212 protein-coding genes, 2 tRNA genes and 6 pseudogenes (1 of these 220 only partly in view) are annotated in these 225,646 nt (G+C 70.9%); 104 read left to right on the forward strand and 116 right to left on the reverse strand.

Annotated elements, in window-relative coordinates; all coding sequences use genetic code 11:
- Positions 1–203 carry the start of an ATP-dependent Clp protease ATP-binding subunit gene (locus tag ACX25U_RS15565; RefSeq protein WP_454392545.1) on the reverse strand. 2,323 nt of this gene lie to the left of the window's left edge, so 203 of the gene's 2,526 nt are visible here — the first part of the coding sequence; it begins with the start codon at positions 201–203; its stop codon lies beyond the left edge, outside the window.
- 441 nt (positions 204–644) lie between these two features.
- Here ACX25U_RS15565 and ACX25U_RS15570 point away from each other — a divergent pair, with 441 nt between their 5' ends.
- Positions 645–1,274 carry an SCO3374 family protein gene (locus ACX25U_RS15570; protein ID WP_454392547.1) on the forward strand — a complete coding sequence of 210 codons (630 nt, stop codon included), beginning with the start codon at positions 645–647 and terminating at the stop codon, positions 1,272–1,274.
- An 8-nt stretch (positions 1,275–1,282) separates the two neighbouring features.
- On the opposite strand, the gene ACX25U_RS15575 is transcribed toward ACX25U_RS15570, so the two are convergent.
- The 10 genes from ACX25U_RS15575 to ACX25U_RS15620 form a co-directional block, all read right to left on the reverse strand.
- Complete coding sequence (locus ACX25U_RS15575) at positions 1,283–1,618, reverse strand: histone-like nucleoid-structuring protein Lsr2 (RefSeq protein ID WP_454392549.1); 336 nt, start codon at positions 1,616–1,618, stop codon at positions 1,283–1,285.
- Positions 1,619–1,835: 217 nt separating this feature from the next.
- Positions 1,836–2,369, reverse strand: coding sequence for an amino-acid N-acetyltransferase (locus tag ACX25U_RS15580; RefSeq protein WP_454392551.1), 534 nt, complete (start codon positions 2,367–2,369; stop codon positions 1,836–1,838).
- A 9-nt stretch (positions 2,370–2,378) separates the two neighbouring features.
- Complete coding sequence (locus ACX25U_RS15585) at positions 2,379–2,879, reverse strand: BlaI/MecI/CopY family transcriptional regulator (protein WP_454392553.1); 501 nt, start codon at positions 2,877–2,879, stop codon at positions 2,379–2,381.
- A gap of 125 nt (positions 2,880–3,004) precedes the next feature.
- Positions 3,005–3,193: a hypothetical protein gene (locus tag ACX25U_RS15590; protein ID WP_454392555.1), complete on the reverse strand. Its 189-nt coding sequence runs from the start codon at positions 3,191–3,193 to the stop codon at positions 3,005–3,007.
- A gap of 42 nt (positions 3,194–3,235) precedes the next feature.
- A complete protein-coding gene (locus ACX25U_RS15595) occupies positions 3,236–4,207 on the reverse strand; it encodes a hypothetical protein (protein ID WP_454392557.1) in 972 nt (323 codons plus the stop codon).
- A 77-nt stretch (positions 4,208–4,284) separates the two neighbouring features.
- Positions 4,285–5,082: a type III pantothenate kinase gene (locus ACX25U_RS15600; RefSeq protein ID WP_454392558.1), complete on the reverse strand. Its 798-nt coding sequence runs from the start codon at positions 5,080–5,082 to the stop codon at positions 4,285–4,287.
- Between the two features lie 5 nt (positions 5,083–5,087).
- Complete coding sequence (gene nadC / locus ACX25U_RS15605) at positions 5,088–6,065, reverse strand: carboxylating nicotinate-nucleotide diphosphorylase (protein WP_454392560.1); 978 nt, start codon at positions 6,063–6,065, stop codon at positions 5,088–5,090.
- 5 nt (positions 6,066–6,070) lie between these two features.
- Positions 6,071–7,855: an L-aspartate oxidase gene (locus tag ACX25U_RS15610; protein WP_454392561.1), complete on the reverse strand. Its 1,785-nt coding sequence runs from the start codon at positions 7,853–7,855 to the stop codon at positions 6,071–6,073.
- On the reverse strand, positions 7,852–8,862 hold the full coding sequence (gene panC, locus ACX25U_RS15615; protein WP_454394297.1) for a pantoate--beta-alanine ligase: 1,011 nt from the start codon (positions 8,860–8,862) through the stop codon (positions 7,852–7,854). Before panC ends, ACX25U_RS15610 begins: the two co-directional genes overlap by 4 nt.
- A gap of 8 nt (positions 8,863–8,870) precedes the next feature.
- Positions 8,871–9,803 (reverse strand): Rossmann-like and DUF2520 domain-containing protein, encoded by a 933-nt coding sequence (locus tag ACX25U_RS15620; protein ID WP_454392563.1) that lies wholly within the window; start codon positions 9,801–9,803, stop codon positions 8,871–8,873.
- Between the two features lie 170 nt (positions 9,804–9,973).
- Here ACX25U_RS15620 and ACX25U_RS15625 point away from each other — a divergent pair, with 170 nt between their 5' ends.
- Entirely contained in the window at positions 9,974–11,176 is a 1,203-nt protein-coding gene (locus ACX25U_RS15625; RefSeq protein ID WP_454392565.1) for a threonine aldolase family protein, read from the forward strand.
- Between the two features lie 27 nt (positions 11,177–11,203).
- Here the strand turns inward: ACX25U_RS15625 and ACX25U_RS15630 are convergent.
- From ACX25U_RS15630 to ACX25U_RS15645, 4 genes and pseudogenes are all read right to left on the reverse strand, one after another.
- Positions 11,204–11,883 (reverse strand): annotated as a pseudogene (locus ACX25U_RS15630) (ATP-binding protein).
- 32 nt (positions 11,884–11,915) lie between these two features.
- Positions 11,916–12,587, reverse strand: a complete 672-nt coding sequence (locus ACX25U_RS15635; protein ID WP_454392567.1) for a response regulator — start codon at positions 12,585–12,587, stop codon at positions 11,916–11,918.
- Positions 12,588–12,648: 61 nt separating this feature from the next.
- Positions 12,649–13,962, reverse strand: coding sequence for an IS701 family transposase (locus ACX25U_RS15640; protein ID WP_454386051.1), 1,314 nt, complete (start codon positions 13,960–13,962; stop codon positions 12,649–12,651).
- A 285-nt stretch (positions 13,963–14,247) separates the two neighbouring features.
- Complete coding sequence (locus ACX25U_RS15645; RefSeq protein ID WP_454392569.1) at positions 14,248–15,453, reverse strand: sensor histidine kinase; 1,206 nt, start codon at positions 15,451–15,453, stop codon at positions 14,248–14,250.
- Positions 15,454–15,571: 118 nt separating this feature from the next.
- On the opposite strand from ACX25U_RS15645, the gene ACX25U_RS15650 reads away from it, so the two are divergent.
- Positions 15,572–16,639, forward strand: a complete 1,068-nt coding sequence (locus tag ACX25U_RS15650) for an SAM-dependent methyltransferase (RefSeq protein ID WP_454392571.1) — start codon at positions 15,572–15,574, stop codon at positions 16,637–16,639.
- On the opposite strand, the gene ACX25U_RS15655 is transcribed toward ACX25U_RS15650, so the two are convergent.
- Positions 16,604–17,755, reverse strand: coding sequence for an NADH-quinone oxidoreductase subunit D (locus tag ACX25U_RS15655; RefSeq protein WP_454392572.1), 1,152 nt, complete (start codon positions 17,753–17,755; stop codon positions 16,604–16,606). The genes ACX25U_RS15650 and ACX25U_RS15655 overlap by 36 nt on opposite strands.
- Positions 17,756–17,786: 31 nt before the next feature.
- Between ACX25U_RS15655 and ACX25U_RS15660 the strand changes: the two genes are divergently transcribed.
- Both ACX25U_RS15660 and ACX25U_RS15665 read left to right on the forward strand, forming a co-directional pair.
- Positions 17,787–18,290 (forward strand): PH domain-containing protein, encoded by a 504-nt coding sequence (locus ACX25U_RS15660; RefSeq protein ID WP_454392574.1) that lies wholly within the window; start codon positions 17,787–17,789, stop codon positions 18,288–18,290.
- Entirely contained in the window at positions 18,287–19,621 is a 1,335-nt protein-coding gene (locus tag ACX25U_RS15665) for a PH domain-containing protein (RefSeq protein WP_454392576.1), read from the forward strand. Before ACX25U_RS15660 ends, ACX25U_RS15665 begins: the two co-directional genes overlap by 4 nt.
- A 190-nt stretch (positions 19,622–19,811) precedes the next feature.
- On the opposite strand, the gene ACX25U_RS15670 is transcribed toward ACX25U_RS15665, so the two are convergent.
- Both ACX25U_RS15670 and ACX25U_RS15675 read right to left on the reverse strand, forming a co-directional pair.
- Positions 19,812–21,152: a hypothetical protein gene (locus tag ACX25U_RS15670; RefSeq protein ID WP_454392578.1), complete on the reverse strand. Its 1,341-nt coding sequence runs from the start codon at positions 21,150–21,152 to the stop codon at positions 19,812–19,814.
- A gap of 125 nt (positions 21,153–21,277) precedes the next feature.
- Positions 21,278–22,399, reverse strand: a complete 1,122-nt coding sequence (locus ACX25U_RS15675) for an alpha/beta hydrolase (RefSeq protein ID WP_454392580.1) — start codon at positions 22,397–22,399, stop codon at positions 21,278–21,280.
- 228 nt (positions 22,400–22,627) lie between these two features.
- On the opposite strand from ACX25U_RS15675, the gene ACX25U_RS15680 reads away from it, so the two are divergent.
- From ACX25U_RS15680 to ACX25U_RS15705, 6 genes are all read left to right on the forward strand, one after another.
- Complete coding sequence (locus ACX25U_RS15680; protein WP_454392582.1) at positions 22,628–24,439, forward strand: phosphatidylglycerol lysyltransferase domain-containing protein; 1,812 nt, start codon at positions 22,628–22,630, stop codon at positions 24,437–24,439.
- Between the two features lie 499 nt (positions 24,440–24,938).
- Positions 24,939–25,847, forward strand: a complete 909-nt coding sequence (gene folP / locus ACX25U_RS15685; RefSeq protein WP_454392584.1) for a dihydropteroate synthase — start codon at positions 24,939–24,941, stop codon at positions 25,845–25,847.
- The gene (locus ACX25U_RS15690) at positions 25,844–26,362 is read left to right on the forward strand and encodes a nuclear transport factor 2 family protein (RefSeq protein ID WP_454392586.1); all 519 of its coding nucleotides are present in this window, start codon (positions 25,844–25,846) and stop codon (positions 26,360–26,362) included. Before folP ends, ACX25U_RS15690 begins: the two co-directional genes overlap by 4 nt.
- 251 nt (positions 26,363–26,613) lie before the next feature.
- The gene (folB, locus tag ACX25U_RS15695) at positions 26,614–26,973 is read left to right on the forward strand and encodes a dihydroneopterin aldolase (RefSeq protein WP_454392588.1); all 360 of its coding nucleotides are present in this window, start codon (positions 26,614–26,616) and stop codon (positions 26,971–26,973) included.
- Positions 26,970–27,581, forward strand: a complete 612-nt coding sequence (gene folK, locus ACX25U_RS15700) for a 2-amino-4-hydroxy-6-hydroxymethyldihydropteridine diphosphokinase (protein WP_454392590.1) — start codon at positions 26,970–26,972, stop codon at positions 27,579–27,581. The genes folB and folK overlap by 4 nt, the downstream gene beginning before the upstream one ends.
- Positions 27,582–27,657: 76 nt before the next feature.
- Positions 27,658–28,146 carry a DUF3180 domain-containing protein gene (locus ACX25U_RS15705; protein ID WP_454392592.1) on the forward strand — a complete coding sequence of 163 codons (489 nt, stop codon included), beginning with the start codon at positions 27,658–27,660 and terminating at the stop codon, positions 28,144–28,146.
- 241 nt (positions 28,147–28,387) lie between these two features.
- On the opposite strand, the gene folE is transcribed toward ACX25U_RS15705, so the two are convergent.
- The 6 genes from folE to dacB form a co-directional block, all read right to left on the reverse strand.
- Complete coding sequence (gene folE / locus ACX25U_RS15710) at positions 28,388–28,993, reverse strand: GTP cyclohydrolase I FolE (RefSeq protein WP_454392594.1); 606 nt, start codon at positions 28,991–28,993, stop codon at positions 28,388–28,390.
- Between the two features lie 119 nt (positions 28,994–29,112).
- The gene (ftsH, locus tag ACX25U_RS15715; RefSeq protein WP_454392596.1) at positions 29,113–31,152 is read right to left on the reverse strand and encodes an ATP-dependent zinc metalloprotease FtsH; all 2,040 of its coding nucleotides are present in this window, start codon (positions 31,150–31,152) and stop codon (positions 29,113–29,115) included.
- Positions 31,153–31,338: 186 nt separating this feature from the next.
- A complete protein-coding gene (gene hpt, locus ACX25U_RS15720) occupies positions 31,339–31,899 on the reverse strand; it encodes a hypoxanthine phosphoribosyltransferase (RefSeq protein WP_111001528.1) in 561 nt (186 codons plus the stop codon).
- A 112-nt stretch (positions 31,900–32,011) separates the two neighbouring features.
- Positions 32,012–33,175: a tRNA lysidine(34) synthetase TilS gene (gene tilS, locus ACX25U_RS15725; protein ID WP_454392599.1), complete on the reverse strand. Its 1,164-nt coding sequence runs from the start codon at positions 33,173–33,175 to the stop codon at positions 32,012–32,014.
- 193 nt (positions 33,176–33,368) lie between these two features.
- Complete coding sequence (locus ACX25U_RS15730; protein ID WP_454394298.1) at positions 33,369–34,469, reverse strand: zinc-dependent metalloprotease; 1,101 nt, start codon at positions 34,467–34,469, stop codon at positions 33,369–33,371.
- Positions 34,470–34,693: 224 nt separating this feature from the next.
- The gene (gene dacB, locus ACX25U_RS15735; RefSeq protein WP_454392600.1) at positions 34,694–36,298 is read right to left on the reverse strand and encodes a D-alanyl-D-alanine carboxypeptidase/D-alanyl-D-alanine endopeptidase; all 1,605 of its coding nucleotides are present in this window, start codon (positions 36,296–36,298) and stop codon (positions 34,694–34,696) included.
- Positions 36,299–36,377: 79 nt separating this feature from the next.
- On the opposite strand from dacB, the gene ACX25U_RS15740 reads away from it, so the two are divergent.
- Together ACX25U_RS15740 and ACX25U_RS15745 are read left to right on the forward strand one after the other, a co-directional pair.
- Entirely contained in the window at positions 36,378–36,869 is a 492-nt protein-coding gene (locus ACX25U_RS15740; RefSeq protein ID WP_454394300.1) for an inorganic diphosphatase, read from the forward strand.
- Between the two features lie 126 nt (positions 36,870–36,995).
- Positions 36,996–38,732: a threonine/serine ThrE exporter family protein gene (locus ACX25U_RS15745; protein ID WP_454392602.1), complete on the forward strand. Its 1,737-nt coding sequence runs from the start codon at positions 36,996–36,998 to the stop codon at positions 38,730–38,732.
- A gap of 23 nt (positions 38,733–38,755) precedes the next feature.
- On the opposite strand, the gene ACX25U_RS15750 is transcribed toward ACX25U_RS15745, so the two are convergent.
- Positions 38,756–39,691, reverse strand: coding sequence for a VTT domain-containing protein (locus ACX25U_RS15750; RefSeq protein WP_454392604.1), 936 nt, complete (start codon positions 39,689–39,691; stop codon positions 38,756–38,758).
- A gap of 160 nt (positions 39,692–39,851) precedes the next feature.
- On the opposite strand from ACX25U_RS15750, the gene ACX25U_RS15755 reads away from it, so the two are divergent.
- Positions 39,852–40,217 (forward strand): YbjQ family protein, encoded by a 366-nt coding sequence (locus ACX25U_RS15755; RefSeq protein WP_454392605.1) that lies wholly within the window; start codon positions 39,852–39,854, stop codon positions 40,215–40,217.
- Positions 40,218–40,244: 27 nt separating this feature from the next.
- On the opposite strand, the gene ACX25U_RS15760 is transcribed toward ACX25U_RS15755, so the two are convergent.
- On the reverse strand, positions 40,245–41,015 hold the full coding sequence (locus ACX25U_RS15760; RefSeq protein WP_454392607.1) for a MerR family transcriptional regulator: 771 nt from the start codon (positions 41,013–41,015) through the stop codon (positions 40,245–40,247).
- Between the two features lie 134 nt (positions 41,016–41,149).
- Between ACX25U_RS15760 and ACX25U_RS15765 the strand changes: the two genes are divergently transcribed.
- Together ACX25U_RS15765 and ACX25U_RS15770 are read left to right on the forward strand one after the other, a co-directional pair.
- The gene (locus ACX25U_RS15765; protein ID WP_454392609.1) at positions 41,150–42,433 is read left to right on the forward strand and encodes an ion channel protein; all 1,284 of its coding nucleotides are present in this window, start codon (positions 41,150–41,152) and stop codon (positions 42,431–42,433) included.
- 52 nt (positions 42,434–42,485) lie between these two features.
- Positions 42,486–43,898, forward strand: coding sequence for a glutamate decarboxylase (locus ACX25U_RS15770; RefSeq protein ID WP_454392611.1), 1,413 nt, complete (start codon positions 42,486–42,488; stop codon positions 43,896–43,898).
- 72 nt (positions 43,899–43,970) lie between these two features.
- Here the strand turns inward: ACX25U_RS15770 and ACX25U_RS15775 are convergent, their stop codons facing one another.
- The 4 genes from ACX25U_RS15775 to ACX25U_RS15790 form a co-directional block, all read right to left on the reverse strand.
- Positions 43,971–44,612 carry a PadR family transcriptional regulator gene (locus ACX25U_RS15775; RefSeq protein ID WP_454392613.1) on the reverse strand — a complete coding sequence of 214 codons (642 nt, stop codon included), beginning with the start codon at positions 44,610–44,612 and terminating at the stop codon, positions 43,971–43,973.
- Between the two features lie 24 nt (positions 44,613–44,636).
- Positions 44,637–45,176: a DinB family protein gene (locus ACX25U_RS15780; protein ID WP_454392615.1), complete on the reverse strand. Its 540-nt coding sequence runs from the start codon at positions 45,174–45,176 to the stop codon at positions 44,637–44,639.
- Between the two features lie 120 nt (positions 45,177–45,296).
- Positions 45,297–46,757 carry an aldehyde dehydrogenase family protein gene (locus ACX25U_RS15785; protein WP_454392617.1) on the reverse strand — a complete coding sequence of 487 codons (1,461 nt, stop codon included), beginning with the start codon at positions 46,755–46,757 and terminating at the stop codon, positions 45,297–45,299.
- A 200-nt stretch (positions 46,758–46,957) separates the two neighbouring features.
- Positions 46,958–47,782 (reverse strand): helix-turn-helix domain-containing protein, encoded by an 825-nt coding sequence (locus ACX25U_RS15790; protein ID WP_454394302.1) that lies wholly within the window; start codon positions 47,780–47,782, stop codon positions 46,958–46,960.
- Between the two features lie 364 nt (positions 47,783–48,146).
- Here ACX25U_RS15790 and ACX25U_RS15795 point away from each other — a divergent pair, with 364 nt between their 5' ends.
- On the forward strand, positions 48,147–48,677 hold the full coding sequence (locus ACX25U_RS15795; protein WP_454392619.1) for an ATP-binding protein: 531 nt from the start codon (positions 48,147–48,149) through the stop codon (positions 48,675–48,677).
- A 92-nt stretch (positions 48,678–48,769) separates the two neighbouring features.
- On the opposite strand, the gene ACX25U_RS15800 is transcribed toward ACX25U_RS15795, so the two are convergent.
- The 4 genes from ACX25U_RS15800 to ACX25U_RS15815 form a co-directional block, all read right to left on the reverse strand.
- Complete coding sequence (locus tag ACX25U_RS15800) at positions 48,770–49,039, reverse strand: DUF397 domain-containing protein (RefSeq protein ID WP_112469345.1); 270 nt, start codon at positions 49,037–49,039, stop codon at positions 48,770–48,772.
- A gap of 146 nt (positions 49,040–49,185) precedes the next feature.
- Positions 49,186–49,650 (reverse strand): SRPBCC family protein, encoded by a 465-nt coding sequence (locus ACX25U_RS15805; protein WP_454392622.1) that lies wholly within the window; start codon positions 49,648–49,650, stop codon positions 49,186–49,188.
- A gap of 25 nt (positions 49,651–49,675) precedes the next feature.
- The gene (locus ACX25U_RS15810; protein WP_454392624.1) at positions 49,676–50,050 is read right to left on the reverse strand and encodes an ArsR/SmtB family transcription factor; all 375 of its coding nucleotides are present in this window, start codon (positions 50,048–50,050) and stop codon (positions 49,676–49,678) included.
- 28 nt (positions 50,051–50,078) lie between these two features.
- Positions 50,079–50,453 (reverse strand): VOC family protein, encoded by a 375-nt coding sequence (locus ACX25U_RS15815; RefSeq protein WP_454392626.1) that lies wholly within the window; start codon positions 50,451–50,453, stop codon positions 50,079–50,081.
- A 149-nt stretch (positions 50,454–50,602) separates the two neighbouring features.
- Here ACX25U_RS15815 and ACX25U_RS15820 point away from each other — a divergent pair, with 149 nt between their 5' ends.
- Positions 50,603–51,082: a hypothetical protein gene (locus ACX25U_RS15820; protein WP_454392628.1), complete on the forward strand. Its 480-nt coding sequence runs from the start codon at positions 50,603–50,605 to the stop codon at positions 51,080–51,082.
- A 105-nt stretch (positions 51,083–51,187) separates the two neighbouring features.
- On the forward strand, positions 51,188–51,724 hold the full coding sequence (locus ACX25U_RS15825) for a DUF4232 domain-containing protein (protein ID WP_454392630.1): 537 nt from the start codon (positions 51,188–51,190) through the stop codon (positions 51,722–51,724).
- A 248-nt stretch (positions 51,725–51,972) separates the two neighbouring features.
- Here the strand turns inward: ACX25U_RS15825 and ACX25U_RS15830 are convergent, their stop codons facing one another.
- The gene (locus ACX25U_RS15830; protein WP_454392632.1) at positions 51,973–53,073 is read right to left on the reverse strand and encodes a DUF2786 domain-containing protein; all 1,101 of its coding nucleotides are present in this window, start codon (positions 53,071–53,073) and stop codon (positions 51,973–51,975) included.
- Between the two features lie 122 nt (positions 53,074–53,195).
- Here ACX25U_RS15830 and ACX25U_RS15835 point away from each other — a divergent pair, with 122 nt between their 5' ends.
- The 4 genes from ACX25U_RS15835 to pdxR (ACX25U_RS15850) all read left to right on the forward strand — a co-directional run bounded on the left by ACX25U_RS15835 (position 53,196) and on the right by pdxR (ACX25U_RS15850) (position 58,532).
- On the forward strand, positions 53,196–53,954 hold the full coding sequence (locus tag ACX25U_RS15835; protein ID WP_454392634.1) for a Clp protease N-terminal domain-containing protein: 759 nt from the start codon (positions 53,196–53,198) through the stop codon (positions 53,952–53,954).
- 77 nt (positions 53,955–54,031) lie between these two features.
- Positions 54,032–55,723: a bifunctional 3'-5' exonuclease/DNA polymerase gene (locus tag ACX25U_RS15840; protein WP_454392636.1), complete on the forward strand. Its 1,692-nt coding sequence runs from the start codon at positions 54,032–54,034 to the stop codon at positions 55,721–55,723.
- A gap of 106 nt (positions 55,724–55,829) precedes the next feature.
- Entirely contained in the window at positions 55,830–56,789 is a 960-nt protein-coding gene (locus tag ACX25U_RS15845; protein WP_454392638.1) for a D-2-hydroxyacid dehydrogenase family protein, read from the forward strand.
- Positions 56,790–56,978: 189 nt separating this feature from the next.
- Entirely contained in the window at positions 56,979–58,532 is a 1,554-nt protein-coding gene (gene pdxR, locus ACX25U_RS15850; RefSeq protein ID WP_454392640.1) for a MocR-like pyridoxine biosynthesis transcription factor PdxR, read from the forward strand.
- Here the strand turns inward: pdxR (ACX25U_RS15850) and ACX25U_RS15855 are convergent.
- The 14 genes from ACX25U_RS15855 to ACX25U_RS15920 all read right to left on the reverse strand — a co-directional run bounded on the left by ACX25U_RS15855 (position 58,444) and on the right by ACX25U_RS15920 (position 73,454).
- Positions 58,444–59,946 (reverse strand): UbiD family decarboxylase, encoded by a 1,503-nt coding sequence (locus ACX25U_RS15855; protein WP_454392642.1) that lies wholly within the window; start codon positions 59,944–59,946, stop codon positions 58,444–58,446. The genes pdxR (ACX25U_RS15850) and ACX25U_RS15855 overlap by 89 nt on opposite strands.
- The gene (locus tag ACX25U_RS15860) at positions 59,943–60,284 is read right to left on the reverse strand and encodes a chorismate mutase (protein WP_454392644.1); all 342 of its coding nucleotides are present in this window, start codon (positions 60,282–60,284) and stop codon (positions 59,943–59,945) included. The genes ACX25U_RS15855 and ACX25U_RS15860 overlap by 4 nt, the downstream gene beginning before the upstream one ends.
- Entirely contained in the window at positions 60,281–60,622 is a 342-nt protein-coding gene (locus ACX25U_RS15865) for a cupin domain-containing protein (RefSeq protein WP_454392646.1), read from the reverse strand. The genes ACX25U_RS15860 and ACX25U_RS15865 overlap by 4 nt, the downstream gene beginning before the upstream one ends.
- A gap of 106 nt (positions 60,623–60,728) precedes the next feature.
- Positions 60,729–61,412: a flavodoxin family protein gene (locus tag ACX25U_RS15870; RefSeq protein WP_458633810.1), complete on the reverse strand. Its 684-nt coding sequence runs from the start codon at positions 61,410–61,412 to the stop codon at positions 60,729–60,731.
- Positions 61,413–61,463: 51 nt separating this feature from the next.
- Positions 61,464–62,768 carry a TrpB-like pyridoxal phosphate-dependent enzyme gene (locus ACX25U_RS15875; protein WP_454392650.1) on the reverse strand — a complete coding sequence of 435 codons (1,305 nt, stop codon included), beginning with the start codon at positions 62,766–62,768 and terminating at the stop codon, positions 61,464–61,466.
- Between the two features lie 84 nt (positions 62,769–62,852).
- A complete protein-coding gene (locus ACX25U_RS15880) occupies positions 62,853–64,091 on the reverse strand; it encodes an MFS transporter (RefSeq protein ID WP_454392652.1) in 1,239 nt (412 codons plus the stop codon).
- Positions 64,088–65,332, reverse strand: coding sequence for an ATP-grasp domain-containing protein (locus tag ACX25U_RS15885; RefSeq protein WP_454392654.1), 1,245 nt, complete (start codon positions 65,330–65,332; stop codon positions 64,088–64,090). Before ACX25U_RS15885 ends, ACX25U_RS15880 begins: the two co-directional genes overlap by 4 nt.
- A gap of 42 nt (positions 65,333–65,374) precedes the next feature.
- Complete coding sequence (locus tag ACX25U_RS15890; protein WP_454392656.1) at positions 65,375–66,154, reverse strand: B3/B4 domain-containing protein; 780 nt, start codon at positions 66,152–66,154, stop codon at positions 65,375–65,377.
- 213 nt (positions 66,155–66,367) lie between these two features.
- The gene (locus ACX25U_RS15895) at positions 66,368–67,603 is read right to left on the reverse strand and encodes an MFS transporter (protein ID WP_454392658.1); all 1,236 of its coding nucleotides are present in this window, start codon (positions 67,601–67,603) and stop codon (positions 66,368–66,370) included.
- On the reverse strand, positions 67,600–68,892 hold the full coding sequence (locus ACX25U_RS15900; protein WP_454392660.1) for an amidohydrolase family protein: 1,293 nt from the start codon (positions 68,890–68,892) through the stop codon (positions 67,600–67,602). The genes ACX25U_RS15895 and ACX25U_RS15900 overlap by 4 nt, the downstream gene beginning before the upstream one ends.
- 90 nt (positions 68,893–68,982) lie before the next feature.
- Positions 68,983–69,615, reverse strand: coding sequence for a hypothetical protein (locus ACX25U_RS15905; RefSeq protein WP_454392662.1), 633 nt, complete (start codon positions 69,613–69,615; stop codon positions 68,983–68,985).
- Positions 69,605–71,038 (reverse strand): phenylacetate--CoA ligase family protein, encoded by a 1,434-nt coding sequence (locus ACX25U_RS15910; protein ID WP_454392664.1) that lies wholly within the window; start codon positions 71,036–71,038, stop codon positions 69,605–69,607. The genes ACX25U_RS15905 and ACX25U_RS15910 overlap by 11 nt, the downstream gene beginning before the upstream one ends.
- A gap of 242 nt (positions 71,039–71,280) precedes the next feature.
- Complete coding sequence (locus ACX25U_RS15915; RefSeq protein ID WP_454392666.1) at positions 71,281–71,895, reverse strand: anthranilate synthase component II; 615 nt, start codon at positions 71,893–71,895, stop codon at positions 71,281–71,283.
- Positions 71,892–73,454, reverse strand: coding sequence for an anthranilate synthase component I family protein (locus tag ACX25U_RS15920; RefSeq protein WP_454392668.1), 1,563 nt, complete (start codon positions 73,452–73,454; stop codon positions 71,892–71,894). The genes ACX25U_RS15915 and ACX25U_RS15920 overlap by 4 nt, the downstream gene beginning before the upstream one ends.
- Before the next feature lie 236 nt (positions 73,455–73,690).
- On the opposite strand from ACX25U_RS15920, the gene pdxR (ACX25U_RS15925) reads away from it, so the two are divergent.
- Entirely contained in the window at positions 73,691–75,103 is a 1,413-nt protein-coding gene (pdxR, locus tag ACX25U_RS15925) for a MocR-like pyridoxine biosynthesis transcription factor PdxR (RefSeq protein ID WP_454392670.1), read from the forward strand.
- 803 nt (positions 75,104–75,906) lie between these two features.
- Positions 75,907–76,866: a PP2C family protein-serine/threonine phosphatase gene (locus ACX25U_RS15930; RefSeq protein WP_454394304.1), complete on the forward strand. Its 960-nt coding sequence runs from the start codon at positions 75,907–75,909 to the stop codon at positions 76,864–76,866.
- Here the strand turns inward: ACX25U_RS15930 and ACX25U_RS15935 are convergent.
- Positions 76,853–76,921: pseudogene (locus ACX25U_RS15935) on the reverse strand (hypothetical protein); the annotation flags it as partial. The gene ACX25U_RS15930 and the pseudogene ACX25U_RS15935 sit on opposite strands and share 14 nt — an antisense overlap.
- 263 nt (positions 76,922–77,184) lie before the next feature.
- Between ACX25U_RS15935 and ACX25U_RS15940 the strand changes: the two are divergent.
- Entirely contained in the window at positions 77,185–77,364 is a 180-nt protein-coding gene (locus tag ACX25U_RS15940; RefSeq protein ID WP_454392672.1) for a hypothetical protein, read from the forward strand.
- 372 nt (positions 77,365–77,736) lie between these two features.
- Here the strand turns inward: ACX25U_RS15940 and ACX25U_RS15945 are convergent, their stop codons facing one another.
- The 3 genes from ACX25U_RS15945 to ACX25U_RS15955 all read right to left on the reverse strand — a co-directional run bounded on the left by ACX25U_RS15945 (position 77,737) and on the right by ACX25U_RS15955 (position 80,162).
- Positions 77,737–77,919 carry a hypothetical protein gene (locus ACX25U_RS15945; protein WP_454392674.1) on the reverse strand — a complete coding sequence of 61 codons (183 nt, stop codon included), beginning with the start codon at positions 77,917–77,919 and terminating at the stop codon, positions 77,737–77,739.
- Positions 77,920–78,026: 107 nt separating this feature from the next.
- Positions 78,027–78,206, reverse strand: a complete 180-nt coding sequence (locus tag ACX25U_RS15950; RefSeq protein ID WP_454392676.1) for a hypothetical protein — start codon at positions 78,204–78,206, stop codon at positions 78,027–78,029.
- A gap of 648 nt (positions 78,207–78,854) precedes the next feature.
- Positions 78,855–80,162, reverse strand: a complete 1,308-nt coding sequence (locus ACX25U_RS15955) for a SpoIIE family protein phosphatase (RefSeq protein WP_454392678.1) — start codon at positions 80,160–80,162, stop codon at positions 78,855–78,857.
- 708 nt (positions 80,163–80,870) lie between these two features.
- On the opposite strand from ACX25U_RS15955, the gene ACX25U_RS15960 reads away from it, so the two are divergent.
- On the forward strand, positions 80,871–81,290 hold the full coding sequence (locus tag ACX25U_RS15960; protein WP_454392680.1) for a hypothetical protein: 420 nt from the start codon (positions 80,871–80,873) through the stop codon (positions 81,288–81,290).
- Between the two features lie 1,028 nt (positions 81,291–82,318).
- A complete protein-coding gene (locus ACX25U_RS15965; protein WP_454392682.1) occupies positions 82,319–82,516 on the forward strand; it encodes a hypothetical protein in 198 nt (65 codons plus the stop codon).
- A 267-nt stretch (positions 82,517–82,783) separates the two neighbouring features.
- Here the strand turns inward: ACX25U_RS15965 and ACX25U_RS15970 are convergent, their stop codons facing one another.
- The 3 genes from ACX25U_RS15970 to ACX25U_RS15980 form a co-directional block, all read right to left on the reverse strand.
- The gene (locus ACX25U_RS15970) at positions 82,784–83,356 is read right to left on the reverse strand and encodes a hypothetical protein (RefSeq protein WP_454392684.1); all 573 of its coding nucleotides are present in this window, start codon (positions 83,354–83,356) and stop codon (positions 82,784–82,786) included.
- Positions 83,357–83,466: 110 nt separating this feature from the next.
- Positions 83,467–84,321, reverse strand: a complete 855-nt coding sequence (locus tag ACX25U_RS15975; RefSeq protein WP_454382189.1) for an SCO2400 family protein — start codon at positions 84,319–84,321, stop codon at positions 83,467–83,469.
- A 290-nt stretch (positions 84,322–84,611) separates the two neighbouring features.
- Entirely contained in the window at positions 84,612–84,878 is a 267-nt protein-coding gene (locus ACX25U_RS15980) for a YeeE/YedE thiosulfate transporter family protein (RefSeq protein ID WP_454392686.1), read from the reverse strand.
- Positions 84,879–85,459: 581 nt separating this feature from the next.
- Here ACX25U_RS15980 and ACX25U_RS15985 point away from each other — a divergent pair.
- Positions 85,460–86,845: a serine/threonine-protein kinase gene (locus ACX25U_RS15985; protein ID WP_454392688.1), complete on the forward strand. Its 1,386-nt coding sequence runs from the start codon at positions 85,460–85,462 to the stop codon at positions 86,843–86,845.
- 325 nt (positions 86,846–87,170) lie between these two features.
- Here the strand turns inward: ACX25U_RS15985 and ACX25U_RS15990 are convergent, their stop codons facing one another.
- The 12 genes from ACX25U_RS15990 to bldG form a co-directional block, all read right to left on the reverse strand.
- Positions 87,171–87,653: a hypothetical protein gene (locus tag ACX25U_RS15990; RefSeq protein ID WP_454392690.1), complete on the reverse strand. Its 483-nt coding sequence runs from the start codon at positions 87,651–87,653 to the stop codon at positions 87,171–87,173.
- Between the two features lie 47 nt (positions 87,654–87,700).
- A tRNA-Thr gene (locus ACX25U_RS15995) sits at positions 87,701–87,777 on the reverse strand.
- 90 nt (positions 87,778–87,867) lie between these two features.
- A complete protein-coding gene (locus tag ACX25U_RS16000; RefSeq protein WP_454392692.1) occupies positions 87,868–89,466 on the reverse strand; it encodes an alpha/beta hydrolase in 1,599 nt (532 codons plus the stop codon).
- 95 nt (positions 89,467–89,561) lie between these two features.
- A complete protein-coding gene (locus tag ACX25U_RS16005) occupies positions 89,562–90,767 on the reverse strand; it encodes a DNA polymerase III subunit delta' (protein WP_454392694.1) in 1,206 nt (401 codons plus the stop codon).
- A gap of 103 nt (positions 90,768–90,870) precedes the next feature.
- Positions 90,871–94,155: a dTMP kinase gene (gene tmk, locus ACX25U_RS16010; RefSeq protein ID WP_454392696.1), complete on the reverse strand. Its 3,285-nt coding sequence runs from the start codon at positions 94,153–94,155 to the stop codon at positions 90,871–90,873.
- A 145-nt stretch (positions 94,156–94,300) separates the two neighbouring features.
- Positions 94,301–97,150, reverse strand: a complete 2,850-nt coding sequence (topA, locus tag ACX25U_RS16015; RefSeq protein WP_454392698.1) for a type I DNA topoisomerase — start codon at positions 97,148–97,150, stop codon at positions 94,301–94,303.
- Positions 97,151–97,397: 247 nt separating this feature from the next.
- Entirely contained in the window at positions 97,398–97,595 is a 198-nt protein-coding gene (locus tag ACX25U_RS16020; protein ID WP_454392700.1) for a hypothetical protein, read from the reverse strand.
- Between the two features lie 207 nt (positions 97,596–97,802).
- A complete protein-coding gene (locus ACX25U_RS16025; protein ID WP_454392702.1) occupies positions 97,803–99,383 on the reverse strand; it encodes a DUF7059 domain-containing protein in 1,581 nt (526 codons plus the stop codon).
- A 45-nt stretch (positions 99,384–99,428) separates the two neighbouring features.
- Positions 99,429–100,028: a small secreted protein gene (locus ACX25U_RS16030; RefSeq protein ID WP_454392704.1), complete on the reverse strand. Its 600-nt coding sequence runs from the start codon at positions 100,026–100,028 to the stop codon at positions 99,429–99,431.
- Between the two features lie 194 nt (positions 100,029–100,222).
- Positions 100,223–102,628: a sodium-translocating pyrophosphatase gene (locus ACX25U_RS16035; protein ID WP_454392706.1), complete on the reverse strand. Its 2,406-nt coding sequence runs from the start codon at positions 102,626–102,628 to the stop codon at positions 100,223–100,225.
- 317 nt (positions 102,629–102,945) lie between these two features.
- Entirely contained in the window at positions 102,946–103,380 is a 435-nt protein-coding gene (locus ACX25U_RS16040) for an ATP-binding protein (RefSeq protein WP_454392708.1), read from the reverse strand.
- A gap of 105 nt (positions 103,381–103,485) precedes the next feature.
- Positions 103,486–103,827, reverse strand: coding sequence for an anti-sigma factor antagonist BldG (gene bldG / locus ACX25U_RS16045; protein ID WP_073947065.1), 342 nt, complete (start codon positions 103,825–103,827; stop codon positions 103,486–103,488).
- Positions 103,828–103,908: 81 nt separating this feature from the next.
- On the opposite strand from bldG, the gene ACX25U_RS16050 reads away from it, so the two are divergent.
- Positions 103,909–106,377 (forward strand): DEAD/DEAH box helicase, encoded by a 2,469-nt coding sequence (locus ACX25U_RS16050; protein WP_454392710.1) that lies wholly within the window; start codon positions 103,909–103,911, stop codon positions 106,375–106,377.
- On the opposite strand, the gene ACX25U_RS16055 is transcribed toward ACX25U_RS16050, so the two are convergent.
- The 8 genes and pseudogenes from ACX25U_RS16055 to ACX25U_RS16090 all read right to left on the reverse strand — a co-directional run bounded on the left by ACX25U_RS16055 (position 106,374) and on the right by ACX25U_RS16090 (position 110,651).
- Positions 106,374–106,823, reverse strand: a complete 450-nt coding sequence (locus ACX25U_RS16055) for an Rv3654c family TadE-like protein (RefSeq protein ID WP_454392712.1) — start codon at positions 106,821–106,823, stop codon at positions 106,374–106,376. The two genes, ACX25U_RS16050 and ACX25U_RS16055, sit on opposite strands and share 4 nt — an antisense overlap.
- Positions 106,820–107,218, reverse strand: coding sequence for a TadE family type IV pilus minor pilin (locus ACX25U_RS16060; protein ID WP_454392714.1), 399 nt, complete (start codon positions 107,216–107,218; stop codon positions 106,820–106,822). Before ACX25U_RS16060 ends, ACX25U_RS16055 begins: the two co-directional genes overlap by 4 nt.
- Positions 107,205–107,405, reverse strand: a complete 201-nt coding sequence (locus ACX25U_RS16065; RefSeq protein WP_112470545.1) for a DUF4244 domain-containing protein — start codon at positions 107,403–107,405, stop codon at positions 107,205–107,207. Before ACX25U_RS16065 ends, ACX25U_RS16060 begins: the two co-directional genes overlap by 14 nt.
- A 69-nt stretch (positions 107,406–107,474) precedes the next feature.
- Positions 107,475–108,266 (reverse strand): type II secretion system F family protein, encoded by a 792-nt coding sequence (locus ACX25U_RS16070; RefSeq protein ID WP_454392717.1) that lies wholly within the window; start codon positions 108,264–108,266, stop codon positions 107,475–107,477.
- Positions 108,263–109,138: a type II secretion system F family protein gene (locus ACX25U_RS16075; protein WP_454392718.1), complete on the reverse strand. Its 876-nt coding sequence runs from the start codon at positions 109,136–109,138 to the stop codon at positions 108,263–108,265. Before ACX25U_RS16075 ends, ACX25U_RS16070 begins: the two co-directional genes overlap by 4 nt.
- Positions 109,131–109,448: pseudogene (locus tag ACX25U_RS16080) on the reverse strand (TadA family conjugal transfer-associated ATPase); the annotation flags it as partial. The pseudogene ACX25U_RS16080 and the gene ACX25U_RS16075, both read right to left, overlap by 8 nt.
- Positions 109,449–109,649: 201 nt before the next feature.
- Positions 109,650–110,261 (reverse strand): ImmA/IrrE family metallo-endopeptidase, encoded by a 612-nt coding sequence (locus tag ACX25U_RS16085; protein ID WP_454392720.1) that lies wholly within the window; start codon positions 110,259–110,261, stop codon positions 109,650–109,652.
- 3 nt (positions 110,262–110,264) lie between these two features.
- Positions 110,265–110,651 (reverse strand): helix-turn-helix domain-containing protein, encoded by a 387-nt coding sequence (locus tag ACX25U_RS16090; protein WP_454392722.1) that lies wholly within the window; start codon positions 110,649–110,651, stop codon positions 110,265–110,267.
- A gap of 179 nt (positions 110,652–110,830) precedes the next feature.
- Between ACX25U_RS16090 and ACX25U_RS16095 the strand changes: the two genes are divergently transcribed.
- From ACX25U_RS16095 to ACX25U_RS16140, 10 genes and pseudogenes are all read left to right on the forward strand, one after another.
- Positions 110,831–111,112 carry a multiubiquitin domain-containing protein gene (locus ACX25U_RS16095; RefSeq protein WP_454392723.1) on the forward strand — a complete coding sequence of 94 codons (282 nt, stop codon included), beginning with the start codon at positions 110,831–110,833 and terminating at the stop codon, positions 111,110–111,112.
- Positions 111,109–111,495 carry a hypothetical protein gene (locus ACX25U_RS16100; RefSeq protein WP_454392725.1) on the forward strand — a complete coding sequence of 129 codons (387 nt, stop codon included), beginning with the start codon at positions 111,109–111,111 and terminating at the stop codon, positions 111,493–111,495. Before ACX25U_RS16095 ends, ACX25U_RS16100 begins: the two co-directional genes overlap by 4 nt.
- Positions 111,477–112,880 (forward strand): ThiF family adenylyltransferase, encoded by a 1,404-nt coding sequence (locus ACX25U_RS16105; RefSeq protein ID WP_454392727.1) that lies wholly within the window; start codon positions 111,477–111,479, stop codon positions 112,878–112,880. Before ACX25U_RS16100 ends, ACX25U_RS16105 begins: the two co-directional genes overlap by 19 nt.
- Before the next feature lie 780 nt (positions 112,881–113,660).
- Positions 113,661–113,819, forward strand: a pseudogene (locus tag ACX25U_RS16110) (zinc finger domain-containing protein); the annotation flags it as partial.
- A gap of 30 nt (positions 113,820–113,849) precedes the next feature.
- Positions 113,850–114,278, forward strand: a complete 429-nt coding sequence (locus tag ACX25U_RS16115; protein ID WP_454394882.1) for a hypothetical protein — start codon at positions 113,850–113,852, stop codon at positions 114,276–114,278.
- Between the two features lie 570 nt (positions 114,279–114,848).
- Positions 114,849–115,133, forward strand: a complete 285-nt coding sequence (locus tag ACX25U_RS16120) for a CU044_2847 family protein (RefSeq protein ID WP_454392729.1) — start codon at positions 114,849–114,851, stop codon at positions 115,131–115,133.
- Between the two features lie 73 nt (positions 115,134–115,206).
- Complete coding sequence (locus ACX25U_RS16125; protein ID WP_454392731.1) at positions 115,207–118,629, forward strand: nSTAND1 domain-containing NTPase; 3,423 nt, start codon at positions 115,207–115,209, stop codon at positions 118,627–118,629.
- Between the two features lie 240 nt (positions 118,630–118,869).
- Entirely contained in the window at positions 118,870–120,120 is a 1,251-nt protein-coding gene (locus tag ACX25U_RS16130; protein ID WP_454392732.1) for an IS630 family transposase, read from the forward strand.
- A gap of 32 nt (positions 120,121–120,152) precedes the next feature.
- Entirely contained in the window at positions 120,153–120,350 is a 198-nt protein-coding gene (locus tag ACX25U_RS16135; protein WP_454392734.1) for a hypothetical protein, read from the forward strand.
- 97 nt (positions 120,351–120,447) lie between these two features.
- Positions 120,448–121,317, forward strand: coding sequence for a hypothetical protein (locus ACX25U_RS16140; protein WP_454392736.1), 870 nt, complete (start codon positions 120,448–120,450; stop codon positions 121,315–121,317).
- 335 nt (positions 121,318–121,652) lie between these two features.
- Here ACX25U_RS16140 and ACX25U_RS16145 read toward each other — a convergent pair whose 3' ends face one another.
- Positions 121,653–122,108, reverse strand: coding sequence for a hypothetical protein (locus ACX25U_RS16145; RefSeq protein ID WP_454392738.1), 456 nt, complete (start codon positions 122,106–122,108; stop codon positions 121,653–121,655).
- Between the two features lie 208 nt (positions 122,109–122,316).
- The gene (locus ACX25U_RS16150) at positions 122,317–122,556 is read right to left on the reverse strand and encodes a helix-turn-helix domain-containing protein (protein WP_454392740.1); all 240 of its coding nucleotides are present in this window, start codon (positions 122,554–122,556) and stop codon (positions 122,317–122,319) included.
- Between the two features lie 270 nt (positions 122,557–122,826).
- On the opposite strand from ACX25U_RS16150, the gene ACX25U_RS16155 reads away from it, so the two are divergent.
- From ACX25U_RS16155 to ACX25U_RS16165, 3 genes are all read left to right on the forward strand, one after another.
- Positions 122,827–123,066 (forward strand): type II toxin-antitoxin system prevent-host-death family antitoxin, encoded by a 240-nt coding sequence (locus ACX25U_RS16155; RefSeq protein WP_454394306.1) that lies wholly within the window; start codon positions 122,827–122,829, stop codon positions 123,064–123,066.
- A 358-nt stretch (positions 123,067–123,424) separates the two neighbouring features.
- On the forward strand, positions 123,425–124,540 hold the full coding sequence (locus ACX25U_RS16160) for a hypothetical protein (protein WP_454392742.1): 1,116 nt from the start codon (positions 123,425–123,427) through the stop codon (positions 124,538–124,540).
- Positions 124,537–125,715: an ankyrin repeat domain-containing protein gene (locus tag ACX25U_RS16165; protein ID WP_454392744.1), complete on the forward strand. Its 1,179-nt coding sequence runs from the start codon at positions 124,537–124,539 to the stop codon at positions 125,713–125,715. The genes ACX25U_RS16160 and ACX25U_RS16165 overlap by 4 nt, the downstream gene beginning before the upstream one ends.
- A 65-nt stretch (positions 125,716–125,780) precedes the next feature.
- Here ACX25U_RS16165 and ACX25U_RS16170 read toward each other — a convergent pair whose 3' ends face one another.
- Positions 125,781–125,933 carry a hypothetical protein gene (locus ACX25U_RS16170; RefSeq protein ID WP_454392746.1) on the reverse strand — a complete coding sequence of 51 codons (153 nt, stop codon included), beginning with the start codon at positions 125,931–125,933 and terminating at the stop codon, positions 125,781–125,783.
- Positions 125,934–126,075: 142 nt separating this feature from the next.
- Here ACX25U_RS16170 and ACX25U_RS16175 point away from each other — a divergent pair, with 142 nt between their 5' ends.
- The 3 genes from ACX25U_RS16175 (at position 126,076) to ACX25U_RS16185 (ending at position 129,424) form a co-directional block, all read left to right on the forward strand.
- Complete coding sequence (locus tag ACX25U_RS16175; RefSeq protein ID WP_454392748.1) at positions 126,076–127,206, forward strand: restriction system modified-DNA reader domain-containing protein; 1,131 nt, start codon at positions 126,076–126,078, stop codon at positions 127,204–127,206.
- A 258-nt stretch (positions 127,207–127,464) separates the two neighbouring features.
- The gene (locus ACX25U_RS16180; protein WP_454392750.1) at positions 127,465–128,259 is read left to right on the forward strand and encodes a hypothetical protein; all 795 of its coding nucleotides are present in this window, start codon (positions 127,465–127,467) and stop codon (positions 128,257–128,259) included.
- The gene (locus tag ACX25U_RS16185; RefSeq protein ID WP_454392752.1) at positions 128,249–129,424 is read left to right on the forward strand and encodes a helix-turn-helix domain-containing protein; all 1,176 of its coding nucleotides are present in this window, start codon (positions 128,249–128,251) and stop codon (positions 129,422–129,424) included. The genes ACX25U_RS16180 and ACX25U_RS16185 overlap by 11 nt, the downstream gene beginning before the upstream one ends.
- Positions 129,425–129,795: 371 nt before the next feature.
- Here the strand turns inward: ACX25U_RS16185 and ACX25U_RS16190 are convergent, their stop codons facing one another.
- From ACX25U_RS16190 to ACX25U_RS16200, 3 genes are all read right to left on the reverse strand, one after another.
- Positions 129,796–129,936, reverse strand: coding sequence for a hypothetical protein (locus ACX25U_RS16190; RefSeq protein ID WP_454392754.1), 141 nt, complete (start codon positions 129,934–129,936; stop codon positions 129,796–129,798).
- 69 nt (positions 129,937–130,005) lie between these two features.
- Positions 130,006–132,675: a tetratricopeptide repeat protein gene (locus tag ACX25U_RS16195; RefSeq protein ID WP_454392756.1), complete on the reverse strand. Its 2,670-nt coding sequence runs from the start codon at positions 132,673–132,675 to the stop codon at positions 130,006–130,008.
- A gap of 13 nt (positions 132,676–132,688) precedes the next feature.
- Positions 132,689–133,090, reverse strand: a complete 402-nt coding sequence (locus tag ACX25U_RS16200; RefSeq protein ID WP_458633811.1) for a hypothetical protein — start codon at positions 133,088–133,090, stop codon at positions 132,689–132,691.
- 604 nt (positions 133,091–133,694) lie between these two features.
- On the opposite strand from ACX25U_RS16200, the gene ACX25U_RS16205 reads away from it, so the two are divergent.
- Genes ACX25U_RS16205 through ACX25U_RS16220 form a run of 4 tightly spaced genes read left to right on the forward strand, consistent with a single transcriptional unit; the run spans position 133,695 to position 136,580 of the window.
- Positions 133,695–134,957, forward strand: a complete 1,263-nt coding sequence (locus ACX25U_RS16205) for an ISL3 family transposase (RefSeq protein ID WP_454392760.1) — start codon at positions 133,695–133,697, stop codon at positions 134,955–134,957.
- On the forward strand, positions 134,920–135,231 hold the full coding sequence (locus ACX25U_RS16210; protein WP_454388940.1) for a transposase: 312 nt from the start codon (positions 134,920–134,922) through the stop codon (positions 135,229–135,231). The genes ACX25U_RS16205 and ACX25U_RS16210 overlap by 38 nt, the downstream gene beginning before the upstream one ends.
- 56 nt (positions 135,232–135,287) lie before the next feature.
- Entirely contained in the window at positions 135,288–136,148 is an 861-nt protein-coding gene (locus ACX25U_RS16215) for an IS3 family transposase (protein WP_454394307.1), read from the forward strand.
- Between the two features lie 39 nt (positions 136,149–136,187).
- Positions 136,188–136,580: an ISL3 family transposase gene (locus tag ACX25U_RS16220; protein WP_454394309.1), complete on the forward strand. Its 393-nt coding sequence runs from the start codon at positions 136,188–136,190 to the stop codon at positions 136,578–136,580.
- 171 nt (positions 136,581–136,751) lie between these two features.
- On the opposite strand, the gene ACX25U_RS16225 is transcribed toward ACX25U_RS16220, so the two are convergent.
- Positions 136,752–139,661, reverse strand: coding sequence for a hypothetical protein (locus tag ACX25U_RS16225; protein WP_454392762.1), 2,910 nt, complete (start codon positions 139,659–139,661; stop codon positions 136,752–136,754).
- Between the two features lie 192 nt (positions 139,662–139,853).
- Between ACX25U_RS16225 and ACX25U_RS16230 the strand changes: the two genes are divergently transcribed.
- Together ACX25U_RS16230 and ACX25U_RS16235 are read left to right on the forward strand one after the other, a co-directional pair.
- Positions 139,854–139,976 (forward strand): hypothetical protein, encoded by a 123-nt coding sequence (locus ACX25U_RS16230; RefSeq protein WP_454392764.1) that lies wholly within the window; start codon positions 139,854–139,856, stop codon positions 139,974–139,976.
- Positions 139,977–140,257: 281 nt separating this feature from the next.
- A complete protein-coding gene (locus tag ACX25U_RS16235; RefSeq protein WP_454392766.1) occupies positions 140,258–143,299 on the forward strand; it encodes an N-6 DNA methylase in 3,042 nt (1,013 codons plus the stop codon).
- 292 nt (positions 143,300–143,591) lie between these two features.
- Here the strand turns inward: ACX25U_RS16235 and ACX25U_RS16240 are convergent, their stop codons facing one another.
- Together ACX25U_RS16240 and ACX25U_RS16245 are read right to left on the reverse strand one after the other, a co-directional pair.
- Positions 143,592–145,895, reverse strand: coding sequence for a tyrosine-type recombinase/integrase (locus ACX25U_RS16240; RefSeq protein WP_454392768.1), 2,304 nt, complete (start codon positions 145,893–145,895; stop codon positions 143,592–143,594).
- A gap of 209 nt (positions 145,896–146,104) precedes the next feature.
- Entirely contained in the window at positions 146,105–147,409 is a 1,305-nt protein-coding gene (locus ACX25U_RS16245; RefSeq protein WP_454392770.1) for a tyrosine-type recombinase/integrase, read from the reverse strand.
- 157 nt (positions 147,410–147,566) lie between these two features.
- Here ACX25U_RS16245 and ACX25U_RS16250 point away from each other — a divergent pair, with 157 nt between their 5' ends.
- From ACX25U_RS16250 to ACX25U_RS16305, 12 genes are all read left to right on the forward strand, one after another.
- Positions 147,567–149,105, forward strand: a complete 1,539-nt coding sequence (locus tag ACX25U_RS16250) for a recombinase family protein (RefSeq protein ID WP_454392772.1) — start codon at positions 147,567–147,569, stop codon at positions 149,103–149,105.
- Between the two features lie 629 nt (positions 149,106–149,734).
- Positions 149,735–150,577 (forward strand): hypothetical protein, encoded by an 843-nt coding sequence (locus ACX25U_RS16255; protein WP_454392774.1) that lies wholly within the window; start codon positions 149,735–149,737, stop codon positions 150,575–150,577.
- Positions 150,578–150,722: 145 nt separating this feature from the next.
- Complete coding sequence (locus tag ACX25U_RS16260) at positions 150,723–151,028, forward strand: hypothetical protein (RefSeq protein ID WP_454392776.1); 306 nt, start codon at positions 150,723–150,725, stop codon at positions 151,026–151,028.
- 237 nt (positions 151,029–151,265) lie between these two features.
- Complete coding sequence (locus ACX25U_RS16265; protein WP_454392778.1) at positions 151,266–151,442, forward strand: hypothetical protein; 177 nt, start codon at positions 151,266–151,268, stop codon at positions 151,440–151,442.
- Positions 151,443–151,474: 32 nt separating this feature from the next.
- Positions 151,475–152,230: a hypothetical protein gene (locus ACX25U_RS16270; protein WP_454392780.1), complete on the forward strand. Its 756-nt coding sequence runs from the start codon at positions 151,475–151,477 to the stop codon at positions 152,228–152,230.
- Positions 152,227–152,361 (forward strand): hypothetical protein, encoded by a 135-nt coding sequence (locus ACX25U_RS16275; RefSeq protein ID WP_454392781.1) that lies wholly within the window; start codon positions 152,227–152,229, stop codon positions 152,359–152,361. The genes ACX25U_RS16270 and ACX25U_RS16275 overlap by 4 nt, the downstream gene beginning before the upstream one ends.
- 143 nt (positions 152,362–152,504) lie before the next feature.
- A complete protein-coding gene (locus tag ACX25U_RS16280) occupies positions 152,505–152,762 on the forward strand; it encodes a hypothetical protein (RefSeq protein WP_454392783.1) in 258 nt (85 codons plus the stop codon).
- 171 nt (positions 152,763–152,933) lie between these two features.
- Positions 152,934–153,119, forward strand: coding sequence for a hypothetical protein (locus tag ACX25U_RS16285; protein WP_454392785.1), 186 nt, complete (start codon positions 152,934–152,936; stop codon positions 153,117–153,119).
- A 173-nt stretch (positions 153,120–153,292) separates the two neighbouring features.
- Entirely contained in the window at positions 153,293–153,508 is a 216-nt protein-coding gene (locus ACX25U_RS16290; RefSeq protein ID WP_454392787.1) for a hypothetical protein, read from the forward strand.
- Complete coding sequence (locus ACX25U_RS16295; protein ID WP_454392789.1) at positions 153,508–153,663, forward strand: hypothetical protein; 156 nt, start codon at positions 153,508–153,510, stop codon at positions 153,661–153,663. Before ACX25U_RS16290 ends, ACX25U_RS16295 begins: the two co-directional genes overlap by 1 nt.
- A 149-nt stretch (positions 153,664–153,812) precedes the next feature.
- Positions 153,813–154,583: an HNH endonuclease gene (locus ACX25U_RS16300; RefSeq protein ID WP_454392791.1), complete on the forward strand. Its 771-nt coding sequence runs from the start codon at positions 153,813–153,815 to the stop codon at positions 154,581–154,583.
- Positions 154,573–155,175: a hypothetical protein gene (locus tag ACX25U_RS16305; protein ID WP_454392793.1), complete on the forward strand. Its 603-nt coding sequence runs from the start codon at positions 154,573–154,575 to the stop codon at positions 155,173–155,175. The genes ACX25U_RS16300 and ACX25U_RS16305 overlap by 11 nt, the downstream gene beginning before the upstream one ends.
- Positions 155,176–155,236: 61 nt before the next feature.
- Here ACX25U_RS16305 and ACX25U_RS16310 read toward each other — a convergent pair whose 3' ends face one another.
- Entirely contained in the window at positions 155,237–155,464 is a 228-nt protein-coding gene (locus ACX25U_RS16310; RefSeq protein ID WP_454392795.1) for a GntR family transcriptional regulator, read from the reverse strand.
- 224 nt (positions 155,465–155,688) lie between these two features.
- On the opposite strand from ACX25U_RS16310, the gene ACX25U_RS16315 reads away from it, so the two are divergent.
- From ACX25U_RS16315 to ACX25U_RS16330, 4 genes are all read left to right on the forward strand, one after another.
- Complete coding sequence (locus tag ACX25U_RS16315; RefSeq protein WP_454392796.1) at positions 155,689–155,937, forward strand: hypothetical protein; 249 nt, start codon at positions 155,689–155,691, stop codon at positions 155,935–155,937.
- 319 nt (positions 155,938–156,256) lie between these two features.
- Entirely contained in the window at positions 156,257–156,652 is a 396-nt protein-coding gene (locus ACX25U_RS16320) for a hypothetical protein (protein ID WP_454392798.1), read from the forward strand.
- Entirely contained in the window at positions 156,649–157,023 is a 375-nt protein-coding gene (locus ACX25U_RS16325; protein ID WP_454392800.1) for a DUF4258 domain-containing protein, read from the forward strand. Before ACX25U_RS16320 ends, ACX25U_RS16325 begins: the two co-directional genes overlap by 4 nt.
- 101 nt (positions 157,024–157,124) lie before the next feature.
- Complete coding sequence (locus ACX25U_RS16330) at positions 157,125–157,433, forward strand: hypothetical protein (RefSeq protein ID WP_454392802.1); 309 nt, start codon at positions 157,125–157,127, stop codon at positions 157,431–157,433.
- Here the strand turns inward: ACX25U_RS16330 and ACX25U_RS16335 are convergent.
- Both ACX25U_RS16335 and ssd read right to left on the reverse strand, forming a co-directional pair.
- Positions 157,390–158,412, reverse strand: a complete 1,023-nt coding sequence (locus ACX25U_RS16335) for a TadA family conjugal transfer-associated ATPase (protein WP_454392804.1) — start codon at positions 158,410–158,412, stop codon at positions 157,390–157,392. The genes ACX25U_RS16330 and ACX25U_RS16335 overlap by 44 nt on opposite strands.
- A gap of 86 nt (positions 158,413–158,498) precedes the next feature.
- Positions 158,499–159,602 (reverse strand): septum site-determining protein Ssd, encoded by a 1,104-nt coding sequence (ssd, locus tag ACX25U_RS16340; protein WP_454392806.1) that lies wholly within the window; start codon positions 159,600–159,602, stop codon positions 158,499–158,501.
- Between the two features lie 581 nt (positions 159,603–160,183).
- Here ssd and ACX25U_RS16345 point away from each other — a divergent pair.
- Entirely contained in the window at positions 160,184–161,017 is an 834-nt protein-coding gene (locus ACX25U_RS16345) for an HAD family hydrolase (protein WP_454392808.1), read from the forward strand.
- A 383-nt stretch (positions 161,018–161,400) separates the two neighbouring features.
- Here the strand turns inward: ACX25U_RS16345 and ACX25U_RS16350 are convergent, their stop codons facing one another.
- The gene (locus ACX25U_RS16350) at positions 161,401–162,264 is read right to left on the reverse strand and encodes an oxidoreductase (RefSeq protein WP_454392810.1); all 864 of its coding nucleotides are present in this window, start codon (positions 162,262–162,264) and stop codon (positions 161,401–161,403) included.
- Positions 162,265–162,364: 100 nt separating this feature from the next.
- On the opposite strand from ACX25U_RS16350, the gene ACX25U_RS16355 reads away from it, so the two are divergent.
- Positions 162,365–163,345, forward strand: coding sequence for an ATP-binding protein (locus ACX25U_RS16355; RefSeq protein WP_454392812.1), 981 nt, complete (start codon positions 162,365–162,367; stop codon positions 163,343–163,345).
- A gap of 6 nt (positions 163,346–163,351) precedes the next feature.
- Here the strand turns inward: ACX25U_RS16355 and ACX25U_RS16360 are convergent, their stop codons facing one another.
- Positions 163,352–164,614 carry a hypothetical protein gene (locus ACX25U_RS16360; protein ID WP_454392814.1) on the reverse strand — a complete coding sequence of 421 codons (1,263 nt, stop codon included), beginning with the start codon at positions 164,612–164,614 and terminating at the stop codon, positions 163,352–163,354.
- A gap of 296 nt (positions 164,615–164,910) precedes the next feature.
- On the opposite strand from ACX25U_RS16360, the pseudogene ACX25U_RS16365 reads away from it, so the two are divergent.
- The 6 genes and pseudogenes from ACX25U_RS16365 to ACX25U_RS16390 all read left to right on the forward strand — a co-directional run bounded on the left by ACX25U_RS16365 (position 164,911) and on the right by ACX25U_RS16390 (position 172,912).
- Positions 164,911–167,241, forward strand: a pseudogene (locus ACX25U_RS16365) (SulP family inorganic anion transporter).
- A gap of 146 nt (positions 167,242–167,387) precedes the next feature.
- A complete protein-coding gene (gene acs, locus ACX25U_RS16370) occupies positions 167,388–169,352 on the forward strand; it encodes an acetate--CoA ligase (RefSeq protein WP_454392816.1) in 1,965 nt (654 codons plus the stop codon).
- 255 nt (positions 169,353–169,607) lie between these two features.
- Positions 169,608–171,047 (forward strand): Na+/H+ antiporter NhaA, encoded by a 1,440-nt coding sequence (gene nhaA / locus ACX25U_RS16375; RefSeq protein WP_454392818.1) that lies wholly within the window; start codon positions 169,608–169,610, stop codon positions 171,045–171,047.
- A 116-nt stretch (positions 171,048–171,163) separates the two neighbouring features.
- Positions 171,164–171,658, forward strand: a complete 495-nt coding sequence (locus tag ACX25U_RS16380) for a phage holin family protein (protein ID WP_454392820.1) — start codon at positions 171,164–171,166, stop codon at positions 171,656–171,658.
- Positions 171,655–172,605, forward strand: coding sequence for an alpha/beta fold hydrolase (locus ACX25U_RS16385; RefSeq protein WP_454392822.1), 951 nt, complete (start codon positions 171,655–171,657; stop codon positions 172,603–172,605). Before ACX25U_RS16380 ends, ACX25U_RS16385 begins: the two co-directional genes overlap by 4 nt.
- A gap of 127 nt (positions 172,606–172,732) precedes the next feature.
- Positions 172,733–172,912: a hypothetical protein gene (locus tag ACX25U_RS16390; protein WP_454392824.1), complete on the forward strand. Its 180-nt coding sequence runs from the start codon at positions 172,733–172,735 to the stop codon at positions 172,910–172,912.
- Positions 172,913–172,932: 20 nt separating this feature from the next.
- Here the strand turns inward: ACX25U_RS16390 and ACX25U_RS16395 are convergent, their stop codons facing one another.
- From ACX25U_RS16395 to nth, 3 genes are all read right to left on the reverse strand, one after another.
- Complete coding sequence (locus ACX25U_RS16395; protein ID WP_454392826.1) at positions 172,933–174,132, reverse strand: MarP family serine protease; 1,200 nt, start codon at positions 174,130–174,132, stop codon at positions 172,933–172,935.
- A gap of 73 nt (positions 174,133–174,205) precedes the next feature.
- Positions 174,206–174,913: an NUDIX hydrolase gene (locus tag ACX25U_RS16400; RefSeq protein WP_454392828.1), complete on the reverse strand. Its 708-nt coding sequence runs from the start codon at positions 174,911–174,913 to the stop codon at positions 174,206–174,208.
- 135 nt (positions 174,914–175,048) lie between these two features.
- Positions 175,049–176,053, reverse strand: a complete 1,005-nt coding sequence (gene nth, locus ACX25U_RS16405; protein ID WP_454392830.1) for an endonuclease III — start codon at positions 176,051–176,053, stop codon at positions 175,049–175,051.
- Positions 176,054–176,328: 275 nt separating this feature from the next.
- On the opposite strand from nth, the gene ACX25U_RS16410 reads away from it, so the two are divergent.
- Entirely contained in the window at positions 176,329–177,003 is a 675-nt protein-coding gene (locus ACX25U_RS16410) for a Crp/Fnr family transcriptional regulator (protein WP_073947085.1), read from the forward strand.
- A gap of 88 nt (positions 177,004–177,091) precedes the next feature.
- Here ACX25U_RS16410 and ACX25U_RS16415 read toward each other — a convergent pair whose 3' ends face one another.
- The 4 genes from ACX25U_RS16415 to ACX25U_RS16430 form a co-directional block, all read right to left on the reverse strand.
- Positions 177,092–177,922 carry an MBL fold metallo-hydrolase gene (locus ACX25U_RS16415; protein WP_454392833.1) on the reverse strand — a complete coding sequence of 277 codons (831 nt, stop codon included), beginning with the start codon at positions 177,920–177,922 and terminating at the stop codon, positions 177,092–177,094.
- Positions 177,923–177,965: 43 nt separating this feature from the next.
- Positions 177,966–178,835: an NUDIX hydrolase gene (locus tag ACX25U_RS16420; protein ID WP_454392835.1), complete on the reverse strand. Its 870-nt coding sequence runs from the start codon at positions 178,833–178,835 to the stop codon at positions 177,966–177,968.
- A 71-nt stretch (positions 178,836–178,906) separates the two neighbouring features.
- Positions 178,907–179,374 (reverse strand): RidA family protein, encoded by a 468-nt coding sequence (locus tag ACX25U_RS16425; RefSeq protein ID WP_454392837.1) that lies wholly within the window; start codon positions 179,372–179,374, stop codon positions 178,907–178,909.
- Positions 179,371–179,529 (reverse strand): DUF4177 domain-containing protein, encoded by a 159-nt coding sequence (locus ACX25U_RS16430; protein ID WP_073947089.1) that lies wholly within the window; start codon positions 179,527–179,529, stop codon positions 179,371–179,373. Before ACX25U_RS16430 ends, ACX25U_RS16425 begins: the two co-directional genes overlap by 4 nt.
- Positions 179,530–179,635: 106 nt before the next feature.
- On the opposite strand from ACX25U_RS16430, the gene ACX25U_RS16435 reads away from it, so the two are divergent.
- A complete protein-coding gene (locus tag ACX25U_RS16435; RefSeq protein WP_454392839.1) occupies positions 179,636–180,613 on the forward strand; it encodes an ArsA-related P-loop ATPase in 978 nt (325 codons plus the stop codon).
- Positions 180,610–182,010, forward strand: a complete 1,401-nt coding sequence (locus ACX25U_RS16440) for an ArsA family ATPase (RefSeq protein ID WP_454392841.1) — start codon at positions 180,610–180,612, stop codon at positions 182,008–182,010. The genes ACX25U_RS16435 and ACX25U_RS16440 overlap by 4 nt, the downstream gene beginning before the upstream one ends.
- 23 nt (positions 182,011–182,033) lie before the next feature.
- On the opposite strand, the gene ACX25U_RS16445 is transcribed toward ACX25U_RS16440, so the two are convergent.
- Positions 182,034–182,372: a WhiB family transcriptional regulator gene (locus tag ACX25U_RS16445; protein WP_454392842.1), complete on the reverse strand. Its 339-nt coding sequence runs from the start codon at positions 182,370–182,372 to the stop codon at positions 182,034–182,036.
- 450 nt (positions 182,373–182,822) lie between these two features.
- On the opposite strand from ACX25U_RS16445, the gene ACX25U_RS16450 reads away from it, so the two are divergent.
- On the forward strand, positions 182,823–185,126 hold the full coding sequence (locus ACX25U_RS16450; RefSeq protein ID WP_454392844.1) for a transglycosylase domain-containing protein: 2,304 nt from the start codon (positions 182,823–182,825) through the stop codon (positions 185,124–185,126).
- Positions 185,127–185,224: 98 nt separating this feature from the next.
- On the opposite strand, the gene ACX25U_RS16455 is transcribed toward ACX25U_RS16450, so the two are convergent.
- Positions 185,225–185,689, reverse strand: a complete 465-nt coding sequence (locus ACX25U_RS16455; protein ID WP_454392846.1) for a GatB/YqeY domain-containing protein — start codon at positions 185,687–185,689, stop codon at positions 185,225–185,227.
- 177 nt (positions 185,690–185,866) lie between these two features.
- On the opposite strand from ACX25U_RS16455, the gene ACX25U_RS16460 reads away from it, so the two are divergent.
- Both ACX25U_RS16460 and ACX25U_RS16465 read left to right on the forward strand, forming a co-directional pair.
- On the forward strand, positions 185,867–186,793 hold the full coding sequence (locus tag ACX25U_RS16460; RefSeq protein WP_454392848.1) for a metallophosphoesterase: 927 nt from the start codon (positions 185,867–185,869) through the stop codon (positions 186,791–186,793).
- A gap of 121 nt (positions 186,794–186,914) precedes the next feature.
- Positions 186,915–186,988: transfer RNA gene (locus tag ACX25U_RS16465), tRNA-Pro, on the forward strand.
- A gap of 198 nt (positions 186,989–187,186) precedes the next feature.
- Here the strand turns inward: ACX25U_RS16465 and ACX25U_RS16470 are convergent.
- The 4 genes from ACX25U_RS16470 to ACX25U_RS16485 are packed head-to-tail and all read right to left on the reverse strand — an operon-like array spanning position 187,187 to position 190,966.
- The gene (locus ACX25U_RS16470; RefSeq protein ID WP_454392850.1) at positions 187,187–187,855 is read right to left on the reverse strand and encodes a response regulator; all 669 of its coding nucleotides are present in this window, start codon (positions 187,853–187,855) and stop codon (positions 187,187–187,189) included.
- Positions 187,852–189,120 (reverse strand): histidine kinase, encoded by a 1,269-nt coding sequence (locus ACX25U_RS16475; protein ID WP_454394311.1) that lies wholly within the window; start codon positions 189,118–189,120, stop codon positions 187,852–187,854. The genes ACX25U_RS16470 and ACX25U_RS16475 overlap by 4 nt, the downstream gene beginning before the upstream one ends.
- A 59-nt stretch (positions 189,121–189,179) precedes the next feature.
- Positions 189,180–190,031, reverse strand: coding sequence for an ABC transporter permease (locus ACX25U_RS16480; RefSeq protein WP_454392852.1), 852 nt, complete (start codon positions 190,029–190,031; stop codon positions 189,180–189,182).
- Positions 190,028–190,966: an ATP-binding cassette domain-containing protein gene (locus ACX25U_RS16485; RefSeq protein ID WP_454392854.1), complete on the reverse strand. Its 939-nt coding sequence runs from the start codon at positions 190,964–190,966 to the stop codon at positions 190,028–190,030. The genes ACX25U_RS16480 and ACX25U_RS16485 overlap by 4 nt, the downstream gene beginning before the upstream one ends.
- A gap of 812 nt (positions 190,967–191,778) precedes the next feature.
- Between ACX25U_RS16485 and ACX25U_RS16490 the strand changes: the two genes are divergently transcribed.
- The 7 genes from ACX25U_RS16490 to ACX25U_RS16520 all read left to right on the forward strand — a co-directional run bounded on the left by ACX25U_RS16490 (position 191,779) and on the right by ACX25U_RS16520 (position 199,617).
- Complete coding sequence (locus ACX25U_RS16490) at positions 191,779–193,404, forward strand: ABC transporter substrate-binding protein (RefSeq protein WP_454392855.1); 1,626 nt, start codon at positions 191,779–191,781, stop codon at positions 193,402–193,404.
- A 20-nt stretch (positions 193,405–193,424) separates the two neighbouring features.
- Positions 193,425–194,393: an ABC transporter permease gene (locus tag ACX25U_RS16495; RefSeq protein ID WP_454392857.1), complete on the forward strand. Its 969-nt coding sequence runs from the start codon at positions 193,425–193,427 to the stop codon at positions 194,391–194,393.
- Positions 194,383–195,282 (forward strand): ABC transporter permease, encoded by a 900-nt coding sequence (locus ACX25U_RS16500; protein WP_454392859.1) that lies wholly within the window; start codon positions 194,383–194,385, stop codon positions 195,280–195,282. Before ACX25U_RS16495 ends, ACX25U_RS16500 begins: the two co-directional genes overlap by 11 nt.
- Before the next feature lie 5 nt (positions 195,283–195,287).
- A complete protein-coding gene (locus ACX25U_RS16505) occupies positions 195,288–196,310 on the forward strand; it encodes an ABC transporter ATP-binding protein (RefSeq protein ID WP_454394312.1) in 1,023 nt (340 codons plus the stop codon).
- The gene (locus ACX25U_RS16510; RefSeq protein ID WP_454392861.1) at positions 196,303–196,980 is read left to right on the forward strand and encodes an ABC transporter ATP-binding protein; all 678 of its coding nucleotides are present in this window, start codon (positions 196,303–196,305) and stop codon (positions 196,978–196,980) included. The genes ACX25U_RS16505 and ACX25U_RS16510 overlap by 8 nt, the downstream gene beginning before the upstream one ends.
- A gap of 149 nt (positions 196,981–197,129) precedes the next feature.
- Entirely contained in the window at positions 197,130–197,885 is a 756-nt protein-coding gene (locus ACX25U_RS16515) for a DUF1775 domain-containing protein (RefSeq protein WP_454392863.1), read from the forward strand.
- 853 nt (positions 197,886–198,738) lie between these two features.
- Complete coding sequence (locus tag ACX25U_RS16520) at positions 198,739–199,617, forward strand: SCO2400 family protein (protein ID WP_454392864.1); 879 nt, start codon at positions 198,739–198,741, stop codon at positions 199,615–199,617.
- Between the two features lie 74 nt (positions 199,618–199,691).
- Here the strand turns inward: ACX25U_RS16520 and ACX25U_RS16525 are convergent, their stop codons facing one another.
- On the reverse strand, positions 199,692–200,093 hold the full coding sequence (locus ACX25U_RS16525) for a hypothetical protein (protein WP_454392866.1): 402 nt from the start codon (positions 200,091–200,093) through the stop codon (positions 199,692–199,694).
- Between the two features lie 276 nt (positions 200,094–200,369).
- Between ACX25U_RS16525 and ACX25U_RS16530 the strand changes: the two genes are divergently transcribed.
- The gene (locus ACX25U_RS16530; RefSeq protein WP_454392868.1) at positions 200,370–201,500 is read left to right on the forward strand and encodes a hypothetical protein; all 1,131 of its coding nucleotides are present in this window, start codon (positions 200,370–200,372) and stop codon (positions 201,498–201,500) included.
- Positions 201,501–201,517: 17 nt separating this feature from the next.
- Here the strand turns inward: ACX25U_RS16530 and ACX25U_RS16535 are convergent.
- From ACX25U_RS16535 to ACX25U_RS16555, 5 genes and pseudogenes are all read right to left on the reverse strand, one after another.
- A pseudogene (locus ACX25U_RS16535) lies at positions 201,518–201,799 on the reverse strand (ATP-binding protein); the annotation flags it as partial.
- A 72-nt stretch (positions 201,800–201,871) separates the two neighbouring features.
- Positions 201,872–204,019: a choline BCCT transporter BetT gene (betT, locus tag ACX25U_RS16540; RefSeq protein WP_454392870.1), complete on the reverse strand. Its 2,148-nt coding sequence runs from the start codon at positions 204,017–204,019 to the stop codon at positions 201,872–201,874.
- Positions 204,020–204,377: 358 nt separating this feature from the next.
- Positions 204,378–205,946, reverse strand: a complete 1,569-nt coding sequence (locus tag ACX25U_RS16545) for a GMC family oxidoreductase (RefSeq protein ID WP_454392871.1) — start codon at positions 205,944–205,946, stop codon at positions 204,378–204,380.
- Between the two features lie 58 nt (positions 205,947–206,004).
- The gene (locus tag ACX25U_RS16550) at positions 206,005–207,471 is read right to left on the reverse strand and encodes an aldehyde dehydrogenase family protein (RefSeq protein ID WP_454392873.1); all 1,467 of its coding nucleotides are present in this window, start codon (positions 207,469–207,471) and stop codon (positions 206,005–206,007) included.
- A gap of 291 nt (positions 207,472–207,762) precedes the next feature.
- Entirely contained in the window at positions 207,763–208,290 is a 528-nt protein-coding gene (locus ACX25U_RS16555; protein ID WP_454392875.1) for an ATP-binding protein, read from the reverse strand.
- 150 nt (positions 208,291–208,440) lie between these two features.
- Here ACX25U_RS16555 and ACX25U_RS16560 point away from each other — a divergent pair, with 150 nt between their 5' ends.
- From ACX25U_RS16560 to mshD, 6 genes are all read left to right on the forward strand, one after another.
- Positions 208,441–209,355 carry a helix-turn-helix domain-containing protein gene (locus tag ACX25U_RS16560; RefSeq protein WP_454392877.1) on the forward strand — a complete coding sequence of 305 codons (915 nt, stop codon included), beginning with the start codon at positions 208,441–208,443 and terminating at the stop codon, positions 209,353–209,355.
- Positions 209,312–209,449, forward strand: coding sequence for a DUF397 domain-containing protein (locus ACX25U_RS16565; protein WP_454392878.1), 138 nt, complete (start codon positions 209,312–209,314; stop codon positions 209,447–209,449). The genes ACX25U_RS16560 and ACX25U_RS16565 overlap by 44 nt, the downstream gene beginning before the upstream one ends.
- 271 nt (positions 209,450–209,720) lie before the next feature.
- Positions 209,721–210,578, forward strand: a complete 858-nt coding sequence (locus ACX25U_RS16570; RefSeq protein WP_454392880.1) for a hypothetical protein — start codon at positions 209,721–209,723, stop codon at positions 210,576–210,578.
- A 130-nt stretch (positions 210,579–210,708) separates the two neighbouring features.
- On the forward strand, positions 210,709–211,365 hold the full coding sequence (locus ACX25U_RS16575; RefSeq protein ID WP_454392882.1) for a DUF433 domain-containing protein: 657 nt from the start codon (positions 210,709–210,711) through the stop codon (positions 211,363–211,365).
- On the forward strand, positions 211,355–211,741 hold the full coding sequence (locus tag ACX25U_RS16580; protein WP_454392884.1) for a PIN-like domain-containing protein: 387 nt from the start codon (positions 211,355–211,357) through the stop codon (positions 211,739–211,741). The genes ACX25U_RS16575 and ACX25U_RS16580 overlap by 11 nt, the downstream gene beginning before the upstream one ends.
- An 86-nt stretch (positions 211,742–211,827) precedes the next feature.
- A complete protein-coding gene (gene mshD / locus ACX25U_RS16585) occupies positions 211,828–212,754 on the forward strand; it encodes a mycothiol synthase (RefSeq protein ID WP_454392886.1) in 927 nt (308 codons plus the stop codon).
- Here mshD and ACX25U_RS16590 read toward each other — a convergent pair.
- From ACX25U_RS16590 to ACX25U_RS16610, 5 genes are all read right to left on the reverse strand, one after another.
- Complete coding sequence (locus ACX25U_RS16590) at positions 212,732–213,370, reverse strand: ABC transporter (protein WP_454392888.1); 639 nt, start codon at positions 213,368–213,370, stop codon at positions 212,732–212,734. The genes mshD and ACX25U_RS16590 overlap by 23 nt on opposite strands.
- A 65-nt stretch (positions 213,371–213,435) precedes the next feature.
- Entirely contained in the window at positions 213,436–215,007 is a 1,572-nt protein-coding gene (locus ACX25U_RS16595; protein ID WP_454392890.1) for an ABC transporter permease, read from the reverse strand.
- A complete protein-coding gene (locus tag ACX25U_RS16600) occupies positions 215,004–215,867 on the reverse strand; it encodes an ABC transporter ATP-binding protein (protein WP_454392892.1) in 864 nt (287 codons plus the stop codon). The genes ACX25U_RS16595 and ACX25U_RS16600 overlap by 4 nt, the downstream gene beginning before the upstream one ends.
- Positions 215,864–216,760, reverse strand: coding sequence for a zf-HC2 domain-containing protein (locus ACX25U_RS16605; protein WP_454394314.1), 897 nt, complete (start codon positions 216,758–216,760; stop codon positions 215,864–215,866). Before ACX25U_RS16605 ends, ACX25U_RS16600 begins: the two co-directional genes overlap by 4 nt.
- Before the next feature lie 26 nt (positions 216,761–216,786).
- Entirely contained in the window at positions 216,787–217,338 is a 552-nt protein-coding gene (locus tag ACX25U_RS16610) for an RNA polymerase sigma factor (protein WP_454392894.1), read from the reverse strand.
- A 214-nt stretch (positions 217,339–217,552) separates the two neighbouring features.
- Between ACX25U_RS16610 and ACX25U_RS16615 the strand changes: the two genes are divergently transcribed.
- The 3 genes from ACX25U_RS16615 to ACX25U_RS16625 are packed head-to-tail and all read left to right on the forward strand — an operon-like array spanning position 217,553 to position 221,395.
- On the forward strand, positions 217,553–219,952 hold the full coding sequence (locus ACX25U_RS16615; protein WP_454392896.1) for an RNA degradosome polyphosphate kinase: 2,400 nt from the start codon (positions 217,553–217,555) through the stop codon (positions 219,950–219,952).
- Positions 219,933–220,946, forward strand: a complete 1,014-nt coding sequence (locus ACX25U_RS16620) for a CHAD domain-containing protein (RefSeq protein WP_454392898.1) — start codon at positions 219,933–219,935, stop codon at positions 220,944–220,946. The genes ACX25U_RS16615 and ACX25U_RS16620 overlap by 20 nt, the downstream gene beginning before the upstream one ends.
- 17 nt (positions 220,947–220,963) lie before the next feature.
- Positions 220,964–221,395, forward strand: coding sequence for an NUDIX hydrolase (locus tag ACX25U_RS16625; RefSeq protein ID WP_454392900.1), 432 nt, complete (start codon positions 220,964–220,966; stop codon positions 221,393–221,395).
- 219 nt (positions 221,396–221,614) lie between these two features.
- Here ACX25U_RS16625 and ACX25U_RS16630 read toward each other — a convergent pair whose 3' ends face one another.
- Positions 221,615–221,809, reverse strand: a complete 195-nt coding sequence (locus tag ACX25U_RS16630; protein ID WP_454394316.1) for a hypothetical protein — start codon at positions 221,807–221,809, stop codon at positions 221,615–221,617.
- A 174-nt stretch (positions 221,810–221,983) separates the two neighbouring features.
- On the opposite strand from ACX25U_RS16630, the gene ACX25U_RS16635 reads away from it, so the two are divergent.
- Both ACX25U_RS16635 and ACX25U_RS16640 read left to right on the forward strand, forming a co-directional pair.
- Complete coding sequence (locus tag ACX25U_RS16635; RefSeq protein WP_454392902.1) at positions 221,984–222,841, forward strand: hypothetical protein; 858 nt, start codon at positions 221,984–221,986, stop codon at positions 222,839–222,841.
- Between the two features lie 130 nt (positions 222,842–222,971).
- Positions 222,972–223,142 carry a hypothetical protein gene (locus tag ACX25U_RS16640; RefSeq protein WP_454394884.1) on the forward strand — a complete coding sequence of 57 codons (171 nt, stop codon included), beginning with the start codon at positions 222,972–222,974 and terminating at the stop codon, positions 223,140–223,142.
- Positions 223,143–223,145: 3 nt separating this feature from the next.
- Here the strand turns inward: ACX25U_RS16640 and ACX25U_RS16645 are convergent, their stop codons facing one another.
- Positions 223,146–223,487, reverse strand: coding sequence for a metal-sensitive transcriptional regulator (locus tag ACX25U_RS16645; RefSeq protein WP_454392904.1), 342 nt, complete (start codon positions 223,485–223,487; stop codon positions 223,146–223,148).
- Positions 223,488–223,703: 216 nt separating this feature from the next.
- Between ACX25U_RS16645 and ACX25U_RS16650 the strand changes: the two genes are divergently transcribed.
- From ACX25U_RS16650 to ACX25U_RS16660, 3 genes are read left to right on the forward strand one after another with little or no spacing between them, the layout of a single operon-like run.
- Positions 223,704–224,324 (forward strand): DUF47 domain-containing protein, encoded by a 621-nt coding sequence (locus ACX25U_RS16650; protein ID WP_454392906.1) that lies wholly within the window; start codon positions 223,704–223,706, stop codon positions 224,322–224,324.
- A 7-nt stretch (positions 224,325–224,331) separates the two neighbouring features.
- Entirely contained in the window at positions 224,332–225,330 is a 999-nt protein-coding gene (locus ACX25U_RS16655) for an anion permease (RefSeq protein WP_454392908.1), read from the forward strand.
- A 31-nt stretch (positions 225,331–225,361) separates the two neighbouring features.
- The gene (locus ACX25U_RS16660; protein ID WP_454392910.1) at positions 225,362–225,562 is read left to right on the forward strand and encodes a DUF5988 family protein; all 201 of its coding nucleotides are present in this window, start codon (positions 225,362–225,364) and stop codon (positions 225,560–225,562) included.
- Positions 225,563–225,646: the final 84 nt, after the last annotated feature.

The raw sequence follows: 225,646 nt of genomic DNA on the forward strand, positions 1-225,646 counted from the left end.
CCGATGATCTCCTCCACCTGCTGGCGGACCGCCTCGAGCGAAATCCCGAGGCTCTCAAGGGCCTTGGCGGCGACACCCTCACCCTCGTGGATCAGGCCCAGGAGGATGTGCTCAGTGCCGATGTAGTTGTGGTTGAGCATCCGGGCCTCTTCCTGAGCCAGGACGACAACCCGCCGCGCGCGGTCGGTGAACCTCTCGAACATCGTTAATCGCTCCTCAGAGCGGTCAGGCAGTGGGGGGAACTTCCCCTCCCTGTCCTTCCGCAGCTTAGTCCCGCAAGCGGGGACCGCTCATTCCAACTGCCGACACCGTCCCTGGCCTCCTGACCTCGACTGCCGACATCTGCTCCAACCCGATGGTGCGAGACGATGTTCCCGCAGGCCAAGCAGTTACCCCAGTCGCCAGTACGCCGACGGCGAACGTGAGACTCCGCTGCCCGGGTGCCGCCTGCGCATCGACCCCTCCCACTAGGCATGTCTTACCCGCACGGACTGACACTCCATGCCGCGCGCGCCGCTTCCCTCAGCTATGGGCGAACAACCTTGCGCCCCTTCCCGTCCCCGCGCGCTGCCCGATTCACCACTCCGAGCGCACATTGCGTTACTCACCGCGACTCTTGTGCGTTTCCGGCGGTTGCACCCGGCATGGTCGGCAGCCTCTCCACGATTCCTCTTCCGCTTCCCTCTCCCCGTCGGCCGATCGGCCCCGGTGACGGGGCGCGGCACTGGTACGAGAACGATCTGGGATGGGCGACGGTGCCCGGAGAGCCGGTACGACTTGTCGTGGGCCTCCGCTTCGACGTCCTGGACGTGCCCGTCGAGGCCGGACGCGCCGCGCTGCGCCATCTGGGGCCGGGCTCTCCGGTGGCCGTGAGCGGGGACCGGATGCGGCTGCTGGTGGCGGCGGGCAGCGCGGAGGAGCTGCCCGGACTGCTGCGGTGGCTGGAGTGGGGCCCGTCGGTGCTGGAGCTGGACCTGGTGGCCCTGGGCGCGGGTGCGCGGATGGAGGCGCCGCCGCCCCCGGGCGCCGGGCCGCTCGGAGCCCGGCGGCTTCCGCTGGGCCGCTCCAGTTCGCAGGGGGCCGCCGTGTGGCTGCGGCCCCCCGGGTCTGGGTGCGAGGTCGAGGCCTCGCTGCCGACGCTGTCGGCCGTGGGGGGCGGCCGGGGCGCCCCCGATCTCGTACGACTGGTGGACACGCTGGCGACGCACTGCCACCGGATCCGGCTGCGGCGCGTGTGCGCCCAGCCGTCCGCGTGCCCCCGGGGCCTGGCGTAGGCCCAGGGTCAGCCGTTCGCCTTCTCGTAGGCCTCGCGGATGGTCGCGGGGACCCGGCCGCGGTCGTTGACCTCGTAGCCGTTCGCCTTCGCCCAGGCGCGGATCTGCGCGGTGTCCTGGCTGCCGGCAGAAGCGGCACGCGCCTTTCCGCGCCCACCCGAAGCACGGCCTCCGCCACGCCGACCGCTCTTGACGTACGGCTCGAGAAGACCACGGAGCTTGTCCGCATTGGCGGTGGTGAGATCGATCTCGTACGTCTTGCCGTCCAGCGCGAACGTCACGGTCTCGTCCGCCTCGCTGCCGTCGAGGTCATCGACAAGAAGGACCTGAACCTTCTGTGCCACCGGATTTCCTTTCATCGATAACGTGAGGGCCGGGGGTGGTCGGTGTCCGCCGTTTCGCCGTCCCCTGTTATATGCAGTACAGCAGTACGTCCGAAAGCAAACCGCTTTTGCGGGAAAAACACAAACCCCTGGGAGAGGCCGGCCGCTCATCCTGTCCGGAAACATGCGCGTTTCGGACATAGGGAACGCAGGCCCGGTCGTCCGGGCGGAATGTGGATCACAGATGCAGAAGCATCCGGCTGTTGCCCAGGGTGTTCGGTTTCACTCGTTCGAGACCGAGGAACTCCGCGACACCCTCGTCATAGGAACGCAGCAGCTCCGCGTAGACATCGGTGTCCACCGGGGTCTCGCCGATCTCCACGAAGCCGTGCTTGGTGAAGAAGTCCACTTCGAAGGTCAGGCAGAATACGCGGCGAACGCCGAGCCGGCGTGCGGTCTGAAGCAACTTCTCCAGCAACCGGTGTCCGACACCGGCGCCCTTCAGGCCCGGCTTCACCGCGAGAGTGCGCACTTCCGCCAGGTCTTCCCACATCACGTGCAGTGCGCCGCAGCCGACGACCTCCGCGTTGTCGTCGCGTTCGGCGACCCAGAACTCCTGGATGTGCTCGTAAAGGGTCACCGTCGCTTTGTCGAGCAGGATGCCGTCGCGAACGTACGCGTCGAGCAGTCGGCGCACGGCCGGGACATCGCTGGTCCGGGCGCGCCGGACGGTGATGGCTTTCGCGGTCTCTTCTGGACGCTCTGCGGACATGAGCGGACGCTATCGCCCGCGGCCGCCCGGCGCCGAGTCGGGGTTCTCGTCACCGGTATCCGCGGCTTCGGCGGTATCCGGGACTTCCCCCATGACTTCGGAGACGTCTTCGGCGCGCTGTTCTTCGGGGCCGGGGGCGGGGACTTCGGTGCCGCCTTCCACCATGCGTACGGCATCTCGCAGGGCCTGCCGCTGTTCGTCGCTCATCATGTCGAAGAAGGCGACGAGAGCGGCGGCCGCGTTGTCGCTGCGGGACCAGGCTTCGTTCATCAGTGCGGCGGCGTAGGCGGCCCGGGTGGAGACGGCCTCATATCGATAGGCCCGGCCCTCCGCCTCGCGGCGCACCCAGCCCTTCTGATGGAGATTGTCCAAAACGGTCATCACGGTGGTGTACGCGATGGAGCGTTCCCGCTGAAGGTCTTCCAGGACTTCTCGGACGGTCACCGGGCGGTTCCACTTCCACACCCGCGTCATGACCGCGTCTTCGAGTTCTCCCAAGGGCCGAGGCACAACTCGACACCCTAGTGGGAGATCCCGGCAATGGCGTGCGGAACGTGCACTTTCGCCGCCAAACGCGGGCAAAAAGGAGCGTACGGCCCGTGAAGGCGGGGGCCGTACGCCGCGTCAGGCATCCTTCAGGCGTCGGTGGAGGCCGTGGTCCCGGAGGTCTGGGGGCCGCTCTGCGCCCGCGCGATGGCGGCGTCCACGGCCGCGTCCTCCTTGGCCTTCGCGGCCCCGCCCTGGGTCTTCACGATCACCCTGACCACAGCGATGAAGAACGCGGCCATCACGACCGACGGAACGAGTGCGGAGACGTAGTCCATGGGTCCAGGGTAGCCAGGGCGACGGCGGAGTGCCCCGAAGGGCTACACCGCCGCGAGGCGCTGTCGCGGCTTCCCGGCCGGCGCCCCCGGCTTCCGCCGCGGAAACACCTCCCCCGGCGTGGGCACAGGCCGCCGCCCGGGCTCCGGCGTCCCCGGCCGAGCGGGAGCGGGCCGCTCCCCGGGCTCCGCCGTCGGCTCCTTGCCCGGCTCCTCCCCGCCACCCGCCCCCACAAGCCCCTGAGCGGCGGCAGGACCGGGGCCACAGGCGCCGGCAACGGGCACCGGCTGCCCGACCGGCCCCGTGGGCGCGGCGGACGCGACAGGAACGGTCCGCGCGGCGGACCTGCCCGCCACCGTGGAAGCAGCCGCCCCGGCGGGCACCGGGTGGGCGGCCCCCACCGCCGGACCGGCCGCCACCGGGCGAGCGGCCTGCCCGGCCGCCGGGCCGGTGGCCGCGTCGGGCTGCGGGTGAGCGGCCTGCGCAGCGGAACAGGCCGGTACCCCAGGCCTGGCCGGCATCGCGGAAGCAGCCGACGGGGCGGAAGGCGTCGGCGGCGTGGCGGGCGCCGGGCGAGTGGCGCCCGCTGCCGGGCCGGCCGTCGCCGTGCGAGCGGCTTGTCCGGTCGGGGCGGTGCGGGCTGTGGGGACCGTTGCGCGGGCTTTGGGGAGGAGGGAAGCGGCGGTCGGGTTGCCGCGCAGGGCCTGGAGAGCGGCTACGTCGTCGGGGGTGGGACGGTGGCCGGCGTGCAGGCACTCCTCGAGGAGGGTCAGGTAGGCGGCCGCTGTGCCGGGGAGGGCGGCGCGGTAGCGGGCGAGGTCGGCCAGCAGGAACGCGCGCAGCCGAGCACCCTCGCGCATCGCCTCGTCGAGCGACTCGGCGAGGCGGAGACAGTCCTGCACGTCCTCGGCGCCGACGGGACGGGGATGAACGGCGAGGGCGAGAGCGCGGCGGAGCACACGCAGCTCCTCCACGCCGAACGCCATGCCGCCACGGGTTCCGTATGGCGTGGGCATGGCCTGACCATACGCGCCAGTCGGACAAATTCGACATACGGCGCGCGCTCGGAACCGTTCCTGGACCAGACGCCCTCTCAGAGGCGCGACGCGTTCCGTTCGTACACCAGCCGCAGCCCGATCAGCGTCAGCCACGGCTCGTGCTCGTCGATCACCGAGGACTCGCCCAGCACCATCGGCGCCAGCCCGCCCGTCGCGATCACCGTCACGTCGTCCGGATCGTCGGCCAGCTCCCGGGCCATCCGGCGCGCCACCCCGTCGACCTGCCCGGCGAACCCGTAGATGATCCCGGCCTGCATCGCCTCGACCGTGTTCTTGCCGATCACACTGCGCGGCCGGGCCACCTCGATCTTCCGCAGCTGCGCCGCCCTGACGCCCAGCGCCTCCACGGAGATCTCGATGCCGGGCGCGATGACCCCGCCGACGTACTCCCCGCGCGCGCTGATCGCGTCGAACGTCGTCGCCGTACCGAAGTCGACGACGATCGCCGGTCCGCCGTACAGCTCGTTCGCCGCCACCGCGTTGATGATCCGGTCGGCGCCGACCTCCTTGGGGTTGTCGAACAGGATCGGCACGCCCGTCTTCACACCCGGTTCGACGAGCACCGCGGGCACGTCGCCGTAGTGGCGCCGCGTCACCTCCCGCAGTTCGTGCAGCACCGACGGCACGGTCGCGCAGATCGCGATGCCGTCGATGCCGTCGCCCAGCTCGTCGCCCAGCAGCGGGTGCATGCCCATGAGGCCGTTCAGCAGCACCGCCATCTCGTCGGCCGTGCGGCGCGCGTCCGTGGAGATGCGCCAGTGCTCGACGATGTCCTCCCCGTCGAACAGGCCCAGGACCGTGTGCGTGTTGCCGACGTCGATCGTCAGGAGCATGGCCGCTACTCCGCCTCGCGCAGGTCCAGGCCGATGTCCAGGATCGGCGAGGAGTGGGTCAGCGCCCCCACGGCCAGGAAGTCGACGCCGGTCTCGGCATAGGCACGAGCGTTGTCCAGGGTGAGCCGGCCCGACGCCTCCAGCAGCGCCCGGCCGTCGACGATCGCCACGGCCTCCTCGCACTCGCCGGGCGTGAAGTTGTCCAGCAGGATCAGGTCGGCGCCGGCGTCCACGACCTCGCGCAGCTGGTGCAGGGTGTCCACCTCGACCTCGATCGGCACCTCGGGGAACGCCTCCCGTACGGCCTTGAAGGCCTGCCCGACGCCGCCGGCGGCCACCACGTGGTTGTCCTTCACCAGGGCCGCGTCCGACAGCGACATCCGGTGGTTCACGCCGCCGCCGCAGCGGACGGCGAACTTCTCCAGCGAGCGCAGGCCGGGCGTGGTCTTGCGGGTGTCGCGCACCTTGGCCCCGGTGCCCTCCAGGGCGTCCGCCCACGCGCGCGTGGCGGTCGCGATGCCGGACAGGCGGCACAGCAGGTTCAGCGCGCTGCGCTCGGCGGTCAGCAGGTCACGCGTGCGCGTGGTGACCGACAGCAGCTTCTGCCCGGCCTCGACGCGGTCGCCGTCGTCGACGTGCCGCTCGACCTCGAACTCGTCCGTGCAGACGACCGACAACACGGCCTCGGCCACGCGCAGACCGGCCACCACGCCTGCCTCGCGCGCGGTGAAGTCACCGGTGGCCACGGCCTCCTCGGGGATGGTCGCGACCGTCGTCACGTCCACACCGTGGTCGAGGTCCTCCTGGATGGCGACGTTCGCGATGTCCTCGACCTCGACCGGGTCGAGTCCGGCGTCGGCCAGGAGCTGGGCGAGCGCGGGGTCGAGCCCGCACTCCAGGTACTCCTCGTCGGCCTCCGCGCCGCAGGCACAGCCGTCGCCGCAGCCGCCGTTCGAGGCGAGGGGAAGGTCTTCGGTGCTCACTTGTGTCACTGCTCCTGGGGACGCGGGGCCGCGGGGGCCTCGGGGCGGGTCGGGGGGAAGTCTGCGGTGTCCGTGGTGTGCACGGCCGTCGTACGGTCCGGGTTCAGCCGTACGACGATGTGGCGGCGCCAGTGGGAGTCGTCACGCTCGGCGTGGTCCTCGCGCCAGTGGCAGCCACGGGTCTCCTCGCGCAGCCGGGCGGCGGCGACCAGGACGCGGGCCACGCACAGGAGGTTGGTGGCCTCCCAGGTGTCCACGCCGGGTTCGGCGGTCTTGCCGTTCTCCTCCAGGGCGTCGCGGGCCTCGGCGTGCAGCCGCTCGAGCCGGTCGGCGGCCGTGGCCAGGGACCCCGCGGAGCGCAGGACGCCCGCGCCCTCGGTCATGATCCGCTGGATCGCGAACCGGGCCTCGGGGGCGAGCAGGGAGTGCGCCGGCGTCTCGGTATACGGGACGGGCTGCGGCACGCGCGCGTGGAGGCCGTTGTCCGCCCTCTCCCGCGCGATGTCCGCGGCGATGCGCTCGGCGTACACCAGCCCCTCCAGCAGGGAGTTGGAGGCGAGCCGGTTGGCGCCGTGCACGCCGGTGCAGGCCACCTCGCCGCACGCGTACAGACCGGGCACGGTCGTCCGGCCGTGGGAGTCCGTGCGCACGCCCCCGGAGGCGTAGTGGGCCGCCGGGGCGATCGGGACGGGCTCGGTGACCGGGTCGATGCCGTGGGCGCGGCAGGCGGCCAGGATCGTCGGGAAACGGTGCTCCCACATGTCCGCGCCGAAGTGCCGGGCGTCGAGGAACATGTGCTCGGCGTCCTGCTCCCGCATCCGCCGCATGATGCCCTTGGCGACGACGTCCCGGGGCGCGAGTTCGGCCAGTTCGTGCTGCCCCACCATGAAGCGCACGCCGTCGCCGTCGACCAGGTGGGCGCCCTCGCCGCGCACCGCCTCGGAGACCAGCGGCTGCTGGCCCTCGGCGTCGGCGCCGAGGAACAGCACGGTCGGGTGGAACTGCAAGAACTCCAGGTCGGAGACCTCCGCTCCCGCGCGCAGGGCGAGCGCCACGCCGTCGCCCGTGGACACGGACGGGTTGGTGGTCGCGGAGAAAACCTGGCCCATGCCGCCGGTGGCCAGGACCACGGCGGGCGCGTGCACGGCGCCCACGCCGTCGTGCTGGCCCTCGCCCATGACGTGCAGGGTCACGCCCGCGGTGCGGCCGTCGGCGTCCGTGAGCAGGTCCAGGACGAGCGCGTTCTCGATGGTGCGCACTCCCGCCCGTCGCCCACCACCCTTGGTCGAGAGCGCTTCGCGCTCGCCCCTCCCGACCGCGCGTACCGCCTCGACGAGTGCCCGGGAGATCTCCGCGCCCGTCGCGTCGCCGCCCGCGTGGGCGATGCGGCGGCGGTGGTGGCCGCCTTCGCGGGTGAGCTGGATGCCGCCCTCGTCGTCGGTGTCGAAGTGCGCGCCGGTCGAGATCAGCCGCCGTACGGCGTCGGGGCCCTCGGTGACGAGGAGCCGTACGGCCTCCTCGTCGCACAGGCCCGCGCCGGCCACCAGGGTGTCGTCCAGGTGCTGCTCGGGGGTGTCGCCCTCGCCGAGGGCCGCCGCGATGCCGCCCTGGGCCCAGCGGGTGGAGCCGTCGTCCAGGCGGGCCTTGGTGACGACGACCGTCGTCAGGCCGGCGGCCTCGCAGCGCAGCGCGGCGGTCAGGCCGGCCACCCCGGAACCGACGACCACGACGTCCGCGGCGATGGACCACCCGGGCGCGGGCGCGTGCAGTCGTATGCCTGTGCTGGTCACGAGGCGGCTCCGAGGGTTCCGAAGGTGAGGGGAAGGTTGTCGATCAGCCGGGTCGTCCCGACCCGGGCGGCGACGGCGAGGACGGCCTCGCCGGTGAAGTCGTCCTCGATCTCGGTGAAGTCGGAGGGGTCGACGAGGGCCAGGTAGTCGAGTTCGAGCGGCGGGTCGAGGCGCGCGGCCTCGTCCAGGACCAGCCGGGCGGCCGCGCGGACGGCGGCGGCCGCGCCGGGGGACGCCTTGGCGACGGCGGCGGCGTCGGCGGCCGCGCGGGACTCCCCGAGCGCGCTGAGGGCCTCGGCACGCGCACGTGTGGAGGGCACTTCGCGGGCCCGCGCGCGCAGCGCCTCCTGGGCGGCGTGCCGGTCGCGGCCCGCGAACAGGGCCTGGGAGAGGGCCAGGGCGGTGCGCCGCTCCCGCGGGGAGAGGTAGCGGTTGCGGCTGGACAGGGCCAGGCCGTCGTCCTCGCGCGCGGTCGGCACTGCGACGATCTCCACACCGAAGTTCAGGTCCCGCACCATGCGGCGGATCAGGGCGAGCTGCTGGGCGTCCTTCTGGCCGTACAGGGCCATGTCGGGACGGGTCAGGTGCAGCAGCTTGGCGACCACGGTGAGCATGCCGTCGAAGTGCCCGGGGCGCGAGGCGCCCTCCAGACGCTCGCCCATGGGGCCGGCGGTGATCCGGACCTGGGGTTCGCCGCCCGGGTAGACCTCCTCCACGGACGGCGCGAACACGACGTCGGCGCCCGCCTGCTCGGCGACCTTCAGGTCGGCGTCCAGGGTGCGCGGGTAGCGGTCGAGGTCCTCGCCCGCGCCGAACTGCAGCGGGTTGACGAAGACGGTGACGATCACGAAGCCCTGGTCGCCGACGTGGGCGCGGGCCGCGCGGATCAGGGTGGCGTGGCCCTCGTGCAGGGCGCCCATGGTCATGACGACGGCGGTACGTCCCGGGCCCGCGAAGTGATCGCGCACGTACTCCAGATCGTCCGCCGTGGGGGCGAGTTCGAACATGCGACGGCTCATCGGTCTTCCCCGTTCTCGGGCAGGTCGGCACCGCCGGCGAGGACCCCCAGCAGATCCTCGGCGAGCTCGGGCTTGAGCAGGCCGTGGGCGAGCGCGCGGTCGGCGGTGGCGCGGGCCATCGCCAGATAGCCGGCGACGGTCTGCGGGGCGTGCCGGCGCAGTTCGGCGACGTGGGCGGCGACCGTGCCGGCGTCCCCGCGCGCGACGGGGCCGGTCAGGGCCGCGTCGCCCGAGCGCAGGGCGTTGTCCAGGGCGGCGCCGAGCAGTGGACCGAGCATCCGGTCGGGGGCCTCGACACCGGCCTCGCGCAGCAGCTCCATGGACTGGGCGACCAGCGTCACCAGGTGGTTGGCGCCCAGGGCGAGCGCCGCGTGGTACAGCGGACGCAGCTCCTCGGCGATCCACTCCGGCTCGCCGCCCATCTCGATGACCAGGGCCTCGGCGGCCAGCCGCAGTTCCTCGGGGGCGGTGACGCCGAAGGAGCACCCGGCCAGCCGCTGCACGTCGACGGGCGTACCGGTGAAGGTCATCGCCGGGTGCAGGGCCAGCGGCAGCGCGCCCGCGCGCAGGGCGGGGTCGAGCACTTTCGCGCCGTACCGCCCGGAGGTGTGCACGAGCAGTTGTCCGGGCCGCACCGCGCCGGTCTCGGCCAGGCCCGCGACCAGCCCGGGCAGGGTGTCGTCGGGGACGGTCAGCAGCACCAGGTCGGCCAGTCGCAGCACCTCGGCGGGCGGCACCAGGGGCACCTCGGGGAGCATGAGTTCGGCGCGCCGCCTGGAGGCGTCGGAGACTCCGGAGGCAGCCACCGGACGGTGCCCGGCGAGCTGGAGGGACGCGGCGAGCGCGGGTCCCACCCGGCCGGCGCCGACGACGCCGACGGTGAGCCGTGCGGGACGGTCCCTGGGGTCTGGCTGTTGGCTTGTACTCACGCGACGGCGGCCTTCCGTTCCAGTCCGCTTCGGGTACCGGACGATTTCTCGTCATGTTAACGCGATCGGTTCCGGGGGCGTTCGTTCGTCCACAGGCTGTGGGTTTCCCCACGAACCCGGCACGGAAATCCGGGTGCCCGCCGCGGCCGGTACACGCGATGATCCGGGACATGAGTGATGCGGCGGAGCAGGACGACCGGCGGGAAGAGCGGCTCTCGGACGAGGAGCGGCGCAAGCGGCTGCGCGAGCGGCGCACAGGAGCGTACCGAGGCGCGAAGCGGGTGCTCGCGCGCCCCGGGTTCCTGGGGACGCTCCGGGAGCGGCTGGCGCTGCTGGAGCGGGCGGAGGAGGTCCACGACCTCGACGAGGCGTCGGACCTGTACGGCAACGGGGTCGTCGAGGCCCTGGAGGAGAAGGTCGCCCAGCTGCTGGGCACGGAGGCCGCCGCCTTCTTCCCGACCGGCACGATGGCCCAGCAGGTCGCCCTGCGCTGCTGGGCGGGCCGCACCGGCAACCCGACGGTCGCGCTGCACGCCCTGGCCCATCCCGAGGTGCACGAGAGGCATGCGCTCAGCCAGGTCTCCGGTCTGCGCCCAGTGCGGGTGACGAGCGCGCCCCGGCTGCCGACCGCCGAGGAAGTGCGCCGCCTCGACGAGCAGTTCGGGACGCTGATGCTCGAACTTCCCCTCAGGGACGCCGGTTTCGTTCTGCCCTCCTGGGAGGAACTCACCGGGCTCGTCGAGGCGGCACGCGCGCGCGACGCGGTGGTGCACTTCGACGGCGCGCGCCTGTGGGAGTCCACCGTGCACTTCGGCCGTCCGTTGGAGGAGATCGCGGACCTGGCCGACAGCGTGTACGTGTCGTTCTACAAGTCCCTCGACGGCTACGGCGGCGCCGCGCTCGCCGGCCCGAAGGAACTGGTGGAGGAGGCCGGGGCCTGGCGGCACCGGTACGGCGGCAACGTGTTCCAGCAGTTCCCCACGGCCCTGTCGGCCCTGGCCGGCCTGGAGCGGGAGCTGCCTCGCCTGCCCGAGTATGTGCGGCACGCGCGCGTGGTGGCCGCCGCACTGCACGAGGGCTTCGCCGCGGCGGGGCTGCCGTGGGTGCGTGTGCACCCCGAGGTACCGCACACCCACGAGTTCCAGCTCTGGCTGCCGTACGAGGCCGACGTGGCCGCCGAGGCCGCGATCCGGACCGCCGAGGAGACGCGCACGATGCTCTTCACGGCCGGCTGGAACGCCATGGGCCCCGGCCTGGCCTTCACCGAGGTCTCCGTGCGAGCCGCCGGCCTGGAGTGGACGGCGGACGACGTGCGGACGGCGGTCGCGGAGTTCGTGGCACGGCTGGAGGAGAACGCCGGTAAGGGCAGGTGATCGCCCGGGCGCCGCCGGCGTCGCCCGTCAGTCGAGCCGGATGTGCCGAACGCCCACCTTCGCCTGCCTGAGCCGGGTCCGCGGCGGGCCCTCCCTGTTGTGCTTCGGCGTCAGGCCTGCCAGGACCGCGCTCCGGTCGGCCGTCTTCGGCACGGTCGAGTGGTCCGTCCACAGGTGCTCGGCGAACTTCGGCTCGCGCAGCAGTTCGAGGCAGTGGCCGAGCTGCCGTACGGTCCAGGTCTCCCTGCCCAGGCCGGCGTTCCTCCCTCCGGCGTAAGTGAGCAGGTGCCCCGAGCCACGCCCGCGCAGCCGCTTCAGAACGGTCTCGCGTTCCGTGAGGATCGTGAAGTGCCGTACGTCGTGGCCCAGTTCGCGCAGCCGGCCGATGGTCTCGGTGAAGTGGCCGGAGTCGGTGACGGTCATGGGGCGATCACCACGCCCTCGTGCCGGGTGAGGGCCAGGTCCAGAACCTCGACCACGCCCCGCCGCCAGGACGCCAACTCCTGGAAGACGTCTATCAGCGGCCTCCGGCCGCGGGCTCCGGCCGCGGGCTCCGCGCAGTTCGGGCGGGAGCATACGGCGCAGGCCGAAGCCGGCGTGCTCGGGGTCGCAGACGACGCTGCCGGGCAGGCGGTGCCGGATCTCGTGCGCGGGCAGTTCCCTGATGGATCGCCGCCCCCGAAGGGGCCGTTGATCCACAGGAGCATGCGCAGACCCTACCGACGCCCGCCCGCTCCGTTCAGCCGTGTCCGCCGGCCCGGACGAGGCCGGTCTCGTAGGCCAGGACCACCACCTGCACCCGGTCCCTGAGGCCCAGCTTGGTCAGGATGCGGCCCACGTGGGTCTTCACGGTCGCCTCGGACAGCACCAGCCGGGCGGCGATCTCACCGTTCGACAGGCCCTGCGCGACCAGCACCATGACCTCGCGCTCGCGCTCGGTGAGCCGCTGCAGTTCCTTGTGCTGCGGCTCCTTGCCGCCGGTGGGCAGCATCGGCGCGAACCGGTCGAGCAGGCGGCGGGTGGTGGAGGGCGCGACGACGGCGTCGCCGCTGTGCACCGAGCGGATCGCGGCGAGCAGGTCGCCGGGCGGCACGTCCTTGAGCATGAACCCGGAGGCGCCCGCCTTCAGCCCGGAGAAGGCGTACTCGTCGAGGTCGAAGGTGGTCAGTATCAGCACCTTCGGCGGGTTGGGCTCGGAGCAGATGCGGCGGGTGGTCTCCACGCCGTCCAGCTTTGGCATGCGCACGTCCATCAGCACCACGTCGACGGCGGTGGCGCGCAGCACCTGCAGGGCCTCGACGCCGTCGCCCGCCTCCGCGACGACCTCCATGTCCGGCTGGGCGGCGAGCACCATCCGGAATCCGGTGCGCAGCAGCATCTGGTCGTCGACGAGCATCACGCGGATCGTCATCGGGGTCCTTCCGTCCTGTGGTCAGCGGGTTAGCGGTGGTCCGTTGTGATCGGGTCGGCGGTTACGGCGGTAGGTAGAGGTTGATGCCGCAGCCGCCGGCCAGGCCGGCGGTGAGCTGGTCGATCTCGTGTGGGACGCGGGCGAGGGCTCCGGATCGGATGATCCGGAGCAGGTCGTGGAACGGGACGAGCCAGGACCGGATCCGGCGCAGCCGCTGTGGCCAGGTGTCAGGTCGTGGTCCGTCCGGATCGGCGCCGGACGGCTGGACAGGCCCTCGGGACTTGTCGTTGTCGTTGCACCAGCAGAACGTGAACGCCAGCTTCACCAGGGTCCAGTGGCGCTGGATGGCCTCTGCGGAACGCACTTGGAAGTCGGCCCAGCCCAGTTCGCGTTTCACCTGCTTGTATTCCTGTTCGACCCAGTTGCGCAGGCTGTAGAGCCGCAGGACCTCCGCCGGGGTGGCCGGCGGATACGATCCGCGCCGAGGGCGGCGGGGCAGGTTCGTGGCCAGATAGCGGGTGCTTGTCCTGGGCAGGGTCTTCGGATCGACGGTGGCCACGATCATGCGCCGGGCACGGTCGGGGCCATAGGGGCCGCAGACGACGTCGGCGGCCCACCACTCCTCGGTGCGTCCGTCGCGCAGGTGCCGGGTGATCCGGTGCCAGCGGCCGGGCCTGGAGGGCGAACTGAACGGCACTTCGGCCGCTGCCCGGGCCGGGGTGAGCGGTGGACCGTCGTCGCGGTGGATCTGCGTGGTGGGACTGAAGGCCACGACGAAGGGCACTGCGGTGTGGTCCAGGTTGTCGACCACGACCGGGCCGCGGCTGGGTCCGTAGTCCGCGTCGGCGACCACCGCGCGAAAGCGGATCCCGGCGTCCCGTGCCCGGTGGACCAGCTCCGTGGCGATCCGGCTCTTGGTCCGAAACCCCGGGTCCTTCTTCCCGCCCGGCAGCCGCGCGGCCGGCTGGTAGGGCACGGTGTGCACCGGCCAGTACACCTTCTCATCGGCCCAGCAGGTGGTGACCGCCACGATCCCCTCCTCGACCTTGCCGCGCGAGCCGATGTACTGCCGGGCCACGTACTCGGTGGCATGCCCGGACTTCCGGTCCCCCGAATCGTCGATCACCAGCACCCCGTCACCATGTGCAGCCGTTCTCGGGTCCGCCATCAGCAGCTCGATCCGGCGGTCGTTGATCGCCTCGTGATCCCAGTGCGACTCCGACAGGAACCACTGCAGCCGCTGCTCCTCGCGGTGCTTGGAGCCGACCCCGGGCTCGGTCTCCGCCAGCGCCGTCAAGGTCTTGTTCCGCTCGCTCGGACGCAGCAGACCGGCCGTGTAGTCCCTGATGGCAGCCCGTTGAGCACGCGAAACCAACAACGGATCGAACAAGGCCAGGTACCCCTCCAACGGACCCGGCGCCGCAGCCACCGAAAGCCGATCGGTAACCATGATTCCCTCACCTGCCGCAGCGAACTCCTCTTCCCATCACACTGCGGCAAGCGCCCGATCACAACGGACCACCGTTAGGGGGCCAGAGGGTCAGGGGGCCAGAGGGTCAGGGGGCCAGAGGGTCAGGGGGCCAGAGGGTCAGGGGGCCAGAGGGTCAGGGGGCCAGAGGGTCAGGGGGCGCGACCGGGGCGACGGGGGCGTGCGTCCGCGTCAGTGCGCCGGTTTGAGCGGCAGCAGGGCGCTGATGCGGAAGCCTCCACCGGGGCGCGGGCCCGCGTCCAGGGTGCCGCCGACCATGCCGACGCGTTCGCGCATGCCGATCAGGCCGTGGCCCCGGCCGTCGGCGCCGCCCTCCTCGTACAGCTCGTGCGGGGCGCCCTTGCCGTCGTCCTCGACGAGCAGACCGAGACCGTCGTCGAAGTAGACCAGGCGCACGCTCGCGCCCGCGTTCGGCCCGCCGTGCTTGCGGGTGTTGGTCAGGGCCTCCTGCACGATCCGGTACGCGGTGAGCTCGACCCCGCTGGGCAGCGGGCGCGGGGTGCCCTCGATCCTGAAGTCGACGGGCAGTCCGGAGGCCTGGCACTGCTCGACCAGCTCCTTGATCTGGTCGACGTCGGGCTGTGGCACGTACTCACCGCTCTCCTGGTGCTCCCCGGTGCGCAGCACGCCCAGCAGGCGGCGCATCTCGGCGAGGGCCTGGCGGCCGGTGGAGGAGATGGTCTCCAGGGCCTTCTTCGCCTGGTCGGGCGCGGCGTCGAGGACGTAGGCGGCGCCGTCGGCCTGCACCACCATCACCGACACGTTGTGCGCGACCACGTCGTGCAGCTCGCGCGCGATCCGGGCGCGCTCGGCGGCGACCGCGACCTTGGCCTGCGCCTCGCGCTCCTTCTCCAGGCGGGCGGCGCGCTCCTCCAGCTGCGCCAAGTAGGCGCGGCGGGTGCGCATGGAGTCGCCGAGCACCCAGGCGAGGGCGAACGGCACCGTCATGAAGACCGCTACGGCGACGTTGCCCAGGGCACTCGTGCCGTGCTGCGGCCAGCGGATCTGCGCGAGGGTCGCCGCGCACAGCCCGCCGGCCAGGGCGAACCGGGAGGCCCAGCGGGCGCCGTCCGCGGCGACGGTGTAGATGATCACCAGCATGGCGAAGTCGGCGCCCGAGGTCTGGACGTCCAGGACCAGCTGTGCCACGCCCGTGGCCGCCGCCAGCAACAGCATCTTCTCGGGCATCCGGCGGCGCAGTGCGACGACCGCGCACAGCACGACGGAGACGGCCAGGGCCGCGCCGAGTGATCCGTGGTGGTCCGGCGCCCTATGGATGCTCAATACGCTCACGCCGGAAATTCCGAGCAGGAAGAGGGCCCAGAAGCCGTCGACCCACATCGGGTGCCTGCGGAGAAAGTCATAGAGGCGCTGCACGTAACCCAGAGTAGGCAAGCGGGATGGGTGCAGGAGTCAACCGGAGGACCGATCCGCACCCGGCGCTCGTACTCCCCAAGGTGGAGGCCGTGATCACCTGTGCGCCTAGTCTGGCGGGGTGGCGGACAACACAGAGGGCTGCACCGCGGACACCGAGGCGGACGGCTCGGCGGAGGAGTGGCGCGGCTGGCGGGTGGCGGCCGAGGAGGCTCTGTACGGGCCGGGCGGCTTCTACCGGCGGCCGGAGGGGCCGGCCGGGCACTTCCGTACGTCCGTGCACGCCTCGCCGCTGTTCGCGCGGGCCGTGGCGCGGTTGCTGTGCCTGGTCGACGAGGCGCTGGGCCGCCCGGCGGCACTGGACTTCGTGGACATGGCGGCCGGGCGGGGCGAGCTGGCCGCCGGGGCGCTCGCCGCGCTGCCCACGGACGTGGCCGCACGCACGCGCGTGTACGCCGTCGAGATCGCCGGCCGGCCCGACGGTCTCGACGACCGGATCGAGTGGCTGCCCGAACCCCCACGAGGAATCACGGGGCTGCTGTTCGCCAACGAGTGGCTGGACAACGTGCCGGTGGAGGTCGCGGAGGTGGATTCCGCGGGCGTACCCCGGCGCGTTCTCGTACGGAGGGACGGCACCGAGCGGCTCGGGGAGCCGGTGCCGGAGGCGGAGGCCCGGTGGCTGGCGCGGTGGTGGCCGCTGCCGCCCGAGCAGGGGCTGCGCGCGGAGATCGGGCTGCCCCGGGACACCGCCTGGGCCGCCGCGGTCGCCCGCGTGGGGCGGGGCCTGGCGGTCGCCGTGGACTACGCGCACACGGCGGACACCCGGCCGCCCTTCGGCACGCTCACCGGCTTCCGGGAGGGCCGGGAGACGGCGCCGGTACCGGACGGCTCGTGCGATATCACGGCGCACGTGGCGCTGGACGCGTGCGCCGCGTACGCGCCCCCGGGCGCCCGTCTGTTCACCCAACGCGACGCCCTGCGCGCCCTGGGCATCGCCAGCGCACGCCCCCCGCTGTCGCTCGCCTCCACGCGCCCCGAAGAGTACGTACGTGCTCTGGCGCGCGCCGGGGAGGCCGCCGAGCTCACCGCGGCCGGCGGGCTCGGTGACTTCGGCTGGCTGGTGCAGCCGGTCGGTGTCCTGGAGCTGCCGGCCCTATTTGTCGATGTCCCCGACCACGAAGAACATTGAGCCCAGGATCGCCACCATGTCCGCCACCAGCGTGCCCGGCAGCAGCTCGGTGAGCGCCTGGATGTTGTTGTACGAGGCCGAGCGCAGCTTCAGCCGGTACGGGGTCTTCTCGCCCTTGCTGACCAGGTAGTAGCCGTTGATGCCGAGCGGGTTCTCGGTCCACGCGTACGTGTGCCCCTCGGGCGCCTTCAGGACCTTCGGCAGCCGCTGGTTGATCGGGCCGGGCTCCAGCTCGGCCAGCCGGTCCAGGCAGGCGTCGGCGAGGTCGAGCGCGTTGTGGGTCTGCTCCAGCAGACACTCGAAGCGGGCCAGGCAGTCGCCCTCCTGCCGGGTGACGACCTTCAGGACGTCCCGCAGCTCCCCGTAGGCGAGGTACGGCTCGTCGCGGCGCAGGTCGAAGTCGACGCCCGAGGCGCGCGCGATCGGGCCGCTCACGCCGTAGGCGTGCACGGCCTGCGGCGAGAGGACGCCCACGCCCCGCGTGCGCCCCCGGAAGATCTCGTTGCCCAGCACCAGGTCGTCGAAGACGTCCATGCGCGAGCGCACGGCGGCGACCGCGGCACGCGCGCGCGTGGCCCACCCGGCCGGCAGGTCCTCCTTCAGGCCGCCGACCCGGTTGAACATGTAGTGCATCCGGCCGCCGGAGACCTCCTCCATGACGTTCTGCAGGACCTCGCGCTCCCGGAACGCGTAGAAGACCGGCGTGATGCCGCCCAGCTCCAGCGGGTAGGAGCCGAGGAACATCAGGTGGTTGAGCACCCGGTTGAGCTCCGCGAGCAGCGTGCGCGTCCACACCGCGCGCGCGGGGACCTCCATGCCCAGCATCCGCTCCACGGCCAGGACCACGCCCAGCTCGTTCGAGAAGGCCGACAGCCAGTCATGGCGGTTGGCCAGCATGATGATCTGACGGTAGTCACGCGCCTCGAACAGCTTCTCCGCGCCGCGGTGCATATAGCCGATCACCGGCTCCGCGCGCGTGATGCGCTCGCCGTCCAGCACCAGCTTCAGCCGCAGCACTCCGTGCGTGGACGGGTGCTGGGGTCCGATGTTGAGCACCATGTCGGTGCTCTCCGCGGCGCCGCCGATCCCGACCGTGGTCTCCGTGGTAGGAGTCATGGACACAGTCTCCCCTACGTACGCTTGCCCCATGGAAACGGGGAGTGTGGACGAGCGGCGGGCGGCCGGCAATGAGCCGATATGGATCCCGCTGCCGCGCGGCCTGCTGCGGATGCGGCGACTGCTGCTGGTGGTGTGGCTGGGTCTGTTCGCCCTGGCCGCGGGGCTGCTGCCGGGACTGCTGGCCGGTCCCGCCTGGTCGGCGTTCGCGTTGCTGCCGCTGGCGCTGATGGCGTGGGGCTGGGTGCTGCTCGGCCGCAACTGGCGCTCCTGGCGGTACGCCGAGCGCGCCGACGACCTGCTGATCAGCCGGGGCGTGCTGTGGCGCGAGGAGACCGTCGTGCCGTACGGGCGGATGCAGCTGGTCGAGGTCACCTCCGGGCCGGTCGAGCGGCACTTCGGGCTGGCCACCGTGCAGCTGCACACGGCCGCCGCCGCGACCGACGCGACCATCCCCGGCCTCGACCCGGCCGAGGCGGAACGGCTGCGCGACCGGCTCACCGAGCTCGGCGAGGTCCGATCGGCGGGGCTGTGACGGCGGCGGGGGGCGAGGAGGCCGTACGCGACGAGCGGCCCGTGACCGGGCGGCGGCTGCATCCCGTGACCCCGCTCAGGCGGGCGTGGGCGCCGGTCGCCGTGCTCGCGGGCTGGGCCGCGCACGACCCCAACCAGGCGCAGCGGCAGCTCACCCGGCTGACCACGACCACCCTGCTGATCGGGCTCGCGGTGCTCGTGCCCGCGGCCGCCCTCTACGGCTTCCTGTCCTGGTGGTTCACCCGCTACGCGGTGACCGACACCGAACTGCGCATCCGTACCGGGCTGTTGTTCCGCCGTACCGCGCACATCCGGCTGGAGCGGATCCAGGCCGTCGACGTCACCCGGCCGCTGCTCGCGCGGGTCGCGGGCGTGGCCAAGCTCAAGCTCGACGTCGTAGGGACGGACAAGAAGGACGAACTGGCCTTCCTCGGCGAGGAGGAGGCCCGGGCGCTGCGCGCCGAACTGCTGGCGCGGGCGGCCGGGTTCGCGCCCGAGTCGGCGCACGAGGTCGGTGAGGCACCCGCGCGGGAGCTCGTGCGCGTACCCGCGCGCGTGATCGCCGTCTCACTGCTGCTGACCGGCGCGACCTGGGGCTCGCTGGTCGCCGCCGTCGTCGTACCGCCGCTGCTGTGGCTGGCCACCCACAGCCTGTGGACGGTGCTGGCCGCCGCGGTGCCGTTGTTCGGTGGGGCCGTGACCGGCAGCGCGGGCCGCTTCGTCTCCTCCTACGACTGGACGGTGAGCGAGTCGCCCGACGGGCTGCGGATCGACCGGGGACTGCTGGACCGCATCCACGAGACGGTGCCGCCGGGGCGGGTGCAGACCGTACGGATCGTGGAGCCGCTGCTGTGGCGATGGCGCGGCTGGGTCCGGGTGGAGCTGGACGTGGCCGGGTCGTCCGACTCCATGCTGCTGCCGGTCGCCCCGCGCGAGGTCGCCGAGTCGGTCATCGCGCGGGTGCTGCCGGGGGCGACGGTGCCGCCGCCGGCCTCGCCGGCACGTCCGCCGCGGCGCGCCCGGTGGTGCCTGCCGGTGTGGTGGCGCGGACACGGAGTCGCCGTCACCGACGCGGTGTTCGCCACGCGGCACGGGCTCCTGTGCCGCCGGCTCGCGCTGGTGCCCCACGCCAAGGTGCAGAGCGTACGGCTGTCCCAGGGCCCGTGGGAGCGCGCACGGCGCGTCGCCGACCTCCACGTGGACACCGGCGCCGACAAGACCGTGACGGCCCGCCTGCGAGACGCCGGGGAGGCGGCGGAACTCCTGCGGTCCCAGGCGGAGAGGTCCCGCACAGGACGCCTGACCGCGCGACCGGACCGCTGGATGGCCTGAGCGCGGTCAGGCCGCCGCGCCGCCGACAAGCGCCGGGCCTGACGCGAAGGCGCGGAGCGTACCGCTGTCCCAGGAGCCGTGGGAGCACGTGTGGCGCGTCGCCGACGTTCTCGTGGGTGGGGAAGGTCGCACACGGGGCCGCCGCGCCGCGACCGGACCGGTTGTCGGTCCGAGCGCGGCCCGGCGGGTGTCAGGAGGCCGCGGTGCGCAGGCCCTGTACGTCGATCGGTTCTGTCTCGTCGTGGGCCGTCAGGTCGATGATCTGGCCCACGGCCGGCTTGTACTGGGACTCGGCCTCCGCCTTGTGGAGGGCGAGGGCCTCCTGGCCGACCACGTCGGCGAGGTCCTCGTTCTGGACGGCGTCCAGGTCGGTGGACGACGAACCCTTCTTCGTGCCGAAGAAGTCGAACCCGCCCTCGACCACCGGGCGCCGCGTGGGCGCGGCCGGTACGACGGCCACCGCGGTCGGCACGGTGAAGTGCCCGGAGGGCCGCTGCGGCGCGGACTTGGCCGGCCGCGCCGGTTCGGCCGGATCGGTCGCGGGGGCCGGTGCGGCCTCTCCGGCCGACGCGGTCGGCTCCACCGGCTCCGTCGGCTCCACCGGCTCTACCGGCTCTACCGGCTCTACCGGCTCTACCGGCTCTACCGGCTCTACCGGCTCGATCGAGTCGGTCGCCGCGGTCGGCTCGGTCGTGGTGGCGGCCGCGTGCTCGTGCGCGTCGGCCGCCTCGGGCTGCCCCTCCGGTTCGTCCTCCCGCGCGGGGGCGGCGTCGGCACTGCCGTCGGCCTCCGACGAGGCGTCAGGCTCCTTGGCGGCGGCCGCGTTCGTCTCCTCGCCGTCCGTGTCGAACCGCGACAGCGCCGCCCGGGCCCGCAGGAACAGCTTGGAGCCCTCCGGGGAGAACACGGCGGGGGCCTCGGCCTCCGGCTTCTCCTCCGTGGCGGCCTCGGTGTCGGAAGCGGCCGTGTCCAGGGCGTCCGCGACATCCACGACATCCACGGCGTCCGCGACATCCACGGCGTCCGCGGAATCCACGTCGGCCGTCGGCGCGGCGGGCAGCGCAGGGACGTCGAAGTCGGCCTCTATCTCCAGCAGGCGGCGGCCCTCCAGCGCGCTCGCGCGCTCGGTCTCCGCCGTGGCGTACCGCCGCAGCAGTGCCGCGTGCTCGTTGCGCAGCCCCGCCAGCTCCGCACGCTTGGCCCGCAGCTTCTGCTCGAGCCGGACACGCAGCTCGCGCGACTCCTCGAGATCCGTCTCGAGTTCGGCGACGCGTTCCTCGAAGCGCCACTCGTCGCTCGCACGCGCGCGCGTGAGATCGGCGACCTGCCGGCCGGCCTGCGCGTCCCAGCGACGCATGACGACCGCGCCCAGGGCCGCCGTCGCCGCGGCGGCCGCGGCGAGCGACCGCAGCACGGTCGCGTCCGTGAACGCCCAGGGGCCCAGGGCGCAGACGAGCGAGACCCCGGCGATCACCGAAGGAGGCAGCAGTCTGTGCAAGGGAGGGGAATGGCGGTGACGTCCACGTGGCATGGCCAGAAACTTACCGCGCGTAGACGAGCCGTGGCAGGCCGCCCGGCAAAAAGGCAGCCATACCGAAACCTTCATGCGGCAACGGGAGTTCCGGCCGCCTTTGCCTTCGCTTCAGCAAGATCGTTTCAGTGGTCGCTCAGGCAGCTGCTCATCCATTGCAGCGTCGCCGGGATCTCACGCCTCCAGGTGTTGAAGTTGTGGCCCCCGCTGTCGAGGATGATCGACGAGATCCGTGTCCTGTTCGTCGCCCTCACCTCGTCTATGAACCTGAGCGTGGCCCTGTAGTTGTTCTCGCCGACCTTGCTGCTGGTGACGAGCAGCGACGTGTCGGGAGCGGGCAGGTGCTTGATGCTCCACCGCAGGTCGGCACGGTTCCGCAGATGCTGCTTCCCCTGGAAGAGATCGCCCGTGGTCGGATCGATCGGCGCCTTGTAGTACGGGGACAGGCCCGCGCCCGCGGCGTACACCTCGGGATGGTGCATGGCGAGTTTCAGCGCGCAGTAACCACCCGTGGAGTTGCCGACGATTCCCCAGCTGCCCGGCTTCTTCCCGACCCGGTAGTGGGCGAGGACGGCGTCCGGCAGGTCCTTGGCGAAGAACGTCTCGGTCTGCGGGCCGCCCGGGATGTCCACGCACTCCGTGTCACGCGGCGGCGCCACCGTCGGCCGCAGCATCACCAGGATCATCGGCTGCATCCGCCCGTCCTTGGCGAGCTCCTGCGCCGTGCGCGGGTAGTGCAGCTTGTTGATCAGCGCCTGGGTGGTGCCCGGGTAGCCGGTGAGGACCACGGCCGCGGGGAAGGTGCGCGTGCGGTACTGCGGCTGGAAGTACTCCGGCGGCAGGTATATGAACGCGGGCGTGGCGATGCGGGTCCTACGGCCCACGATGTCGACCTTCTGGATCTGGCCCACGAGCTGCGGCCGCTCGCCGTTGCCCAACGGCATCTGCTGGGTGCCGATCACCTGCAGTGGGCCGCCGCCGCGCGCCGAATCGTTCACGACCACACCCTGGCCGTTCTCCTGTCCGAACAGGTCCGCCCAGCTGGCGTAGAAGCCGAAGGCCTGGTTGGCGGCGAGTCCGACGCACGTGAACAGTGCCAGCTGGGTGGCCAGCAGCAGGCCGACGCGTCCGCCGACCGCACGCCAGGTGCGGCGGGCCAGACGTGGCCAGAGCCACACCGTGCCGACGAACAGCAGGACGGCGAACAGAATCGCCAGTGCCAACACCTTGTTGCTCGTGAGACCCATGGGCTCTTACCTGCCTGCACTTCCCGCCCGGGCCCGCCACCGCTTCCTCGCGAGAGCTTGCCCCGGCCTTTCCCTGGCCTTTGACCGGACTTTCCGGCGGGGAGTGAACCTGACTCCCCTGGACACCGTCCTAGAGGGCGCAATGTCGCCGGATGCCCGGGATCGGCACCGGATTCAAGGTCTCTCGCAGAACTACGGGATGCGATGTCTGTCAGGATAGATGGGGAAATGTCGGACGGGGTTCCGAGCCGATCAAGCCGGGTGCGGCGCATACTCCGCGGCCCGCGCCCCGAAGCCGTCCCCGCTCTGGTCGGCAGGGCCTGCGCGGTCGTCGGCCTCCTGGACATTGCCGCGGGTGTCTTCCCGCGCTTCAGGCACAGCCGTATGCACGCCATGGCCGAGGTGCTGCCGGGCTCGTTCGGCCCGTTCGCCGCGGCCCTCTCGCTCAGCGTGGGCGTGCTGTTGCTGCTGCTCGCGCACGGCCTGAAGCGGCGCAAGCGGCGGGCCTGGCGCGCGGCCGTGGTGCTGCTGCCGGCCGGCGCGGCGGCGGAGTTCGTCTACCGGCACTCCGTGGTCGGGGTGATCATCTCGCTCGCGCTGCTCGCGCCGCTGCTGATCCACCGCCGTGAGTTCGTCGCGCTGCCGGACCCGCGCAGCCGCTGGCGGGCGCTGGCCAACTTCGTCCTGATGAGCGCCGGCTCGCTGGGCCTTGGCATGATCATCGTCACCGCGCACGGGCACCGGATGGTCGGCGACCCCAGCGTGGCGGACCGGCTGACCCACGTCGTCTACGGCCTGTTCGGCTTCGAGGGCCCGGTGGACTACCAGGGCAGCACCTCCTGGACCGTCGCCTTCTCCCTCGGTGCCCTCGGCTGGCTCACCGCGGTCACCACCGTCTACCTGGCCTTCCGCCCCGAGCACCCGGCCGCGCGCCTGACCGAGGAGGACGAGAGCAGGCTGCGCGCCCTGCTGGCCAAGCACGGCGTCCGGGACTCCCTCGGCCACTTCGCGCTGCGCCGGGACAAGGCGGTCGTGTTCTCCCCCAGCGGCAAGGCGGCGGTGACGTACCGCGTCGTCTCCGGCGTGATGCTGGCCAGCGGCGACCCGATCGGCGACGTCGAGGCCTGGCCGGGGGCCATCGAGCGGTTCATGGACGAGGCCAGGGCCCACTCCTGGACGCCCGCCGTCATGGGCTGCTCCGAGACCGGCGGCGAGGTGTGGACCCGGGAGACCGGTCTGGACGCCCTGGAACTGGGCGACGAGGCGGTGGTCGACGTCGCGGATTTCTCGCTCGCCGGACGCGCGATGCGCAATGTCCGTCAGATGGTCAAGCGCATCGAGCGGGCCGGCTACGAAACCCGGGTGCGGCGCATCCGTGACCTCGGCGAGACCGAGCTGGAGCGGATCCGGCGGGCGGCGGAGGACTGGCGCGGTACCGACACCGAGCGCGGCTTCTCCATGGCACTCGGCCGCATCGGCGACCCCTCCGACGGCGACTGCCTGATCGCCACCGCGCACAAGCGGGACGACGAGCCGGGCGAGTACGGCGACCTGAAGGCGATCCTGCACTTCGTGCCCTGGGGCGAGGACGGCGCGTCCCTGGACCTGATGCGGCGCGACCGCTCGGCCGACCCCGGCATGAACGAACTGCTGATCGTCGCGGCGCTCCAGGCCGCCCCGAAGTTCGGCGTCACCCGTGTCTCGCTGAACTTCGCGATGTTCCGCTCGGCGCTGGCGCGCGGCGAGAAGATCGGCGCGGGGCCTGTGCTGCGGGCCTGGCGCGGGCTGCTGGTGTTCCTCTCGCGCTGGTTCCAGATCGAGTCGCTGTACAAGTTCAACGCCAAGTTCCAGCCCCGCTGGGAGCCGCGGTTCGTCGTCTACCGCGCCTCCGCGGACCTGCCCCGCATCGGCTTCGCCGCCATGCAGGCCGAGGGCTTCGTCAACCTGGCCCTGCCCCTGCCGCGCTTCCTGCGCCGCCGCACCGCCACCGAGCGCCCCTGCGCCCACTCGGTCACGGAACGGGACGTACGCGCGGCATAGGGCCCTGCCCGGCGGGTGCCCCCCCGAACAGGCCCGGGCGGAAGCCCCCACCCCCTCCGGGGGCTTCCGCCCGGGCCACGCCTACCGCCGGCGGCCTTCAGCGGCCAGGGACCCCGCTCCTCCGCCACCAGGCCACGCCCCGACGGCGGACAGAACAGCCACAGCCCGGCGGGGCACCGTCCCTCACCGCCCCGGCCTCACCGCCCGGGCCACGCCCACTCACGGCGGCCGTCGAACGAACGAGACCATGCCCCTTCGCTCGGGGCCCTCACGCGGGCGCGGACGGAACAGCCGCAGCCCAGCGGGACCACGCCCGTTCCCGCCCCGACGCCACCGCTCGGCCCACGCCCCTCCCACGGCATCCGTCAAGCAGCCAAATGCCCCACTCCTCCGCAGCCAGGCCCATGCCCCGGCGGTGGGCAGGACAACGGCAGCCCGACGGGACGCCGTCGCTCGGGTCGTGGATGTTGTGGTCGGGTGCGGGGCCTACGCTGAAAGTATGAGCAATCACAGCGGGCGCGGCCGAGTGGCGGGCCTTCCGGTATGGGACCGGTGCGCGGTCATGGGGGTCGTGAACGTGACCCCCGACTCCTTCTCCGACGGCGGCCGCTGGTTCGACACGACCACCGCCGTCAAGCACGGCCTGGACCTCGTCGCCCAGGGCGCGGACCTGATCGACGTGGGCGGCGAGTCCACCCGCCCCGGCGCCACCCGCGTCGACGAGGCCGAGGAGCTGCGGCGCGTCATCCCCGTCGTCCGCGGCCTCGCCTCCGAGGGCGTCACGATCTCCGTGGACACCATGCGCGCCCGCGTCGCCGAGCAGGCGCTCGCGGCAGGCGCCGCACTTGTCAACGACGTCAGCGGCGGCCTCGCCGACCCCGCGATGATCCCGGTGGTCGCGGACACGGGCGCCCCGTTCGTCGTGATGCACTGGCGCGGCTTCCTGGAGGGCGGCAACGTCCGCGGGGTGTACGACGACGTCGTCACCGAAGTCGTCGACGAACTGCACGCGCGCGTGGAGGCCGTCCTGGAGGGCGGTGTCGCCGCCGACCGCATCGTCGTCGACCCCGGCCTCGGCTTCTCCAAGGAGACCGGGCACGACCTGGCGCTCCTGGCCCGCCTCGACCGTCTGCGGGACCTGGGACATCCGGTCCTCGTCGCCGCCTCCCGCAAGCGGTTCCTCGGCCGGGTGCTGGCCGGCCCCGACGGCGCGCCGCCGCCCGCACGCGAGCGCGACGCCGCCACCGCCGCCGTCTCCGCGCTCGCCGCGCACGCCGGTGCCTGGGCCGTACGCGTGCACGAGGTCCGCGCGACGGCGGACGCGGTACGGGTCGCCCGCGCCGTGGAGGAGGCGCGCACCACCGGCGGCCACACGCCGGGCACGAGTTCCCCCGAAGGAGCCCGGTGAGCGCTCCCCACACCGATGTCGAGCAGGTGGAGGCCGCCAACACCGCCTTCTACGAGGCGCTGGAACAGGGCGATTTCGAGGAGCTGTCCGCGCTCTGGCTCACGCCCTCCGACCTGGGCGTCGACGAGGAGTACCACGACCCGGCCGACACCGGCGTGATCTCCTGCGTGCACCCCGGCTGGCCCGTGCTCACCGGACGCGGCGAGGTCCTGCGCTCGTACGCGCTGATCATGGCCAACACCGACTACATCCAGTTCTTCCTCACCGACGTGCACGTCTCGGTCACCGGCGACACCGCCCTGGTGACCTGCACCGAGAACATCCTCAGCGGCGGCCCCGCCCCCGCGGACGGCGGCGAACTCGGCCCGCTGGTCGGACAGCTCGTCGTCGCCACCAACGTGTTCCGGCGCACATCCCTCGGCTGGAAGCTCTGGTCCCACCACGCCTCCCCGGTTCTGGCCGAAAGCAGCGAAGACGAAGACGAGGGAAACGCTGACGACGACGCATCCGCTTGAGTGGGTGGGTGCCTGATGCGTGGTCCCGGGACGTGGCCGGAATCACGGGCTTCGGAAAAGGGCCGGCCATCATCCCGTGAGCAGCCGGGTTCTCCAGGGAAAACACACGGTGAAGCCTCCCCGGACCCGGCTCGCCCGGCCGCCCCGCGGCCCGGCTTTGTCAGTGTCCGCAGGTAGATTCGTTCGAGACCGGTGTGCCGCCCGCACGCGGCAGGAACCGGCCGCCGCCGACGATTGCAGGAGTGATTCGCGTGGATCGTGTCGCGCTGCGCGGCCTGAAGGCCCGCGGGCACCACGGCGTGTTCCCCAAGGAGCGCGAGGAGGGCCAGACCTTCCTCGTGGACGTCGTCATGGGAGTGGACACCCGGCCGGCCGCGGCCGACGACGACCTGGCGAAGACCGTGCACTACGGCATCGTGGCCGAGGAGGTCGTGGCCGTGGTGGAGGGCGAGCCGGTGAACCTCATCGAGACGCTCGCCGAGCGCATCGCCCAGGCCTGTCTGAAGCACGAGGGGGTCCAGGAGGTCGAGGTCTGCGTCCACAAGCCGGACGCACCGATCACGGTCCCCTTCGACGACGTGACCGTCACCATCACCCGGAGCCGAGTATGAACGCACCCTTCACCCAAGGGCACAGCGACCCGACCGTCCAGCCGGTGCCCGCATCGGTCGTCGAGAAGGTCGACGCCGCCGACACCACGCTGCAGAACCCCAAACGAGCCGTGATCTCGATCGGCTCCAACCTCGGCAACCGCCTGGAGACCCTCCAGGGCGCCGTCGACGCCCTGGAGGACACTCCGGGCGTCCGCATCAAGGCCGTCTCCCCGGTCTACGAGACGGAGCCGTGGGGCGTCGAGCCCGGCACCCAGCCGTCGTACTTCAACGCGGTGGTGATCCTCAAGACCACCCTCCCGCCGTCCTCCCTCCTGGAGCGCGCCCACGCCATCGAGGAGGCCTTCAACCGGGTCCGCGACGAGCGCTGGGGGCCGCGCACCATCGACGTCGACATCGTCGCCTACGCCGAGGCCGTCTCCGACGACCCGCTCCTCACGCTCCCCCACCCGCGCGCCCACGAACGCGCCTTCGTCCTCGCCCCGTGGTACGACGTGGATCCGCAGGCCCAGCTTCCCGGCCGGGGCGCGGTGGCCGACCTGCTGACCTCGGTCACCCACCAGGGTGTCGAACCGCGGGGGGACCTGGAACTCCGGCTGCCCGAGTAGTCGTTAAGGTCTAGACGACGCAAAACCTGCGCGAGACGTACGACCGACCACAGTCCGGGGGAGCTGAAGGGACACCGTGAGAGAGCTGCGCATCAGGGTGCTGGCCGGCGTGTTCTTCGTCGCCGGAGTGTTGTCCTGGGCGGTCGCCCGTCTGTGGAACGCGGTGGGGACCCTCCCCAGCGTCCCCTTGGCCGCCCCCGTCGTCCTCGCCCTGATCGCCGCGGTCCTCCTGGCCACGGCGCTCTCCTTGCGGGCCCGGCTGAAGGCCCAGCGAGAGCGCCGCCCCGGCGCCAAGGGCGTCGACCTCCTGATGGCGGCCCGCGCGGTCGTCTTCGGTCAGGCCAGCGCCCTGGTCGCCGCTCTCGTCGCCGGCATGTACGGCGGCACGTGCGTCTTCCTGCTGGAACTCCTCGACATCCCCGCCCGGCGCGACCAGGCCGTCTACGCCGGCTTCTCGGTCGTCACCGGCATCGCGGTCATAGCGGCCGCCCTGTTCCTCGAACGGGTCTGCAAACTCCCGGAGGACGACGACCACAACCATCCGGGGGCGGAACCGGTGGCGTGAGGGCCACCGGGCTGCAGGGCGAGATGTCCGTCCAGCCCGGCACTCGGGCCCGTGGACTTGGTCAGCCTCTCGCGACACGACTTGCGGGCGCGGGTCCGACCTCTGTTCCGGCGCCACCGCGAAGGTCACGTGGTCGGTCACGACAGCCACGACCTGACGGACCCTCACGGTCGCCACCTCCGTCGTATCAGCGATGAGCTCCGCTGCTCCGGGACCGTGTCGGATACCACTGACAATCAGGTCAGCGCGCCATGATCAGGCTCATCGCCTCATTACGGGTGGCCGGATCCCGCAACTGTCCACGCACCGCCGATGTGATGGTCTTCGCACCGGGCTTCCGAACTCCGCGCATCGTCATGCACATGTGCTCACACTCGACGACGACGATCACACCGCGCGGCTCCAGGATCTCCATCAGCGAGTCCGCGATCTGCGTGGTGAGCCGCTCCTGCACCTGCGGACGGCGGGCGTAGACGTCCACGAGCCGGGCCAGCTTCGAAAGACCCGTGATCTTTCCGTCGGCTGACGGAATGTAGCCGACGTGGGCGAATCCAACAAACGGTACGAGATGGTGTTCACAGGAACTCAGGACTTCGATGTCCTTCACGAGGACCATCTCGTCGTGCCCCAGGTCGAACGTCGTCGTCAGGACGTCCTCGGGCTTCTGCCACAGGCCCGCGAATATCTCCCTGTAGGCCCGGGCCACCCGTGCCGGTGTTTCGCGCAGTCCCTCGCGGTCCGGGTCCTCGCCGACCGCGATGAGGAGTTCGCGCACGGCGTTCTCGGCGCGCTTCTCGTCGAACTCGCCGATGGTCGTCTCGCCGTCCAGCGTCACGGGGTCGGTCATGTGAAGCCTCGTTCCTGGTGTGTCTGATCTGCGGACATGCGAAATGCCGCGCCCCCCAGGCTAGAACCAGGGGGGCGCGGCATACATTCCGGGGCCGGTGCGGTCCGGCGCCAGGTCCGTCAGCTGTCCGGACGGTCCTCCGGGGCCTGCTCCGTGGCCGGGGCGGGCTCGGTGGCCGTGGACTTGACCGTGCTGATCGCCGGCGTCGCGCCGTTCGCCCCGTTCGTCAGCGCGAGCTCCTTCGGGGAGAGCACCGGCGGGCGGGTCGACGGCGTACGGCGGGAGGAGCCGGTCCAGGCGGGCCGCGGCGGGCGCTTGACGATGGGGGCGAAGATCTCGGCGATCTCCTCCTTGCCCAGGGTCTCCTTCTCCAGGAGGGCCAGGACGAGGTTGTCGAGGACGTCGCGGTTCTCGACCAGGATCTCCCAGGCTTCGTTGTGCGCGTTCTCGATGAGCTTCTTGACTTCCTCGTCCACCAGAGCGGCGACCTCTTCCGAGTAGTCGCGCTGGTGAGCCATCTCACGTCCGAGGAACGGCTCGGTGTTGTCGCCGCCGAACTTGATCGCACCCAGGCGCTCGGTCATGCCGTACTGCGTGACCATCGCGCGGGCCGTGGTGGTGGCCTTCTCGATGTCGTTCGCCGCGCCCGTGGTCGGGTCGTGGAAGACCAGCTCCTCGGCCGCGCGGCCGCCCAGCATGTAGGCCAGCTGGTCCAGCATCTCGTTGCGCGTGGTCGAGTACTTGTCCTCGTCCGGGAGCACCATCGTGTAGCCGAGGGCGCGGCCGCGGGACAGGATCGTGATCTTGTGGACCGGGTCGGAGTTCGGCGAGGCCGCCGCGACCAGGGCGTGACCGCCCTCGTGGTACGCGGTGATCTTCTTCTCCTTGTCCGACATGATCCGGGTCCGCTTCTGCGGGCCGGCGACCACGCGGTCGATCGCCTCGTCCAGCATGTGGTTGTCGATCAGCTTCTGGTCGCTGCGGGCCGTGAGCAGCGCGGCCTCGTTCAGCACGTTCGACAGATCGGCACCGGTGAAGCCGGGGGTGCGGCGGGCGACCGCGGACAGGTCGACGTCGGGCGCGACCGGCTTGCCCTTCTGGTGGACCTTGAGGATCTCCAGACGGCCCAGCATGTCGGGGCGGTCGACGGCGATCTGCCGGTCGAAGCGGCCCGGGCGCAGCAGCGCCGGGTCGAGGATGTCGGGGCGGTTGGTGGCGGCGATGAGGATCACACCGCCCTTGACGTCGAAACCGTCCATCTCGACGAGCAGCTGGTTCAGCGTCTGCTCGCGCTCGTCGTGACCGCCGCCGAGGCCGGCGCCGCGGTGGCGGCCGACCGCGTCGATCTCGTCGACGAAGACGATCGCCGGCGCGTTCGCCTTGGCCTGCTCGAACAGGTCGCGGACCCGGGAGGCACCGACACCGACGAACATCTCGACGAAGTCGGAACCGGAGATCGAGTAGAAGGGCACGCCGGCCTCGCCCGCGACGGCACGCGCGAGCAGGGTCTTGCCGGTGCCGGGCGGACCGTAGAGCAGCACGCCCTTGGGGATCTTCGCACCGACGGCCTGGAACTTGGCCGGCTCCTGCAGGAACTCCTTGATCTCATGGAGCTCCTCGACGGCCTCGTCCGCGCCGGCGACGTCCGCGAACGTCGTCTTCGGGGTGTCCTTGGTGATGAGCTTGGCCTTGGACTTGCCGAAGTTCATGACCCGGGAGCCGCCGCCCTGCATCTGGTTCATCAGGAACAGGAAGACGACCACGATGAGGACGAAGGGCAGCAGGGAGAGCAGGACGCCGACGAAGGCGTTCTGCTTGGTCGGCGAGACCGTGTAGCCCTTCGGGATCTGCTTGTCCTGGTACTTGGTCTGCAGCGTGTTGGCGATGGTGACGCCCTGGTCGCCGATGTAGCTCGCCTGGATCTTCGAGCTGCCCTCGACCTTCTGGCCGTTCTTGAGCTCGACCTTGATGGTCTGCTCGTCGCCGGTGGTCAGCTTGGCCTGCTGGACCCTGTTGTCATTGATCGCTGCTACGACCTGGCCTGTGTCCACCGTCTTGTAGCCGCCGGACTCGCCGACGACGTTCATCAACACGACCACGGCAAGGACGGCCAGCACGATCCACATGACCGGCCCACGGAAGTATCGCTTCACGTCCATCCATACGGAGCGGTGCCGCCCCGTCCCTCCTGCCATAGTGAGTTTGATAAGACAGTTCTTCTGACGGTACCCCAGCCCTGCGGCTCGAAGCCGCACGGGAGGGCTGGCGTTCCCGTCTGCATGCTCCAACGGCTCCGGGGCCGCCGGGGTTCCCGATCAACGTACGGCGCATGGCCCCTTCGGGATTCAGCCGCCGTAGACGTGGGGGGCGAGCGTACCGACGAACGGCAGGTTCCGGTACTTCTCGGCGTAGTCCAGGCCGTAGCCGACGACGAACTCGTTGGGGATGTCGAAGCCGACCCACTCCACGTCGATGGCGACCTTCGCGGCCTCCGGCTTGCGCAGCAGCGTGCACACCTTCAGGGAGGCGGGCTCGCGGGTGCCGAGGTTGGAGATCAGCCAGGACAGGGTCAGGCCGGAGTCGATGATGTCCTCGACGACCAGGACGTGCTTGCCCTTGATGTCGGTGTCGAGGTCCTTGAGGATCCGCACGACGCCGGAGGACTGGGTGCCCGCGCCGTAGGAGGACACGGCCATCCAGTCCATGGTGAGCGGGGTGGACAGCGCCCGGGCCAGGTCCGCCATGACCATGACCGCGCCCTTGAGGACGCCGACGATCAGCAGGTCCTTGCCCTCGTACTCCGCGTCGATCTTCGCGGCCAGCTCGGCCAGCTTCGCGTCGATCTCTTCCTTGGTGATGAGCACCTGCTTGAGGTCGGCACCCATGTCTTTCGCGTCCACCCGCATCACTTTCGGTCGGTCGTCCCACCGGCTGTTCCGGCCCGCCCCGGCGGGGGCGGCCGGCCGCCGCGGTCTCCCCGGAGGGGGAGACCGGCGTCTCTCCCCCTGGGGGAAGGATTCAGCCTTGCCGAATCACCAGTCTGCCACCCTGCCGCTGGGCGACGACTCTGCCCGGGAGGTTGATGGCCCCCTGGCCGCGCCAGCCGGTGATCAGCCGGTCGACTTCCTCGATGTGCCGGGCGAAGAGGGAACCGGCCGGGGCGCCGGCGTCGATGGCGGCGCGGCGCAGGATGCGGCGGCGCACGGCGGGGGGCAGTTCGTGGAGCTTGGCGCACTCCAGGCGGCCGGCGTCGTCGCGGACGGCGGCCTCGGCGTGGCTGGCCCAGGCGTCGAGGGCGTCGGCGTCGTCGCGGGAGAGCTGGGCGGTGCGGGCGAGGGCCTCGACGACGCCCTTGCCGAGGGCCTTCTCCAGGGCGGGCAGGCCCTCGTGGCGCAGCCGGGAGCGGGTGTAGGCGGGGTCGGTGTTGTGCGGGTCGTCCCAGACGGGCAGGGACTGGACCATGCAGGCCGTACGGGCGGTCTGCCGGTCGATGTGCAGGAAGGGGCGGCGGTAACGGCCACCGGCCCCCGAGACCGCGGCCATTCCGGACAGGGAGCGGATGCCGGAGCCGCGGGCGAGGCCGAGCAGCACGGTCTCGGCCTGGTCGTCCCGGGTGTGGCCGAGCAGGACGGCGTGGGCGCCGTGGCGGTCGGCGGCGGCGTCGAGGGCGGCGTAGCGGGCGTCACGGGCGGCGGCTTCCGGTCCGCCGTCGCGGCCCACGGTGATGGCGACGGCCTCGACCGGGTCCAGGCCGAGTTCGCGCAGCCGCTGGGCGACCTCGTCGGCGCGCTGGCCGGAGCCGGCCTGGAGGCGGTGGTCGACGGTGATGCCGCCGGCCCGGATGCCGAGCTTGGGCGCCTCGAAGGCGAGGGCGGAGGCGAGTGCCATGGAGTCGGCGCCGCCGGAGCAGGCCACGAGCACGAGCGGCGCGGGCGGGCGCTCGTGCGGTGCCGGTGGATTCTCGGGGCCCTGGGGGGCCGGCGCGCCGTGGCGGACCCGCGGGGTGCGGCCCGGTGCCGGCACGCCGTGCGGCGGCTGCCCGGGGAGCTGCGCGGCCCGGGGGCCCGGCCGGTCGTGCGTGGCCGGCGGCGCGGGGTGGGACGGAATCTGCTCGTTCAGGATGTCGTGGAGGACGCGGCGTACCGCCAGGCGTATCGCCGCGACCGCAGGATGGGGACCCATGTCCGGTTCCCTTCACGGAGTCTTCGGGGGGTGAACCCGATATCGGTCACTCAGAGTGTGTAGATGGTGACAGAAACGGGGCGTTCCCCGAGCATCGCACGCCTACCCATCGCTCACGGTCCCTCGGACGGGTGATTGGAGCGGCGTTTGCCTGCCGTCGGCCGGATCCGGTTCACGGCGATCGCCGGCGTGGTCACGGCTCGGCCCTGCGGTGCACCCGTGCGATCCAGTCCGCCGGTTTGGCGATCTCCGCCTTGGTCGGGAGGGTGTTCGGGGAGGTCCACACCCGGTTGAAGCCGTCCATGCCGACCTGCTCGACGACCGCGCGGACGAAGCGCTCGCCGTCCCGGTACTGCCGCAGCTTGGCGTCCAGGCCGAGCAGCTTGCGCAGGGCCGTGTCCAGGCGGGAGGCGCCCTTGGCGCGGCGCTGCTGGAACTTCTCGCGGATCTCCGCGACGGTCGGTACGACGTCCGGGCCGACCCCGTCCATCACGTAGTCGGCGTGGCCCTCCAGGAGGGACATCACGGCGGTGAGGCGGCCGAGGATCTCCCGCTGGGCCGGGGTCTGGACCAGCTCGACCAGGGAGCGGCCGCCGTCGTCCTCCTCGCCCTCGGGGCGGCCGCCGACCAGCGACTGGGCGGCATCGCGGATGCGCTCCAGGAAGGCCATGGGGTCGACGTCGGTCTCCGCCAGGAAAGACTGGATTTCGCCCTCGAGGTGGTCGCGCAGCCAGGGCACGGCGGTGAACTGCGTGCGGTGCGTCTCCTCGTGCAGGCACACCCACATGCGGAAGTCGTGGGGCTCCACGTCGAGTTCGCGCTCGACGTGGACGATGTTCGGCGCGACGAGCAGCAGCCGGCCGCCGCCGTTCTCTCCGGCGGGCAGGTCGCGGGTGGTCGGGGCGAAGGTCTCGTACTGGCCGAGGACGCGGGAGGCGAGGAAGGACAGCAGCATGCCGAGCTCGACGCCGGTGACCTTGCCGCCGACGGCACCGAGGACCGCGCCGCCGGGGGTGCCGCTGCGGCGCTGCTGCATCTTGTCGAGGAGCGGTTTGAGGATCTCCCGGAAGCCGGCGACGTTCGCCCGGACCCAGCCGGGGCGGTCGACCACGAGTACGGGCGTGTCGTGGGTCTCTTCGGTGCCCAGACGGGTGAAGCCGCGGACGTGTTCCTCGGAGGCCCTGGCGTGCCGGCGCAGTTCCGCGACGACGGCCCGGGCCTCGTCCCGGCTCACCTCGGGGCCCGGCCGTACGAGCCGGGTCGCGGTCGCGACCGCGAGATTCCAGTCGACCATCCCGGGAGTTGCGGCACCACCGATGCTCGTCATGGGTCAACGGTACGTGAGCACTGCCGCTACTGGCAGGGCGGCGAGCTGCGGCAGGGTCGGTGTCACTTGACCGGTCACCCGGAGTTGCAGGCCGTGCCCACCCTCCCCCGAGCTCTGAACGAGCAGGGGAACCCCCATCGCCCTGCGGAACGACTGCCCACGGCGGTGAGGAGCCGGTGTCGGCCGGCGGGTCAGTGGCAGGGGCAGGTGGTCAAAGTGGTGGCCGATTGGTCCAGGGCTGATTGGGCTGCCTCCTGGCCGGTGGTGTTTTCCGCGAGGAAGGCGAAGGCCAGGAGGCGGCCGTCCTGGGTCACCACCGTGCCTGCCAGGGTGTTGATGCCGGTCAGGGTGCCTGTCTTCGCGCGGACCAGTCCGGCCGCGCCGTCCGCGTAACGGCTGGTCAGGGTGCCGGTGAAGCCGGCGACCGGGAGGCCGGTGAGGACCGGGCGGAGTTCGGGGTGGGCGGGGTCGGCCGCCTTGAGGAGCAGGGCCGTGAGCAGGCCGGCGGTGAGCCGGTCGGCCCGGTCGAGACCGCTGCCGTCGTGGAACGCGGCGCCCGTCAGAGGGAGACCGAGCTTTTGAAGCCGGGCCTCGATCGCGGCTGCGCCGCCGGCGAAGTCGGGACGGGCGCCGGTCGCGACGGCCGTGTGGCGGGCCAGGGCCTCGGCGATGTCGTTGTCGCTGTTGGTGAGCATGCGTTCGACCAGGTCGGACAGCGGGGGCGAGGAGACGGCCGCCAGGGCCTCCGCGCGCGCGGTCGCCCGGGACGGGCCGGCGGCCGTGGTCCGGATGCCGGCGTCGGACAGCAGACGCGCGAAGGTGTCCGCCGCCTGGTCCGCCGGGTCGGCCGCGCGCGGGGCGGGGCCGCTGGTCGAGTCGTCGGTGCGGGCCTCGTCGGTCATCAGGGCGGTGACCCGGGCGATGTTCTCGTTGACGCCGATGGGGTGCAGGTCGGAGCCGGCGTACAGCGAGGTGTCGTACGACAGTGTCACCTCCGTCACGCCCCGCTTGGTCAGCGCGGCCGCCGTCTCGTCGGCGAGGGCGCGCAGGCTCGCCCAGCCCCGGGCGTCCTCGCGGGCGGTGAGCGTGGGGTCGCCTCCGCCGACCAGCACGAGTTCCCCGGTGCCGGGCTCCAGGACGGCGCGGGTGACGAGCCGGTGGTCCGCGCCGAGGGCGGACAGCGCGGCGACGCCGGTGGCGATCTTGGTGGTGGAGGCGGGGGTGAACGCCTCGTCGGCCCCCTGGCCGTACAGCCGCTTGCCGGTGGCCACGTCGACGACGGAGGCGGAGCGGCGGGTGCCGAGGGCGGGACTGCGCAGCAGCGGGTCCAGGGCGGCCGCGAGGCCCGAGCCGTCGGACACCGGCTCCATCGGGCCGCCGGCCCCGCCGAGCCCCACCAGCACCGGCAGGGCGCTGGGCGCGGGCAGGGCCCCGTCGGCGGACGTATCACGCGTACGCGACGTGTCGGGCGTATCGTTTCGGCGGCCGTGATCTGCGCCACCCGCGTGCTCCAGGGCGACCGCCCGGCCCCGCTCGGCCGTACGCTGGCCGGAGGAGTCCCAGGGGCCGGCGGCGGTCACCACACCGGCGGCGAGCGCCAGTCCGGCCGTGGCGGCACCCGCCGTGTACTGCCAGGTCTTCGGCGTCACAAGCCGCGGCCCGGCGGCTCGCGCAAGCCGCGCGAGCCGCGGTGCCACGGCCCGTGCCGCTCGTGCCAGACGCGGCCGTGCGGCCCGCGCGAGGCGGGCCAGACGCGGTCTCACGGCACGCCAGGCCCTCGGCTCCGGCACGACCACCAGCCCCTTTCGCGATCACACACCTGCGTGAGGGACACTTAATCACCAGAACTATGTGCTGATCATGGAGGAGCCACCGGTGGAGTTCGACGTCACGATCGAGATCCCGAAGGGTTCGCGGAACAAGTACGAGGTGGACCACGAGACCGGTCGTATCCGCCTGGACCGTCGACTCTTCACTTCGACCAGCTACCCGGCCGACTACGGCTTCGTCGACAACACCCTCGGCGAGGACGGCGACCCGCTGGACGCGCTGGTCATCCTGGACGAGCCGACGTTCCCCGGCTGCCTCATCAAGTGCCGCGCCATCGGCATGTTCCGGATGACGGACGAGGCGGGCGGCGACGACAAGCTGCTGTGCGTTCCGGCGTCCGACCCGCGCGTGGAGCACCTGCGGGACATCCACCACGTGTCGGAGTTCGACCGGCTGGAGATCCAGCACTTCTTCGAGGTCTACAAGGACCTGGAGCCCGGCAAGTCCGTCGAGGGCGCCAACTGGGTGGGCCGCGCCGACGCCGAGGCCGAGATCGAGCGTTCCATCAAGCGCTTCCAGGAGCATGGCGGTCACTGAGCCGTCCGTCGCCCTCGGGCCGTGCCACCCCGCCGGGGCGGTACGGCCTGTTCCTGTGCGCGTACGGCCGGGCCCGTCTGCGCATACTGAGACTGACGGAAGGTGTCGTTCAGGGAGCGTTGCTCAGTGACGGATGCGGAGGACAGCAAGCCGCAGTCGGACGAGGCGAGGAGCACGTTCGAGGCTCCCGCGGGACCCTCGGTGACCCAGGTCCAGATGATCCCGGTCGTCCAGACGGGCGACGGCGAGTCGTCCACGACGTCCGAGTTCGCCGTACCCGAGGGTCTGGCCGTCCCCCGGACGGGGACCGAGTCGGAGGCCACCTCCGAGTTCACGATCCCGGAGGGGCTCGACATCCCGCAGCCGCCGGCCGCGGAGCCCGAAGGGTCCGCGTTCAGCACGCCGAGCACCTACAGCGCCCACCATGCCCCGCTCGCCTTCACCCCGCCGGGCGGCGTCCCGGTGGTCAGACTGACCAAGGACGCCCCCTGGCAGGACCGCATGCGCACCATGCTGCGCATGCCGGTGGCCGAGCGTCCGGCGCTCGAGCCGGTGCAGCGGACCGAGGAGGGCGGCCCGGCCGTCCCGCGCGTGCTCGACCTGACCCTGCGTATCGGCGAGCTGCTGCTCGCGGGCGGTGAGGGCGCCGAGGACGTGGAGGCCGCGATGTTCGCGGTCTGCCGTTCCTACGGCCTGGACCGCTGCGAGCCGAACGTCACCTTCACACTGCTGTCGATCTCCTACCAGCCGTCCCTGGTGGACGACCCGGTTTCGGCCTCCCGCGTGGTGCGCCGCCGCGGCACCGACTACACCCGTCTGGCGGCCGTCTTCCAACTCGTCGACGACCTGAGCGACCCGGAGACCCACGTCTCCCTGGAGGAGGCCTACCGGCGGCTGGCGGAGATCCGCCGCAACCGGCACCCCTACCCCGGCTGGGTGCTGACCGGAGCCGCCGGACTGCTGGCGGGCGCGGCCTCCGTGCTCGTCGGCGGCGGCCCGCTCGTCTTCGTGGCGGCCGCGCTCGGCGCGATGCTCGGCGACCGGCTGGCGTGGCTGTGCGCCGGGCGCGGACTGCCGGAGTTCTACCAGTTCACGGTCGCCGCGATGCCGCCGGCCGCGATCGGCGTCGCGCTCACCGTCACGCACGTCGACGTGAAGGCGTCCGCGGTCATCACCGGTGGACTGTTCGCGCTGCTGCCCGGACGGGCGCTGGTGGCGAGCGTGCAGGACGGGCTGACCGGCTACTACATCACCGCCTCCGCGCGCCTGCTGGAGGTCATGTACTTCTTCGTCGGCATCGTCACCGGGGTGCTGCTGGTCCTGTACTTCGGCGTGAAACTGGGCGCCCCGCTCACCCCGGACGCGGCCCTCGGCATCAGCGAGCGGCCCGTGCTGCAGATCGTCGCGTCGATGCTGCTGTCGCTGACCTTCGCCGTGCTGCTGCAGCAGGAGCGGTCCACCGTGCTGTGGGTGACGCTCAACGGCGGCGTCGCCTGGTCGGTGTACGCCGCGATGCACATCGTCGGCGGGATATCGCCGGTGGCGTCCACGGCCGTGGCGGCGGGCCTGGTGGGTCTGTTCGGGCAGCTGCTGTCGCGGTACCAGTTCGCGTCCGCGCTGCCCTTCACGACGGCCGCGATCGGTCCGCTGCTGCCCGGTTCGGCGACGTACTTCGGCCTGCTGGCGATCGCGCAGAACAACATCGACAAGGGGCTGGTGTCGCTGGCCAAGGCGGTGTCGCTCGCCATGGCCATCGCGATCGGCGTGAACCTCGGGTCGGAGATCTTCCGGCTGTTCCTCAGGGTGCCGGGCGGCGCCTCGGCGGCGGGCCGCCGGGCCGCCAAGCGCACGCGGGGATTCTGACCCGGAGCGCCCGAGACCCCCTCTCAGGGGGCGCGGTGGTAGCCGCCGTTGTCCGGGTACTGCGGGTTCTGGCCGTAATGGCCCTGCTGGTCATAGCCCTGCTGACCGTAACCCTGCTGGTCATAGCCCTGCTGACCGTAGCCCTGCTGGTCGTAGTGGCCCTGCTGGTCGCCGTACGGCTGCTGGGGGTGCTGCTGCGGCTGGTTCTGGTTGCCGTACTGGTACGGCGGCTCGACGCGGCGCAGGCGGGTCGTGGCGTCGTCCATGACCGGCTGCTGGTACTGCTGCTGGTACGGGGCGGGGGGCTCCTGTCCGGCCGGCTCCTCGGCGTCGTTCCTCTTCCCCTGGGAGCGGGCGCGCAGGAACTCGATGATGATCGGGACCACCGAGAGGAGGACGATCAGGATGAGGATCGCCTCGATGTTGTTCTTGACGAAGGGGATGTTGCCCAGCCAGGAGCCGAGGAGGGTCACGCCCGCGCCCCACAGCACGCCGCCGATGACGTTGAAGATCAGGAACGAGCGGTACCGCATGCCGCTGACGCCCGCGATGATCGGCGTGAACGTGCGCACGATGGGCACGAAGCGGGCCAGGACCAGGGACTTGGGGCCGTGCTTCTCGAAGAACTCGTGCGCCTTGGTGACGTTCTCCTGCTTGAACAGGCGGGAGTCCGGGCGGGTGAAGAGCGCCGGGCCGACCTTCTTGCCGAACATGTAGCCCGCCTGGTCGCCGAGGATCGCGGCGACGCAGATGAGGGCGATGGCCGACCACAGCGGGAAGTCCAGCTGCTTCGACGTGATCAGCAGACCGGTGGTGAACAGCAGGGAGTCGCCCGGCAGGAAGAAGCCGATGAGGAGGCCGGACTCGGCGAAGACGATGAGGAGCAAACCCCAGATGCCGAACGTGTTGAGCAGATAGTTCGGATCCAGCCAGCTCGGGCCTAGGGCAAGCGTCATCACGGTTCCGGACTCCTGACGGGGGTGGGGAGATACGGCGTCGGGGTGCCGAGGCACAGCCTCGGTGCACTGCCGCACAAACTACCAACGCAATGTGTACGCTCCAGGTTCCACTCGGGCCGAGGGGGTGTGCTGCGGGCCTGCTCGCGCCATGCTGTGGGCCATGGGTATCGAGGATTACGGCGGCGGCCAGTGGCCCCAGTCGGACGTGCTGGTCGTGACGACGAACGACGTACCCGGCCACCGGGTGGAGAAGGTCATCGGCGAGGTCTTCGGGCTGACGGTCAGGTCCCGGCACCTGGGCAGCCAGATCGGCGCGGGCCTGAAGTCGATGATCGGCGGTGAGCTGAAGGGGCTCACCAAGACGCTGGTGCAGACGCGCAACCAGGCCATGGAGCGGCTCGTCGAGCAGGCACGCGCGCGTGGCGCCAACGCGGTGCTCGCCTTCCGCTTCGACGTGACCGAGGCCGCGGACGTGGGCACGGAGGTGTGCGCGTACGGCACGGCGGTGGTCCTGGCCCGGGAGTGACCCGCGCCGGGGGCCCGGGCCAGGCGGCTAGGAGGTGTGCCGGTCCGCGTTGGCGCGGACCGCCTCGCGCATGTACGCGGCCAGGCCCGGCCGGATCCTCTCGTAGGTCGCGGTGAAGCGAGGGTCTGTGACGTACATCTCCGCCAGGCAGGCGTGCATCTCGTGCGCGCAGTCGTAGTAGCTGCTGGAGATGAACCGGCGGTGTTCCTCGGCCACGTCCATGGCGGCCTTCGAGCCGGCCGGTGTGCCCGCGTCGAGCAGCGCCGCCATGCGCCGGTGGATCGCGTCCTGCTCCTCGGTGAGCCGCTGCCAGTCCTCCTTGGTGTACGAGGCGGTACGGCGCCGGGACTGCCGGTGGGCCTCCGTGTCGCCCCAGCGCTGCTGGACCTCCTCGGCGTAACTCTCGGGGTCGTGGTCGCCGAAGACCTCGAACCGCTCCTCCGGCGTGAGGTTGATGCCCATCCTTTGCGCCTCCATGGCGTGCTCCACGGCCGCGGCCATCTTCCGCAGCTTCTCGATCCGGGCGGTCAGCAGCTCGTACTGGCGGCGCAGGTGCACCCGCGGGTCCGCTTTTCCGGTGGCCTGGTCGTCGAGCAGGGCCGCGACCTCCTCGAGCGGGAAGCCGAGCTCCCGGTAGAACAGGATCCGCTGCAGCCGGTCGAGGTCGGCGTCGCTGTAGCGCCGGTGGCCCGCGTGGCTGCGCTCGCCCGGGACGAGCAGGCCGATGTCGTCGTAGTGGTGCAGTGTGCGCACCGTCACTCCGGCGAAACCGGCGACCTGTCCCACGGTGTAGCTCACTTCCGCTCCTTCCTCGGTACGCGCTCCACAGTGGGTCCTCACGTCGCGTGAGGTGCAAGCGCGCTTCCCCCGGGGGTGCCGGGGCGTTTCCCACTCCGGATGTTGTGCCGCTTTTGTCCGCTTATCGTGAGCCCGTGGCCCAGGACACCGCACAGCAGGAACCCACCGCCCCGGCGGCCCCGGCCCGCGCCCTGCTGCCGCTGATCCTGCCCGCACTGGCCGTAGGTGTCGGCTCCAGCCTGATGTTCCTGCTGGTGAGCGGACTGGCCGAGGAGTTGCAGGGAGCACTCTGGCAGGACCTGCCCGACGCACTGGGCATCGGCCGGTACTCGGTGGTGTGGATGCTGGTCGTGCTCACCGCGACCGGGGTCCTGGTGGGCCTGGTGGTGTGGAAGGCGCCGGGGCACGCCGGTCCCGATCCGGCGACGCTGGGCCTGACGGCCGCCCCGATCCGGCCGGCCGTGCTGCCGGGACTGCTGGTCGCCGCCATGCTGATGCTGGCCGGCGGGCCAAGTCTTGGTCCGGAGAACCCCATCATCATGGCAAATGTGGCCCTGGCGTTCTGGCTGGGCCGCAGGCTGCTGCCCCGGATGCCGGGCGCGCTGTGGCCGGTGCTGGCGGAGGCGGCGACGATCGGCGCCCTGTTCGGCACGCCGGTGGCCGCCGCGCTCGTGATCTCCGAGGCGCTGGCCGGGCGGCCGATGAAGGGGGCGCTGTGGGACAACCTGTTCGCACCGCTGGCCGCCGGGGCGGCGGGCGCCATGACGACCGCCGTGGTGGCCCACCCCACCTTCGACCTGGGCCTGCCTCCCCTTGGCCACCCCCGCTGGGACGACCTCCTGGCCGCGCTGGTGATCGCCTCCGCGGCCGCGCTGCTCGGCCTCGCCGCCGTGTACGTCTTCCCGTACGTCCACCGGGCCTTCTCGCGGCTCGGGCACCCGATGGTGGCGCTGCCCGTCGGCGGGCTCGTGCTCGGCCTGCTGGGGGCGCTGGGCGGCCATCTGACCCTCTTCAAGGGGCTGTCGGAGGTCGCGGAGCTGGCCCGCGACCCCGACGGCTGGACGGCGGGGCAGTTCGCGACCATGGCCGTGGTGAAGCTGGCCGCGCTGCTGGTCGCCGCGTCCTGCGGCTTCCGCGGCGGGCGGATCTTCCCCTCGGTGTTCATCGGCGCCGCGTTCGGGCTGACCGCGCACGCGCTCGTGCCCGCGGTACCGCCGGCGCTGGGCGTGGCGGCGGGCGTCCTGGGCATGCTCATGGCCGTCACCCGGCAGGGCTGGGTGAGCCTGTTCACGGCAGCGGTCCTCGTCTCCTCGCCGACGATCCTCGCCCTGCTGTGCATCGCCTCGCTGCCGGCCTGGCTGCTGGTGACCGGCCGGCCGCAGATGCGGCTCTCGGCGGACGGGAGGGCGATCCGCTGACCCTCCCGCTCCGGCTCCCCTCGACCTTCGCTCACCCCGTAGGAGACAGTCCATGCCGCTCCACCGAGGACACGAGAAGCCCGACGAGCGCCCCCTGTCCGTCAACCCCTTCTACGGGGAGGCGAACCCGGCCGTGGAGATGGCCGAGGCGCCGCCCAAGCACCGGCTCGCGGAGGCGCCCCTGACGCCCACGACGGCGTATCAGCTGGTGCACGACGAGCTGATGCTGGACGGCAACTCCCGGCTGAACCTGGCCACGTTCGTCACCACCTGGATGGAGCCGCAGGCCGACACGCTGATGGGCGAGTGCCGGGACAAGAACATGATCGACAAGGATGAGTACCCGCGCACCGCCGAGCTGGAGCGGCGCTGTGTGGCGATGCTCGCCGACCTGTGGAACGCGCCGGATCCGTCGGCGGCCGTCGGCTGTTCGACGACCGGGTCGAGCGAGGCGTGCATGCTCGCCGGGATGGCGCTCAAACGGCGCTGGGCGCGGAGCAACGCCGACCGCTACCCCGCGCGGGACGTGCGCCCGAACCTCGTCATGGGCGTCAACGTCCAGGTCTGCTGGGAGAAGTTCTGCAACTTCTGGGAGGTGGAGGCCCGCCGGGTTCCCATGGAGGGCGACCGCTTCCACCTCGATCCGCAGGCCGCCGCCGAGCTGTGCGACGAGAACACCATCGGAGTCGTCGGCATCCTCGGCTCCACCTACGACGGCTCCTACGAGCCGGTCGCCGACCTGTGCGCGGCGCTGGACGCCCTGCAGGAGCGGACCGGCCTGGACGTCCCCGTGCACGTGGACGGCGCCTCGGGCGGCATGGTCGCGCCCTTCCTCGACGAGGACCTGGTGTGGGACTTCCGCCTGCCGCGGGTGGCGTCGATCAACACCTCGGGGCACAAGTACGGACTGGTCTACCCGGGCGTCGGCTGGGCGCTGTGGCGCGACCGGGAGGCACTGCCCGAGGAACTGGTCTTCCGGGTCAGCTACCTGGGCGGCGACATGCCGACCTTCGCGCTGAACTTCTCCCGGCCGGGCGCCCAGGTGGTGGCGCAGTACTACACGTTCCTGCGGCTGGGCCGCGAGGGCTACCGGCTGGTGCAGCAGTCCACCCGCGACGTGGCCCGCCACCTCGCCGAACGGATCGAGGCGCTCGGCGACTTCCGGCTGCTGACCCGCGGCGACCAGCTGCCGGTGTTCGCCTTCACCACGGCGGCGGACGTCACGTCGTACGACGTGTTCGACGTCTCCCGGCGGCTGCGCGAGAACGGCTGGCTGGTGCCCGCGTACACCTTCCCGCCCAACCGGGAGGACCTGTCCGTCCTGCGCGTGGTCTGCCGCAACGGCTTCTCGGCGGACCTCGCCGAACTGTTCGCCGAGGACCTCGCCCGCCTCCTGCCGGAACTGCGTCGGCAGCCGCACCCCCTGACCCGGGACAAGGAGGCGGCCACCGGCTTCCACCACTGACGGCCGTACAGCTGTACGGTCGTCAGCGGTCGTCAGCGGTCGTCAGCGGTCGTCAGCGGTCGTCAGCGGTCGTCAGCGGTCGTCCTCCGGATGCCGCTCCCCCGTCGCGTACGGGTTCTCCTCGCCCTCGGCCAGGACGCCGACGAACGGCTCGCCCTCACCGGCGAAGGTGTAGGCGCCGCGTTCGAGGCGTTCGACCAGGCCCCGGGTCCAGGCGGCGTCGGAGTCGGCCCGGTGGAGCCAGAGGTTCATGATCTCGCCGATGTGGCCGAGCCGTTCGGGGCCGTCCTCGGGGACGTAGTGCTCGGTGACGGCGGTCCGCCACTGCCCGATCCGCCGGATCCGCTCCCGGAGCAGGGCGATCGCCTCGTCCCTCGGCAGGTCGACGAGGAAGCCGACGGCCGCGGACTGGATGTCCATCTTCTGGTCGTAGGCGACCAGGGCCTCCCGCAGCAGCCGGAAGTACTCCTCGGTGCCCGCGTCGGTGATCTCGTACTCGGTGCGGGGCGGCCCGCCCGCCGTGGAGGGGGCGGTCTCGTGCGCGTGCAGCAGTCCCTGCCTGGCCATCTGCTTCAGGGCGTGGTAGATCGAGCCGGGCTTGGCGTTGGACCACTCGTGCGCGCCCCAGTACTCCAGGTCGCCCCGCACCTGGTAGCCGTGGGCCCGCCCGTGCTGACGGACGGCGCCCAGCACCAGCAGACGGATCGCTGACATGCGCCCCAGGTTAGGGCCGCCGGCTCAGCCGGCCTGCACCAGGGCCACCAGTTCGAGCGCGGTCCTCCCGTCCAGCGACTCCCGGACGATGTCGGCGTGGCCGGCGTGCCGGGCGGTCTCCCGGATCAGGTGCAGGCACAGCCGGCGCACGGAGACGCGCTCGTCCTGCGGGAACCACGGGGCGTCCGGCAGCGGGAAGGTGTCGTCGAGGCCCGGGACGGACCGGACGTACGCCTCCGTCCCGGCGGCGGCCTTCTCCCAGTGCTCCAGCCGGGAGGCGACCGTCTCGTCGCCCAGGAGCCGGAAGCTCTCGTGCCAGTTCGACTCGTCGCGCGCGACCGCCGGCGGCTCCTGCCTCGCCCGTGCGATCCAGCCCTGCTCGACCTCGGCGACGTGCTTGAGCAGCCCGCCCGGGGACAGCCCGCTCGCGCTCGGACGGCTGCGGGCCTGCTCCTCGGTCAGCCCGAGCAGCGCCCGGCGGATCCCGCCGCGCTGCTCCTCCAGGAACGCCGGCAGCGCGCCCCGCTCGTCGCCCCGCTCCTCGGCTCGCACGTGAGTGACCATGACCGGCCGCCTTCCGTCGTGTTCGTGCCCTCTTGCCCGACACCCGCGACGCCCCGGGCCCTTGCGGTCAGGTTCTGACCGCAAGGGCCCGGGGCACGGAAGTACGCCTGGGGAAGGCTTCTAGAACGGGAACTCGCTCCGCCCACGCTGCACCGAGATCCACTTGGCCGTGGTGAAGGCGTCCACGGTCGTCTCGCCGTTCAGGCGGCCGACGCCGGAGTGCTTCTCACCGCCGAAGGGGACGAGCGGTTCGTCGTGGACGGTGCCGTCGTTCACGTGGAACATGCCGGTGTCGATCCGCCGGGCGAAGGCGACGCCCCGCTCGACGTCCGCCGTGTGGACGGCGCCGCTGAGCCCGTACGGGGTGTCGTTGACGATCCGGACAGCCTCCTCCTCGCCGTCGAACGGGATGACGAAGGCGACCGGACCGAAGACCTCCTGCCGGAGCAGGGAGGAGTCGGCGGGCACGTCCGTCAGGACGGACGGCTCGACGAGGTTGTCGGTGGTACCGCCGCGCACCAGGGCCGTGGCGCCCTCGGCGAGAGCCTGCTCCACGGCGCCCGAAAGGTCGTTCGCCTGGGTGGAGTTGATCACCGGCCCGATGACGGTCCGCGGGTCGCTCGGGTCGCCGACCCTCAGCGACTTCACCTTGGCGACGAACTTCTCGGTGAACTCCTCGGCGACCGAGCGGTCGACCAGGACCCGGTTCGCGGCCATGCAGACCTGGCCCTGGTGGACGTACCGGCTGAAGACGGCCGCGTCGACCGCGTAGTCGAGGTCGGCGTCGTCGAGGACGACGATCGCGCTGTTGCCGCCGAGCTCCAGCACCGAGCGCTTGAAGTGGGAGGCGCAGACCGTGGCGACGTGCCGGCCGACCTTGTCGGAGCCGGTGAAGGAGATGACCTTCGGGACCGGGTGCTCCAGGAAGGCGTCGCCGATCTCGGCTATGTCCGTGACGACGACGTTGAGCAGACCGGCCGGCAGCCCCGCGTCCTCGAAGATCTTCGCGATCAGGGTGCCGCCGGTGACCGGCGTGTCCTGGTGCGGCTTGAGCACCACGCCGTTGCCGAGGGCGAGGGCCGGGGCGACGGACTTCAGGGACAGCAGGAAGGGGAAGTTGAAGGGGCTGATCACGCCCACGACACCGACCGGCACCCGGTAGACGCGGTTCTCCTTGCCGTCGACCGGGGACGGCAGGATCTTCCCCTCGGGGTGCAGCGCCAGGTGGGCCGACTCGCGCAGGAACTCCTTGGCGAGGTGCAGCTCGAAACCGGCCTTCAGATGCGTGCCGCCGAGCTCGGCGATGATCACCTCGGTGATCTCCCGCTCGCGCTCCTCGACCAGGCGCAGCGCCTTCTCGAGGACGGCCCGGCGGGCGTAGGGATTGGTGGCCGCCCACTCCTTCTGGGCGCGTGCCGCGCTCCGGTAGGCCTGATCCACCTCGTCGACCGTGGCTATGGTGATCGAGGCCAGCTTCTCGCCGTCGTACGGGTTGAAGTCGATGATGTCCCAGGAGCCGCTGCCCGGGCGCCACTCGCCGTCGATGTACTGCTGGGCCAGGTCGGTGAAGTAGGACGGCATCTGATCCCTCAATCCCCTGCTGCCGATGCGGTCGAAGCAGTCGGAGCCCGATCAACTCCCGATCACTTCCTGTCGGTCTGATCGCATGTCATCGTACTTGCACACGAAAGAAGTTGGGGGCCGGAAACGGCTTCCTACGGGGATTCCCCATGTCGGCGGGATTCTCTACGCCGGCGGGATCCTCCGCGCCGGCGGACTCCCTACGACAGCTGCAGCAGCCCGCGCAGCAGGTCGCGGCTCTCGTCCGGGCCGGGGCTGTCGTTCCGCAGTTCCTCGAGCACCTTCTCGTACTGGGCGACGTCCTCGCGCTTGTCCAGGTAGAGGGCGCTGGTGAGCTGCTCCAGGTAGACCACGTCCGACAGGTCGGACTCCGGGAAGCTGAGGATCGTGAAGGCCCCGGACTCGCCGGCGTGCCCGCCGAAGCCGAACGGCATGACCTGCAGCCGTACGTTGGGCCGCTCGGAGAACTCGATCAGGTGCTGCAGCTGGCCTCGCATCACCTCGCGGTCGCCGTAGGGGCGGCGCAGGGCGGCCTCGTCCAGGACGATGTGCAGGTCGGGCGCGTTCTCGGAGACGAGGTACTTCTGCCGCTCGAGCCGCAGCGTCACCCGCCGCTCCACGTCGGCCTCGCTCGCGCCCCGCATGCCGCGGCGGACGACCGCGCGGGCGTACGCCTCGGTCTGCAGCAGCCCGTGCACGAACTGCACCTCGTAGACACGGATCAGCGACGCCGCGCCCTCCAGCCCCACATAGGTGGGGAACCAGCTGGGCAGGACGTCGGAGTAACTGTGCCACCAGCCCGCGACATTGGCCTCCCTGGCGAGGGAGAGCAGCGAAGTGCGCTCCGCCTCGTTCGTGATGCCGTACAGGGTCAACAGGTCTTCCACGTCTCGGGTCTTGAAGCTCACCCGGCCCAACTCCATCCGGCTGATCTTCGATTCCGAGGCTCGAATCGAGTATCCGGCCGCCTCGCGCGTGATCCCCCGGGCTTCACGCAGTCGCCTGAGTTGCGAGCCGAGCAGCATGCGCCGCACCACCGATCCGGGCTCTCCCGCGCTCACGTTCGCCAGCCTCCCCAACCGTCTTCAGGGGCCGCAGTCTGCCACTAAATCACTCCGAGCTGTACTCGCGCGGTTACGGAAACGGAAAGAGGTCGAAGAATCCGGGCAGCCGACGGCAGCGAAAAGCAGAAAGGAGGCGAACAGCGGACGGGAAGATGGCGGAAAAAATGGCCAACAAGCGGTACGGGACGACCCAATTCGGTCACGTGCACGTGCATCTGCCCTTGCATCTGGTGTACGCATCCGAAACCATGGTCTCGCACCACCGCCGCATCGCAACGACCGCGAATTCCCGGGAGTGCCTCGCATGGGGACGAATGGATCGACCATGCTCGAGCCGTTACGGCAGGGCCTTCCGCCGCTGGATCCCGCGGCCGTGTCCAGCGCGGCCTCCTGCGCCCTTCCCGCCCGCTACGAAGCGGTGCGCGAGGCACGGCGGTTCACCCGCGGAACGCTCGACGAGTGGGAGCTGAGCGACCGGTTCGACGACATCTGCCTGGTGGTCTCCGAACTGGTCACCAACGCCCTGCGGCACGGGCTGCCCCTCGCCCGGCACCGCCCCGCCGACGAGGGACTGCGGGCCGCGTGCCACGACCCGGTGCCGGCCACGCTTCTGCACGACACGGGTCCGCACGTGCGTCTGCACCTGCTGCGCTGGAGCGAGCGGCTGGTGTGCGCGGTGCGCGACCCCAGCAGGGAGAGTCCGATCGCCCGCGAGACGGACGACTTCTCGGCGGAGTCGGGCCGGGGCCTGTTCCTCGTCGACTCCTTCAGCGACAGCTGGGGCTGGCACCCGCTGGCGGGCGCCCTTCACGGCAAGGTGGTCTGGGCGCTGTTCCGGCTGCGGCCCGCCGATTGACGGACCGCGGCGTTTCACGACGCCGCGGTTCTACGCGCGTTACCGTGCGCTGTGCGCCAATTGCCCTGAGTTGTCGGCGAGCTTGAGGGGCGTCATCCCGCGATCAGGTGGTCGAACTCGCCGTCCTTGACGCCCAGCAGCATCGCCTCTATCTCCGCGCGCGTGTAGACGAGGGCGGGACCGTCGGGGAAACGAGAGTTGCGTACGGCCACCTCCCCGCCCGGCAGCCGCGCGAACTCCACGCAGGAGCCCTGCGAGTTGCTGTGCCGGCTCTTCTGCCAGACCACCCCGCACAGTCGCGTGGCCGCCATGCCGTTGTACACGTCGAACCCCCCGTACCCGCCCTCAACGTCGTGGTCCACAGGTCGCTCCCCGTTGGTGCACTGGCTGGTGTGGCCATTGATGCATCGGTCAACTGACCCGGATCATAACCTTGTTCACCTGCATACGCATGAGCAGATGCACGTGCACGAGGAGTGGTTCGACGGTTACAGCATGGGCGTCCGTGCTACCGAAGCCGCTGGAGCGTCTGCCCCAACTCCCGCAGGACATGCGAGCGCCATCCCCCGTCCATGATCTTCCGCGCCATCATCTGTGCCGGATCGTCGGGATCGAATCCCTCGTGCACTAGAAAGAGACGCGTACCGCGGCCCTCGTGTTCCAGCGTCCACGTGATCGTCCAGCGAACGGGATTGGCCGGATCGGCGTCGGTCCAGCGGAGGGACAGCATCCGCTCGGCGTCGTAGGCGAGAACCTCCACCTCGACGACGCCGGAGAAGTTGGCGTTGGGCCGGGGGACGGAGGTCATCCGGTACCGGTGACCGACCTCCGGGCGAAAGTCCTCGGCGCCCGGCATCTGCCACCGCGCGAGCAGGTCCGGCTCGGTGAGGGCTCGCCAGACCTTGGCGGGCCGGTGGGGGAAGAACTGGTCGACGCGGATGGTGGTGAGGCCGTCGTCCGGGTCGGTGCTCATGTGACGTCGTCCTCGGGGTCGGCGCTCAAGTGCGGTCATCGTCGGGCATGCGGTCCAGCAGCTCGCCGAGGTCCTTCATCCGGCCGCGCCAGAACCGCTCGTACGGGTGGAGCCAGTCCTGCACCTCGGCGAGCGGGGCCGCCTCGAGGCGGTAGATGCGCTGCCTGCCGGAGCGCTGCTCGGAGACGAGGCCGGCCTCCCGGAGCACCTTGAGGTGTTCCGAGAGGCTGGGGCGCCGCATGTCGAAGCGGTCGGCCAGGGCCTGGACGGGCTGGGGCCCCTCGTCGCGCAGCAACCGCAGCACCTCGCGGCGGGTGGCGTTGGCGAGCGCGGCGAAGACGCGGTCCTCGGCGGCGGTGCCGGTCGCGTTCGCCGTGCCCGTCGTCCCCGTTCCGTTCATGCGGCGCCCGTCCCGTTCATGGCGGCGGTCAGAAGCCTTCCTTCTCCGTCAGCAGCATCAGACCGTTGCCGTCGGGGTCCCGGAAGGAGGCCATGCGCCCCCAGGGCAGGTCGTCCGGGCCCTGCACGGACACACCGGCCCGCGCCAGCCGCGCGCAGTCCGCGTCGACATCGGTCGTCACCAACATGATCCCCTGCGCCGATCCGGGCTCGAAACCCCCCGTCCCCGGCCCCGAGAGCGTGAAGACCGTCTGCGCGCCCCTGGGTGCCACCTGGAGCCACCGGCCCTGGGGCATCTCACGATCGGCGGCGAGCTCGAAGCCGAGAACGTCGGCGTAGAAGCGCAGGGCACGGTCCTGGTCGCTGACGGGGAGGGTCACGAAGGAGGCGTGGGTGATGTTCATGGAGACGACAATAGGTAGGAGTTTCCCTACGCGTCAACCGTAGGGGAATTCCTACGCGTCAGAAGGTGTGCGCCACACGGCGGCTGGTAACTTGCTGCGGTCGTACCGGCCGCCGGGCGGCCGACCGGTCGGAGCTTGGGGGGCTTTTGATGGCTACGGCGACCAGGGCGAGCACGGCGGTGCGGATCGCGGTGGTGGGCCTGCTCGGCGCGCTCGCGCTGACCGCGTGCGACAGCGGCGGCTCCGACTCCGAGGACGGCGCCCCCGCCACGCCGAGCGCGAGCGGGACCGCGGACAACGGTGGCGCCACGGCGACCAACGACGGCGAGCTGGAAGGAAGTTGGCTGGCCACCGCCGACGGCAGGGCCGTGGTCCTGATCGTCACCGGCAAGCAGGCGGCGCTCTTCTCGACCGACCGGACCACGTGCAAGGGGACCACGGGCGAGGAGGGCGGCAAGCACGTGATCCGCCTCGGCACGTGCAAGGCCCGTACGACGGGCACGGTGGAGTCCGTCAACAAGACCACGCTCCGAGTCACCTGGGAGGGTGGTCCCGGCGAGGAGACGTACACCCGGTCGGAGGGCCCGGCGCTACCGTCGGGCCTGCCCACGGCGAACCTGGGCTCCTGACGTCCGCGGAGGACGTTCACAGAGGCCGGCGGCGGGGCGGGCAACCGCGCCGCGCGCTCGTACGTGATGATCTTTGATCATCGTCACGACCCGAGGAACCACTTCATGCGCGCCATTCCGATCACCGTCACCGCCCTCGCCGCGGCCCTTCTCCTCACCGCCTGCGACAGCGGCGGCAGCGACTCCGGGGGCAAGGACTCCGGAAGCAAGAACGCCGACAGCTCGGCCTGCCGGCTCGGCGAGGTCGGGGTGCAGGTCGGCCCCGCCAACGCCGCACCCGCGGCCGGGGACACGGGCAACGTGCCCGTCACCCTCACCAACCGGGGCGCCCAGTGCACCCTGGAGGGCTTCCCGGGCATCGCCCTGTCCGCCGGCGGCTCCACGGCGACCGTCCCGGAGGACAAGGCCGCCAAGCCGGAGAAGCTCACCCTCGCCAAGGGCGGCACGGCGTCCTTCACGCTCACGTACGTGCGGGGCCAGGAGGGCGACGCGAAGAGCCTCACCGCGACGTCGCTGAAGCTCAGCCTGCCCGGAGCGGCCGACAGCCAGGACTTCAAGTGGTCCTACGGCCCGGTGCAGGGCAAGAAGGACGCGGGCGACCCGGACGCGTCGGTGACGGCCTTCCAGCAGGCGGGGGACTGACGGCTCCGCGGGCAGCGGACGCGGAGGCGTGACTGTCCGCGGCAGGCGGGAGCGGTGGCAGCCTGCGGCCACGTCGGTGTCATGGCGGCGCTGCCGCAGCGCGGGTGGCGCAGCGGCCGCGGCGACTGACGGCGGCGTCCGCCGGGACCGCGAGTCCGCGTCGGCTCCCGGCGGCGCCGGGCCGGTGGTCGTGCCGCAGGGTCGGGGGCCGGCGGTGGTCCGGGGTGGCCGTCCCGGCCGCCGGGGTGTCAGCGCAGCCGGGGACGGGACCTCACCTCGGCCCGTTCCGCCGCCTGGGCGCCCTCCGTCCAGCCGGCCGCGTCGGTCACGCCGCGCAGGCGGGTGGTGGTCGTCTCCGGGAACATGCCCTCCAGGCGGTCGGTGACCGCGACGTCCCGGCTCGCCAGGACGGGGAGCAGGTCCTCGGTGACCTGCGCCTCGGCGGCGGCCGTGAGGCGGGTGCCGATGCGGTGGGCGTAGGCGGCGAGGAAGGACTGCCGGAAGGTCTTGGTGCGCCTGCGCCCGCCGGCGCGCTGTGCCGCCTCCGCCCTGGTCATCGCGGTCGTGGCCTGGACCAGCAGGGAGGTGTGGAGCAGTTCGACCGCCTCCAGGTCGGCCTCGAAGCCGACGACCGTGGAGAAGCCGAAGGGTTCGTTCCACACGGCCCGGCAGTGGTTCGCCGTGGCGACCGCGTCCAGCAGCACCGCCTTGGCCTGTTCGTACGGCGGCTCGACACCGATGCGGCGGGCGCCGGGGGCGTCGGGCGACGGGGCGCGGGCGGCGAGCAGCGCCTCGTCGATGCTGTGCCGTGCCATCAGCTCCTGCGCCTTCGCGCTCAGCGCCTCCGCCTCCTCGGGGAAGCCGGTCGCCTCCGCCTTGGCGAGCAGCGCCCGGATCCGGGTCAGCATGCGGGACTCGGGCCGGGACGCGTGCGCGGGCTCGTCCAGGGGTTCGAGCGCGGGCAGCCGCAGCAGCAGGCGGTACAGCTCCAGGACGGCGGTGGCGTACGAGAAGCGGTCGGTGCGGGTCGGTTGCCCGGTGGTCAGCTCGTCGAGCTGGGCGGTCCAGCGCGGGCCGCGCGGCCGGTCGTGCCCCGCCTGTGCACGGACGAGCGCCGCCAGCAGCCGTACGTGGACGTCGTCCAGATCCCGCCGCACGATCCGTACGACATCGGCGGGCTGCCAGCCGCGCCGCCACGCCGTCGCGACCAACTCCTGTCCGTGCCGGGCGAGTTCGGCGTCCGCCGTGGGGTCGGCCGCCAGCAGGGAGGCGCCGGTGTCGAGGGCGTCGTCGGACGAGGCGTACAGGGCGGCGTCGAGTGCGCGGTCGACGGTGCTGGGGGTGGTCACGTCTCGATCGTGCCATGGCGGCGTGGCAGGGCGATGTCTGTCCACAGGCTGTGGACAGACATCTGCCGAACAGCTGTCAACTCACGGTTGACACCCCTCTCGTGTCAACCTACCGTTGACACATGACGAACCCCGCCATCAGGTCGAGCGTCCGTCTGGACGACCTCATCTCGGCCATCAAGAAGGTCCATCAGGAACCTCTCGATCAGCTCCAGGACGCCGTACTCGCCGCCGAGCACCTCGGCGAGGTGGCGGATCACCTCATCGGCCACTTCGTCGACCAGGCACGGCGCTCCGGCGCCTCCTGGACCGACATCGGCAGGAGCATGGGAGTCACCCGGCAGGCCGCGCAGAAGCGGTTCGTACCCAAGGAGTCCGCCGACCTCGACCCCAGTCAGGGCTTCAGCCGCTACACGCCACGCGCGCGCAAGGTCGTCATGGCAGCCCACGAGGAGGCCAAGGCCGCCAGGAGCACCGAGGGCACGCCCGCCCACCTCGTCCTCGGCCTGCTCGCCGAACCGGAGGCCATGGCCGCCCAGGCCATCGGCGACCAGGGTGTCTCCCTGGACGCGGTCCGCGAGGCCGCGACCACCGCGCTGCCGCCGGCATCCGCCGACGCTCCCGAACTCGTCCCGTACGGCCCGGCCGCCAAGAAGGCCCTGGAGCTCACCTTCCGCGAGGCCCTGCGCCTCGGCCACAACCACATCGGCACCGAACACATCCTGCTGGCCCTGCTGGAGCTGGAGAACGGCGAGGGCGTCCTGAGCGGCCTCGGCCTGGACAAGGCGCGTACCGAGGAGTACGTCGTGGCGGCCCTGGCGGAACTGCTGAAGGAGCGCGCGCAGCGGGAACAGGGGGAAGAGGACAGACGGGAGGGCTGACCGCCCCGACCGACCTGGCCTCCGGCTGAACCCGCAGGTCGGAACCATTGTCAGACCCGCCTGCGACACTCGCGGACATGACCGACCGGTGGGCTCTGGCACCGGCCGAGGACGGTGGCGCCGAGGTCGCCCCCCTCGGCCGGGACGGGCTGCCCGCCGGCCCGGTGCGCCGGGAGCCGGACCTGGCCGAGGCGGTCCGCGGCAGACCGGACGTCACGCGGTGGGTGTGGCGGTCCACCGCCGAGGTCTATCCGCGCCTGCTCACCGCGGGGGCGCGAGTGGAGCGGTGCTACGACGTCGAGGACGCCGAGACACTCCTCCTCGGCCACGAGGGGCGTTACGGAGAACCCCGCTCGGCGGCCGCCGCCCTGGCCCGCCTGCGCGGCGGACCCGTACCACCGGATCCACCGCACCGGTCCGCCGTGCCCGGCGCACAGTCCCCGCTCTTCGAGCCCCAGGCCGTACGTCTGCCGCTGGAGGACCTGCTCGCGGTCTACGCCGAGCAGCAGCGGCGGCACGAAAGGGCCGGGCATCCCGACCGTATGCGCCTGCTGACGGCCGCCGAGTCGGCGGGCACGCTGGTGGCGGCCGAGATGAACCGGGCGGGCCTGCCCTGGCGTGCGGACGTGCACCGCGAGGTGCTGCGCGAACTGCTCGGCGAGCGGTACGCGGGCGGTGGCGAGCCCCGCCGCCTGGCCGAGCTCGCCGACGAGGTGTCCGCCGCCTTCGGCCACCGGGTCCGGCCCGATCTGCCGGCCGACGTGATCAAGGCCTTCGCCCGGGCCGGGATCAAGGTGAAGTCAACCCGCCGCCGGGAGATCCAGTCCGTCGACCATCCGGCCGTGGAGCCCCTGCTGGAGTACAAGAAGCTGTACCGGATCTGGGTCGCCCACGGCTGGTCCTGGCTGCAGGACTGGGTGCGGGAAGGGCGCTTCAGGCCGGAGTTCCTGGCCGGCGGGACGGTCACCGGCCGCTGGGTGACCCATGGCGGGGGCGCGCTGCAGATCCCCAGGGTCATCCGCCGGGCCGTCGTGGCGGACCCCGGCTGGCGGCTGGTCGTCGCCGACGCCGACCAGATGGAGCCGCGCGTGCTGGCGGCCGTCTCCCGCGACCCCGGTCTGATGGAGGTGGCCGGCCGGGAGACCGACCTCTACCAGTCCGTCTCCGACCGCGCCTTCTCCGGCGACCGCGCCCAGGCGAAGCTCGCCGTGCTCGGCGCGGTCTACGGCCAGACCTCCGGCGACGGCCTGAAGAACCTCGCCGCCCTCAGACGCCGCTTCCCGAAGGCGGTGGCCTACGTGGACGACGCGGCGCGGGCCGGCGAGGAGGGCAGACTCGTACGGACCTGGCTGGGACGCACATGTCCACCGCCGGCCGGGAGGCGGGAGGACGCGGCCGAGGAGGCGGGCCTCCCCCAGGACGACCCGGCCGTACCGCCCGCGGCCGACGGCTGGATGCCGGGCTACGCCTCCACCGACTCCCGTGCCCGCGGCCGCTTCGCCCGCAACTTCGTTGTCCAGGGCAGCGCCGCCGACTGGGCCCTGCTGCTGCTCGCCGCACTGCGCCGCACCTGCCGGGACATGGCGGCCGAGCTGGTCTTCTTCCAGCACGACGAGGTGATCGTGCACTGCCCGAAGGAGGAGACCGACACGGTCGTCGAGGCGATCCGGCGGGCGGCGGAGCTGGCGGGACGGCTGACGTTCGGCGAGACCCCGGTGCGGTTTCCGTTCACGACGGCGGTGGTGGAGTGCTACGCGGACGCGAAGTGAGCGCCCCTCCCTCGGACGGCCGGCGACCGGCCGAACCGCGTCAGCCACCCCGCATACGCGAAGATCTCCAGACGAGTGGGACAACGACCCCGCAGGGAGAACCGACATGCAACTGCGCTGCGCCGTACTCGACGACTTCCAGGGCGTCGCGACCACCGTCGCCGACTGGACGCCGCTGAGCGACAGGGTCGAGGTCGTCACGTACACCGAACACTTCGCCACGGAGGGCGAACTGGCCGCGGCACTGGCCGACGTCGACATCGTGGTCACCCTGCGCGAACGCGTCCCCTTCCCCGCCTCGCTCCTGAACCGCCTGCCCCGCCTGAAACTGCTGGTCGCCTCCGGTATGCGCAACTCGGTGATCGACTACGCCGCCGCACGGGCGAACGGCGTGACCGTGTGCGGAACGGAGAGCTCCACGACCCCGCCGGTCGAACTGACCTGGGCCCTGCTCCTGGGCCTGGCCCGCGGAATCGTCCAGGAGAACAACTCGCTGCGCGCCTCGGGCCCCTGGCAGTCCACCGTGGGCGCCGACCTGCACGGACACTGCCTGGGACTGCTCGGCCTCGGCAAGATCGGCAGCCGGGTGGCGCAGGTGGGCCTGGCCTTCGGCATGCGGGTCACGGCATGGAGCCAGAACCTCACGAAGGACCGGGCGGACGAGGTGGGCGTGGAACTGGCCCCCTCCAAGGAGGACCTGCTGTCGACCGCCGACTTCGTCTCGATCCACCTGGTCCTGAGCGACCGCACCCGCGGCCTGCTCGGCGCCCCCGAACTGGCCCTCCTGAAGCCGACGGCCTACCTGATCAACACCTCCCGCGCCGCGATCGTGGACCAGGACGCCCTGCTCACCGCCCTGCACGAGGCCCGCATCGCCGGCGCGGCCCTCGACGTCCACGACACCGAACCCCTCCCCACCGACCACCCCGTCCGCACCGCCCCGCACCTCCTGGCCACCCCTCACCTCGGCTACGTCTCCCGCGCGAACTACGAGCGCTACTACGGCCAGGCGGTGGAGGCCATCGAGGCGTACCTGGCCGGAAGCCCGATCCGTCTCCTCGGCTGACGCCGGATCATCACCCGTCGTGCCCGAGGTGCCGGGGGCTTCCCTCACCGCCCCCTCGCTCGCGCGGTCTTGTCCGGCGCCGCGGTGCCGGACGGGACCGCGGGCCGGCAACCCGCTCCTGGCGCGGCCCGCCGACGGCACCCGGGCACCGTGGCACACTCAGCGGGGTGACCAGTGGAGGGGGCGAACGTGGGGTCACCGGAGTTGATCATCGTCCTGAACCGGGACGGCGGTACGCCGTTGCAGCAGCAGATCTGTGACCAGATCACCGCCCTGCTCCGGTCGGACCGGCTACGGCCGGGAGACACGGTGCCCCCCTCACGCGAACTCGCCCAGCAGCTCGGCGTGTCACGGACCGTCGTCACCCGCGCCTACGAACTGCTGCGCGCCCACGGCATCCTCACCGCCAAGCGCGGCTCCGGCACGAGGATCGCCCCACTCGCGGGCGGCGCCTCCGCCCAGGCCCCCGCATCCCGCCTCTCCCCGCCCACCGCGTTCGCCCCGCAGCCGCCCAGGGCCACCGACGGCGGCAGTGCCCTGTGGCAGCCCTGGGAGCCGCCGCCCACCCACTACCCGGGCACCGCCCTCGACTTCCGGCACGGCACCCCGGCACTCGCCGACTTCCCCGTCGCCCGCTGGCGGCAGTCCCTGCACGAGGCGTACGGCCGTGCCGACGCCGCGGCGCTCGGCTACGGACCGGCCGAGGGCTCGCCGGCCCTGCGTGCGGAGATCGCCACCCTGGTGCGCCGGAGCCGGGCCCTCAATGCCTCCTCCGACCACGTCATGGTCACCAGCGGCGCCACCCAGGCCCTCGACATCCTCGCCCGGATGCTGGTCGGCCCCGGCGACGTGGTGGTGATCGAGGACCCCAGTCACACCGTGCTACGCCAGGTCTTCGGCTGCTCGGAGGCGGCCGTGGTGCCCGTGCCGGTGGACGAGGAAGGGCTGCGGGTCGGGGACATCGACGCCTGTGTGCGCGCGCACGGGCACGATCCGGCGCGGGTGAGACTGGTGTACGTGACGCCGTCGCACCAGTTCCCCACCGGGTTCATCATGTCCCAGGGGCGGCGGCGCGGGCTCCTCCAATGGGCGTACGAACACGGGGCGACGGTCCTGGAGGACGACTACCACAACGAGTTCACCTTCACCGCCGAGCGGCTGCCCGCGCTCGCCGCCGAGCGGCACCGGAACACCGTCGTCTACGTCGGCAGCTTCAGCAAGACGCTCTTCCCCGCCCTGCGGATCGGCTACGCGATCCTGCCGCCGCACCTCGTGCAGCCTTTCCTCGGCATCAAGTGGATCACCGACCGGCTGTCGCCCACGGTCGCCCAGGACGCGCTCGCCGACTTCATCTCGACCGGCGCCTACGCCCGCCACATCAGCCGCATGACACGCCTGTACCGGCAGCGCAGAAGCCGCCTGCTGGAAGCGCTGTACGAGCACTTCGGCGCCGAGGTCCGCATCTCCGGCGAGGCGGCGGGCCTGCACGTCCTGGTCACCCTGACCGGGGCGCGCGGCGTCCCGGAGGACCGGATCGCCCGCGTCGCGGCCGCGCGCGGGGTCCGGGTCTACCCCGCGTCGGGCTACTTCGTGCAGGACCCGCCGGCCGAGCCGGCGTTCCTGATGGGGTACGCCGCGCTGCCCGTCCCGCGCGTCACCGAGGGCGTCGCCCTGCTGGCCGCCGCGGTGCGGGAGGCGACGGGACGGGTGCACGGCGCCGGGACTGCTCCCGCGGCTCCGTGAAGCGCGGGCGGTGGAAGCGGGCCCCGTGGGCATGCGGGACGGTGCAGTCGAAATGCGCTTTCGCCGTGCGGCCGTCCGCGGACAGGACCGGCGAGTAGGCAGCCGACTGCGTGGGGTCCAGTGGGAACCCCTCCCGGTCCGGCAGGACCGCCACGTCCCGGTCCGCCTGCAGCCGGGTGACCATCGCCCACCACAGATCCGCGTCCGACTCCAGGTCGACGTCCTCGTCCACCGAGACGGCCAGCTTGGCCATCCGGAACTCCTCGAGGACCGACTCTCCCGCCTTCCGCACCACCTCGTCGTCGGCGGCCGACCGCTTGGCCCTCCACTGGAGCACCACCATGAGCTGACCGCCACCCGCCGTATGGCAGTGCACCGCCTTGACCGGCGCGCCCGACTGCCGCAGTCGGCCGAGCACCGCCGCCTCCATCCCGAAGCCGAGCAGCACCGACTGTTCGTGGCCGGGCCCGGAGACGGTCTGCAGGATGGCGCCCTCGCGCGCGGTGATCCCGGTGACCCGGACGGTCGGCAGCGCCGGGTGCGCCCGGCCCCGGTAGCCGAGGAACTCCGGGGTGGCGAACGGGCCCCCCTGGTTCTCCGGGATCAGGTCGGGCAGCAGCTCGCCCTCGATGACGTACTCGGCGTGCGCGATGCACTCCGCCTCGACCGAGCGGCAGGACGTCAGCTCCACGGGTGCGCCGCCCAGCGCGCCCGCCACGGCGAGTTCGTCGGCGCCCGGCGGCACGAGGGAGGCCGGGCAGCAGGAGGAGAGCAGCACGGCCGGGCCGAGGCCCAGGTGGATCGCGACCGGCAGGGGCACGCCCCTGCGGCGAGCCGCCTGGTGAGCGGCCTCCAGGTCACGGCCCGGAACCATCCAGATGGAGAGCAGGTCCGGGCTCTGGACGCACATCCGGTGGATGGAGAGGTTCCGCACCCCGGTGTCGGGGTCGGTCGCCAGGACCGCGCCGAGCGTCAGGTACGGGCCCGCGTCCTCGTCGGTGAGCACCGGCACCGGCAGTTCCGTCAGGTCGGGCGCGAGCAGCGTGCGCACCGGCTCCCGGCCGGCTCGGACCCGCACCGGCGCCAGCGGCGAGGTCACCGCGGCGAGGAGCCGGTGCGGCAGCTCGGCCGGGGTCGTCCCCAGCAGGGCCGCCGCCCGGCGGCGGGTGCCGTAGAGGCCGATCAGCACGGCCCGCGCGGCCGCCCCGTCCGTGCCACTGGGCGTGACCCGTTCGAAGAGGACCGCGGGCCCTGGCCCGGTCGGCGGCGGGGCGGGTGTCCCCGCCCACTTCGCGTACCGGGAAGAGACCCCGAACCTGGCCGGGACCTCCTCCCGTTCCCGCACCAGTTCTCCCGGCATCGAGTCGAGACCGGCGAGCGCGGTACGCAGATCGGCGAGCCGACGCCCGGTCATGCCGCGCCCTCACGAGCCGCCGTCGACGGAACCCCGTCCTGCCCGGCGGCGGCCCGGCGTGCCGCGAGACGCTCCAGCTGGAGGACCGTCAGCTCGCTGATGAGCGTGCGGTAGACGGCCTCCGCAATGCTCGCGGGCATGCCCTGCTCCTCCGCGAGCCGGCGCACTCTCTCGACGACCTGCGTCACCCGGCCGGGCGAGCGCACCGCCTCCTCGTCGTCCTTGAACTCGGTCAGCTCCCGTACGACCGCCGTACGCATGGCGAGCAGGGCGACGATCTGCCGGTCCAGTCCGTCGATGGAGGCGCGCAGTTCGTCGATGCGCCCCAAGCCCGTCATGACGCGGGCACCTCGTCGATCACGTACACAACGGTCGGCTCGCTGTCGGAGCCCTGCGAGCGGTGGCGCTCGTCACCGGGGATGACGAACCCCATGCCGGGACGGCACGGCACGGAGCGGTTGTCGAAGTGGATGGTGAACTCGCCCTGCAGCACGTAACCCTGGTGGCCGCGCTCGCACCACTCCAGCTCGTTGAACCCGGCGGGCAGTTCCAGCAGGCGCACCCGCAGTCCGCCGGTGTACGCGATCTTCACCCGGCCGTCGGCGCCGGGCTTGTGCCACTTCTCCCACGGGATGGCGTCGAAGTCGATGCCGACCAGGACAGGGGTGGTGGTCATGGGCAGGTTCCTCCTACGGAGTTGTCGCTGGGAAGGTCTGTCCCGGCAGGCCTCGAAGAAGCCCCCGGAGCCCTTCGGAACGTTGCGGAAATGCTTCGGGAACGCCTCAGGACGCCGGACGCCGGCGTACTTCGCGCTCGTTGCGGTCGTCCAGCGGAAGCACCGGTTCTCCGGTCACCGACCGGTGCCTGCGCAGCAACAGCGTCATGTCGACCATGCGGTTGGCCATCCGCTCCAGGGCATCGAGGCCCTCGGTGTCGTGCAGGCCCGGCTTCGGCGAGGTGTTGCGCAGCAGCGCGGGGAACCCGCTGCCTGCCAGGATCATCCGGTTGAGCAGCAGGTTGTCGACGAGCTGGTTGTGCACGGAGGCGTCGCTGTAGCGACGGCAGGTGACGATGATGCCGCCGACCTTGTTGGCGAGCGGACGGTCGAAGCGCAGATAGCCGACGCCCGCCCGCTCGATGAAGATCTGCATGAGGTGCGCGAGACCGAATCCGTGCACGGGCACGGCGTAGATGATCCCGTCGGCCCGCTTCATCTCCTCGATGACGGCGGGCATGTCGTCCGGCAGCGCGCACGGGCTGGTCCGGTGGTTGCAGTCGCCGCACGGGCTGCACGGCGAGATGCGGTGGTCGCGCAGGTGCAGCGTGCGGAACGCGGCCCCCCGTTCCCGTATGCGTTCCCCCGCGTACTCGAGCGCGAGATCGGTGTTGCCCCCGGCCCGTTCGGACCCCGATATACCGAGGATGACCGGCCTGCCACCACGTATTTCCCGCATGAACTCCCCCATGTGTTCGATGGCGTCCAGAAGGGGCCGCCGCGCCCGGCCCCCGTCCGGCCGTCAGTCCTTGAGCCTGCCGGCGAAGTAGTCGATGTATGCCTGCATGTCGAAGTGGCCGTGCCCGGAGAGCGAGAACAGGATGCTCTTCGACTCGCCGGACTCCTTGCAGACGAGCGCCTCGTCGATGGCCACGCGCACGGCGTGCGTGGACTCCGGGGCGGGCACGATGCCTTCGTTGCGGGCGAAGATCACCCCGGCCTCGAAGCAGGCGGTCTGCGGGACGGCGCGCGCCGTCAGGTGGCCGAACTCCTTGAGCCGGCTGATGATCGGCGACATGCCGTGGTAGCGGAGTCCGCCCGCGTGGATGCTCGGCGGCACGAAGTCGTGGCCGAGGGTGTGCATCCTGGTGAGCGGTGTCAGGCCGGCCGTGTCGCCGAAGTCGTAGTCGAACCTGCCCTCGGTCATGGTCGGGCAGGACGACGGCTCGACGGCGATGGCCTGCACGGGACGCCCGCCGCGCAGCTCCTCCCCCAGGAACGGCAGGGCCAGGCCGCCGAAGTTGGAGCCGCCGCCGGCCGCGCCGATCACGATGTCCGGGTAGTCCTCGGCCAGCTCCATCTGGAGCCGGGCCTCCTTGCCGATGATCGTCTGGTGCATCAGGACGTGGTTGAGCACCGAGCCGAGCGCGTACTTGGCGGTGCCGCCGCTGCTCACGGCCGCCTCGACCGCCTCGGAGATGGCGAGACCCAGACTGCCCGGGGAGTCGGGGTCGGCGGCGAGCGCGGCCCGGCCGGACTCGGTGCGCTCGCTGGGGCTCGCGGTGACGCGGGCGCCGAAGGTCTCCATCAGGCCGCGGCGGTAGGGCTTCTGCTGGTGGCTCACCTTGACCATGTAGACCTCGCAGACGAGGCCGAAGTACTGGCAGGCGAGCGCGAGGGACGTGCCCCACTGGCCCGCGCCGGTCTCCGTGGTGAGGCGCTCGACGCCGGCCTGCTTGTTGTAGTACGCCTGCGGGATCGCGGTGTTGGGCTTGTGGCTGCCCGCCGGGCTGACGCCCTCGTTCTTGAAGTAGATGCGGGCCGGGGTGTCGAGGGCCTTCTCCAGGCGCCGGGCGCGCACGAGCGGGCTGGGCCGCCACTGCCGGTACACGTCGATCACAGCGCCGGGGATGTCCACCTCGGTGTCGGTGGAGAACTCCTGGGCTATCAGCTCCGCCGGGAACAGGGGCTCCAGGTCGGCCGGGGTGACGGGCTCCCGGGTGGCGGGGTGCAGCATCGGGTCCAATGGCTTGGGCAGGTCCGCGACCACGTTGTACCACGTGGTGGGGATCTGGTCTTCGGACAGCAGGAACTTCGTCTGTGACATGAGTGCTTTCCTGTGAGTGAGCTGGAACCGGGAACCGGTACGGAGCCGCTCGGCGGACATCCGGGCACCCGGGGATGACGGAGGTCAGTTGCTCGCCGGGGCCGCCTCCGGCTCCGGGACGGAGGCGGACGGGGCAGCCGCCGCGGCCGACGGCCTGATCCGCAGCATCGCGAACAGCGCCATGCCCGCGACCGGCGCGAACAGGAGCGTCACGAAGACGGGCCGGTGACCGTGTGCCGACCACAGGACGCCGAGGCCGGCCGGCACGACGAGCCGGGCGAGGCCCAGCACGAAGCCGTTGAGGGCCATGAAACCGCCGACCCGGCGCTCGTCGACGTGGTCGGCGACATAGGTGGGCACGACGACGGACACGATGATCTCGCCGAGCGTCCACACCACGGTGGACAGCAGGATCGCGGGCAGCGAGAAGCCGAAGACGATCACGGCGAGTCCGGACGTCCACAGCAGCCCCGAGACCAGCAGCAGCGTCTTGGCGCCGTATCCCCGGATGTGCTTCTCGACGAGCAGGCCGAGGCTCACCACCACGACGCTGTTGATGGTGTAGACGGCGCCGACCAGACCCGCCGAGTGGTGCAGGACCGTCGTGACGGCGAGTGGCAGCGCGTACTCGAGACCGATGAGCGGAACGACGTAGAAGAAGGAGACCAGGACGAGCAGCAGGACGTGGCTGTGCCCCAGCAGCTTCGGACGGCTGCCCTTGTCCGCACGGCGGCCCGTGTCCGCGCTCCTGCGGTCACGCGGCACCCGGAGCAGGATCATCGCCGCGCACAGCAGGCCCGCGAGGATGTTCCCCGCGAACATGACGTGGTACGAGTACGCGGCCGCGACCCCGCCCAGCAGCGGCCCCACGCCCATTCCCAGGTTGTTTCCGACATAGCTGACCGTGTACGCGAACGGGCGCTGTTCGGGCGTGGTCAGGTCGGCGACCAGGGTGTTGGAGGCGGGGCTGAACACACCCATTCCCACCAGGGCGACGAAGAGCAGCACCGCGTACGTCCACGGCGCGCCGTCGAGCACGGCGAGGCCGAAGTATCCCGCGGCGTTCAGGATCAGCGAGGTCAGCAGCGCCGTACGCCTGCCGCGCAGGTCGCACAGCGGCCCGCTCAGCAGGCTGCCCACCAGCAGGCCGGTGCTGCCGATGGAGATGAGCAGGCCCGCCTCACCGGTGCCGAGGCCCTTGCCGCGCACCAGGTAGACGGCGAGCAGCGGGAAGACGAACATGCCCGCGCGGTTGACGAAGGAGGCGAGGAACAGCACCCGCAGCGCCGGCGGGAGTTCCTTGAACCGCGTCAGCCACGTCATGGCCGGCCCTGCTCGGTCTCCACGCGGAAGGCGTCCCGCACGGTCTTGAAGCGGGCCCGCACGGTCTTGAAGCGGGCCCGCACGTCCTCGAAGTCGGTGCCCTCGCACACGTACCAGCCGAGCACGTCGTTGGAGGCGGTCGGCGGGGCCAGGACGTCGCCGACGCGCTTCCACACGTCGGCGTCCAGCACCCCCTCCATGGCGGTCAGCTCGCCGGGCGTGGTGATGGCGGTGATCCGCCCGTACTCGCCGGACGTCAGGTACTCGGTGCCGGTCTCCGGGCCGAGCCGTGCCGCGGGCCGGTGTCCGGGATCGAGTTCGAGTCGGCACCACTCGCCCGCGAGGTTGATGCCGCGCCCCGCCTCGATGGCGGGCACGATCGAGCCGCCGCCGGCCCGGGCACCCGCCTCACCGAAGACGATCTCACCGTCGTCCAGGAGGAAGAACTCGGCGTGCGCGACACCGGTGCTCAGGCCGAAGCCGCGCAGCACCACCGCGTTCAGCTCCAGGATGCGCCGCTCCCGGGGGGACAGACCGTGCTTGCGCGAGATGGTGCCGCCGGGCTCGTCGCGGTACGAGAGGACGGAGTACGTGTACTGGGAGAGCTGTTCGAAGACGACCTCACCGTGCTGGAGCAGCGAGTCGACGTGGAACTCGGTACCGCGGATGAACTCCTCGACCCGGTACTCGTGCCGGTCGTCGCCCATCTCCTCCCAGACACCGTCCAGTTCGGCCCGGCTGTCCACGCGGTGGGTGCTGCCGCACGCCCAGCCCGCGTGCGGCTTGACGACGACGGGGTAACCGACCTGCTCGGCGAACTCGGTGACCGCGCCGAGGGTGTCGGGGCGGCAGGAGCGGGCCACCCGCACGCCGAGCTCCTCGGCCCGGCGGTGCATCACGTTCTTGTCCCGGAAGTTGAGGGCCTGGTCCGGGAGGAGGCCGGGGATCCCGTGGTCCCTGCGAGCCCGGCTCGCGGGCAGCACGTCACCCTCGAACAGTGGGAAGATCCGTTCGATGCGGTGCTCGGCGACGATGCCGTCGACCGCGGCACGCACGGCCGCCGTGTCGTCGAGATCGGCGTGGTACTGAGGCAGCCCGTCGGCCTCGGGCGCCTCCCCACCGGTGGGCAGCAGTACCACGGTGTGCACGCCCACGTCGGCGGCCGCCTCGACGACACTGCGGAACTGGGCGGCGTAGCGCCCCGCGGCGGGCCGGTAGACCACCAGGATCGAAGGATTCATGCGGTGCTCCTCATGCCAGTCGTACGGGAGTGGGGTGCGGGCTCAGCGGACCGTCGCGGCCGACGGGGCGCCGAACAGCTCCCCGGACGGCGTGGACCGGTCGAGCACCAGCGGCCGCTCCGGTTCGGCGCGCAGCACGGCGAGCGCCGCCTCGAGCTCGCCGAGCGCCCGCTCGACCTCGTCCCGGCCGCCCTCGTGCGCCGATTCCACGGTGAGCAGGAGCCGTCGGCGCCCGACGTCGGTCTTGACCACGTCGCCCTGCCGCCAGTTCCAGCGCCGCGAGTGCGCGCGCCCGCGGGCGTCGGCGTAGATGACTTCGCCCGGGTCGGGGTGCTCGGGTGCGTCGGGCGTGCCGAGCGGCGTGAAGACCTCGGCCCCGTGCGCGTGCCGCACCTCCAGCCCGCCCTCGATGTCGCCCACGTCGCAGGACGCAACCGGAAGCCGGCTGTCCAGCGACACGGCGTTGCAGAGATCCACCAGGGCGTTGATCCGCGGCAGCCGGTCGCCCTTGGCCACCCGGCGCAGGACCGACTCGGCGGCGCAGGGGAAGCGGTTCGGGTTCACGCCGACCGTCCGGTAGGCGTCCCGCCAGGCGGCGACCGCGGGCAGCGCGGAGACGTCCGTCCTGCTGAGACCGGCCGCGTGCAGAGCGTCCTCGGCGGCGGTGAGCCGAGCGGCCGCCTCCGGGGCGTCCCGGACGACGTCGGTGTCCGGCACCGCGATCAGGCCCAGCACGTAACCGGGCACGCGCTCCGCCAGCCGCGCGTCGATCGTGACGGTGAAGGGGCGGGCGCCGCCGGGGACTTGGGGGGTGCTCTCCATGGATGTGTGTTCCTTCGGTTCTGTGGCTGTGTCCGGGCGGGCCGGGCGGACCGCTGATGACGGTTCTGACGGTAAGGAGCGGACGAGGGGCCGGCTGTGGCCAATTCCCGGCAATTACGGAAGGCCACTTCGGGCTTTCCGGCCGGGCCGGAAGGCCGCTCCCGGCTCCCCGCCGCAACGCGAGCCCCTTCCCGGCGGCCGGTCCCTGTCGCGTCAGCCCGCCCTCTCCGCGGGCTCGGGCGGTCCGGGAGCCGCCCGGGCGGCCTCGGCGCGCAAAGCGGCCCCCTTCACCCGTACGCCGATGAGCGCCGTCACCAGGGCGAGCACGGTCAGAGCCGCCCCGAACCGCCCGAGCCGGTCGAGTCCGTCCGCAGCACCGCCGTGGGCGATCACCCGGCCACCGATGAAGCCGCCCAGCGAGATCCCCGCGAAGGTGGCCGACGAGTTCAGGGAGAGCAGCAGCGGTCCGGAGGCGGGTGCGACGGCGAACAGCCGGTGCTGCTGCGGGGGCTGGGTGGCCATCGCGGTGATGCCCCAGGCCGCCATGGCGAGCACCGCGGTCGGCAGTTCGTCTCGGGTCACGGGCAGTGTCACCAGGACCGCGGCCAGGCCCGCGACGGAGGCGAGCAGCACCGGCGTGGCCCCCCACCGGTCGGTGGCCCGCCCCCCGAGGACCGTGCCACCCACCGCGAACACTCCGAAGACGAGGAGCAGCAGCGCGAGTGTCGTGCCGTCGCCGTCGGTGGCGGGGGCCAGCACCGCGCCGATGTAGGTCAGCGCGAGGTAGCCGCCGGTCATGAACAGCAGCGTGGTGAGCACGGTGCACAGCACCCGCGGGTCCCGCACCGGAGCGAGCCGCGCCGCGAGCCCCGGCGCGGCGGGCAGCCGCACCTCGGGCAGTCCGCCCGTCACGGCACCCGCGCACACCAGACCGAGCCCGGCGAGCAGCCAGAACGTCGATCGCCACCCCAGGTCGGCGGCCAGCCAGGTGCCGAACGGCACGCCCGCGACGGTCGCCGCGGAGAGGCCGCCGAGCACCACGGCCATGGCCCGGCCGCGTCGTTCGGGCGCGGACAGGGCGGCCGCGGACGCGGAGGCGGCGGGGATGTAGAGGGCGGCGCCGGCGGCGGTCGCCACCCGGGCCGCGAGCAGCTGGCCGAGCCCCGGGGCGAGCGCGGACGCCGCGTTGCCGAGGGCGAAGACCACCAGTGAGATCACCAGCACGGTGCGCCGTTCCACGCGCCCGGTGAGCGCCCCGAGGACGGGTGCGAGGACGGCGTAGGTGAGCGCGAAGACCGTGCTCACCCAGCCCACGTCGGCGAGATCCGACTTCAGGCCCTGGGCCACTTCGGGCAGCACCCCGGCCACCACGAAGGTGTCGGTGCCGATGGCGAACGCGCCGACGGCAAGCACCGGCAGGACGGGAAGGACGGCTCGTGTTCTGCTCATCGCGCGGTTCCTGCCGGAACCCGGGTACGGAAGGGGGCGATGTCTCCCGCGACGGGAGTGCCGCCCAGGAGGACCAGTTCGATCGCGCCGGGACGGCTCAGGACGGAGATGTCCTCGGCCGGGTCGCCGTCCGTGACGACGAGGTCGGCGAGCCGGCCCGCCTGCACCGTGCCCGCGTCGTCCCCGCGCCCGGCGAGCCGCGCGCCGTTGGCGGTGGCCCAGGTCAGCACGGTGGCGGCGGGGATGCCCGCCATGGTGACGTACAGCTCGAGCTCCTTGGCGTAGCTGCCGTGCGGGGTCCAGGCGAAGCCGAAGTCGTCACCGGCCACGACCGGGATCCCGAGGTCCACCATGAGCGGCAGGATCCGCAGTGTGTTGGCCACTTCGGCCTCGAACTCCAGCGTCTCCAGGTACTCCGGGGTCTTGCCGTGCTCGGTCCCGGTGGTCAGGAGCATGTGCGGTTGGTAGAGGCTCGGCACGACGAAGATCCCGCGCTCGGCGATCGCCTCGAGCGCCTCGTCGTCGGCGTAGGTGGCGTGGTCGATGACGTCGACGCCGGCCGCGATGGCGTTGCGGATGCCCTGCAGGCCGCGCGAGTGCGCCCGCACCTTGGCCCCGTGCTCGTACGCGGTGCGTGTCGCGACCACCAGCTCCTCGGCGGTGAAGAGCAGTTCGTGGGAACGCCCGTTGGGAAAGGTGTCGTCGCCCGACGAGAAGACCTTGACGATCTCCGCGCCCTGCGCGATCTCCCCGGCGACGTACTCGGCCATCTCCTCAGGGGTGTCCGCGAGGCGCATCAGGTCGGACGGGATGCGCTTTTTGACCTCGGGGTCACGGCGCTCGGGCGGCCCTGACACCATCAGGTCCCGGCTGCACGGGGTGATCCGGGGGCCGAGCAGCCGGCCCGAGTCGACGGCGCGGCGCAGCGCCATGTCGATCCCGGCCACCGAGCCCGCGCCGACGAACGCCGTGTAGCCGAGGCCCAGGAGGTTGGTGGTGTTCTCGGCGGCGGCGAGGGTGACCTCCGGGACGGAGTACTTGAACAGCATCTCCCGTCCGTCGAGGACGTTCAGGTACGCGATGTGGGTGTGCCCCAGCGTCATGCCGGGCATCACGGTGCGCCCGCCGAGGTCGAGCACCTCGATCCCGGGTGAGTGCAGCGGGGCGATGCCCTCGGGCAGGACCGCCTCGATGCGGTCGCCGTCCAGCAGCACGCTGTGGCGCGGCAGGGAGGAACGGCCCAGTCCTTCCTGGACGGTCGCGTTGTGGAGCAGGACTTTGCGTGGCATTCCAGGTGCCTCCAGAACTTGACTGAACGGTGGGCGGGAGCTGTCGGCGGCCGGCCGGTGTGTTCCGTCCGGCGACCGCGAAGGGGGCTGTCAGGAGTCCTCCGCACGCCCGAAGAGCGTCCAGACGATCTCCGCGCCGGGGCGGTTGGCCACCCAGCGCAGGCCGTGGGCCCGCACCCCGGGCCCGTTGGTGACCGCGAGCTGCGCACCGCCGCCCGCGAGGATCGCGGCGGCGTGCTGCGTCGAGGCCGCGTCCACCCACGTGACCTCGCGGTCGCGCAGTCCCCGAGGCGCCACCTCGGCGTAGATCCGGCGGACCTCCCACATGGCGGCGACGGTGACGGGACCGTCCCCCGGTGGGGGCCCGCCGGGGGCGGCGGCGATCCCGTACTCCGGAGTGGCCTGCGGGAAGAACGCCCGCAGGCGCAGCTCACCGTGCCAGTGGAAACGGGTCAGCCCCTGATAGGCGCTCGGCACCAGCGCGACCTCCACCCGCTTGCGCAGGAGCTGGTCGAGCACGTCGTCGAAGGAGGCGAACAGCTCGACGCGGAGTCCGTGTTCGGCCGCCAGGAAGCGGGCCGCCAGTTCGCTGGAGGTCCCGGCCGGGCCGAGCGTGCCGAGCGTGGTCCCGGGACGCGCGGCCCACCTCCTGGTCAACTCGCTCCAGCGCGCGGTGTACTCCTCGGCAAGCGCCTCGGGGAGTGCCGTCGCCTCAGTTCTCATAACCACGGTTCGCCGCCATCTTCCGCGCCACTGTGCTCTCGTGGTCGGGCGCGGTGCGCCGGTCCACGATCCTGGCGGCCTTCCAGCTGACGAAGGCACCGGTGCTGACGATCGGGTCGAGCCCATCGCTGAGTTCGACGGTGACGGGCACGCCGAGGGCGTCGGCGGCCCGGTCGCGCACTGCGTCGGCGAGCGCGTGGGGGGCATCGACCAGGCCCTTGAGCAGTTCGAGGCGTACGGTCAGCCGGTCCTGCCCCGTCCGTCCGGGGGCGTCGTCCCGCTCGATGACGACCTGGTACCCGGCGGATCCGGTGACGCCGGTCATGACGGCCGTCTCGATCTGCCCGGCGGTGAACCGCCGCCCGCCGAGTTCGAGCCGGTCGAGGGTGCGCCCGACGATCCGTACGAGGTCGCCGGGCATCTCGCAGCCGCACGCGGACTCCTCGACGACCACCGCGTCGCCGGTGCGGTAGCGGACCAGCGGTTTCACACCGTCCATCAGCATGGTGACCGTCAGCTCGCCGCTGCCGCGCGGCCCGTGGGACTCGCCGGTCTCCGGGTCCACCACCTCGATGATGTAGTTCGTCTGCGACAGGTGCATCCGCTTGTTGCGGCAGGCCGTCGCGATGACGAAAGCCTCCTGCGACCCGTACAGGATGTTGTAGACGTCCGCGCCCCAGACCGTCTCCAGGTTGTTCGCGAGCGCCGGCGTGCACATCTCGCCGGTGACGAACAGCAGCTTGACGGAGAAGTCCGCGCGCAGGTCGTAACCGAAGTGCTCGGCGGCTTTGGCGAGGGTGAGGGCGACTCCGGGCGTGCAGCAGATCACCTCGAGTTCGAGGTCCTTCATCAGCTGCAGGGCCTTCTGGAAGCCGATCACCGGTGAGTACGGCCAGATCTTGGCGTTCATCGACCCGGTGTTGCGGGCGATGTCCCCGAGGGTGTCGCCGAACGAGTGCACCTCCGTGGGGCCCATCAGACCGACGCGCGGAGCGTGATCGCCGAAGTGGTGCCGGAAGATCGAGGTCCAGGACTCGGTGATGTGCGCGTTGCTCGCCACGACCTCGCGTCCGTCGCGCGGGCAGGGCGTGGCCGGCCCGGTGGTGCCGGTCGTCTCGTAGAAGAAGAGGGCGTCGGCGAGTGGCCGGCTGAGGACGTCGAGCATCTCCTGGCGCAGATGGGCCTTGGTGGTGAAGGGCAGCGCGGTGAGGTCGTCCGGGGTCACGGCCGCCGGATCCACGTCCTTCAGGTGCCGTGCGTAGAACGGCGATCCCGTGCCGACCTGGTCGAGCACGGTGGCCAGTTGGCGGGTGCGCCAGTCGTGCAGGGCCGCGTCGGTGAGCGTGCGGTCGTAGAAGGCCCGGTGAAGTTCGAGGTACCGCGCGGCGAAGTCGGCCGCGGGACCGTGCGTGGGCAGCCACATGGGCGAGGGTTCCTCTCGTGGTGGAAGGTGTACGCGCGGGGCGAGCCGGGCACGGCTCCGTTCGGCTCCGGTGCCGGCGTCGTACGGGCGACGCCGCCTCGCGCATGAGTCGTGGATGGTGTGCGGCGCGGGCGATGAACGTGCGGTACGCGGTGACACGGACCGTGACCCGGCGCAGCGCGGTGTGCTCGGGAAACGGTCCCGCCGCTCCCGGAAGTCCTGGTGGGTTCCCCCTGTACGGCTCAGTGAGCGGCGTCCCCCGCCGCGCCGGCCACCACTTCACCGGCCCCGGCCCGGGCTCCGGCCAGGAAGTTCCCGAAGAGCCGCGTCCCGTCCTCCGTCATCACGCTCTCCGGATGGAACTGCACCCCTTCGACGGCGAACGTCCGGTGCCGTACGCCCATGACACAACCGTCGTCCCGTGCTGTCGCCGTCACCTCGAGCTCGGCCGGCGGTTCGGTGATGATCAGGGAGTGGTAGCGGGTGACCGTCAACGGCCGCGCGGCACCGGCGAACACACCCTGTCCGTCGTGCTCGAGGGGGCTCGTCTTGCCGTGCATCAGCCGCTCGGCGACGGCGATCCGCGCCCCGTAGGCGAGGCCGATGGCCTGGTGCCCGAGGCAGACGCCGAGCAGCGGTACCCGCCCGGCGAAAGCGTGCACCAGCTCGACGTGCCCCGAGTCCGCCGGATGCCCCGGTCCGGGACCCAGGACCACCGCGTCGGGCGCCGACGCCACCATGTGCTCCACCGACCGGGTACGCGAGCGCACCACCTCGGTCTCGGCGCCGAGGCTCAGCAGGTACTGGTCGATGATGTGGCTGAAACTGTCGTACGCGTCGACGAGCAGGACCTTCACTTCAGCAGCTCCTCACCGGTCAGCGCCCAGTAGGCGGCGCTCATCTTGGCCAGCGTCTCCCGCCACTCGGCGGCGGGTACGGAGTCGGCGACCATGCCCGCCGACGCCTGCGTGCTGTACCGGCTTCCGTCATGGACGGCGGTACGGATGCACAGGGTCAGCACCGCGAAGCCCCGGACGTCGACCAGACCGAGGGCCCCGGCGTAGATACCGCGCGGATGGTCCTCGATGTCGTTGATGATCTCCATGGCGCGCAGCTTCGGCGCGCCGGTCATGGTGCCTGCGGGGAATGTCGCGCAGATCGCCGCCCACACGTCGGTACCGCTCCTGATCCGGCCCGACACGGTCGACACCAGATGATGGACGTATGCGAAGGGCTCGGCCTCCATCATCGTGTCGACGGAGAGGGTGCCGGGCTCGCAGACCCGCCCGATGTCATTGCGGCACAGGTCGACCAGCATGATGTGTTCGGCCTGTTCCTTGGCGCTCTCCCGCAGCTGTGCCACCCGGCGCGCGTCCTCGTCCGGGTCGGCCGCGCGAGGCGCCGTACCGGCGATCGGACGCATGGAGACGGTGTCGTCCTGGATGCGCACGAACAGCTCGGGGCTCGCGCCGATCACGGTCCGGTCCGCCCAGGGAACGAGATACATGTAGGGGGACGGACTGCGGTGACGCAGCCGCTGGTAGACCTCGAGCGGCGTCAGCTCGCTCTCGACGTCGATCCGGTGGCCGATCTGAATCTGGTAGCTGTCGCCGATCCCGATATGGCGCAGGCACCGTTCGGCGCGCTCGACGAACGTCGCCTCGTCCATCGTGTCCCGCACGGACAGCGGCGCCGGCGCCTCCGGCACCGCGGTGCCCGGCACGCCCTGGGCGCGCACCGCGTCGACCACGGAGCGCAGCGGCTCCCGGCCCGCGGTCACCGGCAACTGCGGCCCGTGAGCGGCGAGATGGCGGACCCCACCGCTCTTCAGGTCGTACCAGACCGTGTCCTTGAAGAGGGTGAGCGTGCAGCGCGGCAGCTCCGACTCGGCTCGCTGGGCGGGAAGTTCCTCCATCATCCAGGCCGCTTCGTACGACAGCGTGGTGAGGAAGCCGAAGGCGAAGGCGCCCGTGGGCACGTCGGTGTCGATGTCGAACAGGCCCTGGACGGCGCGCAGGATCCGCCAGACGGAGCCGGGCTCCCGCACGCCCCACTGCCTGACGCCACCCGCGGCGCCGACGACTGCCCCCGGTTCCCCGACGGCAGTCGCGAGCGCGGCCGCGAGGCAGTCGCCCAGTTCCCCGGCGGCGGCGAGTTCCACGCGGTCGGAGTGGACGCGCAACTCGGCCAGGCGCCCGCAGCCGACGGCGGCGTAGTGCCGGTCCTGGTCGGGGCCGTCCAGGCTTTCGAAGAGGTAGACGTCGTCCTGTCCACGGACGCGGGCAAGGGCTTCGTAGAGACTCAGCGCGTCGACGGGCGGGAGTGCTTCGGAGACCACCCGGACCCGGACGGCCGCGGCCGCTCCGGACAGGAGCGGGCCGCCTCCATACGGAGGCGATTCTGACAGCAAGGACACGGCGAAAGCCTTTCTGATCCAACCGGACCGTTGGGGCTTCGAGGAATGAACACGCACGTCAACAGCGCGCCGAAGACCCGGCTCCGCACGTCACGCATGACCGGACCCCATCGGCCGGTCTCCCCCGTGCCACCCCAGTCGCCGTTTCCCCCGGCGACGAATGTGTGTGCGAGACAACTTCATCAAATGTCAGACTTCTCGGGCCATACCACTTCGACCGCCATGGAGAAGACCACTTGTCCCTGCAGCTCTCCCTCACCGTGGACCGTGAATCGCACCTCCCCCTGGCCGTTCAGGTGCGGAACTCACTGCGGAAATCAGTTGAGGATGGAACTTTATGGCCGGGCACCCGGCTGCCCTCCAGCCGCCAGCTCGCCCTCGACATCGGGGTTTCCCGCAGTGTCGTGGTGGAGGCTTATGAACAGCTGTCGGCCGAGGGATATCTGGAGACCAGACGCGGTTCGGGCACCACGGTCTCGGCGCACGCCCACGCCCCGGACACCGCCTCCACGCTCGTGCCGCCCGATCCGGAACCCGCTCCCAAGGCCATGTGGGACCTGCGCACCGGAACATCCAACGTCACGGACTTCCCTCGCCAGGAGTGGATCCGCTGCGTCACCGCCGTCGTCGCCGACGCGGGCCGCCAGGAACTCGGCTACTCCCCACCGGCCGGGGTCCCGCTGACCCGACGGATCATGGCCGGCTACCTCGGCCGGGTGCGCGGCGTGCGCAGCCGCCCCGAGGACCTCATGGTCACCTCCGGCTTCGCCCAGGGTCTGGCCCTGACCTGCAAAGTGCTGCTCGACAGGGGCCACACCTCGCTCGCGGTGGAGGACCCGGGCCACCCGGGCGAGCGTGAGTTCATCACCAGCTCGGGCCTGCGCCCGGTCGGCATCCCCGTCGACGACGACGGCCTGCGCGTGGACCTGCTGGAGGAGAGCGGCGCACGCGCCGTCCTGCTGACGCCCGCCAACCAGTTCCCGACCGGCGCCCGGCTCAGTCAGGCACGCCGCGACCGCCTCGTCGCCTGGGCCCGCGAGGTCGACGGCTACATCGTCGAGGACGACTTCGACAGTGCCTTCCTGCACCGCTCCGACCGGCTCCCTGCCCTGCAGAGCCTCGCCCCGGACCGGGTGGTGTACGCGGGCAGCGCCAGCAAGACGCTGGCACCGGCTCTGCGCCTGGGGTGGCTGACGGCTCCCTCGGAGCTGATGGCCTCGGTCGAGCACGTCCGTGCGGGCTGGGACATCGGCTGCTCCGGCCTGGAACAGCTGGCCTTCGCCCGTTTCGTCGACTCCGGCGCCTTCGACCGCCACCAGCGCCGGCTGCGCACGGAGTTCCACCGCCGCCGCCAGACCGTCCGCCGCCAGGTGAAGACCTGCCTGCCCGGCGCCCGCCTCACCGGACGCGACAGCGGCCTGCAGGCATACCTCCAGCTCCCCGCCCACATAGCCGAGCAGGCCCTGATCCGCGCCGCCCGCCGGCGCTCCGTCCTGGCCCGCGGCAGCCGCTTCTACACCCTGACGGACACCTCCCGCCCACCCGCCCTGGTGGTCAGCTACGCCTCGGTGAACTGCGCGGGCCTGACACGCGGTCTGATGGCCCTCGGAGAGGCATACCGGGAAGTAACGGGGCAACCCAGGAGCTGACGGACGGCGGTCCCGCGGCAGAACACGCACCCGGGCACTCCTCCGCCTCGCCCGCCACCGCATCGGCTCCTGTCCGCCATGCCCCATGTCGGCGCCTCCCACGCATCACGCGTCCCCGAAAACAGCCGCAGCACGACCGGCTCGGGCTCGACGAAGGACATGGAGGCACCCCGGACCGGAGGCCGTCCACCGCGGCGGGTCGGCCGGCCGGGCTTCGGTCGCCGCGGGACGGGGGACGGCGCAGACTGGGATCTGAGGCCTCTCCGCGACCGGCCCCCAGGAGTGCAGTGAAACAGGGGACGAGACACGACCGCACGTATCCGGTCGGCCAGAGGCGGTGGCCGTCCTTTCTGCCTGCCGTGGCCATCGTCGCCTCGGTCGTCCTCGGTCTGTTCACCCCGGAGGTCAACACCTTCCCCCTCCTGGCGACCGCACCCGTGCTGGCCGCACCGGTACTCTCCCTGCCGGGCACGATCGCCACCGGGGTGGTGGCGATCGTCATCGGGGAACTCGAGGGGCTCGCCATGAGCGGTGGGGCTTTCCTCACCCATCCCGTCCAGCTCGCCAGCGTCGCCGTCCTGACGGTCCTGGCCGCCGCCCTCAACCGGATGATGGGCCGCTACCGGCAGCAGCTGAAGGACACCCGCGAGGTCGCCGAAGCCGTCCAGCGCGCGGTGCTCCCCACACCCCCGGACCGCATCGGGCCGCTGGCCGTGGCCGTCCGGTACCAGGCCGCCGCGCGGGAGGCCGCCATCGGCGGCGACTTCTACGCCATCCACTCCACCCCCTACGGGATCCGGCTGATGATCGCCGATGTGCGCGGCAAGGGGTTGGGGGCGGTGAGGACCGTCAACGGGCTGCTGGGCAGTTTCCACGAAGCCGCGACCCGGGTGTCCGACCTGCCCGGCGTGGTCGGCCGCCTGGAGGAACGCATGCGGGAGCTGAACGCCGAGGACGCGGAGGGGGCGGAGTCCTTCGCCACCGCCGTCGTCCTCGAGATCTCCGCCGACGGCTCCGTCCTGCGCCTGTCCAACCTGGGACACGCGGCGCCGCTCCTCGTCCACCAGGGCCGGGCACGCCCACTGGATCCGACCGATCCCACGCTGCCGCTGGGCCTGGGCGACCTGGGCCGTGTACGGGTGCCGGTGGAGCAATACCCCCTGCCTCCCGGCGCGACCCTGGTGCTGTACACCGACGGCGTGGTGGAGGCCCGCGACCGCCGCGGCGCCTTCTACGACCCCGTGCCGCCCCTGTCCCGCCCCCTCCCGGCGAATCCCGACTCGATCCTGGACGCCCTCCTGGTCGACCTGGCCCGGCACACCGGCGGACACCTGGACGACGACGCCGCGCTCATGGCCGTGACCCATCGGCAGGAGGCGTGGGACGACGCCGCCCTGTCCGCCGACCAGAACGTCGAGGGACAGCTGACCGCGAGAGCCGGGGCATTCACGAGCCGTGACCGTCAAGAAGGCGGGGGCAGGGCCACCCGGTCGCTCGACAATCTGTTCGGGTGCGCTTCTCACCACTCGCCCTGCGCTCCCGGACCGCCGCGCGGCGCGCTTCCTCCTGCTCCCACAGGGCCTGGAACTCACGGGTGCGTTCGTCGAGTTCGACCGGCTCGTCACCGTCCTCGTCCTGCCACAGCCCCTGCTCCTCCAGCTGTCGGGTGTGGACCTCCACCGGAGGCTGCGAGTCGAAGTCACCGGGCCGGGGACCCTCCGGACCGTCGGGCCCGATACGGATCAGCCGCTCGACCCGCGTGACATGGAACCGACGCCCGTCCACACTCGGACTGTCGCCGCGCTTCTCGTCCGACACGTCGGCAGCCCTGGCCGTGAGAGTGGGGTGGTGGTTGTGCCTGGGCGAGTTGGTCGAGGAACTGGCCGACCAGGCGCAGGCTGGTGCACAGGGTCTGGATGTCGTCGTGAACCCGGGGTCGCAGGGCCTCCGGACTCCCGCCGGACGCGTCCCGCGTCCGGCGGGAGATATTTACCTCCTTTTGACTCAAAAAGCCATCTGATTCCCACTCCTGGACGTATCGATTTCTGGACATGTTTCAGGCACCTTCCAGGAGGAATGCCATGGCGATCTTCAACGTTCTCTTCCCCGCCCTGGGCCGTGACCACGGTGGCCACGGTGGCCACGGGGACCACGGGGACCACGGCGGCCGCGACCACGGCGGCCGCGACCACGATCGTGACCGGGACCGCGACCGGGACCGCGACCACGGCGGCCGGGACCACAGTGATCACGGTTACTGATTTTGGCCACTACCAGTGACTCGGAGCGGAGCGGACCGGAGCCCAAGGGGTCCGGTCCGCTCCGTCAGCGCGTCTTGCGTCGGCTGCTGTCGGTGGGCGCGGATCCGCAGGCCGTGGTCGAGGCCGCGCCCCGCCGCCGCCCCCGCACGAGGTGTTGTTCCTGTCGGTGGTTTGTCGAACCGGGGAGCAGGGGGTCGGGGTGGTGTCCTCTGCCGACCTCGTCGAGCAAGACCTGGAGTTCGGGAGGTCCGGGAGGCGGGAGCATGTCGGCCCATGCCCGCCACCAGCGGCGTAACACGGCCGAGGGGGTCAGCCGGCTCCTGACTGCGCGCGTAGTGCCCGCGGCCACTCTTTGACGGGTTCTTGACGCGGCTACGAGCCAACGCGCGTATCGCCCGGACCGACCCAGTCATGGATCACACCGGCCTCCACACCGGCGTCGTGGGCAATGTCCTCGGGCGCCACGCCGGCGCTCCAGGCAACGAGAACGGCGCGCCGGAGTTCCTCCGTACGCGTCTCCAACCCGATTTCGGCGGCCTCCGCGGACGCGGCCATCAAGGCAGCCGCGTCCTCGGGCAGCCGTCGCCCCGCCCGGTGTACCGCCGGGCGCGCTTCTTCCCGCGCACCGCTCACCGTCTGCTTCCGAGGGGCCGTGCTGTCGATCAGTTCTGCGCGGCCGACCGGACGAGCTTGACGCTCAGCCACAGCAGGCTCACCGGCATCCCGACGCCGCACGCGTCGGCCACAGCGAGGATCGCCGGTTCGGCGACCGGCAGCAGCCGCAGACCGCGCTCGGCCACCTCGGGAACAGGGAAACGGGGCAGCGTGATGGTGATCGTCATGACGCACCTCCGCCTGATCGGCACCCGAGGCGCGCCGGCAGCGGACACGATCACCGCCCGGCACTTCGCGCTCCGAGTCGAGGCAGGCCGTCAGACAGCGGCACGGTGGCCGCCGGGCGCCCCGGGTGCAACGGAATGGGAGCTGGGACTACTGCTGCAGGAACTCATCCCGTTCACCTCCTCGCGCCGGCAGCGGCCACACCGAGCAAGGGCGCAACACACCCTCTGGCCAGGCTACGACTACATACAACGCGATCGTCTGCCGGAACCTTCCCCCGACAACCGGTACTCCCGGCCAGGACGCTCGCCTTCCGAAGACCGCACCGGGACTGTCAGCGACGGCTGAAAAGTGGTTCTGGATCGCTTTCGGGGTGGTATCGCTGTGAGTGACCGCTCTTCGCCTCCGGAAGCAACCGTCGATTCGGTCCCCCAGTGTGATCCACATGCAGCGACCTTCACCGTAGCCGCCCGCGCGCCTTGCGGTGCAGCAGAAAGTGAACCCTTGCGCAGGCCCCACCACGGCCTCCGCCATCCTGACCACGACGGCCAAGATCCCGACCACAGGCCCGACCAGAGCAGGTCAGCGCGTTGCGCAGCCTCTCCGGCCCACCCCGCGCCCCGGGTGCGCAACGGACCCACAGGGCATGTTCATCCCTTTGCACACCCATACCGGACCGTCCATAAGGCCCGGCCGGGAACGGCCAGGAGCAGCGGGCGGCCCGTGGTGGTGGGAGGGCCCGGCCGGGGGCTGTCGCTTCCGGCCGGGCTTGTTCGCGCGATGGGCGTCTGGTCGCTTCTGCCGGCGGGTCGGGGTGGGGCGCGCTCGGCCGCTGTGGTGGGTGCCGGCCGGGGGCTGCGCTGGACGGCGATCGCGGCGGCGTCGTCGGCCAGGTGTCCGCCGACGTGGGCGAGCAGGTCGGTGCGCAGGTGGTGGACCAGCGCGGACGGGCTCTCGGGCGCCCAGGAGACGACGCGTTCGGCCAGCGGGTAGAAGACGCCCGCGGGGTCCCGGGCCTCGATCACCCCGTCGGTGTGCAGCAGCAGCAGGTCTTCGGGTTCGAGTGTGAAGGTGTCGACGTGGTAGGCGGCGGCGGTCAGTTCGCCCAGGCCCAGCGGCGGGGCGGGGCGGGTGGCGTGCAGCGCGGTGGCCTGCCGGCCGCGCAGGCGCAAAGGGGACGGGTGTCCGCAGCTGACCATGTGGAGGTGCGGCAGCGCGTCGGGGATGTCGAGGATCACGGCGGTGATGAAGCACTCCCCGGCCTTTTCGCACTCGGTGGGGTCGGCCAGGTGCCAGCACACGCTGTGGTCCAGGTAGGCCGCGAGGTCGGGCAGGGTGGCCTGGCGGTGTGCGGCTTCCCGGAAGGCGCCCAGCAGCAGGGCGGCGTCGCCGATGGCGGTCAGGCCCTTGCCCATCACATCGCCGATGATCAGCCGGGTGCCCGTGGGGGTACGGATGGCCGCGTACAGGTCGCCGCCGAGCAGGGCCTGCTCCTGCGCCGCCAGATACATCGACGCCACCCGCAGCGGGCCGATCCGCCGCGGCAGCGGCCGCAGCACCACCCGCTGCGTCGTCTCCGACACCGTCCGCACCAGCGCCAGCTCACGGGCGTGCCGCTCCCGCAGACAGCGGAAGACCGTCACGATCACCGACACCACCAGCAGGGCGATGAGCTGCGAGCCGAAGGACATCGTGCCGCCCAGTAGGTGGCCGCCTTGAAGACCGATGACGAGCATGCCCGCCACGGCGAGGGCGGCTATCGCCCCGGTGATGAGGGTGGAGGCGAAGGACGCGGTGAGCGCGGGCGCCACGATCAGCAGCGACGGGCCCAACGGGAAACTGGGGGCCAGCACGTCGGTCAGCACGATGGTCGCGATCAGGCCGAGCGGAAGCGCCAGCAGGGCGTCACCGGCCTGCAGTGAGCGATGGCGGTGCGCAAACCGCTGCCACAGGCGCATACCTCCTGCCTACACCCGCCCGGGCCGCCCCGCAGGTGCTGCTCCGGGCCCGGGACAACGGAACCGTAAACGGCGGTAGCGGCGGTTCCGCTTCCCCGCGCCCGTACCCGTCTCGACGACCAGCGGCCATGGGGAACATCGGTACAGCCGTCAACACCTCACTCGCCGGTGGGTGTCCGCCGTTCGCCTGTGTGTGGGGGCCTTGGGCCACACGCGCGGTCCGCGTACTGCCGTGCGGTAGGCGCTGGACGTTGCGCCGTGGGTACGGGTGAACCGGCGTGTGAGGCGGGCTTGGCCGGCGAAGCCCCGCCTCGGTCGCTGCCGGCAGTGGTGCCGTGCCGAGTGCTGGCAGCCCGCTGACGCGGCGCAGTCGCAGATCGCGCTGGTAGTCGCTGGGTGCGAAACCGTATGGGGTCGTCGGTCGCGCAGCGCCGTTCGTCGCGGATCGTGGCGGCCTTGATGCCGGTGGTCTCTTCGATCTCGCGGGCGGTATGGAGGGGCGGGGCTCCGGCTCTGGGGCCGGGCGCTCGACGTGGTCACGGCGCCGCTCCGTGTCCCCCTGCCTCCACGGACCGCATCACCCCACCCCGGGCCGTCCCGAGCGAAACAGAGATGCTGGAGTACGATTCCCGTTCGATTCATCGAACGGCTCTGGAAGGACGGGCCTTGAGTGCCCAACTGAGAGAAACCGCAGTGCAGTTGGCAGGCATGCTCTGGCGTCGGCACACCGTGTACCGGGACCGGGCCGGGGGTGTGGTCATCCGGGGAGAGCATGTGCAGCGCTGGATCAGTCTCGCCCCCTCGGGGCGCAGGGACGAAATCCTGCTCCGTGCGGGCCGTATCCTCGACGGCGGCACCACCGCTCCGGCGCGTTCGGAGACGGTCGTGCCGCTCTGTGCCGGCACCGGCGAGCTCGCCACGGCCTGCCGCCGCCTGCTCGCCGAGACCGCCGCCGACGCCGCACCGCCCGCCCCGGCGGCTCCCGGCCGGACCAGGCGGTCCGAGGAACCGAAACGGCCCGGGCGGAAGGGGAAACGGATGAGCCTCGCCTCCTGGACGATCCTCGCCTGTGTGGTCGGCGTCGTCGCCCTGTACGCCTACAGCACAGCGACGACCGGCACGCGCTGAGCACACGGCCGGCATCGGCGAGGCGCCACGCCCGGTGCGCATCCTTCGGGAAGGCGACCTGGCCGCCATCGTCAGCGGGTCGTGGCGCTTGGGTCGTGCACGCTTCGTGTCATGGCTGTGACGTTGGTAGAGGCGCTCTTCACAAGGGTGTTGACCTCGCAACCATCCACCGTCACCCGTGACACTCCGGTTTCCTGTCGCGCTGTACGCAGTGACCCCGGGCGGGGTCAGGCGCCTGCACTCCGGGGGGAGGCTCGCGGGCGCCAACATGCAGGGGCGGGCCGGCTCCCCCCGTGGCGGGTCTGCCCCTGCTCGAAAGGCCGGCCTGGGCGCCCCACACGTGGCAGGGCGCCCAGGCCTCTTCGGTGGGCGGGGTGGCAAGGGGCCGCTCTTCAGCTCGCGGCAGCCTGCCGGTGCAGCCGCCCGGGCTGGTCTACCCATCTCTGCGATGTGTTGCGGCCGGCGGCGGGAACCGAGTGCGGGCGCTCTCCTCTGCGGAGGCGGTCCGGCCGTAGGCATCCCACCCCGTGACCACATGGATGGAGGCCTTGCCGCCGACCAGTGTCGTGGACTCGCTTGCCGAGCAACCGGGCGACCGGTCCCACCTTCGAGCGGAAAGTAAACAGAGGGCCGGGCCCTCGCGTACCCGATGGGATGCCGAAAATCCGATAAACCCTCACACCGTTCACCGTCAGGTCATACCGAACCTGAATACCCGTCACGAATGAGTCAGGAGCCGCTGACTTCGGCGCGGAGTGACCGTCCTGGGTGCCGGCGGCAACCGTCAGGTCTGCATCTGCTCGGCGGGCCGTGTGGAGGAGTCGGTGTGTTCGGTCATTGCGTGGTCACACTGGTGAAGGCGTCTTTCGATCTGTGTCCCGTCCGGGGCTCGGGCGACTGGCCGCCTTATGGTCGGCCTGCTTTGATCCTTCGCGTGGCGCCGACTCGCGGACACGAATTCCGGTACCGGGAGCCGAGCGAGCGAACGCTGCCAGTCAAAAGTGCTCATTCGAAGGGAACCGCGCGTGATGAACCTCGCCCCCCAGGTTGCGACAGCCGAGATCTCCGACGCCGATCTGGACAACGTCTCCGGCGGCCTCGCGGTCGGCGGCTCCGGCGGTCTCTGCGTCGAGACGCCGATCGCAGCCGTCACCTCCGACCTCCTGGCCGTCGCCACCCCCGAGGGCGTTGCGGCGGGCGCGGCCGTCCACACCGCCGCTCACTGACAGCAGCGTCCAGCTACCGATGGGTCCCGGATCACCTGATCCGGGACCCATCGTGGTCTTTGCCGCGCAGACGGCGGAAGGGACGTTGGACCGCTCCTGCCGCAGAGACGGATGAGCCGCTGGTAGCAGCCCTGAGCGGCGGCGAGGCCGAGCAACGTCGCGGAGGGTACGGCCCGTCACACCGACTGTCCAAATGATCGGTGGCCACTCCGCACAACCGTTCCACGCGAACATGCCCGTGCCCGCATGCCTGCAGAGGAGGCCCTCTCAGCTCCGGCCTGCGGTGCCGTCGTCCGAAATCGCCCAGGCGGGTCGGGCGGACGAGATCGTCTGCCGCGGTCGCCGTGGCAGGCCGGGGCGCGAGCCGGAAGCAGGGGCGGCGGCGCCCGGTCGCGGCGGACTGGGCGCGCGCGGGGGGATGCGCTGCCCTGCGCCCTGCCCTGTGCCGGCGGCCGCCGAGCCGCGTTGTGGTGTGAAGTGGGCCACTTCGCTCGGGGGCATGCCGAGCAGACGCGCGGCGTCACCTTGGCTTACGTGCAGCTTGTCCACGAGCTCGTGAACAGCGACGGCGATCGCCCGGTCCTCGGCGGCGACCGCGGCCGCCCGGCGGTGCCGCGCTTCGGCCACCGGACCGAGCACGGGCTCGAGTTCGGGCACCACCATCTTCAGGACGATCAGGTCCGCGGGGACCCCGACGGCTTCGGCGACGAGGCCGCGCGCCAGCTCCTCCGCACCGTCAAGAGTGCGGCACTGGGTGTGGAGATCGAGGCGGGGAACGTCGATGGCCCACCACCGGCCGGTGCGGCGCAGCAGCACTTGGAATTCGTCGCGGGGACTCATGTGCTCTGCCTCCTGTGCTTCCCGTTGGCTGGGGCCGTGGCTCACGGGCTGACACGCGGCTCGCGAACTCCGAAACTCGTTCTACCCGGAACGGCCGGGTGCAGGCATGGTCAGCTGAGGCACAGTCCGAGCAGACAGATCTCCGTCGGAGACGTCGATACCCGCGCGGGGCGGGTCTGGGGCGTGCCCGCGTCCGTGCCGTTGGTGGGCGCGGGCGTCGGCGGCTGTTGCGCCGTTGTATCGGAGCGGTCGGGGGCCGTGTCGCCGGCGGAGGGGGCGGTGCTGTGCGGCTGCGGGGTCGGCGTCGCGGCCGGGCGGGCAGGCGCGGCGGCCTCCGGCCGGTCGATCGGTGGCGTTGTGGGGGGCGGGGCCGCGAGGGCCTGCTCTCGCGGGGCGTTGGTCCTCGTCGGCGGCTGCGGCTGGGAAGGGGCGTGGGAGGACCGGTGAGTGCGCTGATCGGTCGCTGGCGCGGAGGCTGAACGGTTCTGCTCGGGCGTCTGCTCCTCCACGGCGCCGATGCTCTGGGCGTCCGGCGCCACGGCTGCCTCGGCCCGGTCGGCGGAGGTCCGGTCCATCATGGCGACGGTCAGGCCGCCTCCGACGAGTGCGACAGCGCCGGCGACCGCCGCCCGGCGCTTGTTCTTCTTCCAGCGGACCAGCTGGCGCCGACGTGCCGCACGCCCCTGCCGCACGGGCGGCAGGTCCCCGGCATCGGCGGCAACGTGCGGGGTCACGCTCGTGGAATCGCTGGACTCCGTCTCGCCGTCGAGGAGCGTGTCATGCCTCGTGTCGGCGGTCGCAGTGCCCCGGTAAGCCGTTGTGGCCGGTGCGGCGCTCACCATCGCCGGGGCCGACCCGCTGCAGCCGCCGACGGCGTGCGGGGCGATGTCCGGGGCGTAGGCGCCGCACCCGGGGCACACCAGGGCGCCATTGAGATGGCGACGGCATGAGGAGCAGTAATCCATCCGCGGTCTTCCGGTCTTCCTGGTTCGACGCGCCGTCGGCCCGCCTGGGCCACGACCTGGTCGTGTTCGCACATGCAATCGAGCAACCAGCAACGCTAACGAGGCTTTCGGAACGCCGTGTGCAGCGCGTGTGATGCTCCTGCGCGGATTCCTTGTGTGAGGACGGGATGGGCGGACGTATCCGCGCCGAGTCCACCCACGGCGGCGACCCGCGCCACTCCGGCTGACCAGCCGCAGCGGCTCCGGCCGAGGGCCGCTTCCTCGGCAGGCGTGTCGGTGGGCGTCCTTGGTTACAGCCCGCAGGAGCCGCGGTCGAGGTGGAAGTACCGGGCATTGGCCCAGCGGCACAGCCGGATGCCGACGGCGACGCCGACGATGGTGACCACGGCGGGCAGGTATCCGCCGGCGACCTGGACGATCGGGATCGCCGGGCATCCGCCCGAGATCGCCCAGCCCGTACCGAACAACACCGCTCCGGGGATCACACCGGCGTGGATGCGCCCCGGGGCGCGGGGGACCCGCAGCAGAGCGAACACGCACGGGCCCCGCTGGTGCACTCATGCCTCCATGCTGCCCGGCGACCTTGGAATGGAAGGGGTGTACGGCCCCTGCACCGAGCGGCCGGCCTTCACAGATGTGGCGATCTCGAAACCATCAGCTCGTCACCCGTGACACTCCGGCCTCATGCCGCAATGTACGTAGTGCGGGTAAGGCGCCTGCACCGGGGAAGCGTGGGTGCCAACGTGCAGGGGCAGGCCCGGTTAACCCCCCGTGACGGGCCTGCCCCTGCTCGAAAGGCCGGCCTGGGCGCCCAACACGTGGCAGGGCGCCCGGACGCACGCATCCGTACTCCTGGCACGTGAGCGAAGTATCACTCTCCGTGCTCGCTTGGTCGAACTGGTGGGCGGGGTCCTGATAGCCTGCTGCGATCTTGGAAATGGGACCCCGTCGGTGTGCGCCGGCGGTCCGGCTACCGCGTGGTCGCTGCCCTTGACCGGGCGGTATCTCATCGCGCGAACGAGAGAAACCCTGGTGCCCCCGGTCTGGCAGGGTTCGGTCCTGGCAGTCCACTTGGAGGGCGTTCGGCGTGCTGTTGGCGGCTCGGTACCAGCTCGAGGAGCTTCTCGGCCGAGGGGGGATGGGAGAGGTCTGGCGCGCGCGAGACGAGGTCCTTGGCCGTCCGGTCGCGGTCAAGCTGCTCCTGGCCGGCGGCATCGACCCGTCGGCCGCGGCCCGCTTCCGGCAGGAGGCGCAGACGACCGCTCGCCTGAGCCACCCCAACATCGTCGCCATTTACGACTTCGGCCGGGCCGACGACCGTCTGTACCTGGTCATGGAAATGGTCCAGGGGCGCAGCCTGGCCGACCGGCTGGCCTCGGCGGGGGCGCTCGCGCCGCACGAGGTGGCCGCCATCGGCGGCCAGACCGCCTCAGGCCTGGCCGCCGCACACCGGCAGAACGTCATCCACCGCGACATCAAGCCCGCCAACCTTCTGCTCGCCCCCGACGGCACGGTCAAGGTGGTGGACTTCGGTATCGCCCGCCTCGCCGACGACACGGCGGCCGGGCTCACCAGCGCGGGCATGATCGTGGGAACCGTCTCCTACCTCGCTCCGGAACGAGCCCTCGGAAAGGACGCCGGCCCGGCCTCCGACATGTACGCGCTCGGCTGCGTCCTGTACGAGCTCCTTGTGGGGCACCCGCCCTTCCGCGCGGACACCCCGACCGCACTGCTCTACCAGCACGTCCAGGAGCTGCCCGCACCGCCGCGCAGTATGGGGGCAGAGCTTCCGCCGGAGCTCGAACAACTCGTCCTGGCGCTGCTCGCCAAGGAACCGGAAGCGCGCCCCGACGCCGAACAGGTCGCCGACTGGCTGTCCGCTCCGGGAAGGTCGAGCGCGGCCGCGACGGCACAGCCCACACCACCGCCGCCCTCACGACCGGCCGCCGCGGTGGGGCGCACGGCCGTGCTGCCGACTCCTGCCACACGACGATCCCGCAGGCGTGACTCCCGGTCGCGCACGGTTGCCATCTCGGGACTCGCAGCGGCCGCCCTCGCGACCGTGGGATACCTCCTCTTCCAGCCGGACTCCGCACAGGTGGCCGCCGCCGACCCCCCTGCCGCGACCCAGGGAGCAACGCCGTCCACCACCGACCCCGCTTCCTCGTCGCCCGCTGCTTCGCCTCCGCCGAGCCCGTCCGCTGCCGTCGACACGCCCGCAGCGTTGTCGAACGACCCCGGGGTGCTGCTCGGCCAGGTGTCCCAGGAACTGAGCACGGCCGTCCGCGAAGGTCGGCTCGACCCGCACCTCGCCGACGATCTGGAACAGAAGGTCTCCCAAGCCCGGGACAAGCTGGCTGAGGGCAGAGAGAAAGGGAAGGACAAGACCAAGGACGTACGCAAACGGGTCCGCGACATCCGGCACAAACTCGCCGACGCCGAGAAGCACCAGGAGTTCACCAGTACTCCCGAGTTCGACCGGCTCCTCGATCACCTCGCATCCGTGGTCGGGGCAACCGACTAGGCGATCAGGTCTGGGCGCGGCCCGAACGGGGTGGGAGATCGGCCGGCGGGCGGCGTCCTCGATCGTCCGCAGGGTGCGGGCGGCCTTGTCGGGGTCTTTGCGTCCGGCCCAGCCGCAATCTGCACCGTCGAAGACCTCCACCATGCGCCCCGGCTTCGTGGGCGAGATTGAGGGTGCCGGCGTTGTAGGCCACCGCAAACTTCGTCGGCGTCGCGGTCTCGGCCCACGCCCTGACCGGGCCTCCGGCCCGCGTTGTCCACGATGCTGGATTCCCCCATGGCTATGCCCATCCAAGCGCTGTGGAGTCCGTGCAGGCTCACGGCGGTTAAGTCTCCGGCGCTGCCCGGCGGGTGCCGTCCAGGGTGATGCGGATTCGCGTCAGGCCCTCGGCGATCTCCAGGGTTTCCTCGTCGTCGGGGCCGTAGACCACGCACATGTCGGCGTGGAGCGGCTCGAGCATCCGCTGTGCCTCTTGGCCCTGAACACGACTACGAGTTCGTCCGCGACAGCGGATGCGTGCACCGCTGGCCATCGACATCACGCTCACGACCGTGCAGGCGATGCTCGCGTCGATGCGGATGACGACCGACACGTACCAGGCGGTGCTGCCTGAGATGCACGCCGCAACGGCCTCGGTCTCCTTGTACCCCATCACCACGTACCGGGCAGCAGAAGGCCAGAAGGCCGGAAAGAAGATGAAAAAGAAGGACCTGAAGGCGGACGGACGGAGGCCCGCGGGCCCCAGATCGGGCCCACCGGGCCGCCTCAGGGCCCAATCAGCAAGTGGCTTGGACCAGAAGTCGATCAAGTAAATGAGAAAAGGCCAGGCCAGACGGAGTCTGGCCTGGCCTTTCGTGGAGCCGCTTTCGGGATTCGAACCCGAGACCTACGCATTACGAGTGCGTTGCTCTGGCCATCTGAGCTAAAGCGGCGCGTTGTCGCACCATGGTGCGGTCGGCAACGTCGGTAAGTCTACACAGTTTCCGGGGGTGCTTCGTACACGCCCCTGGGGTGCCCGGGGGTCAGGCGCAGCGCTTTCCGTTGGGTGGTGGGGTGCCCTGGAGGAGGTAGGCGTTGATCGTGGAGTCGATGCAGCGGCTGCCGCGGCCGTAGGCGGTGTGGCCGTCGCCGTCGTAGGTGAGGAGGCGGGCCGAGGAGAGCTGGCGGGAGAGGGACTGGGCCCAGCGGTAGGGGGTGGCCGGGTCTCGGGTGGTGCCGACGACCACGATGGGGGCGGCGCCCCTGGCCTCGATGCGGTGCGGTTCGGCAATGGGCTTGACCGGCCAGTACGCGCAGTTCAGGGAGGCCCAGGCTAGGCCACGACCGAAGACCGGGGAGGCCTTTTCGAAGGTGGGGAGGGATTCCTCCACCTGCTCGCGGGTGGCGAAGGCGGGCGGGAGGTCCAGGCAGTTCACCGCGGCGTTGGCGTACATCAGGTTGCTGTAGTGGCCCTGGGCGTCGCGTTCGTAGTAGCTGTCGGACAGCACGAGCAGGCCGGCGCCGTCGTTCTCCTTCATCGCCGAGGTCAACGCCTCGCGCAGCCGCGGCCAGGCCGACTTGTTGTACATCGCCGCGATCACCCCGGTAGTGGCCAGCGCCTCGCCGAGGCGGCGGCCGTCCGCGTCGCCGGCGGGGATCGGGTGGGCGTCGAGTTTGCGGAAGAAGGCCGCGAGGTGGTCGCCGACCTGCCGCGGCGTCGTGCCGCGGCCGCCGAGCGGGCAGTCGCTCTGCCGTACGCAGTCCTTCGCGAACGACTGGAACGCCGTCTCGAAGCCCGCCGTCTGGTCCAGGTTCATCTGGCGCGAGGACAGGGTCGGATCCATCGCGCCGTCCAGGACGAGGCGGCCCGCGCGGCCCGGGAACAGGCCGGCGTACGTCGCCCCGAGGAACGTCCCGTACGACGCGCCCACGTAGTTCAGTCTGTTGTCGCCCAGCACCGCCCGCAGGATGTCCATGTCCCGTGCCGCCTCGGCGGTGGAGACATGCCGGAGCAGACGGGGGGCACGGGCGCCGCAGCCCTCCGCGAACTTCCGGTAAGCGTCGACGAGCGCGTCGGTCTCCTTGCGGTCGTCGGGCGTGATGTCCGTCTGCGTGTGCGTGTCCATGGTCCGGTCGTCCAGGCACTCGACCGGCTCGCTGCGGGCGACGCCGCGCGGGTCCATCGCGACCATGTCGTAGCGGGCACGGACCTGCGCCGGGTAGCCGACACCGGCGAACTGCTGCAGAAAGGCGATGGCCGAGCCGCCGGGCCCGCCCGGGTTCACCAGCAGGGAGCCGAGGCGCTTGTCCGGGCCGGTCGCCTTCTTGCGCGCGACGGCCAGCCGGATGTCGCCCGCGCCGGGTTGTTCGTAGTCGAGCGGTGCCTTCATCGTGGCGCACTCGAAGCCGGGCACCCCGCAGCTCCGCCAGGTCAGCTTCTGCCCGTAGTACGGCGACAGGGCGGGCGGCGTGGACGAAGGCAGCGCGGCCAGCACCGCCTCCGCCGCGGGGGCGGCCCGGTGCGGCTCGCCTCCGGAGGAGCAGGCCGAGGCCAGCAGCAGCGCGGTGGCCACCAGGAGGGTTCCGCCCTTGCGGGTGCGGCGGTCACGGCTGTTCGGACGGAGGGCGCGCCTGATGTGCATCAAGCGAGAGTAACGCTCCGCTATCAGCTCAGTGCTTTACGTGCACAATGTGCCTCGTACGAGTGACGTCGGCGGCCTCGGCGGCGCCCTCCTCGTCAGCCCGCCCTCAGGGCCATCGTCATCGCCTCCACCGCCAGGAGCGGAGCCACGTTGCGGTCCAGGGCGTCGCGGCAGGCCGCGATCGCCTCTATGCGGCGCAGGGTGGACTCCGGGGAGCCGGCGCGGGCGATCCGCTCCAGAGTGTCCTCGACGTCCGCGTTGGCGATCGCCACGCGGGAGCCGAGCTGGAGAGCCAGGACGTCGCGGTAGAGGCCGGTGAGGTCGGTCAGGGCGAGGTCGAGGCTGTCGCGCTGGGTGCGGGTGCGGCGGCGCTTCTGCTTGTCCTCCAAATCCTTCATCACGCCCGCCGTGCCCCGGGGGAGCCGGCCGCCCTGCGCCGCGCCCAGCGCCATCTTCAGCTCCTCGGTCTCCTTGGCGTCCATCTCCTCGGCGAGCGCCTTGGCGTCGTCGGTGGCCGCGTCGACCAGTTCCTGGGCCGCCTTGAGGCAGCCCCCGATCTCGTCGAGGCGGAGCGGGAGCTTCAGGACGGCGGCGCGGCGTTCGCGCGCGGCCGGGTCGGTGGCCAGGCGGCGGGCCCGGTCGACGTGGCCCTGGGTGGCGCGGGCGGCGGCGGCCGCGACGTCGGGTTCGACGCCCTCGCGGCGTACGAGCAGGTCGGCCACGGCGTCCACCGACGGTGTGCGCAGGTTCACGTGACGGCAGCGGGAGCGGATCGTGGGCAGGACGTCCTCGATCGAGGGGGCGCACAGCAGCCAGACCGTGCGCGGAGCCGGTTCCTCGACGGCCTTCAGGACGGCGTTGGCGGACTTCTCGTTCAGCCGCTCGGCGTCCTCGACGAGGATCACCTGCCAGCGGCCGTTCGCCGGGGAGGTGAACGACTTGCGGACGGTGTCCCGCATGTCGTCGGCCAGGATCTGTGTGCCGACGGCCGCCACCGTGGTGACGTCCGCGTGCGTGCCGACCAGGGTCGTATGACAGCCGTCGCAGAAGCCGCAGCCGGGGGCTCCGCCGAGAGCGCGGTCGGGGCTCACGCACTGCAGCGCGGCGGCGAAGGCGCGGGCCGTCTGTGTGATCCCCGCGCCGGGCGGTCCCGTGAACAGCCACGCGTGCGTCATCTTCGACGCCTCCGGCGGCGGCGCGTCGGCGGCGGCCGCGGTGACCAGGGCGTCGGCGTCCCGGGCAGCGGCGTCCAGCTGCTCGCTGACCTTCTCCTGCCCGACGAGGTCGTCCCACACGCTCATGGGTCACGCCGCCCTTTCGTCATGGTTCGTGGTGCGGGATCCATTGTGCGGGGGACCACTGACAACGGGGGCGGGCGGCCTCCGCCCACTCCCGTCATGGGACTCAGCGACGTCGGCCGCGTCCCCGGCCGCCGTCCCGCCCGTCGTCCGGCTCCTCGTCGTCCTCGCGCGGTCCCAGCAGTTCGTCCGCCAGCGTCGGCAGGTCGTCGAGCGGGGTCTCCTCGGCCCAGTCCGGCCGCGGCCGTCGCCGGGCGGCACTCTCGGCGTCCACCTGGGGCAGCTCCCGTGTACGGTCCTCGCCCTCGCCGGGCCGGGCGGCCGTCGGCGGCTCGTCCCGGAAGAAGCCGGGCGGAACGCGGTCCATGGGGTCGTCGTCCCGCACGGGAGGCAGCACGGCCGTCTCATCGGCGGCGGCCTCGCGGGCCCCCACGGGCGGCAGCACCGCCGTCTCGTCCGCGGCTCCCGGCGGGACGGCCGGCAGCACGGCGGTCTCGTCGGCCGCCCCCGGCGGAACCGGCGGCTGCGGCAGCTCCGTGGTCACCTCGGACTCGGACTCCCCGGCCGCCCGCGACCCCCGCTTCCCGGACCCGCGGGACACCCCACGGGAGCTGTCGCTCGAGCCCTCGCTCGAAGGCTCCCGCACCGGCGGCAGCACCGCCGTCTCGTCCGCCGGCCCGCCCGACGCGTTCGTCGGCGTCACCACCGGCGTCGGCACGGTCGCCGCCTCCGGCGGCACCGCGGCGGCCGAGGGGGCCGCGGACCGGCGCGGGCCCGCCTGCGCGGTGGCCGCGGCCTGCTCCGCCGCCCGCCGGGCCTCCTCGGCCCGCAGCAGGGCCTCCTCGGCCTTGCGCTGCTTCTCCAGCCGCCGCGCCTCGGCCTCGGCGCGCAGCCGGGCCTCCTCCTCGGCCTGTCGGCGCCGCTCTTCCTCCTCGGCCTTGCGGCGTGCCTCGGCCTCCGCCCGTGCCTGCTCCTCCGCGAGCAGCCGGGCCTGTTCCTCCTCCGCCTTGCGCCGGGCCTCCTCGGCGCGCCGCCGGGCCTCCTCGGCCTGCCGTTCGGCCTCGCGCCGCTGCGCCTCCTCCAGCTCGCGCCGCTTGCGTTCCTCCTCCTCGGCGCGCAGCCGCGCGAGGTGTTCCTGGCGCTCGCGCTCCAGGCGCTCCTCCTCGGCCTTCCTGCGGGCCTCCTCCTCGGCCTTGCGGCGCGCTTCTTCCTCGGCCTTCTTCCGTGCCTCCTCCTGGGCTTTCAGCTCGGCCTCGGACAGCGGCAGCATCTGGTCGAGCCGGTGCCGGACGACCGTGGTGACGGCTTCGGGCTCCTGCCCGGCGTCCACCACGAGGTACCGGCCGGGGTCGGCGGCGGCCAGCGTCAGGAATCCGGCCCGCACGCGCGCGTGGAACTCGGCGGGCTCCGACTCCAGGCGGTCGGGCGCCTCCGTGAACCGTTCGCGGGCCGTCTCCGGCGAGACGTCCAGCAGGACGGTCAGGTGCGGGACCAGTCCGTTGGTCGCCCAGCGGGAGATCCGCGCGATCTCGGTCGGGGACAGGTCACGGCCCGCGCCCTGGTAGGCCACCGACGAGTCGATGTACCGGTCGGTGATCACCACGGCGCCCCGCTCCAGCGCGGGTCGTACGACCGTGTCGACGTGCTCCGCGCGATCGGCGGCGTACAGCAGCGCCTCCGCGCGGTGGGACAGGCCCTGCGAGGACACGTCCAGCAGGATCGAGCGCAGCCGCTTGCCCACGGGGGTGGCGCCCGGCTCGCGGGTGAGGACGACCTCGTGACCCTTGGACCTGATCCAGTCGGCGAGCGCCTCGGCCTGCGTGGACTTGCCCGCCCCGTCGCCGCCCTCGATGGCGATGAAGAAGCCGGAGGCCGCGGGGGCCGTCACCGGGTCGTCGCCGCCGCGCAGGGCGTCGACGAGGTCCTGCCGCAGCGGTACGCCGGAGCGGTCGTCGACCTTGGCGAGGACCAGCGCGGCCACCGGCAGCAGCAGCGCGCCGACCAGCATCAGCGTGAAGGCGGCGCCGCCGTGCGCGAACACGAACCGGCCGTTCTCCAGGCGGTGCGGGCCGATCCCGGCCGCGACCACCGGGGCGAGCACGGCGCCGAGCGCCACGAGGACCCGTACCACCGCGTGCAGGTGCTCGGTCATGCGCGGCCGGCGGTAGTCCTCGGTCTCCTGGTCGAGCAGGGTGTGCCCGGTGTTGGCGGCGACGCCCGCGCTCGCCCCGGCCAGGGCGAGGATCAGCAGGACGGTGGTGACGTCGGGGACGAGTCCGGCGGCGAGCAGGGCGATGCCGGTGAGGGCGATCGCGAGGGCCAGCAGCCGGCGCCGTGACAGCGAGACCAGCGCCTTGGGCGCCGTACGGACGCCGACGACGACCCCGCCGGTCAGGGCGAGCACCGCCAGTCCGTAGAGCACCGGACCGCCGTCCAGGTCGGTGGTGTGCAGTACGCAGACGGCGACCGCGGCGGCGATCGCCCCGGCGACGGCCGCGCAGGCGAGCACGAGCAGCGGAACGGCCCCCGTACGGCCCTTGTCGACACCGGTGCCCGTCTTCGGGCGGCGCAGCCCCTCCAGCGGCGAGCGCGGGCGCGGGGTGCGTGTGCCGGGCAGTTCCAGGTAGGTCAGCACGGACAGGGACGCGGCGAACAGTCCGGCCGCGACGTAGGAGCCGAGGGCCGCCTGGTGCTGGTCGAACCAGTCGACGCCGACGCCCAGGAGGTTGTTGAGCAGGGATGCGACGACCAGGGCGGCGGCCGCCAGCGGGATGGCCAGGAAGGTCGTGCGCAGCGACAGGCGGCGCAGGGCGTCCATGTGGTCGGGCAGCGGACGCACCGTGGCGCCCTCCGGGGGCGGGGCGGGCAGCAGCGCGGGGGCCGCGCTCTCCCGGCACACCGTCCAGAGGCGCTCGGCGACCCCGGCCACGAAGACGGTGACCAGGAGGTAGGCCAGGGCGTCGTCCGGCGTCCAGTCGATCCACAGCGGCGCGACGATCAGCAGGGCGGCGCGCACGCCGTCCGCTCCGACCATGGTCCAGCGGCGGTCGAGCGGGCCGTCCTGGGAGGTGAGCGAGGTCAGCGGGCCGAGGAGGACCGCGCCGAAGAGCACGGTCGCCAGGACGCGCACGGCGAAGACGGTCGCCACTGCGAAGGCCACGCCCCGGTAGCCCCCGCCGAAGGAGCCGGCGGTGATCGCCGCCTGGAGGACGAGGACGACCAGGACCAGGAGTGCCAGGGAGTCTCCGACACCCCCCACCAGCTGTGCGCTCCACAGTCGCCTCAGCTGTGGACGGCGCAGCAGGGAGTGGACGGCGCGCTCGCGGGAATCGGCTGCGAGGGCGTCGTCGGGTGCGGTGGTGTGGGCCGTTGGCTGCTCGGCTCGCGTCATGCGTTCAGCCTATCCGGACGCACTGACAGCACACGGTGACCGTCCGAACGTGCACACGCCCCGACACCAAAGTGATGCCGGGGCGTGCTGTTCGCGAAGGAACTGTGAAGGATCCGCCGCGCGGTCGGTCCCGCGCCGCCCGCGATCAGTCCTCCGCCGTCTTGGAGGCGGTCGCCTTGGAAGCCGTCGTCTTCTTGGCGGTCGTCTTCTTGGCAGCCGTCTTCTTCGCGGTGGTCGTCTTCTTCGCCGCGGTCTTCTTCGCGGCCGTGGACGCCGTCGTCTTCTTCGCGGCCGTGGACGCCGTCGTCTTCTTGGCGGCCGACTTCTTCGCGGTCTTCTTGGCCGGTCCCTTCGCGCGCTTCTCGGCGAGCAGCTCGAAACCGCGCTCCGAAGTGATCGCCTCGACGCTGTCGCCGGAGCGCAGGGTCGCGTTGGTCTCGCCGTCGGTGACGTACGGGCCGAAACGGCCGTCCTTGACCACGACCGGCTTGCCGCTGACCGGGTCCGCGCCGAGTTCCTTCAGCGGCGGCTTGGCGGCCGCGCGACCGCGCTGCTTGGGCTGGGCGTAGATCGCCTGGGCCTCCTCCAGCGTGATCGTGAAGAGCTGGTCCTCGGACTGCAGCGAGCGCGAGTCCGTGCCCTTCTTCAGGTACGGGCCGTAGCGGCCGTTCTGCGCCGTGATCTCCTGGCCGTCGGTGTCGGTGCCGACGACACGCGGCAGCGACATGAGCTTCAGCGCGTCGTCCAGGGTCACCGTGTCCAGGGACATCGACTTGAACAGCGAGGCCGTGCGCGGCTTGACCGCGTTCTTGCCGGTCTTCGGGGTGCCTTCGGGCAGGACCTCCGTGACGTACGGGCCGTAGCGGCCGTCCTTGGCGACGATCGTGTGGCCGGTGGTGGGGTCGGTGCCCAGCTCGAAGTCGCCGCTCGGCTTGGCGAGCAGCTCCTCGGCGAGCTCGACGGTCAGCTCGTCCGGGGCCAGGTCGGCCTGGATGTCGGCGCGCTGGTGGGTGTCGGTCTCCTTGTCGCCACGCTCGATGTACGGGCCGTAGCGGCCGACCCGCAGCACGATGTCGTTGCCCACCGGGAACGACGACACCTCGCGCGCGTCGATGGCGCCCAGGTCGGTCACCAGCTCCTTGAGGCCGCCGAGGTGGTCCCCGTCGCCGTTGCCGGCGTCGGCGGCGCCCCCGACAGGGCCCTCGCCGAAGTAGAACCGCCTCAGCCACGGCACGGCCTGGGCCTCGCCGCGCGCGATGCGGTCGAGGTCGTCCTCCATCTTGGCGGTGAAGTCGTAGTCGACGAGCCGCCCGAAGTGCTTCTCCAGGAGGTTGACCACGGCGAAGGACAGGAAGGACGGCACCAGGGCCGTGCCCTTCTTGAAGACGTAGCCGCGGTCGAGGATCGTGCCGATGATCGACGCGTACGTCGAGGGGCGGCCGATCTCGCGCTCTTCGAGCTCCTTGACCAGGCTGGCCTCGGTGTAGCGGGCCGGGGGCTTGGTGGCGTGCCCGTCGGCCGTGATCTCCTCGGCGCTCAGCGCGTCGCCTTCGGCGACCTGTGGCAGGCGGCGCTCGCGGTCGTCGAGCTCGGCGTTCGGGTCGTCGGCGCCCTCGACGTACGCCTTCAGAAAGCCGTGGAAGGTGATCGTCTTGCCGGACGCGCTGAACTCGACATCCCGGCCGTCGGCCGCAGTGCCGCCGATCCTCACGGTCACGCTGTTGCCGGTCGCGTCCTTCATCTGGGAGGCGACCGTCCGCTTCCAGATCAGCTCGTAGAGCTTGAACCGGTCGCCGGTCAGGCCGGTCTCGGCGGGGGTGCGGAAACGATCACCCGAGGGACGGATCGCCTCGTGCGCCTCCTGCGCGTTCTTGACCTTCCCGGCGTACGTACGCGGCTGCGGCGGCAGGTAGTCGGCGCCGTACAGATGCGTGACCTGGGCGCGGGCGGCGGCGATCGCCGTGTCGCTCAGGGTGGTGGAGTCCGTACGCATGTACGTGATGTAGCCGTTCTCGTACAGCTTCTGCGCGATCTGCATCGTGGCCTTCGCGCCGAAGCCGAGCTTGCGGCTCGCCTCCTGCTGCAGCGTTGTCGTACGGAACGGGGCGTACGGCGAGCGGCGGTACGGCTTGGACTCGACGGACCGCACGGAGAAGCGGGTGTTCTCCAGGGCGGCGGCCAGCGCGCGGGCGGTGGCCTCGTCGAGGTGGAGGATGTTGGCGCTCTTCAGCTGCCCCAGGGAGTCGAAGTCGCGGCCCTGTGCGACGCGTCGACCGTCGACGCTCTGCAGGCGCGCGACCAGCGACGACGGGTCGCTCGCATCGCCCGCGCGGCCGGTGGCGAAGGTGCCGGTCAGGTCCCAGTACTCGGCGGAGCGGAACGCCATGCGCTCGCGCTCCCGCTCGACCACGAGCCGGGTCGCGACCGACTGGACGCGGCCGGCCGACAGGCGCGGCATGACCTTCTTCCACAGCACCGGCGAGACCTCGTAGCCGTAGAGGCGGTCGAGGATGCGGCGGGTCTCCTGGGCGTCGACGAGCCGCTGGTTGAGCTGGCGCGGGTTGGCGACGGCCTCGCGGATGGCGTCCTTGGTGATCTCGTGGAAGACCATCCGCTTGACCGGGATCTTCGGCTTGAGCACTTCCTGCAGATGCCAGGCGATGGCCTCGCCCTCGCGGTCCTCATCGGTGGCGAGGAAGAGCTCGTCGGACTCCTTCAGCAGGTCCTTGAGCTTCTTGACCTGGGCCTTCTTGTCAGCGTTGATGACATAGATCGGCTGGAAGTCATGTTCTACGTCCACACCGAGGCGGCGGACCTCGCCGGTGTACTGCTCGGGGACCTCCGCGGCGCCGTTGGGAAGGTCGCGGATGTGCCCGACGCTCGCTTCGACGACGTAGCCGGGGCCGAGGTAGCCCTTGATCGTCTTCGCCTTGGCAGGCGACTCGACGATGACGAGTCGGCGGCCGCCCTGTGCGGTCTCGCTGGTCGGGGACAACTTCGCTCTTCTCTCCGGTCGGCGCTGGGGCTCCCCGGGCCTTGATTTCCCGGGGGTCGGATCGTGGTGACGCTGCGGAGTGTGACGGTACATCCCGTCCCCGTGTCAAACGGGAAAAGCCCGCAACGGCCACTCGAACGGTAACCCGACTTCCGCCCTTCCTGCCGCCCGGAGCGCTCACCAGCCCTTTCGGGTTTATGCGGAGGGTTATCTATCAGTTACGGAAACCGTAGTGGTGCGGCGGTTGTCACACGCGCGTGAAGCACCATGCGCCGAGGGTCAGTGCGGTGAGGGCGAACAGGGTCGCGACGGTCGCCGACGCGGCCCTGCCGACGCCGAGGGCGACGGGTTCCCGGCGCCACACCCGCACCGCCGTCCACCCCAGCAATGCCGCCCCGAACAGGGCGAACACCATCCCCGCGAAGATCGCCGGCCCGCTCTCCACGTACGTCCCCTCCCGTCCCCGGATGCCCCGGTACGGGAGGCTGACACCCACGGGCGACGACCGGGCCAACCTCCGGTGAACGCCGGACGGACGGGCGCCCGCGCGTTCCGTCCGGCGCTGCCCGCGCCACACGTCACATGACCAGAAATGGTCGAAGAAGAAAGAAGAAGAAAGAAAGTGACGGGTGCGAAAACCGGTCGGCCGGTGTCAGCCCGCCGGCTCGATGAAGCCCTGTTCCACCAGCAGCCGGATCTGGGCGGGTGTGCGGTCGCGGAGCAGGACCGGGTCCTCGCCCATCAGCTGGGCGATGGCGTCCAGGATGCGGCCGGCGCTCAGTGTGCCGTCGCAGACGCCGGCGAAGCCCGCGCCGACCGTGTCCACGGTGGTGGCCCGGCGCATCCCGCGGTTCTGGCGCAGCACCACGTGCTCGGGGTCCTCGGCGCCGGGCAGCCCGACCTGTTCCTGCACGACCTCGCGGACCAGCCGGAAGTAATCGTCGAGCAGGGCCGCGTCGTCGTGCTCCCGCAGGTAGTCGAGGCGGGCGAAGTGCGCCCGCACGGTGTCGCCGAGCGGCTGCTCGACCGGGTGCGGCCACTCCTCCACGGTGATGGAGGGTACCGCGGAGGACGTCCGGCGCAGCGTGATCCAGCCGAAGCCCACGGCCTTGACCTTGCGCGCCTCGAACTCCTCCAGCCAGGCGTCGTACCGCGCCTGGTACTGAGCCGGGCCGGCGCGGTGGTCACCGGCGTCCCTGAGCCACAGCTCGGCGTACTGCGTGACGTCCTGCACCTCGCGTTGCACGATCCACGCGTCGCACCCGCGGGGCACCCATGACCTGAGCCTGTCCTGCCAGTCCTCCCCTTCCACGTGCTGCCAGTTGGCGAGGAACTGCGCGAACCCGCCCTCGTTCAGCCGCTCCCCCGCCTGCTGAACGAGCGTGCGACACAGATCGTCCCCGCCCATCCCGCCGTCGCGGTACGTCAGCCGGGCTCCGGGAGAGATCACGAACGGCGGGTTGGACACGATCAGGTCGAACCTCTCGCCCTCGCGGACCGGTTCGAACAGCGAACCCTCGCGCAGATCGGCGGCCGGGGCGCCGGACAGCGCGAGCGTGAGGGCGGTGATGTGCAGCGCGCGCGGGTTGACGTCGGTCGCGGTCACGCGCGTGGCGTGCCGGCCGGCGTGCAGCGCCTGGATGCCGGAGCCGGTGCCGAGGTCGAGCGCGGAGCCGACGGGCGTACGGACCGTGATGCCGGCCAGGGTCGTGGACGCGCCGCCGACGCCGAGGACGACGCCCTCCGGCCGGCTGCCGATACCGCCCGCCCGTCGCCCGCCACCACCCCTCCAACGAGCGCTGGCGCGCACACCTTCTGATCCGCCGACCGCGCAGCCCAGGTCGGACACGATGAACCAGTCCTCGCCGTCGGGCCCGCCGTACGGCCGTACGTCCACGATCGCGGCGAGCTCGTCCTCGCCGGCACGCACCAGCCAGCCGGTCTCCAGGCAGTCCTCGACGGGCAGGACGTCCGCCACGCGCGCGTGCGGCACGGGCTGCTGCAGCAGGAACAGCCGGACCAGCAGCTCCAGCGGCGTGTCGCCGCGCGTGGCCCGCATCGCGGGGACGGTCTCGCTGCGCGCCAGGGCCGCGTACGCGGGCGCTCCGAGCAGCTCGAGCAGTCCGTCGGCGGTGAAGGATGCGCCGAGCAGGGCGTCCCGGAGCCGGGCGGCGACGTCCGGGCGGTCGGCGGCGGGCAGTGCGGGCACGGCGGGCAGGCTGGAGTCACTCACGACCCCATTCTGTCGGCTCCCACCGACATCGCACGCGCGCGTGCGTCAGCCGTTCGCCGTCGAGGGCGAGGCGGACGCGGACTTGCAGCTCGGCTGCCGGGCCATCGCCTTGCCCACGTCGCCCTCCTCCAGGTTCTTCAGGGCGTCGCTACCGGTCTTGCTCAGCTTGTCCAGCCGGGTGGCGATGTCCTTCAGACCGTCCGCGAACTTGGCCTGGTCCTTGGTGTCGAGCTTGTCGACCTGCTGCTTGAGGGAGGCGTAGGAGGTGCCGAGGCTGTTGAGCTCCTTGACCGCGTCCTGCAGCTTCTTCCGGCCGTTGTCGACCTGGGGAGCGCCCGCCTTGTTCACGGCGTCGCCGATCGCCCTGTAGGCGTCGGACATGTCCTGGAAGGCCTGCGCGTCGGTCTTCTGGACCTGGGCCGGCTCGCTGTTGTCCGAGGTCTCCTTCTGGATGGCGGCGTTGGCGGCCTCGATCTTCTTCGCCTGCGGCTGCACCGCGTCGCACACCTGCTTGGCCCAGGCGTTCAGCGCTTCGTTCTTGCTGTCGTCGCTGCCGCTGGTGCAGCCCGTCAGTGCCAGTACCAGTACCGCACCGCCGGACAGTGCGGCCGCGAGCTTCTTGTTCACCGGATTGGTCCCTTCCATGGCTCTCGGCCCCGGAACATACACGCCATGCCGGTGACGACCCCGGTCCGGCCGCCCCTTAAAAGGTGTCTTGCAGCCATTTGCACCAAGCGAGAGAAGGCTCACGAGGGGGCGCACCCGCACATACGACGGGCGGGCGACGCGTCGTACGCGCCACCCGCCCGTCTCTTGAGCTGGGCCTGATGTGAGACCGCCTACGAGACCACCGCAGGATCGGCCGGTTTGGACACTTGTTCGGCGTTGTCTTCGTCACCCACGGCGATTCCGCGCCGCTTGGAGATGTAGACCGCGCCGACGATGACGACCAGCGCCAGGACCGCGATCGCGATCCGTACGCCGAGACTCTTGTCGCTGCCGTAGGAGAACTTGATGACCGCGGGCGCGATGAGCAGCGACACCAGGTTCATCACCTTCAGCAGCGGGTTGATCGCGGGGCCGGCGGTGTCCTTGAAGGGGTCGCCGACCGTGTCACCGATCACCGTGGCCGCATGGGCCTCGCTGCCCTTTCCTCCGTGGTGGCCGTCCTCCACCAGTTTCTTGGCGTTGTCCCAGGCGCCGCCGGAGTTGGCGAGGAACACCGCCATCAGCGTGCCCGTGCCGATCGCACCCGCGAGGTAGGAGCCGAGCGCGCCGACGCCGAGCGTGAACCCGATGAAGATGGGCGCCATGACGGCGAGCAGCCCGGGTGTGGCGAGCTCGCGCAGGGCGTCCTTGGTGCAGATGTCGACGACCTTGCCGTACTCCGGCTTCTCGCTGAAGTCCATGATCCCGGGCTTCTCACGGAACTGCCGCCGCACCTCGAACACCACCGAACCCGCCGACCGCGACACCGCGTTGATCGCCAGCCCCGAGAAGAGGAAGACGACCGCCGCGCCGGCGATGAGGCCGACCAGGTTGTTGGGCTGCGAGATGTCCATGATCAGGGTCATCGGCGCACCCGCGCCGGAGATTCTCTCCCCGACGTTCTGCGCCCCGGTGGTGATCGCGTCGCGGTACGACCCGAAGAGCGCCGACGCCGCCAGGACGGCGGTGGCGATGGCGATGCCCTTGGTGATGGCCTTGGTGGTGTTACCGACGGCGTCCAGGTTGGTGAGCACCTGCGCGCCCGCGCCCTCGACGTCGCCGGACATCTCGGCGATGCCCTGGGCGTTGTCGGAGACCGGGCCGAAGGTGTCCATGGCGACGATCACGCCGACCGTGGTGAGCAGGCCGGTGCCGGCCAGTGCCACCGCGAACAGCGCCAGCATGATCGACGTACCGCCGAGCAGGAACGCGCCGTAGACGCTGAGGCCGATCAGCAGGGCGGTGTAGACGGCCGACTCCAGGCCGACGGAGACGCCGGCGAGGACGACGGTGGCCGGGCCGGTCAGCGAGGTCTTGCCGATGTCCTTGACCGGGCGCCGGTTGGTCTCGGTGAAGTAGCCGGTCAGCTGCTGGATCACGGCGGCCAGCAGGATGCCGATGGCCACCGCGACCAGGGCGAGGATCCGCGGATCGCCGCTCTTGCCCGCGATCGCCGCGTCGGTGACACCGGTCAGGTCGGCGTACGACGACGGCAGATAGGTGAAGACGGCGATCGCGACGAGGGCGAGCGAGATCACCGCGGAGATGAAGAAGCCGCGGTTGATCGCGGTCATGCCGCTGCGGTCGGCGCGGCGCGGCGCCACCGCGAAGATGCCGATCATGGCGGTGATCACGCCGATGGCCGGCACCAGCAGCGGGAAGGCGAGCCCGTCGTTGCCGAAGGCCGCCTTGCCGAGGATGAGCGCGGCGACGAGCGTGACGGCGTACGACTCGAAGAGGTCGGCCGCCATGCCCGCGCAGTCGCCGACGTTGTCGCCCACGTTGTCGGCGATGGTCGCGGCATTGCGCGGATCGTCCTCCGGAATGCCCTGCTCGACCTTGCCGACCAGGTCGGCGCCGACGTCGGCGGCCTTGGTGAAGATGCCGCCGCCGACACGCATGAACATCGCGATGAGCGCCGCGCCGAGGCCGAAGCCCTCGAGCACCTTCGGCGCGTCGGCCGCGTACACCAGCACCACACAGGAGGCGCCCAGCAGGCCGAGCCCCACCGTGAACATGCCGACGACGCCACCCGTACGGAAAGCGATCTTCATGGCTCTGTGCGAGACGGCGGTGAGATCCTTTTCCGGCTCACCTTCCGCGGGAGTCGCTTCCCGGGCCGCCGCGGCGACGCGCACATTGCTGCGCACGGCGAGCCACATGCCGATATAGCCGGTGGCCGCCGAGAACGCCGCACCGATCAGGAAGAACACCGATCGTCCGGCACGCTGATTCCAGTCGTCCGCGGGCAGCAGCAGGAGCAGGAAGAACACGACCACGGCGAATACGCCGAGCGTGCGCAACTGGCGGCCCAGATAGGCCTTCGCTCCTTCCTGGACCGCTTCCGCGATCTTCTTCATGCTGTCGGTGCCCTCGCCCGCCGCGAGTACCTGGCGCACCAGGACGCCTGCGACCACGAGCGCGGCCAGCGCGACGGCCGCGATGACCGCCACGATGATCCGATTGTCGTTGGTCAGGACTGCGGCTGCGAAGGTTGTGGGGTGGCCCAACTGATGAGGGGTAGAAAGCCCCGCCATTCGTCCTCCTTGACGCTTGGGCTGAGCTCAAGATGTGGACGGATTGTAGGTAGCGGAACCTGATCAAAACAGAGCGCGGCAAACCGAATCGGCCTCCACCTGCTCTTCAGCAAATGATCGACGTCACGCCACGGAACCCGAAAGAGGTAATGGTTCAAAACCATTGACACTCGATCAATGCTTGATCAAATGATCTGCCGACTGATCGTGAATTACTTCACGAATTCAATGTACCTGGTGGACACGGTCGGCGAAAACGCAAAGGGCCCTGCCGAGCAGGGCCCTCGTGTGGTGCGCCGAGTGGGTGGTGGCACGCGTCAGGCAAGCGTGGCGGCCGGCGGCGGCGTGGTCGGCCAGGTCATCTTGATCAGTCCACCGTGCTCCCCGGCCGAGACCTCCACGTCGTCGACGAGGCCGCTGATGACCGCGAGGCCCATCTCGTCCTCCTCGGCCTCCGCCTCGTCCACGGCGCCCGGGTCGTCCCCGGGGTGGTGCGGCGCGTGCCGGACCTCGTCGCCGACCTCGATGGAGAACTGTTTCTCCTCCTCGGTGAGCAGCACCTTCACCGGTGCCGAGATCCCGCCGTTGCGATGCAGTCCGACGGCGCGCGAACAGGCTTCGCCCACGGCGAGCCTGACCTCGTCGAGGACGGCCTCGTCCACTCCGGCCCTGCGCGCCACCGCGGCCGCCACCAGCCGGGCGGTCCTGACGTGCTCGGGCAGCGCGCTGAAGCGGAGTTCGACGGTGGCCATGCATCCCCCTCGGAGCTACGGGCGTGCTGTCGAGGGACCGGGCCGCCGGAAAGCCCGGTCCCCCGCTTGAACTCTTCCGCCCCGGACACCGGCCGGGGCCGGCGGTCAGTCGGTGGCCGCCACCGCTTCGTCGACCGTGGTGTGAATCGGGAACACCTTGGTCAGACCGGTGATGCGGAAGATCTTGAGAATGCGCTCCTGGTTGCACACCAGGCGCAGCGAGCCCTCATGGGCACGCACTCGCTTCAGACCGCCGACCAGCACGCCGAGACCGGTGGAGTCGAGGAAGTCCACGCCCTCCATGTCGACGACGAGGTGGAAATTCCCGTCGTTCACCAGCTCGACCAGCTGCTCGCGCAGCTTGGGCGCGGTATATACGTCGATTTCGCCACCGACCTCGACGACCGTACGATCGCCGACGGTACGGGTCGACAGGGACAGGTCCACGGATCCTCCAGCACCTTGCTATCGAGCGGTCGCCCCTCGGGCACCTCGGCTTGAAGCCCCCGGGACGGTTCGCCAGCCGCGATGGCATTCAATCACTTACCGGCAGGCGTGCACGACGCCTTGGTCCCATTGTCCTGCACGCCGGTGACACACTCGGTGCCAATGGCCAAGAATCACCGATCCGATCGAACCCCGACGGACCCCGCAACCCGCCTGACGCCAGGCGCGGTTCTGGACCGGCTCGCCTCGGGGCCGAGCCGGGCTGCACGCATCACTCATACGGAGCACTTGCCCCCGCGCGAGGGTCGCCATGCCGTCTGGCCCGACCGGATTCGATCGGAGGTCGTCGCGGCCGTCCGGTCCTACGGAATCGAACACCCCTGGGCGCACCAGGCACGTGCCGCCGAGCACGCCCTCGACGGCGACTCGGTGGTCGTCGCCACGGGCACGGCGTCCGGAAAGTCGCTGGCGTATCTCGTCCCGGTGCTGTCGACGCTGCTGGCGGGATCCGAGGCGCCCAACGGCCGCGGCGCCACCGCCCTCTACCTGGCCCCCACCAAGGCCCTGGCGGCCGACCAGTGCCGCGCGGTGAAGGAACTCGCGCGCCCGCTGGGCAAGGCCGTGCGCCCCGCGGTGTACGACGGCGACACCCCGCCCGAGGAACGCGAGTGGATCCGCCAGTACGGCAACCACGTCCTGACCAACCCCGACATGCTGCACCGCGGGATCCTGCCCTCGCACCCGCGCTGGTCCTCCTTCCTGCGCGCCCTGAAGTACGTCGTCGTCGACGAGTGCCACACCTACCGGGGCGTCTTCGGCTCGCACGTCGCCCAGGTGCTGCGCCGCCTGCGCCGGCTGTGCGCGCGCTACGGCTCCTCCCCGGTCTTCCTGCTCGCCTCCGCGACCGCTGCGGAGCCGGCGGCGGCCGCCCGCCGGCTCACCGGCCTGCCCGTGGTCGAGGTGGCCGACGACGCCTCGCCCCGCGGCGAACTGGTGTTCGCCCTCTGGGAGCCTCCGCTCACCGAACTGCAGGGCGAGCGGGGCGCGCCCGTCCGGCGTACCGCCACCGCCGAGACCGCCGACCTGCTGACCGACCTCACCCTGCAGGGCGTCCGCTCCGTGGCCTTCGTACGCTCCCGGCGCGGCGCCGAGCTGATCTCGGTGATCGCCCAGGAGCGGCTGGCCGAGGTCGACCGGCCGCTGGCCCGGCGTGTGGCGGCCTACCGGGGCGGCTACCTCCCCGAGGAACGCCGCGCCCTGGAACGCGACCTGCACTCCGGCGAGCTGCTGGGCCTGGCCGCCACGACCGCCCTGGAACTGGGCGTGGACGTCTCCGGCCTGGACGCCGTACTGATCGCCGGCTACCCGGGCACCCGCGCGTCCCTGTGGCAGCAGGCGGGCCGTGCGGGCCGCTCCGGCCAGGGCGCCCTCGCGATCCTGATCGCCCGTGACGACCCTCTGGACACCTTCCTCGTCCACCACCCTCAGGCCCTGTTCGACCAGCCGGTCGAATCGACGGTCCTCGATCCCGACAACCCTTATGTCCTCGCCCCGCACCTGTGCGCGGCCGCCGCCGAGCTGCCGCTCACCGAGGAGGACGTCGAGCTGTTCGGGCCCGCCTGCGCGGAGCTGCTGCCGCAGCTGGAGGCCGCGAAGCTGCTGCGCCGGCGGACGAAGGCCTGGCACTGGACCCGCCGGGAGCGGGCCGCGGACCTCGCCGACATCCGCGGCGAGGGCGGACGGCCGGTGCAGATCGTCGAGGCCGGCACCGGGCGGCTGCTCGGCACCGTCGACGCGGGCGCCGCGCACACGACGGTGCACGAGGGCGCGGTCCACCTGCACCAGGGCCGTACGTACCTGGTGCGCTCCCTCGACCTGGACGACTCGGTCGCCCTGGTCGAGGAGGCGAGCCCGCCGTACACGACGGTCGCCCGCGACACGACGGCGATCTCCGTCCTGGAGACGGACATCGAGGTCCCCTGGGGTGACGGCCGCCTGTGCTACGGCTCCGTCGAGGTCACCAACCAGGTGGTCTCCTTCCTGCGCCGGCGTCTCATCACCGGTGAAGTGCTGGGCGAGACGAAACTCGACCTCCCTCCTCGTACGCTGCGCACCCGCGCGGTGTGGTGGACGGTCACCGAGGACCAGCTCGACGAGGCCCGGATCCACCCGGAGATCCTCGGCGGCGCCCTGCACGCCGCCGAGCACGCCTCGATCGGCATGCTGCCTCTGTTCGCGACCTGCGACCGGTGGGACATCGGCGGTGTCTCCGTCCCGCTGCACCCCGACACCCTGCTGCCCACGGTGTTCGTCTACGACGGCCACCCCGGCGGCGCGGGCTTCGCCGAGCGCGCCTTCCACACCGCCCGCGCCTGGCTCGACGCCACCCGTGAGGCCATCGCCTCCTGCGAGTGCGACTCCGGCTGCCCGTCCTGCATCCAGTCCCCCAAGTGCGGCAACGGCAACGACCCACTGCACAAGCGGGGGGCCGTACGGCTGCTCACCGCGCTGCTGAAGGGGGCACCGGAGGACAAGGAGAGCCAGGTTTAGCCCGTGGGGGCAACGGGTTCCGTGGCAGGGCCCGGTGCACTCGCCGATCCTGCCGTGGGTTCCGCCGGCGCCGTCGTGTCGTCCGGTGGGACCGCCGTGTCGTCCGGTGGGACCGCCGGCCCCGCCCTCGCCCTCACCTCCGCCGTGAAGGGCCCCCGTTCCGACACCGCCGTGACGTCCGAGGCGTCGCCGACGATGACGCACCGCACGAGCCGGGTGCCCTGCGCCCGGGCCACCCGGTCCGCCCGTGCGCAGGCCGCGGCGGAACCCTCGGCCCAGTGGCCCGCAGCCGCAAGCGCCACGAGGTCGGCGGCCCCGGCCGCGCGGTGCCGGTCGACCACCGCCTGCCCGAGGGCCAGGCCGATGCCGAACACCACGCAGAGCAGGGCGATCGCCCCGACGCTCCACACACTGGCGGACCCACGGTCCGAGAAACGGCGTCTCATGTCCCCGCCCCTCCCGGCGTCCGCGTCCCCACCGTGTCCTCCGCCTCCGCGACGGCCTCCTCCCTCAGCTGGAAGGGCAGCACGCCCATCCCCGGCGGGTCGGCCACGACGACCACGTGCACGTGGTCCCCCCGACGGGTCACCGTGACCTTCGCGCCGTGCGGCGCCGCATCACGGGCCACCCGGGTGACCGCGCCCTCCGGGTCCTGGCGGGCGGCCGCCCGGGCACCGGCCCGTGCCGCGTCCACGCACTGGATCTGCGCGAGCACCACCAACAGCCCCCACACCAGCGCCGTCACCACGAGCACCAGCACGGGCAGAACCATGGCGGCCTCCGCCGTCACGAACCCCGCGTCGGAGCCCTGTCGCTCGCCCCGGCGTTCACATCCGCGCACTGAGCGCCCGCTTCACGATGTTCTGCAGTTCGGCTTTGACCTGTCCGCTCGTCACCACCTCGTACAGCAGCACGGCGAACGCCACGGCCGCGATGATTCCCATCGCGTATTCGGACGTGACCATCCCCGCGTCCCCACGCATCCGGCGTACCAGGGCACACAGCCGTGCCCGCACTTTCCCGTACATCTCAACCCCCGTAAGGTCTCGTTCTGTTGTTCCCTCACTGCGTCCCGCTTCCGTCCCGGGTCCTCCCCTTCAGCCACCACCCCCGTTCAGCACCCCGCCCGCGAGGCCGATCAGCACCGGCAGCACGCCGATCGCGACGAAGGCGGGCAGGAAGCACAGCCCCACCGGTGCGGTGACCAGCACGGCCGCCCGGCGCGCTCCGGCCGTCGCGGTGCGGGCCCGGCCGGCGCGGACGTCGGCCGCGAGCCGCGCGACCGGTCCGGCGGCGGGCAGCCCCGACTCGTCGGCCCGCTCCAGCAGCCGTGCCAGGGCCGCCGCCCCCGGTATCGAGGCGAGCCCGCGCCAGGCATCGGCCGGTTCCCCGCCGAGCCGTACCTCCGCCGCGCCCCGGGCCAGCCCGTCCCCGACCGGCCCGCCCAGGGCCTCGCCGACCGCCTGGGCGGCGATCACCGGACCGGCACCGGCCGCGATGCAGGCCGCCAAGAGGTCGGCGGCGAGAGGCAGCTGGCGGGCCGCCTCGGCCTCGTCGAACTCCGCCTCGGGGCGACTCCCCGTCCGCCGCCGCCACTGCCACTGCCACACCCCGACCGCCCCGACCAGCCCGACCACGACTCCGGTGAGCCCGCCGACCAGCACCCATCCGGCACCCGCCACGCCCACCACCGGCAGCCACCGCCGCACGACATCCGACACCCACAGCCGCGGGCCCGCACGTCCGGATGCCTCCGTACCCAACAGCGAGGCCATTCGCCGCCGCACGCTCCGCTCCCGGCGCACTCCCCCCAGCCACCGCGCCAGCAGCCACAGGAGCGCCGAAGCTCCCACGACCATCCCCAGCCTGTGGACAACGCTCGCGCTCACGCCGCCTCCGCCGCTCGTACGATCCGCAGGGCCCACCACAGCCCCGCACCCTCCAGCAGACCGCCGACGACCAGGCAGCCCAAGCCCGCTCCCGTGTGCAGCAGCACACGCAGGGGGTCGGCCCCCATGGCCGTGCCCAGCAGGAGCCCCAGGGCCGGCAGGCCGGCGAGCATCACGGCCGTCGCCCTGGCTCCCGACAACTGGGCGCGCAGATCGGCGCGTTGGTCCCGTTCCGTCCGCAGTGCCCCGTCGAGCCGGTCGAGCCCGGCCGCCAGTCCCGCGCCCTGGTCCACGGCCACCCGCCAGCAGGCCGCGAGCCCCCGCAGTCCCTCGGCGCCCGGCTGCCGTGCCGCCGTGGCGAGCGCGCCGGACACGTCCCCGCCGAAGCGGGCCGCCGCCAGCACCGCCGCCTGTGCGTCACCGAGCCCGCCGGAATCCCGTGCGGCGCACAGCAGCGCCTCGCCCGGCTGCCGCCCGGCGCGCACCTCCCCGGCGAGCGCCCCGCACAGGGCGATCACCGCGTCCGCCCGCCGCTCCTGTTCGCGGCGCGCGGCCCGGGCGAGCCGGGCACGGCGCAGCAACGGCACCCCCACGGCTCCCGCGAAGACCGGCAGCACCGAGGCGCCCAGCACCGCCAGCACCACCCCGGCGACCGGCGCCCACCACTCGGGCCCCAACCGCCCGCGCAGGCGGGTCAGTTCGCCGATGACCCGGCCCCAGCCCGGTGGCCCCGCGCCCACCGCCCCGCCGCCGGCGAACAGCAACCGCGCCCGCCGTGCCCCGGAGTTCCGCCCGCCCAGCAGCCATACGGCCGCTCCGGCACACCCCACGGCCGCCACCACGGCCACCGAGCCGAGCAACCCCTCACCCATCGCGCTCGCCGCTCCCTTTCCGGCTCTCCGGTCGGAGCAGCCCCCGCAGCCGCTCCCACCCCTGTTCCGCCACGAACGCCTCCGCGCCCCACCGCAGCGCCGGCACCGTCCGCACCAGCCCCGACGCGGCCCGCTCCAGCACCCGCACCTCGTCGATCCGCCGCCGCCCGGAGCGGTCCCGTACGAGGTGCAGCACCACCGACAGCGCGGCCGCCAACTGGCTGTGCAGCGCGGCCCGGCCCAGCCCCGCGGCGGTCCCCAGCGCCTCCAGCCGGGCGGGGACGTCCGCTGCCGCGTTGGCGTGTACCGTGCATTCTCTGAACTACGGGCCGCGGTGGAGGATGGAACTCGCTGTTCGCATGTTGGTGCGGTGCGTCATGATGGCCTCCGTGACCGGCCGGTCCTGGGCGTACGACGAGTCAAACCGCCACCTCACGCACGGATCTCCCCGACTCGACGCCGCGACTGATCACCGTCCCATCTCGGTGTTCGGTCAGCGCCGCGCAGCGGCTCAGCCGAAGCGGCCCACGCGCCCGTCACCCATCTGCTGCTTCGTGATGATGCGCTGGGCGATGGTCCGGGCTCCGCTGGGGTTCATCCGCATCCGCGCGAACTCGATACTCACGTCGAACTGCTCGGCAACTTCGGAGTCTGTCTTGCCTGCGAGGGCGGCCTTGATCGCCGCCTTTTTGGGTATAAGGAGTTCGGCGGACAGAGCCAGGGCTTGCTCCTCTCTGGTCCGCGCGGCCGTGTCGTTCACGTTTCGACACTCGCCGTCGGTGAACAGGATGCGGTCGAACTCGTGCTCTAGGAGCAGATGTCCGAACTCGTGCGCCACGTTGGATCTCCGGCGCTGAAGTGAGTGCGCACTGTTCTCGACGATGAAGCGACTGGTCCCAACGGGGACCAAAGCAGCCGACCAGGATTTAGCGCCCGGGCCAGCGAAGTAGTTCAGAGCTTCCGGGGAGCAGCCGTGCGCTCCGAGATCGCTCAGCGGGTAGATCGGGATGCCGTACTCGTCGGCGAGCCGGGCAAGGTTGAGCGGCCCGTGGATGTCCGACCCGATCTCGGCCCTCACGTCCAGCGCCAGCTGCTCCAGCGCCTTCTTGGTCCAGCCCCCCACGCCTCACCCCAGACGGGCTTCACGGTCGGCGGCGAACCGGCGCATCGCGGCGCCGATCACCTCTTCTAGGTACTTGACGTCGTCCTCCCCCAGATCGCGGCGAGCCCGTAGGAGCGGGGCGAGCTGCACCAGCAGCTCTGGCTCCTCGGGGGTCTGACTCTCGGCCTCGCCTTCGGCGTCGATCATGAAGCTCTCCGCCGGCGCGCCGAGCCAGCGCACGAGCGCGGCGAACGCGTCGACGTCCGGCCGGTGGCCGTTGGCCAGGCGCGTCATGGTTGACGGGCTGACGCCGACCGCCCCCGCCAACTGCCGCCACGAGAGCTTCCGCGCCGTCCTGGCCGCGTCGAGGGCCGCATGCAGGGCGGACACGTTCACTCGGGTCCGAGCCATAACCCTCCTCCAGGGAGTCGCGTGCCTACCCCCTTTCTACCAGTGTTCGACTTCTCAAACACGGGTGTGCTAGCTTGATCTTCAGAGTGTTCGATATCTCAAACAGTGTGGACTTCTCGACACACATGTGCCCCCGTCCCCGTGCGAGGGCAGCCGACCGACCAGAGACGAGGTAGACGATGGGAACCCCCACCGAACTCACCACAAGCGCAGCCCCGGCATCCCGCCCGCCCCACACCGTCACCGTCCGGGTGAACAATCAGCCCGTGGTCCTCCCGGACCGCGAGGTCACCGGCCTGGAGGTCAAGCAGGCCGCAATCACACAGGGCCTGCCCATCGACCTGGGCTTCCAGCTGTCGGTCAGGCACGGCCACCGCTACGAGATCGTGGCCGACAACGAGCCGATCCGGGTTCACCCCAACGAGGACTTCCTCGCCGTCCCCCCGGACGACAACTCGTGACCGCCCTCGCTCCGGCCGTCGCCGAAGCCGTCGAGGCCGTCCGGGCACAGTTCGCCGACCACCCGGTCGCGGCCACCCCGGACGGCGCCGGCGGAGCCTTTGTCATCATCGACGACCTTCCGATCGGCTCCTCCTACACGGCCCCGACCAGCTGGCTCGGCTTCCACATCAGCACCGCCTATCCGGACGCCGACATCTACCCCCACTGCACCGGGGTGGTGGCCCGCGCAGACGGGCAGCCCCACGGGCCAGCCATCCAGTCGGTGACCTGGCGGGACCGCTCGGCGCTGCAGATATCTAGGCGCTCGAACCGCCGCGACCGGGCCGTCGACACTGCCGCCCTGAAGGCCGAAAGGATCTGCCGATGGTTCGCCGACCAGTGAATCCGCCCGTCGAAGGATGGAGCCTCACCGTCCCGCCCCGGCTGTGGGCTGACCTCTCCAAGCACGTCATTGAGGCAAGCGGCGGCGCGGTGCTCCTCGCCGGCCTCGCGGACGGTCCGCGCGGCCCCCGCCTGCTGGCCCGAGACCTGGTCCCCGCGCGGAAGGGCACCGACTACGTCCGCAGCGAGGTCGGGCACCGAGCTTTGTCCCCCGCGTTCGTCCGCGACACCGTCCTGCGCGCGCGCGACGAGCAGTCGGCCTACCTCACCGTCCACGCCCACGGTGGGCTGAACCGGGTCGGGTTCTCCCGGATTGACTTGGACAGCCACGCACGCGGCTACCCGAGTCTGCTTCAGATCAGCGGCCAGATCGTCGGCGCACTCGTGCTCACTGCGCACGCCGCCGCCGGCGACCTGTGGTTTCCCGGCGGCGGCCGCGCGACGCTGGCCGAGACCGTCGTCCCGGGCGGCAACCTGCTGCGGCTGCGGCCGACGCCCGCCGACGGAGCGCGGCCCGACCCGCAGCGCGACCGGCAGGCTCGCCTCTTCGGCGATCTCGGCCAGGAGAGCCTGCGGCGCCTCCGCGTCGCCGTGGTCGGCCTCGGCGGTGTCGGCAGCATCCTCGTCGAGGGACTCGCCCGCCTCGGCGTCGGCGAACTCGTCCTCGTCGACGACGACACCGTCGACCCCACCAACCTGCCGCGGCTCGTTGCGGCCGAGCCCGACGATCCCGGTCGTCCCAAGACCGACCTTGCCGTCCGGAACGCTCGCCGCGCCAACCCCGAGATCTGCCTGACCATCTTGAGGAAGCGGGCGGAAGATCCAGAGGCGTCGCGCCAGCTCGCGCGCTGCGACTGGATCTTCCTCGCCGCCGACGGGGATGCCGCCCGCTACGCAGTAAACGCCGCCGCACAGCAGTACCTGATCCCCGCCACCCAGGCCGGGGTCAAGGTCGTCGTCGACGCCGAGGGCGGGGTTGGGCAGATCCACACCGCGACCCGGCTGATCACCCCCGGTGCCAGCTGCCTGTGGTGCAGCGGTCTGATAGACCCGACCCGCCTGGCGGTTGACATGCAGCCGGCCAGGGAGCGCGAGGCCGCCCGCTACGTCCCGGGCGTCCCCGCCCCGAGCGTGATCTCGCTGAACTCCCTTGCCGCAGCCGAGGCCCTCAACCACTTTGCGCTCGCCGTGACCGGTCTCCACGAGGACGAACGCGATCACGCCTCCGTCATCCACCGTCCGCGCACGCGCCAGTGCGACCTCCAAAACCCCCGCCAGGTCCCGGCATGCCGATGGTGCAACCCGTCAGGCTGGCTGGGCCGCGGGCAGCGACAGGCACTCGCGGACATCGCGCTGGACACAGCTCATTACTCGGCTACCGCCTAGCGGCAGCCGAGACCACCAGACGTCAGTGCACCGCGACCGAGGCCCCTGCCAGGGGAGGAGTCGCCGGCAGGACTGCTCGGCGGCGCATCCCCAGCAATGCAGCTGCAGTGGCGGTGGCTGGGGGGCTGATTCCGTCAGGGCGTGTTGTCCTGCACCCGGCAAACGATGGCTACCGGATCCCCCTCGGGCTCAAGCACCAGTTGGGCTCCCGGGTGATGGCGCTGTTTGAATCTGAATCTCCCCAGGTGGTGCTGGGGAGTGGGCCAAACCTGCTGGGCTTGGTTCCCCGCCCTTCGGGTGATGTCGCTTGGTGTATCGGGATGGTGGGGGTGGACTACGGCAAGCCTGCGTGAGTAAGGGTTGGGCCTCGTCGGAGGGGCTGGGTGCTCACGGCTGGTCGATCTCGGCGATCGCCGGCACCGACGTGTCTATCGATGGCTCCACGCCCATTTCGAGCACCATCCGACCCGACCGGGTATGCCCTTGTCGATCAGACCTGACCCGAACCTCTCTCGGGCTCGAGTCCGTACGGATCGCCGCCGCATGCGGCGTAGTGAGGAAAGGAAACGGCCTGCTACTGCTACAACACCACCGGCTCGGCCAAGCGGGCTCGCCCCTGGTCTGGGTGACCATACGCAGGTTCATCCCCCGAGCCGCGGCGCATTGCACGTGTGAGCTCCGCTGATCCCCGCACCCGTTGCCGTGCGCAGATAGTGTGGTCCGCTCTCATCACCGGCGTGGAATGCAGACGAGCGAGCGGTGGTGAGCCACCATCTGAGGATGGCAACTCTCACCGCCGACCAGCGCGCGGCGCGGGCTGCGCGACGGGCAGCCGCGCGCCAAAGGACATGCTTCGACTGCCGGGCCACGCCTGGACAGCCGTGTGCGCCCGGACCCGGCGGTCGCTCCAACGTCCATCGTTCTCGGCTTTGGCTTGCTGAGCGAGACTTCCAGCCCGCACCGCCCCGCGTGATCGTTTCGCGCGATGCTCAGTGGATCTATCAGCCTTTGGACATCGTCGACGACTCCTCTCCAGTGCTGGCTATGCGTCAGCCCGTTTTCATGGCGTGCTGCTGGGATGTCGATGAATTGGGCTGCATCATCTTCTTCGCCGTCGCCAGCGTGGACACTGAAGTCTCCGTCACACACCCGCTCCTGCTCGCGGCTGCCTCCGCGTTCGCGATGCAGACCGACGCAGAGCGCGACATTACCGTCGGGCGACTGCTCGCCCGGGGGTTTATGACTGAATGTCTCGATGGCTGTGTCTGTATCAATCCAAAGATCGCTCTTATGTTCGAGCAGTCCGATCTGGATGCGCGTCTTCTAGCTGAATGGGCGGCTGCGAAGAAGGAAGCTCCGGTGCCCACACCTCCCGGCAATGAGGCGGTGTTGAAGTGATCTCTGTCGGGCTTCCATCGGCGATGTCTGCGCTTCGGCAGCGCTGGATCGTATACACCGCTCGGCTCGTCGAGCGGGACACGTACTTGTGGAGCCGGGCCCGCGGCGTACGCGGCACACCGGAAGGTCCTGGCTGTACGCGAGAGGACTCGTGATCGAGATCTCTGCCTGCTGGCAAGTTTGAAGAATCTCACTGCCAGGGGAGTGCTGGCGTGCCGTCCGGATCCAGCCCGTGCGGCACTGCTTCTCAAGACGAAACTGCCAGGCGTTGCCCGCGTCGGCGGCCTGCCGGGCGAGGCTTCGGCCTCATCCCGATGCCCAGCCCGCTCCCGCAACTCAGCTACGTAGTACTCCAGCCGTAGATTGTGATCATGGAATGCCGAGGATGCTCGTCAGTAGCCTGACCGGTCTCTGTAGAGCTACGGATTAAAAGATCGGCAGACGTGAGTATGACCTATGGGCTATTTTGCTGGTGTTGGCATATGTATGGAGCGCCCAAGTGTGGCCTGAATTAGGGGAGGGCTGGTGCGTAGTCTTGCGCGCATTCCGTTGGAGGGTGGGGGTTCGGTCTTGTTCGAGGCCCCGGAGACGTCCGAGGGGCCGGTCAAGGCCGGGCGGGTGAGCGAAGCAATCCATGAGTTGCCGTTGACTCTGCAGGCGGCGCTGCGTCCGGTGACGGAGATGGCACGGGCGGCGCTGGATCAGCTGCGGTGCGCTGGGCCGGATGAAGTCGAGATCGAATTCGGGGTCGATCTGGCGGCCCAGGCCGGCGCGGTGATCGCCAAGAGCGAGACGGGCTGCCACCTGAAGGTGACGGTCTCCTGGCACGGCGCGTCCGACCGCAGTGGCATCTAGTCTCAGCGGCATCGGTGACGTCGACGGATGCTGCTGACTCTGGCCTGGGGGGAGGGCGGGCTTCACCGTGCAGATGGCGGTAGCGCAGATTCTGTCCGTCGAGGGTGGAGTGGCCGGGGCGGGTTTCCTGGTCAGCCAGGATGTGGTGCTCACTTGCGCGCACGTGGTGCGTGCCGCAGGAGCCGGTCCCGGTGAAAGGCTGCGGTTGATCTTCCCACGCGCGGTGGGAGCTCCGGAGGCCGAAGGGCAGGTGCTGGTTGAGCCGTGGCGGGCCCCGGACGACAAGGACGTGGCGGTCATCCGGCTGACTGAAATGTCGGCGATGGTGCAGCCGCTGGCGTTGGGCTCTGCGGCCGGCTGCCGGGGGCACCGGGTGCGCTCTTACGGATTTCCCTCCCAGGCGCCGGAGGGTGGGCATTTCGGCTACGGAACGGCCGGTGATCTGCTGCCCGCCGCTACCGAGAACGCCGGTGGTGGGCTCCTGCAGCTGACCGGGGCCAACGACCTGACTCAGGGATTCAGTGGCGGGCCAGTCGTCGATGAGGTGACCGGCCTGGTGATCGGCATGGTCACTGCCATCACCGCACCCGACGGGCACCTGCGAGGCCAGGGCATCGCATACGCCACGCCCACCGAGATCATGCGCGAGGTCTGGCCCGACCTGGTCGAGCGTGAGGTGTGCCCCTACCGTGGCCTGGAACCCTTTACCGCCGAGCACACGGCATGGTTCCACGGGCGTGACACTGCGGTGGACGCGGTGGTGTCGGCCCTGGCCGGGAACCGGCGGGCCCTGCTGCTGCTCGGCCCCTCCGGGTCGGGCAAGTCCTCCCTGATGCAGGCGGGGGTGTTGCCCGCGCTTGAAAGCGGTCGGCTGCCCGGCAGCGATCGGTGGCTGCCTGTCATCGTCCCCCGCCCCGGTCGGGATCTGCTGACCGAACTGGAACGCCACGGCCTGCCCGGCGCCCGTACCGACGGCATCGCCTCCGCACTACAGCACCGTCTGGCCGCCGATCCCCGCTGCGAGCGGATCGTGCTGGTCATCGACCAGTTCGAAGAAGTCCTCACCCAGCCCGCCACCACCCCGGCCCCAGTCGCGGAGCCGCGGACCGGCGAGGCCCGCTCCCGCGCGCCCGCAGAAGCCCTGGAGCAGGTCACGGCCATCATCGGCTCCCGCGCGGCGGTCAGCGTGATCCTGATCATGCGAGACGACTTCTACCCGCAGCTGGCCGCTTCGACCCCGGAGCTTCTCGACGCCGCAGCGCCCGGGCTGGTCAACGTGCCTGCCACCCTCAGCTCGCAGGACCTGCACGCCATCATCACTCGACCCGCCCGGGCCGTCGGCGCGCACTTCGAGGAGGGCCTGCCCGAGCGCATCATCACCGACGTCCTAGCCGCAGATCACCACGGCACCTCCATCCGGCGAGCGCCGGTCACTCTGCTGGCACCGCTGGAACTGGCCCTGGGCCTGCTGTGGGAACGCCGCACAGACGGCCGCCTCACGCACGCCGCCTACGAGCGGGTCGGCCAGATCACCGGCAGCCTGGCCAACTGGTGCAACTCCGCGATCGACAAGTTGCCCGACAGCCACCGCGACACCGCTCGCAGAATCCTCACCGCGCTGGTACACCCCCCCGACCCAGCCCGGCATATCCCCGCCACCCGCCAGCAAGTTCCCCTCGACGTCCTGCGGGAGCTCGCCGCCGACACCCTCCAAACCCCATCGCAGCCCCCCGACGAAATCACCGATGCGGTCCTGGCCACACTCACGCACCACCGCATCATCACCACCTACGCCCGTGTCCCCGGTCCCCCGCCTACCGACATGGTCGCCGAACTCACCCACGACACGCTCACCAGGGACTGGGCCGAACTACGCGACTGGGTCGAACAAGACCGACGTTTCCACATCTGGCTTCGTCGCGCCGAGGAACAACAAGCCCACTGGGCCCAGGGCAACAGCCCCAGTGACCTGCTGCACGGTACCGACCTGGCCGAGGGCCTGGACTGGGCCCGCCAGCGCCGACTGCCGGGCACCATCACCGCGTTCGTCGCCGCCAGCGACCGCAACGAACAAGCCGCTATCCGCCGCACCCGACGTATCAACGTCGTCCTCGTCGGCGCCCTCATTCTGGCCCTCATCGCCGCCGGACTAGCCTTCTGGCAACGCCAAAGCGCACTCACTCAGCGCCAGGCCGCCATCACCGCCCAACACCAGGCCCTCTCCCGGCAACTTGCCTCCCAATCCGACGCGCTCTTCGATACCAATCCCGATCTGGCTTCCCTGCTCGCCGTCCAGGCCTATCGCACCACCCCCACCGCCGAAGCCACCACCAGCCTTTACACGGCAGCAGGTCTCCCCCTCCAGCACCGTCTCACCGGCCACATCGGCCCCGTGAAATCGGTGGTGTTCAGCCCGGACGGGCACACCCTGGCCACCGCCGGCGGCGACGGTTCGGTGCGGTTGTGGGACCCTGCCACCGGCCGTGCCCGCGCCACCCTCACCGGCCACAGCGACGTCGTGGTCTCGGTGGCGTTCAGCCCGGACGGGCACACCCTGGCCACCGCCGGCGGCGACGGTTCGGTGCGGTTGTGGGACCCTGCCACCGGCCGTGCCCGCGCCACCCTCACCGGCCACAGCGACGCCATGTTCTCGGTGGCGTTCAGCCCGGACGGGCACACCCTGGCCACCGCCGGCGGCGACGGTTCGGTGCGGTTGTGGGACCCTGCCACCGGCCGTGCCCGCGCCACCCTCACCGGCTACACCGACGTCGTGGTCTCGGTGGCGTTCAGCCCGGACGGGCACACCCTGGCCACCGCCGACGGCGCCGACGGTTCGGTGCGGTTGTGGGACCCCACCACCGGCCGTGCCCGCGCCACCCTCACCGGCCACAGCGACGCCGTGTACTCGGTGGCGTTCAGCCCGGACGGGCACACCCTGGCCACCGGCAGCAACGACGGCACGATACGGCTGTGGGACCCCACCACCGGCCGTGCCCGCGCCACCCTCACCGGCCACACTGGCCCCGTGTACTCGGTGGCGTTCAGCCCGGACGGGCACACCCTGGCCACCGCCAGCGGCGACGGCGGCACGGTGCGGTTGTGGAACCCCACCACCGGCCGTGCCCGCGCCACCCTCACCAGCCACCCAGTCGACCCTTCCAATCCCGTGATCTCGGTGGCGTTCAGCCCGGACGGGCACACCCTGGCCGCCGACGGTGGCGCCGACGGTTCGGTGCGGTTGTGGAACCCCACCACCGGCCGTGCCCGCGCCACCCTCACCGGCTACACCGACGCCGTGGTCTCGGTGGCGTTCAGCCCGGACGGGCACACCCTGGCCACCGCCGGCGGCGGCACGGTGCGGTTGTGGGAGTTGGAGTTGCCTGACCAAACCACAGCAATCAGAAAGATCTGTCAGGCCGTCGGCCGAGACTTCACAGGGGAGGAACGGGCAACGTACGTCGCGGACCAGCCACCCGGTCCGGTGTGCCCGCCCTGAGCACTACGCCGCATGCGCTTGTGCGGTCGGCCCGGGGTGCGGTGACGACGTTGCCGTCATTCCGTTGCCCCGAACCGCCGACCCGGACCGGACGTGCGCGTTGGCCACGCATCCGGCTCTCCACGTGTCTTACTCGGCGGTCGACCGTGGTTGGCTGCCGGTTCGCCGCAACCGCCGAACCGGCGAACTCGCCTTCTATCGTTGCTTCTCACCCACCCGGTTCCGCTGTCCGACCTGCGTATGGCTGAGCGAGCCCGGATCATCCTGGCGTGCGCCGACGGGATGTCGAATGCGGGTGCCGCGCAGGCTGTCGGCGCCGGCGTGAAGACGGTTCGCAAGTGGCGCGGGAAGTTCGCCGCTGAGCGACTGGCGGGACTTGAGGACGAGGGCCCCATCGGTCGGCCGAAGTCTGAGCTGGTCCTGACCGAAGGCGAGCGGGATCAGCTGGTGCGCTGGGCGAGGCGGGCGAAGACCGCCCAGTACCTCGCGTTGCGGGAAAGGATCGTGCTGCGGTGCGCCGAGGGCGTGACGAACAAGCAGGTCGCAGCCGATCTGGGGGTGGACCAGCCGACCGTGGACCGCTGGTGGGCCCGCTTCGTGGCCCGTCGTCTCGACGGCCTGCAGGACGAACCGCGAACCGGCAGGCCGCCCTCGATCCTGCTCGACCAGGTCGAAGACGTCATCGTCGCGACCCTGGAGTCCACCCCGGGCAAGGACACCCACTGGTCGCGGGCCTCGATGGCCGTCCGCACCGGACTGTCGAAGTCCACCATCGGGCGGATTTGGAAGAGGTTCGACCTCAAGCCGCACCTGCAGGATTCTTCAAACTCTCCACCGACCCGCAGTTCGTCGACAAGGTCGTCGAACGTCGTCGGCCTGTATCACAACCCGCCTGAGAAGGGCGTGGTGTTATGCGTGGAGGAGAAGGCGCAGATCCAGGCGCTGGACCGGTCCCAGCCGGTGCTGCCGATGATGCCCGGCATGCCGGAACGGCGTACCCACGACTACCTGCGGCACGGCATCACCAGCCTGTTCGCCGCCTTCAACATCGCCGATGGCACCGTCATCGGTGAACTCCACCGCCGCCATCGGGTGGTGGAGTTCAAGAAGTTCCTGACCGCCATAGACAAGGCCGTGCCCGCCGGCCTCGACGTGCACCTGGTCTGCGACAACTACGTCACCCACAAGACCCCCGAGATCCAGAAGTGGCTCGCCCGGCATCCCCGCTTCCACGTCCACTTCACGCCGACCGGCTCCTCCTGGATCAACCAGGTAGAGCGGTGGTTCGGCCTGCTGACGGACAAACTCATCCGCCGCGGCGTCCACACCTCCGTCCAGGCCCTCGAAAACGACATCCGCGACTGGATCGACACCTGGAACGAGAACCCCAGGCTGTTCACTTGGACGAAGACCGTCGACGAGATCCTCAAGTCCCTCGCCGACTACCTCGCCAGGATCGCCCCACCCGACAGCCAAGCTGGAGAGAACTAACCCTCAGGATTTCTGGCGCAGCACACTAGACGGTGGGGCTGCGCGAGGCCTACGAACACCACCTACCGGAGATCACGCTCGCCGCGTTGCGCTACGCCCGCGCCAACGACCCCACGTTCCCCCGCTCGGTCGGCAAGCGCGGCGCCGAACTCCTCTACCGCGTCGGCGACCTCAAGCGCTGGGCACGCAACCGGCCCCGCGCCGCAGTCGGCACCACCGGCCTCCACTAACCCGCCCTGGCCGGACTGCCGACGTCCGTGAACCGGGCCCTGTCCGGTCCGGCCGACACGAAACCCTCCGCTTGGTCAGCGGCCTTACTCTCTCCGCATGCCTGACAAGCGACCGCCGGGAACTCTGGGCATCGACCTGCGCCAGCCGGGCACGCGTCCCTGTGGCTTGTGCGGTCAGGTGCGCAAGATGACCAGAGCCCACGTGCCGCCCCAGATAGCTGGCAACCGGGACAAGGTGACCTGCGCCACCGTCTGCGTCCACAACCAAGTACGCAGCTACGGTCGGCCCGCCGCCGGGGGGATGTGGATGCACGGGCTCTGCAACTCCTGCAACAGCCTCGCGGGACGCCACTACGACACAGCTTACGGAGACTTCGCCCGGGCACTGCAGACCTACCTACGGACGCGTCCGCTCCTCCACCTTCCAGGACCTGACCCGGCCCCGCCCGTCCGGCTGGCACCAGGCCGCGTCGCGCGCTCGATTTTGATCGGAATGTTCGCCACCACTCCGCATTTACGCGTAATGTTCCCCGGCCTAGCCGATGACCTGTGCGAGCGACGTGCTCACATCGCAATGCCCGACGGAGCCGTCCTGCGCATGGCCCTGTACCCAGGCCGAAGGACCCGCCTGGCCAGCATGTTCAATGGAGTCAGAGTGCTGACTCGCCGGCAGCACTACGACATCTTCTCCGAGGCTTACTTCCGGCCCCTCGCCTGGGCACTGACCCCGAGCGACCGCTGGCACGACGAGAGCATGGGCGAGTCCGTCTTCGACGAGCACGGATGGGCAATCGTGAATGAGTGGATCCAATATGGGGACGACGTCACGGCAGCCGACCTGAGAGACCTCTGTCGCAACGGCGTCCCCCTGGTACGGCACCCCGTGCTCGGCGGCGAACAGGATGAGTGGGTCGAGTTCTTCAGCGATCAGGTGACGGCCATCCTTGAGGGCGAGATTCCAGCATGAAGCGCCGCGCGTACCCCGGCCGCGTCCATGTCGTCCGGGACGGCACCGCTCACGCCACGCAGGTCCTCACCCTGACCGATGGCGAAGCCGCGGAGCGGGCCGCCGACGGGTCCTGACCGGTCGCTGGGCACATCTTCGGGACGCACCACGGTCCCCGAGGGGTCAGCCATGACATCCCCGGGCCCGGCTCGAGGATCGCACCGACCAACGACGGTGCGATCCCAGTATCATGCGGGAGCCGGCCGCGGCTTTTCCTGCTCCCTGGCGACTCCCTCTCGCCAGCATCCGAGCCCGAGCCGGTCAGCAGGCGGTTGCCAGCTGACCGGCCCCGCTGTTCACAGCGCGATCGGCCGGTATTTCAGGGCCGCATCGACAATCTGCTCTGCTGAGACGTCCTGCAGCTCGGCCGGGGGATGGAAGATCAGGTCGCTGACCCGGGGATGCGACACGTTGGCTTCGAGGAGCCGCAGGTAGTAGTCGCTCTCCGGGCCGCCGGCGAGCAACCTGCTGACGATCTCCACGAGCTCGTCCGTGGTGATGTCCCCGATCCGGGGGCGAGCCGGCCGGGCAGCCTCCAGCGCGAACTCGACCAGGTCTCGGCTTCCGTCGTACTCGGCGAAGTCCAGGGCCGCGTAGTCGTGGCCAGTCTTCGCATTGAAAGCCCTGATCTCCTCGTCCGCACTCTCGGACCCAGAGAGCACCAGGTCAGAGATCCGCTCGATCTCACGACAGAGCTCGTCCAGCCGCTGCTGGCTCACCGGCGGGGGCATCAGTTCCGCTCTCAGGTCCACGGCCGAATTATGCCGTCAGCCCCGGCACGCCGACACGGCCTTCCAAGTGCTCTCAGTTCTCGCCTACATCCCCCGGCATACAGCGCGGGCTCGGTCACAGTGCATTCCCAATGCCTCCAGCAGGCTGCCCGCCAGCCGAAGGAAATGCATGGCAGGGGATACTGCGCCACCAAGCCGCCTTAGCGAGGCGACAGAGACGGTAAGGGGGCTACTGGAGATCGTCAAACTCTTCCAGCAGACGACTGGACTTGATGGACAGACCTGAGGCCAGTTTCAGCAGGGTCAGCAGGCTGGGGTTTCGTCGGCCGTGCTCGATGTAGATCAACCCTCGGAAGCTCAGGCCCGACCGCTCTGCCAAGAGCTCCAGCGACAGCTCCCGCTCTTCTCGCAGCCGCCGTACATGCGTGCCGAAGCGCTGGAGGGCGTCGTCCGGGGGAGGGTTGTGCATGCCCCAGACACCAACAGCCGCTTAACTTGACCACCATGAACAGCTGTGCATAACCTCGCTTCGCGATCAATTACGAAGAGTTACATCTAGTCACGAACGGCTGCGCTGACATCCATACCGTCAGACATACGCCAGCAGGCGGAGGCTTTGGGTCGTTTGTCCGAAGTCGCCGCCGCCTCACTGCAAGGCACCCAGCCCCCACAGGCCGTGCCTCGCCACCGACACGAAAGGTCTGAACACATGGCGGTTGAACGCATGTTGCAGGACGTGATGACCATTTGCGCTGTCCGTGCAGAACTCGGCTCCATCGTCCGTTCGGTGGCTCGCCAGCGTAAACGTGTGACGATTACGGATCGAGGCCGTCCCACTGCAGTCTTGATCGGCATCCCGGAGCTGGCGCAGCTGGACCAAGCCGCCGCAGGACGTGGTCACCAGGCCAGCTGCCCCACCTGCCATCCTGGGGCTCGTGATGTGGAATCCACGAGGCGGATCGTTAAGGACCCGGCCTAACCAAAGAAGGTGTCACGTACCGCCGACCTGCCGGCTGGCCGCCTCGGCGCGTCCGCGTCCTTCCACGCGGGCAAGTGCTCAGGCTTGCGTTCGTAGCGGCGGCGGCCGTTCAACCAGACGAAAGTGCGAACTGTTGAGCGCAGGACGACGTGGACCGGCCTCTGAGAGGGAGCGGCGCCCTGGAAGATCGGGCGGTCCCGCAGCCGGCGCGGCTTGGGGATCTCGCCGTCCTGGGCAGCGGCCCGGGTTTTCGTTGCCGGCGGCGGGTGACGCCGGGGAGGAGAAGTCAATTGCCTCGGTGGAGCTGGGCTGGCATCATCCCTAGCATGATCGAGAGAATCGAGTCCACCGTCCGCCGGTGAGCGTGACGACCGAGCGTGGTTCGCTCGGATCCCGGACGACCTTGTTCGAACACGCTCTGCGTTTGCATCGGCAGGATCCTGGCGGTGCCCTGCCGCGGGACGGTAAGCCCTATCCGGACGACGAGCGCCACCGTCGACGGCAACGGCCCCGCACGCCGAAAGATCAGCGGCTCAGGGGCGCTGAAGTTGCCGTCATCCTTGACGCGCACTTCGCCACGGCCGATGCACCACCCAGTCAACTCGCCGATGCGTTCCATGACGTCGACGTCCCGTTCCACCGGAACGAGCACATCGCTGCTGCGGCGCTGCGCGCGGACAGGCAGCGGGTGCGACAGACCGGCCGGTGGCTCGTGCGGCACAGCACGGATCGATGCTCTGCCACCGTCGGCCTTGCACTGCTCGCCACGGACTGGGCGGAGGAAGACATCCCGCTGATCCAGACCATCGGCCTGCTGTCGGACCAGTTCGGTGCGTTGGTCGCGGATGCGCTGCGACGTCGCAGCGACGAACGAGCGTTGTTGTGGCTCGCCAAGCGAGTTACCGGCTGGGGCCGGGTCTACGTCATCGAGGCACTCTGCCGACACACGACGTTCGAGTCCCGTCGGTGGCTGCTGCGCCATGCCTGCGACGGCGACTTCCTCAACGGCTACTTCGCCGGCCAGGTCGCCACCGCAGCTCACCTGCACGAAGCGATCGTGGGCACTGAAGTCGATGATGACCTGGTCGATCACACGGGTCGACTACTGAAGATCATGGCGGATTGTGGCGGCATGGGCATGACCCTGGAGCACTATCCGCCAGCGCCCATCGTGCTCGCCGCACATGCGGCTCATCTTGGTCGGCAGGCACCGACCGTGGACAGATACGTCGACGCCGCGATCATCGTCGACCACCTGGCGGATAAGGCCCCGGGACGAGGCGGGGGCACCGCCGAACAACGTGACCGCATCGTGCAGCAGTACCTCGCGCTACTCAACAGGCAGGACTGGTGTGACACGGTTCGCGCGGGCCTCGACTCGGGCAGCGCATTCTTCGCCTGGTTCACCAGCAACGTGGCAGCGCGGCTGCACCTGCGAGCGTTCACTGACCTGACGGGTGGTGATGACCAATGAACTCTGCTGTCGATCAGCGTCTGGTCGAGGCAGTGCGGGCCGGTGACGAGGTGGCCGTTGGGCAGGCACTGGCCGACGGTGCGGACCCGAACGTGGCGGTTGGTCGGTTCCGAGGGTCGGTGCTGGCCGAGGCTGCGCGCAGCGGCTGGCTGGGGATCGTGCATCTGCTGATGGACGCTGGCGCCCGCGTTGGGCCCGCCGACCCCTACACCGCGTCACCGCTGCGCGCCGCCGTGCTTGAGGCACACGTGAAGGTGGTGCAGTCCCTCGTCGCCCACGGAGCTCTCGCGGCGGAGCCCGCCACCAGGTCGAATGTGCTGACCGAGGCCGTGTCCTACACAGCGTTTCGCCCGAGGCCGGCGGCTCTTGCCGCGCTGCGGGTGCTGCTGGAAGCGGGGGCGGCCCCGGGTCCGGACGACGAGGCACCTCTTATCACTGCGGTCATGCGCCCTGTTGCGCCAGCCGCACTGCGCCTTCTCCTCGCGCACGGAGCAGACGCCAACCAACGGCGCTCCGACGAGACACCAGCAATCGTCATAGCCGCCCGGCGAGGCGATCACGCCGCGATGGACGTGCTCCTGCAGGCCGGCGCCGATGTGGAAGCCCGCGACCGGCAGGGACGAACGGCATTGATGCACGCGGTGGAACGCAACGAACAACGGGTCATCGCCGCCCTTCTGCTGGCCGGTGCCGTCACTGACACCGCCAGCGCCGACGGCATGACCGCGCTGCACCTTGCCCGCGGCTGGCAGCGCCAGAACGTTCAGTTCATGCTGGGCGAACGGCACGCTGGTCTAGACGACGTGCCGATCGCTCGCACCATCGTCCGGCTCACCCCGACCCGCGTTCGCCTCGCCAGCGATCCGCGGATGTTTCACCTGCTAGCGAGCGTCATCGACATTGCCCTCGACGGCCTCGGCGACGACGAGTGGGAGTGCCGGACCGGCACGGACGTCGAGACAGCGCGGGCCGTTGCCGTGCGGCTGCGCGAGGACATCGTCCAAGCGACCAATGCATCGTGGTATCAGCTGGATGTCACCTCAGACGAACTCGCGACCGCGCGCTCGGCTTTGGTCGAGCTTGCCTACGGCACCACGCGCAGCATGCCGTCCGGCACCAGCCGGCTAGAGATCACCGACCTGCTTGAAGAACTCAACCGGCAACTCAGCCGTTGAGAACTCCTAACGGCATGAGCTGAACGTGGCCCGACTCGTCGCGGTCGTGCTGGAGTATCGACCTCTCAGCGACGGTTGAGTTCCTGGATCACAACGAGTTGGGACTCGCCTTCGACTGTCTCGTCGTTCTCGGTGACGCCCTCAACCTGCCGCTCACCTTCTGGCAGCACCTTGACCGAGGAGCCCGTGAAATGCGGCTCTACAGCGATGCGCTGCACAAACCCCACGTCACGGCTGCCGACCGCAGTCGTCTCTCGCTCCGGCCATTTGTACCCGGCGAACGCCGACCCCGTGAACCCTGCCGGTCACAGCACTAGGCTGCCAAAGGTGCCGCATGGGCGTGAGGACGGGGAGCAGCGCGTGAACGACCTGTTGGACACACTGAAGCAGTGCGTTGATCGGCTGGGCCGTTACCGCAGCCTCGGACGCCGGGTGGGCGAGCAGAACACGAAAGCCGGCCTCATCGAACCAGTGATCGCCGCCCTGGGCTGGGACGTGCTGGACCCCGAGGAGGTGCACCGCGAATACCGACGGCGGACGACCGACAACCCCGTCGACTACGCACTGATCCTCATGCGCATGCCCCGGCTGTTCATCGAAGCGAAGGCGATCGGGGAGAACCTCGACGACCCGCGCTGGGCGAACCAGACGATCAGCTACGCAGCAGTCGCGGGTGTGGAATGGGTTGCGCTGACCAACGGGGCGGAATGGCGCGTGTACAACGCTCATGCTCCGGTTCCGGTCGAGCACAAGCTCTTCCGCACCGTGCGGATCGCTGACGACGTCGACGCTGCCTTCGAGCTGTTGTCCTTGCTGAGCAAGGACAACATGCGCGACAACCGCATCCAGGAGTTGTGGCGCAGCTTCTTCGTCGACCGCGAGATCAACCGCGCCCTCAATGACTTGTTCGCCTCAGGTGAGCCTCCCAGAGAGCTTATCGCTCTGCTCGCCAAGCGCGTGCCGAAGCTGCCCCACGCGGACCTCCGGGCGAGCCTGCAACGGGTACGCGCCACCTTTGACTTCCCCCGCGCCGGGGTCGCTCCAACGGGGTCCGCCCCTCCGGCGGCACCGGTTCCCGCACCCCGGCCAGCCGAACCCTCCATTCCCAAATCTCGGGCCTCGGGGCAACCACCTGCGACGAGATCGCGGAAGATAACGGTCAGCGAAGATGAGAGGAATGTGGGCTTCGAGGAAATGATGGCCGCCGGCAGGGTGACCCCCGGGGCGACCTTGCACGGTGACTATATGGGGCAACGCCACACCGCCACCGTGATGCCCTCTGGTCAGATCCGCTACCAGGAGAAGGTTTACGGCTCGCCATCAGCTGCCGGACGAGCGGTCAAGCTCCACGTCAGAGGCCGCCATACCCCCGAGTCCACGTTGTCCACCGATGGGTGGGACTTCTGGCGTATCACGGACCCGGTCTGCGGTGACGAAGTATCCCTGAAGGCACTACGACGTCGGGTGGTCAACGCTCAGCGGGACCAGTGAGAGTCCTGTCCCTGAGCGATGTCCTCGCGCTTCGCACTTTGACCGTCTGGTGACTGGCCAGTTGTCCGGAGCCGCCGAGCCTCCGCCACGGCGAGCGGCGCCAGTCAGAACGCCAGCCCAGAAGACAACCCCAACCGTCAGCGCAAGCACGACCGGCGTGACGGACGGCCAGAGGTGATCTCCAGCCCGACATCAGGGCTGGCACGTCTCCAACCGTTCCGGCATGACAGATTGACGCGGAAACTAAAGTGCGCAACCATGATCGTGGCAGAAGGTAAAGTGATCTTCGCTCTAGGGGGGGTGGCCAGGTTGCCGCTGCATGGTTCCCGGTTTGACGAGTTAGTCGGTTCTAGCGCGCCGCTGGTACGTCGCCACGTGGTGTGGGCGCTTCGGACGGGAAACCAGGAAGCCGTCGACGCCTACAAGTTCAGCAGGTGGAGCGACGGGCACACCTTCGGCACCAACCGGTGGCGGTTCTGCATCGCCGCGCTCAAGGACAAGAAAGCCCTGCAGAACCTGCCCGACGCCAAGCCCCTGCGCGTTCAGAGCACGTTCATGCTCGCGGTTGGCGGCGTGGTGTTGTACCCGGTGTGCTACGCAGACGACGCCACGACCGACGTACGAGAGATGAGGGTGCGGACCTCGCAGATCCGGCAGGAAATGTTTGCCGCCTACGGCCGGCTCGCCCCCCAAGTGCAGACAGCCTTGAGGATCAGCGAGGGAGTCGAAGGTCCAGAGTGGGCCATCGACGAACTGGAAGAAAACCTCGAAGAACTCCCTGCACAGCCCACCATGCTGCTCTTGGCCTACGCCAGCAACCGCAAGGGTGGCCTGCTGAGGTGCTACGTCGGCGAGGCCACACTCGACCCGTCCGGCGCGGTCACCTGGGACTGGATCGAAGCCCTGCCGATCACTGACGCCAACGAAGGCGGCACCGGCCTGTCGCCGGTGGCCCCGCTTGCTCCTGTCGGCCCCAGCTTCGGCACCGGCGCCGAACCCGTTATCGACCTAGAGGACGCGGACAGTACCGCAAACGAGGGCAATGAGCACTAAGCACCACCCGTCACTCACGCTGGCTCCCGTCCTGCCGCTGGACGTCTCCTCGTCGGTGTCCGCCACATTCGACGGCACCCGCCTGACCCAGGCGCGACGTCTGGCTGGCTGGACGAAAAAGGAACTGGCCGCCAAGATCGATGTCACGCCAGCAGCCGTCGGCCAATACGAAGCCGGAGCCATCCGACCTCGACCCGAGCAAGTCCGGCGCCTCGCTGAGGCGCTGGGCATGCCCAGCGCCTTCTTCACCGCCGGCCGACCGCATGCCGCGCTTGACACAGCGGCCGTGCACTTTCGATCCCTGCGCTCGACGCCGGCCCGTGAACGAGAACGGGCCCTGGCCTTCACCGAGCGCCTGTGGGAGTTCACTCACGCCCTCGAGGAGTACGTGCGGCTGCCAGCCGTTGACCTGCCCGGCTGGGACGGCGGCGAGACCGTCCCCGATCTGCCCACCGATCCGACCCTGGCCGCCCGCGCCCTGCGAGCCCGCTGGAACCTCGGAGACGGGCCCATCCCGCATCTCGTACGTCTGCTGGAGTCGCGGGGCATCGTGGTCGCGATCCTCCCGTACATCAACCCCGACAGCCGCAGACTGGATGCCTTCTCCACCTCCAGACTTCCTCGACCGGTGATCGTCCTCAACGACGAGCGAGACGACGTCTACCGCCACCGGTTCAGCTGCGCCCACGAACTCGGCCACCTGCTCCTGCACGGTGAGGCCCACCCGGGCGACGTTCAACACGAGCGACAGGCCGATGCGTTCGCGGCCGAATTCCTCACACCTGCCCACGCGGTTGCCCCGCATTTGCCAATCCGCGTCGATTTCACCGCCCTCGGCCGGCTGCAGCAGACCTGGGGCGTCTCTCTGGACTCCCTGCTCGTACGGTGCCGCGAGCTGGGCCTTCACAGCGATGCGGCCAGCAGCCGTGCCTGGAAGCGTCTCAAGGCGCTACGAGCACAAAGTCTCCTACCTCTTACACCAGTGCGGGGTTTTCCCGGCGAAGTTCCGGTACTGCTTCAACGAGCCGTCGAGATGGTGCAGAGGAAAGGCGTTACGCCGAGGCGGCTCGCCGAGGAGTTGCGCTGGCCGCAGCAGGCAGTCCTGGACCTCCTCAACCAGGCAGATCCCCGGCCTGCTCTGGAACTAGTTGAAGAGCCAGGTTGATCCTGCTGGCGAGACCCCAGTGGAGCATGGTTGCGCGCCTTCGGCTGGCCGCGGACGGGTGAGCCGCCGAACTTGCATGGGTGAGGTTCGTGCCGTTCGCCCGACCGTGGGCAGGCAGCTTCGGTAGCCCTGATCAAGCGACACAGGAAATCAACTACAGGTTGCGTTTTTCCGCCTGAGAGCGACAAAACGCAACCTGTGGTTGATTTTCCGGTTAAGCATCAAGGTTGTCGACATATCGTGACGCCGGGTGATGCCGGACCGGAGGCCCGCGGCCTATCTGCGGCTGGATCCCTACCCGGAGGCGAACGCGCCGCTGATTGACGCCCAGGCATCGATCCCGTCGCCTCGGCCGACAGCAGGCGCTTCGTCTACTCCTTCGGTGCCGGCTCCTCAACGATTTTTGTGCCACGGACGGCTGTTTCCAAGTTGCCCGAGCCCCACTGCTGGTCCAGGTGAGCCCTGAGCGGGGCGAGGGCGTACGACCTGCAGAAGTAGTGAGTGATGGTCATGCTCAGTATCTCAGTAACGGATCTGTCATGAGCCGCGATCGCGTTGCCCTGTGGCGAGGCTGCTCGCATTCAGCGTGTGAATCTTCGCCATAGTGCCCGCAGCCCACGAGATTGCCGCATCTCGCCCTGAGCGTTGCCGAGGTTGCTTAGCGTAATGCCTTCGCTGTGGCGGTCGTCGGTCTCGCGGAAGATGGCGGCGGCCTGGGTGAGGGCGTCGATGGCCTCCTCGAACCGCCGCACCCCCATCAAAGCGTTGCCGAGGCTGTTCAGCGCCCCGGCTTCGCCGTGGCGGTTGCCAAGCTCGCGGTAGATGGCGGCGGCCTGGGTGAGGGCGTCGATGGCCTCCTCGAACCGCCGCGCCTCCCGCAAGGCGATGCCGAGGTTGTTCAGGGCCTGGCCTTCGCCGTGGCGGTCGTCGAGCTCGCGGTAGATGTCGGCGGCCTGGGTGTGGGCGTCGATGGCCTCCTCGAACCGCCGCACCCCCTGCAAGGCGATGCCGAGGCTGTTCAGCGCCCCGGCTTCGCCGTAGCGGTCGTCGAGCTCGCGGTAGATGTCGGCGGCCTGCGTGTCGGCGTCGATGGCCTCCTCGAACCGCCGCACCTCCCGCAAGGCGATGCCGAGGCTGTTCAGCGCCCCGGCTTCGCCGTAGCGGTCGTCGAGCTCGCGGCAGATCGCCAGGTCTTGGGTGAGGGCGTCGATGGCCTCCTCGAACCGCCGCACCCCCATCAAAGCGATGCCGAGGTTACACAGCGCTAGGCCTTCGCCGTGGCGGTCGTCGGTCTCGCGGTAGATGGCGACGGCCTGCGTGTCAGCGTCGATGGCCTCCTCAAATCGCCGCACCTCCCGCAAGGCGTTGCCGAGGTTGTTCAGCGCCCCGGCTTCGCCGTGGCGGTCGTCGAGCTCGTGGTAGATGGCGACGGCCTGCGTGTCAGCGTCGATGGCCTCCTCGAACCGCCGCACCCCCTGCAAGGCGTTGCCGAGGTTGTTCAGCGCCCCGGCTTCGCCGTGGCGGTCGTCGAGCTCGTGGTAGATGGCGACGGCCTGCGTGTCAGCGTCGATGGCCTCCTCAAATCGCCGCACCTCCCGCAAGGCGTTGCCGAGGTTGTTCAGCGCCCCGGCTTCGCCGTGGCGGTCGTCGAGCTCGTGGTAGATGGCGACGGCCTGCGTGTCAGCGTCGATGGCCTCCTCAAATCGCCGCACCTCCCGCAAAGCACCCCCGAGGTAGGTCAGCGCCGTACCCTCACGGTGGCGGTCGCCGAGCTCACGTGCAGTGGTGAGGGCGTGTTGTCCAGCGGCGAGGGCATCGTGGAAGTAACGGCGCTGGCGCAGGTAGAAGGTCAGGCATGCGGCCAGGGACAGCGCCTTGTCGGGGTGGCCAGTGGCAGCGGCGAGAGGTAGTGCGGCGGTGAGGTTGGGGCGTTCGGCGTCCAGCCAGGCCAGGGCCGCGGTGCGGTCGAGGAAGCCTTCGGGGACAGTCTGCCCGGGCAGAGCGCGCAGGTGTTTGTCTGCGGCGTTGGTGGTGGCGCGGTAGTACTCCAGGATGCGTTTGAGGGCCTGCTGCCGAAGGGTGCCGTCGTCGTGGCGCCGGCACAGTTCGTCGGCGTACAGGCGGGTCAGGTCATGCATGCGCCATCGGTTGGAGCCGACGGGCTGTTCGTTGATCAGCCCGGCCCGGGCCAGGGCGGCCAGGTCCTGCCGGGCGGTGCGGACTGGCTCGTCGGTGAGGATGGCGGCGGTGTCGGTGGACACATCTGGGCCGGGGTTGAGGGACAGCAGCCGAAACCGCCGCGCAGGCTGATCGTCCAGGCGCCGGTAGGACAACTCGAAGGCGGCCTGCACCCCCAGGGGCCGCCCGTCACGGTCCTCGTAGCGGAGGGCTTCCAGACGGGTTCGGGCGTCGGCGAGACCGGCGGACAGGTCCGCGATGGGCAGCCCGGGATCCGAGGTGAGTTGGGACGCGGCGATGGTCAGCGCCAGCGGCAGACCCCCGCAGTGTGCGGCCACCTCCTGCAGGGCCTGGGACTCTTGGCGGGGGCGGGGGTCGTCGGGCCGGGTCCGGACGAGAGCGTCGGTGATCAGGTCAGCCGCCGACCCGGTTTCCAGCTGGCTCAGCCCGATCAGGCGGGCCGGGAAGCCGGGACCGGTCAGGGCGTCACGGGAGGTGGCCAGCAGCCGGTGCTCAGGCTGCGCCGGGATCAGGGGCAGTAGCTGGGCGGTGGTGGAGGCATCGTCGGCGACGATCAGGACCGGCCCGTCCTGGGCACGGCGGGCCAGCTCCGACCGGTACAGGCCCTGCTGTTCCCCTGCTGTCGGGGGCAGGTCGTCGTCACGGATGCCCAGGGCCCGCAGCAGCGCCTGCAGCGCCTGATCGCCGCCTACCGGTCCGGTCTGGTCGTAGCCGCGTAAGTGCACGAACAGCGTGCCGCCGCCAAACCAGCCGCGGGCGCGAGCCTGGTGGGCGGCGTGCAGGGCCAGGGCGGTCTTGCCGATCCCCGCCAGCCCGGTCACCACCACCACACCCGTACCCGGGCCGGATGGATCGAGCACGTCCAGCAGCTCACCGGCCGGTATGTCACGGCCGACCAGTCCCACAGCCGCCGGCGGCGCGACCAGCGCCTGCGGCGCAGGCCCGCGGCCCGCACCCCACACCGTTGTGCTGTTGTCGGTGTACTCGTTGTGCTGATCTCTGCCGACCTGGTTCACCCGTGCCTGGCCGGAGGCGGTGGTCTGCTGGGACATCCGGTCAGGGTCGTTACTGTCGCTCATCGTCTCCCGTCCCCGTGTGTTGATCCCCGCCGACCTGGGTGACCGATGCGTCGTCGGAGACCTTCGCGTCCTGGTCCACCCGTCCCGGCCCGCCACCTGCATCGGCGGAGGAAAGGAAGGGTGTGTTCTGGTTTCCGCCGACCTGGGTCACCCGCCCCCGGCCGGAGGCTGTGACCTGCTGCGACACCACACGTTCCGCAGGCGACGGGGACGGATCAGCCTGTTCACGTCCGGCCCACCAGGCGCCCGCAGCACCTGTCACTGTGCTCACCACCGTGGCAAACGCGGTCGCCACCACCCACCGGTCGGCCTCCGCCTCCGGCATCCATCCGAACGACACCGACCGGCCCACCCACAGACACACCACGAACATCGCAGTCGCCGCCACCGCCGTGACCGCCCACCGCGCCGAACGCGCCATCCCCGACCCCCGGTTTCACGTCCAGCCACAACATCCCACGGACCGTCAGAGCCAACCTACGCCACACATCAGAAGCTGTCCCAGGAAGAACGCTGGTCACCACCCGGAGTCCCCGGGCACCCACGAAAGGTGCGAGGGCTGCGCCGGGACCGCGCTTCTGGCTTTCGCGCCGACGGAGAGCGAGCAGGCCCACGCCCGCGGCGCGGCATACGTCGCTGGGATGTGGCCGTGTTGCTTGCTTGCTCAGCGAGGCCGGTGGCATCTGGCGCTGCAGTCCTAATGTGCTGGAGACGCACTGGCCGGGCTCGGAGTATCGCTCAGTCAGCGGCGGCCGAAGCAAAGGGCGCTGATGGCCCCGCCATCGCAGCCAGACAGGGTCTGAAGCTGCATGCCTCAGCCGCTAGACAAAGCCGCAGGTCAGCAAGGGGTGCCCGTCATAGACAGGGACTGAAGGGAACGAATTTTCCGGGCTTGCAAGATTTTCGGGATGGGGTGACAGTCCGTAATCGGGATGCCATCGTCCCGGGTGTGTGACGAACTGCTGAACGTCGTGTTCCCCCACCTGGAGAGGGTGCTGGTGGAGCGGGTGAGCATTGAATGCGGGCAGGTGCGGGTGGTGGCTCGGACCCGGGACGGGGTGGCGTTGCCGTGTCCGGATTGCGGGACGGTCTCGGTGCGGGTGCACAGTCGTTACCGGCGTCGCCTGGCCGACGTGGCGGTCGGGGGCCGCCCGGCGGTGATCGACCTGAGCGTGCGGCGGCTGTTCTGTGATGAGCCTGGATGCCCGCGCCGAACCTTTGCCGAGCAGGTAGCTGGCCTGACGTTGCGTTACAGCCGCTATACCCCGCCGTTGTTGGAGGTGTTGCGGACAGTCGGCCTGGCCCTGGCCGGCTCCGCCGGGGCCAGGCTGCTGGCGGCCCTGCACGTGTGCGTCAGCCGGGTGACCGTGCTCGCATCGCTGATGGCACTGCCGGACCCGGTCCGGGCGGTGCCCGAGGTACTGGGAGTGGACGACTTCGCCCTGCGCAAGAGTGGGGTATACGGCACGGTGCCGGCGGACGGGGCGACCCACCGCGTGCTCGGCCTGCTGCCGGGCCGGGAGGCCGACCCGCTGGCCGTCTGGCTGGCGGACCATCCGGGCGTGCGGGTCATCTGCCGCGACCGGGCCGGGGCCTACGCCGAGGCCGCCACCCGCGCCGCACCGAGCGCGCTCCAGGTCGCCGACCGCTGGCACCTGTGGCACAACCTGGGCCAGCACGCGGAAAAGGACGTCGCCCGCCATCGCGGCTGCCTGCAGCACGCTGCCCAGGCCGGCACCGGCCCGCCGGCCGATGCGGTCGGAATCGAGGACCTGCCCGCGCAGGCCCTGTCGGCCCAGGGTGCGCTGGAGGCACGCACCCGCCGCCGCCACCGTGAGGTCCACGCCCTGCTCGACCGGGGCTGGGCGCTCGCGGAGGTCGCCCGCGAACTGCACCTGAACCACAAGACCGTGCAGACCTTTGCCCGGGCCAGCCAGGCGGAGGACCTCCTGGGCCACATCGCCGGGAGCCGCCCGAGCAAACTGGACCCGCAGCGCGAGTACTTGCTCCAACGCTGGGCCGAAGGGTGCCACTCGCCTACTGCACTTCACCGGGAGATCACTGCACGCGGCGTGCGGTGCAACGTCCGGCTGATCACCCGCTACCTGCGCACCCTGCAGGTGAGGGGGAGCCTGCCTGCTCCGGGGCTGAGGTTCCCCCGGGATGCGGCTGAGGGTGACAGAGGGTCGGATGGTTCTCATGAGAGGAACCCAGACCATGGCTGCTCCCAGAAAGTACCCGCTGGAGTTGCGTGAGCGTGCGGTGCGGATGTACCGCGCGGCCGAACCGAAGCCGGTGATCCGCCGCATGGCCGAGGAGCTCGGCGTGCATCCCGAGGCCCTGCGCGGCTGGATCCGGCAGGCCGAGGCCGACGCCGGCGAGCGCGACGACCGGCTGACCACCGCCGAGCGCGAGGAACTCGCCGCCCTGCGCAGGGAGAACACGCAGCTCAAGCGGGCCAACGAGATCCTCAGGGCCGCCTCGGCTTTTTTCGCCCAGGAACTCGACACGACCCGGCGCAGGTACTGACGTTCCTGACCGAACGCGGTGACCTCGGTGTCGAGCCCGTCCTCCGGGAACTGCACATCGCCTCCTCCACCTACTACCGCTGGCGCCGTGCGGCCGAGCAGCCGTGCGAACGGCGCCGGCGGGACGCGGAGCTGACCGAGCAGATCAAGCAGATCCACGCCGACTCCGGCGGGATCTACGGCTCTCCGCGGGTGCATGCCGTCCTCAAGCGGGAGGGCGTGCACGTGGGCCGCAAGCGGGTCGAGCGCCTGATGCGCCAGGCCGCTCTGACGGGCATCAGCCCGCGCCGCAGGGGCAAGGGCTTCACCCGCCGGGACCCCGCGGCCACGCCCGCCCCGGACCTGGTGCAGCGCGACTTCACGGCCCGGGCGCCCGACCGGCTGTGGGTCACCGACCTCACGATGATCCCCACCGGTGAGGGCCCGCTGTGGCTGTCGGCGATCCGGGACGCCTTCTCCCGCCGGGTGGTGGCCTGGGAGACCTCCGCCCGCGCGGACGCCGACCTGGTCCTCACCACGCTGGAGTACGCCCTGGCCAGCCGCAAGGTCGAGCCCGGCACGCTCATTCATCATGCCGACCACGGCTGCCAGTACACGTCCATCAAGCTCACAACCCGCTTGTTACGGGCAGGAGTTCAGGCGTCCATGGGCTCGGTCGGGGACTCGTTCGACAATGCCCTGGCGGAGAACCTGTGGATGCTGATCAAGACCGAGTGCATCCGCGGCCGGGTGTTCGCCACCCGGGCCGAGGCGAACCTGGCGCTCTTCGAGTACGTCGACGGGTTCTACAACCCCCGTCGCATCCAGAAACGACTCGGCTACCTCAGCCCCATCGAGTTCGAGGAGAAGCACTACGCCAACCAGGCAACGGCCGAACCGGTGAACCTGAAACCCCGCCAACCCCTCCTGACCAGCTGATCAGCACCTCCCGCACAGCGGGGGAAGCTCAGGCCGGCCCTGCCCAAGACCCGCCGACTCGTCGGCTGGATCATGCGGCACCCCACCGGCCTGAAGCCCGAAGAGCAGCAGCAGCTGAAGACCGCCCTGGCGGCCTGCCCCGAACTCGACGCCTTGCACAGCCACATCCAAGCCTTCGCCGAGATCATGACCCAGCACGACGGCCGACGCCTGCACTCGTGGGTGGAACAGGTTCGGGCCGACCACCTGCCCTCCCTGCACGCCTTCGCGTCCGGGCTGGAGAAGGATTGGGACGCAGTCATCGCAGGCCTGACCCTCCCCTGGAGCTCCGGCCCCGTCGAAGGCATCGTCAACAAGATCAAGCTACTCAAGCGCCAGACCTACGGACGCGCCGGCCTCGCCCTCCTCCGCAAGCGGGCCATGCTCGCCTGATATCCGTCACAGCCCGTCACCGCATCACGAAAATCTTGCAAGACCCAATTTTCCGATATGGACTCTGGTAATCGAATGCGTCGGATTCGCGGGATATTTCCTGTGGTGGCCAGCGGCCCGTAACACTGATGTCTGGGATTCGGCGATCTGGTCTGACGCCCCGGGGTTGGATCACTCCAGGTCGTCCCATGTCCACGAAGGGGCGACGCTCCCGTCGGGCTCACGCCCGAGTCGGAACTGTTCCCGGTTGCCGCCGACCTTGATGAATTGATTGAAGTGCCCCGCGGCAGGAAGCCGTGCGGCCAGGGCGGCGACCTGTTCCTGCGCTCCAGCCTCCCGTAGGCTGCCCAGCAGCATGGCCACCGAGCGCGTTTTGTCGAGGGACGCGTGGGCGGCGGGGTCACGAGCCAGCAGGGCGGCGACCTGTTCCTGCGCCCCAACCTCCCGCAGGCTGCCCAGCAGCATGGCCACCGAGCGCGTTTTGTCGAGGGACGCGTGGGCGGCGGGGTCACGAGCCAGCAGGGCGGCGACCTGTTCCTGCGCCCCAACCTCCCGCAGACTGTCCAGCAGCATGGCCACCGAGTTCGGGGTGTCGAGGGGCGCGTGGGCGGCGGCCCGTGCGGCCAGGGCGGCGACCTGTTCCTGCGCCCCAACCTCCCACAGACTGTCCAGCAGCCCGGCCACCGCGAACGGGTCGTCGAGGGGCACGTGGGCGGCGGCCCGTGCGGCCAGGGCGGCGACCTGTTCCTGCGCCCCAACCTCCCACAGGCTGCCCAGCAGCATGGCCACCGAGCGCGTTTTGTCGAGGGGTGTGTGCGCGGCGGGGTCACGAGCCAGCAGGGCGGCGACCTGTTCCTGCGCCCCAGCCCTTCGCAGGCTGCCCAGCAGCCTGGCCACTGCGAACGGTTCGTCGAGAGCCACGTGCGCGGCGGGGTCACGAGCCAGCAGGGCGGCGACCTGTTCCTGCGCCCCAGCCCTTCGCAGGCTGTCCAGCAGCATGGTCACCGAGCGCGTGTTGTCGAGGGACGCGTGGGCGGCGGCCCGTGCGGCCAGGGCGGCGACCTGTTCCTGCGCCCCAACCTCCCGCAGACTGTCCAGCAGCCCGGCCACCGCGAACGGGTCGTCGAGGGGCGCGTGGGCGGCGGCCCGTGCGGCCAGGGCGGCGACCTGTTCCTGCGCCCCAACCTCCAGCAGGCTGTACAGCAGCCCGGCCACCGCGAGCGGTTCGTCGAGAGCCACGTGCGCGGCGGGGTCACGAGCCAGCAGGGCGGCGACCTGTTCCTGCGCCCCAACCCTTCGCAGGCTGTCCAGCAGCCCGGCCACTGCGAACGGTTCGTCGAGAGCCACGTGCGCGGCGGGGTCACGAGCCAGCAGGGCGGCGACCTGTTCCTGCGCCCCAACCCTTCGCAGGCTATCCAGCAGCCTGGCCACCGAGTCCGGGTCGCCGACGGATGTGTGGAGGGCGGTCCATTGGGCGGGGTGGGGGTCGGTGGGATGCAGGTCTTGGAAGTGACGGACGAGGCTGTCCGGGGCGTGTGGGTTGCCGTGAGCGGTGGCGTGTTTGTGGAGTTGGGCAGCGTCCCGGTACAGGCCGCGTCTCCAGGCGGCGTTGCCGAGGGTGTTCAAGTCAGTGGGGTGGGCGTGGTGGGCGGCTGCGGTCCAGAAGTCGATGGGCGGGATCTGGTCGGCGCGGTGCTGGCGTCCGTACTGGTCGAGGAAGTCGGCCAGGAGATAGTGCGGCCCCTGCGACTCCTGGGCGGACTGCGGGAAAGCGGTGCCGCTCGTGGCGTTAGGGCGGTGGTTGCGCTGGTTGCGGGGGGTGATGGTTTTGACTGGGGTGAGGATGCCGGGAATGCCGTTGCACTCCTGAGTGACGTAGTCGAGGGCCTGGCAGAGCCAGTCGTCGCCGGTGGTGTTCCATTCGGTGTCGGTGAGGTAGCCGGGGGCCGCGTCGGCCAGCCAGGCCAGCGGGATGTGGGGGCCGGCGCCGAGGCGGCGAGCATCCATAGCGGCGTGGATCAGGGCCCGGGTGGCGCCCCGGGCCGTGTCGTAGCGGGCTGTCAGGACGGGCACGCCGGCCAGGAACTGGGTGACCTGGGCATCGTGCGCGCGTCCGGCGGCCTCTACCAGCCGGGGATCGGCGTCGGCGGTGCCGGCAAGTGCGCCCAGGTCGGCATGGGTGAATGCGTCCGGCACGTCGATCTCGTGCCCGTGCAGCAGTTGCCGGGCGTGGGCGTGCCGGTCCGGGATGGTGCGGGTGGTCAGGGTCTGCCAGTGCTCGGGCCACAAGGTGGCCAGCACCAGCACCGGGGCCCGTGACGGGTCGTGGAGCAGGTCGCGTAGGCCCGCTGCGACCCGTTCCCCGAGCGGGTCCGGGCCGAGGTAGTGCTGGGCCTCGTTCAGCCACACCACGGTGTGCGGGGCGATGTCCGCGAGGTCGGCCAGGGCCGCATCGGGGCGGCTGGGGCTGATGGGATGCCACAGCAGCCAGGGCGCCGGAAGCTTTCGCACCGCCTCCCACAGGGCGCGGGTCTTGCCCGTGGAGGAGCCGCCGACCAGGACCGCGATACCGCTGCGCCCGGCCGCCGCGGCGGCAACCACCTCCTCCAGACGCGTGTCGTGCTCGCGCGGCACATAGGCGGGCAGGGCCCCGAACCGGCTGTGGGCATCACCCGTATCGAGGGCCGGGTGGACCTCCAGATCGGCCAGGACGAGGAGGTCACTGAACTCGCCGATCGGCCGCCCCACACCCTGCGCCATCCGGGCCTGAACCCACAGATCGCGTACCCGCCCGGCCAGATCCTGCTCATCCCATGCGGCCCGGCGGGCCAGCACGGTGGCGACGGACACGGCATCGGCCTGCTGGGGCGGCGGGGACGGGTCGCTGATGCAGCGGCGGACGGTGTCCCGTTCCGGTGCCCCCGCCAGCGTGTCATCGGCGGCGATGTCCGCGGTGATCTCATCCAGGCTGGGGGCAGCTGCCGCCAGGTACACCTCGTACAGCAGGTCCTTCAGCTCCCGCAGCGCGCGGGGCCAGCCCACCCGCGCCCGCTCCAGCACCCGCGGCCGCTTCGGGCTCACCCGGCCGCCTCCGTGTCGCCACTCATCGCACCATCTTCCCCCGCCCCGGCCTTCAGCACGGCGTGAACAGTGGTGATGCCCATGTGAGTTGATGGCTCGTCGCAACTGGGAGTCGATCTTCGCCCGGGACCCAGCGTGGGCAGCGAGCCGGCCGGCTGCCCACCCGCCAAACCACGATCCCGTGGAGGTCCCATGCCCCGCACGCGCCTGACACGCCGCGAGCGCCTGGCCCTGGCCCGCGCCGTCCTGCGTGGTGCCGTCTCCGGCACCGTCCGGGCTGTCATCACCTGGCTCCTGGACCAGCTCACCTGGTAACCCGCACCCGGGCCGCAAAGCCGTCATGCCGGGGCCATGCGCCGCACGGCCCCGGCATGACGAGAATCAGGTTCAGGTGTTGGCGCCGCATCCTACGGCGGAGTCAGTCGTCCAAATCGCTGAACTCTGGGGGTCCGCGAGCTGGAAGTAGCCCGATCGGTGATCATGTTTGGAGCTGCTCAGGCGCTCAAGCTGCGCTTCTCGTTGTCTACTGTGCTGAAATCAGCCCCGGTGTTACCAACGGCGTCAGTCTTGTCTCGCCCCTATGGTAGATCTAGCGCGTGCCCACAGTCTCCCCACGCGACGAGATGCAGGAGCTGCTGCGACGGCTCGCTGATCGTGACCGCATTCGTAGTGAAGCCAACGTCCAGGCTGATGTACGGCAGTTGCTCCTCGGTGGCGGGCTGAACCTCTCCGGCCACGACCTGGACGTCGAGCTGGAGACCCAGGTCGGGGACCGGCGTCGTATCGACGTCGAGGTCGGCTTTACCGTCATCGAGGTCAAGAAGGATCTGCGCAGCGCTGCGGTGGTCAAAGCCGCCGAGGACCAGCTCAAGGGCTACGTGGCCACCCGCAGCGAGCAGACCGGGCAGCACTACGTCGGCATCCTCACCGACGGTGCCGACTGGCGGGCCTACCACCTGCAGGGCGACGCCCTGGTCCGGGCGACGCAGTTCCAGCTGAAGGGGGCGCGTCCGGACGGACAGGGCCTGCTGTTCTGGCTGGAAGGGGTGCTTTCCACCATCCGCGGCATCCGGCCGACCCCGGCGGAGATTAGCCGGCGGCTGGGCGCAGACAGCGCCTCGCACGCGATGGACCGGACCATCCTGGCCAGCCTCTACGCCGAGCACGGGCACCTGCCCACGGTGCAGCTCAAGCGGCAGCTGTGGGCCCGGCTGCTGCGCGGCGCGCTGGGCACGCAGTTCCAGGACGATGACGCGCTGTTCATCGAGCACACGCTGCTGGTGAACAGTGCCGAGATCATCGCGCACTTGGTGCTCGGCGAGCCAGTCGCCGAGATGCAACCAGCCTCCATCGTGCTGGGCCAGCGGTTTGAGCAGGCCCAGCTGTATGGCGTGGTCGAGGCGGACTTCTTCGACTGGGTCATCGAAGTCGACGGCGGAGACGCCTTTATCCGGACCCTGGCCCGACGGCTGGCCCGGTTTGACTGGTCCGAGGTCGAGCACGATGTCCTCAAGGTCTTGTACGAGTCGGTCATCGGGTCGGAAACGCGCAAGAGCCTGGGCGAGTACTACACCCCGGACTGGCTGGCCGAGCGGGTCGTCACCACCGCGGTCACCAAGCCACTCGACCAGAGCGTCCTGGACCCGTCCTGCGGGTCGGGCACCTTCCTGTTCCACGCGGCCCGCCGCTACCTGGATGCCGCCCACGCGGCCGGGGTGCCGCTGCGGCAGGCCCTGGCAGGGCTGACCGACCACGTGGCCGGCATCGATCTCCACCCGGTGGCCGTCTCCCTCGCCCGCGTCACCTATTTACTCGCCATAGGTCGTGAGCGGCTGATCTCTGACGAGCGCGGTCCGATCAGAGTCCCGATCTACCTCGGGGACAGCGTCCAGTGGCAGCAGCGCATGGACCTGCTCGACCAGGGACACCTGGTCATCCGCACCGGCAGCGGCGACACCTTGTTCGAGGACGAGCTGCGCTTCCCCGACCACCTACTCAAGGACGCGGGCCGCTTCGATCAGCTCGTCAACGAGCTCGCAGACTTGGCTACCCGTCCCCGTGCCGCTGGCAGCGTGCCGTCGCTGTCCCCGCTGTTCAACCGCCTCGCCATCGCCGAGGCGGACCGGTCGGAGATCACCGCCAACTTCGGGGTTCTGTGCCGCCTGGTCGACCAGGGCCGCAACCACATCTGGAGCTACTACATCCGCAACCAGGCCCGGCCGATGTGGCTGGCCCGCGCTGAGAACCGCGTCGACGTCCTGGTCGGCAACCCCCCGTGGCTGTCCTACCGGCACATGCCGAAGGATATGCAGGTCACCTTCAAGGAGATGTCCCAGAGCCGCGGCCTGTGGCACGGCAGTGAGGTCGCCGCCCACCAGGACCTCTCCGGCCTGTTCATCGCCCGCGCCGTCCAGCAGTACCTCGCCGACGGCGGCTCGTTTGCCTTCGTGGTCCCCAACGCTGTCTTGGACCGCGCCTACTTCGAAGGCTTCCGCACCGGCCGCTACCGCGAGGAGGCGGAACCTGCAGAAGTCGCCTTCACCGGATCCTGGGATCTGCGCCGGCTGCGTCCGCATTTCTTCCCCCGCGGCGCCGCCGTGATCTTCGGCAGCCGCGTCGGCAACGGTAGCGCCCGTGCGTTGCCCAGGGAGACCGACCGCTGGACCGGAAAGCTGCCCCGCGATCCCCACGACTGGGAGAGTGTGGCCGCACATCTCACCCGCCAGCCAGCCACTTTGGCCCTGGTGGGCGCGGACCTGATCGAGTCCCCATACGGGCCGCGGTTCGAGAACGGCGCGACGATCTATCCGCGGAATCTCTTCTTTGTCCGGCAGCAGCAGGCCGGGCCGCTGGGCTTGGGAGGCGGCCGCACCGCGGTGCGCTCCGAGCGCAGCAGCACCGAGAAGAAGCCCTGGAAGGACCTGCCCGACCTCGAGGGAGTCGTCGAGAAGGAGTTCGTCCGCCCGGTCCTGCTCGGCGAGAGCGTCCTGCCCTACAGGGTCCTGCCCCCGCGCAAGGCCGTGCTACCCCTTGAGGGCACCACCCTGCTCGACGGCGGGCATCCGAACCTCGACCGCTACCCTGACCTCGCCAGGTGGTGGCGCCAGGCCGAACAGCAGTGGTTCGACCACCGCAGCAGTGACCGTCTCACCCTGGTCGAACGGCTCAACTTCCGGCGTGGCCTCACCCTCCAACTTCCCGGCACACCGCTGCGCGTGGTGTACGGGAAGTCCGGCATGCATGTCTCCGCGGCGCTCGTCGACACCCCGAACGCAATCATTGAGAACAGGCTGTACTGGGGCACGGTCACTACCCGGGAGGAGGGGATGTACCTGTGCGCCGTCATGAATACTCCCGTGCTCACCGAGTTGGTCCGCCCCTTCATGTCGTACAGCAAGGATGAGCGGGATATCGACAAGAACCTGTGGAAGCTGCCCATCCCGCTGTACGACGCCGATGACCCGAAGCACCGGCGGCTCGCGGAGCTCGGTGTGGCCGAAGCCGACCGGATCGAAGCCCTAGAGATCGACGAGACCGCTAACTTTGTCCGCCTGCGCCAACGCGTTCGGGAGGTCCTGGCGACGTCCCCTCACGCCGAGGAACTGGACACCCTCGTCGGAGAACTCCTCGACCAGTAGCGAAGCTCCGCCCCGGGCTCCGCGGAGCCAGCGGCCAGCAACCGGCTGCCAATCGCCGGTCAGCGCGTGACCGGCTCCTTCTCAGCCTCATGCTCGAGCCTGGCGACTTGGGGGTGGCCGAAGACGTCCTGCACGCCCACCTTGAGAACGCCGCCCCGCCAGTGCCCGCACACCGCTGGCTGGAGAATCCGAAGATCAGCAAGGGCATCGCGGATCGCCTCCCGGCCCAGATGGTTCCCTGGAGAGGCCGTCCATGCCGCAGAGCAACTCGGCCGCGCTTCCTCCCGCAGGATCAGCTTGTCGCTGCACGTGCTGGACAAGCGTGGCCAACGGTGGGATAGCTCACCGGAGGCTCCTTGACTTCACTTGTGCGGGCGACGAGCTGGTCGAAAGTAGGGATTCCGAGAAAGACGGGCGATTCTCTCTGTTCCTGTCTCGCATCGAGTCGTGCGATCTTCTCTTCCGCGGCTGCAAGGCTGGCGGAGAGACCCTCGACTTCGCCTAGCCATCCTTCCCGTTGGGCTTCGACGATTCTTGCCTCGAGGTTCTCGCAGATCTCTTCGAGCCTCCCCCTGTCATCAGGGTCGACGATGAGAACGGTGCATCGGATACAGGCGTGTTCATGGGCGCAGTCGGTGCCATAGGCGCGTCCGCACTGCCCGAGGGCCAGTTTCCTTCGCTCGAAGTGTCCGAGGAACTCATCCCATTCCTCCGAGCTGATTGCACGGTATTCTTCAGCCGGTCTAGTTTGACGGCGCCGCGCAATGAAGGCGCGATGTGCCTCGATGGCATCTGCCGGATAGATGGCTGCGTATCCCATCGTGGTGTTGATGTTGTCATGGCCTGCGATGACCTGTGCGATGTGTGGGGGCAGGCCGTTGAGGATGGCGTCTGTGATAAAGATCCTTCGAAAATCGTGCGGTTGAAAACGCAACGGATTCCCAGAGTTATCGAGGAGTCCAGAATGTTCGAGCGTTTCGTTCAATGCCTTGCGGACGCTAGTGACACTAATTCCCCGGATTTCGCCGCTGACAGTCCACTGATAGAGGACGGGCATGGGTGCATTCCAGACCCTCTCATGCAAGTCGTAGGCTGGGATGGCGGCGATTTTGCCGTCAGGCTGTCGCACGCGCGTGATTAGGGCGCTGAGCACATCGGCAAGTTCTGGGCTGATGAGCAGGAGGCGCTCTTTTTCCGTCTTAGATGGGGCGATCTGCAATAGTGGGACGACTTCTCCGGTGGTGGGAAGCCTGTAGCTGATGATGCTGTAGTGGCTGAGTTCCAGAAGCTCCTCAATCCTGATTCCCGTGTGACGCAGAATTTCAATGGTCGCCCAGGCGAAGAAGGCTTGCTTCTCCTCTGCGCGAAGGTTTCGTCGGTTTCCTTCGGCGTCGAGGACGTTTGCTGGCCGGCCGTCAGCTCGCGAAGTGGTTTGGGGGAGGGTAAAAGTTTCACCGAGGACGGTGACCGTGGATCCCAATGGGGCGGCATCGATAGCGTCGAGGCGAGCTTTTGCCTCCTTGAGGCGGCGGGCTGCCGTCCGGATGAGCACGGGCAGGACCGGAAGGCGCTCACGTGTGCGCTGGTCCGACCTGGCCTTCTGCTCCTGTTCGAGCCGTTTTGTGGCGCAGTCGGCTTCGCTGAGCGGGCTGGGTGTGGCCCACGGGCCCCATCGTTCTGGCTCGTCGAGAGCCCAGTGCGCGATGTCAAGGTAGAACGCCCTCACGCTCATCTTCACGGAAGGTGCGCTGGTCCGTGGTGAGGTGACCTGGACGGTGCTACCGTCAGCCAGTCTCTGGGAGACGGTCTTCACGGCGATGCGGCCCTTCCACGCGTCACTCACCTCCTTAGGCAGGCGGAGGCTTTCGATGCCCGGATGGTGGCGTTCCAGATCAGCCCAAAACAGGCCCGCAAGGTAATGAGAAAGGAGTTTCAGGGATGTGTAGTCGAGGGCGGGCTGGCGTTCGGTGAGGTAGTCGACAAAGAGATCGCGGATGGGCTTGCAGCGCAGGTGATAGCGCTCAACGAGCACCGCAGGGCTGACTTGCCCAGCTCGGGCTGTCAGGTGGTGCAGGGTGGCCGGGGCATCGGGAGGGAACTGGCCACGACGGTGGAGCCACGTGTATACGAGACGAACGGCCCCAGAGTCGTCTCGGCTCCTCAACTGCATGAGTGCCAGCAGGTCGCCCACGACGATGTCATCGATGCCGCCGCCATGTGCGGCAATGAGCTGGGTGATCACCTTCAGAGCCCTTGAGCCTACGGGCGTGGTCTGCTCACGAGCAGGGACCTCAGCCACAAGGCGAGCGAACCCTTCGGGGTCACGCGTTGCCATGATGGCCGGGCGGAACGCGCCTGATCGGTTGCCGACGAGCCAATGCAGGCTAGGCCGGACGACGTCCGCACAGATCAGAGCCAGCATGCCAGCTTTGACGGCACCGTGAACAGATCCCCTTCCGTTGGTGCGTGCCCAGGTCACAAGCTCCTCGGTCCAGCCCTCGTAGGCAACTGCGGCGGGGCTGGCTTCCCAGCGTTGCTGCCAGGTGTCTCCAGGGAAAGTCTCAAGCCACCCCAACACCAAGCGGGCGCCGACCATCCGTGCGCTCTGCGAGCTCGCGGTCTTGGCCCTCAGAGGCGGCTGCTGCAGCCGGTCGAGGACAGTGTCCCGGCACGCCTGTGTCGCCGACCACGCAGTGGCCCTCGCGCGAGAGGGGAAGGCCAGTAGCAGGGTTTCGGCCTCCCTCCCCCGCAAGTTACTTGTTGATGGGCTGGTTGGCGCAGCAACCGCAGTGGTGAGGCGACTCGTCATGTGAGCGGCCCTCCGAACAGGACGCTGAGAGAGTCAGGGTTGTAGGCCGGCGAAGGCGGGGCCGGGGGCGGGTTGTCGCGGCGTTGCTGCTGGCGCACGTGGTGGGCGAGCCCGGCAGCGATCACTTCGTCTTGGGAGGGGTTGAGATACTTCTGCGTCGTCGACAGGTACTTGTGGCCGAGGATTTCCTTCACGTAGAGGAGAGACATCTCCGGGTCGTTGGCCATGCGGAAGGACGCTGTGTGGCGTAGGTCGTGGATGGTCCAGTTGGCACCCAGGAGCTCGTTGGCGCGCGTGAACATGGCTCGGGCCGCGTGATAGGTCAACGGACGCCAGGGGCGCCGCAGCGTCCACCACAGGAGCTCCTTGTGCCCTCGGGGGGCGCCCTTGCGCCAGGCTTCCTCCTGGTAGAGCCGAAGCCACACGAACGCGTCGGGTGAGGCTGGCAACTGCTGGTAGTCGCGGGTTCCCTTACGGATCACGCCGATGGTCTGCTCGCCGACGAGCGCGTCCGACTGACGGGAAGTTAGCAGTTCCTCAGCGCGGGCCCCAGTGGCAACCCAGAAGGCCAGCAGGGCCCGGTTTCGGTGGGAGCGCAGGGCGGCAAAGACCTCGGTGAACTTGTCGTCCGGGATGCGCCGCGGAACCCGTTCGGGGACCGTCGGCCGGTAGCGGCCTTTCCGCTGGTGCCGATACTCGCGCTCAGGATTGTGGTGCTCGTTGGACCGCTTCAAGCTCCGTCCATGACGAGAGCGCTCGAGGGGGAACGGGTTGACCAGCAGAGATCCGGTATTGCGCTCCAGGTGGAAGTCGTAGAAGGTCCGCACGGCCGTCTCGCAGTGGGCCCGGGTGCTTGCCGCGTACTTCGGTCCGATGGTCGGCTTGCCGGTCACGGGGTTCGGTGTCCCCGGCGGCAGCTGTCCGGGCCGGGGCCTGGGTGCCGGGATCTGCCCTGGGTCCTTGCCGCGGTGACGCCAGTGAACGCGCGCCGGCTTGTTCGCCAGCTCCATCCACAACATGAAGTCCCGGGCGTCCTCGCGCCTGGCCCGGTCCCATTCGACATCGGCCGCCCATAGGAAGCGCCACCACCGCAGCAGGTCCATCCCGTACGAGCGCAGTGTCGTCGCAGGGCTAGAGGCCGCCAGCAGGTCCTTGAAGTACACCGCTACCGGCTCGACCACCTGTCCGTCTGGAGCCACGAGCTGGTACGGCTCCCACGGATCCCCCGTCGCGTGAAGGCGACCGACGTCGGGCACCACAAGGCGCTTCAAGTCTCTCTCACGACCGCTCACTTCACCCATGCCGCGGGAACCTAGCAGAAGGGCCTCTGAGCTGCATAAACACAGAAGTTAGTTCAGTCAACAGACCGCAGCCGCCCGCATGACCCGCCAAACCATGCATGAGCAGGTCCAGGGCGCGTGGCCCATCTCTCTACGACTGAGAAAGGGCCACCTAGCAATGCCAACCGTTGTGATCTACGACCGCCTGTCCCGGCTGTTCGCCGAGGAGGCACCCGACCACCGAATCGCCGAATGCAAGAGGTACGCCGCCGCCCGTGGCTGGGAGGTCGTGCACATCGCGACCGATACGAACGTGTCCGGCGCAACCGCGCTGGAATCCCGCGAAGGCATGCGTGAGGTGCTGGCCTGGCTCCCGCGTGCCGACTACGTCCTCGCCGCCAAGCTCGACCGGTACGCGCGATCGGTCCTGGAGTTCCAGCGGCTCCTGAAGGCCGCCGAAGCCACGAAGACGACGATCGTCACGGCCGACGGCGTCCTCGCTCCGGAGACGTCCCGGCTGATCGTGAACGTCCTCGCATCGTTCGCCGAGTACGAGCGGGACATGATCAAAGCCCGCATCACCGCGTCGAAACAGCACTTCAAGGCGCGCGGTAACCACCTTGGCGGGCTCGCCCCATATGGCTACCAGGTGGTCGGCCCGGTCAACGACAAGCGCTGGGTCATCGATGAGGCCGCCGCCGCGATCATCCGCGACTGCGCGAGCCGGCTCGTCGACCACGGCGCCTCGATCGCCGGACTGGCGCGCGACCTCAACGAGCGGGGCGTCATGCCGCCTGCCGAGCACGCACGCGCCCGTGACGGCCGGAAGCTCCGGGGCGGGATCTGGCACAGCACCACCCTCCGCGATGTGCTCTACACCCCCGCGCTTCGTGGCTGGCTCGTCCAGTCGACGCCCGGCGAGAAGCGGGGCGCGCTGTTCAACCAGCCCGTCTTGGACAACGAAGGCCGACCGGTGTCCGCCGGTCCGGCGATCCTGGACGCCGAAACGTGGTCGGCCGTCCGCGCGATCCTCGACGCGAAAGCCAAGGGACGCGGCAGCGAGCGCGGCGGAAAGGCGCTGCTCCTGCACGTCGCCCGCTGCTACGAGTGCGATGGGCCGATGTACAAGCAGCGCCGCAACGTCAAGGGCACGGACTACTCGCCATACGTGTGCAAGAACGGCATCGGCAAGCTCGGCACGCACCGGCCGAACGTGGTCACCGGCCGTCTCCTGGAAGCGCTCGTCACCGAGGACTACCTCCGCCGTTTCGGCAGCTTCGCGCTCATGCGATGGGTCGAGCCCGACGGCAGCGCGGTGCTCCAGCTCTCCGAGGTGACGGCTTCCATCGAGCGGCTCGCGGGCAACTTGTCGGCCCTGGACCCGAACGGCACTGCGGCACGTGTCGCCATCGGCCAGCTCACGGCACTGGAGGCACGGCAAAAGGAGCTCCAGGCGGAAGCCGACCAGGCCGAAGGCCGATGGGTCGACGCAGGAGGCACCATCGCCGACGAGTGGAAGCGGCGCGACGAGGAAGGCCGCCGAGCGCTGCTCGCCGACCTGGGCGCGCGGGTCGTCATCCGTCCGGCGACCCCGGGCGCGCCGAAGCGATTCGACGCCTCCCGCGTGGCGATCGACTACGACGGCCCGGCGTGGCTGCGCGGGCTCGACCCGGAGGAGGCGGAACTGGTCGGCGTGGCCGTCGACCTGGCCGACTGACGGCCGCTGACGGCGCCACTGGCGCGCGTTTACACGACCCCGGGTGTCCTCGTCGGATGCTCGGGGTCTTGCGCGTCCAGTGGGCAGCAGGGCGTTTCGCGTTGAGTGGCCAGCATCACCATTTTGGTCTCCACAGTGTGGGACAGGAGCGAGCAGAAGCCGGGGTGCTGGCCCACTTAGCGAGTGTCCGCGTGTGGCTCGCGCGGGCGGCCCTTTCAAGGAATGGCATGGGGTACGGCCTCGGGGTCGCGGCGACTGGATGCGCGGCGGCTCCGGGGCCGTCGCCATGCCCGCTGACGGGCGGGACGCCGGACAGGGGGCGCCGGGTGGGGGGAGCGGCACCTCATAGCGTGTCTCAAAGTGACGGCCCTGGTGGTTAACCGTCACTCCAGTATTAAGTAAGTAGTTTTTGTTTTCCTATAAGCGTAAATAGTGAAGTGACGGTTAACCACCACATCCGTCACTTGAGACACGCCTCCGTTGCGTTGCCCGGCTGCTCCCCGACCGGCGCCCCGCCGCCGCGCCCGGCCGACGCTCAGAAGATTCCTCGCCCAGCTGCGAGCACTCGCCCCGCGCCTGGCCCACTTCACCGATGCCACACCCCGCCGCATCGCCCGAGGAGGTACCCCGTGGCTACCCTGCCGCGCCCGACATTCGCCGACTGCGTCGCTGTCGCCGCCGCCCGCACTGCCGCGCTCGTCGACGGCCGCGACCGCCGCCACTCCGTCGTTGCCCGCCGCCCCGTGCTGCACAAGATCTACCAGGGCCCCTCGTTCGAGCTTCCCGGACCGCAGACCCTCGCCGAGATCTGGTTCCCGGTGCTGAACGTCGGCCGGGACCTCCGCGCGTACAACTACGACCTCGCCGACCTGACCAAGCCCGTCGGCGCCCCGACCCTCGCGGATTACGACCAGCTCGCCGACGAACTCCAGGAGCACATCGCGGCGCTCCCGGAGGACCACAGCGCCGGACGGCCGTACCAGGACCTGCGCTTGTTCATCACGGAAGCCCAGCCGACGCGCGTTGCCGACTACTTCATGAGCGTCATCAAGAACCTCCGCAAGGCCGCCCCGGCGGGACCGTCGCCCGTCCGCGCCAAGCGCGAACCCGTCTCGGACGAAGAACGTTTCGAAGCCGCGTACCAGCGCAGGCGAGACCGCCTCGTGTTCGCCGCGAAGTACCTGCTCAAGTGCCAAGAGCTCACCGTCTCCAAGTCGGTTGTGGCGCCGCCCGCGCTGTACGCGAAGTACGCGGAGGCCATGAAGTCGCGCAACGTGAAGCCGCTAGGCCGCACGTGGTTCTTCCGCGTCGGCGACGTCGTGCTCGGTCACCGCACCCGACGGCGCATCGACAAGCGCCCCCAGGCCGCCTACGTCATCCGTGGGATAGCTCCGATGGACGCGCAGGAACGTGAGCTACAGGCCATGGTCACCGTCGGCCAGGTCGAGGAGAACTTCGGGTTGCCCGCGTGAGGCGGCTGTGACGCCCGACTGACGCACTCGACACGTAGCACGCCCCCACTGCCCCCTCAGCGGCCCTGTGGCCGGTCCTGGACCGGTTACCGGGCCGCCTTTGTTTCCGGCCGTCCAGCGGCCACTGCTCGAATCTGGAGAACGCATGGCCGCCCCGACCGCCGTCCTCACCACCTCAGAGCTCATCACGCTCCTCGCCGACCCGCGCTGTCCGGCGTCCGTCCGCAACGCATGGGAGTCCGTCCAGCTCACCGCCGGATACCACGCCAAAGCGAAGTACGCCTTGGCCACCGGCGCGTACTACGGCTCGCGGGCCGAGATGACACGGGAGCTCGACGACTGGGCGCGGGACAACGACCGAGCACTCGACTACCTCGACCGCGCATTGACGTACTCAGCCGGCGACTTCGCCGTCCTGGCGCCGCTGCTGGAGGTCGCCGATGCCGCCTGAGCCCGCCGTGCTGGCCGTCCTGTCGCAGCTCATCACCGCCGACCCGGCGCCGGACGCAAGCGTGTCCTTCGGGCGGCTGTACTGGCGTGTAAACGCCGCGCTGACGGCGTCGGGTAGCCCGACGGTCCCGATCGGCGACTTCACGCGCCTCATCCGGTCCCACGGCGGCCTGCTCAAGCGAGTACACGGCCGAGGGAACCGCTGCTACGGCTTCCGAGCGGTAGACCCCTCGGTCGCTTGGTAACCACATCACCTCACGTCCCTGGAGGACCGATCCACACCCCGCATGACCCCGAAGCCGACGAGCGCCGACGCAAGACGCGCGGCTTCAACGACCAGATCAACAAGGCCATCGCCGACGGCACGTTGAAGTACGTCGAGCTCACCCGCCGCGCTCGCCGCTTCCGCCGATAACCCCGCCGCCCCACCCCGAAGGAGCCCCACCCATGGCCAACTACAACCACGGCGTCGCCTACGCCGACGTGATCATCCCGGCGCTCGTCCTCGAATCGCCTGACTGCCCGAGCGAGGTGGTCGACGCCGTCGCCGCGCTGGGAGCAGCCAACGACGCGACCGCCGACGCTGAAGACAAGGTCTTCGAAGCGAAGCAGGCCACGGTCGCCGCCGAAGCCGCCATCCGTGCCGCTGTCGAGTCCGGCAAGGCGACACCGAAGGGCATCGAAGACGAGCGCGTCCTCCGTGCCCGCGTCGAGCACGCCGAGAAGGTCGTCCGCGAGAAGGAGGCCGAGGCGTACGCCGCCGCTCAGGCCGTCGACGCGGCTGCCCACGCGCACCGCCCCGAGCTCCGAGCGATCCTCGCCGCCGCGCTGCCGGACGCGCACGCGAAGGCGTCCGCTGCGATCGCTGCCGCTCAGGCCGCCGACGGGTACCAGCGGGACCTGGTCGCCGCGCTGGTCAAGCTCGACGAGTCGACGGCGCAGGCGTTCCCTCCCCGCGTCCGCCGGTACGCCATCGGCGCCGTTCTGGGTGCGTACGCGAACGCCACCAAGCAGGACCCGTCCCTGCTCCGTTCGGCGCAGGTACCGATGGCGTGGAGCGACGTGGTGAACGCGGTCAACGGACTTCCCGTCGACGCCATCGCCGCCGCTGATGCGCTCGCAGACGCCGACGTCGTCGAGCAGATGATGCGCGCTGAGCAGGCCGCCGACCGAACCCGGCGCATTCAGGAAGAGCGCGCGTGAGCAACTACCACGGCGGCTACGACGACCGCGTTACCGAGGCCATGCGCCGCTTCGAAGAGGACGAGGCGATGACCGAGGAAGAAGCCAACGACCCTGCCCGCGTCGCTGAGCGCATCCGGGACGGCCGGTGACCGACCGCATCACCGAAGTCCGCGCCGCGCTGGCCGACCCAGCGCCGCGTGAGCGCCTGATCGCTTGACCACCACGAGCCGGCTGGGGCGTCTCCCGCGCAACGCCCCGGCTGGCCTGGCCGTTTACACACTCTGGAGCCCCCATGCCTACACCCGCAAGCGCCGCGTCCAACTCCCAAGCCCGCTCGTCCTGGGCAGCCACACTGCGAGTCGTCGTCGCCGCCAAGGTGCGCGACTACCGCGCCGACCTGATCACGTCCGGCGCTACGGCGCTGCGGAAGCGCATCCTGGAAGAGCTCGTCTACCCCGCCGATCTGCCGTACGCCGAGGCCCGCGAGCTCGCCGACCGCATCGTGTTCTCGCTCGTCGACAATGCCCGGCGTGCTGAAGGGGTGCGGTAGTTGAACACTCCCCCCGGGGCTATCAGCAGCCCCACCCCCAGGAAGAAGCGGCGCCGCGACTCCCACGCTTGGCGCTGGCGGCGCGCATGCCGGGGAGTCGTCTGGCAGGTCGTCCGCGAGATACCAAGCCCGCTAGACGTGCACGGTGCTGCGTATGTATGGGATGAGTCCATGCGTCGACTGCGGCGGCTGCCTGATTACCTTCCGCGTGAGCGTGCGATACAGCTGCGTGACGAGGAAGTCATGCATCAGGTGCTGCGCTGCGGCGGTGAGTGGCTGCGCCGCGACCTTGAACGCATCGAGGCGACGGCAGCCCATGCCGACCCGGACGAGGGCAACGGCACGTCACATGCGTAGCTGCTTGTGTACGCACATAGACGTTACGTGATTCGGACACATCGGTACGACCTGGGGTAGACCTCTCCCCCTCCCCATGCACGGGGACCGTTACGGCATAGAACCTCCCTGTGCGTACGGGCAGCTGGGTCGCTAGCCGTAACCGCCCCTCACACCTTGGAAGGACTCCCTGAGTGGTTGAAGACCCGTCAGAAGCACCCCCCGCCGAGCCCGCCCTGGAGCCGGTCGACGACGAGCCGCCGCGTCGCCGACGGCGACTGATCATCGACAACACGACACCCGCAGACGGCTACACCGGCGCCCACATGGGCACGGCCTTGCCGGTCGGGAAGGCGTCGTACAACTCCCGCGCCTACACGCACCGGCGCCGACCGAAGAAGGACACCTAATGGCGCTCTCGACCACCGACGAACACCTCGCAGCCGCCGAAGTCCAGCCGACGCCGTTCGACCCGTCCAACCCGACGGCGGCGCCTTGGGCAACGGCCGTCGACGAGCTGCCGCCCCCGAGCGACCCGGTGAACGCCGCCCCGCCCCCGGCCTGAGCACCCCCGGCGCTGCTGGCCCACTTCAACGACACGGCAGGAGTCATGACCTGCCGCCTCCTCGACGCCTCGGCCGTCGGTCCGGTTCGCCCCGGGTCGGCGGCCGTCGCGCGTTGAGGGGCATCGCTAGGACAACGAGGAGGAAGACGATGGGCCGTCGCAAGTGGCCGTACCCCGCGCCGGACGGGCAAGCCTGGTGCCGCGTCGGACCACATCTGGCGGGCGTGGGCGAGATGAAGCGCCACGCGCGCGGCCGGGACGGGTTCGACACGATCTGCCGGGAGCACAACGCTGCCGACGACCGCGCTCGCTACGCTGCCGACCCTGAGAAGAAGCGCGCCGCCGACCGTGCCCGCCGCGCTGCCGACAATGCAGCCGGGATCTGCGCGTGGTCGGGTTGCCACGCCGACGCTGAACCAGGCTGGGCGCGTTGCGCCGAACACACCGAAGCCAACCGCGCCGACTGCCGAGCCCGCTACGCCAAGAACGCCGCTCGCACTGATGAGCAAATAGCCGCGCGCCGGGCCGAATTGCGCCCGGACGGGACCAAACGCTGTAGGTCGTGCCGACGCACGCTGCCGCTGGACGCGTTCAATGCCGACCGCACCCGCGCCGACGGGCTCAACGTCGAATGCCGCGACTGTGCCAACGGCGACCTCTGGCGCGCCGCGCTGCCGCACGTCGTCGACGCCGACTTGTACGCCTGTGTCTACTGCGGAGCCGACGCCGAGCACGTCGACCACGTCGCCCCGCGCAAACTCGGCGGTACGGACGACGCGCACAACCTCGTCCCGGCATGCGCCGACTGCAACTTGTCGAAGAACGCCACTCCGGTCATCGAATGGCTCGCGCGCCGCGACCCCTGGCTGCTCGACGCCGTCGCATCGTGGCCCGTGGAGGTGATCGCCGATGCGGCGTGACTTCCTCGGCTACGCCGCGCTCGTCGCTGCACTCGTCGGCACTGCATCCGCCGAATGGGCCCTCGCTTGCGCCGTCGGCTTCGGCCCGGTGCTCGCCGCTTGCGTCCCGGCGGCGCTCGACGTGTACGCACTCCGCGCATTCGCCAGCAAGCGCGACGTCCCGGCTGTCGTCGTCGCACTCATCGCCGTGAACGCCGCTGCGCACCTCGTCGCGGCTGGGTTGCTGCCGGTGTCCGTGCCGGTCGTCGTGGCCGTGTCGGCGATCGCCCCGCTGGTCTTGTGGCGCGTGCACGTCCTCGCGGCACACAGCGACACCCAGGACGCACCTGCCGACGTCGCCACGACGCCGACACCAGCCCCGACGCCTGCTCCCGTCCAGCGGCCAGCAGCGCCCGCACCCGCTGCCCCGCAGCCGGCTCGCCCCACCTCGGCGCATCCCGCGAGTGCATCGGACGACGTCGACGAGCTGTTGCCGGATGCTCGCGCACTCGCCGAACGCATCGGCCGCACGCCGCCGCTGCGGGTGCTGCAAGCCGAACTCAGCATCGGCCAGCGCCGCGCGCAACGGCTGCAAGCCGCACTCGCCGCGTAGGTCGTTTACACGCCCCCGTCAGGGTCTGCATCCGTGGACTCCGGCGGGGGCGTTTTCGCGTTTACGCGTCGGCGACGAACGACCCTTGGCCCAGCACCGTGCGGAGCCGTCCCTCCGCGCGCAACGCAGCGACGGCCTTCTGAACGGTCGACGCGGCTACGTCCAGCTCGGCCGCCAGGTCGACGACCGCCGGGAACCGCGAGCCGGGCGGGTACGTACCGGCGTCCAGTCGGCGTCGTAGCTCGTCGGCCACTTGAGGCCACACGGGCACGGAGCGGTCAAGATCCATGGTCCCGAGGATGCGCGGATATGCGCGATCACGCGACCGCGCATGCGCGAATACGCGTATGCTCCTGCCAGTAGAGACCCCGGCGACGGAGGCAACCGTCCCGGGGCACGGCCACTCGCTTGATAGGAGCGAATGACATGCATGAGGCTACCGCCCCGCGCCGACTTGGTATCGATCCTCTGACCGGCAAGACCGCCTTCGCTGTCACCCAGCCGGGCTCCCCGTTGGACCTGATCGCCGACACGGCCGAAATTGAGGCCGCCGCCGCGCTTCACGCCGTCGTGGAAACCATCCTTGAAGCTGGCGACGCGATCGGCGACGCCGAACGGGCTGTCTTCTTGGAGCCGGTGACGGAGGCCCTCGGGAAGCTCATCGCCGTCGCCGCGAAGCACGTCGACCGCGCCCCGAGCGGCGAGCGCCTGAGTAGTGCCGCCGCCCGCCTCATGTTCGAAGCCCTCCGGCACCACAACTGACCCTCCCACCCCTCGAAGCGCCCTCGCTGCCACTCCCGGCGGCGGGGGCGCTTTCGTGTGTGGCTCCAGCCACTTCTTCGCCGACGGCTCCTCCGCTGGCTTCGACCAGCGTCTTCAAATCGCCAGGTCAACGCAGCTCACGACCTGGGAGGGGCACCGAATGAACGCCGAACACACTCACTGCCGGATGGGCCGAGGCGCCGCCGTGCACGTCGTCCTTGCGTCCGGCTGGACCGCTTGCGGCCGTCAGGGCGTGTACAGCGAGCCGGTCACTACCGGCGCGACGTGCGGAACCTGCGCACGCAGGTCGCCTGAGCTCATGAAGCCGATCAGCGCTGCGCCGGTCGAGACCCCCAAGCCCAAGGCCAGGCGGAAGGCCGCGAGCAAGCCGAAGGCGCGGAAGGCGAAGGCCGCCCCGGCGAAGCCGAAGGAGACCAAGATCCACGCGGGCAAGCAGCTCCTGGAGTCGGACCAGATGCTCCCGCTCGGTACTCGCTGGGCTCGCCGTAACCGGGTCGGCGCGCTGGTGGCCTCGGTCGACCTGTGGGCTTCCGAGGGCGACGACGGCGGCGACCGCTGGGGCGCGGTGTGCATCACGCACGGGACGACGGAGCGGCATCACACGCACCGCGACGCGTGGTCGGCGCTCCCGAAGTCGGCCTCGTGGTGCGACGGCTGCGCTACTGCCGCTGCTGAGAAGGGCGCCGACAAGTGAGCCCCGCCCAGTTCGCCTACCGATTCCGCTGCGCCGTTCACGGCGACGCCTGCGACCACGACCCGAAGCGACGCCACATTTTCAAGCCCGACCGCCCGGAGCCCGCCGCCATGACCGATGAAGAGCTGCTGACCCTGCGCATCACCCCGCACTTCCTCGACGTCATCGCTCGCCGCGACATCAGCCCGGCGGAGGTCGCCGACTGCCTCCGACGGCCGGACATCGTCGAGCCCCACGATGGCCGCCGCCGCTTCGTCCGGGGCCGCATCGCGGTCGTCGTCGCCGCCGACGGAGCGCTCGTCACGGCGCTGCTCCGCGACCGGGCGCACTGGACGGACGCCGACGCGCGCAACCGGAACGGCCGCCGGTGATCGCAGACGTCCTCCTTGGCGAAGCTGAGGGCGTCGTCCTGTACGTCGTAGCTTCGATCGTCCTCCCTCGCATCTGCCGACTCATCCGAAAGGCCCACCACATGAAGCAGCCCCCCGTGACGTTCGTCCCCGACGCCGACAACCAGCACGGCGTGATCGTGCGCGTCGGCCGTGACCGCGTCGGCAAGCTGACCTGGTACGCCGACGCCGGATGGTGCGTCGCCCTGACCGACCCGCGCACCGGCCAGGCGTACGAGTCCGGCGATTGGTTCGCCACGCTGCCTGAGGCCGTCGTCGACGCCGAGGCGGTGATCGCCGCATGGCGTGCGCGGAACGGCCGACCGATGAACGTCCCGGACGCGCGTGTCACGTCCATACCGGCGGGCGGCGACGCGCGTTACCGGCGCTGACCGGTACTGCTGCCCGCTGGACGGCCCGAACGCCCCTGCTTCGACAGTGGGGGCGTTCCGTGCGTTTACACGCCCCAGTGGGCCGTCCTGACGATTCGTTGAGCACCTGTGTACGGTTAACGCGCCACGCACCCTCGTGCCCCGTATTGAGTGCGGCCAGCAGATGGACCACCTCGCCGCCGCGCACCTCGCCCACGACCAGCCGGTCCGGCCGCATCCGCAGCGCCTGCCGCACCAGGTCCTCGAGGGTCACCAGGCCCGCGCCCTCCTGGTTGGCGGGTCTGGTCTCCAGGCGGACGACATGCGGATGGTCGGGCCGCAGCTCCGCGGAGTCCTCGGCGAGCACGAGCCGCTCGCCCGGGCCGGCCAGCCCGAGCAGCGCGCTGAGCAGCGTGGTCTTGCCGGTGCCGGTCCCGCCGCTGATGAGGAAGGACAGCCGCGCCTGGATCAGCGCCCGCAGCACGTGGTCGCCGCCCGGCGGCACCGTGCCCGCCGCGACCAGTTCGCCCAGCGTGAACGCGCGCGGCCGTACGACCCGCAGGGACAGGCAGGTGCAGCCGACCGCGACCGGGGGCAGCACCGCGTGCAGCCGGGTCCCGTCGGGCAGCCGGGCGTCCACCCACGGCCGGGCGTCGTCCAGCCGGCGTCCCGCCACGGCGGCCAGGCGCTGCGCTAGGCGTCGCACGGCCGCCGCGTCGGGGAAGGCGACGGCGGCCCGCTCCAGTCCACGCCCCCGGTCCACCCACACCCGGTCCGGGGCCGACACCAGGACGTCGGTCACCGACGGGTCGGCGAGCAGCGGTTCCAGCGGGCCGCTGCCGATCAGCTCGGAGCGCAACTGCTCGGCCGCCCCGAGCACTTCGGCGTCCCCGAGCACCCGGCCCTGCTCGCGCAGGGCCTGCGCCACCCGTGCGGGCGTCGGCTCGGCCCCGCTCTCGACCAGCCACTGCCGTACGCCGTCCAGCAACTGGGCGGGCATCCGGGGCCCGTTGGCAGGTCCCGGCTCCCGGGACCTGCCCTCCGAGGGGACTCTTTCGCCCGTCCGCCGTTGCTCGGAAACCATCCTCATGCCGCGGCCGCCTCGATCAGTGCCCGCTCCCAGAAGGCGGCGCAGAACCGGGCGAGCGGTCCGCGCGCCACCCCGCCGGGCGGTGTCCTGCCCTCGCCGGGCCGCCGCAATGCGGACTCCACGGGCACCTCGCCCGCCAGCGGCAGACCGAGCAGCCGGGCCACCTCGCGGTCGTCGAGGCCGGGCGCGTACGGTCCCCGTACCGCCACCCGCAGATCACGCAGGACCATGCCGACCGCGGAGGCCACGCGCGCGGCGGCCGCCACGGCGCGCAGTTCGGCGGGGACCACGAGCAGGCCGAGGTCGAGTTGGGCGAGGGCCTCGGCCGCGCCCTCGTCCACACGGCGGGGCAGGTCGACGACCACGGCGCCGCCGCGCCGCCGGGCGGCGGCCAGCACCGCCCGCACGGCCTGCGGCGGCACGGCGACGCAGTCGCCGCGGTCCCAGCTGAGCACGCGCAGCGAGTGCAGTTCGGGCAGCGACTCCTCCAGGGCGCCGCCGCCGACCCTCCCGCGCGAGGCGGCGAACGCCGGCCAGCGCAGCCCCTCGGCCGTCTCCCCTCCGAGCAGGACGTCGAGCCCGCCTCCCAGGGGATCGGCGTCCACGAGCAGGGTGCGCAGGCCCTCCCGCGCGGAGGTGACGGCGAGCGCGCAGGCCAGCGTGGACGCCCCTGCTCCGCCGCGGCCGCCGATGACGCCCACGGTGAGTGCGGGCCGGCCGACGCCCTCGGCGACGTCGGCGATGCGGTCGACCAGCCACTGCTCGCCGTCGGGCAGCACCAGCACGTGGTCGGCGCCGATCTCGACCGCGCGCCGCCAGATCCCGGAGTCGTCCTGGTCACGGCCGACCAGCACCACTCCGCGCCGGCGCGGGGCTCCGCGTACCCGCCGGGCGGCGTCGTCGCCGACCAGCACCAGCGGTGCGCCCTCCCAGCCGCCTCGATGCTCCGGCACCCCGTGATGGACCTCGGGGGTGGCGCCGGCCGCCGCGCACAGGCGCAGCAGGTCGTCGAGGAGCTCGGCGTCCTCGGTGACGATCAGTGGTCTGTCCTGCCGTCCTGAAGTGCCGGGCGGCGGATCGTGTGTGACGGTTCCGGGCACGGGCCGGTCCCCCTTCGCTGCTTCCTGCGCGCGGCCCCTGCGGCCCCGCGAATCCCAAACGTGTGAAGAACCGGCAACCGGCCTTCATATGGACGGCCGATACGAACCGGCCATACGCACCCGGCAATCAGAACCGGCCATGAACTCGCCGCGAGAGGTGCGCGTCGGAATCACGGTGCAGCGATCCGGAAAATCGTGTGGATCTTGGTCGAAAACTGTGGACAACTCGACGGTTGTGAATATCACCGTCCCCCATACCAGTGACCCGTGTACTGGTTCCCGCACGACTTCCGCAGAGCAGCGCCACAACTACAGAACGTGACGGATCATGAGAGCGACGGCGAACGCCGCACGGCGCGGCCCGGACAGCGGGGCAACCGCGACAGAAAGGAAGAAACCCGCCCGGACATGCGACGACCCCCGCCGGGGGGGAGAGCGGGGGTCGTCTCCACGGCCGACTCGGGGGGGGAGGAGTCGGACCGGGTTAGCACGGTCGCGAACGATCCGTGACTTCCATGGTGTACCCGAGAGCCCTCTCAGGCAAACCCACACGCCCAGCTTACGCCGAATGGGCTGCCCCTATGCTCGGGGACGTGGAAAACCACTCCTTGCCCCGCACAGCGGCCTTCTTCGATCTGGACAAGACGGTCATTGCGAAGTCGAGCACGCTCACCTTCAGCAAGTCCTTCTACCAAGGCGGTCTGATCAACCGCAGGGCCGTGTTGCGCACCGCGTACGCCCAGTTCGTCTTCCTCGCCGGCGGCGCCGACCACGACCAGATGGAGCGCATGCGTGAGTACCTGTCCGCGCTGTGCCGCGGCTGGAACGTGCGGCAGGTCAAGGAGATCGTCGCCGAGACGCTCCACGACCTGATCGACCCGATCATCTACGACGAGGCCGCGTCCCTCATCGAGGAGCACCACACCGCCGGGCGCGACGTGGTCATCGTGTCCACGTCGGGCGCCGAGGTGGTCGAGCCGATCGGCGAACTGCTGGGCGCGGACCGCGTGGTGGCCACCCGGATGGTGGTGGGCGAGGACGGCTGCTTCACCGGCGAGGTGGAGTACTACGCCTACGGCCCGACGAAGGCGGAGGCGATCCGTGAGCTGGCCGCCTCCGAGGGGTACGACCTGGCCCGCTGCTACGCCTACAGCGACTCGGTGACCGACCTGCCGATGCTGGAGTCGGTCGGCCGTCCGCACGCCGTGAACCCGGACCGGGCGCTGCGCCGGGAGGCCGTCGCGCGCGGGTGGCCGATTCTCGACTTCCACCGGCCGGTGCGGCTCAAGCAGCGGCTGCCCGCCTTCTCCGTGCCGCCGCGTCCGACCCTGGTCGCGGTGGCGGCCATAGGCGCGGCGGCGGCCACCGCGGGGCTCGTCTGGTACACGAGCCGGCGCCGGAGCGCGGTGGCCTGAGCCGCCGTTGCCGTCGTTTCGCCGCCGGGTAATTCCGTGCGACGACACCGCGTCCACTTAAGTCCTATTTGAACCTAAAAGTAAAGAAGTACGGCCAGGGGTTCCGCTTGCTCCCTGCTTGCAGTACAAAGGACTCAGCGGCCCGCGAGACCAAAGGACATCCGAAAGGATCACCTTTAAGACGCAGTTTGGCCCCACGGACCGAGCATGAACACCGGGCACCCACGCGACGTCGACCCGTCGATTACGGGCCAGCCGCACCAGGTGACGGGCGAAGTTCCCGACCTGATGGGCGACATATCGAGGACGCTTGGTAACTCGGTGCTCATGCCAGCGGCGGTACGAGTACTCGTACCGCCGCAACCCTGTGTCCGGGCCCGCCGTCAGGCCGCCCCGCGCTGCAGCGCCTCGCACACCGCCGTCGACTCGCGCGCGCCCAGTTCCACCGCCCTGGCGCAGTGGGCGATCCAGGCCGCCATGCCCTCCGGGGTGCCGGACGCATAGCCGTCGAAGGCGGCCAGGTAGGCCGCGCGGCCCAGTTCGGCGTGGCCGACCTCGGCCGGGCAGACCGACTTGGGGTCGAGGCCGCTGCCGACCAGAACGATGCGCTCGGCCGCCCGCGCGACCAGCCCGTTGTGGGAGGCGAAGGGACGCAGCGCCAGCAGCTCGCCGTGCACCACGGCCGCCGTCACCAGGGCGGGCGCGGAGCTGCCCGCGATGATCAGTTCCGACAGGCCCTCCAGACGCCCGGAGACCTCGGCCGCGCTCGGCAGCGGCAGCTCGACCAGCGGCTCGTCGACGCCCTCGCCCTCCTGGCGGGGCCGCCCGACGGTGTCCTCCTGGCTCGCGGCGGCCACCAGGTGCAGCCGGGCCAGAACGCGCAGGGGCGACTGCCGCCAGACGGACAGCAGCTGGCCGGCCTCGGCGGTCAGGCGAAGGGCGGCGCCCACCACCCGGGCCTCGTCTTCGCCGCTGAAGTCGGTGCGTCGGCGCACCTCCTCCAGGGCCCAGTCCGCGCCGGACAGCGCCGCGGAGCCGCGCGCACCGCGCAGCGCCGCCTCGGAGGTGATCTCGTTGCTCCGGCGCCGCATGATCCGGTGCCCGTAGACCCGGTCCACGGCCTTGCGCACGGACTCCACGGACTCGGCCACACCGGGCAGCGCACCCAGGGCCGCAAGAGGGTCCCCGCTGTTCGAGCTCGTTCGAGAGCTTGGGGGAGGATCGGCGGTCGCGCCTGTCGTACTCATGAGTACGACCCTACGCACCCGAGCGGCACACTCCCCGAAGGAGTGGTCTTCCTCACGCAAGCTGTCACGTACAGCCATTGCGGCACTACGCTTCGTGAACATGAAAATTGCTTTCGTCGGGAAGGGCGGCAGCGGCAAGACCACTCTGTCCTCTCTGCTCATCCGCCATCTCGCGGCCACGGGCGCGCCCGTCGTCGCGATCGACGCCGACATCAACCAGCATCTGGGGGCCGCGCTCGGACTGGAGGAGGCACAGGCCGCCGCGCTGCCGGCGATGGGTGACCGGCTTGTGCCGATCAAGGACTATCTGCGCGGCACCAACCCGCGCATCACCTCCGCCGAGACGATGATCAAGACGACTCCGCCGGGCGAGGGCTCGCGCCTGCTGCGCCTGAGCGAGGACAACCCGCTGTACGACGCCTGCGCCCACCCGGTGGAACTCGACGGCGGCACCGTGCGTTTGATGGTCACCGGCCCCTTCACCGACGCCGACCTGGGGGTCGCCTGCTACCACTCCAAGACCGGAGCGGTGGAGCTGTTCCTGAACCACCTGGTGGACGGCCGCGACGAGTACGCGGTGGTCGACATGACGGCCGGCTCGGACTCCTTCGCCTCCGGGATGTTCACCCGCTTCGACATCACGTTCCTCGTCGCCGAGCCGACCCGGAAGGGGGTCTCCGTCTACCGCCAGTACAAGGAGTACGCCCGTGACTTCGGCGTCGTGCTGAGGGTCGTGGGCAACAAGGTGCAGGGGCAGGACGACCTCGACTTCCTGCGCGCCGAGGTCGGGGACGACCTGCTCGTGACCGTCGGGCACTCGGACTGGGTGCGTGCCATGGAGAAGGGCCGGCCACCCCGGTTCGAGTTCCTGGAGGACGCCAACCGCCGCGCCTTGCGCCTGCTCCAGGTCACCGCCGACGCCACGTACGAGCTGCGTGACTGGGACCGTTACACCCGGCAGATGGTGCACTTCCACCTGAAGAACGCCGCCTCATGGGGGAACGAACGGACCGGGGCCGACCTGGCGGCCCAGATCGACCCCGGCTTCGTCCTCGGCGAGGGTGTCACCGCCCTGGCGTGAGCGCCGCTACGGCCTGGGCGCCCCGGGCACGCCTCTGGGGGCCGGGGCCGGGCGGCCCGAGAGGAAGGACGCCCAGCCCTGCTTGGGTGCCTCACCGACCTCCAGCGTGCGCAGTTTCGCGAGGGTCCGCGGGTCCTGGGCGTCCAGCCAGTCGGCCAGCTGGCGGAAGGAGACGCAGCGCACCCCGGGCTTGTTGCACACCTCCTTCACGACCTGCTCGACGGCGCGCATGTAGGTGCCGCCGTTCCAGGACTCGAAGTGGTTGCCGATGACCAGGGGGGCGCGGTTGCCGTCGTAGGCCCGGTAGAAGCCCTTGAGCAGGCCGTCGCGCATCTGGCCTCCCCAGTAGTCGAACTTTCCGGGGTCGCCCTGGGTCTGCGTACCGGACTGGTTGACCATGAAGTTGTAGTCCATGGTCAGCTGCTCGAAGGTGTGCCCGGGGAAGGGCACCAGCTGCATCGACAGGTCCCACAGGCCCTCGCGCTTCTTGGGCCACACCTGGTTGTTGACACCGCTGCTGTCGTAGCGGAAGCCCAGCCGGCTCGCCGCCTTCATGAAGTTCTCCTGGCCCTCCAGGCAGGGGGTGCGGGCGCCGATGAGTTCCTTGTCGTAGTCGAAGGGCAGCGGGGCCGCGTCCTTCATACCGGTGTTGGTCTTCCAGGTCTTCACGAACTGCTTGGCCTGGGCGATCTCGCTCTTCCACTCCTTGACCGACCACTGGCCGACCCCGCCGCCCGGGCCGCAGAAGTGGCCGTTGAAGTGCGTGCCGATCTCGTTGCCCTCCAGCCATGCCAGGCGGGCCTGCTTGACCGTGTCGGCGATGCCCTTCCCGTCGTTGAAGCCGATCTCGGAGCTGCCGGGGGTGTGCTGCGGAGGGTGGTACAGATCGCGCTTCTCCTCCGGCAGCAGGTAGACGCCGCTGAGGAAGTACGTCATGGTCGCGTGGTTCTCCTTGGCGACCTTGCGGAAGTAGGAGAACAGCTTCTGGCTGTCCTCCCCCGCCCCGTCCCAGGAGAACACGACGAACTGCGGGGGCTTCTCACCGGCCTTGAGCCGCTCCGGCCGCGGCAGGTACGGCTGGGCCCCGGTGTAGGCGGTGGACCCGTCACCGATCAGACGGACGACACTCCCGGGCGCCGGCGCGCCCTTGGGCGGAGCGCCGGGCGCGCCCTGTCCGGGCGCCTCGGGGCCGCTCGCACAACCGGCGAGCGACGAGGCACAGGCCGCGGCGACGGCGACGCCCACGGCGATCCTCTGGGTGGCGGCCATGTTCCGCCCACCTTCTTCCTTCTCTCGTCCAACGCCGAGACGGCGTGTGCTGGTGATGCGCCGGGCGTACCGACGGCGTCGCCAAGGTCGCATAGGCCGAAGGAGGAATTAATACGACAAGCCGATGAAAATCTCACTTCACTCATCGAGGTGATTCGATACCCCATTTGCACTGAATACTCATGAACACCCTTTACCTGGCATTGCGATCGCTTTACTCAACGCCGATTCCGCCATTCCCTGTTGAGCCGGTCGACAGTTCCGCGACCGCGCCATCCTGAGGAGACGGGGCCCGCATCCCCGCCCACACCGCGAACTCCCCCCGCACCGAGCGCTCCCACCCGCCTCACAGCCCGCCGCCGCACCCGCGTCGTTCGCATCGCGGACGCCGACCTGTCGGCATCCGTCGCGGTCTTCCTGATCGCCCTGCCCCTGTCCCTCGGCATCGCCCTGGCCACCGGCGCCCCGCTGCGGGCCGGGCTCGTGGCCGCCGCCGTGGGCGGACTCGTCGCCGGCCGGCTCGGCGGCTGTCCTCTGCAGGTCAGCGGCCCCGCCACCGGACTCACGGTGGTCACCGCCGACCTGATCCACCGTTATGGATGGCGTACGACCTGTGCCATCACCGTTCTCGCCGGTCTCGCCCAACTCGGTCTGGGCTGCCTGCGCGTGGCCCGCGGCGCGCTCGCCGTCAGTCCCGCCGTCGTGCACGGCATGCTCGCCGGGATCGGTGTGACCATCGCCGTCGCCCAGCTGCACATCGTCCTCGGCGGCAGCCCGCAGAGCTCCGTGCTCGACAACCTCCGTGCCCTGCCGGCCCAGTTGGCCGACCTCGACCCGGCGGCGCTCGCCGTGAGCGCGCTGACCCTGGCGCTGCTGCTGTCCTGGCCGCACCTGCCCGGACGGTCCGGCGGCCTGCTGCGCAAGGTGCCGCCCGCACTCGTCGCCGTCGCCGGGGCCACCGCCGTCGCCTCCTTCGCCGGGCTGGTGCTGCCCAGGGTCGACCTGCCCTCCTGGCGCAGCCACGCCCTGGCCGGGCTGCCCGAGGGACCGGTGCTCGGCCTCGTCGCCGCGGTGCTCAGCACCACGCTGGTGTGCAGCGTGCAGTCGCTGCTCGGAGCGGTCGCCGTGGACAAACTGGTGGCGGGCCGCGCCGGACCGGCCGCTCGGACCTGGACCGGGAACTGCTCGGCCAGGGCGCCGCCAACGTCGTCTCCGGCGCGCTCGGCGGGCTGCCGGTCGCCGGCGTGGCCGTGCGCAGTTCGGTGAATGTGCGCGCAGGTGCCGTGAGCCGGAACTCCACGATGCTGCACGGCGTTCTCGTAGTGGTTGCCGCGCTGCTGATGGTCCCGATCCTGGAGTTCGTTCCGCTCGCCTCGCTCGCCGCCCTGGTGATGGCCGTCGGCATCCAGATGGTGTCCCTGCCCCACATCCGCACGGTGACCCGCCACCGAGAGGTGCTGGTCTACGCCGCCACCGCCCTCGGCGTGGTGGCCCTCGGCGTCCTGCAGGGCGTGGCCCTCGGAATCGCCGTCGCCGTCGCCCTGCACCGCCTCGCCCGCACCCGCATCACGCACGAAGAGCGGAAAGGAGTCCATCGCGTACACGTACGAGGGCAGTTGACGTTCCTCGCGGTGCCGCGGCTCAGCCGGGCCCTGCACCTCGTTCCCCAGGGGGCCGACGCGGTCGTCCGGCTGGACGGCTCGTTCATGGACCACGCGGCGTACGAGTCACTGCGGGACTGGCAGCGGACGCACTCCGCACAGGGCGGCTCGGTCGAGCTCACGGGCCTGCGTGCGGGGGTCCGCATCGCCGAGCCGACCGGTCCGGACGGCACCCGATGCCGATGCCGGCCCTGGACGCCCTGGCGCAACCACCAGTGCGGGGGCGGTCCGCGGACGGCACCGGCACCCGACGAGCGCGGCCGGCAACTGGCGTACGGCCTCCGCACGTTCCAGCACACCACCGCACCGCATGTGCGAGCGGAACTGGCGCGGCTGGCACGGGAGGGGCAGCGGCCGTCCCAGCTCTTCCTCACCTGCGCCGGCTCGCGGCTGGTCACGTCGATGATCACTTCCAGCGGTCCCGGCGACCTCTTCGTCGTGCGGAACGTGGGCAACCTCGTGCCGCCGCCGGGCGACGACGGCGACGACTCCGTGGCCGCCGCGGTCGAGTACGCGGTGGACGTGCTCGGGGTGCGCTCCCTCACCGTGTGCGGCCACTCGGGGTGCGGAGCGATGCAGGCGCTGCTCGCCTCCGGCTCCGGGCACGCCCGTACGCCGCTCGAGCGGTGGCTGCGGCACGGGCTGCCCAGTCTGCGGCGGCTGACCGACGACAGCCGCCGCGGGCCCCGGCCGGACGGACGGCCGCCCGCCGACGCGGCCGAGCGGCTGTGCCTGGCCAACGTCGTCCAGCAGCTGGACCATCTGCGTGCCCACGCCCCGGTGGCCCGCGCCCTGCGGGAGGGGAGGCTGGAGCTGCACGGGATGTACTTCCACGTGGGCGAGGCCCAGGCGTACCTGCTGACGGAGGCGGAGGGGGACGAGGTGTTCGCCCGGGTGGGAGCGGTGGAGGAGCCGCAGGCGGCAGGCCCGTCCGGTGCTCGGTCGCGAGGCGGACACTCAGAGTGACGCGCCTCCCGGGAGAGTGAACCCCCGGGGGACGCCGTCCGTGACCCGTGAGTGAGCGGGTGCCAGGATGGGGAAGGGTTGACCGGTGCCCCCGGTGCTCGGAGAATCGGGTCCGGAGTGGTCTAAACCAGTTGGGACGGTATGCGATGGCAGACAACGAGCGTTCTTCACTCTCCAACCTCCTGAAGGAGGAGCGACGTTTCGCGCCGCCTGCCGACCTGGCCGCGAACGCCAACGTCACGGCAGAGGCGTATGAACGGGCCGAGGCCGACAGGCTCGGTTTCTGGGCCGAGCAGGCCCGCCGGCTGACCTGGGCCAAGGAGCCGGCCGAGACGCTCGACTGGTCGAACCCGCCGTTCGCCAAGTGGTTCAAGGACGGCACGCTCAACGTGGCGTACAACTGCGTGGACCGGCACGTCGAGGCGGGACACGGCGACCGCGTCGCGATCCACTTCGAGGGCGAGCCCGGCGACAGCCGCGCCATCACCTACGCCGAACTCAAGGACGAGGTCTCCAGGGCCGCGAACGCGCTGCTCGAACTGGGCGTCCGAAAGGGCGACCGGGTGGCGATCTACATGCCGATGATCCCGGAGACGGCGGTCGCCATGCTGGCCTGCGCCAGGATCGGTGCCACGCACTCCGTGGTCTTCGGCGGCTTCTCCTCGGACGCGCTCGCCACCCGCATCCAGGACGCCGACGCCAGGGTCGTGATCACGTCCGACGGCGGGTACCGGCGCGGCAAGCCGTCCGCGCTCAAGCCGGCCGTGGACGAGGCGGTCGGCCGTGTGGACAACGTCGACCACGTGGTCGTGGTCCGCCGCACCGGGCAGGAGGTCGCCTGGACCGAGGGCCGGGACGTGTGGTGGCACGAACTCGTCGGGCGGCAGCCGGCCGAGCACACCCCGGAGGCGTTCGAGGCGGAGCACCCGCTGTTCATCCTCTACACCTCGGGCACGACCGGGAAGCCCAAGGGCATCCTGCACACCTCCGGCGGCTACCTCACCCAGGTCGCGTATACGCACTGGGCGGTCTTCGACCTCAAGCCGGAGACCGACGTGTTCTGGTGCACCGCCGACGTCGGCTGGGTCACCGGCCACTCGTACATCGTGTACGGGCCGCTGGCCAACGGCGCGACGCAGGTGATGTACGAGGGCACGCCGGACACCCCGCACCAGGGCCGCTTCTGGGAGGTCGTGCAGAAGTACGGCGTGACGATCCTCTACACGGCGCCGACCGCGATCCGTACGTTCATGAAGTGGGGCGACGACATCCCCGCGAAGTTCGACCTGTCCTCCCTGCGCGTCCTCGGCTCGGTCGGCGAGCCGATCAACCCCGAGGCGTGGATCTGGTACCGCAAGAACATCGGCGGCGACCGCACCCCGGTGGTGGACACGTGGTGGCAGACGGAGACCGGCGCGATCATGATCTCCCCGCTGCCGGGCGTGACCGAGGCCAAGCCCGGCTCGGCCCAGCGGCCGCTGCCCGGCATCGCGGCGACGGTGGTGGACGACGAGGCGGGCGAGGTGTCCAACGGCGGTGGTGGCTACCTGGTGCTCACCGAGCCGTGGCCGTCGATGCTGCGCACCATCTGGGGCGACGACCAGCGGTTCATCGACACCTACTGGTCACGCTTCGAGGGCAAGTACTTCGCCGGCGACGGCGCCAAGAAGGACGACGACGGCGACATCTGGCTGCTCGGCCGCGTCGACGACGTGATGCTCGTCTCCGGGCACAACATCTCCACCACCGAGGTCGAGTCCGCCCTCGTCTCCCACCCGTCGGTCGCCGAGGCGGCCGTGGTCGGCGCGACGGACGAGACGACCGGGCAGGCGATCGTCGCCTTCGTGATCCTGCGCGGCACGGTCACGGAGACCGAGTCCCTGGTCGCCGAGTTGCGGGGCCACGTGGGCTCGACGCTCGGCCCGATCGCCAAGCCCAAGCGGATCCTGCCGGTGGCGGAGCTGCCCAAGACCCGCTCCGGGAAGATCATGCGGCGACTGCTGCGTGACGTGGCGGAGAACCGGCAGCTCGGAGACGTCACGACACTGACCGACTCCACCGTCATGGACCTCATCCAGTCCAAGCTCCCCGCGACGCCGAGCGAGGACTGAGCAGGGACTGAACACGGTCCGGGCGAGGACTGAGCAGGGACTGAGCTCGGTCCGGGCGAGGCCTGAGGACGGCCACGAGGGGCACTCGGCGGCACACGCGCCGGGTGCCCCTTCGCGCACCCTCCGGGAAGACGCCGCACCCGCCCGCCGCACCGTAGGTAAGCTGGGCAGAGCAAGACAACAGAAAAGACCCTCAGGTGCGCCGGGAAGTCTGGTCGGCATGTGTTCCGTCCTGCCCACCGACCGGAGGTTCCCGTGGCCGCGCCCCGCACCAGCCCCGCACGCAAGTTCCTGGGACGTCTGTCCCTGCCCGAGCGGAACTTCGTCGCGGACGCCCTGCGCACCGAGACCGTCGGCGGCATGCTGCTGCTCCTCGCCGCGGTCGCCGCCCTCCTCTGGGCGAACATCCCCGGGCTGCACACCAGCTACGAGAGCGTCAGTCACTTCCACCTCGGCCCCGCCTCCCTCGGCCTGAACCTCTCCGTGGCGCACTGGGCCGCCGACGGGCTGCTCGCGGTCTTCTTCTTCGTCGCCGGGGTCGAACTCAAGCGCGAACTGGTCGCTGGTGACCTGAAGGACCCCAGAGCCGCGGCCCTGCCGGTGATCGCCGCGCTGTGCGGCATGGCGGTGCCCGCGGCCGTCTACGTCGTGACCAACCTGATCGGGGGCGGGTCGCTCGCCGGCTGGGCGGTGCCGACCGCGACCGACATCGCCTTCGCGCTCGCCGTACTCGCGGTCATCGGGACGTCCCTGCCCAGCGCCCTGCGCGCCTTCCTGCTGACGCTCGCCGTCGTCGACGACCTGTTCGCGATCCTGATCATCGCCGTCTTCTTCACCAGTCACCTGAACTTCGCCGCCCTCGCCGGGGCGGCGGCCGGCCTGGTCCTCTTCCGGCTGCTGCTGCGCAAGGGCGTGCGCGGCTGGTACGTGTACATCCCGCTCGCCCTGGTGATCTGGGCGCTGATGTACAACAGCGGCGTGCACGCCACCATCGCGGGCGTCGCGATGGGCCTGATGCTGCGCTGCACCCCCCGCGAGGGCGAGGAGACCTCTCCCGGCGAGCGCATCGAGCACGTCGTACGGCCCCTGTCGGCAGGGCTGGCGGTGCCGCTGTTCGCCCTGTTCAGCGCGGGCGTCTCCGTCTCGGGCGGAGCGCTGGCGGACGTGTTCACCAAGCCCGAGACCCTCGGCGTCGTCCTCGGACTCGTCGTCGGCAAGACGGTCGGCATCTTCGGCGGGACCTGGTTCACCGCCCGCTTCACAAGGGCCTCGCTCAGCGAGGACCTCGCCTGGGCCGACGTGTTCGCGGTGGCCACGCTCGCCGGGATCGGCTTCACCGTGTCCCTGCTCATCGACGAACTGGCCTTCGACGGAGACGCCGCGCTCACCGACGAGGTCAAGGCCGCCGTCCTCACCGGCTCCCTCATCGCGGCGACGTTGGCGACCGTTCTGCTGAAGATACGCAACGCCCGGTACCGCGGGCTGTACGAGGCCGAGGAACTGGACGAGGACCTGGACGGCATCCCGGACGTGTACGAGCAGGACGACCCCGCGTACCACCTGCGCATGGCCGAGATCCTGGAGCGCAAGGCCGCCGAACACCGCCGGCTCGCCGAAGTCAAGGAGGCCGAACGGGCCGGACGGCTTGCCGAAGTGCCGGGCGGGGCAGGCGAGGAGAACGACAGTCCGGCATGATCTGACGGGACGGTACAAAAGACAGGACCGTTCCCAGTCGGGCAGAAGTCGAAGTTGGACAGAAGCCGGACAGAAGCAAGGCAGAGTCCTCAGTCAGGCAGGAGAGGGAGACCGCGATGAGCGCACCCGACGGCAGCCCGGTCGGCGCCGAACGCAGCATCGGCCAGCTGTTCGCCTCGGCGACCACCGAATTGTCGGCGCTGGTGCATGACGAGGTCGCACTGGCCAAGGCCCAGCTGAGGCAGGACGTCAAACGCGGCGCGACCAGCGGCGGCGCGTTCACCGCGGCGGGCGCGATCCTGCTGTTCTCCCTGCCGATGCTCAACTTCGCGCTGGCGTACGGAATCCGCACCTGGAGCGGTTGGAACCTCGCGGTCTGCTTCCTGCTGTCCTTCGCGGCCAACGTCCTGGTCGCCGGCGTACTGGGGCTGATCGGCATGGTGTTCGCGAAGAAGGCCAAGAAGAGCAAGGGCCCGCAGAAGGTCGCCGCGTCCATGAAGGAGACGGCCGGCGTGCTGCAGAAGGCCAAGCCGCACCCGCGCCCCGAGCCGCCCGCCCTGGAGGACCGCTCCCCCGCGGCCCTCGAGGCTGTGGCACGCTCGTCCTCATGACGGAGCCCGCCACCCCTTCGGCGCAATCGACGTCGGTCGTACGGATCGGCGTGCCCGGCGGCAGAAAGGTGACGCACCGGGACGTCGCCGCCAACGGCGCCCGCTTCCACATCGCCGAGCTCGGCGACGGACCGCTGGTGCTGCTGCTGCACGGCTTCCCGCAGTTCTGGTGGGCCTGGCGGCACCAGTTGACCGCCCTCGCCGACGCGGGCTTCCGCGCCGTGGCGATGGACCTGCGGGGCGTGGGCGGCAGCGACCGTACGCCCCGCGGCTACGACCCGGCCAACCTCGCCCTCGACATCACCGGCGTCATCCGCTCGCTCGGCGAGCCGGACGCCGCGCTGGTCGGCCACGACCTCGGCGGCTATCTGGCGTGGACGGCGGCCGCGATGCGCCCCAAGCTCGTACGGCGGCTCGCGGTCACCTCGATGCCGCACCCGCGGCGCTGGCGCTCGGCGATGCTCGCGGACGTCCGGCAGACGGCGGCGAGTTCGTACATCTGGGGGTTCCAGCGGCCCTGGATTCCCGAGCGGCAGCTCACCGCCGACGACGGCGCCCTGGTGGCCCGTCTGGTACGGGACTGGTCGGGGCCGCGGCTGCCGGACGACGAGGCGGTGGAGACGTACCGCCGCGCCATGTGCATCCCCTCCACCGCGCACTGCTCGATCGAGCCGTACCGCTGGCTGGTGCGCTCCCTGGCCCGACCCGACGGCATCCAGTTCTACCGCCGTATGAAGCGGCCTGTACGCGTCCCGACGCTGCACCTGCACGGCTCCCTCGACCCCGTCCAGCGCACCCGCAGCGCGGCGGGCTCGGGCGAGTACGTCGAGGCACCGTACCGCTGGCGCCTGTTCGACGGCCTGGGGCACTTCCCCCATGAGGAGGACCCGGTCGCCTTCTCGGCCGAACTGGTCAACTGGCTGAAAGACCCCGAGCCCGATCGGTGACCCGGCCGATGCGCCCGGTATCCGAACGGGAACGCCCTTCCTACGAACGGCCAATTGCCCGGCGCATAGGCCAATTGGATCGCCCTCGGGCGGTTATCGACCTTGGGGCGGGGGCAGAGGTCCGGGTATGGGCTGGACGCACGACTACAGTGACGTAGCACGCACCCGCCGTTCGGCGAGCGGTCCGGGCTCCCACCATCGGGATGCCCCGCAACTGTCGAGCACGGACCCCCGGGTGGGCATTCCACGCATCCTGCGCCGCCGCGCCCGCTGGGTGTCGGTACGCCTGCGCCACCCGCGCGGCTGACCCGTTGGGGCCCATCCGGCCTACAGCGCGCAGTTGTCGCTGCCCACCTGCTGATTCGCGGTACGCCCCCGGGCGATGTCCTGCCGGATCTCGTCCGCCGTGAGCGCGTAGCCGGTGTCGGCGTCGTCGAGGGACTTGGCGAACACCACGCCGTACACCTTGCCGTCGGGCGTGAGCAGCGGGCCGCCGGAGTTGCCCTGACGGACGGTCGCGTACAGCGAGTAGACGTCACGGCGGATGGTGCCGCGGTGGTAGATGTCCGGGCCGTTGGCCGCGATGCGCCCGCGCACCCTCGCGGCACGGACGTCGTACGGCCCGTTCTCCGGGAAGCCGGCGACGATGGCGCTGTCACCGCTGTGCGCGTCCGTGTCCGTGAACTTCAGGGCGGGCGCCTTGAGGTTCGGCACGTCGAGCACGGCGATGTCGCGGCGCCAGTCGTACAGGACGACGGTGGCGTCGTACTTCCTGCCCTCGCCGCCTATCTGGACGGTGGGCTCGTCGACGCCGCCTACGACGTGCGCGTTGGTCATGACACGGCGTTCTCCGAAGACGAAGCCGGTGCCCTCGAGGACCTTGCCGCAGCTGCGCGCGGTACCCATGACCTTGACGACGGACTGCTTGGCGCGCAGGGCGACGGCGCTGTCGGCCAGGGCCGGGTCCGGGGGCCGTACGTCGGTGATGGGCTCGTCGGTGAACGGGCTGAAGACCTGGGGGAAGCCGTTCTGCGCGAGGGTCGAGGTGAAGTGCGCGAACCAGTTGTCGGCCTCGTCGGGCAGCACGTCGGAGATCCCGATGAGCACCTTGGAGGTGCGGACCTCCTTGCCGATGGTCGGTATCGTCGTGGCGCCCAGGAGCGAGCCGATCAGCCAGGCGACGAAGAGCAGGGCGGCGACGTTGACCAGGACGCCGCCGGTGGCGTCCAGGGCGCGGGCCGGGGACCAGGTGATGTAGACCCGCAGCTTGCTGCCGAGGTGCGTGGTCAGGGCCTGGCCGACCGAGGCGCAGACGACCACGACGACGACGGCGACGACCGCCGCGGCGGTGCTGACGGGTGTGTTGTCCGTCAGGGCGTCCCAGACGACCGGGAGCGCGTACACCGCGACGAGGCCGCCACCCAGGAAGCCGATCACCGACAGGACGCCGACGACGAATCCCTGACGGAAGCCCACGACCGCGAACCACGCGGCGGCGATCAGCAACAGGATGTCCAGCACGTTCACCGCGTCGAGCCTCGCCTCATCATGTTCCGATCGCCACAGGCCGGCCGGGGACCCGGCTGCGGTGCCCACCCTGTCATGACCGCCAGTCGAGCGGGACCTGCTTGGCGTGGTCCCAGGGCCGCTCCCAGCCGGCGTAGTGGAGCAGACGGTCGATGACTCCGGCGGTGAACCCCCACACCAGGGCCGATTCGACCAGGAATGCCGGACCCCGGTGGCCGCTGGGGTGGACGGTCGTGGCCCGGTTGTCCGGGTTCGTGAGATCCGCCACGGGGACGGTGAAGACACGGGCGGTCTCCGCCGGGTCGACGACGCCGACCGGGCTGGGCTCGCGCCACCAGCCGAGCACGGGTGTGACGACGAATTCGCTGACCGGGATGTACAGCCGGGGCAGCGCGCCGAACAGCTGGACGCCGCCCGGATCGAGCCCGGTCTCCTCCTCGGCCTCGCGCAGCGCGGCCCGCAGCGGGCCCTCGCCCTGCGGGTCGCCGTCCTCGGGGTCGAGGGCTCCGCCGGGGAAGGCAGGCTGACCGGCGTGCGAGCGCAGGGAGCTCGCGCGCTCCATGAGCAGCAGCTCGGGCCCGCGCTCGCCCTGCCCGAAGAGGATCAGGACGGCGGACTGACGCCCCGCGCCGTTCTCCGGCGGCAGGAAGCGGCTCAGCTGGACGGGCTGGACCGTCTCGGCGACCCGCACGACCGGCTGCAGCCAGCCCGGCAGCGCCTCCGTGCTGAGCGCCACGGAGCCGCCCTGCGTGCCGCTCGCCGTCTCACTCGCCCGCGTCATCGCCACCCCCGTCGCCGTCGTCTATCCCCGTCGCCCGTCGCCGTCGCCCGTCGCCGCCGTCGTCCTGCCGTGTCCAACGCCCGAGGGCACCGAGATCGTTCCGCCCGCCGCGGCCCCGTGCGGACCCCGCCGGCGTCATCCCGCCCCCAGCGGCGGTGCCGGCTTGCCGCCCGCGTCCAGGTAGGACTGCGGGGGCTTGAGGCGCTGGCCCGGGAAGCCGCCCTTTTCGTACTTCAGCAGCTTCTTCGCCTTCTCCGGGTCCGTCTCGCCCTCGCCGTAGGCCGGGCAGAGCGGGGCGATCGGGCAGGCGCCGCATGCGGGCTTGCGGGCGTGGCAGATACGGCGGCCGTGGAAGATCACGTGGTGCGAGAGCATCGTCCAGTCGCTCCTGGGGAAGAGCGCGCCGACGGCGGCCTCGATCTTGTCGGGGTCGGTCTCCTCGGTCCACTGCCAGCGCCGCACGAGCCGCTGGAAGTGCGTGTCCACGGTGATGCCGGGGCGGCCGAAGGCGTTGCCGAGCACCACGAAGGCGGTCTTGCGGCCGACGCCGGGCAGTTTGACGAGGTCCTCGAGCCGGCCCGGGACCTCGCCGCCGAACTCCTCCACCAGCACCTTGGACAGGCCCATGACCGACTTGGTCTTGGCCCGGAAGAAGCCGGTGGGCCGCAGGATCTCCTCGACCTCCTCCGGGTTGGCGGCGGCGAGGTCCTCGGGGGTGGGGTACTTGTCGAACAGCGCGGGTGTCGTCTGGTTGACCCTCAGGTCCGTGGTCTGGGCGGACAGGACCGTGGCGACCAGCAGCTGGAAGGGGTTCTCGAAGTCCAGCTCGGGATGGGCGTAGGGATACACCTCGGCGAGCTCGCGGTTGATCCGGCGGGCGCGGCGGACCAGGGCGGTGCGCGACTCGTTCCTCGGCGGCTTCGGGGCGATGGTCTTCGCCGGCGGAGCCTTCTTGACGGCGGCGGTGGCCTTCTTCGGCGCGACGGTCACCTTCCTGGGAGGCGCGGCCTTCTTCACGGAGGCTTTCTGCGCGCCGGCCTTCTTGGCGGCTGCCCGCTTGGCGGGGGTCGCCTTCTTCACCGGCGCCTTTTTCGCCGCTTCTGCCGCATTTGTTCCATCGTCGGGCTCTTGTTCGCCCAAGGCGGAATTCTGACGTACGACCACCCGCGCAGCCCCCTCGACCTGTGCTCTCACCGGCGACTTGGACACCCGGCCAGCCTAGAGCCCGGCACCGACATCCGCCCCGGAGCCCGAGGATCGGGCCCCGATCGGACCCCTGCCGCGTACCCATGGACACCTGTGCGGCATCCTTGTGACAGATCACACTGTTGGGACCGTCCGGCAAAATGGGGAACACGGACCCCTGGCACACGGGGGCGCAAGATCCCCTGAGCAGGTCGACAAGGAGAGAACTCGTGGACGACGTTCTGCGGCGCAATCCGCTCTTCGCGGCGCTCGACGACGAGCAGGCCGCGGAGCTCCGCGCCTCCATGACGGAGGTAACCCTCGCACGTGGCGACTCGTTGTTCCACGAGGGCGACCCGGGCGACCGTCTCTACGTGGTCACCGAGGGCAAGGTCAAGCTGCACCGCACGTCCCCGGACGGCCGTGAGAACATGCTGGCCGTCGTGGGCCCCGGCGAGCTCATCGGCGAGCTGTCGCTGTTCGACCCGGGCCCGCGCACCGCGACCGCGACCGCGCTGACCGAGGTCAAGCTGCTCGCCCTCGGCCACGGCGACCTCCAGCCCTGGCTGAACGCGCGGCCCGAGGTGGCCGGCGCCCTGCTGCGCGCCGTCGCCCGGCGCCTGCGCAAGACCAACGACCAGATGTCCGACCTGGTCTTCTCCGACGTGCCGGGCCGTGTCGCCCGCGCCCTGCTGGACCTCTCCCGCCGCTTCGGCGTGCAGTCCGAGGAGGGCATCCACGTCGTCCACGACCTCACCCAGGAGGAGCTGGCCCAGCTGGTCGGCGCCTCCCGCGAGACCGTGAACAAGGCCCTGGCCGACTTCGCCCAGCGCGGCTGGCTCCGCCTGGAAGCCCGCGCGGTGATCCTGCTGGACGTGGAGCGCCTCGCGAAGCGCTCGCGCTGACGGCGGCCGTACGGCGCGCTTCGACGGGCCCCGTCCCTGGTGGGACGGGGCCCGTCTTCGTGCCGCTGGATGGACCCGGTTCGGACCGCTAGATGAGCCCGTGTTCCTCCAGGTAGTCCAGCTGGGCCCGTACCGACAGCTCCGCGGCCGGCCACAGGGCGCGGTCCACGTCGGCGTACACGTGGGCGACGACCTGGGACGGAGTGCGATGGCCGTCCTCGACGGCCGTTTCGATCTGGGCGAGCCGGTGGGCGCGGTGGGCGAGGTAGTACTCGACGGCGCCCTGGGCGTCCTCCAGGACGGGGCCGTGGCCTGGCAGGACCGTGTGGACGCCGTCGTCGACCGTGAGGGACCTGAGGCGCCGCAGGGAGTCCAGGTAGTCGCCCAGGCGGCCGTCCGGGTGCGCCACGACCGTCGTGCCGCGGCCCAGGATCGTGTCGCCGGTGAGGATCGCCCGGTCGGCCGGGAGGTGGAAGCAGAGGGAGTCGGCGGTGTGTCCGGGGGTCGGTACGACCCCCAGCTCCAGGCCGCCCACCTTGATCACGTCCCCGGCGCCCAGGCCCTCGTCGCCGAGCCGCAGGGCCGGATCGAGCGCACGCACGCGCGTACGGGTCAGCTCGGCGAAGCGGGCGGCGCCCTCCGCGTGGTCGGGGTGGCCGTGCGTCAGCAGGGTCAGCGCGACGCGCTTGCCCGCCTTCTCCGCCATGTCGACCACGTTGGCCAGATGGCCCTCGTCCAGCGGCCCCGGGTCGATCACCACGGCCAGGTCGGAGTCCGGCTCCGAGACGATCCAGGTGTTGGTGCCGTCCAGGGTCATGGGGGACGCGTTGGGCGCGAGGACGTTGATGGCCCGCGCGGTGGCGGGACCGGTGAGAACGCCGCCCCGGGGCTGTCCGGGGAGCGCTGCTGCGTCCGTCATGCGAGGGGACCTTCCTGGACGTCTGCCGTACGGGGGACGCGGCTCACGCGGGAGTCGCCCCGTTCGGGATGCGTTTGGTGAACTCGTCGTGGCCCGGCCAGGACAGGACGACCTCGTCGTCCACCAGGCGGGCCTGCGCGAGGACGGGGGCCAGGTCGCGTTCCCGCGCGGCAGTGAGCGCCTCGGCGGGGCTGCCGCAGGGGATCAGCTGGCGCAGGGTGGCGATGGTGGGCGGCATCATCAGCAGCTCGCCCTTGTCGTACGCGGCCGCCGCGTCCTCGGGGCGGATCCACACCGTACGGTCGGCCTCCGTGGAGGCGTTCCGGGTGCGCTGGCCCTCGGGGAGCGCGGCCACGAAGAACCAGGTGTCGTAGCGGCGGGTTTCGAACTCCGGGGTGATCCAGCGCGTCCAGGCGCCCAGCAGGTCCGAGCGCAGCACCAGGTCCCGGCGGTCCAGGAAGTCCGCGAAGGACAGCTCCCGGGCGACGAGGGCGGCGCGGTCGGCCTCCCAGTCCGCGCCCGTGGTGTCGCCGACGACCGAGTCGGCGTCGGGTCCGGCGAGCAGGACGCCCGCCTCCTCGTACGTCTCCCGGACGGCGGCGCAGACGATCGCCTGGGCCGCGCTCTCGTCGACGCCGAGCCGGTCGGCCCACCACGTGCGCGTGGGACCCGCCCAGCGGACCAGGTGGTCGTCGTCGCGGGGGTCGACGCCACCGCCCGGGTACGCGTACGCGCCTCCGGCGAAGGCCATGGAGGCGCGTCTGCGCAGCATGTGCACGGCGGGACCGGCGTCGGTGTCCTTCAGGAGCATCACGGTGGCCGCGCGCTTCGGCGTGACCGGGGTGAGGGTGCCGTCCGCGAGCGCGCGGATGCGTTCCGGCCAGTCCGGGGGAAACCACTGCCCATTCGCCATGGGCGGAGGCTATCCCGTGGTGGGCGAATGTTCGAGAGGGGTCCGAGGTCAGAGCCTGTTCCGGGCCCTGTCTAACGAACCTCCAGCTCGACCTGGACCTCCACCTCCACGGGCGCGTCCAGCGGCAGTACCGCCACGCCGACCGCACTGCGCGCGTGCACACCCTTGTCGCCGAGAACCTCGGCCAGCAGCTCACTGGCACCGTTGACGACACCCGGCTGGCCGGTGAAGTCCGGGGCGGAGGCGACGAAGCCCACGACCTTCACCACGCGCGCGACACGGTCCAGGTCGCCCGCGACGGACTTGACGGCGGCGAGGGCGTTCAGCGCGCAGACGCGCGCCAGGTCCTTGGCCTCCTCCGGGGTGACCTCGTGGCCGACCTTGCCGGTGACCTGCAGCTTGCCGTCCACCATCGGCAGCTGACCGGCGGTGTAGACGTACACGCCGGAGCGCACGGCCGGCTGATAGGCGGCCAGCGGCGGCACGACCTCCGGCAGCGTCAGGCCCAGCTCGGCCAGCTTCGCCTCGACCGCGCTCATCCCTGCTTCTCCCGCTTCAGGTAGGCCACCAGCTGCTCCGGGTTCGGCCCGGGCACGACCTGGACGAGCTCCCAGCCGTCCTCGCCCCAGGTGTCCAGAATCTGCTTCGTGGCGTGGACGAGCAGCGGCACGGTTGCGTATTCCCACTTGGTCATGGGCCGACTGTAGCCCCTGTCGTACGCCGGTCACGCGGCCGACCACGACAGCGGTTGTCCACAGCCTCCCGCGTGCGAGGAGCGCGGACTGGTTAGGCTCGAAGGCGTGAGCAGGCTCCAGGTCGTCAGCGGCAAGGGCGGGACCGGAAAGACGACGGTCGCCGCCGCTCTCGCGCTGGCCCTGGCCACGGCGGGGAAGCGGACGCTCCTCGTCGAGGTCGAGGGCCGGCAGGGCATCGCACAACTCTTCGAAACGGAGGCGCTGCCTTATGAAGAACGGAAGATCGCGGTCGCTCCCGGGGGCGGGGAGGTGTACGCGCTCGCCATCGACCCCGAACAGGCTTTGCTGGACTACCTCCAGATGTTCTACAAGCTGGGCAGCGCCGGCCGGGCCCTGAAGAAGCTCGGCGCCATCGACTTCGCCACCACCATCGCGCCCGGCCTCAGGGACGTCCTGCTGACCGGCAAGGCGTGCGAGGCGGTACGGCGCAAGGACCGCGGCGGACGGTTCGTCTACGACTACGTCGTCATGGACGCGCCGCCCACCGGGCGCATCACCCGCTTCCTCAACGTCAACGACGAGGTGGCGGGCCTGGCGAAGATCGGCCCGATACACAATCAGGCGCAGGCGGTGATGCGGGTGCTGAAGTCGGCCGAGACGGCCGTGCACCTGGTGACGCTGCTGGAGGAGATGCCCGTCCAGGAGACGGTCGACGGCATCGCCGAACTGCGCGCCGCCCGGCTGCCGGTGGGCCGGGTCATCGTGAACATGGTGCGTCCGCAGGTGTTGGACGCGGGAGACCTGGAACTCGTACGGACCGTTCCGCGCACCGCCCTCGCCCGGTCGCTGTCCTCCGCCGGACTCGGCGGCGCGCGGCGCGGTGGAAACGCCGAGCGACTGGTGGAACCGCTGCTGGAGCAGGCCGAGGAGTACGCCGAGCGGTACACGCTGGAGGAGGAACAGCGATCCGTGCTGGGGGAGCTGGGTCTGCCGCTGCACGAACTGCCGCTGCTCGCCGAGGGCATGGACCTGGCGGGCCTGTACGAACTGGCGACCGAGCTGCGGAAGCAGGGGATGTCATGAGCCCGGAACCGGCACAGGCACACGAGACGTCACGCGCGTACGACGGCTCACGCGCGCACGAGAGCGCCCGTCGTCTCGCACCCGCGCGCATGCTCGACATCGATCCGCTGCTCGACAACCCCGAGACCCGGATCGTGGTGTGCTGCGGCTCGGGCGGGGTCGGCAAGACGACCACCGCGGCCGCCCTCGGCCTGCGCGCCGCCGAACGGGGCCGCAAGGTGGTCGTCCTGACCATCGACCCGGCCCGCCGGCTCGCCCAGTCCATGGGCATCGACTCGCTCGACAACGTGCCGCGCCGGGTGAAAGGAACGGAGGGCGACGGCGAGCTGCACGCCATGATGCTCGACATGAAGCGCACCTTCGACGAGGTCGTCGAGGCGCACGCGGACTCCGAACGGGCGGCCGCGATCCTGGCCAACCCCTTCTACCAGTCGCTCTCCGCGGGCTTCGCCGGCACGCAGGAGTACATGGCCATGGAGAAGCTGGGTCAGCTGCGGGCCAAGGACGAGTGGGACCTCATCGTCGTCGACACCCCGCCGTCCCGCTCCGCGCTGGACTTCCTGGACGCCCCCAAGCGGCTCGGCTCCTTCCTCGACGGCCGGCTGATCCGGCTGCTGACGGCCCCGGCGAAGCTGGGCGGGCGCGCGGGGATGAAGTTCCTGAACGTCGGGATGACGATGATGACCGGCACGCTCGGCAAGCTGCTGGGCGGTCAGCTGCTCAAGGATGTCCAGACGTTCGTGGCCGCGATGGACACCACCTTCGGCGGCTTCCGCACGCGCGCGGACGCCACGTACAAGCTGCTGCAGGCGCCCGGAACGGCGTTCCTGGTGGTCGCGGCCCCGGAGCGCGACGCGCTGCGCGAGGCCGCATACTTCGTGGAGCGACTGGCCGCGGAGAAGATGCCCCTTGCCGGTCTGGTGCTCAACCGGGTGCACGGCAGCGGCGCCGGCCAGCTGTCGGCCGAGCGGGCGCTGGCCGCCGCGGAAAATCTTGAGGAGCCCCGCATTGTGGATCAGGAGGACGGGAAAGGACTTCGTAACTCTCCCGACACGTCCGGCAGTTCAGACTCTTCCGCTTCTCGTCCCGATCCCGGTGCGACGCGCGCCGACACCGATGCGCCCACCGACACCAATGCTCCCGCTTCCGTTGACGCCCCTGACCCGGACCCGTCCGTCGACCAGGTCACCGCGGGCCTGCTGAGGCTGCACGCCGAGCGCATGCAGCTGCTCTTCCGCGAGCAGCGCACGCGTGACCGCTTCACCGCCCTGCACCCCGAGGTGGCGGTGGCCGAAGTGGCCGCGCTGCCCGGCGATGTGCACGACCTCGTAGGGCTGCGGGACATCGGAAACCGGCTCGCGGACAACCGCCGCGAGCTGCCCGATCCGAGCGCCTGACGCGTGCAGCCCAGGAGGATGCCTCAGCCCACCGCCGCGTAGTTCTCGTACACCTGGTCGCCCTCGAGGGACACCAGGCCCGCCCCGCGCTCGTACTCCATGCGCGCGGTCTCCAGCAACCGGCGCCAGGACGTGACGGTCGGCCGCCGGCGCAGCAGTGCGCGGCGTTCACGCTCCGTCATGCCTCCCCAGACGCCGAACTCCACACGGTTGTCGAGCGCGTCGGCGAGGCATTCGGTGCGAACCGGGCATCCGGTGCACACCGCCTTGGCCCTGTTCTGCGCTGCTCCTTGAACGAACAGTTCATCCGGATCGGTAGTGCGGCAGGCCGCCTGCGCACTCCAGTCGGTTACCCAGCCCATACCGGCGCCGTCCTCTCCCGAATCGAGGCTCCCCCACGGCGGCAGCGGCATATTCACCGCCGCCAGTTGAGGACGTTACGGAAGGTGGGCACGGCGCAACACCCCCAGCGGGCCCAATCTTGAATGGTCCGAACGGACTATGGGGAAGCGGCAGATCACCCGGGGGAGTGAGCTGGCGACATGCGCGACATCACCGACATCATGAGGCAATTGCGGCGCGCCACAACGGACGCCAGATGACACACAAGGCGAATTCGGGCACGCCCCCAACACACCTTCGCGGCACGCCCCGACACATCCCGGACCACCCCGCCCAAAAAAATCGAGCGGATCCGGAACGTTTCGAGGCCGCCGGACGTATTGATACGTGGCCGCACAGCTGTGACAGTGAGAGCAGCTTAGGCCAAGGCATATACGCGTGTCCGGCGAATGAGAACGTAGGCTGCCCTCATGCCAAAGAAGCGCTCGGGTGGAGGCCTGTCGCCCACGCAGCAGGCCGCCAAGTTCCTCGGTGTCAGTGTGCTCGCAGGAGCTGTGATGGCCGGTATCGCGCTGCCCGCGGCCGGCGCGCTGGGCCTTGCGGCCAAGGGGTCGGTCGAGGGGTTCGACGACATCCCGGCCAATCTCAAACGTCCGCCGCTCAGTCAGCGCACCACGATCCTGGACAGCCAGGGCAGCCAGATCGCCCAGGTCTACTCCCGCGACCGTACGGTGGTGGAGCTGAAGGACGTCTCGCCGTACATGCAGAAGGCGATCGTCGCGATCGAGGACTCGCGCTTCTACCAGCACGGCGCGATCGACCTGAAGGGCGTGCTGCGCGCGCTCAACAAGAACGCGCAAGAAGGCGGAGTCACCCAGGGCGCCTCCACGCTCACCCAGCAGTACGTGAAGAACGTCTTCGTGGAGGAGGCCGGCGACGACCCGACGAAGGTCGCCGAGGCCACCCAGCAGACCCTCGGCCGCAAGATCAAGGAACTGAAGTACGCGATCCAGGTCGAGCAGGACCTGGGCAAGAACAGGATCCTCGAGAACTACCTGAACATCACCTTCTTCGGCCAGCAGGCCTACGGCGTCGAGGCCGCCTCCCAGCGCTACTTCTCCAAGCACGCCAAGAACCTGACCCTTCCGGAGGCGGCGCTGCTGGCCGGCATCGTCCAGTCGCCGAGCCACTACAACCCGGCCAACGACGAGGCGGAGGCCACCAAGCGGCGCAACGTCGTGCTGCAGCGGATGGCCGACGTCGGCGACATCTCCCAGGCAGAAGCCGACAAGGCCAAGAGGGAGCCCCTGGGCCTGAAGATCACCCCGCCGCGCAACGGCTGCATCACGGCGGTCAAGGGCGCGGGCTTCTTCTGCGACTACGTCCGCGCGGTGTTCCTGAGCGACCCCGTCTTCGGCAAGACCAGGGAGGATCGGGCGAAGATCTGGAACCAGGGCGGCCTGACCATCCGTACGACGCTCGACCCGCAGGCACAGGAGTCGGTGCAGAAGTCGATCCAGGACCACGTCAACAAGAGCGACGACGTGGCCACCGCCGCCGCCATCGTCGAGCCCGGTACCGGCAAGATCCTCGCCATGGGCCAGTCCCGTCCGTACGGCTTCGGCAAGAACGAGACGCAGATCAACCTCTCCGTCGACAGCGCCATGGGCGGCGGCGCCGGCTACCAGCCCGGTTCGACGTTCAAGCCGATCGTCGCGGCCGCAGCCCTCGAGGGCGGGATGCCCCCGACGAAGACGTACGCCTCGCCGTACGAGATGGACTACCCGTCCCCGGTCTCGGCCTGCGACGGCGGGACGTGGAACGAGAAGGGTGTCTCGCTCACGAACGAGAACGAGTCGGAGGTCGGCCCCTACGACATGAAGGAGGCGACCGCGAAGTCGGTCAACACCTACTACGTGGAGCTGATCAGCGAGATCGGCATCTGCCCGGTGACGGAGATGGCCAAGAAGATGGGCGTCGAGCGGGCGGACGGCAAGAAGATGCGCCAGGCTCCGTCCATCGCCCTCGGCACTCAGGAGATGTCTCCGCTGACCATGGCGAACGGCTACGCCACCTTCGCCTCGCGCGGCATGCACTGCACTCCGGTCGCCATCGAGTCGATCAGCCGGCGCATCGGCGACAAGAGCAAGTCGCTCCCGGTCCCGAAGTCGACCTGCTCGCGCGCGATGTCGGAGAAGACCGCCGACACCGTCAACACGCTCCTCAAGGGCGTGGTCGAGGACGGTACGGGTACGCAGGCCGGCCTCGGCAGCCGCCCCAGCGCCGGCAAGACCGGTACGACGGACTTTCGCTTCGCCGCCTGGTTCGTCGGCTACACGCCGAACATGGCGGGCGCGGTCTGGGTCGGCGACCCCGCGCACAAGCGGAGGATGGTCGACATCTCGATCGGCGGTGTCCGGTACTCCAAGGTCTTCGGTGGCCAGGTCCCCGGCCCGATCTGGCGCGACATGATGAGCGGCGCGCTCGAGGGCAAGGACGCCCCGTCCTTCCACCTCGTGGACATCCCGGACGCGGAGAAGGACAAGAACAAGGGGGACGACGGCCAGGACAAGGGCAGGGGAAGGGGAAGGGGCCGCGGTGACGGCGGTGACAACGGCGGGTTCATCGGCGGCCTGATCGGCGGCCCCGGCGCGAACGGCGGGAACAACGGCGGCGGTCCCGCCCCGAACCCGTCCTTCTCCGTCCCGGAGGGCATCTTCCAGGGCCAGAACGGCGGCCCGCGGGGCAACGGCAACGGGGGCGGGCACGGCTGACGGGCCTGCCGGCCACCACCGGGAAGGGTTACGGCAAAAGGGGCGCACGGCTGAAAGCCGGCGCCCCTTTTGCCGATCAGTTGCCGATCAGTTGCCGATCAGCCCGCCAACAGCTTCTTGACCGCGGCGGCGACCCGGCCGCCCTCGGCCTGCCCCGCGACCTTGGGGTTCACGATCTTCATGACCGCCCCCATGGCCCGCGGCCCCTCGGCTCCGGCCGCCTTGGCCTCCTCGACGGCCTGGGCGACGATCGCGTTCAGCTCCTCGTCGGACATCTGCTTGGGCAGATAGGCGGCGAGCACCTCGCCCTCGGCCTTCTCCCGCTCGGCCGACTCCGTACGACCACCCTGTGCGAAGGCCTCGGCCGCCTCCCTGCGCTTCTTGGCCTCCTTGGTGATCACCTTGAGAACCTCGTCGTCGGAGAGCTCGCGCTTCTCCTTGCCCGCGACCTCCTCCTTGGTGATCGCGGCGAGCGTCAGCCGGAGCGTCGAGGAGCGGAGCTCGTCGCGCTTCTTGATCGCGGCGTTGAGGTCATCGTGCAGCTTCGACTTGAGCGTGGTCATGGATGTGATTGTCGCAGCTACGGCCACGCCTTCGCGCGCCAATTCACGGAGCCTCGGTACGCCGACTGCCGGTACGCCGGCTGCCGGGCCGGCCCCGCCGGTTGGTTCCGCGAGTCGGCCCCACGGCGGACCGTCGCTGATTTTCGCTGCGAGGCAGGGGCCTGAGACGATGGACACATGCGCGCGCGATACGGAGTTCCCTTGGGCATCACGGCGGTTGCGGCCGCCGGTCTCCTCTACTCGGCGGGCTTCGAGGCCCGCTCCTTCCGCCTGAGGCGGGTGACGGTCCCGGTCCTGCCCTCCGGCATGCGCCCCCTGCGCGTCCTGCAGGTCTCCGACATCCACATGGTGAGCGGCCAGCGCAAGAAGCAGCGCTGGCTGCGCTCGCTGGCCGGCCTGCGCCCCGACTTCGTGATCAACACCGGCGACAACCTGTCGGACCCGGAGGGCGTACCGGAGGTCCTGGACGCCCTCGGCCCCCTGATGGAGTTCCCGGGCGCGTACGTCTTCGGCTCCAACGACTACTACGGCCCCAAGCTGCGCAACCCCGCCCGCTACCTGCTGGAGAAGACGACCGGCCGCCACGGCCTGAACGGCAACCCGCCCGCCGTAGGGGCGATCCACAACCCGTGGGAGGACCTGCGCGACAGCTTCGACGAGGCCGGCTGGCTCAACCTGACGAACACGCGCGGCATCCTCAAGGTCGAGGGCGTCTCGGTGGAGCTGACCGGCCTGGACGACCCGCACATCAAGCGGGACCGCTACACGCGGGTGGCGGGCGGCCCGTCCGGCACGGCGGACTTCTCGATGGGCGTGGTCCACGCCCCGTACCTGCGCGTCCTGGACGCCTTCACGGCCGACGCCTACCCCCTGATCCTGGCCGGCCACACCCACGGCGGCCAGCTCTGCATCCCCTTCTACGGCGCCCTGGTCACCAACTGCGACCTGGACACCGACCGGGTGAAGGGCCTGTCCACCCACGCCTCCGAGGGCCGCACCGCCTACCTCCACGTCTCAGCCGGCTGCGGCACCAACCGCTACACCCCGGTCCGCTTCGCCTGCCCACCGGAGGCGACGCTGCTGACGCTGGTGGGGCGGGAGTAGCCCCCACACCTCCACCCCTGTCCGCCTCGACCCGCTCCGCCGCCACCCCACCAAAACCGGATTTCGTCTCCAGCCGCCAGTGGGTTAAAGTAATCGTCGTCGCCGCGACAAGCAGCGACACCGGGGTGTGGCGCAGCTTGGCAGCGCGCTTCGTTCGGGACGAAGAGGTCGTGGGTTCAAATCCCGCCACCCCGACAGTGAAGTACCAGGTCAGGGGCCTGATCCGCTCAGCGGGTCGGGCCCCTGACGGGTTTCCGACACGCTCACTGAGGCCTCCGAAACAGGCTCCGGCCCGACTCGCCTGCCCGCGTCACCACACTGAGAGGGCATGGCCACCGTCTGGAGAACTGACACAGACCGTGTGCGGCACCGTTGCCGACACGAATCCGCCGCTCAGCCCCCATGAGGCCGGGCCAGGCCGTGGTCATAGGCGAAGATCACCGCCTGGATGCGGTCGCGGGCGCCGATCTTGGCCAGGACGCGGCCGACATGAGTCTTCACCGTGGACTCCGACAGGACGAAACGGGCGGCGATCTCGCCGTTGCTCCAGCCCTTGCCGATGGCGACGAGGATCTCGCGCTCACGGTCGGTGAGGGAACTCAGGCGCGGGTCCTCGGCGGAGCCGTCGCCGCCGACTGGCACGAGACGGGCGAACTCGTGCAGGAGACGGCGGGTGAGTGCGGGGGCGATCACAGCGTCTCCGACGGCCACGGCCCGGATGCCCGCAAGGAGTTCCTCAGGTCGGGCGTCCTTGAGGAGGAAGCCGCTGGCTCCGGCGCGCAGGGCCGCATACACGTACTCGTCCAGGTCGAACGTGGTCAGCACCAGGACGCGGGAGCGATCGCCGGCGGCGACGATGCGGCGGGTGGCCTCGATGCCGTCCATGCCCGGCATGCGTACGTCCATGAGGACCACGTCGGGGCGGATTTCGGCGACCTTGCGCACCGCTTCCGCTCCGTGAGCGGCCTCGCCAACCACCTCCGTCTCGGGCACGGAGTCCAGGAGCATGCGGAAGCCGTACCGCTGGAGCGGCTGGTCGTCGACGACGAGCACGGTGGTCACCGGGCACTGCCCTGGGGAGTGAGGTCGAGTGCTGCCCGTACCGTCCAGCCGGCGCCCGCGGGACCCGCGCTGACGTGTCCGCCGTAGAGAGCCACTCGTTCCCGCATGCCCACCAGGCCGTGTCCTTCCTCGTTCGCCGTGCCGGGACGGTCGGCCGGGACGAGTGGGCCGGAGTCCTGGACGGTGATGGTCAGCCGTGTGTCCTCCACGGCGACAGCCAGGTTCACACGCGCGCCGGCACCGGCGTGTTTCAGGGTGTTCGTCAGAGCCTCCTGCACGATGCGATGGACCGTGAGCTGGACCCCACTGTCGAGGGCGTCGACGTCTCCGGCGGTACGGTAGACGACCTCCAGGCCGGCGGCGCGCACCCCTTCGCACAACGCGTCGATGTCCGCGAGACCGGGCTGCGGACTCAGCTCGGGCTCGGCCGGCGGGCCGTCCGCCTCGCGCAGCACGCCGAGTACCCGGCGCAGTTCACCCAGGGCCTGGCGACCTGTGTCACCGATGAGGTGCAGGGCCTCCTTGCCCCGCTCCGGAGCGATCTCGGTGGCATAGGCACCCGCGTCGGCGAGCGTGATGATGACGGACAGGTTGTGGCCGACGACGTCGTGCATCTCGCGGGCCACCCGTGCCCGTTCGGCCGCGACGGCGAGCCTGCCACGCTGGTCGCGTTCGATCTCCAGCCGGGCCGCACGGTCCCGAAGCCCGGCCAGCTGGGCCCGCCGGATACGGATCACCAGGCCGAGCGCGAGGGCCGCGGTCGCCGTGCTGAGCAGGAAGAACAGTGCGTCCCAGACCGACACCGCCGCCGATACTCGTGCCGCGACCAGGCCGAGCGCGCCCGCCGTGGCCGCACAGGCCCACGGCAGCTGCCGTAGCCGCCCGTGCAGGGCCAGGCTGTACAGGGCGACGAGGAGGGCGACATCCGCACGGAGCGCGCCGCCGAGGGACCACTGAAGGACGAACACGGCCATGACGGCGCCGAACGCGACGGCGGGCACCCGGCGCCGCCACAGCAGCGGCAGCACCAGCCCGGCCTGCAGGGCCAGCATGCCCGCCACGGGCAACCGGGTGAACACCAGGCGGAAGCGGCGCGGACCGTCGCCTTCCCCGTCGATCGCACCGACCGCGTGCAGCAGGTCCGGCAGGCAGAACATCAGGAAGACCAGCACCACCACCGCGGTGTCCAGCACCCACGGACGGGCCCGGTCGGCGTGCCGGAGCCGCTGGCCGGTCCGGCCGAGCCGGGCGACCAGCGGCCCCATCCCGCTGAGATCTTCGGTGGTCACGGAGTTCACCAGACCATGATGCGGGTGGCTGCCGCTCAGACGTCGCTGCGCAGCAGCCGGTACGCCGCTCCGGCCAGCGCCAGCACCGTCCAGCCGAGGAAGACCCAGAGCCCGGCGCCCGGCGACAGGGTGGTCGAGTCGTGGGTCAGGGCAAAGATCGACTCGCCGGCGTGGCTGGGCAGGTAGGGATCGATGTTCCCGCGCCATGAGCTGGGCAGCAGGGAGATCAGTCCAGGTACGAGCATGAGGGCGGCGACCAGGACCGAGATACCGCCGGCCACGGACCGCAGCAGCGCGCCCAGAGCGATGCCGATCACGCCGACCAGGCCCAGGTAGAGCCCGGCGCCCAGCAGGCTGCGAAGGACACCGGCGTGGCCGAGGCCCATGGCGGCGGGCGTGCCGGAGACGACCTGGCTGCCCACGAGGAAGGCGACGAACGCGCCGACGGTGGCGATCACCAGCGCGACCAGCCCGTACACAGCCGCTTTGAACCACAGCACGGGCAGCCGGCGCGGCACCGCGGCCATGGTGGAGCGGATCATGCCGGTGGAGTACTCGCCCGCCGTGACCAGCACGCCGAGCACGCCGAGGGCCAGCTGGGCGAAGTTCGTGCCGAAGAGGGACAGACTCACGGCCGTCGCGTCGGCGAAGTTGCCGTCCATGGGGCGGCCGGAGTCGATCCCGGACTTGTAGCGGCTCGCGGCGATGACGCCGAAGGCGACGAGGAACAGCAGGCCCAGGCCGAGAGTGATCCAGGTGGAGCGCAGAGACCACAGTTTGGCCCACTCCGAGGCCAGCACGCGCCGCCCGGTCACCCGGTAGGCGGGGCGGGCCGGCGCGGCCTGGGCGGTCTCAGGGGACTCGGGGGCTGCCGTGAGGGTGCTCATGCCGCGCTCCCAGAGGTCTCGGTGCCGGTCGTGGAGCCGTGGTACTCCACGGCGTCCCTGGTCAGTTCCATGAATGCCTCCTCCAGCGACACCGCTTTCGTGGTCAGCTCGAACAGCGGGATCCCGTGCTCGGCCGCCTTCAGCCCGATCTCGCGGGCGGACAGCCCGGTCACCTGCAGTTCCTCGGAGCCCACGCGGCCGGTGATCTCCACGCCGTGTCCGGCCAGTACGTCCCGCAACCGTGCGGGGTCGTCCGTCGCGACCTTCACGGTGTCGCCGCCGGCCTCGCGGACCAGGTCCCGTACGGTCGTGTCGGCCAGCAACCGTCCACGTCCGACGATGATGAGGTGATCAGCCACCAGTGACACCTCGCTCATCAGGTGCGAAGAGACGAACACCGTGCGCCCTTCGCTCGCGAGGGAGGTGAGCAGGTTCCGGATCCAGAGGACGCCCTCGGGGTCCAGTCCGTTGACCGGCTCGTCGAGCATCACGGCCTGCGGATCGCCGAGCAGAGCGGCCGCGATGCCGAGCCGCTGGCCCATGCCGAGGGAGAAGGCACCGGCCCGCTTCTTCGCGACGCTGCCGAGACCGGCGAGTTCGATGACCTCGTCGACCCGGCGGCGCGGAATGCCGTGGGTGAGGGCGAGGGCCCGGAGGTGGTTGTAGGCCGAACGGCCCGGGTGGATCGACTTCGCCTCCAGCAGCGCCCCGACCTCCTGGAGCGGCGCCTGGTGGCGGGCGTAGCGTTGTCCGTTCACCGTGACGAAGCCGCTCGTCGGCGCGTCGAGCCCGACGATCATGCGCATCGTCGTGGACTTGCCCGCCCCGTTGGGGCCTAGGAAGCCGGTCACCGTGCCCGGCTTCACGGTGAAGTCCAGTCCGTCGACGGCTGTCTTCTCCCCGTACCTCTTGGTGAGCTGCTGTGCCTCGATCATTCGCGTTCTCTCTTTCGGACTCCGGCGCGCCCTGCACGCCTGACGCCTCCTCCGTCACGCTAAGTCCGCGATCTGCCGGATCCGGTGGTACCGGGGGCTGAACACTGCCAGGCAGGTGGTACCGGGGTACTACGACCTGGTGTCCCCCGATCACTTTGGGGCTGGTTGCCCGTTCGGCCCGCGCGGGACCACCCGTCGACGAGATTCCAGAGGACGACCAGCGAACCGCCCTGCTCGTCCCCCGAACAGCAGGACAACATCACGTCTATGACTGAACAGCCTCTGAGGGGCGGCTCCCGTCGAGGGCTGGCGAGAGCGGATCGGATGGCTGGTGAAAGCCGGTCTCGGCCACCCCAAAGTAACCGAGTAGCGCAGTGGCCCGGCAGTAGAACTGGGAGCCATCTGGGAGCCGACCCGCTCCCCGACACCCCCCGACACCATGCGAGAGCCGCCGAGCCCAACACCCTGACCTGCGAAAACACCAAAGAGGCCGGTGTCGGCCTTGATCGAACCTCATTCGGGACGAAGAGGTCGTGGGTTCAAATCCCGCCACCCCGACGGTGAAGTACCAATTCAGGGGCCTGATCCAGTGAGTGGATCAGGCCCCTGAGTGGTTTCTGGTGATCGTTCGGGAGAGGACGGGCGGCCGTGCCCGTGAGTCCCCTGGACCGACTTCGCCCCTCCCCCGTAGGCACCCTCGCCAGTGGCCCACGCCTCTCCTCCCATTCGTCGTGCTCTCGATCACCGGGCAGGCCGTTGACCGGCCGCGGACCGTCACCGGAGTGCACTGGGTACGCTTACCTGCAACTGGCATGCAACAGCGTGTCTACAGCAATAAGGGTGTGAGGTTTGTGACGGTCCGACGCATACGCGGAGCCGCCACCACGGCGGCGTTGATCGCCGGAGTGACCGCGTGCTCGGCCCCCGGCGGCAGTGCGAGCAGCGGCGCGTCCGCCGGTTCCGTCGTGATCGGGGTGGCCACCGAACCGGACACTCTCAGTCCGCTGCTCGGATACGGCAAGGACGGGAACTCCAAGATCTTCGACGGTCTGCTCGCCCGGGACGCCGGCCTGAAGCTCAGACCAGCGCTGGCGAAGGCGCTGCCCCGGATCACCGACGACGGCCGTACGTACACGTTCGCCCTGCGCGACGGGGTGAAGTTCAGCGACGGCGAACCGCTGACCTCCGCCGACGTGGTCTTCACGTACCGGACGATCCTCGACGGGAAGACCAACAACTCTTCCAGGAGCGAGCTGGACGCCGTCAAGGAGGTGCGGGCGGAGGGCGACGACAAGGTCGTCTTCACCCTCAAGTACCCGTACGCGCCCTTCGCCGCGCGCACGGTCCTGCCCATCGTCCCCGAACACATCGCGGGCAAGCAGGACCCCAACACCGGCGCCTTCAACACCGAGCCGGTCGGCACCGGGCCGTACGTGCTCACCGGCTGGAGCAAGGGGGAGAAGCTCACCTTCAAGGCCAATCCCGACTACTGGGGCGACGCTCCGGAAGTCACGAAGGTGACCATGGCGGTCATCGAGGACGACGACGTACGCGCCACCCGGCTGCGATCGGGCGACCTCGACGGCGCGGTCCTCCCGCCCAACCTTGCCGCCACCTTCAAGAACGACAAGGGCAAGCGAACGTACGAAGCGAAGTCCTACGACCTGCGCTCCGTCACCCTCCCCACGGGGAACAAGGTCACCGGCGACCGCGCCATCCGCCAGGCGCTGGACGCCGCCGTGGACCGCGAGGCCATGGTCGGCAAGATCCTCGACGGGGCGGGCCGCCCCGCCTACGGACCGCTGCCCAGCGACGATCCGTGGTTCGCCGAGGGCATCGAGCGAAACCAGGATCTCGCCGGGGCGAAGCGGGTCCTGGACCAGGCCGGCTGGAAGCCCGGCCAGGGCGGCATCCGCGCCAAGGACGGTCTGCGGGCCTCGTTCACCCTCTTCTACCCCGCGGGCGACAAGGTCCGTCAGGACCACGCCCTCGCCTACGCCTCCGACGCCAAGAAGGCCGGCATCGAGGTGAAGGTGGAGAGCGCCACCTGGGAGGTCATCGAGCCGCGCATGAAGGACGACGCGGTCCTCGCGGGCTTCGGCACCACGGGTGACCCCGACTTCGGCCTGTACACCATGCTGCACTCCTCCCTCGCCGGCGACGGCTTCAACAACATGGGCCGCTATGACAACCCGGCCGTGGACAAGGCGCTCGACAACGGCCGCCGCAGCCAGGACACGACCACGCGCAAGGCCGCTTACGACACGCTTCAGCGCGCACTGGTGAAGGACCCGGGCTACACCTTCCTCACCCACATCGACCACGTCTACGTGCTCGCCGACCGCTGGGACGGGCTGACCACGCAGGTGGAACCGCACGAGCACGGCTTCGCCAGTGGTCCCTGGTGGAACGTCGAGGACTGGCAGCCGAAGAAGTGACGCGTCTCCCCTGGGGGGCGATGGCGCGTCTGGCGGGGCGGCGGCTGCTGTTCGCCGCCCCCGTCCTCCTCGTCGTCACCTTCGGCGTCTTCGCGATCGCCGCCGCCTCCCCCTTCGACCCGGTCAAGGCGTACGCGGGCACCGCCGCCCTCGGCGCCGACGAGCAGACCCTGGACCGGCTGCGGGACAACCTCGGCGTGGACCGGCCCTTCGCCACCCGCTGGTGGGACTGGCTGACCTCGGCGCTCGGCGGCGACCTCGGGCAGTCCAGTGTGATGCGGCAGCCCGTGGCCCAGGTCATCGGTGAACGCCTCGTGTGGTCCACGCTGTTGTGCGCGGTCGCGTTCACGGCGGCCGTGCTGGTCGGCACGGTGCTCGGCGTGCTGGCGGCCCGCCGTCCGGGATCCGCGCCCGACCGGATCGTCACCTCGCTCGCGTACGCGGTGGAAGCGGCACCGGTCTTCTGGGTCGCCCTGCTGGCGATCTGGCTGTTCGCCCTCCAGTCGGGCGTCCTGCCGGCCGGCGGTCTCACCGATGCCGCCAGCGAACAGGTCACCCCCGGGCAGGTGGCAAGCCACCTGGTGCTGCCCGCCGGTGTCCTCGCCGTCTCCCAACTCCCCTGGTTCACCCTCTACGTACGCCAGGGCGTCGCCGACGCGCTGGCCGAGGACCCCGTCCGCGGGGCACGCGCAAGGGGCTTGAGCGAGCGCTCCGTCCTGCTCGGCCACGCCCTGCGTTCCGGCCTGCTGCCGGTCCTCACGCTCATCGGATCCCGCGTACCCGAACTCATCACCGGCGCGCTGCTGGTGGAGAGTGTCTTCAGCTGGCCGGGCATCGCGGCGGCCACCGTCGAAGCCGCCACCGCCGTGGACTTCCCGCTGCTCGCCGCCCTGACCACCCTGGCCACTGCCGCCGTCCTCGCCGGAAACCTGTGCGCGGACCTGCTCTACGGCCTGTTCGACCCGAGGGTGAGATTCAGTGACATGTGACTCCCCGGCAACAGCCGGCTCTCCTGCCGATACGGCATGGCGGTCGTACGGCACGCGCCGCCGCTCCACCCGGACCGCGCGGGTACGTGTCTCCGCCGCGCTGGTGACCGCGACCGTCCTCGCCGTGCTCCTCGTGCCGCCGCTCGTCCAGCTCGACCAGCAGGCCGTCGACCTGGCCGCCAAACTCCGACCACCAAGCCGGGCTCATCCCTTCGGCACCGACGACCTCGGGCGGGACCTGCTGCTGCGCTGCGTCTACGGCCTGCGCGTCTCCCTGCTCGTCGGCGTCACGGCGGCTCTCACGGCAACCGTGGTCGGCACCGCCGTCGGGGCCACCGCCGGAGCCCTGGGCGGCTGGGTCGACCGGGCCGTCATGCGGATGGTCGACACGTTCTCGTCCGTGCCGCATCTGCTGCTCGGGATCTTCATCGTCGCGATGTTCCGGCCGGGCGTCTGGCCCGTGGTGGTCTCGGTGGCGCTCACCCACTGGCTGTCGACCGCCCGGATCGTGCGCGCCGAGGTCCTCTCCCTGCGCTCCCGCCCGTACGTCGACGCCGCCGTCTCCGGTGGCGCCTCCCGGTGGCGGGTCGCGGTACGGCACCTGCTGCCCGGTGTGCTGCCCCAGGCCGCGCTGGCCGCCGTACTGATGGTGCCGCACGCCATGTGGCACGAGTCGGCCCTGTCGTTCCTCGGGCTGGGGCTCCCCACCCACACGGCGAGCCTCGGCACCCTCGTCCAGACCGCGCGGGGCTCGCTGCTGGCCGGGCAGTGGTGGCCGACCCTCTTCCCCGGCCTCCTCCTCATCGTCCCCACCCTCGCCATCGCCGGTCTCGCCGGGGCCTGGCGGGAGCGGATCAACCCGCGGCGCCGATCGGAGCTGATGCTGTGACCGAGGTGACCGAGCCGATACCCGTGCTGTCGGTGCGCGGGCTGTCGGTGCGCTTCCTCATGCCGGGCGGGCGCCGCATCGCCGCCGTCACCGACGCGCACTTCGACGTGGCGGCCGGCGAGTGCCTGGCCCTGATCGGCGAGAGCGGCTGCGGCAAGTCCGTCCTGGCCTCCGCCCTCCTCGGCCTCCTCCCCGCCAACGCGCAGACCGCGGGCCGGGCCCGCCTCGGCGATCTCGACCTGCTCACGGCCGACGAACGCACCCTCGCGCGCCGCGTACGGGGCCGCCTGATCGGCCTCGTCCCGCAGAGCCCGGCCGCGCACCTCACGCCCGTACGCACGATCCGCTCCCAACTGGAGGAGACGGTCGCGGAGCTGACCGCGATCCGGGGGCGCGCCGCGTGGCGTGCCGCCGCCGAGGCGGCCGCCGAACGCGCCGCGTTCCCCGGCGACCATCTCGACCGTTACCCGCACGAGCTCTCCGGCGGCCTCGCCCAGCGCGCCGCCACCGCCCTCGCCCTCGTCGGCGACGCCCCGCTGCTGCTCGCCGACGAGCCGACCACCGGACTCGACCGAGACCTGGTGGACCGCACCGTCGACGAGCTACGACGGCACATCGACGTCCGGGACACGGCGAACGGCACTGGGCGGGCCCTGCTGATGATCACCCACGACCTGGCCGCAGCCGAACGCATCGCCGACCGGATCGCCGTCATGTACGCGGGCCGGATCGTCGAACTGACCGACGCCACCGGCTTCTTCGGCTCCCCCGGCCCCCGTCACCCCTACAGCCGCGGCCTGCTCGACGCCCTGCCCGACCGCGCCTTCACCCCCATCTCCGGCATGCCCCCCGAACTCGGCGACCTCCCCGACGGCTGCGCCTTCGCCCCACGCTGCGACCGGGCCACCGACGTCTGCGCCGCACTGCCGCCGGCGGCCGACGGAGTCGCCTGCCACCATCCCCTCACCGACTCCGGCCGGAACGACCCCGTTCCCACCGCACCCGCCCCGGAGGACATACGTGCTTGAACTGCGCGCCATCACCGCCGGATACGACAGGCACGCACCTGTGGTGCGGAACGTCTCCCTGACCGTCGCACCCGGCGAGGCGGTCGGCCTGCTCGGTCCCAGCGGCTGCGGCAAGTCCACCCTCGCCCGTGTCACGGCTCTGCTGCACCGCCCCTGTTCCGGCACTCTGCTCCTCGACGGCCACCCCGTGCGGCGGTGGCGTCACCGGGCTCCGCGCGACCTGCGCACCGCCTTCGGCGTCGTCTTCCAGCAGCCCAGGCTCTCCGCCGATCCCCGGCTGCGGCTCACCGATCTGATCGCCGAGCCCCTGCGCGCCACCGGCCGCCGCGAGGAAGCGCCCGACCGGGTCGCCGAGCTGGCCTCGACCGTGGGTCTGACCCCCGACCTGCTGGCCAGACGCCCCCACGAAGTCAGCGACGGCCAACTCCAGCGTGCCTGCCTCGCCCGCGCCCTCGCGCTGCGTCCGCGCTGGCTGGTCTGCGACGAGATGACCGCGATGCTCGACGCCTCCACCACCGCCGCGCTGGTCGCGGTCGTCGAGGACTACCGCCGCGCCACCGGGGCGGGGCTGCTTGCCGTCGGCCACGATCACACCCTCCTGCACCGCTGGTGCGACCGCACGGTCCACTGGGAGACCCTGACGAACACCGCACAGAGACACTGCGAGTGACGCAGGTCGCTCCCTCTGGGGAGAGCTCGCCGGGAACGCTGTCCGACTCCCTCAATGATCCGCAGCTGCCGTCCGCCGGTCCGCGCGTCTCACCAGATGTCGGCATCGGGCCGGGCAGGATGGCACGCACCGACGACTAGGAGTCCGTTGTGTCCCGTCCCGGCAAGGCGCGCACCGCGCGCCGTCTCACCACCGTCAGCGCGGTCCTCGCGGCAGCCGCCGTCGCCACCGCCGGCCCCGCTTCGGCCCACACGGAGGTCGAGGCGGAGAACGCCCGTGCCCTCGCGCAGAACGTCACCCTGGACTTCCACGCCGCAGCCGAGTCCTCCTCCGCCGGCATCACCAAGGTGGAGGTGGTCCTCCCCAAGGGGATCACTCCCGCCGACATCACCTACAAGGAGGGGCCCAAGGGCTGGAAGTTCGACACCACCAGCCGCGGCTACACAGTGTCGGGCCCCAAGCTCGCCGTCGGCGAGGACGCCGAATTCTCCGTGACCGTCCGGCAGTTGCCGAACGCCAAGGAGCTGGTCTTCAAGACCCTCCAGTCCTACAGCGACGGCCACATCGACCGCTGGATCGAACTCGACGACTCGGGCGACGACGGACACGGCCACGGCCACGGGCACCCGGCGCCGACTCTGAAGCTGGGCGCCGCCGAACCCGGCGCGAAGCCGGTCGGCCCGCGCCCCACCGAGGAAGCCACGACCGCGGCCCCCTCCAGCGCTTCGCCGGGCGGGCGGTCGGGACCGGCGGGCTCGCCGTCCGCGAAGGAGGCCGCCGATGAGGCCGACGGCAAGGACGACGGCATGTCTCCGGTCGCGTCGACCGGTATCGGCGCCGCCGTACTGCTCGTCCTCGGCGGCGGCGTGTGGTGGTTCAGGCGCCGCGACACGCCGTCCGCGTGACGGCGACCGGGATACGTGTCCTACGGGGGTGACGGCCCGGGTCCTCGGCGCACGGCGGAGTGGCCGCGCGGAGCCCGGGAGACCGACGAGCTCACGGTACGTCCCGCCGCCCGCGACTCCCCCTGATGCCCGGAAGCTCCGGACCACCATCTGGTCCGGAGCTTCCGTGACTGGTGCCGTTCGCAGGGACGGCGCAGGCACCCGTCAGGCCACGGCGCCCACCGGTTCGGCTCGCTCGGCGTCGTGACGCGCCCTCGCGCAGAGCAGCCGGGGCACGGTCCGTCACTGTCGCGCACCGGTTCGCTCCGCACCTTCGCCGCGCACATGCGAGAACAACGTGGCTGAACCCTGGCAGTCACCGGCGGCTGAGGCTGCCACACGGACACGAACGGCACCACGTGATCACGACGACGACTTGGTGCGCGAACGCGGTGACGTCGTCGCGGAAGCTCAGCTGGCGGCAGAACACATGCGGCATCAGGCAGCGGAACTACTGGGCAGGCAGGGCACGGCCCACCCGGACCGTCACCGGGACGCGCGGACCGGAGCCGCTGCGGGCGATCAGCCGTGGCGTGGGGCGACGCCGTGAGCGCGGTGCACGGATGCAGCCTGTCCACTTGCGCGCAGACCGGGCCCACAGGCCGGCCACCTGCACCGATGGGCAGGAAGAGGCCGGACGGGTGTGGGAGGGCTCACGCAAGGGCCCGGAGAATCCATGCAGGAGCGTCACACAGGCTGCACACAGCCTTTCGAAGGCCTCGTTAGCGTTGCTGATCGCTCGATCCCACGTGCGGACGTGACCAGGCCGTGGTCCGGACGGACCGACGGCGCAAGCAACCCAGGAAGACCGCAGATGGACTACTGCTCCTCGTGTCGTCGGCATCTCAACGGCGCCCTGGTGTGTCCCGGGTGCGGCGCCTACGCCCCGGACATCGCGCCGCCCGCCGCCGACACTCGCACCGGCTCGGCCTGGGGCACCGCCCCGACGATGACCGGCGACGCACCCGGCACCACGAACGCCGGGGAGTCGGGGGCCCCCGACGCCTGGCACGACGGCCTCCTGCACGGCGAAGCAGAACCCGGGCCCGGCACAAGCACGGCACCGTCCACCGACGTCGAGGGCATACCGCCCGCGCGGCAGGGACGCGCGGCACGGCGTCGCCAGCTGGCGCGCTGGAAGAAGAACAAGCGCCGGGCCGCGGTCGCGACCGCCGTCGCACTCGTCGGAGGCGGCCTGACCATCGCCGCGATGGACCGTGACGCCACCAGCCGGGCACAGGCGGCCACAGCACCGGACGACCGGGGCATGGGCATCGCGGAGGAGCAGACGTCCCAGCACACTCATCCGGCGCCGACACCGCCCACCACTCACCGGTCGTCACACACCACTCCTGAACACACCAGTCCCGGACAAACCACTCCCAAGACGCAGTCGCCGGCAACCAACGCCCCGCGGCAGCAAGCCCTCCCGGCCCCACAGCGCGCCACGCCGCCGATCGCCCGGCCGGACGCCGCCGCCTCTCCCCGTCCGGCAGCGACGTCGGCCCCGCAGCCGCAGAACACCGCACCGTCCTCGGACGACACGGCCCCCGACCGCACCGGTACGGCGGCGGAGCGGCCCTCGGCGCCCGCGGCCTCCGGCGGCACGAACTCCGGCACGTCCCTGACCGACCCCGCACCGGCATCGACGCCACCGAAGCGGGTCTGCCTGCTCGTGGTGTGCCTGGGCTGACCGCGCTCAGCACCCGGCCGTGACCGGCGCACCCGGTGCCGCCCCCTTGAGGGGCCGACAGCGTGCCGTCAAGCTCAGATCCGTCGTCCGGCTCGTTTCACGGAGGCGATCACGGCGGAAACGACGGTGGTCGCGACGAGGCTCCCCATCATGACCATCCCCACGCCGATCGCGAAGAGGCCGCTGGAGTCGTCCGACCAGTCGTAATAGGCGGCAGCGGTCAGGCCGACCGTGGTGCCGAGCACAGCGCCCGCGAGGTAGCCCCGGGATGCCGCCCAGTACACCGGCGCCAGCAGAGTCAGCACCAGCCCGATCACCTGCCACGCCTCGTACGGGCCGGTCGCCGTACCGTCGGGTTGCACGTCACGATGCTGGTCCCAGCCCAGCCAGGCAGCCCACACCGCCAGCGTCACCCCAGCCAGCGCGAGGATCGACAACAGCTGCTGGGGAACGGGTTTCAGTAGTCCTTGGCTCATGGCTCAAGCGTTCCGACTCCCCCCATTCACCGACCAGAGCACAAGTACTCAGCCCTACCCGAGTACATGAGCCCTGAGCAGATCGCGATCTCGGAGGCACGTGGGGACAGTCCCTCCCCGGCCGAGGGCCTGTGCGTCCTGAGCACCCCGGTCGCTCCCATGCCGGCGGCCGCCGCTTGAATGTTCAACTGCCGTCCCGCGCCTCTACACCGTGTGTTCCACGGCGCGGCAGATGTTTCTCGAAGCCATGTGGACGTAACGACGAGGAGGGGACCCATGGGCACGAAGGAGCCCGACGGAGACAGACCGGTGGGGGATGCGGACAGGCCGGAACGACGGTTCCGGTGGCGGGCCCGCGGGGTGGACTCCGTCAGCCGGTCGGGGCAGCCGGAGGGGTGGCGGACCGGGCCGGCATGGCGCGAGCTCGACGGTCGGGCCGCGCGGCGGCGCCGGGTCCTCAACGGGGTCGGAGTGGTCGCCGCCGCAGCCGTCGCCCTCGTCGCGGTGAGGCCCGAATTGGCACTGTCGCATCTGCCCGGCGGGCTGGGAGACCGGCTGGGAGACCGGCTGGGAGACCGGTTCGCCTCCTCCTCCGAGGATGTGGAGGCGGCCTCCGCTCCCCTGCCGCCCGAGACCGCCCGGCCCACCTCGGCACCGCCCGCCGCAGACGTGCTCGGCGCACCGACCCTGAAGCGCCCGTTCGCCGGCTCGCCCGCCGAGCGGTGGGCGAACGGCGCCGACGCCATCGTGCTGCCCCCGGCCACCCCCGTGGGCACGCTGAGCAAGACGCAGGTCGCCTCCGCGCTGAAGGCGACCAAGCAGCTCCTGGTGGCGTCGAACCTCGACCCCGCCACCCTGCGCGGAGAGCGCCCGCAGGCGGCGCTGGACGTGATCGAGCCGCGCCAGACCGAGCTGCTCGACCTGCTCGACACCGCGCTGCGCGAGCCGGACAAGGACCACGACCCGCTGTGGATGTTCAGCCGGTTCGACCCGCAAGAGATCCGGCTCGCCGGCGACGTGGTCAAGGTCCGCGGCCGCATGACGTTCAAGCCGGGCGAGCACGCCTCCGTCGTGGTGCACGCCGACTACACCTTCGTCTACCCCGTCACCCGCGCCGGCGGCAGCGCGTCCGAGGTGGAGCGGACTATCGTACGCCGCGTGTTGGACCTGGAGCTCTCCGACCCCACGAAGTACCAGGTCACACCAGGAAAGTTGGCCGTACTCAACTACCTCCAGGAGATAGCCAACTCCGCCTGCGAGATCTACGACGGCTACCTGCACCCGCAGTTCGCCTCGGACGCCCCGAGCGGGGAGCCGCCGACCGGGGCGGCCATGGACCCCTACGACCGCAGCCGGGACCTCGATCCCGAACCGGTCGAGGAGTGCGGCACGGTCACCCGTACCTGACACGGGCGTCCGTGCCGTCACGGCAAGGGCTGTTCCGCCCGGATGACCTTTCCGTCGGTGGTGCAGCGGGTGCCCCACCGTTCGGTGAGCCGGACGACGAGGAAGAGCCCACGCCCGCCCTCGTCCTCGCTCCTGGCGCGGCGCAGCCCGGGTGAGGTACTGCTGCCGTCGGAGACCTCGCAGACGAGTGCGCGGTCGCGGAGCAGCCCTGGCCGGACCGGGCCGTTGGCATACCGGATGGCGTTGGTGACCAGTTCGCCGGCGACGAGTTCGGTGGTGAAGGCCAGGCCGTCCAGCCCCCGGTCAGTGGATACGCCTTCCAGTCGTCAGTCGTTTGTCCGCGCCCGGACGCGGACGGCTCCGCGGACGGGTCACGAGTCGGCCGGGGGATCCTCCGGCAGGTGTGCCTCCAGCTCGTCCGGGCGGTGGTCGGGGAGAGCCGACCGGGCAGCCGCCTCGTGGCGCACCCGCAGGAACTCCAGATGCCGCTCGTACTGGTCGAGGCTGTCGGCGATGAGCTGTTCCTTGGTGTAGCCCATCACGTCGTAGCCCTGGTTGCCCTCGGCGAGCTGGACCTCGAAGCGCACGTAGGTGTCGTGGGTGCTGACCGACTTGGTGGCGAACCCGGGGGTCAGCAACTCCACGGGCCAGACCCGGTAGACGAATTCGTCGCTCGGGCCGATCGGTACTCGGAAGCCGACGTGTGCGAGGCCGTTGTCCTCGTCGACTCCTTCCAGGAGCTCCGCTTCCGCCCCTTGTTCCCGCAGCGCCTGGACGATCTCCTGGAAGGCGGGGCGGCACACGCTGTCGACGAATCCGGTGGCCGCCCGCCGGCCGGGGAACGCCATCATTCGCGCCAGCCGGTGCCGCCAGTTCCGCGCCCCTGACGGACCCTGCTGCACGGTACGCCCGGACAGCGATGACGGCAGCGTGGTGGTCAGCACCTGCGCCCGCATCCGTTCGGTGCGCAGCGCCAGATAGAGCCCCGCCATGATCAAGAACATGACGAAGGAGAAGGGCAGGCCCATGATGATGGTGGCGTTGGTGAGCGCGTGCACGCCGCCCACGATGAGCATGGCGAGGGTCAGCAGCCCTGTCGCCACCGCCCAGAAGATGCGCAGCCACGGGGCCGCGTCGGTCACCGGGGTGGGCAGTTCCGCGCTGAGGTTGCCCATGACCAGGGCCCCGGAGTCCGCGGAGGTGACGTACAGCAGCAGCCCGACGAACGTCGCGAGTCCGGCGCTGAACAGCGCACCCGGGTACTGTTCCAGCAGGTTGTAGAAGCCCTGCTCGGGATGGTTCATGGCCGTTTGGCCGAACGCGGTGTTCCCGTCGCGCACCAGGAACAGGGCGCTGTTGCCGAAGACCGACAGGAAGAGGCCGGTGAAGAGGAGCGGGATGATCAGCGTCGCCGCGATGAACTCCCGCAGGGTGCGGCCGCGGGAGATGCGGGCCAGGAAGAGCCCGACGAACGGCGCCCAGGCGATCCACCACGCCCAGAAGAAGAGCGTCCACGCGTCCAGCCACTCGGTGGGCCTGGACTGCTCGTAGGCGAAGGTGTGCAGGGTCATCCACGGGAAGCGGCTGACGTAGTCCCCGACGTTCTGGACCAGGGCGTTGAGCAACCGGAACGGTTCGCCCACGACCAGGATGTAGAGCATCAGCAGGGCGGCGAGGAGGACGTTCAGCTGCGACAGCCGGCGGATGCCCTTGTCCACGCCGGACACCGCGGACACCATGGCCATCAGCACCGCCACGACGGTCAGGCCGATCTGCGCGGAGAGCCCTTGCGGGACGCCGAAGAGGACTTTCAGTCCGTAGTTCAGCTGCACCACGCCGATACCGAGTGTCACGGAGATGCCGAACACGGTGCCGAGGATGGCCGCCAGGTCGACGGTGTCACCGATCCGTCCGTGGATCCGGCGGCCGATGATCGGATAAAGCGCGGAGCGGATCGCGAGCGGCAGCCGGTACCGGAAGGAGAAGTAGGCGAGCGCCATGCCCATCAGCGCGTACATGGCCCAGCCGGTGATGCCGTAGTGGAACAGTGTCCACACCACGGCCTGCCGGGCGGCCGCGACCGTCTTCGGGTCGCCCTCCGGCGGCGCGAGGTAGTGGCTGACGGGACCGGTGACCGAGAAGAACATCAGGTCGATGCCGATGCCCGCCGCGAAGAGCATCGCCCCCCACGTGAAGAGACCGTAGTCGGGCGTGGAGTGCTTGGGCCCCAGCTTGATCGTGCCGTACTTGGAGACACCGATGAAGACGACGAACGCCAGATACAGGGTCGCGGCGAGGAAGTAGTACCAGCCGAACCACGAGGAGATCCTGGCGACCGCCACTCCGATGACCGACTCCGCACCGGAGGGCGTGACGATCGCCCAGATCGAGATCACGAGGATCACCGCGGCCGACCCGAGGAAGACCAGGGGTTTGAGCCTGCCCGTGCCCGCCGTCCCGGCTTCCGTCACCGACTCCTTCGGTGCTGCTCCGGCACCCTTGCCTCCTGCAGTCGACACGGCCGTGTTCCTCCTTGGTCGAGGACGAGGACATCCTCTCGCGGCGGCAGGCGGCGGCTGCCGCCGCGAGCCACGGAGCGTGGGAGACCTCTCTCGATGTCCGGACTCACGGACTGTGGCACGGGTGAGGGAAGCGGTCTCCTGATGATTCCGCGTTCTCCGTCCAGCACTGGCCGGATGTACTGGTCTCCATCGTCGGTCCCAGGGGTGCGGGCGGCAAACGCCCGCCTCCGGTCACCATGGGAGAAATAGGACGGCTCAAGCCGGTCGGGGAGGGGCAGCGACGAGCCGTGCTCGGCGGCTGCCGGGCCCTCGATGACGCGGCAGCAGTCCACGGGCGCGGACGGCTGCCGACGGGTCACCGCCCCGTCCCCTCCGCAGGCCCGGGACGGCCGGTGAGCAGGTCGGCGGCGCGTTCGGCGACGAGCAGGACGGTCACCATGGGGTTGATGGTGGGCATCGTCGGGAACACCGACGCGTCGATGACACGCACGCCCTCGACGCCGCGCAGTCTCAGCTGGGGGTCGCAGACGGCCATCGGGTCGTCCGGGGCGCCCATGCGGCAGGTGCCCGCCGGGTGGTAGACGGTGTTCGCCGCGCGGCGCCCGTATTCCGACAGGTCGGCGTCGGAGGTGACGTCCGGGCCGGGCGCGACCTCGCGGACGAGCCAGCCGCTCAGGGGGTCGGTGGCGGCGACCTCACGGGCGATCTTCAGGCCTTCCACGATGGTGCGCTCGTCGTAGCCCTCGGGGTCGGTGAAGTACCGGAAGTCCAGGGCGGGGTGTTCGGCGGGGTCGGCGCTGCGCAGCCACATCCGGCCGGTGGAGCGGGCGCGCGGCACGTTCGGCGTCATGCACACGCCGTGTTCCGGCACGGGGTAGCCCAGGCGCTCGGTGTTGACGGTGAACGGCACCTGGTAGAAGTGGAACATCAGGTCCGGGCGTGGCTGGTCCTTGTCGCGGCGCAGGAACAGGCCGGCGTCGGAGTCCATCGCGGAGTTGGGCGGCAGCGGGCCGTCGGTCTCCCAGAGGATCACGGACTCGGGGTGGTCCAGCAGGTTCTCCCCCACACCTGGCAGGTCGGCCCGCACGTCGATGCCCAGGCCGCGCAGGTCGTCGGCCGGGCCGATGCCGGACAGCAGCAGCAGGCGCGGGGTGTCGATGGCACCGGCGCACAGCAGGAGCTCGTGCTCGGCCCGCACGGTGGCGGGCTCGCCGTCGGCGCCGCGGACGGCGACACGGGTCAGCCTCCCCGACTCGTCCGGGAGCAGCCGGTGGGCCCAGGTCTCCAGGAGGAGGGTGAGGTTGGGACGGTCCATCACCGGGTGGAGATAGGCGACGGACGTCGAGGAGCGCAGGTTGCCCTCCGGCTCGTAGGCCAGGGAGAAGAAGCCGGTGCCGTCGGCGAAGGGTTCGGCGTTGAAGTCGTCGATGACGGGGACGCCGAGAGCGCGGGAGGCCGCGGTGACGAAGTCCTTGGCGATGGGATTGCGGTCGGCCTCGGCCACCGGGACGATGCGGGTGAGCAGCCGGTCGCGGTAGGGAAGGATCGTCGCCGGGTCCCAGCCGGTGCAGCCGTGGGCCACCCAGTCGTCGAGGTCCTGCGGCAGCGGCAGAAAGCTGATCAGCGTGTTGTGGGAGGAACAGCCGCCGAGGACGCGGGCACGTGAGTGCAGGATGTGGGAGTTGCCGCGCGGCTGCTCGACGGTGGTGTAACCGTAGTCGAACTCCGAGCCGAGCAGGTTGATCCAGTTGCGCAGGCGCAGGATGCGCTCGTCCCCGACGTCGCTGGGGCCGCCCTCGATGACGCAGACGCGGCAGTCGGGGTCCTCGCTCAGGCGAGCGGCGAGTACGCAGCCGGCGGTACCGCCGCCGACGATGACGTAGTCGTAGGCGGACTCGGCGCCGTGCGGGGTGGTGGAGGCCATGGGGTGCCTTTCTTCGATGGCCGTCGCGTGGGGGGGGCGGGCGGTGTGCCGTGCCCGGTCAGCCCTTGAACCAGCCGGAGGGCGCGGGGGCGAGGTTCTGGTAGATGTGCTTGGCCTCCTGGTACTCGCGCAAGCCGGTGGGGCCCAGTTCGCGCCCGACGCCGGAGCGGCCGAAGCCGCCCCACTCGGCCTGCGGCACATAGGGGTGGAAGTCGTTGATCCACACGGTGCCGTGCCGCAGTCGCTGGGCGACGCGCTGGGCGCGGCTCGCGTCGGAGGTCCACACGCCGCCGGCCAGGCCGTAGCGGGTGTCGTTGGCCAGTTCCACCGCCTCGTCCTCGGTGCGGAAGCGCTCGACGGTGACGACCGCTCCGAAAACCTCCTCCTGGACGATGCGCATGGACCTGTCGCAGTCGGCGAAGACGGTCGGCAGCAGGAAGAAGCCGCGGCTCAGCGCGGGGTCATCGGGGCGGGTGCCCCCGGTGACGAGCCGGGCGCCCTCCTCCAGGGCGGCGGCGATGTGGCGTTCGACCTTCTCACGGTGCTCGGCGGAGCTGAGCGGGCCGCTCTCGGTGCCCTCCTCCATGCCGTTGCCGAGGCGGATCGCCCGGGCGCGTCGGGCGAGGGAGTCGACGAAGCGGTCGTACAGCGTGTCCTGGACCAGCAGGCGTGAGCCGGCCGAGCAGACCTGTCCGGCGTGCAGGAAGGCGGCGTCCAGCGCGTTGTCCACGGCGGCGGCGAAGTCGGCGTCCTCGAAGACGATGTTGGGGTTCTTGCCTCCCAGTTCCAGGGCGATGTTCTTCGGCCCCTGGGCGGCGGCGGCCATGATGGTGCGCCCGGTGGCCAGGCCTCCGGTGAAGGACACCAGGTCGACCTCGGGGTGGCCGGTCAGGGCCGCGCCGACGGTCGCCCCGGAACCGAGCACCAGGTTGGCGACGCCGGGCGGCGCGCCGGCCTCCTCGATGAGCCGGATCATGGCGATCGTGGTGAGCGGTGTGATCTCGCTGGGTTTGAGGACGAAGGTGTTGCCGGCGACCAGCGCCGGCGCCACCTTCCACGAGGCTTGCAGCAGCGGGTAGTTCCAGGGGGCGATGAGCGCGCACACTCCGACCGGCTGGTAGACGACACGGCTGAGGACGCCCGGACCGACGTCCACGACACGGCCGCCGTCCTTGCCCGCGAGTTCGGCGAAGTAGCGGAAGGCGTTCGCCACGTCCTCCACGTCGAAGCGGGCCTCGGTCAGCGTCTTGCCGGTGTCGAGGGTCTCGGTGCGGGCGATCTCCTCCTTGTCCCGCAGCAGCAGGTCGCGGACACGGAGCAAGAGGTCGGCGCGGTGGCGGGTGGGGGTGTTCGCCCAGTCCTCCTCGTCGAAGGCACGCCTGGCGGCGCGCACCGCGCGGTCCACGTCGGTGGCGTCGGCCTCGTCCACGGTGGTGATGACGGAGGCGTCGTACGGGTTGACCACCTCCCGGCGACCGCCGGCCGCCGCCTGAGTCCACTCGCCGTCGATGTACAGCTCGCCCACCGTGGGGCCTCCTTCGCAGCAGTCCGGCGCCGATCGGTTCGACGGTCAGCCACATGGCCCATTGTGCGAGCGGCGGCCACGGGGCGCATCGCCACGAGCGCGACCGGGTGGTCCAGGCGACCCGGGCGGGCCAACGACCGGACGGACCGGCAAACAGTTCGCCGATGCCGCGGCACCGGAGGAGCTGTTCACCGGTCAGTGGCGACCGGCCATCCGTTCTCGGCGAAAGCACGTCGCCCATGGGAGAGCCGCCGAAGCATGGCGTCGGAAAGGGCGGCGGCGAGCTTCGGTTCATACGACACCGCGTTCCTCCTTTCCGTCCCCGTCGGACACATGCCGACCGCACGTCATTCCCGGAGTGGGTGACACGTCGGTCGAGACCTCCGCCCAGACCACTTTGCCCACGGGACGGCGAGGCGCCCACCCCCAGCGCACGGCCAGGACGTCCACCAGGAGCAGGCCGCGGCCCGACTCCCCGTCGGGGTGGGACGAGGGCGCGGTCTCCGGTGGCCGTTTGGCCGAGGCGGCGTCCGCCACTTCGACGCGGATCACGTCAGTCGTCACGTCGAGGGCGAGGCTCAGAGCGAAGTCGTGGCCGGGGACCCGGCCGTGTTGTACGGCGTTCGCCGCCAGCTCGCCGACGATGAGCGCGACCGTGCACGACGCGTCCGACGCCGGCGGGTGTCCCCACTCCTCCATGCACCGCACGGCAGCGCGCCGGGCCAGCCGCGCGCCTCGGGGCGTGGAGGCGAACTGAGCCGTGAAAGTAATGGGGGTGGGTGCCACGCCTTCACCCGACGTGGTCGTTCCTGTCAGCACGGCCTGTCCGCCCTTCGTGCACGAGTCATCACGGTCCGTATTCAAGCGTCGGCATACGGCCCTACTCTCGGAAGGAGGCGCAGCCTTACCTTTCAGCTCGTAAGGAACGGAAGTAACGCCTTGGCCAACGGAATTGACCCCAGTACGTCCATGGCGGCGCTGTTCGGTTCGCGGGTGCGCAGACTCCGTACGGCCGCCGGACTGACCCAGGCCGAACTCGGCAGGAAGACGCACGTGGTGAGCACCCGGATCACCCAGATCGAGCGCGCCTCCGGGGCGAAACCGACCTTGCACATGGCGCGGGCACTGGACGCCGCCCTCGGCGCGGACAACCTGCTGATCGAGCTGTGGCCGTACGTGTATCGGGAGGCGTTCCCCAACTGGTCACGGGTGTTCATGGCGTACGCGGAGAGGGCCGTGTCCATCAGGCAGTACGTGGCGCACGTGGTGCCGGGCCTCTTGCAGACGGAGGCTTACGCACGCGCCGTTCTCAGCCTGGACGCGCTGCTCGACAGCGAGGAGCAGTTGGAGGAGCGTGTCCAGGCCCGAATGGGGCGTCAGGAACGACTCGGTTCGCCCGACCGGCCAGAGCTGTGGATGATTCTCGACGAGGCAGTACTGAGACGCCCGATCGGCGGATCGGCTGTGATGCGAGAGCAGTTGGAGCGATTGCTCGATGCGGCAGAGGAGCGTCGCACCACCGTGCAAGTGCTGCCGTTCGACCAGGGCGGGCACGAGGCGATGGGCGGGTCCCTGACGCTTCTGACGCTTCCGGACGGTACAGAGGCCGCCTATACAGAAGGCTCGGACTACGGCCAACTCACCGAAGAATCGGCCAACGTCAGTCGCTACAAGGTGATTTACGATCGGCTGCGGGCAGTAGCCCTGCCCCCGCTCATGTCGCTCGACATGATCCGATCCGCGATGGAGGGCACCTACCGTGGCGCGAACGTCCCATCCCCATCTGAACGGCGCCGCTTGGCGCAAAAGCAGCTACAGCAATCAGGCCGGGGGCGACTGCTTGGAGATCGCGGACGGACTCCCCGGCGTGGTCCCCGTCCGTGACAGCAAGATCCCGGGCGGACCTGTTCTCGCCTTCGCGGCCGGCTCCTGGGCCGCATTCATAGGTGAATTGCGGGACGGGCACCACCGGGGCTGAGCCGACGGGGTTCCGGTCACCCTCCGTCTTCCGGGCCCGCCGGACCCTTGCCCGCGAGGGTCCGGCGGGCCACCGGCCTCCGTAAAGAACCGGGGAAAGAACTACCCGCCCACCCACCCTCCCGGCCCATGTCACCCGTCCGAGTGACCGGCTTGCGGAGGAGGGATACGGAACGTTACGTTCGCCGCAACAACCGCAAACAGAGACGGCCCCCGGCCGGGACGGCAATCCCGATCGAGGGCCTGACCGATCAGGAAGCAGAACCTTCCCGATGGCTGACTCGCAGTCTAACGCGCGCCTGCGCGCCGACGCCGGAGCTCCGACTTCCGGCGTGATCCACGTACGCACCCGGCTCACGGCCGACTTCACGGTGATCTCCAACGCCCTCGCGCAACGGCGCGGCAGCGCGGTCACGGTCGGCGTCGCGGCGTACATCTCCTCCCTGCCGGACGGCTCACCCGTGAGCATCGACGCCCTGTGCGAGCACTTCACCGAGGGCGAGATCCTGATCTCGCGGGCGCTCAGGGAGCTCGAAGCGGCCGGATACCTGGAGCGCCGCCGCGAGCGACTGTCCACTGGGCAGATCCGTACCCGGACATACTTCTACGACGTGCCCGGCGGTGCCCCGGACGAGGACCCTCCCGAGCCGCCGAAACCGCCCCGGCCCCGCAAGCAGCGCACCGCTGCGGAAGCCCCGCCCGCATCCGTGGCCATGCCCGACGAGGCGGCGGAAAACCTGGTGTCACTCGCCGACACCGACCCGCAGGCCGTCGCCGTACTCACCGCACTGCGCCGGGTCGATCCCCGCCTGATCCTGTCCGGGCAGGAGGCCGCCCGCCTGGCACCGGCCGTCGCCGACTGGCTCGCGGCGGGCGTCGAAGCGCACCAGATCACCGAGCTGCTCACCACAAGCCTCCCCGACCGCTTCCGTGCCCGCCCGGCGAACATCCTCGCCTTCCGCCTCCGGGAGACGCCTCTGCCCGCCCCTCCCCCGCTCACGCCGATCGCGGAACGCCCGGCCGTCCTGCCCTTCCAGACCTGCGACGGCTGTGACCGGGCCTTCCGTGCCCCGGAACCCGGCCGTTGCCGGGACTGCCGCTCCGGGAACCGTCTGCGTGCGGCCGGCTGAACCGGTGGCTGGGTGTGCGGTCGACCTACGGGTGGCAGGCTTGATGTGCGACGATGCCGAACTCGGCACCAAGAGGAGGTGCGCCAAGAGGAGGTGCGCCAAGAGGAGGTGCGCCAAGAGGAGGTGGAGCATGGTCGACAGGTTCAAGGACGGACTTCTGACGCCCGCGGAAACGGCCTCCTACCTTGAGATTCCGCAGTCGACTCTCACCTCGTGGCTGAAGGGCAAGGCTGCCGGAGCACCTCTGGTCCACCAGGTGGAGCCGGTACGGAAGGGGCAGCCCTCGGTGCCTTTCATTGCGGTGGCCGAGGCGCACGTCCTTCGTTCCCTGCGCTCCCTGGGACTGCGCATGAGCGAGATCAGGAAGGCGGCTGCCGCGGTACGGGACGCCTTCGACACTCCCTACGGCCTGGTGTCGAAGCGGATCGCAACGGATGGCGTGGACATCTTCATCGAGCACGGTTTGGGGGATCTTCGCCGGGCCCGGGACGGTCAGGCCCCCATCCAGGAAGTGGTCTCCGACTACCTCCGCTACCTGACCTGGGAGCCCGACGACGACTTCCCCTCCAGCCTGCGGCTGAGGCAGTACCCGAGATCCGTCCCCGTCGTGATCGATCCGAGGTTCGGCCACGGTCGTCCCGTGGTGGCCTCCAATCGTGTCGCGGTGAACGCCATCACCGACCTGTGGGAGGCCGGGGAGACCGTCGAGGACATCGCGTACGACTTCGACATGACACCTGAGCAGGTCGACGCGCTGTGCCGTGCAGTGGTGCGCCTTGCCGCCTGAGTTCTTCCTCGACCGGAATCTCGGTCGCCGTGTTGCCGAAGGGCTGAGGGCCTTCGGATGGATCGTTCACCGCATCGGAGATGTCTTCCCTGACGACGGGCAGGACGTTGCCGACGAAGAGTGGATCACTCACGGTCTCGACCAACTGTGGGTCCCGCTCTCGAAGGACGGACGGATCAAAAGCCGGGGCCTGGAAATCCGGCCTGTCCTTGAGCGTGAGGCGGTGCTGTTCTACCTCGACAACCAGCAGCCTCGCAGCATTGAGATGGTCGAACGGCTCAACGCACACCGTGACGCAATCCACAGGGCTGTGGAAAAAGGCGGTCCAGCGGCCTACGCGGTGCGACGCGACCGCATCGAGCGCACGTGGCCGTGACGGACGGGCAGTCCTGGACCGGGCCGGAACCCGTACACAGGTGAGCGGCCCGGACGTGGGAGTGCGGGCAAGTTAGTCTCATACCCATGACCAGCGACGATCCCGCACCGATCACCCGCTCCATCGAGACCCGCTCCGAGCTCTCGCCGGGCGCGGCCGAAGCCGTGCTCGGGCTGTTGGCGGTGGCTGCCCGGGACGACGGGCAGCAGGCCGTGTCCGAGCAGGGGCGGTTGCAGTTGCGCGGGGGTGCTCGGCCGGGGGTGTCCCATCTGCTGCTGAGCGTCGACGGGGAACTGGTCGGGTACGCGCAGTTGGAGGACACCGATCCGGTGGAGGCGCCGGCCGCCGAGCTGGTGGTGCATCCGGCGCATCGCGGGTACGGGCACGGGCGGGCGCTGGGTGCGGCGCTGCTGGCCGCGTCCGGCAAGCGGCTGCGGGTGTGGGCACACGGCGGGCACTCCGCCGCCCGGCATCTCGCGCAGGTCCTCGGGCTGACCCTGTTCCGCGAACTGCGGCAGATGCGGCGGCCGTTGACGGGCTTCGACCTGCCCGAGCCGGTACTGCCCGAGGGCGTGACGGTGCGGACCTTCGTGCCCGGGCAGGACGACGCCGCCTGGCTCGCCGTGAACGCGGAGGCGTTCGCCCACCATCCCGAGCAGGGCTCCCTCACCCAGCGGGACCTCGACGACCGCAAGGCCGAACCGTGGTTCGACCCGCGGGGGTTCTTCCTCGCCGAGCGGCAGAGCGACGGCCGGTTGCTCGGCTTCCACTGGACCAAGGTCCACCAGGAGGAGCGGCTGGGCGAGGTGTACGTCCTCGGGGTCCGCCCCGGCGCCCAGGGCGGCGGCCTCGGCAAGGCCCTCACCCTGATCGGCCTGCGGCACCTGGCCGCGCGGGGACTGCCGACCGCGATGCTCTACGTCGACGCCGACAACAAGGCGGCCGTGTCCGTCTACGAGCGGCTGGGCTTCACGACGTACGAGACGGACCTCATGTACCGGGCGGAGACCTGACGGACCCGGCGTTCAGCGGTTCCGGTGTGCACACCGCCCACACCATCGCGCCGGACGCCAGGATCATGCCCCACCAGCCGTGCGTCGCCGCCCAGTTCGGGTCGTCCGGCGTCACCAGCAGGCTCCAGCGGTGCGGTACGAGCAGCGAGCCGATCGCCAGGGTGAGGAGCGCGACCGCCGCGCCGGTGCCGGGCAGGGGCTCGGTGCGGAAACGCACCGACGCCGCCGCCAGCGACAGCGCCGTCGCGGCGATCGCGGCCGCCTCCAGTGCGACCGCGCCGAGCGGGGGGCGTGCTCCGTGCGGTACGAGGAGCAGCGCGGCCGTCCACCACGCCGCCGCGAGCGGCGCGACGAACGCCAGGCGCAGCCCGGCCCGCACCGGGCGCCGTACCGGTACCGCCTCGGTGGTGCGCCGGGCGGGGTCGTCCAGCAGGAACGCCAGTCCGAGCCCGCCGGTGAGCGCGACCAGCCGCAGCAGGAACAGCCCGGCCGCCGGGCCCGCCGCCTGACCGGGCAGCCGGGCGCTCGCGGCGATCAGCAGCCCCAGCCCGGCCGCCGCCCCCGTCACCCGCCACGGCAGCGAGCACCACACCGGCCGCAGCAGGGCCCGGGCCACGGTCCGGACGCCGCCCTTCCCGGGCCCGCGGGGGGTCGGGGCCGTTCGTCCGGATCTCAGTGCTCTCAGTCCTCGCACGAGTCGCCGCCCCCCGTCCCCGTGCTCGGCACGCCCAGCAGGCGGGCCGCCTGTGACGTCGTGGTGCCCGGTGCCGTCAGCTCCGTCCAGTGGGCCTTGACCGCCGCCGTGACGGACTGCCTCGGGCGGGCCAGCAACTCCCGTGCCACCCGGGTCTGTTCGGCACTCATCACCAACCCGGACGTCGGGCTCAGTACGTACGCCCCGCCCTCGATGCTGTCGTCGATCCTGACGTTGCGCAGGGTGGTGAGCGGGTGGGGGTCATTGCCGAGGGCGAGCCACATGACGGTGACCACCCTGCCGTCGCACACCCGGCCGCCGGCCCTCTCGTCGCCCGCCACCAGCACCGAGGCGAGACCGACCGCGTACTCGGGGATGCGGTTGCCGCCCCAGCGGGTGCCGACGGTGACCGTGTCGGGGGTGGTGAGCGGGGCGTAGGAGGAGTCGCCCTCCAGCCCGTAGCGGGCCTCGACACGCTGTCGTACGGTCAGCCGGCGGTCGGCGGCGGTGCCGCCCGCGAGGGACTGGACGCGGGCGGTCACCTCCGCCCAGGCCGCGGTGCGGCCGGTCCACTCGGGCAGGGCGCAGTACGTCGCCGTGCCGCGTACGGTGCAGGACTCGACCTGCTCGGGGGTCTTCGACACCTTCACGCGGGCCGCCTGGAGCGCGGCGGACGGGCCCGGGGACTGGCCGGCGACTCCGGCGGCCGTGGCGGCGAGCGCCACGGCGGTCACCGCCTTGACGCGGACGCCGCGGCCCCCGCTGAGCAGCAGCGCCGCGCACAGCAGGGTCGCGACGAGGCCGGTCAGGTAGAGCGCGTGCCAGGCGGCGGGGCGGCCCACCAGGTCGGAGGGGAACGGGTCGCCGCCCGTCTCCGTCACGACCGGGGCGAGCCACTGCGACCAGTGGGCTCCGTCCGCCAGCGCCTGGACGTACGTGCTGCCGACGTAGACGGCGACCACGAGAAGCAGGGCGGCGAAGGGGGACGGGATCAGGCGGGCCAGCAGCACGCCCGCGACGCCGCACAGCAGCACCGCCAGCGGGGCCACCGCGAGTTCGAAGAGCGAGCCGTGGCCGACCGCGCCGGGCTTCAGCGCCGCCCAGCCGAACCGTACGGCGACGACCAGCGCGGTGAACAGCGCGAACGGGACGACGGAGAGCGCGTGCGCCAGGGTGCGCCGCCAGGGCTCCATGACGAGCACGTCGAAGTGCCGGTCGGTGCCCCGGCGGCGGGAGCGCAGCACGGCCCGGTTGGCGCAGACGAACAGGGCGATGCCGAGGAGCATGGCGCCGCTCTGGGTGGCCCGGTCGGCGTCCTGGAGGGCGGGGTGGTCGTCCATGCCCTCGTGGCCGGTGAGTTCGTGCCAGCCGGGGTGGCCGGAGTACATCCGCCAGGCGGTGGCGGCGACGTACACCGCGAAGAAGAGCAGCACCGCGATCTGCTGAAGCAGTTCGCGGGCCTCGAAGCGGGCGAGGGCCAGGACCGCCCGCGCCCGAGGGCCCTCGGGCGCCTGCCCGGTGACCGCGGGGGCCGGCGAGGACACGGCTGTCGTGGTCATCGGGCCGTCGCCTCCGCCCCGGTGTCGTCGAGGGTGAGGAGGTAGCCGTCCTCCAGGGTGGGTTCGAGGAGGTCGGCGCCCTCGGGCGGGTCGCCCACGTTGCGGAAGGCGCCCGTGCCGGTGCGCCAGCCGGCGCGTGCGCCGGGGGCGCGTTCCGTGCTGCTCCACACCCGGCCGGCGGCCCGCGCGGTCAGTTCGGCGGGGGTGCCCTCGAAGCGGATGCGGCCGTGGGTCATGACGATCACGTGGTTGCAGAGCATCGCGACGTCCTCGGTCTGGTGGGTGGACAGCAGCACGGTGCGGCCCTGGCCGGTACGGGTGATCAGGTCCCGGAAGCGCATCCGCTGCTCGGGGTCGAGGCCGGCGGTGGGCTCGTCCAGGACCAGGAAGCGGGGGTCGCCGACGAGCGCGGCGGCCAGGGCGACGCGCTGCCGCATACCGCCGGACAGCCGCTTGACGCGCCGGCCGCGTACGTCGCCGAGGCCGACCTCCTCCAGCACCCGCCGCACCTCGCGGTGGCGGGCGGCGCGGTCGGTGAGCTCCTTGAGGATCGCCACGTAGTCGACGAACGCGAAGGCGCTGAAGTCCGGGTGGAAGCCGGGGTTCTGCGGCAGGTAACCGAGCGAGCGGCGCAGCGCCAGGCGGCCGGCGACGGTGGCCGGGTCGTGGCCGAGCGCGGTGAAGGCGCCCCGGTCGGCGGGCACGGCGGTGGCGAGAACCCGCAGCAGGGTGGTCTTGCCGGCCCCGTTCGGGCCGAGCAGCGCGGTGATGCCCTCCTCCAGGCGGAGCGAGACGTCGTCGAGGGCGGCCGTGCGGCCGTAGCGGAGGGTGAGCCCGGAGGCGGAGACGGTGACGGTCACGAGGAGCTCCCGTGCGAGTGGTCGGTGAAGGGTGCGGGCGCCGCCGCGAAGTCGAAGCGGTCCCGAAGGAGGAGGAGCAGTCCGGTGGCGAGGGCGGCGACCGCGGCCGCGGCGCCCTGGCCGGCCGGGGTGAACGGTGGCAGGGGAGTGTCCTCGTGGTGCGTCGTCGCGGCCACCATGAGCAGCCCGACCCACACCCCGCCGGTCAGGGCGGGCGCGAGGACCGGTCCCAGCCGGGGGGTGAGCGCGAGTCCGGTCGCGGTGAGGGCGAGCGCGGGCAGCAGCCAGGCCAGCGCCCGCAGCCCGTAGCCGGGCAGGGCCAGGGTGGCGAGCCCGTTCATGCCGAGCCCCACGGCCAGTACGGCGACCGTGCGCACGAGCACCAGCCGGAACCCGTGCATCGGGGCGACCACGGCCATCTCGTACGTCGGGTCGAGCGCGGGCCCGTACGCCAGCGCCACCCCCGCGAGCGGCAGCAGCGGCGCCAGGGCGAGGAACAGGGTGGGCGAGGTCGGTGCGCGCAGCGTGTCGGCCGCGGCGGCGGTCATGACCAGCACCGCGGTCACCGCGAGCAGCCAGGAACGGCGCAGCACGGGCGTGGCGGCCAGCAGCCGCGCGGTGTGGTCGGCCATGCCGAGCCGCAGCAGCAGCCCCTCCAGCAGTCCGGGCCGCGGCGCGTCCAGTTCGGCGTCCAGCCGCTCCCAGCCGGCGTCCAGCGCGGCCGGGTCGGCGACCGCGGTGAGCCGGGCCCGGCACCCGGCGCAGTCGGCGAGGTGGGCGTCGGCGGACCACAGCAGCGGTGGGGCCAGCTCGCCGCGGTCGTAGGCGCACAGGTCCTCCTCGGTCACGTGCCAGGCCGGACGAGCGTGCCGGGGACCGGTGTGCCCGCCCATGCTTTCCGGAGGGTTCATGTCACCGCTCATGCCAGCGCCTCCCGCAGTTGCTTGCGGGCGCGCAGGGCCCGCGTCTTGACCGTGCCGGGCGGAATACCGAGCAGCACGGCCGCCTCCCGGGTGGTGAGCCCGTCGATCACCGTCGCCTGCAGAACCGCACGCAGTTCCGGCGAGAGCCGGGTGAGGGCGCCCGCGAGGTCCCCGTGCTCGACCCCCGCGAGCACGCGTTCCTCCGCGGACGCCTCGTCGCGGTGGCGCAGCCGGGTCAGCGCCTGCCGCAGCCGGCCGCGCGCCCCGTCGCCGCGCAGCGCGTCGATCAGCCGCCGCGCGCCGATCCGCCACAACCAGCCGGCTGCGTCCTCGGAGTAGCCGTCCTCGCGGTAGCGGGCCTTGCCCCGCCAGATGGCGAGAAAGGTCTCCTGGACCACGTCGTCGACCATCGCGGGGTCGGCGCAGCGGCCGCGCAGCCGTGCGGTCAGCCAGGGCGCGTACCGCCGGTACAGCTCCTCGAAGGCGCGCCGGTCCCCGTCCGCCGCGACGGCCCGCAGCAGCTCCCCGTCGCTTCTTGTTGTGCTCACGTCTCCTCATCGGACGGGCCCCGCCGTTCGGTTCATCCGGCGGCGCACGGCTCTCCGGCGGGCCCGGCGCCTTCTCGCCGCACGCGCAGGGCATCCTCACGTACGGGGACGCGCGGCGGAACGGTCACGGGTGATCCCCGCGAGCCGTCCCCCGGTGTCCCGCACGTCATGTCTCCGTAACCGCTGATTCAGACAGGCTTGCGACGCTCGGCCAATGAAGCCCGCCGTGCCCGAGCCCGAGCCGCCCCCCGTGGGGGCCGCCGCCGTGCTCCCGCCCGCGCTTTCCGACGCGACGGTCCCGCGCCGCGCGCGGAAGAATGGGTTCATGAGCCAGCCAGACGCCCAGGCAGCGCAGCCGCACCCGTCCTCCACGCCCCTCGCGGGAGGCCCGGCGGGCCACAGCACTCTGCAGAACCCGCAGCCCTCCGTGGGCTCCATCGCCGCGCACCGTCCGCACACCGTGGCGGCCGCGGTCTCCGACCTGGCACCGGACATCGACGCCGACCTCGACGGCTACGTGGAGTCGCCGGCCGAGGGCGAGCAGTTGCCGCAGGGCCGCTTCCTGGACCGGGAGCGCAGCTGGCTCGCCTTCAACGAGCGCGTCCTGGAACTCGCCGAGGACCCGGACACGCCCCTGCTGGAGCGCGCGAACTTCCTCGCGATCTTCGCCAGCAACCTGGACGAGTACTTCATGGTCCGGGTCGCCGGCCTGAAGCGCCGCATCGCCACCGGCGTCGCCACCCCGTCCGCCTCCGGGCTGCAGCCGCGCGAGGTGCTGGAGATGATCTGGGCTCGCTCGCGCGAGCTCATGGCCCGGCACGCCGCCTGCTTCCACGAGGACGTCGCCCCCGCGCTCGCGGGGGAGGGCCTCCACCTGGTCCGCTGGGGCGAGCTCACGGAGAAGGAGCAGGCCCGCCTGTTCACGCTCTTCCGGCAGCGCATCTTCCCCGTGCTGACCCCGCTGGCCGTCGACCCCGCGCACCCCTTCCCGTACATCTCCGGCCTGTCCCTGAACCTGGCCGTCGTCGTACGCAACCCGGTCACCGACCACCGTCACTTCGCCCGCGTCAAGGTGCCGCCGCTGCTGAACCGCTTCCTGGAGAGCTCCCCGGGCCGCTACGTCCCCCTGGAGGACGTCATCGCCGCCCACCTGGAGGAGCTGTTCCCGGGCATGGAGATCCTGGAGCACCACACCTTCCGGCTCACCCGCAACGAGGACCTGGAGGTCGAGGAGGACGACGCCGAGAACCTGCTCCAGGCCCTGGAGAAGGAGCTCATGCGGCGCCGCTTCGGGCCGCCGGTGCGCCTGGAGGTCGAGGAGTCCATTGACCGCGAGGTGCTCGACCTGCTGGTGCGCGAGCTGAAGATCGGCGAGGCCGAGGTGTACCCGCTGCCCGGCCCCCTGGACCTCACCGGCCTCTTCCGCATCCACGGCCTCGACCGGCCCGAGCTGAAGTACCCCAAGTTCATCGCCGGCATCAACCGGGAACTGGCGGAGGTGGAATCCGCCTCGGCCCCCGACATCTTCGCGGCACTGCGCAGCCGGGACGTGCTCCTGCACCACCCCTACGACTCCTTCTCGACCTCCGTCCAGGCCTTCCTGGAGCAGGCCGCCGCCGACCCGGACGTGCTTGCGATCAAGCAGACCCTGTACCGGACCTCGGGCGACTCCCCCATAGTCGACGCGCTCATCGACGCCGCCGAGTCCGGCAAGCAGGTCCTCGTCCTGGTCGAGCTGAAGGCCCGCTTCGACGAGCAGGCCAACATCAAGTGGGCGCGCAAGCTGGAGGAGGCCGGCTGCCACGTCGTCTACGGCCTGGTCGGCCTGAAGACCCACTGCAAGCTGTCCCTGGTGGTCCGCCAGGAGGGCGACGACACGCTACGGCGCTACAGCCACGTCGGCACCGGCAACTACCACCCGAAGACGGCGCGCCTCTACGAGGACCTCGGCCTGCTCACCGCCGACCCGCAGGTCGGCGCCGACCTCTCCGACCTGTTCAACCGCCTCTCCGGCTACTCCCGCCGCGAGACCTACCGGCGGCTGCTCGTCGCCCCCAAGTCCCTGCGGGACGGTCTCGTCTCGCGGATCAACAAGGAGGTCCAGCACCACCGCGCCGGGCGTCCCGCCTTCATCCGCATCAAGGTCAACTCGATGGTCGACGAGGCGATCATCGACGCTCTCTACAGCGCGTCCCGGGCGGGGGTACCGGTCGACGTGTGGGTGCGCGGCATCTGCGCCCTGCGCCCCGGCGTGCCCGGCCTGTCAGAGAACATCCGCGTCCGCTCGATCCTCGGCCGCTTCCTCGAACACTCCCGCGTCTTCGCCTTCGGCAACGGCGGGGAGCCCGAGGTGTGGATCGGCAGCGCCGACATGATGCACCGCAACCTCGACCGCCGTATCGAGGCCCTGGTCCGGGTCACCGACCCGGCCCACCGGGCAGCCCTCAACCGGCTGCTGGAGACCGGCATGTCCGACACCACCGCCTCCTGGCACCTCGGTCCGGACGGCGACTGGACCCGGCACGCGACCGATCCGGACGGCCTGCCCCTGCGCAACATCCAGGAGATGCTCATAGACGCCCGGAGGCGCCGGCGTGGCACAGCGACACCCTGACCCGACGGATCCCACGGCCACAACCGTCCCCGCCGAGGCCCTCGCGGGCTATCTGCGGGCCCAGGCCACGGAGTTCCTCCGCGCGCTGCGGCTGCACCGCGAAAGCGGCGGCGGCGCGGGGAACGGCACCCGGGAGTCCGTCGACGCGGCGTACGCCCTGCGCCGCTCGGCCCGCCGCATCAGCGGCAGCCTGCACACCTTCCGCCCCCTCCTGGAGGAGACCTGGTCGGAGGAACTGCGCCCGGAACTGGCCTGGTTGTCCGGCACCCTGGCCCGCGAACACGCCTACCAGTCCCGTCTGGAACGGCTGTTGCTGGCCTTGCACAGGCTGTCGCCCCAACAAGCCGCGGACAGTCGTGGCGCGGACCGCGGCAACCTCACAGTGGGCGCGGCGAAAGCAGCCGCCCTGCTCGACCGCCGGCTGACCCTCGCCCGCACCCGAGCCCACTCGACAGCCCTCCAGGCACTGGGCTCCTCCCGCTTCCACGCCGTCGCGGACAAGGTCGCCGTACTCGCCAGCGACGTCCCCCTCGTCCCCACCGCCGTCACCGCGGACCTGACCCCCCTGGCCACCGCCGCCGAGGAACGCCTGGAGGACGCCGTCGCCGCGCTCCCCCTCGTCACCGCCGGCAGCCCGTACAACGCGGAGGCCCTGATCCACGGCCTCTCCCCGGACCCGTCCCCCCACCCGCAGGACGCCCCCTGGCACCAGGTCCGCCTGCTGCTGCGCCTGCACCGCTACGCCCGTGAGGTCGTCCACGGTTCCGACGCGCCCGTGGAGGTACGCCTGCTGGCGGCCGGCCAGGCCCTCGACCGGCACCGCGACGCCTCGGAGGCGGCGGCCGCGGCGGCCGCGGCGGCCCGCACTCCGCGCATCGCCCCGGCGACGGCGTACGCGCTCGGCGTGCTCCACGCCGACCAGCGGCACGAGGTGGAGGCGGCCAGGTTCGCCTTCCAGCAGTCGTGGCAGAAGCAGGCCGTCGGCGCCAACTGACAGGTGGTGAGGCACCGTTGACTTCCCCGAACGACACACCGGACACTCCTGTCCTGGCGGCCGGCTGCGTGCTGTGGCGCCGCTCACCGCTGGACGGCGCCCTCGAAGTCTGCCTGGTGCACCGGCCGAAGTACGACGACTGGTCGCACCCCAAGGGCAAGCTCGAGCCCGGCGAGGACCCGCTCGCGGGCGCCCTGCGCGAGGTGGCCGAGGAGACGGGCTACGGCGCCGTCCCCGGCGCCGAACTGAGCACGGTGACGTACATGGCGGGCGGCCGGCCCAAACGAGTGCGCTACTGGGCCGCCGAGGCCACCACGGGCCGCTTCACGCCCAACAAGGAAGTGGACCGCGTCCTGTGGCTCCCCCCGGCCGCGGCCCGCACCCGGCTGACCCGGTCCGGCGACCGCGAACTGATCGACGAGCTGCCCGGGACCGCACACCCCGCCTAGGACGGATCAAGTCGCAGGAAACCGGCGGTCGGCTCTCAGCCTGGGTGAGCGGGGGCGATGGGGGTCCGGGGTCCCCCCTGCTCCTCAAGAGCTTGGGGGAGCGTGCAGTTGCAAGGAGGAGGGCGTCGACGCGCTGGGGTCCCCCTGCTCGAAGAACTTCGGAAAATCGGAAAATACGTGCCGGCCCCCGCGTCCGCGGCATGACCCGCCGGACAGGCCCTAAGCCGCGGCCCCGCCCACCGGGCCGCCGAGCCAGGCGTCCCGGGTGTGTCCTTCCGCGTCCGTGCGGGCCAGGCTGCGGGCTCTGCGGGCGGGGCCGCGCCAGCCGCAGGTGCAGCGGGCCAGGCAGAAGCGGCCCTGTTCGACGGTTGTCGCGCCGTGCGCCGGGCCGTCCAGGCTCTTACGGGCCTCCAGAGTGGGGGCAAGCCCCTCATAGTGCGCCACGACGACGAACGTACCCCCGTCAGGTGAACAGCAAGTTACGCGCTCCTGTGACTCCCGTGGGCGCGTGACGGGGGCCACCTGCTCGTCGTTTAACCGGACGGCAGGGGGCCCATGACGGACGTAGTGGCTGGGGGTAGGCAGGCGATGGCACAGCGGCAGCGGCGGCTGGGGGATGCCCTTGCTCGGGCACGGGTGGGCGGCGCGGTGCTCCCGGCGGCGCTGCTGGTCTGCGCGTGCGCCACGGGATGCTCCGGCGGCGCCGCCGCCGAGGGCGCGCGCGCCGCCGCCGATCCGGTGCAGACCCTGCGCCAGGCACCGGACGCGCTGCTGGAGGCGGGCAGTGCGCAGGCCCGTACGTCGATGGAGATGGCCACCGGCGGGACCCGCGTGACGATCCGCGGCGAGGGGGCCTACGACTTCCGCGGGCAGCGCGGACGGCTGACGCTGGTGCTGCCGCAGGACCCGACCGGGGCCGCCGAGCACGTGCCGATCACCGAACTCCTCGCGCCCGGCGCCCTGTTCATGAAGAATCGGGGAGCCGGTGTGCCCGCCGACAAGTGGGTGCGGATCGACACGGCCACGCTCGTCGACGGCAACCTGGTCACCGGCGGCGCCACCGACCCGTACGCCGCCGCCGAGGTCCTGCGCGGCACGCGCACGGCGGCGTTCGTCGGCAGGACCGAGGTCGCCGGGGTCGCGGTACTGCACTACCGGGGCACCGCCGACCTGGCCCTGGCCGCCAAGAGCGCCTCGGCCGACGACGAGGCGGCGCTGAAGGCGGCGGCGAAAGGGTTCGCCACGGCCACGGTTCCGTTCGACGTCTACCTCGACGACCAGGGACGCATCCGGAAGATCCGGCAGAGCTTCGCCTTTGTCAACGGGCAGCGGGGCCGCACCGTGGCCGTCCACTCGACCACGCTGCTGTACGCCTTCGGGACCCCGGTGACCGTGATGCTGCCGAGGGCGCAGGACATCTACACCGGCCGGATCGCCGAAAAATAAGGCAGTGAGCCGGTGTGACCCCCGAATCAGCCGGGAAATGACCGGCGAACTAGCCCTTCCGTGCCATGCGCGGCGCGTAGACCGCTCCCTACCCTAGGAAGTCGGCAACGGCAGGGAAGAGGTGATGCACGTGGCTCCGGTTCGCGGTACGGCGGTTCAGGACCACGTGGCTCTCGCCGAGATAGAGCTGTGCGGAGACCTGATCATCGCGGCTTCGGAGGCCGAGGAGCGGCTCAGTCTGGAAAGCATCGACGAGGTGCTGCGGGTGGCCGAGGAGCGCGAGACCGGCACCGACAGGTGAGCCTCAGGTCCGCAGCAGCCGCCCGATCGCCTTCGTGGCCTCCTCCACCTTCGCGTCGATCTCCGAGCCGCCCTTGAGGGCCGCGTCGGCGACGCAGTGTCGCAGGTGTTCCTCCAGCAGCTGCAGGGCGAAGGACTGCAGGGCCTTGGTGGAGGCGGACACCTGGGTGAGTATGTCGATGCAGTAGACGTCCTCGTCGACCATCCGCTGCAGCCCGCGGATCTGACCCTCGATCCGGCGCAGCCGCTTGACGTGCTCGTCCTTCTGCTTGTGGTAACCGTGCGTGACGGTCTCGTGCCCGCCGCCTTCGGAGGGCGCCGGCGCGCCGGCCTCAGTGGTCGTCATCGCGTCCTCTCCTTCGGACCGTACGGAACAGAAACGCAGAGACATACCCCTGCCGGGTATATCGTAACGAACTCCACGGGGTAACAGGACCCTTGGCATGCCCCCGTGCGGAGCACCGTGCCTGATGGGCGACACTGGGGGACGGCCCCTTAGCCGTGGCCGGATGATGTGCTTAGCATCAGCCTGACCGAAACCGAAGCACCCCGAGGACCCCACGTGCGCTTTCGTCTGACCCCCAGGGAGACGAGCTTCTACGACATGTTCGCCGCGTCCGCGGACAACATCGTCACGGGCTCGAAACTCCTGATGGAACTGCTCGGGGCGGACAACTCCGCCCGGGCCGAGATCGCAGAGCGTATGCGGGCCGCGGAACACGCAGGTGACGACGCCACGCACGCGATCTTCCACCAGCTGAACTCCTCCTTCATCACGCCCTTCGACCGCGAGGACATCTACGCCCTCGCCTCCTCCCTCGACGACATCATGGACTTCATGGAGGAGGCCGTCGACCTGGTCGTCCTCTACAACATCGAGGAACTGCCCAAGGGCGTCGAGCAGCAGATCGAGGTCCTGGCCAGAGCGGCGGAGCTGACGGCCGAGGCCATGCCGCACCTGCGGACCATGGAGAACCTCACCGAGTACTGGATCGAGGTGAACCGCCTGGAGAACCAGGCGGACCAGATCCACCGCAAGCTCCTCGCACACCTGTTCAACGGCAAGTACGACGCGATCGAGGTGCTCAAGCTCAAGCAGATCGTGGACGTACTGGAAGAGGCGGCGGACGCCTTCGAGCACGTGGCCAACACGGTGGAGACCATCGCGGTCAAGGAGTCCTGAGGCGTCGATGGACACCTTCGCGCTGATCCTGACCATCCTGGTCGCCCTCGGCTTCGCCTACACCAACGGCTTCCACGACTCGGCCAACGCCATCGCGACATCGGTGTCGACCCGCGCGCTCACCCCGCGGGCCGCCCTGGCGATGGCCGCGGCGATGAACCTCCTCGGCGCCTTCCTGGGCAGCGGGGTCGCCAAGACCGTCAGTGAGGGTCTGATCCAGACACCCACGGGCGGCAGGGGGATGGCCATCCTCTTCTCGGCCCTGCTCGGGGCCATCGTCTGGAACCTGATCACCTGGTACTTCGGCCTGCCCTCGTCCTCCTCGCACGCCCTGTTCGGCGGCATGGTCGGCGCGGCACTGGCGGGCGGTATCACGGTGTACTGGTCCGGCGTGCTGGACAAGATCGTCACCCCGATGTTCCTGTCGCCGATCATCGGCCTGATCGTCGGCTACCTGGTGATGACGGCGATCATGTGGATCTTCCGCCGGTCCAACCCGCACAAGGCCAAGCGCGGCTTCCGCATAGCGCAGACGGTGTCGGCGGCCGGCATGGCGCTCGGGCACGGCCTGCAGGACGCCCAGAAGACCATGGGTGTGGTGGTGATGGCGCTGGTCATCGCCGACGTGGAGAACTACGGCGACCCGATCCCGGTGTGGGTGAAGGTGGTCTCCGCCCTCATGCTGTCCCTGGGCACCTACGCGGGCGGCTGGCGCATCATGCGCACCCTGGGCCGCAAGATCATCGAGCTGGACCCGCCGCAGGGCTTCGCCGCCGAGACGACCGGCGCGTCGATCATGTTCGCCACGGCGTACCTCTTCAAGGCGCCGATCTCCACCACCCATGTGATCACCTCGGCGATCATGGGCGTGGGCGCGACGAAGCGGGTGAACGCGGTCCGCTGGGGCGTGGCCAAGAACATCGTGCTCGGCTGGTTCATCACCATGCCGGCCGCGGCGGTCGTGGCGGCCTGCGCCTTCTGGCTGATCCACCTGGCGTTCCTGTAGCCGCCGGGCCCGGTGTGGCGACACTGGAAGTATGACTGGCAAGGCACTCCTCGAAGGCGGACCGGAGGACCTCGCGGGCACCGTCGTGCCGGTGGTCCCTCCGGGACAGGAACTGAAGATCCCGCACTTCGGGGGATACGAGCACTACAAGGTCACCTCGCGCCACGAGGACAGCAAGGAGGGACAGGTCACCGTCTACCAATGGTGGGAGCGCACCGAAGTCGCCGAGTGAACGGCCGGGCGAGCGTCCCGGCCCGAGAGCCTGTCGTCGAACTCCCGCCTGCCCGGCGGCGCCCGGCACGCACTCCCCCGAGCT

The organism is Streptomyces sp. JNUCC 63, assembly GCF_054366325.1.

Bases quoted from the DNA above. Each gene is read 5' to 3' on its own strand.
- ACX25U_RS16130 (WP_454392732.1), top strand. From the start codon at position 118,870: ATGGCTGAGCGAGCCCGGATCATCCTGGCGTGCGCCGACGGGATGTCG.
- ACX25U_RS16615 (WP_454392896.1), top strand. From the start codon at position 217,553: ATGAAGCCCGCCGTGCCCGAGCCCGAGCCGCCCCCCGTGGGGGCCGCC.
- ACX25U_RS16155 (WP_454394306.1), top strand. From the start codon at position 122,827: ATGACCATTTGCGCTGTCCGTGCAGAACTCGGCTCCATCGTCCGTTCG.
- ACX25U_RS15785 (WP_454392617.1), bottom strand. From the start codon at position 46,757: ATGCCGTCCTACTTCACCGACCTGGCCCAGCAGTACATCGACGGCGAG.
- ACX25U_RS15860 (WP_454392644.1), bottom strand. From the start codon at position 60,284: ATGACGGGCTTGGGGCGCATCGACGAACTGCGCGCCTCCATCGACGGA.
- ACX25U_RS15835 (WP_454392634.1), top strand. From the start codon at position 53,196: ATGACGAACCCCGCCATCAGGTCGAGCGTCCGTCTGGACGACCTCATC.
- ACX25U_RS15880 (WP_454392652.1), bottom strand. From the start codon at position 64,091: ATGACGTGGCTGACGCGGTTCAAGGAACTCCCGCCGGCGCTGCGGGTG.
- ACX25U_RS15975 (WP_454382189.1), bottom strand. From the start codon at position 84,321: ATGGATTACTGCTCCTCATGCCGTCGCCATCTCAATGGCGCCCTGGTG.
- ACX25U_RS16105 (WP_454392727.1), top strand. From the start codon at position 111,477: ATGGTTCGCCGACCAGTGAATCCGCCCGTCGAAGGATGGAGCCTCACC.
- ACX25U_RS15885 (WP_454392654.1), bottom strand. From the start codon at position 65,332: ATGAATCCTTCGATCCTGGTGGTCTACCGGCCCGCCGCGGGGCGCTAC.
- ACX25U_RS15675 (WP_454392580.1), bottom strand. From the start codon at position 22,399: ATGGGTCTCACGAGCAACAAGGTGTTGGCACTGGCGATTCTGTTCGCC.
- ACX25U_RS16460 (WP_454392848.1), top strand. From the start codon at position 185,867: ATGCGCGCGCGATACGGAGTTCCCTTGGGCATCACGGCGGTTGCGGCC.
- ACX25U_RS16240 (WP_454392768.1), bottom strand. From the start codon at position 145,895: ATGGTCGGCGCCCGCTTGGTGTTGGGGTGGCTTGAGACTTTCCCTGGA.
- ACX25U_RS16440 (WP_454392841.1), top strand. From the start codon at position 180,610: ATGAGCCCGGAACCGGCACAGGCACACGAGACGTCACGCGCGTACGAC.
- ACX25U_RS16270 (WP_454392780.1), top strand. From the start codon at position 151,475: ATGGCCAACTACAACCACGGCGTCGCCTACGCCGACGTGATCATCCCG.
- ACX25U_RS15580 (WP_454392551.1), bottom strand. From the start codon at position 2,369: ATGTCCGCAGAGCGTCCAGAAGAGACCGCGAAAGCCATCACCGTCCGG.
- ACX25U_RS16210 (WP_454388940.1), top strand. From the start codon at position 134,920: ATGGCTGCTCCCAGAAAGTACCCGCTGGAGTTGCGTGAGCGTGCGGTG.
- ACX25U_RS16065 (WP_112470545.1), bottom strand. From the start codon at position 107,405: ATGTACGGGAAAGTGCGGGCACGGCTGTGTGCCCTGGTACGCCGGATG.
- ACX25U_RS15820 (WP_454392628.1), top strand. From the start codon at position 50,603: ATGGCTACGGCGACCAGGGCGAGCACGGCGGTGCGGATCGCGGTGGTG.
- ACX25U_RS15865 (WP_454392646.1), bottom strand. From the start codon at position 60,622: ATGACCACCACCCCTGTCCTGGTCGGCATCGACTTCGACGCCATCCCG.
- ACX25U_RS16425 (WP_454392837.1), bottom strand. From the start codon at position 179,374: ATGAGCGCGGTCGAGGCGAAGCTGGCCGAGCTGGGCCTGACGCTGCCG.
- ACX25U_RS16485 (WP_454392854.1), bottom strand. From the start codon at position 190,966: ATGATCGAGGCACAGCAGCTCACCAAGAGGTACGGGGAGAAGACAGCC.
- ACX25U_RS16660 (WP_454392910.1), top strand. From the start codon at position 225,362: ATGACTGGCAAGGCACTCCTCGAAGGCGGACCGGAGGACCTCGCGGGC.
- ACX25U_RS15815 (WP_454392626.1), bottom strand. From the start codon at position 50,453: ATGAACATCACCCACGCCTCCTTCGTGACCCTCCCCGTCAGCGACCAG.
- ACX25U_RS15940 (WP_454392672.1), top strand. From the start codon at position 77,185: ATGGCGATCTTCAACGTTCTCTTCCCCGCCCTGGGCCGTGACCACGGT.
- ACX25U_RS15790 (WP_454394302.1), bottom strand. From the start codon at position 47,782: ATGCTGCTCGGCTCGCAACTCAGGCGACTGCGTGAAGCCCGGGGGATC.
- ACX25U_RS16530 (WP_454392868.1), top strand. From the start codon at position 200,370: ATGGGCACGAAGGAGCCCGACGGAGACAGACCGGTGGGGGATGCGGAC.
- ACX25U_RS16475 (WP_454394311.1), bottom strand. From the start codon at position 189,120: ATGGGGCCGCTGGTCGCCCGGCTCGGCCGGACCGGCCAGCGGCTCCGG.
- ACX25U_RS16525 (WP_454392866.1), bottom strand. From the start codon at position 200,093: ATGAGCCAAGGACTACTGAAACCCGTTCCCCAGCAGCTGTTGTCGATC.
- ACX25U_RS15810 (WP_454392624.1), bottom strand. From the start codon at position 50,050: ATGAACGGAACGGGGACGACGGGCACGGCGAACGCGACCGGCACCGCC.
- ACX25U_RS15670 (WP_454392578.1), bottom strand. From the start codon at position 21,152: ATGCCACGTGGACGTCACCGCCATTCCCCTCCCTTGCACAGACTGCTG.
- ACX25U_RS16030 (WP_454392704.1), bottom strand. From the start codon at position 100,028: ATGGAAGGGACCAATCCGGTGAACAAGAAGCTCGCGGCCGCACTGTCC.
- ACX25U_RS15910 (WP_454392664.1), bottom strand. From the start codon at position 71,038: ATGTGGCTGCCCACGCACGGTCCCGCGGCCGACTTCGCCGCGCGGTAC.
- ACX25U_RS15655 (WP_454392572.1), bottom strand. From the start codon at position 17,755: ATGACTCCTACCACGGAGACCACGGTCGGGATCGGCGGCGCCGCGGAG.
- acs (WP_454392816.1), top strand. From the start codon at position 167,388: ATGGCAGACAACGAGCGTTCTTCACTCTCCAACCTCCTGAAGGAGGAG.
- ACX25U_RS16385 (WP_454392822.1), top strand. From the start codon at position 171,655: ATGACGGAGCCCGCCACCCCTTCGGCGCAATCGACGTCGGTCGTACGG.
- folP (WP_454392584.1), top strand. From the start codon at position 24,939: ATGAGCAATCACAGCGGGCGCGGCCGAGTGGCGGGCCTTCCGGTATGG.
- ACX25U_RS16310 (WP_454392795.1), bottom strand. From the start codon at position 155,464: ATGGATCTTGACCGCTCCGTGCCCGTGTGGCCTCAAGTGGCCGACGAG.
- ACX25U_RS16295 (WP_454392789.1), top strand. From the start codon at position 153,508: ATGGCGCTCTCGACCACCGACGAACACCTCGCAGCCGCCGAAGTCCAG.
- ACX25U_RS16545 (WP_454392871.1), bottom strand. From the start codon at position 205,946: ATGGCCTCCACCACCCCGCACGGCGCCGAGTCCGCCTACGACTACGTC.
- ACX25U_RS16245 (WP_454392770.1), bottom strand. From the start codon at position 147,409: ATGGGTGAAGTGAGCGGTCGTGAGAGAGACTTGAAGCGCCTTGTGGTG.
- ACX25U_RS16125 (WP_454392731.1), top strand. From the start codon at position 115,207: ATGGCGGTAGCGCAGATTCTGTCCGTCGAGGGTGGAGTGGCCGGGGCG.
- ACX25U_RS15960 (WP_454392680.1), top strand. From the start codon at position 80,871: ATGCTCTGGCGTCGGCACACCGTGTACCGGGACCGGGCCGGGGGTGTG.
- ACX25U_RS16095 (WP_454392723.1), top strand. From the start codon at position 110,831: ATGGGAACCCCCACCGAACTCACCACAAGCGCAGCCCCGGCATCCCGC.
- ACX25U_RS15970 (WP_454392684.1), bottom strand. From the start codon at position 83,356: ATGAGTCCCCGCGACGAATTCCAAGTGCTGCTGCGCCGCACCGGCCGG.
- ACX25U_RS15625 (WP_454392565.1), top strand. From the start codon at position 9,974: ATGAGTGATGCGGCGGAGCAGGACGACCGGCGGGAAGAGCGGCTCTCG.
- ACX25U_RS16320 (WP_454392798.1), top strand. From the start codon at position 156,257: ATGAAGCCGATCAGCGCTGCGCCGGTCGAGACCCCCAAGCCCAAGGCC.
- ACX25U_RS15945 (WP_454392674.1), bottom strand. From the start codon at position 77,919: ATGGCCGCGTCCGCGGAGGCCGCCGAAATCGGGTTGGAGACGCGTACG.
- ACX25U_RS15775 (WP_454392613.1), bottom strand. From the start codon at position 44,612: ATGTCAGCGATCCGTCTGCTGGTGCTGGGCGCCGTCCGTCAGCACGGG.
- folE (WP_454392594.1), bottom strand. From the start codon at position 28,993: ATGACCGACCCCGTGACGCTGGACGGCGAGACGACCATCGGCGAGTTC.
- ACX25U_RS16450 (WP_454392844.1), top strand. From the start codon at position 182,823: ATGCCAAAGAAGCGCTCGGGTGGAGGCCTGTCGCCCACGCAGCAGGCC.
- ACX25U_RS16090 (WP_454392722.1), bottom strand. From the start codon at position 110,651: ATGGCTCGGACCCGAGTGAACGTGTCCGCCCTGCATGCGGCCCTCGAC.
- tilS (WP_454392599.1), bottom strand. From the start codon at position 33,175: ATGGGTCCCCATCCTGCGGTCGCGGCGATACGCCTGGCGGTACGCCGC.
- ACX25U_RS16445 (WP_454392842.1), bottom strand. From the start codon at position 182,372: ATGGGCTGGGTAACCGACTGGAGTGCGCAGGCGGCCTGCCGCACTACC.
- ACX25U_RS15845 (WP_454392638.1), top strand. From the start codon at position 55,830: ATGCAACTGCGCTGCGCCGTACTCGACGACTTCCAGGGCGTCGCGACC.
- ACX25U_RS16000 (WP_454392692.1), bottom strand. From the start codon at position 89,466: ATGCACATCAGGCGCGCCCTCCGTCCGAACAGCCGTGACCGCCGCACC.
- ACX25U_RS16335 (WP_454392804.1), bottom strand. From the start codon at position 158,412: ATGCCCGCCCAGTTGCTGGACGGCGTACGGCAGTGGCTGGTCGAGAGC.
- ACX25U_RS16305 (WP_454392793.1), top strand. From the start codon at position 154,573: ATGCGGCGTGACTTCCTCGGCTACGCCGCGCTCGTCGCTGCACTCGTC.
- ACX25U_RS16575 (WP_454392882.1), top strand. From the start codon at position 210,709: ATGGTCGACAGGTTCAAGGACGGACTTCTGACGCCCGCGGAAACGGCC.
- hpt (WP_111001528.1), bottom strand. From the start codon at position 31,899: ATGCGGGTGGACGCGAAAGACATGGGTGCCGACCTCAAGCAGGTGCTC.
- ACX25U_RS16495 (WP_454392857.1), top strand. From the start codon at position 193,425: ATGGCGCGTCTGGCGGGGCGGCGGCTGCTGTTCGCCGCCCCCGTCCTC.
- ACX25U_RS15890 (WP_454392656.1), bottom strand. From the start codon at position 66,154: ATGGAGAGCACCCCCCAAGTCCCCGGCGGCGCCCGCCCCTTCACCGTC.
- ACX25U_RS16180 (WP_454392750.1), top strand. From the start codon at position 127,465: ATGATCGTGGCAGAAGGTAAAGTGATCTTCGCTCTAGGGGGGGTGGCC.
- panC (WP_454394297.1), bottom strand. From the start codon at position 8,862: ATGTTCGAACTCGCCCCCACGGCGGACGATCTGGAGTACGTGCGCGAT.
- ACX25U_RS16165 (WP_454392744.1), top strand. From the start codon at position 124,537: ATGAACTCTGCTGTCGATCAGCGTCTGGTCGAGGCAGTGCGGGCCGGT.
- ACX25U_RS16285 (WP_454392785.1), top strand. From the start codon at position 152,934: ATGCGTCGACTGCGGCGGCTGCCTGATTACCTTCCGCGTGAGCGTGCG.
- ACX25U_RS16400 (WP_454392828.1), bottom strand. From the start codon at position 174,913: ATGACGCGGGCGAGTGAGACGGCGAGCGGCACGCAGGGCGGCTCCGTG.
- ACX25U_RS16480 (WP_454392852.1), bottom strand. From the start codon at position 190,031: ATGAGCACCCTCACGGCAGCCCCCGAGTCCCCTGAGACCGCCCAGGCC.
- ACX25U_RS16330 (WP_454392802.1), top strand. From the start codon at position 157,125: ATGAAGCAGCCCCCCGTGACGTTCGTCCCCGACGCCGACAACCAGCAC.
- ACX25U_RS16040 (WP_454392708.1), bottom strand. From the start codon at position 103,380: ATGGCCACCGTCGAACTCCGCTTCAGCGCGCTGCCCGAGCACGTCAGG.
- ACX25U_RS16430 (WP_073947089.1), bottom strand. From the start codon at position 179,529: ATGACCAAGTGGGAATACGCAACCGTGCCGCTGCTCGTCCACGCCACG.
- ACX25U_RS16250 (WP_454392772.1), top strand. From the start codon at position 147,567: ATGCCAACCGTTGTGATCTACGACCGCCTGTCCCGGCTGTTCGCCGAG.
- ftsH (WP_454392596.1), bottom strand. From the start codon at position 31,152: ATGGACGTGAAGCGATACTTCCGTGGGCCGGTCATGTGGATCGTGCTG.
- ACX25U_RS15900 (WP_454392660.1), bottom strand. From the start codon at position 68,892: ATGCCACGCAAAGTCCTGCTCCACAACGCGACCGTCCAGGAAGGACTG.
- ACX25U_RS16150 (WP_454392740.1), bottom strand. From the start codon at position 122,556: ATGCACAACCCTCCCCCGGACGACGCCCTCCAGCGCTTCGGCACGCAT.
- ACX25U_RS16055 (WP_454392712.1), bottom strand. From the start codon at position 106,823: ATGAGACGCCGTTTCTCGGACCGTGGGTCCGCCAGTGTGTGGAGCGTC.
- folK (WP_454392590.1), top strand. From the start codon at position 26,970: ATGAACGCACCCTTCACCCAAGGGCACAGCGACCCGACCGTCCAGCCG.
- ACX25U_RS16195 (WP_454392756.1), bottom strand. From the start codon at position 132,675: ATGTCCCAGCAGACCACCGCCTCCGGCCAGGCACGGGTGAACCAGGTC.
- ACX25U_RS16280 (WP_454392783.1), top strand. From the start codon at position 152,505: ATGCCTACACCCGCAAGCGCCGCGTCCAACTCCCAAGCCCGCTCGTCC.
- ACX25U_RS16490 (WP_454392855.1), top strand. From the start codon at position 191,779: ATGCAACAGCGTGTCTACAGCAATAAGGGTGTGAGGTTTGTGACGGTC.
- ACX25U_RS15600 (WP_454392558.1), bottom strand. From the start codon at position 5,082: ATGCTCCTGACGATCGACGTCGGCAACACGCACACGGTCCTGGGCCTG.
- ACX25U_RS16570 (WP_454392880.1), top strand. From the start codon at position 209,721: ATGGCTGACTCGCAGTCTAACGCGCGCCTGCGCGCCGACGCCGGAGCT.
- ACX25U_RS15950 (WP_454392676.1), bottom strand. From the start codon at position 78,206: ATGACGATCACCATCACGCTGCCCCGTTTCCCTGTTCCCGAGGTGGCC.
- ACX25U_RS16635 (WP_454392902.1), top strand. From the start codon at position 221,984: ATGGCACAGCGGCAGCGGCGGCTGGGGGATGCCCTTGCTCGGGCACGG.
- ACX25U_RS16560 (WP_454392877.1), top strand. From the start codon at position 208,441: ATGGCGGCGCTGTTCGGTTCGCGGGTGCGCAGACTCCGTACGGCCGCC.
- ACX25U_RS16005 (WP_454392694.1), bottom strand. From the start codon at position 90,767: ATGAGCGTGTGGGACGACCTCGTCGGGCAGGAGAAGGTCAGCGAGCAG.
- ACX25U_RS15755 (WP_454392605.1), top strand. From the start codon at position 39,852: ATGGGTATCGAGGATTACGGCGGCGGCCAGTGGCCCCAGTCGGACGTG.
- tmk (WP_454392696.1), bottom strand. From the start codon at position 94,155: ATGACGCGAGCCGAGCAGCCAACGGCCCACACCACCGCACCCGACGAC.
- ACX25U_RS16380 (WP_454392820.1), top strand. From the start codon at position 171,164: ATGAGCGCACCCGACGGCAGCCCGGTCGGCGCCGAACGCAGCATCGGC.
- ACX25U_RS15870 (WP_458633810.1), bottom strand. From the start codon at position 61,412: ATGGGGGAGTTCATGCGGGAAATACGTGGTGGCAGGCCGGTCATCCTC.
- ACX25U_RS15805 (WP_454392622.1), bottom strand. From the start codon at position 49,650: ATGAGCACCGACCCGGACGACGGCCTCACCACCATCCGCGTCGACCAG.
- ACX25U_RS16415 (WP_454392833.1), bottom strand. From the start codon at position 177,922: ATGACGGACGCAGCAGCGCTCCCCGGACAGCCCCGGGGCGGCGTTCTC.
- ACX25U_RS16185 (WP_454392752.1), top strand. From the start codon at position 128,249: ATGAGCACTAAGCACCACCCGTCACTCACGCTGGCTCCCGTCCTGCCG.
- ACX25U_RS16345 (WP_454392808.1), top strand. From the start codon at position 160,184: ATGCTCGGGGACGTGGAAAACCACTCCTTGCCCCGCACAGCGGCCTTC.
- ACX25U_RS15985 (WP_454392688.1), top strand. From the start codon at position 85,460: ATGGGAGAGGTCTGGCGCGCGCGAGACGAGGTCCTTGGCCGTCCGGTC.
- ACX25U_RS15730 (WP_454394298.1), bottom strand. From the start codon at position 34,469: ATGGTCGACTGGAATCTCGCGGTCGCGACCGCGACCCGGCTCGTACGG.
- ACX25U_RS16645 (WP_454392904.1), bottom strand. From the start codon at position 223,487: ATGACGACCACTGAGGCCGGCGCGCCGGCGCCCTCCGAAGGCGGCGGG.
- ACX25U_RS15570 (WP_454392547.1), top strand. From the start codon at position 645: ATGGTCGGCAGCCTCTCCACGATTCCTCTTCCGCTTCCCTCTCCCCGT.
- ACX25U_RS16260 (WP_454392776.1), top strand. From the start codon at position 150,723: ATGGCCGCCCCGACCGCCGTCCTCACCACCTCAGAGCTCATCACGCTC.
- ACX25U_RS15905 (WP_454392662.1), bottom strand. From the start codon at position 69,615: ATGAGAACTGAGGCGACGGCACTCCCCGAGGCGCTTGCCGAGGAGTAC.
- mshD (WP_454392886.1), top strand. From the start codon at position 211,828: ATGACCAGCGACGATCCCGCACCGATCACCCGCTCCATCGAGACCCGC.
- ACX25U_RS16455 (WP_454392846.1), bottom strand. From the start codon at position 185,689: ATGACCACGCTCAAGTCGAAGCTGCACGATGACCTCAACGCCGCGATC.
- ACX25U_RS15825 (WP_454392630.1), top strand. From the start codon at position 51,188: ATGCGCGCCATTCCGATCACCGTCACCGCCCTCGCCGCGGCCCTTCTC.
- ACX25U_RS16355 (WP_454392812.1), top strand. From the start codon at position 162,365: ATGAAAATTGCTTTCGTCGGGAAGGGCGGCAGCGGCAAGACCACTCTG.
- ACX25U_RS16035 (WP_454392706.1), bottom strand. From the start codon at position 102,628: ATGGCGGGGCTTTCTACCCCTCATCAGTTGGGCCACCCCACAACCTTC.
- ACX25U_RS16595 (WP_454392890.1), bottom strand. From the start codon at position 215,007: ATGACCACGACAGCCGTGTCCTCGCCGGCCCCCGCGGTCACCGGGCAG.
- ACX25U_RS15795 (WP_454392619.1), top strand. From the start codon at position 48,147: ATGCTCGAGCCGTTACGGCAGGGCCTTCCGCCGCTGGATCCCGCGGCC.
- ACX25U_RS16050 (WP_454392710.1), top strand. From the start codon at position 103,909: ATGGCATTCAATCACTTACCGGCAGGCGTGCACGACGCCTTGGTCCCA.
- ACX25U_RS16605 (WP_454394314.1), bottom strand. From the start codon at position 216,760: ATGGGCGGGCACACCGGTCCCCGGCACGCTCGTCCGGCCTGGCACGTG.
- ACX25U_RS15680 (WP_454392582.1), top strand. From the start codon at position 22,628: ATGTCGGACGGGGTTCCGAGCCGATCAAGCCGGGTGCGGCGCATACTC.
- ACX25U_RS16420 (WP_454392835.1), bottom strand. From the start codon at position 178,835: ATGGCGAATGGGCAGTGGTTTCCCCCGGACTGGCCGGAACGCATCCGC.
- ACX25U_RS15875 (WP_454392650.1), bottom strand. From the start codon at position 62,768: ATGTCACAGACGAAGTTCCTGCTGTCCGAAGACCAGATCCCCACCACG.
- ACX25U_RS16350 (WP_454392810.1), bottom strand. From the start codon at position 162,264: ATGAGTACGACAGGCGCGACCGCCGATCCTCCCCCAAGCTCTCGAACG.
- ACX25U_RS16390 (WP_454392824.1), top strand. From the start codon at position 172,733: ATGGGCTGGACGCACGACTACAGTGACGTAGCACGCACCCGCCGTTCG.
- ACX25U_RS15840 (WP_454392636.1), top strand. From the start codon at position 54,032: ATGACCGACCGGTGGGCTCTGGCACCGGCCGAGGACGGTGGCGCCGAG.
- ACX25U_RS15770 (WP_454392611.1), top strand. From the start codon at position 42,486: ATGCCGCTCCACCGAGGACACGAGAAGCCCGACGAGCGCCCCCTGTCC.
- ACX25U_RS16655 (WP_454392908.1), top strand. From the start codon at position 224,332: ATGGACACCTTCGCGCTGATCCTGACCATCCTGGTCGCCCTCGGCTTC.
- ACX25U_RS16190 (WP_454392754.1), bottom strand. From the start codon at position 129,936: ATGACCATCACTCACTACTTCTGCAGGTCGTACGCCCTCGCCCCGCTC.
- ACX25U_RS15965 (WP_454392682.1), top strand. From the start codon at position 82,319: ATGAACCTCGCCCCCCAGGTTGCGACAGCCGAGATCTCCGACGCCGAT.
- ACX25U_RS16140 (WP_454392736.1), top strand. From the start codon at position 120,448: ATGCCTGACAAGCGACCGCCGGGAACTCTGGGCATCGACCTGCGCCAG.
- ACX25U_RS15855 (WP_454392642.1), bottom strand. From the start codon at position 59,946: ATGACCGGGCGTCGGCTCGCCGATCTGCGTACCGCGCTCGCCGGTCTC.
- ACX25U_RS16075 (WP_454392718.1), bottom strand. From the start codon at position 109,138: ATGGGTGAGGGGTTGCTCGGCTCGGTGGCCGTGGTGGCGGCCGTGGGG.
- ACX25U_RS15590 (WP_454392555.1), bottom strand. From the start codon at position 3,193: ATGGACTACGTCTCCGCACTCGTTCCGTCGGTCGTGATGGCCGCGTTC.
- ACX25U_RS16520 (WP_454392864.1), top strand. From the start codon at position 198,739: ATGGACTACTGCTCCTCGTGTCGTCGGCATCTCAACGGCGCCCTGGTG.
- ACX25U_RS15930 (WP_454394304.1), top strand. From the start codon at position 75,907: ATGATCGCCGATGTGCGCGGCAAGGGGTTGGGGGCGGTGAGGACCGTC.
- ACX25U_RS15635 (WP_454392567.1), bottom strand. From the start codon at position 12,587: ATGACGATCCGCGTGATGCTCGTCGACGACCAGATGCTGCTGCGCACC.
- ACX25U_RS15780 (WP_454392615.1), bottom strand. From the start codon at position 45,176: ATGGTCACTCACGTGCGAGCCGAGGAGCGGGGCGACGAGCGGGGCGCG.
- ACX25U_RS15595 (WP_454392557.1), bottom strand. From the start codon at position 4,207: ATGCCCACGCCATACGGAACCCGTGGCGGCATGGCGTTCGGCGTGGAG.
- ACX25U_RS15955 (WP_454392678.1), bottom strand. From the start codon at position 80,162: ATGCGCCTGTGGCAGCGGTTTGCGCACCGCCATCGCTCACTGCAGGCC.
- ACX25U_RS15895 (WP_454392658.1), bottom strand. From the start codon at position 67,603: ATGAGCAGAACACGAGCCGTCCTTCCCGTCCTGCCGGTGCTTGCCGTC.
- ACX25U_RS15660 (WP_454392574.1), top strand. From the start codon at position 17,787: ATGGAAACGGGGAGTGTGGACGAGCGGCGGGCGGCCGGCAATGAGCCG.
- ACX25U_RS16360 (WP_454392814.1), bottom strand. From the start codon at position 164,614: ATGGCCGCCACCCAGAGGATCGCCGTGGGCGTCGCCGTCGCCGCGGCC.
- ACX25U_RS16230 (WP_454392764.1), top strand. From the start codon at position 139,854: ATGCCCCGCACGCGCCTGACACGCCGCGAGCGCCTGGCCCTGGCCCGC.
- ACX25U_RS16300 (WP_454392791.1), top strand. From the start codon at position 153,813: ATGGGCCGTCGCAAGTGGCCGTACCCCGCGCCGGACGGGCAAGCCTGG.